The sequence below is a fragment of the Cytobacillus mangrovibacter genome, assembly GCF_042865275.1.
Classification (GTDB): domain Bacteria; phylum Bacillota; class Bacilli; order Bacillales; family Cytobacillaceae; genus Cytobacillus; species Cytobacillus mangrovibacter.
Genome location: NZ_JBIACJ010000006.1, coordinates 57,672 through 288,357, shown reverse-complemented (window position 1 = coordinate 288,357; position 230,686 = coordinate 57,672). Strand labels below are relative to the sequence as shown.

General features: G+C 37.8%; 217 protein-coding genes, 3 pseudogenes and 4 riboswitches (1 of these 224 running past the window's edge). Of the genes and pseudogenes, 67 read left to right on the top strand and 153 right to left on the bottom strand.

Annotated elements, in window-relative coordinates; genetic code table 11:
* Positions 1-1,210 carry the 3' portion of a heavy metal translocating P-type ATPase gene (locus ACFYKT_RS13380; RefSeq protein WP_389220278.1) on the top strand. It extends 716 nt beyond the left edge of the window, so the window shows 1,210 of its 1,926 coding nt (coding positions 717-1,926); the start codon falls outside the window, past its left edge; it ends in the stop codon at positions 1,208-1,210.
* 232 nt (positions 1,211-1,442) lie between these two features.
* Here the strand turns inward: ACFYKT_RS13380 and ACFYKT_RS13375 are convergent, their stop codons facing one another.
* From ACFYKT_RS13375 to ACFYKT_RS13365, 3 genes are read right to left on the bottom strand one after another with little or no spacing between them, the layout of a single operon-like run.
* Complete coding sequence (locus ACFYKT_RS13375) at positions 1,443-2,267, bottom strand: YihY/virulence factor BrkB family protein (RefSeq protein WP_389220275.1); 825 nt, start codon at positions 2,265-2,267, stop codon at positions 1,443-1,445.
* Between the two features lie 42 nt (positions 2,268-2,309).
* Positions 2,310-2,666, bottom strand: a complete 357-nt coding sequence (locus ACFYKT_RS13370) for a YtxH domain-containing protein (RefSeq protein ID WP_389220272.1) — start codon at positions 2,664-2,666, stop codon at positions 2,310-2,312.
* Between the two features lie 19 nt (positions 2,667-2,685).
* The gene (locus tag ACFYKT_RS13365; RefSeq protein WP_389220269.1) at positions 2,686-3,156 is read right to left on the bottom strand and encodes a low molecular weight protein-tyrosine-phosphatase; all 471 of its coding nucleotides are present in this window, start codon (positions 3,154-3,156) and stop codon (positions 2,686-2,688) included.
* A gap of 403 nt (positions 3,157-3,559) precedes the next feature.
* Between ACFYKT_RS13365 and ACFYKT_RS13360 the strand changes: the two genes are divergently transcribed.
* From ACFYKT_RS13360 to ACFYKT_RS13345, 4 genes are all read left to right on the top strand, one after another.
* A complete protein-coding gene (locus ACFYKT_RS13360) occupies positions 3,560-3,787 on the top strand; it encodes a DUF1128 domain-containing protein (protein WP_389220266.1) in 228 nt (75 codons plus the stop codon).
* Between the two features lie 118 nt (positions 3,788-3,905).
* Positions 3,906-4,964 carry a tRNA 2-selenouridine(34) synthase MnmH gene (gene mnmH, locus ACFYKT_RS13355; RefSeq protein WP_389220263.1) on the top strand — a complete coding sequence of 353 codons (1,059 nt, stop codon included), beginning with the start codon at positions 3,906-3,908 and terminating at the stop codon, positions 4,962-4,964.
* A gap of 153 nt (positions 4,965-5,117) precedes the next feature.
* The gene (locus ACFYKT_RS13350; RefSeq protein WP_389220260.1) at positions 5,118-5,441 is read left to right on the top strand and encodes a helix-turn-helix domain-containing protein; all 324 of its coding nucleotides are present in this window, start codon (positions 5,118-5,120) and stop codon (positions 5,439-5,441) included.
* A gap of 143 nt (positions 5,442-5,584) precedes the next feature.
* The gene (locus ACFYKT_RS13345; RefSeq protein WP_389220257.1) at positions 5,585-6,004 is read left to right on the top strand and encodes a hypothetical protein; all 420 of its coding nucleotides are present in this window, start codon (positions 5,585-5,587) and stop codon (positions 6,002-6,004) included.
* Between the two features lie 196 nt (positions 6,005-6,200).
* Here ACFYKT_RS13345 and ACFYKT_RS13340 read toward each other — a convergent pair whose 3' ends face one another.
* From ACFYKT_RS13340 to tapA, 8 genes are all read right to left on the bottom strand, one after another.
* Positions 6,201-6,350 carry an anti-repressor SinI family protein gene (locus ACFYKT_RS13340; RefSeq protein WP_389220254.1) on the bottom strand — a complete coding sequence of 50 codons (150 nt, stop codon included), beginning with the start codon at positions 6,348-6,350 and terminating at the stop codon, positions 6,201-6,203.
* Positions 6,351-6,379: 29 nt separating this feature from the next.
* Positions 6,380-6,473: riboswitch (cyclic di-GMP riboswitch) on the bottom strand.
* A gap of 288 nt (positions 6,474-6,761) precedes the next feature.
* Positions 6,762-7,082 (bottom strand): DUF5658 family protein, encoded by a 321-nt coding sequence (locus tag ACFYKT_RS13335; protein ID WP_389220251.1) that lies wholly within the window; start codon positions 7,080-7,082, stop codon positions 6,762-6,764.
* A 46-nt stretch (positions 7,083-7,128) separates the two neighbouring features.
* Positions 7,129-7,299, bottom strand: coding sequence for an anti-repressor SinI family protein (locus tag ACFYKT_RS13330; RefSeq protein ID WP_389220248.1), 171 nt, complete (start codon positions 7,297-7,299; stop codon positions 7,129-7,131).
* Positions 7,300-7,395: 96 nt separating this feature from the next.
* Positions 7,396-7,608 carry a hypothetical protein gene (locus tag ACFYKT_RS13325; protein ID WP_389220245.1) on the bottom strand — a complete coding sequence of 71 codons (213 nt, stop codon included), beginning with the start codon at positions 7,606-7,608 and terminating at the stop codon, positions 7,396-7,398.
* A 60-nt stretch (positions 7,609-7,668) separates the two neighbouring features.
* Positions 7,669-8,538 carry a hypothetical protein gene (locus ACFYKT_RS13320; RefSeq protein WP_389220242.1) on the bottom strand — a complete coding sequence of 290 codons (870 nt, stop codon included), beginning with the start codon at positions 8,536-8,538 and terminating at the stop codon, positions 7,669-7,671.
* A 72-nt stretch (positions 8,539-8,610) separates the two neighbouring features.
* On the bottom strand, positions 8,611-9,258 hold the full coding sequence (locus ACFYKT_RS13315; RefSeq protein ID WP_389220239.1) for a TasA family protein: 648 nt from the start codon (positions 9,256-9,258) through the stop codon (positions 8,611-8,613).
* Between the two features lie 89 nt (positions 9,259-9,347).
* The gene (gene sipW, locus ACFYKT_RS13310) at positions 9,348-9,926 is read right to left on the bottom strand and encodes a signal peptidase I SipW (protein WP_389220236.1); all 579 of its coding nucleotides are present in this window, start codon (positions 9,924-9,926) and stop codon (positions 9,348-9,350) included.
* Between the two features lie 18 nt (positions 9,927-9,944).
* Complete coding sequence (gene tapA, locus ACFYKT_RS13305) at positions 9,945-10,670, bottom strand: amyloid fiber anchoring/assembly protein TapA (RefSeq protein ID WP_389220359.1); 726 nt, start codon at positions 10,668-10,670, stop codon at positions 9,945-9,947.
* A gap of 247 nt (positions 10,671-10,917) precedes the next feature.
* On the opposite strand from tapA, the gene ACFYKT_RS13300 reads away from it, so the two are divergent.
* Positions 10,918-11,271, top strand: a complete 354-nt coding sequence (locus tag ACFYKT_RS13300; protein WP_389220233.1) for a helix-turn-helix domain-containing protein — start codon at positions 10,918-10,920, stop codon at positions 11,269-11,271.
* On the top strand, positions 11,261-11,884 hold the full coding sequence (locus ACFYKT_RS13295) for a class D sortase (RefSeq protein ID WP_389220230.1): 624 nt from the start codon (positions 11,261-11,263) through the stop codon (positions 11,882-11,884). Before ACFYKT_RS13300 ends, ACFYKT_RS13295 begins: the two co-directional genes overlap by 11 nt.
* A 72-nt stretch (positions 11,885-11,956) precedes the next feature.
* Here the strand turns inward: ACFYKT_RS13295 and ACFYKT_RS13290 are convergent, their stop codons facing one another.
* Both ACFYKT_RS13290 and ACFYKT_RS13285 read right to left on the bottom strand, forming a co-directional pair.
* Positions 11,957-12,868: a pseudouridine-5'-phosphate glycosidase gene (locus tag ACFYKT_RS13290; RefSeq protein WP_389220227.1), complete on the bottom strand. Its 912-nt coding sequence runs from the start codon at positions 12,866-12,868 to the stop codon at positions 11,957-11,959.
* A 16-nt stretch (positions 12,869-12,884) separates the two neighbouring features.
* Positions 12,885-13,982, bottom strand: coding sequence for a carbohydrate kinase (locus ACFYKT_RS13285; RefSeq protein ID WP_389220225.1), 1,098 nt, complete (start codon positions 13,980-13,982; stop codon positions 12,885-12,887).
* Positions 13,983-14,361: 379 nt separating this feature from the next.
* On the opposite strand from ACFYKT_RS13285, the gene ACFYKT_RS13280 reads away from it, so the two are divergent.
* Together ACFYKT_RS13280 and ACFYKT_RS13275 are read left to right on the top strand one after the other, a co-directional pair.
* Complete coding sequence (locus ACFYKT_RS13280; RefSeq protein ID WP_389220222.1) at positions 14,362-14,778, top strand: MarR family winged helix-turn-helix transcriptional regulator; 417 nt, start codon at positions 14,362-14,364, stop codon at positions 14,776-14,778.
* Positions 14,779-14,806: 28 nt separating this feature from the next.
* Positions 14,807-16,015, top strand: coding sequence for an MFS transporter (locus ACFYKT_RS13275; RefSeq protein WP_389220219.1), 1,209 nt, complete (start codon positions 14,807-14,809; stop codon positions 16,013-16,015).
* 77 nt (positions 16,016-16,092) lie between these two features.
* On the opposite strand, the gene motB is transcribed toward ACFYKT_RS13275, so the two are convergent.
* From motB to ACFYKT_RS13260, 3 genes are all read right to left on the bottom strand, one after another.
* Positions 16,093-16,869: a flagellar motor protein MotB gene (gene motB / locus ACFYKT_RS13270; RefSeq protein ID WP_389220217.1), complete on the bottom strand. Its 777-nt coding sequence runs from the start codon at positions 16,867-16,869 to the stop codon at positions 16,093-16,095.
* Positions 16,862-17,656 carry a flagellar motor stator protein MotA gene (motA, locus tag ACFYKT_RS13265; RefSeq protein ID WP_389220214.1) on the bottom strand — a complete coding sequence of 265 codons (795 nt, stop codon included), beginning with the start codon at positions 17,654-17,656 and terminating at the stop codon, positions 16,862-16,864. Before motA ends, motB begins: the two co-directional genes overlap by 8 nt.
* A gap of 299 nt (positions 17,657-17,955) precedes the next feature.
* Positions 17,956-18,216 carry a hypothetical protein gene (locus tag ACFYKT_RS13260; protein WP_389220211.1) on the bottom strand — a complete coding sequence of 87 codons (261 nt, stop codon included), beginning with the start codon at positions 18,214-18,216 and terminating at the stop codon, positions 17,956-17,958.
* Positions 18,217-18,379: 163 nt separating this feature from the next.
* On the opposite strand from ACFYKT_RS13260, the gene ACFYKT_RS13255 reads away from it, so the two are divergent.
* The gene (locus ACFYKT_RS13255; protein ID WP_389220208.1) at positions 18,380-18,547 is read left to right on the top strand and encodes a hypothetical protein; all 168 of its coding nucleotides are present in this window, start codon (positions 18,380-18,382) and stop codon (positions 18,545-18,547) included.
* A 50-nt stretch (positions 18,548-18,597) separates the two neighbouring features.
* Here ACFYKT_RS13255 and hutH read toward each other — a convergent pair whose 3' ends face one another.
* A complete protein-coding gene (hutH, locus tag ACFYKT_RS13250) occupies positions 18,598-20,091 on the bottom strand; it encodes a histidine ammonia-lyase (protein WP_389220205.1) in 1,494 nt (497 codons plus the stop codon).
* A gap of 282 nt (positions 20,092-20,373) precedes the next feature.
* Positions 20,374-22,563 (bottom strand): DNA topoisomerase III, encoded by a 2,190-nt coding sequence (locus ACFYKT_RS13245; RefSeq protein ID WP_389220202.1) that lies wholly within the window; start codon positions 22,561-22,563, stop codon positions 20,374-20,376.
* Positions 22,564-22,813: 250 nt separating this feature from the next.
* Here ACFYKT_RS13245 and ACFYKT_RS13240 point away from each other — a divergent pair, with 250 nt between their 5' ends.
* On the top strand, positions 22,814-24,094 hold the full coding sequence (locus ACFYKT_RS13240; protein ID WP_389220198.1) for an MDR family MFS transporter: 1,281 nt from the start codon (positions 22,814-22,816) through the stop codon (positions 24,092-24,094).
* Between the two features lie 445 nt (positions 24,095-24,539).
* Complete coding sequence (locus tag ACFYKT_RS13235; RefSeq protein ID WP_389220195.1) at positions 24,540-25,772, top strand: aminopeptidase; 1,233 nt, start codon at positions 24,540-24,542, stop codon at positions 25,770-25,772.
* Positions 25,773-25,899: 127 nt separating this feature from the next.
* On the opposite strand, the gene ACFYKT_RS13230 is transcribed toward ACFYKT_RS13235, so the two are convergent.
* Positions 25,900-27,060, bottom strand: a complete 1,161-nt coding sequence (locus ACFYKT_RS13230) for a hypothetical protein (protein ID WP_389220192.1) — start codon at positions 27,058-27,060, stop codon at positions 25,900-25,902.
* Between the two features lie 172 nt (positions 27,061-27,232).
* On the opposite strand from ACFYKT_RS13230, the gene mscL reads away from it, so the two are divergent.
* From mscL to ACFYKT_RS13215, 3 genes and pseudogenes are all read left to right on the top strand, one after another.
* The gene (mscL, locus tag ACFYKT_RS13225) at positions 27,233-27,610 is read left to right on the top strand and encodes a large conductance mechanosensitive channel protein MscL (protein WP_389220189.1); all 378 of its coding nucleotides are present in this window, start codon (positions 27,233-27,235) and stop codon (positions 27,608-27,610) included.
* A 65-nt stretch (positions 27,611-27,675) separates the two neighbouring features.
* Entirely contained in the window at positions 27,676-28,314 is a 639-nt protein-coding gene (locus ACFYKT_RS13220; RefSeq protein ID WP_389220186.1) for a Bax inhibitor-1/YccA family protein, read from the top strand.
* Between the two features lie 228 nt (positions 28,315-28,542).
* Positions 28,543-28,977, top strand: a pseudogene (locus tag ACFYKT_RS13215) (peroxiredoxin-like family protein); the annotation flags it as partial.
* A 58-nt stretch (positions 28,978-29,035) separates the two neighbouring features.
* On the opposite strand, the gene ACFYKT_RS13210 reads toward ACFYKT_RS13215, so the two are convergent.
* From ACFYKT_RS13210 to cls, 3 genes are all read right to left on the bottom strand, one after another.
* On the bottom strand, positions 29,036-30,379 hold the full coding sequence (locus ACFYKT_RS13210) for a TldD/PmbA family protein (protein WP_389220184.1): 1,344 nt from the start codon (positions 30,377-30,379) through the stop codon (positions 29,036-29,038).
* Complete coding sequence (locus ACFYKT_RS13205) at positions 30,376-31,773, bottom strand: TldD/PmbA family protein (RefSeq protein WP_389220182.1); 1,398 nt, start codon at positions 31,771-31,773, stop codon at positions 30,376-30,378. The genes ACFYKT_RS13210 and ACFYKT_RS13205 overlap by 4 nt, the downstream gene beginning before the upstream one ends.
* Positions 31,774-31,874: 101 nt before the next feature.
* The gene (gene cls, locus ACFYKT_RS13200) at positions 31,875-33,386 is read right to left on the bottom strand and encodes a cardiolipin synthase (protein ID WP_389220180.1); all 1,512 of its coding nucleotides are present in this window, start codon (positions 33,384-33,386) and stop codon (positions 31,875-31,877) included.
* 122 nt (positions 33,387-33,508) lie between these two features.
* Between cls and ACFYKT_RS13195 the strand changes: the two genes are divergently transcribed.
* The gene (locus ACFYKT_RS13195) at positions 33,509-34,006 is read left to right on the top strand and encodes a GNAT family N-acetyltransferase (protein WP_389220178.1); all 498 of its coding nucleotides are present in this window, start codon (positions 33,509-33,511) and stop codon (positions 34,004-34,006) included.
* A gap of 258 nt (positions 34,007-34,264) precedes the next feature.
* Here ACFYKT_RS13195 and ACFYKT_RS13190 read toward each other — a convergent pair whose 3' ends face one another.
* Positions 34,265-34,591, bottom strand: coding sequence for an SCP2 sterol-binding domain-containing protein (locus ACFYKT_RS13190; protein WP_389220176.1), 327 nt, complete (start codon positions 34,589-34,591; stop codon positions 34,265-34,267).
* A gap of 315 nt (positions 34,592-34,906) precedes the next feature.
* Between ACFYKT_RS13190 and ACFYKT_RS13185 the strand changes: the two genes are divergently transcribed.
* A complete protein-coding gene (locus ACFYKT_RS13185) occupies positions 34,907-35,419 on the top strand; it encodes an acyl-CoA thioesterase (protein WP_389220174.1) in 513 nt (170 codons plus the stop codon).
* Between the two features lie 42 nt (positions 35,420-35,461).
* Here ACFYKT_RS13185 and ACFYKT_RS13180 read toward each other — a convergent pair whose 3' ends face one another.
* From ACFYKT_RS13180 to ACFYKT_RS13160, 5 genes are all read right to left on the bottom strand, one after another.
* Positions 35,462-36,019 carry an RNA polymerase sigma factor gene (locus ACFYKT_RS13180; protein WP_389220172.1) on the bottom strand — a complete coding sequence of 186 codons (558 nt, stop codon included), beginning with the start codon at positions 36,017-36,019 and terminating at the stop codon, positions 35,462-35,464.
* A gap of 78 nt (positions 36,020-36,097) precedes the next feature.
* On the bottom strand, positions 36,098-37,423 hold the full coding sequence (locus ACFYKT_RS13175) for an oligosaccharide flippase family protein (RefSeq protein WP_389220170.1): 1,326 nt from the start codon (positions 37,421-37,423) through the stop codon (positions 36,098-36,100).
* Positions 37,424-37,641: 218 nt separating this feature from the next.
* On the bottom strand, positions 37,642-38,916 hold the full coding sequence (locus ACFYKT_RS13170; protein ID WP_389220168.1) for an L-cysteine desulfidase family protein: 1,275 nt from the start codon (positions 38,914-38,916) through the stop codon (positions 37,642-37,644).
* 89 nt (positions 38,917-39,005) lie between these two features.
* Positions 39,006-40,889, bottom strand: coding sequence for a ribosomal protection-like ABC-F family protein (gene abc-f, locus ACFYKT_RS13165; RefSeq protein WP_389220166.1), 1,884 nt, complete (start codon positions 40,887-40,889; stop codon positions 39,006-39,008).
* A 223-nt stretch (positions 40,890-41,112) separates the two neighbouring features.
* On the bottom strand, positions 41,113-41,244 hold the full coding sequence (locus ACFYKT_RS13160; protein WP_389220164.1) for an RAxF-45 family protein: 132 nt from the start codon (positions 41,242-41,244) through the stop codon (positions 41,113-41,115).
* Positions 41,245-41,416: 172 nt separating this feature from the next.
* Between ACFYKT_RS13160 and ACFYKT_RS13155 the strand changes: the two genes are divergently transcribed.
* Positions 41,417-42,100: a DUF421 domain-containing protein gene (locus tag ACFYKT_RS13155; RefSeq protein WP_389220162.1), complete on the top strand. Its 684-nt coding sequence runs from the start codon at positions 41,417-41,419 to the stop codon at positions 42,098-42,100.
* Positions 42,101-42,167: 67 nt separating this feature from the next.
* Here the strand turns inward: ACFYKT_RS13155 and ACFYKT_RS13150 are convergent, their stop codons facing one another.
* The 6 genes from ACFYKT_RS13150 to ACFYKT_RS13125 all read right to left on the bottom strand — a co-directional run bounded on the left by ACFYKT_RS13150 (position 42,168) and on the right by ACFYKT_RS13125 (position 47,016).
* Positions 42,168-43,118 carry a cation diffusion facilitator family transporter gene (locus tag ACFYKT_RS13150; protein WP_389220160.1) on the bottom strand — a complete coding sequence of 317 codons (951 nt, stop codon included), beginning with the start codon at positions 43,116-43,118 and terminating at the stop codon, positions 42,168-42,170.
* A 137-nt stretch (positions 43,119-43,255) separates the two neighbouring features.
* Positions 43,256-43,888 carry a response regulator transcription factor gene (locus ACFYKT_RS13145; protein ID WP_389220158.1) on the bottom strand — a complete coding sequence of 211 codons (633 nt, stop codon included), beginning with the start codon at positions 43,886-43,888 and terminating at the stop codon, positions 43,256-43,258.
* Positions 43,885-44,928, bottom strand: coding sequence for a sensor histidine kinase (locus tag ACFYKT_RS13140; RefSeq protein ID WP_389220156.1), 1,044 nt, complete (start codon positions 44,926-44,928; stop codon positions 43,885-43,887). The genes ACFYKT_RS13145 and ACFYKT_RS13140 overlap by 4 nt, the downstream gene beginning before the upstream one ends.
* Positions 44,925-45,659, bottom strand: a complete 735-nt coding sequence (liaF, locus tag ACFYKT_RS13135) for a cell wall-active antibiotics response protein LiaF (protein WP_389220154.1) — start codon at positions 45,657-45,659, stop codon at positions 44,925-44,927. Before liaF ends, ACFYKT_RS13140 begins: the two co-directional genes overlap by 4 nt.
* A gap of 109 nt (positions 45,660-45,768) precedes the next feature.
* Positions 45,769-46,416 (bottom strand): PspA/IM30 family protein, encoded by a 648-nt coding sequence (locus tag ACFYKT_RS13130; RefSeq protein WP_389220152.1) that lies wholly within the window; start codon positions 46,414-46,416, stop codon positions 45,769-45,771.
* Positions 46,417-46,671: 255 nt separating this feature from the next.
* A complete protein-coding gene (locus ACFYKT_RS13125) occupies positions 46,672-47,016 on the bottom strand; it encodes a lmo0954 family membrane protein (RefSeq protein ID WP_389220150.1) in 345 nt (114 codons plus the stop codon).
* A 233-nt stretch (positions 47,017-47,249) separates the two neighbouring features.
* Here ACFYKT_RS13125 and ACFYKT_RS13120 point away from each other — a divergent pair, with 233 nt between their 5' ends.
* Together ACFYKT_RS13120 and ACFYKT_RS13115 are read left to right on the top strand one after the other, a co-directional pair.
* Positions 47,250-48,179 (top strand): VanW family protein, encoded by a 930-nt coding sequence (locus ACFYKT_RS13120; RefSeq protein ID WP_389220148.1) that lies wholly within the window; start codon positions 47,250-47,252, stop codon positions 48,177-48,179.
* Positions 48,180-48,290: 111 nt separating this feature from the next.
* Complete coding sequence (locus tag ACFYKT_RS13115; protein WP_389220147.1) at positions 48,291-49,817, top strand: FAD-dependent oxidoreductase; 1,527 nt, start codon at positions 48,291-48,293, stop codon at positions 49,815-49,817.
* A 55-nt stretch (positions 49,818-49,872) separates the two neighbouring features.
* Here ACFYKT_RS13115 and ACFYKT_RS13110 read toward each other — a convergent pair whose 3' ends face one another.
* Together ACFYKT_RS13110 and ACFYKT_RS13105 are read right to left on the bottom strand one after the other, a co-directional pair.
* On the bottom strand, positions 49,873-50,007 hold the full coding sequence (locus ACFYKT_RS13110) for a hypothetical protein (protein WP_389220146.1): 135 nt from the start codon (positions 50,005-50,007) through the stop codon (positions 49,873-49,875).
* Positions 50,008-50,122: 115 nt separating this feature from the next.
* Positions 50,123-51,262 (bottom strand): DEAD/DEAH box helicase, encoded by a 1,140-nt coding sequence (locus ACFYKT_RS13105; protein ID WP_389220144.1) that lies wholly within the window; start codon positions 51,260-51,262, stop codon positions 50,123-50,125.
* 182 nt (positions 51,263-51,444) lie between these two features.
* On the opposite strand from ACFYKT_RS13105, the gene ACFYKT_RS13100 reads away from it, so the two are divergent.
* A complete protein-coding gene (locus ACFYKT_RS13100; protein WP_389220143.1) occupies positions 51,445-51,867 on the top strand; it encodes a hypothetical protein in 423 nt (140 codons plus the stop codon).
* Positions 51,868-51,908: 41 nt separating this feature from the next.
* Here ACFYKT_RS13100 and ACFYKT_RS13095 read toward each other — a convergent pair whose 3' ends face one another.
* On the bottom strand, positions 51,909-53,366 hold the full coding sequence (locus ACFYKT_RS13095) for an alanine/glycine:cation symporter family protein (protein ID WP_389220141.1): 1,458 nt from the start codon (positions 53,364-53,366) through the stop codon (positions 51,909-51,911).
* A gap of 294 nt (positions 53,367-53,660) precedes the next feature.
* On the opposite strand from ACFYKT_RS13095, the gene ACFYKT_RS13090 reads away from it, so the two are divergent.
* The gene (locus tag ACFYKT_RS13090; RefSeq protein ID WP_389220139.1) at positions 53,661-54,869 is read left to right on the top strand and encodes an MFS transporter; all 1,209 of its coding nucleotides are present in this window, start codon (positions 53,661-53,663) and stop codon (positions 54,867-54,869) included.
* Between the two features lie 425 nt (positions 54,870-55,294).
* A complete protein-coding gene (locus ACFYKT_RS13085) occupies positions 55,295-56,347 on the top strand; it encodes a lactonase family protein (RefSeq protein WP_389220357.1) in 1,053 nt (350 codons plus the stop codon).
* A gap of 127 nt (positions 56,348-56,474) precedes the next feature.
* Here the strand turns inward: ACFYKT_RS13085 and ACFYKT_RS13080 are convergent, their stop codons facing one another.
* The 3 genes and pseudogenes from ACFYKT_RS13080 to ACFYKT_RS13070 all read right to left on the bottom strand — a co-directional run bounded on the left by ACFYKT_RS13080 (position 56,475) and on the right by ACFYKT_RS13070 (position 58,726).
* Positions 56,475-56,777: a hypothetical protein gene (locus ACFYKT_RS13080; RefSeq protein WP_389220138.1), complete on the bottom strand. Its 303-nt coding sequence runs from the start codon at positions 56,775-56,777 to the stop codon at positions 56,475-56,477.
* A gap of 136 nt (positions 56,778-56,913) precedes the next feature.
* The gene (map, locus tag ACFYKT_RS13075; protein ID WP_389220136.1) at positions 56,914-57,654 is read right to left on the bottom strand and encodes a type I methionyl aminopeptidase; all 741 of its coding nucleotides are present in this window, start codon (positions 57,652-57,654) and stop codon (positions 56,914-56,916) included.
* A gap of 68 nt (positions 57,655-57,722) precedes the next feature.
* A pseudogene (locus ACFYKT_RS13070) lies at positions 57,723-58,726 on the bottom strand (zinc-binding dehydrogenase).
* 193 nt (positions 58,727-58,919) lie between these two features.
* Here ACFYKT_RS13070 and ACFYKT_RS13065 point away from each other — a divergent pair.
* Together ACFYKT_RS13065 and ACFYKT_RS13060 are read left to right on the top strand one after the other, a co-directional pair.
* Positions 58,920-60,092 carry an amino acid deaminase/aldolase gene (locus ACFYKT_RS13065; protein WP_389220134.1) on the top strand — a complete coding sequence of 391 codons (1,173 nt, stop codon included), beginning with the start codon at positions 58,920-58,922 and terminating at the stop codon, positions 60,090-60,092.
* Positions 60,080-61,423, top strand: a complete 1,344-nt coding sequence (locus ACFYKT_RS13060; protein ID WP_449257597.1) for a D-arabinono-1,4-lactone oxidase — start codon at positions 60,080-60,082, stop codon at positions 61,421-61,423. The genes ACFYKT_RS13065 and ACFYKT_RS13060 overlap by 13 nt, the downstream gene beginning before the upstream one ends.
* 83 nt (positions 61,424-61,506) lie before the next feature.
* Here ACFYKT_RS13060 and ACFYKT_RS13055 read toward each other — a convergent pair whose 3' ends face one another.
* Entirely contained in the window at positions 61,507-61,707 is a 201-nt protein-coding gene (locus ACFYKT_RS13055) for a cold-shock protein (protein WP_389220130.1), read from the bottom strand.
* A 440-nt stretch (positions 61,708-62,147) separates the two neighbouring features.
* Here ACFYKT_RS13055 and yunB point away from each other — a divergent pair, with 440 nt between their 5' ends.
* Together yunB and ACFYKT_RS13045 are read left to right on the top strand one after the other, a co-directional pair.
* The gene (gene yunB, locus ACFYKT_RS13050; protein ID WP_389220128.1) at positions 62,148-62,915 is read left to right on the top strand and encodes a sporulation protein YunB; all 768 of its coding nucleotides are present in this window, start codon (positions 62,148-62,150) and stop codon (positions 62,913-62,915) included.
* Between the two features lie 80 nt (positions 62,916-62,995).
* Positions 62,996-63,451 (top strand): CoxG family protein, encoded by a 456-nt coding sequence (locus ACFYKT_RS13045; protein ID WP_389220126.1) that lies wholly within the window; start codon positions 62,996-62,998, stop codon positions 63,449-63,451.
* Between the two features lie 77 nt (positions 63,452-63,528).
* Here ACFYKT_RS13045 and ACFYKT_RS13040 read toward each other — a convergent pair whose 3' ends face one another.
* Positions 63,529-64,038 (bottom strand): ribonuclease H-like YkuK family protein, encoded by a 510-nt coding sequence (locus tag ACFYKT_RS13040; RefSeq protein WP_389220354.1) that lies wholly within the window; start codon positions 64,036-64,038, stop codon positions 63,529-63,531.
* A gap of 244 nt (positions 64,039-64,282) precedes the next feature.
* Between ACFYKT_RS13040 and ACFYKT_RS13035 the strand changes: the two genes are divergently transcribed.
* From ACFYKT_RS13035 to ACFYKT_RS13015, 5 genes are all read left to right on the top strand, one after another.
* Positions 64,283-65,017: a DsbA family oxidoreductase gene (locus ACFYKT_RS13035; protein WP_389220124.1), complete on the top strand. Its 735-nt coding sequence runs from the start codon at positions 64,283-64,285 to the stop codon at positions 65,015-65,017.
* Positions 65,018-65,307: 290 nt separating this feature from the next.
* Positions 65,308-65,832 (top strand): cytochrome C oxidase subunit II, encoded by a 525-nt coding sequence (locus ACFYKT_RS13030; protein WP_389220123.1) that lies wholly within the window; start codon positions 65,308-65,310, stop codon positions 65,830-65,832.
* 21 nt (positions 65,833-65,853) lie between these two features.
* A complete protein-coding gene (locus ACFYKT_RS13025; RefSeq protein ID WP_389220121.1) occupies positions 65,854-67,335 on the top strand; it encodes a cbb3-type cytochrome c oxidase subunit I in 1,482 nt (493 codons plus the stop codon).
* Entirely contained in the window at positions 67,316-67,954 is a 639-nt protein-coding gene (locus ACFYKT_RS13020) for an SCO family protein (RefSeq protein ID WP_389220119.1), read from the top strand. Before ACFYKT_RS13025 ends, ACFYKT_RS13020 begins: the two co-directional genes overlap by 20 nt.
* Complete coding sequence (locus ACFYKT_RS13015; protein WP_389220118.1) at positions 67,951-68,505, top strand: hypothetical protein; 555 nt, start codon at positions 67,951-67,953, stop codon at positions 68,503-68,505. The genes ACFYKT_RS13020 and ACFYKT_RS13015 overlap by 4 nt, the downstream gene beginning before the upstream one ends.
* 84 nt (positions 68,506-68,589) lie before the next feature.
* Here ACFYKT_RS13015 and ACFYKT_RS13010 read toward each other — a convergent pair whose 3' ends face one another.
* From ACFYKT_RS13010 to ACFYKT_RS13000, 3 genes are all read right to left on the bottom strand, one after another.
* Positions 68,590-69,492: a hypothetical protein gene (locus ACFYKT_RS13010; RefSeq protein WP_389220117.1), complete on the bottom strand. Its 903-nt coding sequence runs from the start codon at positions 69,490-69,492 to the stop codon at positions 68,590-68,592.
* The gene (locus tag ACFYKT_RS13005; RefSeq protein WP_389220115.1) at positions 69,476-70,003 is read right to left on the bottom strand and encodes an RNA polymerase sigma factor; all 528 of its coding nucleotides are present in this window, start codon (positions 70,001-70,003) and stop codon (positions 69,476-69,478) included. Before ACFYKT_RS13005 ends, ACFYKT_RS13010 begins: the two co-directional genes overlap by 17 nt.
* Before the next feature lie 129 nt (positions 70,004-70,132).
* Positions 70,133-70,651, bottom strand: a complete 519-nt coding sequence (locus ACFYKT_RS13000; RefSeq protein ID WP_389220114.1) for a DinB family protein — start codon at positions 70,649-70,651, stop codon at positions 70,133-70,135.
* Positions 70,652-70,849: 198 nt separating this feature from the next.
* On the opposite strand from ACFYKT_RS13000, the gene ACFYKT_RS12995 reads away from it, so the two are divergent.
* Positions 70,850-72,526, top strand: coding sequence for a hypothetical protein (locus tag ACFYKT_RS12995; RefSeq protein WP_389220112.1), 1,677 nt, complete (start codon positions 70,850-70,852; stop codon positions 72,524-72,526).
* Positions 72,527-72,614: 88 nt separating this feature from the next.
* Here ACFYKT_RS12995 and ACFYKT_RS12990 read toward each other — a convergent pair whose 3' ends face one another.
* Complete coding sequence (locus ACFYKT_RS12990; protein WP_389220110.1) at positions 72,615-73,520, bottom strand: LysR family transcriptional regulator; 906 nt, start codon at positions 73,518-73,520, stop codon at positions 72,615-72,617.
* A gap of 157 nt (positions 73,521-73,677) precedes the next feature.
* Here ACFYKT_RS12990 and gdhA point away from each other — a divergent pair, with 157 nt between their 5' ends.
* The gene (gene gdhA / locus ACFYKT_RS12985) at positions 73,678-75,060 is read left to right on the top strand and encodes an NADP-specific glutamate dehydrogenase (protein WP_389220108.1); all 1,383 of its coding nucleotides are present in this window, start codon (positions 73,678-73,680) and stop codon (positions 75,058-75,060) included.
* Between the two features lie 68 nt (positions 75,061-75,128).
* On the opposite strand, the gene ACFYKT_RS12980 is transcribed toward gdhA, so the two are convergent.
* Both ACFYKT_RS12980 and ACFYKT_RS12975 read right to left on the bottom strand, forming a co-directional pair.
* Entirely contained in the window at positions 75,129-76,883 is a 1,755-nt protein-coding gene (locus tag ACFYKT_RS12980) for a methyl-accepting chemotaxis protein (RefSeq protein WP_389220106.1), read from the bottom strand.
* A gap of 177 nt (positions 76,884-77,060) precedes the next feature.
* A complete protein-coding gene (locus ACFYKT_RS12975; protein ID WP_389220104.1) occupies positions 77,061-78,257 on the bottom strand; it encodes a class I SAM-dependent rRNA methyltransferase in 1,197 nt (398 codons plus the stop codon).
* A 297-nt stretch (positions 78,258-78,554) separates the two neighbouring features.
* Here ACFYKT_RS12975 and putP point away from each other — a divergent pair, with 297 nt between their 5' ends.
* Positions 78,555-80,036 (top strand): sodium/proline symporter PutP, encoded by a 1,482-nt coding sequence (gene putP / locus ACFYKT_RS12970; RefSeq protein WP_389220102.1) that lies wholly within the window; start codon positions 78,555-78,557, stop codon positions 80,034-80,036.
* A gap of 56 nt (positions 80,037-80,092) precedes the next feature.
* Here the strand turns inward: putP and ACFYKT_RS12965 are convergent, their stop codons facing one another.
* The 7 genes from ACFYKT_RS12965 to ACFYKT_RS12935 form a co-directional block, all read right to left on the bottom strand.
* Positions 80,093-80,959 (bottom strand): peptidylprolyl isomerase, encoded by an 867-nt coding sequence (locus ACFYKT_RS12965; RefSeq protein ID WP_389220100.1) that lies wholly within the window; start codon positions 80,957-80,959, stop codon positions 80,093-80,095.
* A gap of 270 nt (positions 80,960-81,229) precedes the next feature.
* Positions 81,230-82,429, bottom strand: a complete 1,200-nt coding sequence (locus tag ACFYKT_RS12960) for a S1C family serine protease (protein WP_389220098.1) — start codon at positions 82,427-82,429, stop codon at positions 81,230-81,232.
* 166 nt (positions 82,430-82,595) lie between these two features.
* Positions 82,596-83,360: a MerR family transcriptional regulator gene (locus ACFYKT_RS12955; protein WP_389220096.1), complete on the bottom strand. Its 765-nt coding sequence runs from the start codon at positions 83,358-83,360 to the stop codon at positions 82,596-82,598.
* Positions 83,361-83,759: 399 nt separating this feature from the next.
* Complete coding sequence (locus ACFYKT_RS12950; protein ID WP_389220094.1) at positions 83,760-85,190, bottom strand: HAMP domain-containing sensor histidine kinase; 1,431 nt, start codon at positions 85,188-85,190, stop codon at positions 83,760-83,762.
* On the bottom strand, positions 85,174-85,854 hold the full coding sequence (locus ACFYKT_RS12945) for a response regulator transcription factor (protein ID WP_389220092.1): 681 nt from the start codon (positions 85,852-85,854) through the stop codon (positions 85,174-85,176). The genes ACFYKT_RS12950 and ACFYKT_RS12945 overlap by 17 nt, the downstream gene beginning before the upstream one ends.
* Before the next feature lie 211 nt (positions 85,855-86,065).
* Complete coding sequence (locus tag ACFYKT_RS12940; protein WP_389220090.1) at positions 86,066-87,001, bottom strand: stalk domain-containing protein; 936 nt, start codon at positions 86,999-87,001, stop codon at positions 86,066-86,068.
* 92 nt (positions 87,002-87,093) lie between these two features.
* Positions 87,094-87,699 (bottom strand): transglutaminase-like domain-containing protein, encoded by a 606-nt coding sequence (locus ACFYKT_RS12935; RefSeq protein WP_389220088.1) that lies wholly within the window; start codon positions 87,697-87,699, stop codon positions 87,094-87,096.
* Positions 87,700-87,942: 243 nt separating this feature from the next.
* Between ACFYKT_RS12935 and ACFYKT_RS12930 the strand changes: the two genes are divergently transcribed.
* The 4 genes from ACFYKT_RS12930 (at position 87,943) to ACFYKT_RS12915 (ending at position 92,089) form a co-directional block, all read left to right on the top strand.
* Positions 87,943-88,473, top strand: coding sequence for an RNA polymerase sigma factor (locus tag ACFYKT_RS12930; RefSeq protein WP_389220086.1), 531 nt, complete (start codon positions 87,943-87,945; stop codon positions 88,471-88,473).
* 23 nt (positions 88,474-88,496) lie between these two features.
* Positions 88,497-90,161 carry a LolA family protein gene (locus tag ACFYKT_RS12925; protein ID WP_389220084.1) on the top strand — a complete coding sequence of 555 codons (1,665 nt, stop codon included), beginning with the start codon at positions 88,497-88,499 and terminating at the stop codon, positions 90,159-90,161.
* Positions 90,162-90,349: 188 nt separating this feature from the next.
* Positions 90,350-90,730 carry a MerR family transcriptional regulator gene (locus ACFYKT_RS12920; RefSeq protein ID WP_389220351.1) on the top strand — a complete coding sequence of 127 codons (381 nt, stop codon included), beginning with the start codon at positions 90,350-90,352 and terminating at the stop codon, positions 90,728-90,730.
* A gap of 60 nt (positions 90,731-90,790) precedes the next feature.
* Complete coding sequence (locus ACFYKT_RS12915) at positions 90,791-92,089, top strand: hemolysin family protein (RefSeq protein ID WP_389220082.1); 1,299 nt, start codon at positions 90,791-90,793, stop codon at positions 92,087-92,089.
* 77 nt (positions 92,090-92,166) lie between these two features.
* Here the strand turns inward: ACFYKT_RS12915 and ACFYKT_RS12910 are convergent, their stop codons facing one another.
* Positions 92,167-93,903 (bottom strand): ABC transporter ATP-binding protein, encoded by a 1,737-nt coding sequence (locus ACFYKT_RS12910; RefSeq protein WP_389220080.1) that lies wholly within the window; start codon positions 93,901-93,903, stop codon positions 92,167-92,169.
* Between the two features lie 462 nt (positions 93,904-94,365).
* Between ACFYKT_RS12910 and ACFYKT_RS12905 the strand changes: the two genes are divergently transcribed.
* From ACFYKT_RS12905 to ACFYKT_RS12895, 3 genes are all read left to right on the top strand, one after another.
* Positions 94,366-95,817, top strand: a complete 1,452-nt coding sequence (locus ACFYKT_RS12905) for an ABC transporter permease (RefSeq protein ID WP_389220078.1) — start codon at positions 94,366-94,368, stop codon at positions 95,815-95,817.
* Between the two features lie 13 nt (positions 95,818-95,830).
* Positions 95,831-97,345 carry an ABC transporter permease gene (locus ACFYKT_RS12900; protein ID WP_389220076.1) on the top strand — a complete coding sequence of 505 codons (1,515 nt, stop codon included), beginning with the start codon at positions 95,831-95,833 and terminating at the stop codon, positions 97,343-97,345.
* A 363-nt stretch (positions 97,346-97,708) separates the two neighbouring features.
* Positions 97,709-99,478, top strand: coding sequence for an ABC transporter substrate-binding protein (locus ACFYKT_RS12895; RefSeq protein WP_389220348.1), 1,770 nt, complete (start codon positions 97,709-97,711; stop codon positions 99,476-99,478).
* Positions 99,479-99,537: 59 nt separating this feature from the next.
* Here ACFYKT_RS12895 and ACFYKT_RS12890 read toward each other — a convergent pair whose 3' ends face one another.
* The 14 genes from ACFYKT_RS12890 to ACFYKT_RS12825 form a co-directional block, all read right to left on the bottom strand.
* Entirely contained in the window at positions 99,538-99,720 is a 183-nt protein-coding gene (locus ACFYKT_RS12890) for a histidine kinase (RefSeq protein WP_389220075.1), read from the bottom strand.
* Positions 99,721-99,870: 150 nt separating this feature from the next.
* Positions 99,871-100,374, bottom strand: coding sequence for a CBO0543 family protein (locus ACFYKT_RS12885; RefSeq protein ID WP_389220073.1), 504 nt, complete (start codon positions 100,372-100,374; stop codon positions 99,871-99,873).
* A 140-nt stretch (positions 100,375-100,514) separates the two neighbouring features.
* Positions 100,515-100,907 carry a hypothetical protein gene (locus tag ACFYKT_RS12880; RefSeq protein WP_389220071.1) on the bottom strand — a complete coding sequence of 131 codons (393 nt, stop codon included), beginning with the start codon at positions 100,905-100,907 and terminating at the stop codon, positions 100,515-100,517.
* 67 nt (positions 100,908-100,974) lie between these two features.
* Positions 100,975-101,919, bottom strand: coding sequence for an EamA family transporter (locus ACFYKT_RS12875; protein WP_389220070.1), 945 nt, complete (start codon positions 101,917-101,919; stop codon positions 100,975-100,977).
* A gap of 204 nt (positions 101,920-102,123) precedes the next feature.
* Positions 102,124-102,483, bottom strand: a complete 360-nt coding sequence (locus tag ACFYKT_RS12870; protein ID WP_389220068.1) for a protoglobin domain-containing protein — start codon at positions 102,481-102,483, stop codon at positions 102,124-102,126.
* 210 nt (positions 102,484-102,693) lie between these two features.
* The gene (locus ACFYKT_RS12865; RefSeq protein ID WP_389220066.1) at positions 102,694-103,362 is read right to left on the bottom strand and encodes a phosphatase PAP2 family protein; all 669 of its coding nucleotides are present in this window, start codon (positions 103,360-103,362) and stop codon (positions 102,694-102,696) included.
* 148 nt (positions 103,363-103,510) lie between these two features.
* Positions 103,511-104,743, bottom strand: a complete 1,233-nt coding sequence (locus tag ACFYKT_RS12860) for an ATP-binding protein (protein WP_389220064.1) — start codon at positions 104,741-104,743, stop codon at positions 103,511-103,513.
* Between the two features lie 152 nt (positions 104,744-104,895).
* Positions 104,896-105,333, bottom strand: a complete 438-nt coding sequence (locus ACFYKT_RS12855; protein WP_389220062.1) for a hypothetical protein — start codon at positions 105,331-105,333, stop codon at positions 104,896-104,898.
* 379 nt (positions 105,334-105,712) lie between these two features.
* The gene (locus ACFYKT_RS12850) at positions 105,713-105,853 is read right to left on the bottom strand and encodes a hypothetical protein (RefSeq protein ID WP_389220061.1); all 141 of its coding nucleotides are present in this window, start codon (positions 105,851-105,853) and stop codon (positions 105,713-105,715) included.
* A gap of 156 nt (positions 105,854-106,009) precedes the next feature.
* The gene (locus ACFYKT_RS12845) at positions 106,010-106,981 is read right to left on the bottom strand and encodes an alpha/beta hydrolase (RefSeq protein ID WP_389220059.1); all 972 of its coding nucleotides are present in this window, start codon (positions 106,979-106,981) and stop codon (positions 106,010-106,012) included.
* Between the two features lie 119 nt (positions 106,982-107,100).
* The gene (locus ACFYKT_RS12840) at positions 107,101-107,739 is read right to left on the bottom strand and encodes a FusB/FusC family EF-G-binding protein (RefSeq protein WP_389220057.1); all 639 of its coding nucleotides are present in this window, start codon (positions 107,737-107,739) and stop codon (positions 107,101-107,103) included.
* Between the two features lie 124 nt (positions 107,740-107,863).
* Positions 107,864-108,136 (bottom strand): CD3324 family protein, encoded by a 273-nt coding sequence (locus tag ACFYKT_RS12835; RefSeq protein WP_389220056.1) that lies wholly within the window; start codon positions 108,134-108,136, stop codon positions 107,864-107,866.
* Between the two features lie 296 nt (positions 108,137-108,432).
* Positions 108,433-108,924 (bottom strand): DinB family protein, encoded by a 492-nt coding sequence (locus tag ACFYKT_RS12830; RefSeq protein WP_389220054.1) that lies wholly within the window; start codon positions 108,922-108,924, stop codon positions 108,433-108,435.
* Positions 108,925-108,991: 67 nt separating this feature from the next.
* The gene (locus ACFYKT_RS12825) at positions 108,992-110,101 is read right to left on the bottom strand and encodes a citrate synthase/methylcitrate synthase (protein WP_389220052.1); all 1,110 of its coding nucleotides are present in this window, start codon (positions 110,099-110,101) and stop codon (positions 108,992-108,994) included.
* Between the two features lie 113 nt (positions 110,102-110,214).
* On the opposite strand from ACFYKT_RS12825, the gene ACFYKT_RS12820 reads away from it, so the two are divergent.
* The 6 genes from ACFYKT_RS12820 (at position 110,215) to ACFYKT_RS12795 (ending at position 116,535) form a co-directional block, all read left to right on the top strand.
* A complete protein-coding gene (locus ACFYKT_RS12820) occupies positions 110,215-111,090 on the top strand; it encodes a LysR family transcriptional regulator (RefSeq protein ID WP_389220050.1) in 876 nt (291 codons plus the stop codon).
* An 84-nt stretch (positions 111,091-111,174) separates the two neighbouring features.
* Positions 111,175-112,182: a DUF3231 family protein gene (locus tag ACFYKT_RS12815; protein ID WP_389220048.1), complete on the top strand. Its 1,008-nt coding sequence runs from the start codon at positions 111,175-111,177 to the stop codon at positions 112,180-112,182.
* Positions 112,183-112,347: 165 nt separating this feature from the next.
* A complete protein-coding gene (locus ACFYKT_RS12810) occupies positions 112,348-113,949 on the top strand; it encodes a spore germination protein (RefSeq protein ID WP_389220046.1) in 1,602 nt (533 codons plus the stop codon).
* A 9-nt stretch (positions 113,950-113,958) separates the two neighbouring features.
* A complete protein-coding gene (locus ACFYKT_RS12805) occupies positions 113,959-115,164 on the top strand; it encodes a Ger(x)C family spore germination protein (RefSeq protein WP_389220044.1) in 1,206 nt (401 codons plus the stop codon).
* Entirely contained in the window at positions 115,161-115,391 is a 231-nt protein-coding gene (locus tag ACFYKT_RS12800; protein ID WP_389220043.1) for a hypothetical protein, read from the top strand. The genes ACFYKT_RS12805 and ACFYKT_RS12800 overlap by 4 nt, the downstream gene beginning before the upstream one ends.
* A gap of 16 nt (positions 115,392-115,407) precedes the next feature.
* Positions 115,408-116,535 carry a GerAB/ArcD/ProY family transporter gene (locus tag ACFYKT_RS12795; RefSeq protein WP_389220041.1) on the top strand — a complete coding sequence of 376 codons (1,128 nt, stop codon included), beginning with the start codon at positions 115,408-115,410 and terminating at the stop codon, positions 116,533-116,535.
* 122 nt (positions 116,536-116,657) lie between these two features.
* Here the strand turns inward: ACFYKT_RS12795 and ACFYKT_RS12790 are convergent, their stop codons facing one another.
* From ACFYKT_RS12790 to ACFYKT_RS12755, 8 genes are all read right to left on the bottom strand, one after another.
* On the bottom strand, positions 116,658-117,407 hold the full coding sequence (locus ACFYKT_RS12790) for a TerC family protein (RefSeq protein WP_389220039.1): 750 nt from the start codon (positions 117,405-117,407) through the stop codon (positions 116,658-116,660).
* A gap of 315 nt (positions 117,408-117,722) precedes the next feature.
* The gene (locus ACFYKT_RS12785; protein WP_389220037.1) at positions 117,723-117,866 is read right to left on the bottom strand and encodes an FbpB family small basic protein; all 144 of its coding nucleotides are present in this window, start codon (positions 117,864-117,866) and stop codon (positions 117,723-117,725) included.
* Positions 117,867-118,066: 200 nt separating this feature from the next.
* Positions 118,067-118,169, bottom strand: a riboswitch (glycine riboswitch).
* 422 nt (positions 118,170-118,591) lie between these two features.
* Complete coding sequence (gene ptsP, locus ACFYKT_RS12780; RefSeq protein ID WP_389220035.1) at positions 118,592-120,313, bottom strand: phosphoenolpyruvate--protein phosphotransferase; 1,722 nt, start codon at positions 120,311-120,313, stop codon at positions 118,592-118,594.
* On the bottom strand, positions 120,310-120,579 hold the full coding sequence (locus ACFYKT_RS12775) for a phosphocarrier protein HPr (protein WP_389220033.1): 270 nt from the start codon (positions 120,577-120,579) through the stop codon (positions 120,310-120,312). The genes ptsP and ACFYKT_RS12775 overlap by 4 nt, the downstream gene beginning before the upstream one ends.
* A 56-nt stretch (positions 120,580-120,635) precedes the next feature.
* A complete protein-coding gene (locus ACFYKT_RS12770; RefSeq protein ID WP_389220031.1) occupies positions 120,636-121,790 on the bottom strand; it encodes a mannitol-1-phosphate 5-dehydrogenase in 1,155 nt (384 codons plus the stop codon).
* Position 121,791: 1 nt separating this feature from the next.
* Entirely contained in the window at positions 121,792-122,223 is a 432-nt protein-coding gene (locus ACFYKT_RS12765) for a PTS sugar transporter subunit IIA (protein ID WP_389220345.1), read from the bottom strand.
* Positions 122,224-122,245: 22 nt separating this feature from the next.
* Positions 122,246-124,345: a BglG family transcription antiterminator gene (locus tag ACFYKT_RS12760; RefSeq protein WP_389220342.1), complete on the bottom strand. Its 2,100-nt coding sequence runs from the start codon at positions 124,343-124,345 to the stop codon at positions 122,246-122,248.
* Between the two features lie 206 nt (positions 124,346-124,551).
* On the bottom strand, positions 124,552-125,985 hold the full coding sequence (locus tag ACFYKT_RS12755; RefSeq protein ID WP_389220029.1) for a PTS mannitol transporter subunit IICB: 1,434 nt from the start codon (positions 125,983-125,985) through the stop codon (positions 124,552-124,554).
* A 241-nt stretch (positions 125,986-126,226) separates the two neighbouring features.
* A riboswitch (PreQ1 riboswitch) is annotated at positions 126,227-126,271 on the top strand.
* A gap of 8 nt (positions 126,272-126,279) precedes the next feature.
* Here ACFYKT_RS12755 and ACFYKT_RS12750 point away from each other — a divergent pair.
* Complete coding sequence (locus ACFYKT_RS12750; RefSeq protein ID WP_389220027.1) at positions 126,280-126,765, top strand: QueT transporter family protein; 486 nt, start codon at positions 126,280-126,282, stop codon at positions 126,763-126,765.
* Positions 126,766-126,840: 75 nt separating this feature from the next.
* Here ACFYKT_RS12750 and ACFYKT_RS12745 read toward each other — a convergent pair whose 3' ends face one another.
* Positions 126,841-128,202 carry an aspartate kinase gene (locus ACFYKT_RS12745; RefSeq protein ID WP_389220025.1) on the bottom strand — a complete coding sequence of 454 codons (1,362 nt, stop codon included), beginning with the start codon at positions 128,200-128,202 and terminating at the stop codon, positions 126,841-126,843.
* A 661-nt stretch (positions 128,203-128,863) separates the two neighbouring features.
* Between ACFYKT_RS12745 and ACFYKT_RS12740 the strand changes: the two genes are divergently transcribed.
* Positions 128,864-130,000 carry a SpoIIE family protein phosphatase gene (locus tag ACFYKT_RS12740; RefSeq protein ID WP_389220023.1) on the top strand — a complete coding sequence of 379 codons (1,137 nt, stop codon included), beginning with the start codon at positions 128,864-128,866 and terminating at the stop codon, positions 129,998-130,000.
* A 277-nt stretch (positions 130,001-130,277) separates the two neighbouring features.
* Here the strand turns inward: ACFYKT_RS12740 and mnhG are convergent, their stop codons facing one another.
* The 7 genes from mnhG to ACFYKT_RS12705 are packed head-to-tail and all read right to left on the bottom strand — an operon-like array spanning position 130,278 to position 136,071.
* Complete coding sequence (gene mnhG, locus ACFYKT_RS12735; RefSeq protein ID WP_389220021.1) at positions 130,278-130,637, bottom strand: monovalent cation/H(+) antiporter subunit G; 360 nt, start codon at positions 130,635-130,637, stop codon at positions 130,278-130,280.
* On the bottom strand, positions 130,615-130,899 hold the full coding sequence (locus ACFYKT_RS12730; RefSeq protein ID WP_389220020.1) for a Na(+)/H(+) antiporter subunit F1: 285 nt from the start codon (positions 130,897-130,899) through the stop codon (positions 130,615-130,617). The genes mnhG and ACFYKT_RS12730 overlap by 23 nt, the downstream gene beginning before the upstream one ends.
* On the bottom strand, positions 130,899-131,375 hold the full coding sequence (locus ACFYKT_RS12725; RefSeq protein ID WP_389220019.1) for a Na+/H+ antiporter subunit E: 477 nt from the start codon (positions 131,373-131,375) through the stop codon (positions 130,899-130,901). Before ACFYKT_RS12725 ends, ACFYKT_RS12730 begins: the two co-directional genes overlap by 1 nt.
* A 44-nt stretch (positions 131,376-131,419) precedes the next feature.
* A complete protein-coding gene (locus ACFYKT_RS12720) occupies positions 131,420-132,913 on the bottom strand; it encodes a Na+/H+ antiporter subunit D (protein ID WP_389220017.1) in 1,494 nt (497 codons plus the stop codon).
* Positions 132,906-133,244 carry a Na(+)/H(+) antiporter subunit C gene (locus ACFYKT_RS12715; RefSeq protein WP_389220015.1) on the bottom strand — a complete coding sequence of 113 codons (339 nt, stop codon included), beginning with the start codon at positions 133,242-133,244 and terminating at the stop codon, positions 132,906-132,908. The genes ACFYKT_RS12720 and ACFYKT_RS12715 overlap by 8 nt, the downstream gene beginning before the upstream one ends.
* A gap of 2 nt (positions 133,245-133,246) precedes the next feature.
* Complete coding sequence (locus ACFYKT_RS12710; protein WP_389220013.1) at positions 133,247-133,669, bottom strand: Na(+)/H(+) antiporter subunit B; 423 nt, start codon at positions 133,667-133,669, stop codon at positions 133,247-133,249.
* Positions 133,666-136,071 carry a Na+/H+ antiporter subunit A gene (locus tag ACFYKT_RS12705; RefSeq protein ID WP_389220011.1) on the bottom strand — a complete coding sequence of 802 codons (2,406 nt, stop codon included), beginning with the start codon at positions 136,069-136,071 and terminating at the stop codon, positions 133,666-133,668. The genes ACFYKT_RS12710 and ACFYKT_RS12705 overlap by 4 nt, the downstream gene beginning before the upstream one ends.
* 151 nt (positions 136,072-136,222) lie before the next feature.
* On the opposite strand from ACFYKT_RS12705, the gene ACFYKT_RS12700 reads away from it, so the two are divergent.
* The gene (locus ACFYKT_RS12700; RefSeq protein ID WP_389220009.1) at positions 136,223-136,918 is read left to right on the top strand and encodes a universal stress protein; all 696 of its coding nucleotides are present in this window, start codon (positions 136,223-136,225) and stop codon (positions 136,916-136,918) included.
* A gap of 46 nt (positions 136,919-136,964) precedes the next feature.
* Here ACFYKT_RS12700 and ACFYKT_RS12695 read toward each other — a convergent pair whose 3' ends face one another.
* The 4 genes from ACFYKT_RS12695 to ACFYKT_RS12680 form a co-directional block, all read right to left on the bottom strand.
* Positions 136,965-137,528 (bottom strand): tyrosine-type recombinase/integrase, encoded by a 564-nt coding sequence (locus ACFYKT_RS12695; protein WP_389220007.1) that lies wholly within the window; start codon positions 137,526-137,528, stop codon positions 136,965-136,967.
* A 190-nt stretch (positions 137,529-137,718) separates the two neighbouring features.
* Positions 137,719-138,540 carry a CheR family methyltransferase gene (locus tag ACFYKT_RS12690; RefSeq protein ID WP_389220005.1) on the bottom strand — a complete coding sequence of 274 codons (822 nt, stop codon included), beginning with the start codon at positions 138,538-138,540 and terminating at the stop codon, positions 137,719-137,721.
* Positions 138,541-138,585: 45 nt separating this feature from the next.
* Positions 138,586-141,369, bottom strand: a complete 2,784-nt coding sequence (locus ACFYKT_RS12685) for a response regulator (RefSeq protein WP_389220003.1) — start codon at positions 141,367-141,369, stop codon at positions 138,586-138,588.
* Between the two features lie 26 nt (positions 141,370-141,395).
* Entirely contained in the window at positions 141,396-144,101 is a 2,706-nt protein-coding gene (locus ACFYKT_RS12680) for a GTP-binding protein (protein WP_389220001.1), read from the bottom strand.
* 812 nt (positions 144,102-144,913) lie between these two features.
* On the opposite strand from ACFYKT_RS12680, the gene ACFYKT_RS12675 reads away from it, so the two are divergent.
* From ACFYKT_RS12675 to ACFYKT_RS12655, 5 genes are all read left to right on the top strand, one after another.
* On the top strand, positions 144,914-146,572 hold the full coding sequence (locus tag ACFYKT_RS12675; RefSeq protein ID WP_389219999.1) for a glutamine--tRNA ligase/YqeY domain fusion protein: 1,659 nt from the start codon (positions 144,914-144,916) through the stop codon (positions 146,570-146,572).
* Between the two features lie 39 nt (positions 146,573-146,611).
* The gene (locus ACFYKT_RS12670; RefSeq protein WP_389219997.1) at positions 146,612-146,962 is read left to right on the top strand and encodes an ASCH domain-containing protein; all 351 of its coding nucleotides are present in this window, start codon (positions 146,612-146,614) and stop codon (positions 146,960-146,962) included.
* 17 nt (positions 146,963-146,979) lie between these two features.
* Positions 146,980-147,414: a hypothetical protein gene (locus ACFYKT_RS12665; protein ID WP_389220339.1), complete on the top strand. Its 435-nt coding sequence runs from the start codon at positions 146,980-146,982 to the stop codon at positions 147,412-147,414.
* A gap of 211 nt (positions 147,415-147,625) precedes the next feature.
* Positions 147,626-149,137: a TerD family protein gene (locus tag ACFYKT_RS12660; RefSeq protein ID WP_389219995.1), complete on the top strand. Its 1,512-nt coding sequence runs from the start codon at positions 147,626-147,628 to the stop codon at positions 149,135-149,137.
* A 97-nt stretch (positions 149,138-149,234) separates the two neighbouring features.
* Positions 149,235-150,197, top strand: coding sequence for a D-2-hydroxyacid dehydrogenase (locus ACFYKT_RS12655; protein ID WP_389219993.1), 963 nt, complete (start codon positions 149,235-149,237; stop codon positions 150,195-150,197).
* Here ACFYKT_RS12655 and ACFYKT_RS12650 read toward each other — a convergent pair.
* From ACFYKT_RS12650 to ACFYKT_RS12640, 3 genes are all read right to left on the bottom strand, one after another.
* Complete coding sequence (locus ACFYKT_RS12650; protein WP_389219991.1) at positions 150,175-151,182, bottom strand: Gfo/Idh/MocA family protein; 1,008 nt, start codon at positions 151,180-151,182, stop codon at positions 150,175-150,177. The two genes, ACFYKT_RS12655 and ACFYKT_RS12650, sit on opposite strands and share 23 nt — an antisense overlap.
* A gap of 76 nt (positions 151,183-151,258) precedes the next feature.
* On the bottom strand, positions 151,259-151,819 hold the full coding sequence (locus ACFYKT_RS12645; RefSeq protein ID WP_389219990.1) for an FAD-dependent oxidoreductase: 561 nt from the start codon (positions 151,817-151,819) through the stop codon (positions 151,259-151,261).
* Positions 151,820-151,902: 83 nt separating this feature from the next.
* Positions 151,903-152,133, bottom strand: coding sequence for an excisionase family DNA-binding protein (locus ACFYKT_RS12640; RefSeq protein WP_389219988.1), 231 nt, complete (start codon positions 152,131-152,133; stop codon positions 151,903-151,905).
* Positions 152,134-152,317: 184 nt separating this feature from the next.
* On the opposite strand from ACFYKT_RS12640, the gene ACFYKT_RS12635 reads away from it, so the two are divergent.
* The gene (locus ACFYKT_RS12635; RefSeq protein ID WP_389219986.1) at positions 152,318-153,988 is read left to right on the top strand and encodes a PAS domain S-box protein; all 1,671 of its coding nucleotides are present in this window, start codon (positions 152,318-152,320) and stop codon (positions 153,986-153,988) included.
* Between the two features lie 73 nt (positions 153,989-154,061).
* On the opposite strand, the gene ACFYKT_RS12630 is transcribed toward ACFYKT_RS12635, so the two are convergent.
* The 3 genes from ACFYKT_RS12630 to ACFYKT_RS12620 form a co-directional block, all read right to left on the bottom strand.
* On the bottom strand, positions 154,062-155,234 hold the full coding sequence (locus tag ACFYKT_RS12630; RefSeq protein ID WP_389219984.1) for a toxic anion resistance protein: 1,173 nt from the start codon (positions 155,232-155,234) through the stop codon (positions 154,062-154,064).
* Positions 155,231-155,887 carry a 5-bromo-4-chloroindolyl phosphate hydrolysis family protein gene (locus tag ACFYKT_RS12625; protein ID WP_389219983.1) on the bottom strand — a complete coding sequence of 219 codons (657 nt, stop codon included), beginning with the start codon at positions 155,885-155,887 and terminating at the stop codon, positions 155,231-155,233. The genes ACFYKT_RS12630 and ACFYKT_RS12625 overlap by 4 nt, the downstream gene beginning before the upstream one ends.
* 532 nt (positions 155,888-156,419) lie before the next feature.
* Positions 156,420-157,571, bottom strand: a complete 1,152-nt coding sequence (locus ACFYKT_RS12620; RefSeq protein WP_389219981.1) for a trans-sulfuration enzyme family protein — start codon at positions 157,569-157,571, stop codon at positions 156,420-156,422.
* A 236-nt stretch (positions 157,572-157,807) separates the two neighbouring features.
* Here ACFYKT_RS12620 and ACFYKT_RS12615 point away from each other — a divergent pair, with 236 nt between their 5' ends.
* On the top strand, positions 157,808-158,182 hold the full coding sequence (locus ACFYKT_RS12615) for an SET domain-containing protein (RefSeq protein ID WP_389219979.1): 375 nt from the start codon (positions 157,808-157,810) through the stop codon (positions 158,180-158,182).
* A 39-nt stretch (positions 158,183-158,221) separates the two neighbouring features.
* Here the strand turns inward: ACFYKT_RS12615 and ACFYKT_RS12610 are convergent, their stop codons facing one another.
* A complete protein-coding gene (locus tag ACFYKT_RS12610; protein ID WP_389219977.1) occupies positions 158,222-159,751 on the bottom strand; it encodes a DHA2 family efflux MFS transporter permease subunit in 1,530 nt (509 codons plus the stop codon).
* Positions 159,752-159,937: 186 nt separating this feature from the next.
* Here ACFYKT_RS12610 and ACFYKT_RS12605 point away from each other — a divergent pair, with 186 nt between their 5' ends.
* Complete coding sequence (locus ACFYKT_RS12605) at positions 159,938-160,828, top strand: TetR/AcrR family transcriptional regulator (protein ID WP_389219975.1); 891 nt, start codon at positions 159,938-159,940, stop codon at positions 160,826-160,828.
* 76 nt (positions 160,829-160,904) lie between these two features.
* Here the strand turns inward: ACFYKT_RS12605 and ACFYKT_RS12600 are convergent, their stop codons facing one another.
* Together ACFYKT_RS12600 and ACFYKT_RS12595 are read right to left on the bottom strand one after the other, a co-directional pair.
* Positions 160,905-163,079: a YhgE/Pip family protein gene (locus tag ACFYKT_RS12600; RefSeq protein WP_389219973.1), complete on the bottom strand. Its 2,175-nt coding sequence runs from the start codon at positions 163,077-163,079 to the stop codon at positions 160,905-160,907.
* A 219-nt stretch (positions 163,080-163,298) separates the two neighbouring features.
* The gene (locus ACFYKT_RS12595; protein WP_389219971.1) at positions 163,299-164,276 is read right to left on the bottom strand and encodes a proline dehydrogenase family protein; all 978 of its coding nucleotides are present in this window, start codon (positions 164,274-164,276) and stop codon (positions 163,299-163,301) included.
* 247 nt (positions 164,277-164,523) lie between these two features.
* Between ACFYKT_RS12595 and ACFYKT_RS12590 the strand changes: the two genes are divergently transcribed.
* Positions 164,524-165,018, top strand: coding sequence for a L,D-transpeptidase family protein (locus tag ACFYKT_RS12590; protein ID WP_389219970.1), 495 nt, complete (start codon positions 164,524-164,526; stop codon positions 165,016-165,018).
* A 113-nt stretch (positions 165,019-165,131) separates the two neighbouring features.
* Positions 165,132-165,779 carry a glucosaminidase domain-containing protein gene (locus ACFYKT_RS12585; protein ID WP_389219968.1) on the top strand — a complete coding sequence of 216 codons (648 nt, stop codon included), beginning with the start codon at positions 165,132-165,134 and terminating at the stop codon, positions 165,777-165,779.
* 314 nt (positions 165,780-166,093) lie between these two features.
* Here ACFYKT_RS12585 and ACFYKT_RS12580 read toward each other — a convergent pair whose 3' ends face one another.
* From ACFYKT_RS12580 to ACFYKT_RS12440, 29 genes are all read right to left on the bottom strand, one after another.
* Entirely contained in the window at positions 166,094-166,267 is a 174-nt protein-coding gene (locus ACFYKT_RS12580) for a hypothetical protein (RefSeq protein WP_389219966.1), read from the bottom strand.
* 90 nt (positions 166,268-166,357) lie between these two features.
* Entirely contained in the window at positions 166,358-166,600 is a 243-nt protein-coding gene (locus ACFYKT_RS12575; RefSeq protein ID WP_389219964.1) for a spore coat protein, read from the bottom strand.
* 158 nt (positions 166,601-166,758) lie between these two features.
* Positions 166,759-167,286, bottom strand: coding sequence for a YehS family protein (locus tag ACFYKT_RS12570; RefSeq protein WP_389219962.1), 528 nt, complete (start codon positions 167,284-167,286; stop codon positions 166,759-166,761).
* A 639-nt stretch (positions 167,287-167,925) separates the two neighbouring features.
* Positions 167,926-168,033, bottom strand: coding sequence for a cyclic lactone autoinducer peptide (locus tag ACFYKT_RS12565; protein ID WP_389220336.1), 108 nt, complete (start codon positions 168,031-168,033; stop codon positions 167,926-167,928).
* Positions 168,026-168,679, bottom strand: a complete 654-nt coding sequence (locus tag ACFYKT_RS12560) for an accessory gene regulator B family protein (protein WP_389219960.1) — start codon at positions 168,677-168,679, stop codon at positions 168,026-168,028. The genes ACFYKT_RS12565 and ACFYKT_RS12560 overlap by 8 nt, the downstream gene beginning before the upstream one ends.
* Positions 168,648-169,658, bottom strand: coding sequence for a sensor histidine kinase (locus ACFYKT_RS12555; protein WP_389219958.1), 1,011 nt, complete (start codon positions 169,656-169,658; stop codon positions 168,648-168,650). The genes ACFYKT_RS12560 and ACFYKT_RS12555 overlap by 32 nt, the downstream gene beginning before the upstream one ends.
* A gap of 158 nt (positions 169,659-169,816) precedes the next feature.
* On the bottom strand, positions 169,817-170,431 hold the full coding sequence (locus ACFYKT_RS12550; RefSeq protein WP_389219956.1) for a hypothetical protein: 615 nt from the start codon (positions 170,429-170,431) through the stop codon (positions 169,817-169,819).
* A gap of 114 nt (positions 170,432-170,545) precedes the next feature.
* Entirely contained in the window at positions 170,546-171,892 is a 1,347-nt protein-coding gene (locus ACFYKT_RS12545; RefSeq protein WP_389219954.1) for a sensor histidine kinase, read from the bottom strand.
* The gene (locus tag ACFYKT_RS12540) at positions 171,870-172,580 is read right to left on the bottom strand and encodes a response regulator transcription factor (RefSeq protein ID WP_389219952.1); all 711 of its coding nucleotides are present in this window, start codon (positions 172,578-172,580) and stop codon (positions 171,870-171,872) included. Before ACFYKT_RS12540 ends, ACFYKT_RS12545 begins: the two co-directional genes overlap by 23 nt.
* A gap of 443 nt (positions 172,581-173,023) precedes the next feature.
* Positions 173,024-173,728 (bottom strand): response regulator transcription factor, encoded by a 705-nt coding sequence (locus ACFYKT_RS12535; protein ID WP_389219950.1) that lies wholly within the window; start codon positions 173,726-173,728, stop codon positions 173,024-173,026.
* 72 nt (positions 173,729-173,800) lie between these two features.
* A complete protein-coding gene (locus tag ACFYKT_RS12530) occupies positions 173,801-174,682 on the bottom strand; it encodes a GNAT family N-acetyltransferase (protein WP_389219948.1) in 882 nt (293 codons plus the stop codon).
* Positions 174,683-174,710: 28 nt separating this feature from the next.
* Complete coding sequence (locus ACFYKT_RS12525; RefSeq protein ID WP_389219946.1) at positions 174,711-175,973, bottom strand: GNAT family N-acetyltransferase; 1,263 nt, start codon at positions 175,971-175,973, stop codon at positions 174,711-174,713.
* A 24-nt stretch (positions 175,974-175,997) separates the two neighbouring features.
* Positions 175,998-176,969 (bottom strand): ABC transporter ATP-binding protein, encoded by a 972-nt coding sequence (locus tag ACFYKT_RS12520; protein WP_389219944.1) that lies wholly within the window; start codon positions 176,967-176,969, stop codon positions 175,998-176,000.
* Positions 176,966-177,973 carry an ABC transporter ATP-binding protein gene (locus ACFYKT_RS12515; RefSeq protein WP_389219942.1) on the bottom strand — a complete coding sequence of 336 codons (1,008 nt, stop codon included), beginning with the start codon at positions 177,971-177,973 and terminating at the stop codon, positions 176,966-176,968. The genes ACFYKT_RS12520 and ACFYKT_RS12515 overlap by 4 nt, the downstream gene beginning before the upstream one ends.
* A 20-nt stretch (positions 177,974-177,993) precedes the next feature.
* Positions 177,994-178,923, bottom strand: a complete 930-nt coding sequence (locus tag ACFYKT_RS12510) for an ABC transporter permease (protein WP_389219940.1) — start codon at positions 178,921-178,923, stop codon at positions 177,994-177,996.
* A complete protein-coding gene (locus ACFYKT_RS12505) occupies positions 178,923-179,852 on the bottom strand; it encodes an ABC transporter permease (RefSeq protein WP_389219938.1) in 930 nt (309 codons plus the stop codon). The genes ACFYKT_RS12510 and ACFYKT_RS12505 overlap by 1 nt, the downstream gene beginning before the upstream one ends.
* 88 nt (positions 179,853-179,940) lie before the next feature.
* On the bottom strand, positions 179,941-181,641 hold the full coding sequence (locus tag ACFYKT_RS12500) for a peptide ABC transporter substrate-binding protein (protein WP_389219936.1): 1,701 nt from the start codon (positions 181,639-181,641) through the stop codon (positions 179,941-179,943).
* Between the two features lie 38 nt (positions 181,642-181,679).
* Positions 181,680-182,762 (bottom strand): M42 family metallopeptidase, encoded by a 1,083-nt coding sequence (locus ACFYKT_RS12495; protein WP_389219934.1) that lies wholly within the window; start codon positions 182,760-182,762, stop codon positions 181,680-181,682.
* A gap of 503 nt (positions 182,763-183,265) precedes the next feature.
* Positions 183,266-183,877, bottom strand: coding sequence for a TetR/AcrR family transcriptional regulator (locus tag ACFYKT_RS12490; protein ID WP_389219932.1), 612 nt, complete (start codon positions 183,875-183,877; stop codon positions 183,266-183,268).
* A 12-nt stretch (positions 183,878-183,889) separates the two neighbouring features.
* A complete protein-coding gene (locus tag ACFYKT_RS12485; protein ID WP_389219930.1) occupies positions 183,890-184,498 on the bottom strand; it encodes a TetR/AcrR family transcriptional regulator in 609 nt (202 codons plus the stop codon).
* A 414-nt stretch (positions 184,499-184,912) separates the two neighbouring features.
* Positions 184,913-187,291 carry a polyprenyl synthetase family protein gene (locus tag ACFYKT_RS12480; protein WP_389219928.1) on the bottom strand — a complete coding sequence of 793 codons (2,379 nt, stop codon included), beginning with the start codon at positions 187,289-187,291 and terminating at the stop codon, positions 184,913-184,915.
* Between the two features lie 223 nt (positions 187,292-187,514).
* Complete coding sequence (locus tag ACFYKT_RS12475; RefSeq protein WP_389219926.1) at positions 187,515-188,528, bottom strand: HAAS signaling domain-containing protein; 1,014 nt, start codon at positions 188,526-188,528, stop codon at positions 187,515-187,517.
* Between the two features lies 1 nt (position 188,529).
* The gene (locus ACFYKT_RS12470) at positions 188,530-188,877 is read right to left on the bottom strand and encodes a PadR family transcriptional regulator (protein WP_389219924.1); all 348 of its coding nucleotides are present in this window, start codon (positions 188,875-188,877) and stop codon (positions 188,530-188,532) included.
* A gap of 180 nt (positions 188,878-189,057) precedes the next feature.
* A complete protein-coding gene (locus ACFYKT_RS12465) occupies positions 189,058-190,140 on the bottom strand; it encodes a GerAB/ArcD/ProY family transporter (RefSeq protein ID WP_389220333.1) in 1,083 nt (360 codons plus the stop codon).
* 41 nt (positions 190,141-190,181) lie between these two features.
* Positions 190,182-190,421, bottom strand: coding sequence for a hypothetical protein (locus ACFYKT_RS12460; RefSeq protein WP_389219922.1), 240 nt, complete (start codon positions 190,419-190,421; stop codon positions 190,182-190,184).
* Between the two features lie 6 nt (positions 190,422-190,427).
* Positions 190,428-191,615 (bottom strand): Ger(x)C family spore germination protein, encoded by a 1,188-nt coding sequence (locus ACFYKT_RS12455; protein WP_389219920.1) that lies wholly within the window; start codon positions 191,613-191,615, stop codon positions 190,428-190,430.
* Between the two features lie 12 nt (positions 191,616-191,627).
* The gene (locus tag ACFYKT_RS12450; RefSeq protein WP_389219918.1) at positions 191,628-193,235 is read right to left on the bottom strand and encodes a spore germination protein; all 1,608 of its coding nucleotides are present in this window, start codon (positions 193,233-193,235) and stop codon (positions 191,628-191,630) included.
* 55 nt (positions 193,236-193,290) lie between these two features.
* Positions 193,291-193,440 carry a hypothetical protein gene (locus ACFYKT_RS12445; protein WP_389219916.1) on the bottom strand — a complete coding sequence of 50 codons (150 nt, stop codon included), beginning with the start codon at positions 193,438-193,440 and terminating at the stop codon, positions 193,291-193,293.
* Positions 193,437-194,564: a GerAB/ArcD/ProY family transporter gene (locus ACFYKT_RS12440; RefSeq protein ID WP_389219914.1), complete on the bottom strand. Its 1,128-nt coding sequence runs from the start codon at positions 194,562-194,564 to the stop codon at positions 193,437-193,439. The genes ACFYKT_RS12445 and ACFYKT_RS12440 overlap by 4 nt, the downstream gene beginning before the upstream one ends.
* A gap of 305 nt (positions 194,565-194,869) precedes the next feature.
* On the opposite strand from ACFYKT_RS12440, the gene ACFYKT_RS12435 reads away from it, so the two are divergent.
* Entirely contained in the window at positions 194,870-196,423 is a 1,554-nt protein-coding gene (locus ACFYKT_RS12435; RefSeq protein ID WP_389219912.1) for a histidine kinase N-terminal 7TM domain-containing diguanylate cyclase, read from the top strand.
* Between the two features lie 73 nt (positions 196,424-196,496).
* Here the strand turns inward: ACFYKT_RS12435 and ACFYKT_RS12430 are convergent, their stop codons facing one another.
* The 13 genes from ACFYKT_RS12430 to ACFYKT_RS12370 all read right to left on the bottom strand — a co-directional run bounded on the left by ACFYKT_RS12430 (position 196,497) and on the right by ACFYKT_RS12370 (position 214,017).
* Complete coding sequence (locus tag ACFYKT_RS12430) at positions 196,497-197,885, bottom strand: cobyrinate a,c-diamide synthase (RefSeq protein ID WP_389219910.1); 1,389 nt, start codon at positions 197,883-197,885, stop codon at positions 196,497-196,499.
* On the bottom strand, positions 197,864-198,694 hold the full coding sequence (locus tag ACFYKT_RS12425; RefSeq protein ID WP_389219908.1) for a cobalamin-binding protein: 831 nt from the start codon (positions 198,692-198,694) through the stop codon (positions 197,864-197,866). Before ACFYKT_RS12425 ends, ACFYKT_RS12430 begins: the two co-directional genes overlap by 22 nt.
* Before the next feature lie 58 nt (positions 198,695-198,752).
* Complete coding sequence (locus ACFYKT_RS12420) at positions 198,753-199,301, bottom strand: cob(I)yrinic acid a,c-diamide adenosyltransferase (RefSeq protein ID WP_389219906.1); 549 nt, start codon at positions 199,299-199,301, stop codon at positions 198,753-198,755.
* Positions 199,302-199,361: 60 nt separating this feature from the next.
* Complete coding sequence (locus ACFYKT_RS12415; RefSeq protein ID WP_389219904.1) at positions 199,362-200,201, bottom strand: heme ABC transporter ATP-binding protein; 840 nt, start codon at positions 200,199-200,201, stop codon at positions 199,362-199,364.
* Positions 200,201-201,241, bottom strand: a complete 1,041-nt coding sequence (locus tag ACFYKT_RS12410) for a FecCD family ABC transporter permease (protein WP_389219902.1) — start codon at positions 201,239-201,241, stop codon at positions 200,201-200,203. Before ACFYKT_RS12410 ends, ACFYKT_RS12415 begins: the two co-directional genes overlap by 1 nt.
* Positions 201,238-202,254 carry an ABC transporter substrate-binding protein gene (locus tag ACFYKT_RS12405; protein WP_389219900.1) on the bottom strand — a complete coding sequence of 339 codons (1,017 nt, stop codon included), beginning with the start codon at positions 202,252-202,254 and terminating at the stop codon, positions 201,238-201,240. The genes ACFYKT_RS12410 and ACFYKT_RS12405 overlap by 4 nt, the downstream gene beginning before the upstream one ends.
* A 166-nt stretch (positions 202,255-202,420) precedes the next feature.
* Positions 202,421-202,609: riboswitch (cobalamin riboswitch) on the bottom strand.
* 195 nt (positions 202,610-202,804) lie between these two features.
* Complete coding sequence (locus ACFYKT_RS12400; protein ID WP_389219898.1) at positions 202,805-207,271, bottom strand: hypothetical protein; 4,467 nt, start codon at positions 207,269-207,271, stop codon at positions 202,805-202,807.
* On the bottom strand, positions 207,249-207,995 hold the full coding sequence (locus ACFYKT_RS12395) for a DUF6063 family protein (RefSeq protein ID WP_389219896.1): 747 nt from the start codon (positions 207,993-207,995) through the stop codon (positions 207,249-207,251). Before ACFYKT_RS12395 ends, ACFYKT_RS12400 begins: the two co-directional genes overlap by 23 nt.
* Positions 207,992-209,506, bottom strand: a complete 1,515-nt coding sequence (locus tag ACFYKT_RS12390) for a hypothetical protein (protein ID WP_389219894.1) — start codon at positions 209,504-209,506, stop codon at positions 207,992-207,994. The genes ACFYKT_RS12395 and ACFYKT_RS12390 overlap by 4 nt, the downstream gene beginning before the upstream one ends.
* Entirely contained in the window at positions 209,497-210,573 is a 1,077-nt protein-coding gene (locus ACFYKT_RS12385; protein ID WP_389219892.1) for a Wadjet anti-phage system protein JetD domain-containing protein, read from the bottom strand. The genes ACFYKT_RS12390 and ACFYKT_RS12385 overlap by 10 nt, the downstream gene beginning before the upstream one ends.
* 189 nt (positions 210,574-210,762) lie before the next feature.
* Complete coding sequence (locus tag ACFYKT_RS12380) at positions 210,763-212,133, bottom strand: MATE family efflux transporter (protein ID WP_389219890.1); 1,371 nt, start codon at positions 212,131-212,133, stop codon at positions 210,763-210,765.
* Positions 212,134-212,464: 331 nt separating this feature from the next.
* Positions 212,465-212,788 carry a YciI family protein gene (locus tag ACFYKT_RS12375; RefSeq protein ID WP_389219888.1) on the bottom strand — a complete coding sequence of 108 codons (324 nt, stop codon included), beginning with the start codon at positions 212,786-212,788 and terminating at the stop codon, positions 212,465-212,467.
* Between the two features lie 266 nt (positions 212,789-213,054).
* Entirely contained in the window at positions 213,055-214,017 is a 963-nt protein-coding gene (locus tag ACFYKT_RS12370) for a helix-turn-helix transcriptional regulator (protein ID WP_389219887.1), read from the bottom strand.
* 111 nt (positions 214,018-214,128) lie between these two features.
* Here ACFYKT_RS12370 and ACFYKT_RS12365 point away from each other — a divergent pair, with 111 nt between their 5' ends.
* On the top strand, positions 214,129-214,608 hold the full coding sequence (locus ACFYKT_RS12365; protein WP_389219885.1) for a GyrI-like domain-containing protein: 480 nt from the start codon (positions 214,129-214,131) through the stop codon (positions 214,606-214,608).
* A gap of 127 nt (positions 214,609-214,735) precedes the next feature.
* Here ACFYKT_RS12365 and ACFYKT_RS12360 read toward each other — a convergent pair whose 3' ends face one another.
* The 3 genes from ACFYKT_RS12360 to ACFYKT_RS12350 form a co-directional block, all read right to left on the bottom strand.
* Positions 214,736-215,176, bottom strand: coding sequence for a CoxG family protein (locus tag ACFYKT_RS12360; protein ID WP_389219884.1), 441 nt, complete (start codon positions 215,174-215,176; stop codon positions 214,736-214,738).
* A 245-nt stretch (positions 215,177-215,421) separates the two neighbouring features.
* Positions 215,422-216,378, bottom strand: a complete 957-nt coding sequence (locus tag ACFYKT_RS12355) for a tRNA dihydrouridine synthase (protein WP_389219882.1) — start codon at positions 216,376-216,378, stop codon at positions 215,422-215,424.
* A gap of 668 nt (positions 216,379-217,046) precedes the next feature.
* Positions 217,047-217,340: a hypothetical protein gene (locus ACFYKT_RS12350; protein WP_389219880.1), complete on the bottom strand. Its 294-nt coding sequence runs from the start codon at positions 217,338-217,340 to the stop codon at positions 217,047-217,049.
* A gap of 338 nt (positions 217,341-217,678) precedes the next feature.
* Here ACFYKT_RS12350 and ACFYKT_RS12345 point away from each other — a divergent pair, with 338 nt between their 5' ends.
* Both ACFYKT_RS12345 and ACFYKT_RS12340 read left to right on the top strand, forming a co-directional pair.
* Entirely contained in the window at positions 217,679-218,782 is a 1,104-nt protein-coding gene (locus tag ACFYKT_RS12345) for a hypothetical protein (RefSeq protein WP_389219879.1), read from the top strand.
* Between the two features lie 310 nt (positions 218,783-219,092).
* Positions 219,093-219,581 (top strand): SRPBCC domain-containing protein, encoded by a 489-nt coding sequence (locus ACFYKT_RS12340; RefSeq protein WP_389219877.1) that lies wholly within the window; start codon positions 219,093-219,095, stop codon positions 219,579-219,581.
* Between the two features lie 296 nt (positions 219,582-219,877).
* On the opposite strand, the gene ACFYKT_RS12335 is transcribed toward ACFYKT_RS12340, so the two are convergent.
* The 5 genes from ACFYKT_RS12335 to ACFYKT_RS12315 all read right to left on the bottom strand — a co-directional run bounded on the left by ACFYKT_RS12335 (position 219,878) and on the right by ACFYKT_RS12315 (position 225,635).
* Complete coding sequence (locus ACFYKT_RS12335) at positions 219,878-221,722, bottom strand: FtsX-like permease family protein (protein WP_389219876.1); 1,845 nt, start codon at positions 221,720-221,722, stop codon at positions 219,878-219,880.
* Positions 221,712-222,473, bottom strand: coding sequence for an ABC transporter ATP-binding protein (locus ACFYKT_RS12330; RefSeq protein WP_389219874.1), 762 nt, complete (start codon positions 222,471-222,473; stop codon positions 221,712-221,714). Before ACFYKT_RS12330 ends, ACFYKT_RS12335 begins: the two co-directional genes overlap by 11 nt.
* Before the next feature lie 121 nt (positions 222,474-222,594).
* Positions 222,595-223,584 carry a sensor histidine kinase gene (locus tag ACFYKT_RS12325; RefSeq protein ID WP_389219872.1) on the bottom strand — a complete coding sequence of 330 codons (990 nt, stop codon included), beginning with the start codon at positions 223,582-223,584 and terminating at the stop codon, positions 222,595-222,597.
* Positions 223,581-224,273: a response regulator transcription factor gene (locus tag ACFYKT_RS12320; RefSeq protein ID WP_389219870.1), complete on the bottom strand. Its 693-nt coding sequence runs from the start codon at positions 224,271-224,273 to the stop codon at positions 223,581-223,583. Before ACFYKT_RS12320 ends, ACFYKT_RS12325 begins: the two co-directional genes overlap by 4 nt.
* 321 nt (positions 224,274-224,594) lie before the next feature.
* Positions 224,595-225,635, bottom strand: a complete 1,041-nt coding sequence (locus ACFYKT_RS12315; RefSeq protein ID WP_389219868.1) for an alpha/beta fold hydrolase — start codon at positions 225,633-225,635, stop codon at positions 224,595-224,597.
* A 145-nt stretch (positions 225,636-225,780) separates the two neighbouring features.
* On the opposite strand from ACFYKT_RS12315, the gene ACFYKT_RS12310 reads away from it, so the two are divergent.
* A complete protein-coding gene (locus ACFYKT_RS12310; protein ID WP_389219867.1) occupies positions 225,781-226,689 on the top strand; it encodes a LysR family transcriptional regulator in 909 nt (302 codons plus the stop codon).
* A 490-nt stretch (positions 226,690-227,179) separates the two neighbouring features.
* On the opposite strand, the gene ACFYKT_RS12305 is transcribed toward ACFYKT_RS12310, so the two are convergent.
* From ACFYKT_RS12305 to ACFYKT_RS12290, 4 genes and pseudogenes are all read right to left on the bottom strand, one after another.
* Positions 227,180-227,773: a group II intron maturase-specific domain-containing protein gene (locus tag ACFYKT_RS12305; RefSeq protein WP_389219865.1), complete on the bottom strand. Its 594-nt coding sequence runs from the start codon at positions 227,771-227,773 to the stop codon at positions 227,180-227,182.
* Complete coding sequence (locus ACFYKT_RS12300; RefSeq protein WP_389219863.1) at positions 227,737-227,955, bottom strand: hypothetical protein; 219 nt, start codon at positions 227,953-227,955, stop codon at positions 227,737-227,739. Before ACFYKT_RS12300 ends, ACFYKT_RS12305 begins: the two co-directional genes overlap by 37 nt.
* A gap of 254 nt (positions 227,956-228,209) precedes the next feature.
* Positions 228,210-228,610: pseudogene (locus tag ACFYKT_RS12295) on the bottom strand (isochorismatase family protein); the annotation flags it as partial.
* Between the two features lie 55 nt (positions 228,611-228,665).
* Positions 228,666-229,625 (bottom strand): aldo/keto reductase, encoded by a 960-nt coding sequence (locus ACFYKT_RS12290; RefSeq protein WP_389220330.1) that lies wholly within the window; start codon positions 229,623-229,625, stop codon positions 228,666-228,668.
* A 171-nt stretch (positions 229,626-229,796) separates the two neighbouring features.
* Between ACFYKT_RS12290 and ACFYKT_RS12285 the strand changes: the two genes are divergently transcribed.
* A complete protein-coding gene (locus tag ACFYKT_RS12285) occupies positions 229,797-230,600 on the top strand; it encodes an MmyB family transcriptional regulator (RefSeq protein ID WP_389219862.1) in 804 nt (267 codons plus the stop codon).
* Positions 230,601-230,686: the final 86 nt, after the last annotated feature.

Here is a 230,686-nt window from a genome sequence, read left to right as displayed (position 1 = left end):
CCAAAGTGAGAAATCTCCTTCCCAATTGTTTATTGAACGATTTGAAGGAACATATGTTAAGGTCGTATTAGCCGTTGTAGTTTTAATGATGTTTGTCCCCCATTTCCTATTAGGATGGAGCTGGACTGAAACCTTTTATCGTGCGATGATCCTGCTAGTAGTTGCTTCCCCTTGTGCTCTTGTTGCTTCCATCATGCCTGCCACCTTGTCAGCCATTTCAAATGGGGCAAAGCATGGGATTCTTTTTAAAGGCGGAGTGCATTTAGAAAATCTTAGCCATTTAAAAGCCATTGCTTTTGATAAAACTGGAACACTTACAAAAGGAAAACCCGAAGTAACAGATATCATTGTTGCTGATGGAATTTCGACTAATGATATTTTATTACATGTAGCCGCAATTGAAAGTCACTCTACACATCCTTTAGCAAATGCCATCGTCAACTATGCAAAGAAAACCTTGGGTGAATCTTTTATTACTCCAGAAAGTATTGAAGATGTTGCAGGCTGGGGTGTGAAAGCAAGGATTGCTGATGTAGAATGGAAAATTGGCAAAGCAAAGTTTGTAGGCATCGAAGCTGCTGAGCACTTTGCAGATGGGGCTGCAGCCCGAATGGCAAGTGAAGGAAAAACCGTTGTCTTCGTAAAGCGAAATGATCTAGTAGCCGCAATCATTGGACTTCAGGATGTCGTCCGTAAAGAAACCAAGCAAGCAATTGACGACTTAAAAAAGCAAGGGATCTACACCATTATGCTGACTGGGGACAGTCAAAATACAGGAAAGGCCATAGCAAAGGAAGCCCATTTGGACGACTATATTGCTGAGTGCCTGCCCGAAAATAAAGTAGAACATTTGAAAGAAATAAAAGAAAAATACGGAAGTGTGGCAATGGTTGGTGATGGAATCAATGATGCTCCAGCACTTGCAACTGCCAATGTTGGAATTGCCATGGGTGAAGGATCTGATGTTGCGCTTGAAACAGCGGATGTTGTCTTAATGAAAAATGATTTGCCGCGTATCTCTGAAGCCATCCATCTTTCAAAAAGAATGAACAAAATCATTAAACAAAATGTTATCTTTTCAATTACAGTTATTATGTTTCTCATTGCCTCAAACTTTCTTCAATTTGTTGATCTGCCTTTTGGCGTTATTGCTCATGAAGGAAGCACCATTTTGGTCATATTAAATAGCTTAAGGCTATTAAAATCATAAGAATAGCCCGGGGATTCCCCGGGCTTGCTTTTTAATGATATCCATTCTGTCCGTTTGCAGAACCGGATGTTTTTTGTTTAGGCTTGTTTTTGCCCTTTTGCTTTGTTCCACCATCTTTTTTTGTTTGCTTTGTCATATGGATAAACCTCCTTTTGAAAACAATCATTTTCCCCTGTCTTATTCTTTAACAGAAACCAGATTTTATAAAAGGAAACTTATAGCATCATTCAGTTTAGCATTCTTCACTTTTGTATTTGCTGAAGATCGCATTAATTTCTCCACCAAGGATAATGATGATCCCCGTTAAGTAAAACCAGATCATAAGCACGATAATGGCTCCAATGCTCCCATACGTTGCAGAGAAGTTGCCAAAATTTGTTACATAATAGGAGAAAGCAAGGGAGGACAAAATCCAGCCGACAGTAGCAAAAATGGCTCCTGGTACAGCCGTAATGCATTTTAATTTTTTATTCGGTGCAATCCAGTATAGTCCTGTAAATACAATGAATAGGATAATGGAGCTTACCAGCCATCTTAGCGTGTTCCAAGTAGCCATAAATTCATCAGATAGGCCAAACTTAGCAAATAGGTACACTCCAATTAATTTCCCAAATACAGGCAGCAGTAAAGCAATAACAAATACAAATAGCATTAGAAAAGTAAATAGGATCGCCATTCCCCTTGAGATAAGAAAGGGACGGCTTTCCTTCACATCATAGGCCTTATTTAAAGCCCTAACAATGGCATTAATCCCATTAGAAGCAGACCAGATTGTTGCAATAATTCCAAACGAAAGCAGCTTTCCATTTCTTTTTGAAAGCTCATTAATATTCGTTTCAATTAATTCCATGCTGTCTCCTGGGGCAAAATCACGAATAACCCCAAGAATATCATCCTGAGTTATTGGTAAATAAGGCAAAAGCGTAACTAGAAAAAGAAGTAATGGAAAGAGGGACAGCAGAAAGAAGTAGGCCAATTGTGCAGCAAGGCCAAAAACATCATCATCAAACACTCTTTTCCACAACCTCGGAATCAAAGTTGACAAAGCTCGTCCCATTCCAGCACCTCCTTCATTTAGGTTCTAGCCCTTCTTCTCGTTCTACAAAGGCCATTCCTTGTATGTAAACGATTCATCCATCTCCTCTTCTGAAAAAGCATCCTTTGTATCTTTCACAAGTCCCACCACTTCTGGTGTACCCTCTTGCAGCTCTCCTACCTTTTCCGCAATAAACGAAACTTCAGAGCTTACTTGTTCTACCGTTGTTTTAATTTTATTTGTGACTTCTCTTACTTGACTAACCGCTTCATTTGGATGCTTCACATAGTATGAAATCCCACTTGTTGTTTTCTTGCAATTCGTCAGGACAGATTGACGGGTATTCTTATCGAACAGACTAATCGCTCCACCAGCTATTGCTCCTATGCATACACTTTTCCAGAATAAAGACTTCCCCATTATTCTCACTCTCACTTTCTTATATATTATGGTTTCTCCTAAGATCTTTTAACAAATACATGCAGCCTTTTTTGACAAGCTCATACGTTTCTTCAAAATCTCCAGTAAAGTACGGATCTGGAACATCTTTTCCTATTTGGTCATCAATATAATCAAGCAGCCTGACAATATGTACATCTTCATCCCTCTGAATTAACTTTTTGATATTCTGAACATTTGATTCATCCATCGCCACTATGTATTGAAAGTCTTGCAAATCCTGCACACTAATCTGCCTTGCAAGTAGACCTTCTGCATTTATTTCGTATTTGGTCAAAATATCCTTTGTCCCTTTGTGTGGGGGACTTCCAATATGCCAATCACCTGTACCAGCAGAATCAATTAAGATCTCATGTTCCAATCCTTCCCTCTTTACAAGATCACGAAACATCGCTTCTGCCATCGGCGATCGACAAATATTACCTAAACAGACAAATAACACTTTAATCATTTCATTCACTCCTCCTTCCCATTATTTTCATCCATAACGCCATCTTCTGCAACCAATATCCATACTTTCAGTTGACATTTCACAAAGAAAATGGAAAGATGGGAATACTAAAGTTTGTACTTTATTAATAAGTTGTATAAATGAAAAAGATTCACAAAAAAAATTGGTTGATTGGAGCGGAAGGTGCGAGACTCCTGCGGGCTGAGTGGGACAGGTGAGACCCCGCAGGCGCTTTAGCGCCGAGGAGGCTCACCGCCCACCCCGCGGAAAGCGAGCACCTGGAGCGCAAATCAACCTCTACCAACTACATATTATTTAGCCATGTTTGCAAAAACAATCAAATAAAAAGAAATACTATTTTTAATCCAATTGGAATAAGATAGTTTGGGGAGGGGATCCATAGATGGAGCTAACAAAGAAATCAACAGAAAACGTTGAGTACATGATCGAAAAAATTAAAGATAAACTTAAAGTCTTAAACCTAGGTGCCATTAAACCATCACATTTTGATGAGGAAATGTACGAAGAATTAAAAGACATTTATGATCTCGTGATGAAAAAGAATTCCTTCAGTCCAAATGAAATGCAAGCATTAGTAGAGGAACTTGGAAATCTTAGAAAGAATAAGTAAGGAAAAACAGCCTAGATTTAAGGGCTGTTTTTCGTTTTGCTGGTAACTTCTTATCATTTTATCTTCTGCTAAAATCAGTTAAACTACTTATTATACGTTAAGTTTCGGAGGAAACAATATGAAAGAAATAACTGTTGATCAGTTGCTCCAACTGAATAATGCAGTTCCTGTTGATGTGCGGTCTCCTGGTGAATATAAGGAGTTTCGAATCCCCGGAGCCGTCAATATCCCTTTATTCACAGATGAAGAGCGAGCAATGATCGGAACAATTTATAAACAAGAAGGTTCAGATGTAGCAAAATGGAGAGCAATGGAAATTGTTTCTCCAAAGATCCCTTCTATGCTAGGGCAAATTAGAGAACTCCATGAGAATGGCCATTTGCCAGTCATCTATTGCTGGAGAGGTGGCATGCGAAGCAAGGCAGTCGCAACCTTTATGGCTTTTGCAGGGATTTCCCTGCCACGATTAATCGGAGGGTATCGAGGGTATCGTCAATATATTTTAGAAAAGATACCAACCATGCTGCCCGACAAAGCAATTACCCTTCACGGCATGACAGGTGTTGGAAAAACGGATATATTAAAGGGATTAAGAGAACAAGGATTGCCAGTCATTGATTTAGAGGGACTAGCTGGTCATCGAGGATCTATTTTTGGTACATTCGGATTGTTTCCTGGCAACAATCAAAAAACATTTGATTCCCTTCTATTTCAATCTCTATCTGAAATCAAAGATTCATCCTTTTTCCTAATCGAAGCAGAGAGCAAACGAATTGGCAAGGTCGTATTGCCTGATGAGCTATTAATAAGAAAACAACAGGGCATGAATCTTAATCTACAAGCTTCCATTCCCTCACGTGTTGAGCGAATTTACCAAGACTATGTTAAGCCCTATCTTGAAGAAGGTTGGTTCTATGAGAAAGTAATTGAACGTTTAGCCTTTATTAAAAAACGCCTGAAGAACCGTGAAATTATTGAGTTGTTAGATGAAGAAGCCACCGCTCAGAATTACAAATCAGTAATCAAAATATTACTTGAAGATTACTACGATCCACGTTATACACATAAACATATGGAGTATAAAGAACCATTCCTCCATATTGATGCAGAAAATACACATGATGCAATCAAAGAAATTATGAAGGTAATCGCATCCAAAGAAGCATTTAGTAAATGATTTGCTGCTTTTTTTGAGCTATTTATTACCATTCATTTTGATTTATGTGCTAAAATATGATCATTTTCCAAACAATATTGTTCTTAATATGGAACTTTCTATTGTTTTTTGATATGATTGTATTACATATAATAATAAGGTGTGTGAGATTGGATGATCGGTGAACGCGTAAAAATACTTCGCAAAGAAAAGAAAATGTCGTTATCCGAACTTGCCGAACAAGCTGGCGTAGCCAAGTCTTATTTAAGTTCGTTGGAAAGAAATTTACAAACAAATCCTTCCATACAATTTCTCGAGAAAATCGCAGCTGTACTTAATGTACCTGTCGATCATTTAATACATGAGCAGCCAAATAAAGATGATCTGGATTCAGAATGGATGAAAATTGTACAAGAAGCAATGAATTCTGGTGTTTCAAAGGAACAATTTCGCGAGTTTCTGGAATTTAATCGATGGAGAATTGATCAGAATAAATAACAAATACGAAGTACGAAAACTTATCGATCATGGGTTTTTCGTGCTTTTTTATTTTGGGAGACTTCACTATATTTGTTCTCCAGAACAATAGCATTCATTCGGGGAATAAGGTAAGATTGTGTTGAAAAGGAGGTGACAATAGAATGAGTGATTTTAATCGGATGGAAGAAATGTTATCGACTTTAATTACGATGGTTGGTGGCATGCGGGAAGATATGAATGAAATGCGGGGGGACATCAATGAAATGAGAGAAGACATCAATGAATTGAAAGTTGAACAGGCAAAAATGCGCGATGACATTAATGAATTGAAAGTTGAACAGGCAAAAATGCGTGATGACATTAATGAACTAAAAGTTGAACAGGCAAAAATGCGCGAAGATATCAATGAACTGAAAGTTGAACAGGGGAAAATCCGTACTGAGAATGAAACGAAGCATAAAGAGATTATGAACATGCTTCATGTAATTAAGGCAGAACAGGACTATGTTTGGGACAAGACTGTTCACAATGAAAGAGACATCGTGAAGATTAGAGAAGAGGTACGCCTTTTAAAAGAATAGCCAACCCCCAGACCACTCCTTCATCAGCGTCCTTTATATTAGTGAGCTTTCTTCCACATATACTTATGAAATTTATGTTGCTATAAGAGTGCTAGAGCTCATAGCAATTGAGCTCTGGCCACTTTCTTCAAAATAAAAAGCATTTCCTGAAAGTACAAGACCCCCAAAGAAATACTTAGCTTGATCTCCTATTCAATTAACGACCTTCTATAATCATTTGTTTGACACTATTTTTCATTAAAAATTCTCTGATCTTTTCTTTCTCTATTCCCAGGTTCTTCGCTTCTACCATAAGCTTCACCCATTCTGTGTCAATTCCCTCAACTTTTGATTTTATCTCAACCACATAATTCCCCCCAAAATACGTATCGTATTCCAGGCAATCCAGCCATCTTAGTATTTTATTCCACTATACCTTAGACCTGTGACTTTGCGTCCCTATCTTTCAATAGGTTTGCCTTTTTCTGTGTCTATTTAGATAGATCATTTACTCTATATGTAAATTGTATATGATTCAAATCACTCTCGGTGTTACTTTTTGTCTATTCTGAAAACTTATATTCAACTATTGTTAGCCAACAATCGACATTTCCCTACAAATTCAAAATATTGGATATTAAAAAAGTAGGAGTTATGTAGGTCAAAAGACCATGCTCCATTCATAATTCTAATAAAATAATAGCGAAGCCCGTCGAAACTTTTATTACAAAATATTAAACTTTACTTTAAATGTCATTGACATACTTTTTTGTTTACACTAGAATCTGCTGGTGAAAAGGGAAAGAATAATCGGGGTAACCCATACGCAATGCAGAACAATAACAGCCGTATACAAGGCAGAGGCTACAGTTGTCAAAACCTTTACAAGACGAATAGTGGGTAATTTATTAAATCGAATTAATATGTAAAGAAAACCGGAGAGCAGCACTTTATACCCGAGAAAGAATAGCGGATTTGCTTCGTATAAATCATTCATTAATGGGTTTCCTTCGTTTATCAGTAAGTAGCGAAGGCCAATAAAAGTAATAGCACCATCAAATAAGTTTAAGATCGCTAGATAAGAAAAGGCCTTTTTCAAATAGATCATCCTTTTTTTCATTCAGTACATATGGAGATATCTATACTTAAATACTTGGATTACTTTCACTATGTGATTTATTTTCGAGTAGTATATCTTTAACCTTATTTAAATAATCTAAGACCTCACTTTTCTCTATTCCTAAATTCTTTGCTTCTTTAAGTAACTGCAGCCATTCTTGATCTATTTCAGTGAATTCTGCCTTTGCCTCAACCACGTTCTTCCCCCCAAATATGTATTCATTTATTTCATATTTCAATATCCCCTGGCACATGAAAATTCTTTCGATATTTTTTAGTAAAGTAATCCATTATTACTTTATTGCTTTTAAATAAACAGAACCACTGCGGTACTTCTCCATTTTCTTTCGGAAAGTTGGCACCTTCACATTTATTCTTTCCATTGTCATCGCATCAAAAAACGGATACAAGGTCAAATTATGCCCACATACCGGACACAGCCATTCTCCCCTTTCACTGCTGCTAAATGATGGACGACAACATCGATCACAATTTTTCTGATACATAAGGCACCACCTTTATAAAATAATAAGGCCTTTGAAATAGTCTATTCCTCAGGCCTTCAATTAATGATTACGACGTAAATTTCTGAAATATAACACGAAAAGCATGCTCCCAGTAAATAGAAGCAGTCCACCGATTAGGAGAGTGTTGTAAGTATTGGTTGCTGTTTTAGGTAAAAGTTTATCTGTCATTTCTGGAGATACGACAATTGGATTTGTAACCTCTACATCTGGATTATTTGGGTCCACTGGATTACCCGGTTCACCTGGTTCTCCTGGATCATTTGGATCAACCGGATCAGGATTTGGATCTGGGTCTGGGTCTGGGTCTGGATCTGGATCTGGGTCTGGGTCTGGATCTGGATCTGGGTCTGGGTCTGGATCAGGGTTTGGATTTGGGTTAGGGTCTGGGTCTGGGTCTGGGTCTGGATCTGGATCTGGATTTGGATCAACAGGGTCAGCTAATGCTTCGGCCTGAAAGATAATTTCCACCTCAGCTGCAGAGCCTTGAAACTCATTCCCAAGTTCGTATGGCATTGTTACTTGAAAGAATACAGTTTCACTGTTACCCTTTGCGAGATTTCTTGGTGTGAATCCAGCGAAGTCTTTCAGTTTGCCTTCGAACAAAATAGCTTCATCCTTCTTAACAAGTAAATCTAACTCTTCAAATAATCCTTTAACTGACTTTTTCTTACCTATAAATGCCGTATATTTAAAATCGCGTTTACCTTCGTTTAAAATAGTGATATCTCTTGGCATCCAGTCACCTGGTTTTAGGTTTCCAACCTCAAAAAAATACCCATTGGGATTTGTATTTATATCTATCTCTTTTTCTTCAGCAAGTACACCTATCTGTTCGATAAATACAAATGAAAAAATTAATAATATTAATAACAATTTTATTAGTTTTGAAAGTAAACCTTGATTAATCATGGCATACCTCACCTACGATTTATATTATCTTAAAAAGGTGGAGAAGCAATTCTCCACCTTTTTATTAATAAATTAATTTCTTACTTCCCCAGCGGTTTGTCTACCTTCAAACGTCCACTCTAAGTTAAGTTTTAAGTCTTGTAGTTCGTTTTGTGGTACACCAGTATCATTAAATCTGAACTTCACTTCAAAGTCATCGACAGATTCTTTTCCAGTTCCAGCCTCAATTCCGTCTCTTAATACATAATAAGGGAAAATCCATGCCCATTCTCTATCAAACTCTTGAGCTAGGCCTTCCGGTGTCATTCCTTTTAATTCCTTTAAAGACTTAGTTAATATAATTTCTTTATCCCTATTTTCATCACCAGTATTCACCAAGAAATCAACCATGATTTCACTGGCGTAAGCATCTACTAAATCAGCTGATATTGTGTCTCCATTAGTTTTAGTAGCTGTGTAGTTAGTATGGAGCAATACATTTCCAATATCTAAAGATCCTTCATTAATAAGCTTGAATGTCTTTTTTATCGAATCACCAGGTTTAAAATCAGTGATATCGACAACCGTAGTTGGATCAACAGAAATATCTAATGTACCGGAAGAGAAGTGATTAGTTTGAACTGCAGAATCACTAAAGTAAGCAAACGTTCCTCCACCAATTAAAGACATTCCTAGTGCTGCTGATGCGATTCCTAAACCTAATTTTTTCTTAATACTCATTTTCCATTTCCTCCTCTTACCCTTTTTGGGTATGTATAATTGTTTTTTTATATTGACCCTTGTTATGTTGAACAAGGAGTACAAACTAGTTAAGCAGTTTTTTCTTTGGTTTCATCTTTTTTGGGTTTTGGATCAATTTCTCTAAGAGCCTGATAAATACTAAATCCTGCATAGCCCAAAAGCAATATTCCAGGACCGATAAGCAAGATGGCACTTCCTTCTTTTGATTGAGCAAAATCTATGAAATATCCTATAAAAGGAATCGTAAAGCCAGAGTAGACGGCAACAACATTGTCAGATAGAACAGCGTCCATATCTGCAGTTTGGTTGTTATCCCCTTTTGTTTCATACATGACATGTTCACCGCTAGTGTTTACTCCAATGATTCTGTGAGTGATTAGAATATCCTCACCTGTTTGGAATGTGATAATGTCATCTTTTTTAAGGGACTTTCTTTCCTTTGAATCAAGCGGCTTTACCGCAATAACTGAGCCAGTTTGAAAGGTTGGTTCCATTGATCCTGATAAGACGGTTTTTAGCTGATATCCAAAGGCCTGCGGTTCTCCTCCAGATGCCTTGGAGGAGACCACGAGAAAGGCCATTAAAATTAAATTGAAAAATAGAATGACTGTAATTATGTTGCTAATAATCTTTAGTGTTTTTTTCAAAATTTTCACCTACCTAATTTAATTGCTATTTTTTTGTTCATCAGATGGTGGTTCAACAGGCGTAGATGGTGGATCTATAACAGGAACTTCTTGGATTGGTTCTTCTATTGTTTTGTCTTCATTATCTTGATTTGGTGGTTGCTCAGCTTTTTTATCTGGTGGAATCTCAATAATGTCCTTATCAATTTCTACTTCCTCTTTAGGATCCTCAACAATAGGTGTTTCGATTTCTTCTTCCTGTTTATCAAGAGCTTCTGGATCTATCTGTTCTAATGTTGTCACTGCGATTACGCTACTCCAAACAGCATGATTTACGTCATTTTCATCATATGCTTTAAACTTATACACCCCATTTTTCTCTGGTGTATATTTTACATCTGTTTTTTGATTTTCATTTAACTTATCGAAAGCCCCTTCGAAAAGCTTTTCTCCATTTTGCGGGTCACCAGTTTCAATATAGTACACCTCATACGTACCTGTAGATTTCATTTCTGCTCCACTGTTTGTGATTTGCGCAGAAATATCATTTCCACTAAGGGTTTCTTGTTCAATGCTTAAGGAACTCAGCCATATCCCCGCCGCTATCGTTCCATTTACTTCATTCGCATCTGAAAAAAATGCATTCGTCTGACCAGTAATGGCAGTAGACATTCCTATGAGTAAATACCATGCAGCAGCAATTTTGACAAATACCCATAATAGCTTGTTTTTCTTCCCGAATTTCTGTAATCTCCCATATCTGATCGGAACCCCTCCTCACCGAGCTCTCGTTCTTTAGTTTCGTTCGTTTTGTTCTTTATACCGAACCGATAAGTTGAGTATAGTCCATATGAATTATTTTGAAAAATTCGAAATTCAGCCATTTTTGCGTTATAAAGAACATTTTTCGTTCGTTTTCTCAAAATTGCTCTATTTATCTTAAAATTTCGTATTTTTTATTGAACGTTTTGTTCGTTATAATGGAATAAAACTGAATAAAGGAGAAAAATCAATGGTGGGTATGCGAATTAAACGATTGAGGCAAGAGTTAGGATATTCTATTAATGAGCTTTCCGAAAAAGCAGGGGTGTCGAAGTCTTATTTAAGCTATATAGAAAGAGGAATTCAGCGGAATCCCTCACTGCAAGTGCTATCTCGTTTAGCTAAAACATTGGATACAACAATGGAGGATTTATTAAATCAGAAAAAAATGGATGGAAGTTCCACTGAATTTCCTCTTGATGATGAATGGATTAAACTCGTTCATGAGGCAGAAGAGCAAGGAATTACAAAGGAGGATTTTTCTTATTACTTAAGTTTCATAAAATTCACTAAAAAGAACAAGGAGGATAAAAGTGGATCGTAAAAAAGGCTCCTTACTACTAGCTTCCTCTCTCTTGATTCTAACTGGTGTCTTTCTTATCATCCTGTCGTTAACAGATATCAATAGACAAGAACAAGCTACAGAACAATCGCTGACAGAAGCGAAGGAGAAGGTTGAGTTTACTCGTGAGCAGTCTGCAAATCCCGTTCTTCAAGAAGAACAACTGACTGATTTCTCTTTTAAAAAAGGAGAGGCTATCGGCATATTAGAAATTCCTAAATTAGATGCAGAGCTCCCTATTATAGAAGGAACCGATGAAGATGAGCTTGAGAAGGGTGTTGGCCACTACTCAAGTACTGCATTACCTGGACAGCCTGATCAAATTTTGCTCTCAGGACATCGTGATACTGTTTTCCGTCGCCTTGGAGAGTTAGAAATTGGAGATATTTTCTACATATCAATGCCTTATGGACGTTATAGCTACGAGATCACGCACACACAAATCGTTGATGCCAATGATACAACAGTCATTCAAACGACTGCACCAATCGAAACTCTTACAGTTTCCACTTGCTATCCCTTTTCTTTCATTGGTGATGCCCCAGATCGTTATGTGCTGACTGCTCTCCGTATAAATACCACAATGCCAAAATAAATGCCAATTCTTCCCCATGCATCTAGCATAGATCCGAATTGGCCATTTATTTATTTTTTCATCTAGATGAAATTATTTCTTCAAACTTACCGCAATTTTTGATCCTACTTCAGCATTATGCTTCACTAACGCAATATTGGCTGTCAAACTTTTTCCTTCTGTTAATTCCTTCACTTTTCCTAAAAGGAATGGTGTTACTTTTTTACCTGCGATATTGTTTTCCGCTGCTTCGTTCAGCGCAGTTTCAATAACATTTGTAATAAAAGCTTCTTCTAGTGCGTCTGCTTCTGGAATTGGATTAGCTACGACCACACCGCCATTTAATCCAAGCTCCCATTTCGTACGGATCATTGCCGCAGCTTCTTCCGCTGTATCTACACGATAGTTGACACTAAATGGACTTGTTCTAGTGTAGAACGCTGGCAGTGAATCTGTTTCAAATCCAAGAACAGGAACTCCATGTGTTTCAAGATATTCTAATGTAAGACCGATGTCGAGGATGGATTTCGCACCCGCACATACAACTGCCACATTTGTTTGGGCAAGCTCTTGAAGGTCAGCAGAGATATCCATTGTTGTTTCTGCCCCGCGGTGAACACCACCGATGCCACCTGTTGCAAAAACTTCAATCCCAGCATATTGTGCACAGATCATTGTTGCTGCTACAGTTGTTGCTCCGTGCTTCTTATTAGCCACTAAATATGGAAGATCACGTCGACTCGCTTTTTCAATATCCTTGCTTGTCCCAAGGAATTCAAGCTCTTCATCTGATAAGCCAATTTTGATTTTGCCATCCAAAATTGCAATTGTCGCTGGAACGGCACCGTTTTTGCGGATGATTTCTTCTACTTCTCTAGCAGTTTCCACGTTTTGCGGGTAAGGCATTCCGTGTGAAATAATCGTTGACTCTAGTGCTACGATCGGCTTATTTGCTTTCTTCGCTTCTTGAACCTCAGCTGAATACTCTAACCAATTTGCAATCATGATATCAAAAACTCCTTTATTTAAAATATTGTTGGAAAGTTTCTTGCAGTCGTATATGATTTAATGCTGGATTAACTGTCTCATGTGACTGTAGTGTTAATACAGAACAAGAAATCCCAATTTTACAAGCATCTTCTGTATTTAATCCATTTAGATGGCCAAACATAATGCCTGCTACAAGTGAATCTCCAGCACCAGTCACATCTTCTACATGAACCTTTGGAGGATGAAGGATTCCCTTTTCTCCCTGCTGTGTTAAATAGATTAAGCCTTTATCACCACGTGTGAGGACAACCTTTTCTACCCCTTTTTTCATGATTTTCTCAGCTGCTTTGAAAAAATCATCCTCATCATTAATTGTCATCTCAGACAATGCCTCTGCCTCATCTCTGTTAGCAATCAGCCAAGTAACACCTTGAAGACTTTCTGGAAGCCTCTTTACCTTCGGAGAGGAAACAGGTGTGATACAAAGCGGAATATTATCTTCCTTGCAGCGTACAATGACATGTTTTAATACATCGGCTGATAAATTGGTATCCATAACAACCATTGCTGATGAAGCTAAATATCCCCATTTTTTTTCTATAAAATCAATATCAATGGAGTCATAAATAGCCATATCTGCAAGCGCAACTGCCATTTCTCCTTCATTGTCCAGAATGGCCGTATAAGTTCCGGTAGCCAAATTTGGCGACACTTGAGATGGGCTGATATCAACAAAAGTTTTCGTATAGTCAAGCAGCCATTCTCCCTCATGATCTTCTCCAACAATGGTCATTAGAGACACATTACAGCCTAGTCGCCCTAGGTTCTCTGCAATATTTCTGGCGACTCCGCCACAGGATTGTGAACTTTCAGCTGGATTGGATGTTCCGAATTGAAGATGGTTTAGCGCTTGAATTTTTCTATCAATATTCGCTCCCCCAATAGAAATAATATCCTTTTGTTTCGGAAGAACGTATGCCCTGCCTAGCAGCTTTCCTTCTTTTGTCAAAGAAGAAATGTATCCTGCTACAGCTGATCTTGACAGATGCGTTTTCTCAGCTAATTCAATTTGTGAAATAAATGGATTAGCGTTGATAAGCTGTAAGATCAATAATTCCTTTTCATTCATAAATAACTCAGCCCCAATATTTATAAACTTATGTCTACATTATAAACTTATGTCCCAATTAAAAGCAAATGTTATTTCCTGCTAAATATAATCCCCTTTCTAAAAGATCATTGTATTTGAATAAATTTTTTATTCCTCAAAAAGACTAGTTGATTGGAGCGGAAGGTTGCGAGACTCCTGTGGGAGTAGTGGGACAGGTGAGACCCCGCAGGCGCTTTAGCGCTGAGGAGGCTCACCGCCCACCCCACGGAAAGCGAGTAACCTGGAGCGCAAATCAACCTCTACCACCAACTAATGTTTCATAAAACCAAAAAAGATAGACAATGTAATGTATTGAGAATATAATTAGCTAGGTAACTAATTTCGATTGGGTGATTGTATGTACAAAAATCAAAGCAACTTCTTTCATTCTATAAACCAATTTACACGTCATTTCTCAAAGTCTTTAAACGAAGTATTAGTTCCGCTTGGATTATATTCCGCACAGTGGACCATTATTTATCTACTAAACACCAATGGACCATCTACACAGAAGGATCTATCACTTTACTTAGGAGTTGAGGCTCCTACAATGACTCGTACATTAGCAAGATTAGAAAAGGCAGGCTGGATTTCAAAACTCTCTGGAACTGATAAAAGAGAGAAAAAGATCTTCCTTACAGATTTGGCACATAAACAATATGAAGTCTGGCTAGAAGCTGTCCAAGCCTGTGAAAGCAATGTACTAAATAATATTAGTGAGGAAGAACGCGATTTGATGCAAAAGATCATCGAACGAATGAACAATAATCTTTAAGTACTTTTCTATTTCCTAGGAGGTCATCATGAAGAAACAACCATTATGGACAAGGGATTTCTTAGGAATTTCCTTTATTAGCTTTTTTCTATTTATTGTTTTTTATATTTTGCTAACAACATTACCTATTTATGTATTGAATGAGTTAGAGGGGAATGAAACTCAAGTAGGATTAATCGTCTCCGTCTTCCTAATAGCCGCTGTTTTGTGCCGGCCGCTCACAGGAAAATGGATCGATCAACTAGGCAGAAAAAAGATTCTGCTCTCTTCTGTCATGATATTTTTTATTTCTAGTTTTTTATATTTATGGACAGATTCTATTCCTCTACTGTTAGCCTTGCGGTTTCTACATGGAATTGGATTTGGAATGGCGACTACAGCAACCGGGGCAATCATTGCGGATATTGTGCCAAATAGAAGAAAGGGCGAAGGGCTTGGCTATTATGCATTGTTTATGAATTTAGCCATGGTCATTGGACCATTTGCTGGCTTAACTATTATCCAGTTCACAAGCTTCAGCTTGCTTTTCATTCTTTGTGCTATTTTGGCTTTGATTGCCTTATTACTTTCATTACTTGTTCGTATTCCTGAGGTTGATACATCAATTGCTGTGACCAAGCAGCCTGCCAAGTTTTCCTTTGCCAGCTTTTTCGAAAAGAATGCAATTCCTGTATCCATCGTTGGTGGGGTATTAGCACTTGCCTATTCGGGAATTCTCTCTTTCATTTCTGTTTATGCCAGTGAGCTTGGGCTACTTAAAGCAGCAAGCTTTTTCTTTGTCGTTTATGCGGCTTCTATTGTCTTAAGCCGACCTTTTACTGGCAGATGGTTTGATCTTTATGGTGAAAACAAAATCATTTATCCGTCCATCCTTTTATTTGCTATTGGAATGGTGTTACTTAGTCAAGCAGAGTCCACTTTTCTCTTTCTCTTTTCTGCAGCAATTATCGGATTAGGCTATGGCAGTCTTTCCCCAAGTCTGCAAACAATAGCAATCAAGAACTCAGACCCAACGAAAAGAGGCTTGGCCACATCAACCTTCTTTACCTTTTTTGATTCTGGGATTGGTCTTGGCTCCTATGCGCTTGGCGTTGTTGCTGTGTATACAAGCCTTTCTACATTATATTTAGTTCTTGCAGGCGTTGTTCTTCTCGCCTTACTCGCATACTATTTATTACATGGCAAAGAGTCTGCGGCCAAATCAATCATTCATAATGAAGCTGATGCTTCTATATAGAAAATATTTTGAGCAGGATCCTCATATGGATCCTGCTTCGTTTTTTATTCATACAAAAAAGCTAAACCCATTAGAGTTTAGCTTGCGTTTCTAGGTAGAATTAATATTTCTACCCTTCTATTTTTTTCTCTTCCACTGCTTGTATCATTCGGTGCGACTGGCTGGAATTCACCAAAGCCTTTTGCACTAAACTTTTTTGGATCAAGTTTTTCATTTTTTAAGATTATTTTCATAAAGTTAATGGCTCTCATCACACTGAGTTCCCAGTTGGAATCAAAAGGAGCGTTGCCAATCGGTACATTGTCAGTATGTCCGCTTATAATAATATCCCGAGGCGGATCCATGACTAGAAGCTCGCTAATTTCATTAGCAATGTTTCTATCATTTGGCCTTACATCTGCACTTCCTGGTGAAAATAATACATTATCCCTTATAGAAACCATTAAACCTTCACCAGTTAAAGAAGTTTGCAGTTTACCAGCCAAGTGATTTGCTTCAATATACGAATTGACTTTTTCCTGTGTTGATGCCAGCTCTTTCTGATCGGCCTTTTTTAGTAATTCTTCATCAATGTCTAGACTATTTGCATCATCATTTTCTGAGTTTTTACTTGCCACTTCCCCCTGTTTCTGTCCCTCAGGCATCGGGCTTTGATATTCAAAAATCCCAGTCCCACCAGTAAAGGCACTATTTAAGGCTTTTGAAATGGCTTGGAATTTGACTGCATCAATGGAACTTGAAGCAAAAAGAACGATAAATAACGCTAACAGTAATGTAAGAAGGTCCGAATAAGGAAGCAGCCAAGATTCATCTACATGCCCATCATCGAGTTTTTTCTTTTTCCGTTTACTCATCTGTCTTCACGCTGCTTTCTTCAAGAAATTTCTTTCTATCTCCAACAGGTAAATAGGAAGCAAGCTTTTGTTCGATAATCCTCGGAGCTTCTCCTTCCAGAACAGATAACACACCTTCAATCATCATTGATTTGAGCTTAGATTCTAGCTTTGATTTCCGCTTTAGCTTATTAGCAAACGGATGCCAAAGCACATATCCAGTGAATATCCCTAGCAATGTCGCAACAAACGCTGCACTAATCGCATGCCCTAATGCATCTGTATCACTCATATTTCCAAGTGCCGCAATCAAACCAACAACTGCACCCAAAACACCTAGAGTTGGAGCATATGTCCCAGCTTGGGTAAAAATTAATGCTCCCGCTGAATGTCTTTCTTCCATTGCTTCGATTTCTTCACTAAGTACATCACGTATGTAGTCAGCACTCTGGCCATCAACTGCAAGGGATAGCCCATTTTTCAGAAATGGGTCGTCAATTTCACTCGTTTTTGCTTCTAGTGCAAGCAGTCCTTCTTTTCTAGCTAGTTGAGCCCATTCAGAAATCATTTTAATTAAATCTATTGGATTCATTTGCTTTTTCTCTTTAAAAATAATGCCAAATAACTTCGGAACTCGCTTAATTTCGCTTGCAGGGAATGCGATTACAACTGTTGCTGCTGTACCTACAAGGATAATTAAGATGGCAGCAGGGTTTGCTAATGCTTGAATAGGAACCCCTTTTAAAACCATCCCAACCCCCAATGCCGCTATTCCTAAAATTAATCCTATTACCGATGTTTTATCCATATGCGCCTCACCCATTTTCATTAATCTTTGATTTGATCAAAAGATTTCTCTCTTCTTTATTTCGACAAAATCCACTCAAGCTTTAGGTAAAATCTCATATTATTTTCTTAAAAAAAGGGAAAAATAGCTTGAAAAATGCTTTGTTACTGTCTAATACTGATAAAGAGCCTTTGGTGTGCACATGGATGGATTTTATTCGAATGCATAACTTATTGAGCGGGTATACCAAAGGTGATTTCGTGCACCACCAATAAAACAAAAAGAAACAGGGATATTACTCCCTGCTCCCTCTCATTTCATTACCAGAACCGACAGCAGCCTCTTCTTCTATCATTGCTTCCAGCAACATTTCCACAACCACAGCGACTTCTATTGTTGCTTTCTGCTCCTGCTACGTTTCCGTTTCTGCAGCGACTTCTATTGTTGCTTTCGACTCCTGCTACGTTTCCATTTCTACAGCGATTACGATCTTCTTCACCTAACACAAATACATTATTAGCACGGACAATCACTTGATCAGCATTAAGAACTGGTCTTCTATCATTATTATTACAAGACATAAATTTCCCTCCTTCCCTTTCAATTAAAATAGAATATGCTTTAAATAAATTATTGAGTGGACAGACATCCATTTTGAAAACCCAATTCTAAAACAATGATAATTACATAGGTTTTTCGAATTTGGGGAAGCTACAGGAAGATATAAGAAAGGGGTGTAAATCAATGGCTCGTGGTGAACATTTTAATCATAAAAGGAAGAACCATCCTGGTGAATTCCCTGAAGTTGCCAAAAATGATAAACGGGCAGCAACTGAGGCACAGGAGGATGAAGAATTCCTCATTGTACAAGAGGCCTTCAAAAATCGCGTTGGAGAAGATGAAGATAGATAGGGAAAACATAAATAAAGAGGGTCTAAATACGCTTAGACCCCCTTCCTATTTTATAACGAAGAAATCTCCAACTCCTTCAGCCATGTCGAACAAGCTGCAATGTCCTTTGAGAAGATACGATCTTTTATAATAGAAGGAACCATTTTCCTTGCTTCTAGATAAAAATTCTTCGTTTTTTCTGCCATTTTTTCTATTCCCCGATATTCTACTGCTTGAAGCGCACAAATTAACTCAATCGAAAGCACATTGTTAGCATTTTGAATAATTTGATACGCATGTCTTGAACCAATGGTTCCCATGCTGACATGATCCTCTTGGTTAGCAGAGGAAGGGATCGAATCTACACTTGCCGGATGTGCCAATGTTTTATTTTCAGAGACGAGAGATGCTGCAGCATACTGAAGAATCATAGCCCCAGATTGAAGACCAGGCTCTGGACTTAAGAATGGCGGCAGGTCACTCAGCTGTGGATTCACAAGGCGTTCAATTCTTCGTTCAGAAATGTTCGCAAGCTCCGCAACAGCTATTTTCATGAAATCCATTGCCAGTGCAATCGGTTGTCCATGGAAATTTCCGCCCGAAATCACGTGATCGCCATCATCAAAAATCAGTGGGTTATCAGTTGCCGCGTTCATTTCGATTTCTAGCTTCTCTTTTACATAATCAAGCGCTTGCCATGAAGCTCCGTGAACTTGTGGAATACAGCGGATAGAGTAAGCATCCTGCACACGGATTTCCCCTTGCTTTGTGATCAAAGCACTGCCAGATAGGTACTCCCTTACTCTTCTTGCTGTATCCACTTGCTGTTTATAGCCCCTAGCTAAATGAATTTTTTCATCAAATGCATCGATAATGCCATTTAAGCCTTCCATTGTAACAGCAGCAATCAGTTCACTTTGATAAGCAAGTTTTTCTGCTTCGAGATAGGCAACAACGCCCATTGCAGTCATCGCTTGTGTTCCATTTATAAGAGCAAGTCCTTCTTTTGCTTCTAAAGTCAGCGGTTCCAACCCTTCTTCTGAAAGCACTTCAAGTGAGGCTCTTCTTTCCCCCTTGTAGAAAACCTCTCCCTCTCCTACTAATACAAGTGCAAGATGAGAAAGCGGTGCCAAGTCTCCGCTTGCACCAAGTGAACCTTGCTGCGGGATCACTGGATGAATTTCTTTATTCACTAGATCCAGCAAACGTTCAATGATCACTGGGCGTGCACCTGAAAATCCTTTCAATAATGCGTTTGCTCGTAAAAGCACCATTGCACGTGAAACAAGCTCAGGGAATGGTTCCCCTACCCCACACGCGTGAGAGCGAATAAGATTCAGCTGAAGATCGTTCACATCATTTGGATGAATAAGCACATCACTAAATTTCCCAAATCCCGTGTTAATTCCATAGACAACTCTTTCTTCATTCACAATTCTTTTTACTGCATCATGACTTTTTTTAACTTCTACCATGCTTTCCTCTGAAACATGAACCTGTTCCTTATTGAATAATACCTTTTTAATGTCTTCTAAAGTTAATGTATTGCCAGATAAAATAACCATCTTTTTCCTCCTTAGTACATTAGTGAGATAAAGAAAAGGCTGTACTTCAAACAAGCGTTTGAAATACAGCCTTTTTGTATGAACGAGCTATTAATCGACAAGTCATAGCAATCATTCCAATCGAGAATTTTCCGAATATAATTAATTTTACGTTTAGAATGATTGGATTGTCAATAAATAATTGTAAAATTTTAACAAGTTAGATTATTAGATTGTTAGTAGAGTAAAGTATTTAAACAAATTTAGATAAATGACAACAAGAGAAAGCTACCTTCTCTTTCCTTAATCAAATTTCAATCCCTTTAATGCCTCTGCTAGTGCATTATTGATTGGTTCTTCTTGTTTATTTTGTTCCTTTAAATACTTTTGTACAGTTCGTTTATCCACTTTTCCCTTAGATTCCTTTTTACGGCGTGCTTCAAAAGCAGAGAGTTTTTCACGATAGCCGCATTTACACGCGAAAATTTGACCGTCTCCCTCCCCACGGAGTTCAAGCTTCTTCTTACATTGTGGACATCGTGCATTTGTAACTCGTGCAACATTTTTACGATGTCCGCACTCCCGATCCTGACACACGAGCATTTTGCCTTTTTTTCCGTTCACTTCAAGCATTGGCTTTCCACAATCTGGACAGCTCTTAGTAGAAATGTTATCGTGCTTATATTTTTTATTACTTGCTTTGATCTCGGAAACAATTTCTTTCGTATATCTTTTCATCTCGCCAATAAAGACTTCTTTTTTTAGCTTGCCCGCCGCGATCGCTTCCAGCTTTTGTTCCCATTCTGCGGTTAGACTTGGTGATTTTAGCTCCTCTGGTACTAAATCTAATAATTGTCGGCCTTTAGAAGTAATGTGAATATCTTTGCCACGCTTTTCGATTAGAAATGAATTGAAGAGCTTATCAATAATGTCAGCTCTTGTTGCAACAGTACCTAATCCACCAGTTGATTTTAATGTGTCAGCTAATTTTTTATCTCTTGTTTCCATATACTTCGTAGGATTTTCCATTGCCGAAAGCAATGTTGCTTCATTAAAACGTGCAGGCGGCTTTGTTTGACCTGATGTTTGTGCGATTAATTTCACGTTTAATGTATCGCCTTTTTCGATGCGAGGCAAAATCTGTTCTTTCAACTCATCTGCTGTCTCTTCCTCCTCAAAGCGATTTTCGTATACTTCCTTCCAGCCAAGCGATACAATTGTTTTTCCTCTAGCCGCAAAGTACTCTTCACCAATTTTCGCCCGAAGCGTTAATTGCTCGTATTCAAATGCAGGAAATAATACGGCTAAAAATCGTTTAACAACTAAATCATAAATTTTGCGCTCTTTATCTGTGAAAGCTGAGAAGTTCACATAGCTTTCTGTCGGAATAATCGCATGATGATCCGATACTTTGCTATCATCAACAAATGCTTTTGAAGCCTTTATTGGTTTGTTTACAATTTTGTTAGCTAACGAACGATATTCACCAACTCCACATGCTTTCAAACGCTCAGGAAGCGTTCCGACAATATCAGAAGAAATATAACGTGAATCTGTTCGCGGATACGTTAAAACTTTATGCTGCTCATACAGCTTCTGCATGATATTTAACGTTTCCTTTGCCGAGTAGCCAAAGATTTTATTTGCATCACGCTGCAGTTCTGTTAGGTCATATAGGCCTGGAGCATAAGACTTTTTCGGCTTTTTCTCCATTTCCGTCACAATAGCATTTTTGCTGCCTAATTTCTTCACAATCCCATCAATTTTCTCTTTATCAAAGCTGCGGCTGTTCCCTTTTGCATCTTGCCAAGTTAGCTTTAAATTATTTGTTGTTTGGGCTTCAATGCCATAATAGGTTTGTGTCTTGAAGTTTCTAATTTCATCCTCACGAGATGCAATCATCGCAACAGTAGGTGTTTGTACACGTCCACAATTTAGCTGAGCGTTGAACCTAGTTGTTAATGCACGCGTTGCATTCAGACCGATATACCAATCAGCCTCTGAGCGTGCAACAGCTGAAGCATATAAATTGTCATACGCTTTGCCAGGCTTTAGATTAGCAAAGCCTGCTTTTATCGCTTTATCCGTAACAGAAGAGATCCATAAACGCTTCATTGGTTTATTGACTTTTACTTTATCAATAATCCAACGAGCAACTAGCTCTCCTTCTCTACCAGCATCTGTAGCAACGATGATTTCGTTGACATCCTTTCTAGTCAGCTGACTTTTAACAGCTTGAAACTGTTTTCCAGTCTGCTTAATGACTGTCAATTTCAAACGCTCAGGCAGCATCGGCAGATCTTCTAAATTCCATGTTTTATATTTCACATCGTAGCTTTCCGGGTCTGCAAGTGTAACTAGATGACCCAGCGCCCACGTAACAATATATTTATCCCCTTCGAGATACCCATTTCCTTTTTTATTACAATTCAGCACTCGTGCAATATCACGTGCGACCGAAGGTTTTTCAGCAATTACAATACTTTTTGCCATATTTAAAACATCCTTTCACATTTCCGTATGTTAAATATAGCATACGTCATGAATAGATTCAGTTTTCTAGGATGTACTATTACAATTCTTGATTTAGGCCGCTTGCTCTTTTATATTTTTCTAATTTTATTGGACAAACTTTCGAAAGTAAATTAAGAATACTCTTTTAAAAAGAAAAGAATTTCTTGTTTTCCCCTGAATTCCAGTAGTATGATAACGTTATTCAAAAAAAGAAAATTGAGGAAACAGCATGAGAATTAGAGATTGGGATTCAAATTTAAAGGTTCGATTGTTTGGGGAAGCAGCTTTAAATATTGCCTTTTGGATGTTTTTTCCGTTTTTAACGATTTATTTTGCTGGTGAATTTGGCAAAGATAAGGCTGGGCTAATGCTTGTTTTTTCACAGGTATTTTCCGTTTTGGCTAATCTTATGGGTGGATATTTCGCTGATCGTTTCGGGCGAAAAACGATGATGGTTCTGTCCTCTTTGGGGCAAGGGGTATGCTATCTTATTTTTGCCCTTGCAAGTTCTCCATGGTTCAATTCCCCATGGATTGGTTTTATTTGTTTCGCACTTGTAGGGGTATTTAGTTCCATTTATTGGCCTGCCAGTCAGGCAATGGTCGCTGATGTTGTAGAAGAAAAGGATCGTAGCCATGTGTTCGCTATTTTCTATACATCTATTAATATAGCTGTTGTCGTTGGTCCTATTTTGGGAGCCATTTTTTATGCCGATTACCGCTTTTATCTGTTGCTTGTAGCCGGGATTATCTGCATCGTGCTATCTGGCCTTCTTGCTAAAATGACGCGCGAAACCGTTCCAGATCAGGTTGGAATTTCTCAAGAAAATAAGAAGTGGCACTCTGTTTTAATTGATCAAATCAAGGACTATGGCATTATTTTTCGGGATAAAACCTTTCTTCTTTTTATTATCGCAGGTGTTTTAGCTGCCCAGACCTTTATGCAGCTTGATCTGTTGCTCCCTGTCTATATGAAGGAATTTGTCCAAAACCAGACATTGCTTCAATTTGGCGATTGGTCCTTTACTGTCCATGGAGAACAGGCCTTTGGCATTCTGCTATCTGAAAATGGTTTCCTTGTGGCATTGTTTACCGTTGCAGTAACCAAAATAATGATGAAATACAGGGAAAGAAATGTATTTATTCTATCCTCTCTCATGTATGCTGCAGCTATTTTTATGATGGGGCAAACGAATTGGATTTGGGGATTAATTTTGGCGATGGCTATCTTTACGCTCGGTGAATTGATAGCAGCTGGCATTCAGCAAAGCTTTGTTTCAAAAATTGCCCCCGATCATATGCGAGGACAATACTTTGCAGCAGCAAGCCTCCGGTTTACAATCGGGAAAACAATCGCACCGCTATCCATTCCATTAACCGTCTGGATTGGATATGACTGGACATTCGTTATTTTAGCTGCACTTGCTGTATTAAGCGCCTTTTTATACTGGCTCATGTTTGCAATCACTGAAAAACCAAATAATCTAAAATTGAAAAAAGGATCCGCATAGGATTCTTTTTTTTATAGACTCTTTCTAAAAGATTGTTGTTATTGAATCAATTTTGTAAATAAATAATGTTCACCAAATTGATTGTTGATTGGAGCGGAAGGTTGCGAGACTCCAGCGGGAGCAGTGGGACAGCTGAGACCCCACAGGCGCATGGCGCCGAGGAGGCTCAGCGCCCACCCCGCGGAAAGCGAGCGAGCTGGAGTGGAAATCAACCTCTACGAATTCGTGTTGAAAGCAACAATGTTTACGAAAATAGCCTTTTTATAAAAATCCTGCCATAATGCAAAAGGCACTGATAAGTCGAAAATTTGACCGGTAAACTCTAAAGTGGCTAACAGCTTTTGAATGAGGTAGATTTTTATGAACCATAAAATGATTCAAAGTTTCTTTTTCACTGCAAAAACGCTACAATATAAAGGAAGATTCTGAAAAAGGAGACTACATAATGAGTGAATTTCAAAAGAACTTAGAAAAATATGCTGAGCTTGCGGTAAAAGTTGGGGTAAATATTCAAAAAGGGCAAACACTTGTCGTTAACACAACACTTGATTCAGTTGAATTTGTCCGTCTAGTTGTAAAAAACGCTTATGAAGTTGGGGCACATAATGTCATTGTTAACTGGAGCGATGATGTTGTTTCCCGTACAAAATACGAGCTTGCACCTGATGAGGCATTCACTGAATACCCAGAATGGCGTGCAAAGGAAGTAGAAGAGCTTGCTAAGGATGGCGCAGCGTTTATGTCTGTTGTTTCTGCAAGCCCTGACTTATTCAAAGGCATCCAATCAGAGCGTATTGCTAATTTCCAAAAAGCTGCTGGCAAAGCACTGATGAACTATCGAAAAATGATGATGTCCGATAAGGTCAGCTGGACAGTTGTTGCAGCCCCTTCTCCTGCATGGGCTGACATGGTTTTCCCTGATGCTCCAGAAGAAACAAGAGTACAAATGCTTTGGGATGCCATTTTTAAAGCCACACGTTCAGATTTAGAAAACCCTGTTGATGCATGGAAGAAGCATGATGAAACACTCCATGAAAAAGTAGATTATTTAAACAACAAAAGATATAAAAAGCTTCACTATACAGCACCTGGTACTGATTTAACAATTGAACTTCCTGAAAAGCATCTATGGTGTGGGGCAGGGAGTATTAATGAAAAAGGCCATGAATTTATGGCAAATATGCCGACAGAAGAAGTGTTCACTGTTCCATTACGAACTGGTGTGAACGGTACCGTATCAAGCACAAAGCCTTTAAGCTACGGGGGCAACATCATCGACAACTTCACAATCACATTTGAAAACGGCCGCATTGTTAGTGTAAAAGCTGAAGAAGGCGAAGAAATCCTTAAGCAGCTTGTTGAAACAGATGAGGGTTCGCATTATCTTGGGGAAGTAGCATTGGTCCCATTCAACTCACCAATCTCTCAATCGAACCTGCTTTTCTACAACACATTATTTGATGAAAATGCTTCAAACCACCTGGCTATCGGCAGTGCATATGCATTCTGTCTAGAAGGCGGCAAGCAAATGTCTAGCGATGAACTGAAGGAACATGGATTAAATGAAAGCTTAACACATGTAGACTTCATGATCGGCTCAGCCGAAATGGATATCGACGGCATTACCGCTGATGACAAGTCCGAACCTGTCTTCAGAAATGGAGATTGGGCATTTTAATTAGCACGAACAAATGCGCTGGAGCTGGATGCAGACAAACTTGTCGCAAAGTTATCCATAACATTCAAATTTATAATTTCCTAGAGGAGCATAAAGATCATGCGGTACGCTTCCGCATGATCTTCTTTTATTTTCTTCGTAAATTAACACTCGTCACGTTCCCCATTTTATCTGCCAAAACTTCAATACTATATTTATCAGCCATATAAATAGCACGCTTTCCTTCATTTATATTTTTCTCTTGCTTGGGATTCCCAAATAATTTCTTCACATTAGCCAACGTCGTTTTCATCCGCTCGCCTGGAATAGATACAGCATTGACGATACCTGTTGTCCCATCAAAATAATAGGTCATTTCCGGATACGTGACGAAATGTACTTCCCCATTAACTCCCTCTTCTAAATAATGAGGATTTGATTTTTTGATATTGGAAATATTCGTGCCAATCGGGTATGGGCTTCCTAATGGAATCCCTTGCTTAGCTTTTTCAATGACTTCACTGCTAAGTTCTAAATTTAAAAATGGGAAATAATGCTCCTTCTTTTCACTCCAAAGATTGTACCAATCCTTCCCAACTTGCCCCTCTAACTTCGTTTCATCTTGCTTGAACAAAGTCATTGATTCTTTACCAAAGCCCCAAGTCGTAAATTTCCACTCATTTTCTCCATTTAAGTGAGCGGTTTGGATGAATTTCTGGTTTATCGTTTTGATTTCCGTTCCAAGAATTGTCTCTAGATCCTCATCTATTAAAATCTTATTTATTTCTCCATCATTAATCACATAAAGTGAAGGCCTTGTCAGAACCCCCTCCTCTTGCTGGATAACGGTTATTACAGTTTCTTTACCTAAATTAACTGGATAAAATTGTACTAATGAAGAATTAAATGTCAATAAGTGATTATCATTGAGTACAAGCTGTTTATATGCGAAGGTAGAATCCTTTTCAGCTAAATACAGTGAGTAATGACCAGTAAACAATTGGTTCCCCTTTTTTCCCTTGTCGCTATTCTCTTCCATCATTTGACTTTGCTCATCTTCAGCAAAAAGAAACACATTGTACTCAAAGTTCTCATCCACTGCTTCGAACTGATACAATGCTTTTTCCTTTAGCCAAATTACATCTTTCTTCTCTTTTCCTTCTGTATTAACGGCTAATTTCTCATTTTTCACTTGTTGATCTATTTTAAGATAACTATTTTCTTGTTTAATTGTTGTTTCCATTTTATTTGAACAAGCGGCTAAACCTGTTAGCATGATTAAAGATACGATATATATAAAGTTTTTCATTCAGCTCTCCCTAGTAAGTAAATGACTATGTTAAGAGTTTAACAAATGGAATCGGATTCTACAAATCACCTAATAGACCCATTTTCTCCAATTTAAAGCACTGTGACTGGTTTCCTCTCTTCCTACATAGTATAATAGCGTTAATTTTTTAAAAGAAAGGTGTTTTCTTTCCATGTGGAATGAATTTAAGAAGTTTGCACTAAAGGGAAATGTATTGGATCTTGCCGTCGGTGTAATTATCGGAGCTGCTTTTGGCAAAATTGTTTCCTCGCTCGTTGATGATATTATTATGCCACTGGTCGGACTGCTTGTAGGGGGTGGGATCGACTTTTCAAAATTGTCCTTCATAGTTGGGGATGCCGAGGTGAAATATGGCTCGTTTATCCAGACAGTTGTAGATTTCCTCATTGTCGCTTTCTCCATTTTTATCTTTGTAAGGATCATTAATAAACGATTCAGATTGAAAGAAAAAGAAGCACAAGCTGCACCACAGGTCGATAAAAAAGAAGTACTTCTAACTGAAATCAGAGATTTATTGAAGGAAAAGTAATTTTTTGAAACCCTTATTAAAGATAGACGTATATATAGTAAATAAAACTGAGGAGAACTGAAAATATGTATGCACAACAAACTACTAATCAATATTTGCCATCCGTATTAAGAACATTTGCGATTTCTTTGGGGATTGCTTTTGCTGGTACAATGGCAGGTGTTCTCGTTCCACCAGCCATGTTTTTGCCACTTATGATTCTTGAAATAGGCATGCTCCTTTTTGCATTCATTATTCGCCGTAAAAAAGCCATGTCTTATTCATTCCTATTTGCTTTCACATTTATCTCTGGTATCACTACGTACCCAATTGTTTCTCATTATTTAGCTACAATTGGTCCAAATCCAGTATTGCTTGCTTTAGCTACAACGACAACCGTATTTACCGGCCTTGCTATTTATGCATCGACAACAAAGCGTGATTTATCTTTCCTAGGCGGGATGCTAATGGCGGCACTTTTAGCACTGATCGCCATTTCGATCTTTAGCCTATTTTGGCCATTAAGCTCTACAGGCATGCTTGCTTTCTCTTTCATTGGCGTACTCGTATTCAGTGGGTATGTTTTATACGATTTTAACCGTATGAAGCAGTATGGTGTGTCAGCAGAGGAAGTGCCTTTAATGGCTCTAAACTTATATCTTGATTTTATTAACCTGTTCATTAATATCTTACGTATTTTCGGTATTCTTGGAAGCAGAGACTAAGCAGGAGATGAACTCCTGCTTTTTTTGTTGCATTCCCAAAGTCCAATTTCTTTATTGTTTTTAACGTTCCGGATATAATATAGAAACCTCATATAAAAGGTGGGATACACATTGAATTTTCTTTTAGAAACACAGGAAACTGATAAGAACATTTCACTGCAAACTGTTATTAATCATCAATACACAATGGTTGTCTTTGTCCGCCATCTCGGTTGACCTGTTTGCAGGCAATATCTTACGCAGTTGCGTGAGCGAATAGATGAAATAACAGAAAAAGGGTTTCAGGTCGTTGTGATTGCCCCTTCCAAAGGATCATTTATAAAACTATTCCTTGATGAATTTGGGCCGTTTCCTTTCCCGATTCTAGGAGATCCGGCTAGAGAGGCGTATAAAGGAATGGGCCATAAAACGATGCCGAAATGGAAGCTGCTAGCAAAAGCTGGCTTTGGCTTCATTACTGGCCAAGTAAAGGGATTCATCCCAACTGATCAAAAGCAAAAAGAATTTGTCATGAAATCCATGAAAACCCAGGATGTTTACATACAAGGCGGCACTTGGCTGTTTTCTCCACAGGAAAAGATACTCTGGAACCATATTGATGAATCGCCTGAGGATCATGCAAAAATTGATGATGTATTAGTTAAAATGAATCAACTTAAATAAAAAAACGGGTAAAGAAGTTTCTAGACTTTTTTACCCGTTTTTCCTACGTAAAATCAACTTATTCCACAGTCACAGCCAATTCTCTAATCAGTAACGATGGAGAACCAACATTAGACATCGAAAACTCTAGGTCAGAGCCAATCGCTTCAATATTTTTTAATAACTCAAAGAAGTTCCCGGCAATCGTCATTTGCTTTACCGTATTTTGAATTCTTCCATCCTTCACTAAGAATCCATTAGCTGCTAGAGAGAAGTCGCCTGATACCGTGTCTGCACCAGAGTGCAAGCCAGCTAAATCTGTAATAAGGATGCCTTCATCAACCGATGCTATTAACTCTTCAAAGCTCTTATTTGACGGTTCAACATATAAATTTGTAGGTGATACCGTTAAACTGCCTTTATAGGAACCTTTATACGCATTACCTGTTGACTCGACTCCCGCAATACCTGCTGTTTTTCGATTATGAAGAAGAGTGACAAGTTTGCCATCCTTTACAATCGCTTTTTTCATCGTTGCGACACCCTCACTATCAAAGCTTCTGCTTAATAGACCGTCTTCTAAAAATGGGTTATCTATCAATTGCAGTGCTGAAGCAGCGATGGTTTCTCCTTCTTTCCCTTTTAACAAAGACCTTCCCTTTTGAGCATTCTCAGCTGAAAAAATTTCCGAGAAGGTCTGGAAAAGGTCTCCTGCAGCATCATTACGCAATAATACAGGATAATGTTTACTTTCTGCCGTTTGTGCATTCAGTTTTGAGAGAGCTTCCTCCACTGCATGCTTGGCGATCTTCTCTGGAACAAATGTGGAAAAATCCTTCGTAGCCTTTGCATAGGCTCCTGTTTTTGTCTCATCCCCTTGCTTAACTACAACAGAAATAAATATCCCGATATAATTCTGCCGCTCATCAAGTGAAAGACCTTTATTATTAATAATGGATCTCGTCGATTCTGCACTATCAAGGATAAAGTAATTTGTACCTGTCACTCTCTCATCATAAGCATAAATATGTTTTTCAATTTCTTTTAAGAGCTCAATTTTTTTCGGAACGGTCACTTTTGCTAGTTCAGTAGAATAATAGCTTCCTTCATGGTACTTCTTACTGCCTTCGAATATCTCTTCTTGAATTTCCTCTTCAATAAATTGTGCATTTTCCTTCGCATTTTCAACGAGATATAATAGGGAAGCTTCATCTAAATTCTCTGTAAAAGCATAGCCCATTTTCCCATTGAAAAGCCCACGAAATGATGCCCCGGCAATTTCAGAAGTTTCATAAGAGTCGATTTCACCCTTAAACAATCCACATTTAAACTTTTCTTTGCGTTCAAAATATAGCTCCATATCTGTAAAGCCATTCTGTTCACCGATTTCAAATAGCTTTTGCTGAAACGCTTGAATATTCATTCTCCATTCGCCTCCTTGCTTCCGCCCACAGTCATTTCACTGACCCGAATCATCGGCTGGCCGACATTTACAGGAATGCTTCCGCTTAAAGAGCCGCACATACCCGCACCATGTGCTAAATTATTTCCAACCATATCTACAAGCTTAATCGTTTCAGGACCATTCCCTACAAGAGTTGCTCCTTTTAACGGCTTTCCTAGCTTCCCGTCCTTAACGTGATAAGCCTCCATTACTGCAAAATTATAATCCCCTGTTGCTGGATTCACGGAACCTCCACCCATATATTTAGCATAGATGCCGTGTTCTGTATTAGAGATAATTTCTTCAGGTGTCGACTTTCCTTCAGCAATATAAGTATTAGTCATTCTCGAAGTCGGTGCAAAACGGTAGGACTGCCTTCTTCCTGAACCCGTTGACTCCATCCCCATTCTGCGGCTATTAAATTTATCGATTAAATAGCCCTTTAAGATGCCATTTTCAATTAATACATTTTTACGCGCCTTTTCCCCTTCATCATCGATCGTGATCGATCCCCACTCATTAGCAATTGTGCCATCATCGATGTATGTAACAACATCTGAAGCCACTTTTTCACCAATGCGATTGGCAAAAACGGAGTTATTTTTCGCAACAGAGGTTGCTTCAAGTCCGTGACCACATGCTTCATGAAAAATAACTCCACCGAATTCATTATCGATGATAACTGGGAACTTTCCACTCGGACAAGGTTCAGCCGCAAGCATCGTTACCGCAATCCTTGAAGCTTCATTCGCATAATGCTCAAGGTTTAAGTTCTCAAAAAACTCAAATCCCTTATGAGCACCAGGACCATAAAACCCTGGCTGCATTTGTTTGCCGTCAGAGGCGATTGATTGAATAGCAAGCCTGCTTCTTACCCTTTTATCTTCAATAAATTTGCCTTCACTATTGGCTATTAGCACATTTTGTTCTTCGTCCAGATAACGAACCATTACCTGCTGAATGCTAGAATGATAGTTTTTGGCAATCTCGTACGCCTTCTTCATCACGTCCACTTTACGGATTTTCTCTGTTTCTCTTGGATTCATTATAATCGGATGGGCACAAGCGACAATTTCCTTTTTTAGTGGCTCTGGACGAATAATTGTTTCTCCTGAAATTGCATGAGCCGCATTTCTTGCTGCCTTTAGTAAACCCTCTTTTGAACCATCCGTTGTGTAGGTGTACACACTTTGCAATCCTTTAAATACACGAATGCCAATTCCAAAGTCTCTGCCTGATAAGCTACTTTCAACTTTTCCACCTTGCAGATTCAGATTATTAGTATAGCGGTCTTCAAGAAAGAGTTCTGAAAAGTCTCCCCCAGTTGCTAGTGCTGCCGTAAGAACGTCCTCGATTACTGATTTTGCTAGCATAAGGCCCTCCTTATAATTGATGTTTTTTTCTAACTATTCAAATTATACAGGTTCATTCCTTTTTTTACTAATAAAAACAGCTCCTAAATTAAAGGAGCTGTTTACAGTACACCCGAAAATAGTCGGGCGAAGGATTCCTTTGCTCTTTCCGCAAATCCTCTTTTATAATATTGCACAGGACTAATTTTCTCACTATCCTCCATGTCTTGTTCATAATGAGCAACAAGATCACGAATGGAGCTTGTTCCATATAGGAAAACATTCACTTCAAAGTTCAGATGAAAGCTGCGCATGTCCATATTTGCTGTGCCAAGTGAGGCTAAATTTCCATCAACAATAATAATTTTTTGATGGAGAAATCCCTTTTTGTAGGAATAGATTTCTGCACCTGTTCGAAGCAGTTCAGGAAAATAAGAACGACTCGCATATTGGGTTAAGAATCCGTCATTTACTTCAGGGACCATAATTCTTACTTCTACCCCTTTTGCGGCTGCTATTCTTAGAGCTGTTCGGATGGCCTCATCCGGTATAAAATAAGGTGTTGCAATCCAGATAGATTTTTCTGCGCTCGCAATCATCGCAAAGTAAAAGTCACACATAAGGCCTTGCGAAGTATCTGGTCCGCTTGCCACAACCTGTACAGCTCCATCAAGGACAGAATCATTAACAGCTGGATTTATTTTAGGATATTTCTTCAAAACGCTTTCTCCGCTGACATATTCCCAATCTAGTAAAAAGACAGTGTGAAGAGAGTATACTGCCTCCCCAGTTAGCTTCATATGTGTGTCACGCCAAAATCCTATTTTCTCATCTTCTCCAAGATACTCAATCCCAACATTTAATCCACCGACAAAGCCAATTTTTCCATCAACAATAATAATTTTCCTATGATTGCGGAAATTTAATTTTTGATTAAAGAATCCATATTTTAATGGAGAAAATACTTGTACCTTGATGCCCGCTTCCTCCATCGATTGAATGTCCTCTACTGCAATCTTCCGGCTCCCAGCTGCATCAAAAATAAATAACACTTCAACTCCTTGCTTTGCCTTTTCAATAAGGATGCTAATAATCTCCTTCCCCAGTCGATCTGAGCGAAAAATATAGTATTCAATATGGATAAATTGCTCAGCTTCTTTCAGCTTTTCTTTAATCGCTGAAAAAGTCTCCTCCCCGTTCTTAAGGACATAAGATCGGGATACTGTGCTAATAGGGGTAGGCGATCGATGGTTGGCAAATTTCGCAAAGGAATGCTGACCATCCTGTAAAAAGGCTAAATCTGGAGATTCATCCTGCTGAAGTAACCTTTTCCATTCTTCACGATCTTTCTTTCGCTTACTTCTAAATAAATATCCTTTTAAATATAATTGTCCTGAAAATAAATAAAACAAGTATCCGAATACAGGGAAAAACACTAGAACATATATCCATAGGAGTGTATGCTGGGGCGAACGATTTTCTAGCATTAATGAGCCTATACTTACCATAATGGCTGTCATATATAAGAGAACTATCCAGGCCTTTGCAGTATTGCTGAGATTGCAGAATAAAAGCATCGAAAGTGAGATAAGCAATATGAAAGCAATTAAAAATTCAATTCTGCGTTTCCTCAAATTTCTCCACCTCATTATGTACAATCCATGTAAACCTATCCTACCCATTTTTACAAAAGTTAATATTCATTCTGCTTATTTTAATGTACACTGGTAAAAAATAATTGCATGGAGTGGATAAAATGAATATTAGACTTTTAGAGCCTAGCGATGCTGAAGAATACCGGAAATTAAGATTAATAGCTTTACAAAAGCATCCTTCTGCCTTTGCCTCAAGTTACGAGGAGGAAAAAGAAAGAACAGCAGCTTTTTATGGAGAGAGATTTCACTCTGAGGAATCCTTCACTTTTGGTGCTATTGAAGGTGATAAACTAATTGGTTCCGTAACTTTGTTAAAAGAAACAAAACTTAAATTACAGCATCGAGCCTTGATTGTAGCCATGTATGTTTCAGATGAATGCCGAAGAAAGGGCGTGGGAAAGGCATTGATTGCAGCCGCACTGAAGAAGGCAAAAGAGATTAATGGAATTGAACAAGTCTACTTGGCTGTCGAATCGAAAAATGAGCCGGCAAAGAGGCTTTATTCGTTCTTTGGCTTTGAAGTATTTGGAATAGATAAAAATGCGATGAAAATTGAAGATAATTATTATGATGAAGAACATATGGTTTTGTTTCTCTAAAAAATCATGGAGTACATCTGCAACTTTTGTTCCGTAGACCCATTCTATGAGACAGTTTACTTTCTTTATCTCCAGCTTTTGTCCCATAGAACCTTTCTATGGGACAATTTGCTTTCTTTATCTCTAGCTTTGTCTCATAGAACCTCTCTATGGGACAATTTGCTTTCTTTATCTCTAGCTTTGTCTCATAGAACCTCTCTATGGGACAATTTGCTTCCTATAGCTCTAGCTATTGTCTCATAGAACCATAAACTTCACTTATTGATACCGCTTTACTATCTCCTGAAGCTTCAAAGCTAATCCTATTTTTCCATCCACCTTCAGACCGCCTGTCATGAATGCCATTGTTGTATTTAACTCATCCTTTAACAGCTTTGAAAAGTTCTTATCAGAGAGAATAAGCGTTACCTCTGGTTCGTATAGTGTTCCTTCAATAATTTCGATTCGTCCATCCTTTAGAACAATTTGAAGTGTGCCCCCTTCATCTAAATTCACTTGAAAAACTCGATCCTTTTCACTCTCAATATGTACGGGATTGGCGTTCATCTTTTCTGCTAACTCTTTAAGCTCCGTTTTAACTGACATTTCATTTCCCCCTCAATCTCATTTGATTCTCTTTAAAGTTCAACGATCAAATCAATATCTCCTGCTTTTGAATGAATATTCATTCACTTCATTTTCGAGTACGCTATCTGTAAAATTTCCTTATGAATCTTTGATATGATATATTGATGAGAAATTAAATATGCTTTTAAATACAATATCTAGCTTCAGCGCCTAGCCCCTCGAGGTCATAAGCCAATCCTCCCAAAAAGGTAAAAAGCAACCTTTCTGTGAGGCTTGTCTTATGCTTGTCGGGGCTGAGCGAGGCGCTTACGCTTTTAAATTAGGAGGGCTCCGATGAACGAATCAAAAAAATGCAAAGAATCCTTTGTGGTAAAAACAAGTATTGTTTTGCCTCCAGATACAAATGCTTACGGTACATTATTTGGTGGAAAGCTGATGGCTTATATTGACGATGTTGCTGGAATTTCTGCCATGCGTCATGCAAGAAAAAATGTTGTCACCGCCTCTACTGATTCAGTAGACTTCCTGCATCCTATTTATCAGGGGAATTCGGTTTGTTTAGAGGCATTTGTGACCTACACAGGCAGATCATCCATGGAGATATTTGTGAAAGTCATTGCAGAGGATTTACTATCTGGGGAAAGAAATATTTGTGCGATGTCATTCCTGACAATGGTGGCCATTGATGAAAAAGGAAAGCCTACACCCGTTCCTTCTGTCATTCCTGAAACAGAAGAAGAAAAAAGCTTATACGATTCTGCAAAAGAACGGGCAGACATCCGAAAAAACAGAAGAAAAGACAGCGAGTATCGAGCAAAAAAATATGGGATCGATCAATCTGTATAGAACTCCGTTTGAGCAGCCGTCTTTTTCGGCTGCTCAGGCATATTATCCATTTGCCACCAGTTCCTCTACCTTTGGACGAAGCCGCTCCTTCGCACGCCTCATTCGCGTCTTAACTGTAGACACGGGGATACTCGTTAAGTGGCTAATCTCCATCAAGGTTTGGTTATGATAATAGAATAATAGTAACGGATCACGATACATTTCAGGGAGCTTTTGCAGAGTATTGACCATTTCATCATCGCTGCATTTGTGGAGAACCGATTCCTCTGGCTCTTCAATCATGTTCTTATCCTCCACATAAAGATAGACCTTTTCTTCCCAAAATCGATTCGCGGATTTTTCCTTCCGCCAGTAATCACGGCATTTATTCACCGCAATTTTAAACAGCCAATTTTTCACCTTTGCCTTTTCTTCAAAAGACGGCAAGGCTAAATAAGCTGAAATTAACACTTCTTGATACAAATCCTCAGCAAGCTGCTTATGCCTGACTAGTGAATAAATATAATTAAACAAGGACCGACCATGTTCTAAAATACATTGTTCAAAGTATTGATCCATTGATTGCTTTTCCTCAAATTTCATACTCATGCAGGGGTTCATTACAACTTCTCCTTCATTTATTGCTTACTATAATAGACGAATTACACTCACAGAATCCCTACACTTTTTTTCAAAAAATTAATAAAATCTTTTAACCGGTGCTAACAAAATTGTTACCCCAATTTTTTTGCAAATGGTTAAATAATGAAGCAGGTACAAGACGACAGCCCCTGCATTCATACCAATAATCACACCATCCATCTGAAGGCTGTGCATAGACCCAAGGATATAGATGACGGAAAAGGATACAACGGTTGACCAAACAAAGTGATATAGGGTTTCCTTCATTAGTCCAATACCAATTAAATAGGCTTGCATCGGAATGATGAAATAATGAAGCAAGAAAAATGGCCAGAGCATTTGTACATACACAGCTGCATCAGGTGAATGGAAAAAGGTTGTCGTTAATGGCTCTGCAAAAAAGTAGAATAGTATAACGGCTGGAACACCATATGAGATTGTAACGATAAACACTTGTTGAAGAAGGCTTTGCAACTTCTGTAAATCCCTCTCTGCATATGCTTTAGATACGGTTGGAATCAGCATAATTAAGAATGAATGAGCGATAAATGCCGGGAAAAAGCCGATTGTCATCGCAATTCCAGCAAGCATACCAAAATGCTCAGTTGCCACAACACCACTTACCCCTGCTTGTAAAAGAGCTGCTTTGATTAAAAATGGTTCAACCGCATGTGTTAGCGCATGAAATACCCTCATTGCAGTCGTTGGGATAGAAACAGCCATCAAACTTCGTCTTACAGTTTGTCCGCTCATTCCCTCACTTGGCTCCCTTTTTACTTGCTGAAACTGAATGATAAACATATGCAGCAAGTATAAAAAGACAACAACCTCACTGCCAATCAACGTACAAAAAGCAATGAACACTGCGGTATTCGTATCAAAATGGAAAAATTGGTACAAGAATACTAGAAACAATAGCTGAACTAGCTTTCGCAAGAAATTGTACGTTGCAATTTTCCCCATTTGATTCTTTCCCATAAAAAAGCCTCTAGTAATGGAGGAAAAGGAAACGATCGGAATAAAAGCGATAACCACCCATCTTAGGTATGGATGATATTGGTCAAATACAGTTATAAACGGCATAATAAACATGGCAAGCGGCAATAGAATAGCAGTAAAAATAGCAGTTAGTTTAATCACATGATTAAGCATACTTTGGTGATACTTTTTATCCTTTTCAGCAATAAACTTAGAAATCGAGATAGGAAGCTCAAAGCTTGCAAGGAGAACAACCAAAAAAATAGTTGGGAGAATGGACATATACATCCCAAGCCCATTTTCCCCCAATTCCCTAGCTAATACCATATTCACAATAAATTCAATACATTCACCAGCAAAGGCAGCGACCGCAAGCAATAATGTTCCTTTGAAAAATGTATTCATTCTGTCTCTCCTTATACATTCGCCTAGTATGACCCATCTTGGATGACGGGTACACATTCTATATAAGATATGAGACAAGTTGTTAGAATATATTAGTGTTTTTGGATTAAAGATGAAATGCATGCTTTACCTTTTGAAAATACTCATTAGAAAGAGGCCAACATTGTTGTCAGCCTCCATTAATAAAGTCTTATTCATATTTCATTCGAATCTGCCTTTTATTTCTCCATCATTAATTTCAAAATCATCTCATCTGTTTGCCGCGTTCCTTCATTGCCTAACTTACAAAAGCTTTCAATACTTTTTTCAACATCATCATGAATAAAACCATCGGTCGAACTTATTTCTTTATGATTCAATGCTAAGAGAGCAGATTGAACCGCCACATTAGAACAGGTTGAAACCTTCATCGCGCATCCAGCCTTTGCCCCATCACAGATCATACCGGAAACATTCCCAATAGTATTTTGAACGGCCGCTTTGATTTGCTGAATGCCTCCATCAAGCAAGTAAACAATGGCAGCACTTGCGCCCATTCCAGCTGCAGTCACACCACATAAGGCTGATAAGCGTCCGAATTTTGATTTAATGTGTATAGTGATTAAATGACTAAGAGCGACTGCACGGATCATTGTTTCCTCCGATACTTGCAGTTTCATTGCCGCAGCAACAACTGGAAGAGTCACAGCAATTCCTTGATTCCCGCTCCCTGTATTCGCCATCACTGGAAGGGTCGAACCTGCCATCCTTGCATCAGAGCCTGCTGCTGCCAAAGACATAGCAGATGTTGCTAAATCATCGGAAAGAATCCCTTTTTTCACATTATCTTGAATGGTTTTCCCTACATTTAAACCATAATCACCTGATAGCCCCTCTAAGCCAATGGCATGATTTAATTCTATACTTCTTTTAACGAGTCCTAAGTCTTTTACATCCACATCCAAAATCCACTCATAAATTTCATCAATCGTTAGTGCTTCGAGCTCTTCCTCGTCTGTTTGAATCCCAATATTTTCACATCCGCCAAGGAAAACCGCCTCCCCATCCACTTCGATTAATGTAATATTACTATGATTATCAGAAATGACCACTTTAGAAATCTGCTGTTCTGTCTGAACAATCACTTCAATATAAAGCCTTTTTGGTGTATCCGCTTGGCCTGCTTGTACCTTCCCCTCTTCAATAAGCTTTAAGGCACGAAGCTCATCAGCCTTTGTTAGCCCATCCAAGATTTCAAGCTTCTTCTCTGGATCTCCAGCTACTGCCCCAAGTGCAGCCGCAAAATCAAGGCCTTTTGCCGACATTCCTGGTATCCCTACAGATTTAGCATTTTTAATAATATTCCCGCTTGCTTTCACACTAATTTTCTCGATGCTCCCGCTAATCTGATTCTTCGCTGTAGCAGCCGCCAATGCAATGGCTACTGGTTCAGTACAGCCAAGAGCAACAATCAGTTCCTTTTCTAAAATGGACTCTATTTTACTCTTCTCCATTTGGCTACCACCTCCTTTATATTCATACTTATCTTAAATTCTAACATACGCACTGTAGGAATTTTCAATAAGTTATACATTCACAACCTTCATAGCAATTCTTCTAATTGCTGATACAACTGTTCACGGCTTTTTTCCCATGATTCCTTCTTCTGATATAATTTTTGCAAACTTTCTAATGTCTGTTCCTGTGCCAATTCATCTTCCAATATCAATAGGTTTGTTTCCAATTCTTCTATCTTATTCTCTATTTCCAACACGATCTTCTCGTCGCTTATCTTATTCATTTCAGGTTTGTTCCTCATATTTTTCTGCTTAATAGGGCGTTCTAGTACAAACGCTTTCCTTTGTTCATTCATTTTATCCTTGGCCCAGTCATAATCCCCTGCAAAAAAGTGAACTTTTCTCTGGTCAATCCAATAAATCTTTTGAATGAGTTTATTGATAAAATAGCGATCATGGGAAACGGCAAGAATCGTTCCTTGATAGTCCTCTAGTGCTTCTTCCAGTACCTCTCTTGATTCAATATCTAAATGATTTGTCGGTTCATCAAGGATAAGAAAGTTAATATCCTGGTACATAAGCTGAGCTAATCTGAGCCTCATTTTTTCACCGCCACTTAGCTGTGATACTTTTCTAAAGACCGCATGTCCGTAAAATAAGAAACGGGCAAGGATGTGACGAGCTTCTCCTTCTGTAACAGATATCCCATTCCGAAAAGTTTCAATAACAGATTCATTCTGGATATTCGTGTATACATGCTGAGAAAGATATCCTACTTTCAAGTTGCTTCCCTTCCTGACTTCTCCCTCATCAACTGCTACTTCATCAAGAATCATTTTTAGCAAGGTTGATTTTCCAGTACCATTGTCCCCAACGATCGCGGTCCGGTCCTGATATTGGATATGCATATTTACGTCTTCAAAGAGCTTCTTCGTATCGAAGGATTTAGAGACTCTATTCATATAGACGACATCTTTTCCGCTTCGTTCCGCTGAATCTAAGTCCATATTCATTTTTTTTCGATTTATCATCGGACGATTAAGCTTCTCCATTCGTTCAAGTGCCTTTTCCATACTTCTCGCCCGCCTATGAAGCCCTGCATTTGGCGGATTTGCCTGATTGGCCCATTCTCTTAAGCGTTTAATCGTTTCTTTCATCTTTTTTATTTTTTTCTGTTGTTCTTCATATTGGTGAAACTCCCTTAAGAGCCTTTCTTCTTTTTCCTTCACAAAGCCAGAATAATTTGTATGATAAACAGTCAGCTCCCCATCCTCAAGATCAAGAATTCTATTTGCTGTCTCGTCAAGGAAATAGCGATCATGAGAAATAAGAACAATAGTCCCATCATAGTCTTTTATAAAACCAGCTAACCACTCAACAGCCTTTATGTCTAGATGATTGGTCGGCTCATCTAGCAGGAGGAGATTAGGACTTTTAAGCAGCATATGGCCAAGACATATTTTTGTTTGCTCACCACCACTTAAGGAGTTAAAGTTTTTATCAACCAGATCATTCATGTTTAAGCCATTAATGATACGATCAATATTCGCATCCATTTCATACCCATTTTGCAAGGTAAACTTCTCCTGAAGCTCTCCATATATTTGAATTAGTTTAGTTAGATTTTCCGGGTCTGGCTCCTCTCCCATCTCTTTCTCGATCTTTTTCATTTTCTCTTCCATTTCCAGCAAATGAGAAAAGGCTGTTTTCAATACCTCTATCGACTTCATTTCATTTGGATAAATTGGAATTTGAGCCAAATAACCAATTTCACAGCCCTTCCGCCAATGAACCTGACCTGAGTCAGGAGTCTCAATACCTGCCAAGAGCTTAAATAATGTTGTTTTCCCGCTGCCATTTCTGCCAACTAATCCAACGATATCTTTTTCATGTATTTCAAAAGAAAGATTCTCAAATATATTGTTCCCACCATACATCTTTCCGAGTTGCTGTCCGCTGCATGCGATCATTATAAGTCCTCCATTCGTTCGTATATCAATTAATCAGACCGACTATTTTTCACACAAAAATAGACCATAGGAAAGTATCATCCTATGGCCCATAATCATTTTAAATAGAAAAGGAGAGCATAAAGAGCTCTCCTTTTACCGTTATATAGAAGTTGTTCATAAAGTAAGGCTTTGGCCCCTTTTGAACACTCCTCTACTATTAAAAATGGGTAAAGAGATATTCTCACTGTTTTGTTTTCATTATGCAATTGCTAAAAAAGGGCATACGTATCCCGTTAAAAGCAGCATCATGAAAAATTGCACGGCAAATATATAAATGTTTCATTTCGCCACGCGCCAAAACAGCTTGATTCATCTCTTCACACCTCCATTTCATATTAGTTAAGTATATTTTAATATTTTTACAATTCAAAATCAACTAATTCCAAATTGTATCTTCGATAAAATTTATTCCGATCTGTTCATATTTTCAACAGGTAGGTTAAATACTTATAAATAAGAAACATTATTGGATTGGGGAATTAACATTGAGCATCATTCACTTAACGATTGATTTATTAGTAGGTTTCTTTTTTTTGTTTTTCATTATTAAGTTTGTTGGAAGGAAAATTATAAACCAGATCTCACCATTTACATTTATCGCATCCATTGTGTTAAGTGAGATGCTTGGAAATGCAATGTATGAAGATAAGGTAGGCGTATTCTACATTATCTACTCCATGGGATTGTGGGGAATATTATTATTTTCTGTAGAATATCTTGACCGGAAGTTTTTATTTTTCAGAGGGATTTCCCAAGGAAAACCCATTGCTCTTATAAAAAATGGAGTGATTGACAAAGAAGCATTGAAGAAAGGACGATTGAATCTAAATCAGCTGCAAAGTCTGCTTCGACAAAGCGAGACTTTTTCAATAAGGGAGGTTGCCTTTTGTTACTTAGAGGGAAATGGTTCTATTAGTATTCTTAAAAAATCTCGTTACCAAAAAACAACCCAGGAGGATTTTAATCTCCCGGGGAGTACGGTTCATGTTCCGGTGACGCTGATTCGCGATGGAGTTGTTTTATGGGATGAAGTAAATGATCTTGGTTTTGATAAAGCTTGGCTGAATCAGCAGCTCTCACAGTATAAAATAACCAATTACAAAGACGTATTTCTAGCTGAATGGCTAGAGGGTGATGGAATTTTTGTACAGGCCCTTTCTTCAACATAAAAACTGCCAGTTCCATAAAGCACAGTATAATGTCCACGAACGGTATCAATCACCGTCCGTGGACACTTTATTTCCATGTTTGAATTTGATCAGTTTCTAATATCCCCATAGTGACATCACCAATATCAGGATCCTCAAATAGTTTATCTCTTACTCTAATTTTAATATCATCTGCAGCAGCAAGGGTAAGACCCTCAATTAATTCAATATAGCTTTCTACGTGGTACTTCCTACCTTCCTGCAATATTCTCAAGCTCTGTATGTCCACCACATTGACATCAGATAGTATAATGCCTGCGACCCTAGTCTCTACTTCTTTTGGAGCAGCAACTCCAATTAAACCTAAAGTATTCTCATAACCAATTTTGATTGCTATCCCTACTAAAAGAAGACCTATTAAGAGAGTTCCAATTCCATCAAGTATATAAAAACCAGTAAAATGCGCAATAACGATTGATACAAGGGCAAGTAAAGCACCGAATGTTGCAATAATGTCTTCATAAAAGACAAGACGTGTAGGAGGAGAGGCAAGTCTGACATTCTTCACCGCAACAGCGATAACGCCCAGCCCTTTAGCTACGCTCCTTGATTCATGTGCGATCTCTTTCATTGCCTTAAATAAAATCAAACCATCAATTAACACAGCGAACAGCATCACTCCTACATTAAGCCAAATATCTGTTGATTCCTTTGGATGCTGAATCAATTCCCAGCCTTTATGAATCGTTTCATACGCCATAATAGATATAACAATAACTGCCACCAAAACAAAAAGATTAATCACCCGTCCAAAACCTGTAGGGAATTTTTTCGTTGGTGCTTTCTCAGCTAAAGCACTTCCAAAAAAGACAAAGCCCTGATTCAAAGCATCTGCTAAGGAGTGAAGAGTCGTAGCAAGCATTGCCCCACTTCCACTTATCACTGCTGCCACCCCTTTAACGATAGCAAGAACCGTATTTCCAAGAGCCGCAATTCCTGAAGATTTATTCCCCTTCTTCACAAATCCAATAAATGACATTTCATCACCAGCCAATATGTAATTTTAACAATCCTACCATTTATTGTTCACCGCTAGAATATGTCACATCCATAAAAAAGAAAAAAGAGCTATAATTTTATTAGCTCTTTTCATCTGTTCTATTTTATTTACTTTCCTTATTCCACCAATGAATGCTTGAAGGCATAAATAACAGCCTGCGTGCGGTCTTGGACCTGCAATTTACTTAAGATATTACTTACATGCGTTTTTACTGTTTTCAAAGCAATAAATAACTCATCAGCAATTTCTTGATTTGTTTTTCCTTCAGTCATTAATAGAAGGATTTCCATCTCTCTTCCCGTCAGTTCTTCATGTGGAAGCTGCTTTGTTTTCTGTCGCATTTTCACCATCATTTTCCCCGTTACTTCTGGTTCTAGGACTGATTGACCATGATAGGTTGAGCGGACAGCATCAGCAATTTCACTTGCCTTCGATGTTTTCAGCATATAGCTTGTTGCTCCTGCTTCAAGTGCAGGATAGACTTTCTCATCATCTAGGAAGCTTGTGACAATAATGATCTTTGCTTCTGGCCACTGTTCAATAATATTTCTTGTGGATTCGATTCCATCCATTTCCTTCATCACTAAATCCATTAGAATAATGTCTGGGCGTAAGTCGAGGGCCATATCAATTGCTGTTTTCCCATTATCTGCTTCACCAATTACTTCAATATCAGGCTGCGCCGACAGATATGAAGAAACACCAATCCTTACCATTTCATGATCATCAACAAACAATACTTTAATCATTGGCCCCCACCCTTTGCACTCATTATTGGAACTCTCACTTCAAGACGTGTTCCGCTATTTTTCAAACTAATAATCTTCATTGAACCGCCAACCTCCACAGCTCGTTCATACATATTTTGCATTCCGTATGAACCTGCTTTCGCCTCCTCGACATTAAAACCAATCCCATCATCAACTACTCGTAAAATAACAAACTCATCCCTCTGAATAAGCAGTACCTCAAGTGTTGTGGATTTAGCATGTCGAAGTGTATTGGAGACAGATTCCTGGAGGATGCGGAATAGATGGTCTTCGATCCCTTTATCAAGAGGAAAATCCTCGACCTTCCACTTAATATCCATTGTTACCTTTTGCGATAACTCAAATAACAATTCTTCAATTCCTTCTTGCAATGTCTTTCCTTTTAATGCAACTGGCCTTAAATGAAGCAGAAGTGCTCGCATTTCTAACTGTGACTGATGGATCATTTCCTCAACCATTTTCAATTGCTTTGTTTCACGATCATCTGTTTTCGACTTTGTTTCATTAATCGCAGACATCATCATTGATGCCGCAAAAAGCTGCTGGCTAACAGAATCATGAAGTTCACGAGCCAGACGGTTTCTTTCCTGTGAAATAATTTCCTGCATTCGACTCTCGATATCCTCTGCCTTCTCTGTCGCAAGCTTCTGAGAAAGCTTTGCCTGTTCAGCAATTTGCTTTTGAATTTTTCCAACTCTGCTTACGATTGATTGGAGCTCAGACCCAGCATTTATTTCACTAATCTCCAGCTGCCTGCCTTCTTCAATTTGATGGAGCCAGCTGTCAACCGATTGGATTTGTTTTTTCCAATGAACACCTGATACTAAGCCAAACAAAATACCAATTACAATACTTACACTTGGTACAAATATAATAAAGGGGATGTCCATGACATCCGTTTCCCATAAGGTTCGCCAATCAATAAATGGAAAGCGGATGAAAAACGAAATTGTAAACGAGGCACAAATAAAGATGGCGAGTCCCGCCCCCCAAACCATTTGCCGCTGAATTGTACTCATACACGCTTCACCTCTAAATCACCAACTAGTAAAGAAGTGAAGATCTTAATCCGTTGTTCGGACTGAGTAAATCCTGGCGTTTGCACTTGTGTGGATTGGTTAAATATTTTCGTCTCTTGAAAGTCAAAGATTTCCGTGGCCCCTGCAATAACTGAATGATTGACACTAACTTCGACATCATATGGAACTAGCACATGAATATTGCCAACAAAGTTGCGAATGAAAATTACCGTTTCACCCTTTGGCAAAACTGTATAGCTTAAATCAATAATGGTATCACCAATGCCTGCTTGGATATTGATGTCGCTCCACTCATAGCCTTGTTCCGGTGTTTTTTGCTGTCCGAATAATTGGTTTGAGAAAAGGGACTGTTTCTTAATGACTGTTTCTTTTTCAAGTATTGGGCTTGGTTCCTTAATCACAGGTTTAATATGTGCAGGTTTTCGCTTTGACTGCACAAATTGAATAAAGAAATGTAACAGAATTGCTAGTAAGAAAAACTTTAAGGTCATCATGCTAAAAATACTAATAATTAAAAGAATAATTCCTGACCAAAAAAGGAGTTTTCCAGATGTTTTTGGCATCCATTTTCTCCCTATGTAAATCATGCCGATTTCGATAAGAAGGGAGAAAATTAGGCCACTGTTAAAAAAGGAAAATTCCAAAAAGAGGACGACTATTCCCAGCAATACAATCCAACTGACATACTCACTTTTTACTTTATTTAACATCGGGTTTCCTCCCTTCTATGCTGCCGAAACTTTATGCACGACTTGCCCATATTATTAAAGTTTGAAAAGGCGTAGCTGTCCTACGCCTTTTTAGAATACCATGTTTCTCCTATGAAATAGAATGAGTTTCTTCTTTTTTCATATCTTTTTCTAATTGTGCGATGCGAGCATCAATTGTATCACGATAGTATGAGCTATTTACTTGATTTTCGAGACGGTCAAGATAAGTCTCAATTTCCTGAAAGCGTGAGTAGGATTCATTCGAATACGTATGATTATCAAGCACTTTGTTTATCTTATTGTTGGCACGAGTCACATTTTCGCGTCCCATTAATTCCATACGGCGAATATGCATATCTTTTAGCTTATGCTTCATTTCTTCATATTTTCTTTCTAACTCAGCAAGCTGTTGAACCGCTTGACTTAATACATCCTGTAAACGAGCAGCACGCTCTGCATATTGGTCATGCTCATGTGAAGCAAATACGTACAATTCATTTTCTCCAGCTTTTGAAGCAATTTCTGCTTGACGCTTTCGTTTATTAGCAATTTCTTGTGCTTGGTTGTATTCGCGAGTGAATTCTTCTTTGAGTGTGTACTGGCGTTCTAATAGTTTGCGTACCTTTTCGGTTTCTGCTTCACATTCACGTAAGTATTGATTTAATAAGGTGATTGGATTCTTGTTTTCCTTTTTATCTAATACTTCGTTGATATCTGCTAATACGGTATTTTTAATGCGTGTAAATAGGTTTGACATTCTACTCTCTCCTTGGAAAATAATTTTTTTTGTAAATTTATTGCTTAATGAAATGTAGTTGGTAGAGGTTGATTTGCGCTTCAGGCGTTCGCTTTCCGCGGGGTGGGCGCTGAGCCTCATCGGCGCTAAAGCGCCTGCGGGGTCTCAGCTGTCCCACTACTCCCGCAGGAGTCTCACGCCTTCCGCTCCAATCAACCAAACTTTTTTTGGTAAACAGATTTATTCACAAAACTTATTTATACACTCTTTTACAACTTAGTTCTTGTTCAAGTCTGCCCATTGTTTTTCGAAATTTACGAATGGATCGTTTGTTTCAACTACTGTTGTTTTTTTGTTATTCCAATTTTTATATACAAGGTATAAGGCGTATGCAGCGGCGATTCCTAGGATTGCTGGGATATTTGCTGCGGAAGCCATAAGGGCAATAACTCCAATGATGCCCCATGCCACTTTACCTAGAGTTGAATCCTCTTTAATGAATTGTTTGAAAACGAAGTACAGGATGGCTAAGCTGATTACTAGCCCGATTATTGGGCCTAAGTTTGATAGCAGCACCATTGCTGCAATTCCTCCTGCTATAAGTAAACCAAATTTTTTCATGTTCGTTTCCTCCTTTCTTGATTTCATCTTACCTTGATTCACGTTTTCCTATAACGAGCCTGAGCTTTATTTTCATCTAAGACCTGAGGCCGAGTACACGTGCGGTCTGAGGTTAGACACTAAAATTTTGTTGGAATTGAATCGATTGTTTAGCCCCTTACTTACTCTATTAATAGAAGCTTTACATGAAATCTTTTCTCTTATCCATACTAGTCTTAGGAGGTGTTTGAACGATGAGCCCTGCTTGGTTAATTGGACTTTTGCTATTTATACAGCCTGCCAACCTGCCTAACCATTTAACTATTGAAAACGACGGGGAAATGATCACAACTATTAACCGTTCTGACTATATTCTGACGTTTCCGGGTATTCCTTTAATTGATTTAGAGAAATATCAGTTATTTCTTGAGGAACTGGATAAGCAAACTTATAAGCCACCTATGAATGCTTATATTGATGATAGAGGGAGAGTCATCGAGGGGGAACTGGGGAGCAGATTATACCGTAAAGCGTTCAATGATTTATTCTACTCATATTTTTATAAACCAACAACGGCAAGAGTGGAGATTCCTATGCTTCCCATTCACCCAAGAGTGGACCGGGATCTCATCCTGCGTATACATGTGATGAAGATAGGACATTATGCAACATATTTCAATCGAAATAATAAAGCACGCTCCCACAATATTTCCCTTGCAGCCGAAGCAATTAATAATCATGTAGTGTTTCCGGGTGAGACTTTTTCTTTCAATCGTGTAGTGGGAAAGAGAACGAAGGAACGCGGCTATATGCGGGCACCGGTTATTGTGCGAGGAGAATTATCTGAAGACATTGGGGGAGGCATTTGCCAAGTATCTTCCACCCTTTTTAACGCTGCTGACCGCGCCGGCTTAAAAATGGTAGAACGCTACTCTCATTCAAAAAACGTCACATATGTTCCTCCTGGCAGGGATGCAACTGTTAGTTGGTATGGTCCAGATTTCAGCTTTTTAAATGAATATAGTTTACCCCTGCTTATTCGCGCAAAAGCAATAGGCGGACAAATGCTTATTGAAATATTTTCTTCAGATGAAATTGACTATGAACCTCGGTCTGTTCCTGGAGCTATTAAAACTCCTCCACAAGAAATACAGATTGAAGCAGACTATGTGCCAAGTGGATGAAATACGTGAAAAGTCCATACCTATTACCCTTTCTTACAATCCATTGGCATTGTATACAAAGCGTGTTTATTGGAAAAATAATCAATAGGAATAGTTTAGAGGAGGATCGATATGACAGCTAATTTTAAAATGCCGCAATACCCAGAGTCTTATTGGAGGGAGATTAAACTCCCATCATTTAGTAAGCTAACAGAACATACTTCTGTTGACATTGCGATTGTTGGCGGAGGAATCACTGGGATTACAGCCGGATATTTACTTGTAAAGGAAGGGTTCAAGGTAGGGATTTTGGAAGCTGGGAAAATCCTTAGTGGGACAACTGGACATACCTCAGCAAAAATAACGGCTCAGCATGGATTGATTTATGATGAATTAATCAATCATTTTGGGTTAGAAAAAGCAACTCTTTACTACAAAGCCGCCAGTGAAGCGCAGGAATTTATTCAAACGACTGTAAAAGAAAAAGAGATTGATTGTGATTTAAGTATGGAAGATGCTTTTATTTATGCCACAACTGATGAATATGCACAAAAAATAGAAAGTGAACTAGTCGCCTATGAGAAAATTGGAATTAACGGTGGATTAACAGATGGCTTGCCTTTTGATATCAAAACAAAAATTGCTTTAAATATGAGGGATCAAGCTCAATTTCATCCACTTAAATACTTAGAAAGATTAGTACAGGATTTCGTAGAAGCTGGCGGGGTAATATATGAAGGCACTACCGCAACGGATATTGGTGAAGGTGACCATCCCGTTATTATTACTAGGGATGGACATCGAGTAAAATGCAAACATGTTATCGCTGCATCCCATTTCCCCTTTGTAGATATGATGGGGTTTTATTTTGCGCGGATGTATCAGGAACGTTCGTATGTTCTTGGGGTAAGAACAAAAAAGGAGTTTCCAGGTGGAATGTATATTAGTGCAGATAATCCAACCCGTTCCCTCCGATATACACCTTATAATGGCGAAAAACTAATCCTAGTAGGCGGTGAGAGTCATAAACCGGGACAAGGAATGGATATGATGAAACATTATGAAGCATTGGAGGCTTTTACAGAAGAAGTTCTTGGAATCACTGAATTCCCCTACCGCTGGTCTACACAAGATTTGATTACGAGTGACAAAGTGCCTTATATCGGTCCTATTACATCGAAGAAGTCCAACATCTATGTTGCAACAGGTTACCGGAAATGGGGCATGACAAATGGGACAACAGCTGCCATACTCTTGAAAGACATGATCATCAACAAAGAAAACCCTTATCAAGAACTATTTAATCCCGCTAGATTTCAGGCAGATCCTAGCACGAAAAAGATGATCTCCATTAATACAGACGTCGCAAAACATTTAATTAAAGGAAAGCTTGAAGTTGTTCAAAAAGAACCAGGTGACCTAGTAAATGATGAAGGTGCAGTCGTCATGATCAATGGAAAAAGGGCAGGAGCTTATAGAGATACGGATGGCCAACTCCATCTTGTTGATACAACATGCACACATATGGGCTGCGAAACAGAATGGAATGATGGCGAAAGAACCTGGGATTGTCCTTGCCATGGATCACGTTTTTCATATGATGGCGAAGTTTTTAATGGACCAGCGAAGGAACCGTTAAAAAGGATTGATTTAGACTAAAGAATAAATACGAAAAAATCCTCTTCAATTTGAAAGAGGATTTTTTTAATTATAGTTAATCTTGTCTGCGGTTCTTTTGCTTATCATTGCTCCCTGTTGTAAACTCAACTAGTTCAGAGCTTGTTCGATTCCCTTTTTTTGCATTTTTATTTCGTTCTGCATTAGCATTGCCTTGCTTTTGTCTGCCCATCATTACCTCTCCTTTTTCACTTTCTCAAAGGTAGTATGAGCGACTATTTGCCCTGTTATTCAGTGATCTTTTCTATTTACTCGCGGATAGACATCCTAAACTAGCATTTTCGGCCTTACCTTTGTGCTAGCTCCACAATTTTGCCGCCTCGCATCACTTTTTTCTCTGCTTGCACACCAAGCTCTTGTGTAAATTTCTTTAGTTCTCTCTCTTCCCTATCCGTAACAATCGAAATGACCGTCCCTTTTGCACCGAATCGTCCAGTTCTGCCAGAACGATGTACATATTGCTTAAGATCCCTTGGAAAATCCATATGAACCACATGTGTCACACCTTTAATATCTAACCCACGTGCAGCTACATCGGTTGCAAGAAGCATATTTGTTTTTCCTGTACGGAAGTCTTGCAAGGATTTCTGACGATCCATCTTGTTTAAGTCACTATGTAAAGAGCTCGTACTGATATGGTTATAATCTAGTTTTTCAGACATGACCGTTAGATTTCCGATATCTTTAACAAAAACAAGTACTTTTGCATCCTCAAGCCTTGAAATTTTTTCGATCAGCTTCAGTTTATCCCTTTGTTCTGCCATAAAGTAAATATGGTCAACTGAAGCTGCATCGATTGTGTCATCCTTTTCCACTCGAATAACTTCAGGATTGTTTGTCAATTCCTTTGCAATCTTTTCAGTTACTGCTGGAAGTGTTGCCGAAAAAAGGACAACTTGACGATCGCTTAATGTTGATTTAATTATGTTTCTTATGGTCTCTATATGTTCTGGGACAAGCAGCTGATCTCCTTCGTCAAGGATGACTGTCTTTACCTCATGCATTTTAAGCTTTTTTTGTTTGATCAGTTCAAGCATTCTGCCTGGAGTACCCAGAGCAATATGAGGGTGTTTTTTTAACTTTTCCAGCTGCCTTTTGACATTTGCTCCGCCGATAAAAGACGCAGACCTTATCCCACTGCCTTCTCCCCATTTTTGTATTTCCTGCAAAATCTGCATAACAAGCTCTTGTGATGGTGCTATTATTACAGCCTGTACAGCCCTTTTCTCTGCATCTATTTTTTCTAATAATGGAAGCAAGTAGGCAAGTGTCTTACCTGTACCAGTAGGTGATTCTGCAATAAGATCCTTTCCTTCAATCCCCGCTGGAATGGTTCTTGTCTGAATCGTTGTTGGCTGCTCAAATTCTGACTTTTCCCAAGCCGACTGTATAAATGGCTTTAATTGGCTTATAAGTGAATGTGTCATATATATCTCCTTTATATCATCTAATATGATCGAAATGCATCTATGTACTATTTATTAGTATCCTCAAAAATGAGTTTCGTTATTGATACTATCTTATGAATGAAAGGATGTCTAGTGGCTTGATCATCCCAGTTATCACATAATGAGAATCATTTTGGCTATATTATGAATGAGGTGATGTTTTGATTTTAAGGACTGCTCTCATTGTGTTAATGACTTTTTTCATTAACGCTTCAAGTGTCCCTGCTCAAGCAAATAAAAACATTGAGATGTATGATATTGAACAGAAGATTGTAATAAAAACAATAACAAGAAAACCCTATATCCAAAAGAACTCGGAAATAATACTTCAGGGGATTAGTGATGTATATAAAAAGATTAATCCTATACCGATTAAAGGACTGATGGTAAAAATTCCATTGGATCCATCAATACATGTTTCAAATCAATGGATAGATTCTATAGTGGATGAATTGATTGTATTCTTTCCAGAGGAGGAAGAACCATTCATTATGGTGTATGACGATGAAAACAACATTTATTTTTTTTCCATTGATAAGAAAGTTAATACAGCAAATCTTTTTTTATTGTTACTTCACCATTAAAAAAGATGTTCAGCTGTAGCTGAACATCTTTTACTAAGTCATTAAGATACTTTCTCTGTTTTCTTTTCCTCTTGATATCCATTTTCCCAATAATCCGCATTCTTAATACCAAGCTTTGTTGAGTTGAAGACAGGGTCAAGTCCCTGTTTCTTTTGTGCCTCATAATCTTTTAAGGCAATTAATGCCGGTTTTGCAAGAATTAGAATGGCTATAATATTCAACCATACCATTAGTCCTAAACCAACGTCCCCTAATGCCCAAGCTAGGCCAGCTGTTTTAACAGCACCATAGAATGTAGAACCAAGCAATACAAATTTCAAGATAAACGTTGGCCATTTAGACTTTTTGAATAAGTAAGCAACATTCGTTTCAGCCATATAGTAATAGGCCATGATTGTAGTAAATGCAAAGAAGAATAATGAGATTGCTACGAATCCAGCTCCAAAGCCAGGTAACACAGTTTCAACTGCAGCCTGTGTAAATCCAGGACCTGCTTCAACTCCAGGCAATCCTTCTCTAATCATCGTTTCTCCATCGGCACCGACGGTATTAAACATACCTGTAAACAAGATCATAAAAGCAGTAGCAGAACATACTAATAGTGTATCAATATAGACTGCTGCAGCCTGAACCAACCCTTGTTTTGCCGGATGAGATACTTCTGCAGCTGCTGCAGCGTGTGGACCTGTACCTTGTCCTGCTTCATTCGAGTAGATTCCACGCTTAACGCCCCATGCAATTGCACTACCGAGAATTCCACCAAACGCAGCATCAGCACCAAAAGCACTACTAAAAATTAATCCAATAACTCCAGGTAATTCTGTGATATTTACTCCGATAATTATAAGTGCTACTAGCATATACCCAATAGCCATAAATGGAACCGCATATTGAGCAACTGTTGCAATTCTCTTTACTCCACCAAAGATAATTAAGGCTAATAAGAATATAACAATAAATCCAGTTACACTTGTATTCATTCCAAATGCATTCTCCATTGCAAGCGCAATCGAATTGGATTGAATTCCTGGCATTAGCAATGCCATTGCTAATAACGCAGAGATGGCGAAAAGGACGGCAAACCATTTGATTCCAATACCCTTTTCAATGTAGAATGCAGGTCCACCACGATATACTCCATCTTTTTTCACTTTATAAATTTGAGCTAAAGTGGATTCAATGTATGAAGTTCCCGCTCCGATGAAGGCAATCGCCCACATCCAGAAAACAGCACCCGGTCCACCCATTGCAATAGCTGTAGCTGTACCAGCGATGTTACCAGTTCCTACACGGCCAGAAAGAGAAATAGATAATGCCTGGAAAGATGAAACACCCGCTTCAGAACTTTTTCCTTGAAACATTAGCTTGAACATTTCTTTAATATGTCTAACTTGTAAAAACCTCGTTAAAACTGAAAAAAGCAATCCTACAGCTAGACAGATGTAAATTACTGGTGTACTCCATAGAATACCATTTAAGCCATTAACAAAACCCTCCAAAAGTAATCCCCCTCTTTTTGTATATTCTGAATCTTTTACCTATTAAGAATTATAAAACAAGCAATTGAATAATACAATCATTATTTTCTTGCCTATGTAATAATTCCAAAGTACCACAAAATTGTTATATATAAATATTATAAGTGGTTCTCTGTACTAATACAATAACATTTTCAATAAACTATATATTCATCGTTTTCCCCCTTTTGTTTGAATCCCTTCAATTCCCTCCAAAAATACGTTATACTATTTAGAGAAACGAAACAATTAACCAAAAAGAAGGGTGGATAACTGATGAATCATGATTCAAAACGTAATTTAGTCATCATGTGGTTCGCCAATTTCTTTATTGCCGGCAGCATGACAATGGTTTTACCTTTTATCTCTCTTTATATCGAGACCTTTGGGAACTACTCTGCTTCTTATGTACAGCATTGGTCTGGATGGACTTTTGCGATTACCTTTGTCACCGCTTTTATTTTTTCACCAATTTGGGGAAGAATTGGCGATTTGTTCGGACGAAAGAAGATACTCATATTCTCAGGAATTGGCATGGGAATTTCCATTTTCCTGATGGGATTTGTCACTTCTGTTTGGCAGCTTTTTATGCTTCGACTTGCCATGGGAATCTTCACAGGCTTTGTTGGCATGTCCCAAGCTTTCATTTCTACTCAAACACCGAAAGAGATTGCCGGAAAAGTGATGGGAACTTTGCAAACGGGGAGTATAACTGGTTCTCTGATGGGACCATTACTCGGGGGAATTCTCGCCGATACATTCGGCTATGCAGACACCTTTAAGTGGACTTCCATTTCCATATTTATCTCTGCTTTTCTTGTTATATTTACGATTGAGAAAAAATTAGCAAGCAAGGAAGGCACTAAAACAAGTTATACAAGCAAAGAAGTCATTCTTCATATTATTCGCAACCCCGTCCTCCTAACAGTCCTGCTTATTTCATCACTCATCCAGATTGCTCATTTTAGCATACAGCCAATTCTATCCTTATATGTCAGTGAATTGCATGGACCTGAAAATCTAGCGTTCTTTGCAGGAATTGCTTTTTCTGCTGCAGGACTTGGTAATTTAATAATGGCTAGACAATGGGGAAAAATTGCCGATCGGTATGGCTATGTCAAAATCCTTGTCATTTTGTTATTCATGGCTGGTGTCTTCTACCTCCCTGGTGGATTTGTAACGAGTATGTGGCAGCTTGTGCTTGTTCGCTTTGCACTTGGTGTGACGATTGGCGGGATTATTCCAGTCCGTATCGCCTATATTCGACAAGAAGCCCCGATCGCGATGCAAGGAGAGGTTCTTGGCTACAATACAAGCCTACGTTTCTTCGGGAATATCATCGGGCCTGTAATGGGTGGGCTTATTTCTGGCTACTTCGGCTTCACAGCTGTATTCATTTCAACTAGCATTCTCCTCATCCTAAGTGGAGTCATTCTATTAGTTTCTCTGCACCGCCATCCGAAATTAGTGAGAGGTACGGCCTAAACTATATAAAAAGCCCTTGGCTACTCGATAAAAGGAAGATTCACAAAAGACTTTGTGGTTCCAAAACATAACAGCAATTTTTTTATTCGCTGTACATCTATGGTACATTTAAGATAAATCTAAAAAACTTTTGGCCTTGTTATGTTTCATTGTTGATTTTTATGCTATATGGAGAATTTATAAGCAGAGGATTTCCGGCTAAATCGTGAGAGGAAGCTTAATAAGCAGGTATAAGCGGAGAAATTCCGATTAACTGCTCTAAATATGACAAAATCCAAAGATTAGGTTACTTTAAACGGAAAAACTTCCTTTATTATTATGGAAATATGGTATTTCCCGATTTAAAAGGAATCTTCCCGTTTATTTCTCTAATACAGTAAAAACAACATTTAGTTATAACAGAGCCAACTTTTTAAGGAGCGTTTATAATGGAGGGCACTAAACTAATTGGTTATGTTGGTACCTACACAAAAGGCAATAGTGAGGGAATCTATACATTTTTGTTAAACACTGAGACAGGCAAAATAACTGATATTAAGCTTGCTGCTAAATTAGATAATCCAACCTATTTAGCCATTAGCAGCGATAATCAATTTCTGTATTCTGTTATTAAAGAAGGAGAAGCCGGCGGAATTGCCGCATTCAAGATCATTGATGGTGAATTAATTATGATAAACAAACAAGTGACAGACGGGGCACCTCCTTGTCATGTAAGTATAGATATGACATCTTCTCATGCCTTTAGTGCAAATTACCATAAAGGCACGGTTGAATCCTTTTTAATCGACGAAAAAGATGGTTCCGTATTACCTGCTAGTTCAATAATCAAACACAAAAGTCAGGAAGGTGATAACAGTCCACATACTCATTATGCTTCCACTACTCCTGACGAGAAATATATTATCGCTGTCGACCTCGGAATCGACCAGGTCATTCTTTATGATGTTAAGAATGGACTATTAACAGAGAAAAACAGCTATTCTGTTCCCCCAGGCAGCGGTCCAAGACATCTTGTATTCCATCCGAACGGAGAATATGTTTATATCATGACTGAATTTAGTTCGGAGATCATAGCGTTTCAATATGACTCTGAGACAGCCAGCCTAACCCGTTATCAAAACATCTCTACTATTCCTGAAGACTTCCGGGAAAATAACCAAGGAAGTGCTATTCATATCTCTTCTGATGGCCGGTACATATACGCAGGAAATCGTGGACATGATAGTATTGCTATATTTACAGTAAATCCCGAATCAGGAAAGCTGACTTTCATTGAACATACTTCAACCCTAGGAAATTGGCCACGAGACTTTGCGCTGGACCCGACTGAAAATTTCATGGTTATTTCCAATCAAAATTCCAATAATCTTGTTTTATTTTCAAGAGATAAATTGACTGGAAAGCTAACATTACTTCAATCAGATATCGCAGTCCCTGAACCAGTTTGCGTTAAATTCTTGAACATCATGGATAAGTAATAAAATAGCCCTCCATTTATTTCGGAGGGCTTTTAATTAGGTGAATTAATTTAAGTGTGTGCATAATAGAGGAATGAATTAGAAGGATGTATCTCGCTAACGTTGAATATAGACAGTTTAATAAAGGTTAGGACATCCCCATTGTTTTTTTTATCCGATGGATATCTTTTTTATTTTGCCAAGTATCTTCTTTTAATACTCCGACACTATCTTCAATTCCTTTTAATTGTTCTTTTATTTCTCCTATTTCTTTTGCATTTTGCAGCCTGAGTTCACTTATTTCGGCTTTTAGCACTTCTTGTCCATTTCTTAAGCCGCTCAAAATCCCTGTGTGCTCTTTAAGCGTTTCTCCCTGCAATTTAAGAGTTTCTTCTTGCCGGTCAAGCTTCCCATTAATTTGTTCTAAGACTTTTAGAATTTCCTTTTCCATCTATTATCCCCTCCTTTCAATTCTCCTTAAGTATATCATTTCATAGAAAGAATACATATATAAATAAAAAGTAAACAACCACCAGCCCCGATAATATGTTCCTGGCTGATGGTTTCGTTTACGATATTAATCGTTACTATCTTGTAATAATAATCGGTTCATCTTTCGTAACAATTAACGTATGCTCACATTGCGCTACTGAGCTTTTGTTTCTTGTTACAAATGTCCAGCCATCATCAAGCTCAATCACTTCTTCTGCTCCAGTAGATATGAACGGTTCAAAAGCAAGAACCATACCATCCTTTAATAATTGAGAGTCCCATGGCTCAAAATAATTTAAAATATGATCAGGTTTTTCGTGCAAGGAACGTCCAATTCCATGACCCGTCAGATTTTTAATAACCGTATAGCCGTGCTGGTTAGCCGTTCGATTTACTACTTTTCCAATCATGCTTAGCTTTGCGCCAGCTTTTATTTTTTTCAGCCCTTCTTCAAATGCTAATTTTGCTGTCTCGCATAGCTTTTCTAATTTTTCATCGTCCCCAACGACAATAGACAAGCCCGTATCAGCAAAATATCCATTCTTTGACCCAGATACATCTATATTCACAAGGTCGCCTTCCTGAATGACCCGTTTTCCTGGTATTCCATGAGCAACTTCTTCATTTACACTTATGCAAGTGAATCCTGGGAAATCATATTCTCCCTTCGGACCTGACAAAGCACCATGCTTTTCAAATAGCTCGCCAGCATAATCATCCAGTTCCTTTGTTGTAACGCCTGGCTTCGTCATTGCAATTATTTCATCCCTAATAAGTGCAACAATTTTGCCGATTTCTTTCAATCCATTTAAATCTTCTTCTGTTTTCACAATCATTTTGATTTCCTGCCTTTTACTTTATATATTGTCTCTTCTATTATATTCTAATCCTTATTAAAATGAACTTAAAGCATTTCAGTCTGAATGAGGAAACCTATTTTCCCCATTTGCTCTGCATCCTCTAATCGTTGAAATGCATCTGCAAAATCACTTAATTTATAAACTTTATCGAGCACCGGCTTCAACTGATGACTCTCCATAAACCGGAGCATTTCTTTATATTCTTCCGCACTTCCCATCGTGGATCCTAGGAGGTTTTGCTGCGCATAGAAAAATGTGCGAAGGTTAAATGTTACCTCGTCTCCAGCAGATGCGCCAAATATAACGATCGTTCCCCCACTGCGCAGTTGTTGTAATGACTTGTTAAAAGTGGCTGCCCCAACAGATTCAATAACCAGATCCATTTTAACACCTTCTAGCTCCTTGCTCCAATCCCCATTGCTGTCAATCGCTTTATATGCGCCGAGTTCGAGTGCATAATCGCATTTTTTCTTAGATCGTGAGCTTACATATACTTCAGCGCCAGCAGCCGTTGCAAATTGCAATAGGAAGGTTGCAACACCGCTACCAATTCCAGGAATAAGCACCTTCATTCCGGGAGCTATTTTCCCCGTGTAAACAATGCACGATAGGCAGTAAGGCCTGCTAAAGAAAGGACACCTGCTTCCTCCCAGCTCAAATAGCCAGGCTTTGGAACGACATTTTCTGCAGGTACAATAATCTTTTCGGCAAATGTCCCATGACCCGGAAGGCCAACAATCTCAAAGTCTGCTGGTGGTGCGTCACTTTTTTCCCGCCAACCAAGTCCGGGATTAATCATTACCTCATCCCCTACTTGAATCGTATGTACTCCTTCACCAACAGCAGCAATGATCCCTGCACCATCTGACCCAATAACAAGAGGCGGATCAGATGGCATATGCCGATTAAGTACAAAAAGATCGCGATGATTTAAACCGGCAGATTTAAGCCGTACACATACTTCTCCTGCTCCGGGTGCCATTTCAGCAATTTCCCCATAAGATAGCCCGCTAAACCCAGCCTTTCCTTCATGTATTAGCGCTTTCATCCAATCACTCCTCTTTTCATGATTATTCTGTTGTCTCTTGAAATACCCAGATTTATTTTACCATATAGTTACTAACTTTTTTATTTTCACCTAACAATAAACAGAATTTTTAAAATAATTACTCCCACTTTTCATTATCTTTCCTTTATAATAATGAAAGCTACATAATAATGGACGAAGTGAGGGATTGCCTTTGCTTTCAAATGCGTGGATTAAAGAAGTATCACTGCCTGCCTTGCTTTTAGATTTAGATGCTTTTGATGAAAACTGCAAAAAGATTGCTGAAAAAGCAAATGGAAAAACGATTCGGATAGCTACAAAGTCAATTCGTTCTGTACCGATTCTAAGAAAAATTCTCGATTCCAGCTCTGTTTTCAAAGGCTTAATGACTTTTACCCCACATGAATCCATTTTTCTCTCTGAAAAGGGATTCGATGATATTTTGCTCGGGTACCCATGCTGGGATAAAGAAGCACTTAGCAAAATTGCACAAATCAATCAAACAGCCAGTAGAATCATCTTAATGGTAGATGCATTAGAACATATTGATCACCTGCATCGGATAGCTGCTGAGACAAATGGAAAGTTCTATCTTTGTATTGATCTTGATATGAGTACCGCTTTTGGTAAATTGCACTTTGGCGTCAGACGGTCTCCACTTAATAATGAAGAGAATGTTTTAAAGCTCGCAAAAAAAATCAAACAGTCTCCTACACTTGAGCTTATAGGTATGATGGGATATGAGGCACAAATTGCCGGTGTCGGCGATCTTATGCCCTCTCAATTCCTAAAGAACCGATTCATCTCTTACTTAAAAAAGAAAGCCATTCCTGAAATTGCTGGGCGGCGAAAAAGAGTTGTGCAAAAGCTTATAGATGAAGGCATCTCCTTATCACTAGTTAATGGCGGCGGTACTGGCAGTCTTCATACGACCACAAAGGAAGACTATGTAACAGAGGTAACGGTCGGATCAGGCTTCTATTCCCCTCTTTTATTCGATTACTATCAGGACTTTAGCTATAAGCCCTCCCTTTTCTTTGCCTTGCCTATTGTTAGAAAACCAGCCCCGCACATTTATACATGTCTTGGCGGAGGCTATATTGCTTCTGGGGCAACCGGGAAAGACAAATTGCCACAGCCTGTCTACCCGCAAGGAGGAAAGCTTTTACCGTTAGAAGGCGCTGGAGAAGTACAAACACCCGTATATTTTGAGAATGCGTCACTTGAAATAGGTGATGCAATCATCTTTCGAGCAGCAAAGGCTGGAGAAATATGTGAACGTTTTAAAGAAATAATTTGTCTGTCAGATCAGCAAATTGTTGATCGTTTTGATACTTATCGCGGGGAAGGAGCATGCTTTCTATGATAAAAACAGAACAAGTTCGAATATGGAAAAATTGGGCTCATACATTTGAGAGTCATCCCAATCAAATTCTTTATCCATCCTCAATAAATGAGGTTTGCTCGATTGTGAATGAAGCTGCCAAGCTAAAGAAGACGCTGCGCGTAGTTGGGGCAGGCCATTCATTTACAAAACTTGTTAAAACAGATGATTGGCTTATTTCTCTTGATTTATTGTCAGGAATTGAACAACTTGATGAGGAGAATCAATCAGTAACCGTATTTGGAGGCACTAGGCTTTTTCAACTTGGCGAAGAGCTCGGAAAGGCTGGCTACTCCCAAGAAAACCTTGGTGATATAAATGTTCAAAGCATCGCAGGAGCGATCTCTACTGGGACACATGGAACAGGGCTAGCCTTTGGAAACATCTCAACCCAAGTCACCCAATTATGGCTTGTAACTGCTTCTGGTGAGGTTATTACCATATCTAAACAAGAAAATGCCCAATATTTCAATGCCTCTCTTGTATCTTTAGGAAGCTTAGGAATTATTGTAAAAGTTACCTTAAAAATAATTAAAAGCCCTGTATATGAATACAAGAGTGAGAAAGTTGAAATTGCCGCTCTCGATCAGCAGCTGAGCTACCTCATTGACACCAATCGGCACTTTGAATTTTACCTATTCCCTTATTCTGATCTCATTCAAATTAAAACAATGAACATAACCGACAAGAGCCCTCAAAATTTACGTCTTCATCATGTAAAAAATCTATTATTGGAGAATTATTTGTTCTTTATCCTCTCAGAGGTATGCCGACTATTTCCGAAAACAAGCCGTTCTGTAAGCAGACTCTCAGCAAAAGCAGTTGGAAGCAGCTCTATTTCTGCTTACAGCTATCAGCTTTTCGCAACTCCGAGAATCGTTAAATTCAGAGAAATGGAGTACTGTATCCCCCTCCAGAATCTAAATTCAGCTATTCAGGAAATTCGAGAATGTATTATAGAAAAGAAATACAAGGTACACTTCCCAATTGAATTCCGTACAGTCAAAGCCGATGATTTGTGGTTAAGTCCTTCCTATCATAGGGACTCAGCTTACATTGCTTTTCATATGTACAAAGGCATGCCCTTTGAGGAATACTTCCGGGATATGGAACAAATCATGATGAAATACGAAGGAAGACCTCATTGGGGAAAGATGCATAACCGCAACAGCAGCGAACTACATGATCTATATCCTAAGTTAGCCGATTTTCTAACAATTAGAGCGGAGCTGGATCCTAATGGATTATTTTCAAATGACTACTTAAAGGAATTATTATCCGTTATCCCTGAACAAAAATTGATTGGATTGTAAGTCAATCTTGCGCTCCCATCCAAATGCCTCTTCTCATTAAAAAAACAGACTCTAAATCATTAGAGTCTGTTTTGCATTGCTTATTATAGTTTTACTACATTAGATGCTTGAGGTCCGCGTTGGCCTTCTTCAATATCAAATGAAACTTCTTGACCTTCGTCAAGTGATTTGAAGCCTTCGCTTTGGATAGCTGAGAAGTGAACGAATACATCTTGACCTTCTGAAGTTTCGATGAATCCGAATCCTTTTTCTGCATTAAACCATTTTACTTTTCCTGTTGCCATGTTTATTTCCTCCTTGTGTATATACACACATTTTGTTTTACTATTCTTGCTCAAAGTCATATTCAGGAGAAAAGTATCAAACTTATTCTTTCCTTACACACTTTAGTAAAGCGCAAAACTCCAAGAGCTAGATAATCGTATCTAATCCTTGTAACCACACTATTTTACTAAAATTAAACTTTTTTAAATGAACAAAAATAATTCTCTAGATAATACCAAATTTAGGGCAGGAAAGCAAATTTTTTCTTCTTAATAGCGATATTTTCATATAAGCACACTTTTTTCCTACTATTAAAAAGCCTTCACAAAAAGTGACAAAAAGCTCCGTTGTATTTTTTCATTATATACATATATTTGTACAAAGGACACGTTTGGATATTTTAAGTCATTTTAGCCAATAGGGGAGAATTAGGAAATCCACTTAGAGCAGGAGGGTTACTTTGCTTAGAAAAAGGAAAATAAGAAGGCATCGGCCTTTTAAAGGCCCTTTACCATTCAAATATGTATTATTAATCTCTTTTATCATTTTTAATTTATTGACGATCTTCAGTTTAATTATTATAAATAAAAATCTTGAACCTACATTAATTGGCATTGCTGAGTCAAGGGCTCGACAATTTGCAGCACAAGCAATAAATGATGCAATAGACAAAAGTATTGCTGAAAGTATCGATATCAACGAACTAATCGTAAAACACGAGAATGCTGGTGAAGCGAGTTATAGCTTCAATCCAAAAATCTATAACAAAGCCATTTCTGAGTCGCAGAAAAGGGTCCAGAAATATTTAAATTTAGTGGAAGCTGGAGACATAGAACAGCTGGAAAACTTCAAAAATGATATAGAAATAGACCTTGATGATACAAAAAAAACAAATGGGATTATTTATCATATTCCACTAGGCATGGCAACGAAAATGACGTTACTTTCAAATCTTGGTCCTGAGATTCCCGTTCGATTGGAAATCATCGGGGACGTAACGTCTGATGTGGAAGCGCAAATCGCCGAATCGGGAATTAACAACACATTTTTAGAAGTTTATATTAATGTAAAGGTTCAGATGAATGTTATTATCCCTCTTATCGAAAGTCCAATTGAAGTGTCTAACAAAGTAAGAATCGGTGACTTATTTCATCCAGGGCAAGTACCTCAGTATTATAATGGGTCTGGCGAAGGGATTCCTGCTGTCATACCACCGCCATCTCAATAAATTATGGAATACTGCTGCTTTCATTAGAATAGATTTGCATGGAAAGCATCTTTGAATTTCATCTAAAGGAGCGGGAATGAATGCCAAGTTATAGTCATCAAGCAGAAGTAAACGTACCGATCGATTCTATCTGGGAGTTTGTAAGTGATATAGATAATTGGGCCCCTCTTGTTCCAGGTTATATTGAGCATAAAATTATTAGTGAAAAAGAATCTACCTGGAGCTTTAAAAGTGATATCGGAATTATGAAGAAAAAGATCGAATTGAAGGTTGATATTACTAGCTGGCAAAAACCAACTACCATTACATTTAATTTAACAGGGATAAATGAAAAATTTACAGGACATGGTTTCTTCACTGCCGAAGCACAAAGTCCCAAGAAGATTATCATGACTGGCTGCCTTGAAATTAAGGCCGAGGGTATGATGGCGAAAATGGCGAATTCAATCTTACAATCATCCCTTCCAGAAGTTACAGCCGAGCTTACAGAGGCAGTTGCTTCAAAAATGGAAGAGATCTATCGAGTACATTATTAAAATAGAAACTTTTTCACAGAAGAGCCCAACGGAATGAATGCCCTATTCATATGGCATTCATTCCGTTGGGCTTCCTTTTATTTTGTATATCGATTCGCATAACTCGATGCTACAAAGGCATCCGGTTTTATTTTTGGCTCAACACCGATGGACTCCATTCTTGTCACCATTTCATTAACAAATTCTCTTGTCTTATTTCTTTTCCCTGCACCAATGTCCAAGTGCCCTTCCATTGTAAATGTCGCTCCTTGATAAATATAAGGAAGCACGATATCAATCATTTCATTTTTTCGCTCGATCGTAAACAAGGATACCACTTCTTCTGTCAATGAGGTTTCATACGAAATACGCTCATGTAAATGCAGCATTTTTCTTGGGACAATTATTTTCCGGATACATGCCCATGCACCCTTCCCCTCATTTTGAATCACAACTCCTGTAATAAAAAGCGTTCGGTCACAATGGACTTGTGAATCTGTTCCAATCATCAATCGGAAATCTCCGCGGGGATTTCGATTCATAAACTTTAATATTCGCTTGAACACATGTTCAAACGTCAAATCCTTCTCTTGTAAATTTTGAAACATCAACTTATGATTTTGATCAGTTTTCACCTGATATCACCACATTATGATTAGATTGGGTATTCTAACGTTAGACACATCGTGTATAGAAAATACGTCTGTTACCATTAGTATATTGAGCAAAACCAATCATGTTGTGTATTTTTTGAAATTCGATCTAAAACAGCCCTTTATTCATGAGCATTTATCAATGGCTTTCCATTTAGTTATGGTACGATAAAGGAAATTCACTAGAAGAGGTGTTCCTATGAAAATTGAAGTTTGGTCCGATTTTGTTTGTCCATTTTGTTATATTGGGAAGCGGCGATTAGAAAATGCACTCGCCCTTTTTCCACATAAAGATCAAGTTCAGATTGAATTCAAAAGCTTTGAACTTGACCCTCATTCTCCGAAATACAGCGGCAAAAATATCCATGAAGCACTTGCTGCTAAATATGGAATGAGTGTTGAGCAAGCGAAGAAAACAAATGAAGGGGTTGGCCAGCATGCAGCAGCAGTTGGGCTGACTTTTAACTTTGATGGGATGAAACCAACAAATACTTTTGATGCCCATCGTTTAGCAAAATATGCAAAAGCCAATGGCAAAGAGACTATTCTCACAGAGAAACTGCTTCATGCATATTTTACAGAATCAAAAGAAATCAGTGATCATGATACATTGGTGGACATCGCAGTGGAAGCAGGGTTAGACCGGCAAGGTGCCTTAACTATTCTTCAAGATGAAAATGCCTTTGCCAATGATGTACGCATAGATGAGGCTATTGCCCAGCAATACGGCATAAGTGGTGTGCCTTATTTTATCATCAATCAAAAATATGCAATCTCTGGTGCTCAACCCCCTGAAACATTTGCTAACGCATTGCAAAAAGTTTGGGAAGAAGAATCCGCTGCAGCACCAAAATTTCAAGACCTATCCGCTGATTCTTCAGAAGATGCTAGCTGTGTAGATGGGAACTGTACCCTTCCTGAGGATAAAGAATAGGTAATTTTTAATAAGAAAGAGCTGTCCAATACGTCGATTTTCTGGCGACTGGACAGCTCTTTTTTATATGCAAATCTATCTGAATTCCCGATGGATTCTAAGCTTTTCTATTAAAAATTTACTATTTTTAAGGTTATTACTATACAAACTAAAATAAATCGAATATGGAATTTTTGTGACTAGGGTCACGCTAAATTGTGTCTATTTTTTGTATTCTAGTTACGGAAATAAACGTCGACGTAGTGCAAATTAGTTATTTTTAAGAAATGAACATTGGGGAGGTTTTTGAAATGATTCAAACAGTAGCTTGGGTTGTTAGCTTGATTTTTATGCTATTAATCGCAGCCGTATTTGGATTTGTCGCTTTGAAATCAAAAGAAAAACAAGATTATGAGCCTATTAAAAAGAAATGGTATAAGGCCCGAACATTTTATGGAGTAACATTAGCAGTATTGATGTTAGTAATGACTATTTATACTCTTCGGGAATTACCATATAACCAGCCTGTTTATAGTGCTGGCAATGACCCAACAATTGTAGATGTTGAAGCCATTCAATTTGGCTGGAAAATGAGTGAAACTGAATTTAAAGTAGGGGAACCTATTGAATTTCATGTTACAAGCACAGATGTAACGCATGGTTTTGGTATTTACGATTCAGAGTTGAATTTAATTGCTCAAACACAAGCAATGCCAGAATACACAAATAAGGTTTATATTACTTTCGATAAACCTGGTACGTATGAAGTTCTTTGTTTAGAATATTGCGGCTTAGCGCATCATTTAATGATTGGCAAAATTGAAGTTACGGAATAAAAAGGTGGAGGTGTTAGTAGGATGGTCACAACTACAAATATAGGAGAAATGAAGTCAAAAAGTAATCTGATAGCAACATACTTAATTATAGGTGGACTTGTCATTGCTGCTATGATGGTTTTTGGAATATTAATGCTTTTAGCACAAGGTGGAGTATTAGATCTTCCCCCTGCGGCTTTTTATCAGTTCTTGACAATACATGGAACTGGAATGATCGGTGGAGCAGCATTAGCAGCCTCAGCCGTCATGTGGTACTTTCTATCAAACTATGTTGAATTATCTAAGAAAATTTTCCAATTAAATCTAGTATTATCTTTAATTGGTGTTGTAATGGTTGTTATTGGTGTATTTTCATTTAAGTATGCAAGTGCATGGACATTCCTTTACCCTCTGCCAGCATTATCTGGAGGAGCTTGGGGTACTACTGGTGCTCTACTTTATCTTGTTGGAATGCTTATTCTTGGTGTAGGATTCTTACTTCTATACATCGATACCGGAAGAGCGATTATTAAAAAGTATGGAAGCCTTGGAAAAGGATTAGGATGGGATGTTATTTCTGGTAAAAAGGCAGAAAAAAATGCACCATCTCCAACTGTTGTAGCAAGTACGATGGTTACGATTGTAAACGTTTCCGCATTAACTGCTGGTGCAACCGTTTTGATTATGAATATTATCAATGTTGTTAACCCAGCATTTACATTTGATCCGCTATTAGCGAAAAACTTAACCTATGCTTTCGGGCATATTTTTGCCAACTCTATTATTTATATGGGTGTTATTGCTGTTTATGAAATTTTGCCACGCTATACCAATCGCCCATGGAAGTCTAATCGACCATTTTTAATTGCATGGACGATGTCAACGGCATTTACATTAGTCATCTATACTCACCATATGCTGATGGACTCAGTTATGCCTAAATGGATGCTAATCATGGGACAAGTGCTTTCCTATGCAAACGGATTGCCAGTTCTCGTTATTACTGCTTATGGTGCATTAATGATTGTTTATAAATCAGGCATTAAATGGGATATGGCATCTGGATTAATCTTTTTATCCATGTTTGGATGGGTTGTAGGTGTCGTTCCAGCTATCGTGGATGCAACGATTGTTGTTAACCACGTAATGCATAATACAAAATGGGTTCCTGGACATTTCCATATGTATATGGGTCTTGGTGCTGTAGTAATGATCTTCGGCTTTATTTATTATCTCTCTAAGATAGACAGCAACTTACAAACGAATGGGTTAGATAAATTCGGCTTTATTAGTTATACACTTGGTATCATCAGTGTAAGTGTTGGTTTCTTAATTTCTGGAGCACTTAGCACACCTAGAAGATGGGCTACCCATTTCCCTGAGTGGATGGCACCTGCAGTGTTTGGGGCTATTGGCGGTGTACTGGCAGTTGTTGCACTTGCCATATTTATCATCCATTTTATTCGCTACACAAAAGTAAGGGGTACAACAGGAAGCGATCGAATTGAGAAAAAATTGGCGTAATACAACAGCAATTGTCTTGTCGATTTTATTAGGTTGTATCATGTTTTATGTTGGCACAGATGGGTTTCGGGCATTTACAGCAGAAAGTGCCCGAACTTATAAATTACTTCAAGAAAAGCCAAAGTTTCCGAATGTCACATTAGAAGACAGCAAAGGTCGAGTCTATTCATTTTCTGAATTAAAAGGCAAGAATATCATGCTTACCTTTATCTATACGGCATGTTCAGATATTTGCCCAAAACTAGAAATGAATCTGTCAGAAGTTTATCAACAAATTCCTGAGAAATACATCGGGGAAGACATTCTATTTTTAAGCATAAGCTTTGACCCTGCACGTGATAATGTAGCTACTTTAGAAAAATATAGAAAAGCCTTTGGCAGTGATGGAGAAACATGGCGAATGGCCAGAATATCTGACCAATCTGAACTTGATCATTTATTAGAAGAATTTGGTGTTATTGTTATTCCAGATGGTGAAGGCGGCTTTACCCATAATTCCGCCTTTTATTTAGTCGACAAAAATGGGTATTTAGAAGAGGTCATGGACTATACGAAAATAGATGAAGCAGCCAATAAGGTCGTTGAAATACTTAAAAATGAAGCGGGGAATGCAAAATGAAACAAGCAGGACTAGGCACTATTTTGTTTGGTATTCTATGCATTCCTCCACTTACAGCCTATATGGAGTCCATTATGCTTCTTCATATGTTAGTTCAGCTTCCTTTACTTATTCTAGCCGGCTGTCTTATTGGCAAACCGGTTATAAATAAATTCCATACCTTTTTCACACACTGGAATACAAATGGCATCCCAGGCATCATCATTTTTGTCTTTATCACCATGTATTGGATGCTGCCACGAGCTATAGATGAAGCCGTAACCATAGATTTGGTGGAACTCTTTAAATTTATTGGACTGCCGATCGTAGGTTTATGCTTACGTGACAGTTGGAAAAAGCTGCAAACGCTTGGAAAAAGCTTTATTTTCTTGAACTATTTGTCCATGTTCGGTTTAATGGCATGGTTATATATCGATTCACCCATTCAAATATGCAACAACTATCTTGAGACTCAGCAAAAGGTGTTAGGCTGGGGGTTCCTCGTAATAACTATTTGGATGATCTTATATTTACTGCAAGCTGTCTTTACCGATCATTCAGAAAAGACCTAAATCGACAGGTGATAGAAACCTGTCGATTTTTTTATACTTCTACGGCTATTTGTGATTTATGTGCTTTTTCTGGACAATTCTTAACTAATTCCTATCCGGATAATCATATTCATATATTAGATCTTTCCTATCCCACCAGATCGTAATTTCTTCGTTCCCTTCTACAGAAACAAAGGTGTGTCTATTTCCGTTTGATTCTACTTTTTTCCAAAGCCCAGTTGCTAGTAACGTTTCTATATAAGAGGAAAATGCTTTACTTGACCCATTTTTCCAATAATAGATTTCCTTGTACAAAGTAATTGAATATGGCTTCAAACCAACTGGAAACAGGATATTTCCATATCCATGATTGACATAGAGCGGTTCATCATGACGATACGGCTTCTTTCCCTCAAAGGCCAATGTAGATATTGCATGAAAAATTTCTGCATATTCGAGTTTCGGATAATCAAAAGTGAAATGAATCCATTTTTCCTTATTTGGAACAAAAAAATGGTATCTAAGGGATGTATCCATCATTTTTACGTGCTCAATATACATTGTTGTTGGATAAGGGAAATGTTCAAGTTCTTTCACTACTGACATTGGTAATTGAGTGGTAACTGTATTCATTTCTTTTTCCGTTATTTCTTTTACTGTTCCGACTGGAACCGATTGCTTTTCCCGAAAAAGCTCCAAGCCCTCGTCCACTTCCTCACTATAAACATCTTCCAATTCCCAGCTGAATTTCTCATAATTGAAAGGCTGATTTGCCGCATTTTGTGACTCCCCACTTTGTTGAAAAATAAGCAAGAGGAAGCTTCCGCAAATAAGAACAAGCAGACAAGCCATTGCAATTCCTTTCAGCTGGAACAAATGACTAGGCGCCTTTTTGACAGGTTCTTCCTGAATCGTTTGCCAAATTCTTTGCTTTAATTGAGTTTTTTCATGACTTGTCGGCTGAAATTGCTGGAGCTGCTTCCACTTGTCATCAAAGTGTTTGCTCAATCCGTCCACCTCCTTCTTCCTTTCGATTCATTTTTCTAAGTGATTCTAATGCTCTTGATAACGTTTTACGAACCTTCACTTCAGACCAGTCTAAAATATCCGCAATCTCTTTAGTGGAGCAGTCTTCAACCTTCTTCAGAATAATCACCATCCGATAGTTCGGTTTTAATTTTTGAATATTACTCACTAGTTCAAGAACCGCTTCTTTGTTCTCAATCAGCTGCTCAACATTAAAGGAGGATGGGATTTCTTTTTCAAATGGAAGTAGCCTTCTTCGCTTTCGTTTGCGGATTTCATCTAAAACTAAATGCTTGGCGATGCCAAAAAGCCATGTTTTCACACTGGAGCGCTGATCAAATCGATCCATTGCTGTATATGCTCGCACAAAGGTGTCATGAACGAAATCTTCACAAAGCTGCTTATCACCGAGCATATACAAGATAAAACGGTAAACATCATCATAGTAGGACTCATACCATTCCATCACGAGATGTCTTTTCTCATTATCCAAATCCCTCTCACCTACTTTTTATCTTTCATACCGATTAGTCGTACAGAACATCTTTTTGTGACGCCTTTTAAAAAAATAAAAAACTGCCAAAACAAGTTTAGCAGTTTTCCTTACTTAGCTATAAACCGATTATTGGTTCAAATATCGTTCTTTTACTAATTGACGATGATGTCGCTCATGCCCAGCAATAATATAGGCTAGCGCACGAACTGAAACATCAGAGCCATTCGCATTACCGATTCTTATCCATGCTTTAGTATCCAATTCCTTTAACAATTGAATCGTGGATTGCCGCACAACTCTTAAATTTTCAATAAGCTCTTTTAAAGGCAATCTATCGAATTCAGCATTCTGAACATAAACTTGATCATCATAGCCTGGCAAAGACACAGTTTCCCCACGAGCAATACAAAGAAGGCGATACGCCATAATTCTCTCAGTATCTACAACATGCCCAACCACTTCCTTTACGCTCCATTTCCCTGGAGCATATCGAAATAGGCTTTGTTCGTCAGAAATATGATTTAGAAGTTGAATCGTGTCCTCCACTTGCTCGTTCAAAATATGTATGATATCTCCATCTGGAACTAAATCAACGTAAGTTGCATAATAAGGCGCATATTCATTTTCTTCAGGTTTCATTTGCATAAAAGCCATCCTTTCATTAAAAAATTTTCACTAATGCAATTCTGGTATTATCTCATTCTCTTATGTCCTGCCCATTTCCTTCTTTTATTGAAATTAAAGGTTTTTCCTTTTTTCCTTGAACAGTATAAAATTATGAATGAAACTTTTCTAATAGCCTTCTCGTATGTAAGAAGATGAGAATTTCAAAGGGGAGATTTTATGGGAAACATATTCTTATTTTCGCTTATTGTCGGTTTAGCTGCTGCTCTAGTACTTATACCTTTTTCAAAGGCTAAAAATAAAGAAGAAAAAAAGCAGCCAAAAGCAGGTATTCTTATTGCTTCCATTATCCTTTTAATACTGGCAGTGTTTGCCTTCTACTATTTAACGAATCTTGACAGGAACCTAACCTCTGTATGGGTATTAGCTATTATTACTACAGCTGCTGGGGCCCTATTTGCTTCAGGTAAAGAAAGAATAATTAAAGCTTTTTTATTCTTAGGAAGCCTCGCTGTTGCAATCATATTTCTTACTGCATTCCTCTTCAATGCGAATGAAAAATATGAAATTACAAAAATGACAGAAAAAATGGAGATTGAAACCTTTGACGAAAATGAAACACCGGCAAGTGTACCTCCTCAGTTTGCTAGGAATAAAATGAAAAAGGCATTTGGGCAAGTTCCAAATACAAGCTATTATGAGCTTGGACATTTACAAATTCAAAAGGTTAACGGGGAATATGTCTATATTGCACCTGTAGAATTTTCCGGCTTTTTCAAATGGTTGAACGGTGACGAGACGCCAGGCTACTTTACCATCAGTGCAACTGATTCATCAGCTAACCCTAAATTTATGAAGGCAGAAATGGTTTATACACCTTCATCCTATTTCAGTAAAAATATTGAACGCCAGATTCGGATGCAGTATCCTCAATATATTTTTTACGGGGACGTTCAATTAGAAATTGACGATGATGGAAAACCTCATTATATCCGTTCCTATGGAGAATTCATTTCTGCCCGTAATGGATTTGATGTAAAAGGAATCGTTGTTGTTGACCCTAAAAATGGTAAGACAAAGGATTATAAATTAGCAGATGTACCAGCATTTATTGACGGTGCCGTATCACCTGAAGTAGTCAGCTTGCAAAATAGCTACTTTGGTAATTACATCCATGGATTTTGGAATAGCAAATTTGGCAAAAAAGATGTAAGACTCCCATCTGATGAAGGAACAGAAGCAAATGTTAGCCCGATCTTTGATGAAAATGGTGAAATGTATTACTTCACTGATTTCACTAGTCCAAAAGAAGGGGTCGATTCCATGCTTGGGTACTCCTTAACAAACTCTAGAACTGGTGAAGCAACATACTATACGGGAAATCTTGAGGAATCCTACATGGATTCACAAGGTGCCCTGCAGATCATCGAAAAGAAATTTATTGAGAAAAAATGGGACGGAGAGATGCCTGTTCTCTACAATTTTTACGGAGAGGCCAGCTGGTTAACTCCTGTATTGGATGCGAACGGTTTTCTGCAGAATTACTTTATTGTTTCAGCAGCTAATCCAGAAATCTCTGTTTATGGTACGACACCAAATGAAGCGTTAAAACTATATAAAACGGCATTACAAAGAGGTGGAGGTACCGTTGACGGAAGCTCTAAGGCAGAGGAAAAGCAAATAAGCGGAACAGTAGTGAGAGTCTATAAGGAACGAGTCGGTGATTTCACAATCATTTCCTTCCTCCTAGACAACACTCAAAGTTATGTGATTTCTTCTGAAAACAACCCAATGGCAATCTATTTACAGGAAGGTGACCAAGTCAATGTGAAATACTTGGATACCGGTGAAGGATTCTTGCCTGCGAAGGAACTGACTATTAAAGGATTGCAATGATCCTTTTCAACCAAAAAAACACGATGAAGCCAAGCTTCCATCGTGTTTTTTCTGAATTGAACGATCTAGTTGCTGGGGCAGACACCGATTAGTTTTGGAAACTGCCCAGCCTATTGAAAAATTCATTTAAGAAAGCATGAAACAGTTTGGCGGTAGGCAGCATTTCTCGTTCTGTTGGAACAATGACACCAACTGTTCTAGTGACCCCGGGATCGATGACTGGGATTTTGACTGTCTGACGCGGGAGACTATCGATTAATGTAATCTCTGGAATTAATGTGATCCCTAGACCCGCTGAGACCAAACCTTTGATTGCATCAATATCCTCTCCCTCAAAAGATACATTTGGTTGAAAACCTTGCTGTTGACACGCATCCATAATAATGTCCCGAAGAATATAGCCTCCCGGAAACAAGACAAAGGAATCATCCCGCAGCTGGCTTAATTTCAAAGATTTATTATTTGCATACCTATGTCTATTCGGCAGCAAAGCAACAATCTTTTCGGTAAACAGGATATTTCCTTGCACCTTTTTTTCCTCTCTTGGTACTGGCCCAAGAAGAGCCATATCGATCTCACCCTTTATCACTCCATCGATTAGAGAGTGGTAAGAGCCCTGACGCAGCTGATATTTCACATCTGGATGCTCTCTACTAAATGCTGAAATAACCGTTGGTAATGTATAAGCAGCCAAACTACTTGGAAAACCAATGCGAATCGTTCCTTTTTCAGGATCTAAGTACTCGTCCACCTCTCTCTTCGCATTCTCAATGACAGTCATTGCATCTTCCATATGTTCAAGAAATATCTTTCCAATCGGTGTTAACCGGACATTTCTCCCTTCACGAAAGAATAAATCCACTCCCAGCTCTAACTCTAAATTAAAGATTTGTCTGCTAACTGCTGATTGTGCGACATGCAGAGCTGCTGCTGCCTCAGTTACATGCTCACGCTTCGCCACTTCCATAAAATATTGGATCTGTCGTAATTCCAACTAGCCCACCCCGCCCCATTCATCTAGTTACAGCATTAGTATTATCTATTATTCATATTGTTTAGATTATTTTTTCATTATAGAATTTACTTATAAGAAAATCCATCCATTTGAGTAAATATTCATTTTCAGCTTTAATTAGGGGGCTTGATCAAATATGCAAACATTAGAAGAAGTGAAAAATAATGAAACAAAAGCGGCATTAGATTATGTAAATGAAGTCTTCGAAGTAGTGAAATTACGTAATCCAAATGAATTCGAATTTCATCAGGCCGTGGAAGAAATATTTGATTCACTTGTTCCCGTTTTTTCCAAGCATCCAAAATATATGCATCAAGGAATCCTTGAAAGAATCGTAGAACCTGAGAGGTTGATTACCTTTCGTGTTCCTTGGACAGATGATAAAGGAAAAGTCCAGATAAACCGCGGGTTCAGAGTTCAGTACAATAGTGCCATTGGGCCTTATAAGGGCGGCATCCGCTTTCATCCTTCAGTTAATGCAAGCATCATTAAATTCCTCGGCTTTGAACAAATCTTCAAAAACTCGTTAACTGGCCAACCAATTGGAGGCGGAAAGGGCGGGGCTGATTTCAACCCAAAGGGAAAGTCTGATGGTGAAATCATGCGTTTTACACAAAGCTTCATGACTGAGCTCAGTAAATATATCGGACCTGATACCGATATCCCTGCTGGAGATATCGGTGTCGGCGCAAGAGAAATTGGCTATATGTTTGGGCAGTACAAGCGACTGCGTGGTGCTTATGAAGCAGGTGTACTAACAGGCAAAGGTATTGGCTATGGAGGAAGCTTAGGACGTACGGAAGCAACTGGCTATGGAACCGTATATTTTGTTGAAGAAATGTTAAAAGACAAAGGACTTAGCTTCAAGGGCAGCACTGTTATCGTCTCAGGTTCTGGAAATGTGTCAATCTATGCCATGGAAAAAGCAATGCAGTTAGGGGCAAAAGTCATTGCTTGCAGTGATTCAAATGGGTATGTCTATGATGAGAGCGGTATAAATCTCGAAACTGTCAAGCGGTTAAAAGAAGTTGAAGGAAAGCGCATATACGAGTACGTACTTGAACATCCCTTTGCTCAATACGTAGAAGGCTGCTCTGGAATCTGGTCCATTCCTTGTGATATTGCATTGCCGTGTGCCACCCAGAATGAAATCAATGATTGTTCAGCAAAAGTCCTTGTTGCAAATGGGGTAAAAGCTATTGGGGAAGGGGCAAATATGCCATCTACATTAGCAGCCATAAATGTGTTCTTAGAAAGTGATATTCTTTTTGCTCCAGCAAAAGCTGCAAATGCTGGAGGTGTGGCTGTCTCTTCATTGGAAATGGCACAGAATAGTGCAAGATTAGCCTGGTCATTTGAGGAAGTCGATGCAAAACTCCGTTCAATTATGACAAATATCTACCACAATAGCGTGAAAGCAGCAAAGGAGTACGGCTACCCAGACAATCTTGTTGTTGGCGCAAATATTGCAGGTTTTATCCGTGTAGCTGATGCCATGATTGTGCAAGGTGTCGTCTAACTAATCATTTCTTTAATAAGTTATGGGGGTACTGGCTAGCATGCAGTACCCTTTATATATGAAAGAAATTACTTCATTAATTCTTTCTCAACGTCCTGGATAGATTGGATCAATTGATTCAATACCTCATCGATCTCAACTAAAACCAAGTTTATTTCCTTCTTACGTCCTTTTTCCACTAATTCAGTTGTTCGTTTGATTAGTTGATAAAATCGTTGAAGCGGTTTTTCAATAGCTTTGAATGAGGGAATAGATTGAATCAATTGATTGTCTTTAAGAACAGAATACCAATTATCAAGCTGACAAGATTGACATTTATTCAATTGATTTTTATCCAAATGATGATAGCCCATCATTGCGTTATACACCCACCATCTCCACATCAAATGTTCGGTTTGAGCAACTCTCAGCAGTTGTAGCGGGGTTAATTCAGGTATGACGTTAATCATCTGATTCCTAAGCTGATTGACTTCCAAACTAACTTGATAAATAGATTCTCCTGTTAAATTCCCTTGTTCTTTTATCTTTTCAGTGTGCTGATAAACCACTCCAATACGAGCCATAATATCATGAGTTGCAGCAGACTGCTCCTCAGCAATAGCGGCAATGTTTGCTGTGGCACCTCCAACTTCATCCACTTGTTTCATAATGTAATCAAGGGTAGTAATTGCTTCTTTCGTTTGGGCAATCCTTCCTTGTAGTTGATTAGACATCTCCTCTACAATATTTCCAACTTGTTCAGATTCAGCTTGTATTTGTAAAATAGTTTCAGAGATTTTTTCGACAGATATTTTTGTTTGCTCCGCTAAATTTCTGACTTCGTCTGCAACAACCGCAAAGCCTCGTCCACTATCCCCCGCTCGTGCTGCTTCAATAGAAGCATTTAAAGCAAGTAAATTGGTCTCATTTGCTATCTTTTTTATAAAATCGGTAACCTGTGAAATATCATTTACTTCTTTTATTAATAAATCAATATTATCTTTTGTATTAATAAAATCATCTGCCATGATTAAAAATCCATTAAGTGAGCTCTCAATTACTTCCTGTCCTTTTCGAGCTTCACTAACCATTTGTTCCGTATTTTCCGAAACAGTAACGGCATTTTCTGCCACCTCAGTAACTGATCCAGCTAGTTCTTGTGCAGAGGCACTTACAGTCTCAGCCTCTAATCTAGTTGTTTCAACGTCCTCCATCAAACTATTTACCTTATCTGCACGAATAACATATTCGGTTACCTTATTAATACTTTCAACCATTTGGTAGTCATTTGCTTCTTGATATGCACTTAATACAATTAAACTATCAAAAGTAATCATTCGATTTAAAGCGAGAATAATATCCGATAATTCTTGAGGTGATTTATAAAACTTGGCTGTAATATAAGGAAGTAAATACTCATAAATTCGGACATAAGATCCGATAAACCATTCATCAGTAAGGCGGATTCTGCTATGAATTTGACCAATTTTTTTTCGATAATTAATATACTTTTCATCTAATGCCGGTTTTGTTAATTGTTTAAAGTATTTTGTAATAGCAGTCGTATATCGCTCCTGATTGGAAAATTGCATAAAGATATTCTTGATTTCGGGAATACTCATGATCATCTGATAATGTCGTTCTGCAATAATATGAGCATGTTCCTCCATAAGAGAATCAATTTTTTTAAGACTTTCTAAGTCTTTTTTAGTAAGTTGAATTAACTTCATTAGCTCCGGGATCTGGGCACCGCTTTCTTTTAGGGAAAAGTCAACACGGTTTTGGATGGGTTGGATATTGTCTGATGGAACTTTTGATTTAGCGGAAAATAACATTTGAAACATCACTTTGGCCCCTCTCAAAAAACTTCCTTTTAATATAGGATAGCTAATTGAGAATCATTTTTAATTGATCTAGATCAAGAAATAGCTTTCTTCAATCATAAAAAAAGAATGTGGAGCCTATTCATCATTCAAATAGGTCCCACATCCCATATTTCTACCTTAAATCTACCGCTAAAATTATGATAATTTCTTGATAATTACCACTTTAAGATAATTGCCTTCTTTAAATTCCTTCATAGTCTTAAAGTCCTCAGGCAAACTGAATTCTTCTAAGACCTTATATTTTCCTCCAGTGGCTTGAAAAGCCCTTTCGATAAATCCCTTGAATTTAGTCATATTAAACGTGCTGCAATTAGAAGATGCAACGATAACTCCATTTTTTTCTGTCAATTGTATTGCTTGTTCAAGTAGGGCTGGATAGTCTTTTCCCGCACTAAATGTATGCTTTTTGGATCGTGCAAAGCTTGGTGGGTCAAGAATAACCATATCAAATAATAATTGCTTACGGACCGCGTACTTGAAATAATTGAATACATCCTCCACGATGATGTCATGTGCTTCATAATCGATGCTATTTATGCTAAACTGCTCGATTGTCTTGCTCTTACTGCGATTAGCAAGATCTACACTTGTAGTCTTTATAGCACCACCCAATGCAGCTGCTACTGAGAATGCACCCGTATAAGAGAAGGTATTCAGCACCGTTTTCCCTTCTGCATACTTATCTCGAATGACTTTTCGTACATTTCGTTGATCCAAAAATACCCCAACCATCGCTCCATCATTCAAATACACCGCGAAGCTAATACCATTTTCTTTTACAATAAGAGGAAAACTCGCTTGCTCACCTGTTACAAAATCATCATCCTCTATATATGTACCTTTCACAGCAAAACGCTTCTTCTCATATATTCCCTTCGCATTCGTCACATGCATTAATGCTTGAACAATCCTATCCTTATAATGAAAAATCCCCTCACTATACCAGGTAATTAAATAATACCCATTGAAATAGTCAATCGTCAGACCGCCTATCCCATCCCCTTCCCCATTAAAAATGCGGAATGCAGTTGTTTCAGGGTCATTAAAAAATGTGTTACGCTTTTCAATTGCCTTTTTGATTTGCTTCTCAAAAAAGGCTTGATCGATAACTTCATGAAGATCCCTGCTTAAAATCCAGCCTCGCCCCTTATTTTGTTTCCCATAATAGCCCTTAGCTAGAAAGGCATTCCTTTCATCCACTAGGTCAATAATTGCTCCTTCTGAAATTGATTTAGGAAGCTGTACAATTGAATCCTCAGGAATGAGCGGATAACCCGCTTGGAAACTTTTCGTATATGTAGATTTCACCTTTATTGGAATGGCTTTATTCATCTCTTCACCCGATCATTATTTTATAGTAAAAAAACAGTTAATCATTTTATAATAGCAATTTTCAATGCCATAGTAAAAAATAATAATAGGCCAAATATATGTTTACACTGTGTAATAACTTATAACTTCGCATAATAAAACATTGACTCAGGCGGGAGGCCTTATGGATAGTATAAGTTAAAAATTACAATGTATTTTTATTAGTTTTGCTATCGCATTTTTCGACAATAGCTGTTAGAATATTTATAGTATTGATGCTATTATTTTTATTCTATTATAACAAAAGGAGGAAGTGAAATGTCTGATTCAGGGCTTCAATTAATCTCAATAGGCATTTACATGGTAGCAATGTTATTAATCGGCTGGTATGCCTATCGGAAAACGAGTAACTTAACTGATTACATGCTCGGCGGACGATCACTTGGACCTGCCGTTACTGCCTTAAGTGCAGGGGCAGCTGATATGAGCGGCTGGCTGTTAATGGGGTTACCAGGTGGAATTTATGTTAGTGGTCTAGCAGACGCTTGGATTGCTATTGGATTAACACTTGGTGCTTATGCGAACTGGTTCTTTGTTGCACCACGTTTACGAAGCTATACCCAAGTGGCAAACGACTCTATTACAATTCCTGGTTACTTAGAGAATCGTTTTAAGGATTCTACGAAATTATTAAGAATTGTATCTGGTATCGTTATTCTTGTTTTCTTTACTTTCTATGTTTCTTCAGGAATGGTATCTGGTGCAGTATTCTTCCAAAGTTCTTTTAATGTTAACTATCACCTTGGTCTTCTGATTGTTTCCGGGGTTGTTGTTGCCTATACCTTATTTGGCGGATTCCTAGCTGTTAGTTACACAGATTTCATTCAAGGTTTAATGATGCTAATTGCTTTAATTCTAGTACCAACATTAGCCCTTTCACATACTGGCGGCTTCAGTGGCACTTTTGAATCGATTCGAGCAATTGATCCTACATTGCTTGATTTCTTTAAAGGTACAACAACATTGGGGATCATTTCTGCGATGGCATGGGGACTTGGCTACTTTGGTCAGCCGCATATAATCGTTCGCTTTATGGCCATTTCATCGGTTAAAGAAACAAAAAGCGCTCGCCGCATTGGTATGGGCTGGATGATTTTCTCCTTAATAGGTGCAGTATTCATGGCTTTAATTGGACTTGCCTTTTTCCACCAGAATACTCAATATACATTAGATAATCCAGAAGCAGTTTTCCTTGTACTAGGACAAATCGTATTTCATCCATTATTTGCAGGGTTCTTATTAGCTGCAGTACTTGCTGCAATAATGAGCACAGTTTCTTCACAATTAATTGTTACTTCAAGTGCATTAACAGAGGATCTATACAAAACATTATTTAAGAAAAATGCTTCAGATAAAGAGCTTGTATTCTTTGGCCGGATGGCCGTTTTAGTAGTTGCAGTTGTAGCAGCATTACTAGCATTAGAGCAAGATAACACCATTTTAAGCCTTGTTGCTTATGCTTGGGCTGGATTTGGAGCTTCATTTGGTCCTGTTATTCTTCTAAGCTTATTCTGGAAGAAGATGACGAATTGGGGCGCACTTGTAGGGATGATTGCTGGTGCATTGACTGTTATCATTTGGAAGCAGGTTGGACTTGGCGACACGCTTTATGAAATCGTTCCTGGCTTTGCCATCAACCTAATTCTATCTGTAATCGTCAGCTTCATCACTTATCGTCACAATCCAACAATTGAGAAAGAATTTGACGAAAGTGTTCGATTACTGAAAAGTGAATCGTAATTAATTCATTAAAAAGATCAAGGAGAAAACCATTCTCCTTGATCTTTTTTTATATACTAGACTTCTAAAAAGTTTTCAATCTTATACTCTTCAAACTTCTCATCCAGCCATGTTGTATATTCGCTTTCCATCTTTGAATCAAATAATGCTGTTTGGATATCCTCTTTTACATCCTCAAATACAGCTTCTTTTGCTTCCTTTTTATCAGTCACCTTAATAATATGATACCCATGCTCTGTTTTGACTGGATCACTGATTTTCCCCACTTCTAAGGAAAAGGCAACATCTTCAAACTCTGACACCATTTCTCCACGTGCGAAATAGCCTAGTTCTCCGCCTGACCCACTATTGGATGCATCCGTTGAATATTCGGCAGCTAATTCACTGAAATCTTGCCCATCTTCAAGCTTTTTGCGAACCTCCTTCGCGATTGCCTCATCTTCCACTAGAATATGGCTTGCCTGAACCTGTTCAGCCTGTGCGTAACTATCTTTGTTTTCTTCGAAGTACTCTTTCATTTCCTCATCTGTAACAGCAATTCTTGGTTCAAGCAGTTTCTTTGTGACTAAGTAATTTTCGATGTTTTTTTCAACTGCGGACATTTCCACTCCACTGCTTGCAAGGATATCCTTGAAGGCGTCTTCTCCGCCGTAGGATTCCATATACGTGGTCATTTCTGCATCAAGTTCCTCTTCGCTTATTTTAATCTTTTCTTTTTTCTTTTCTTGGCTAATAATTTTTTCTGTTATTAGTGAATCCAATGCCTCTGATCCATATTGGGATACAAGCAGCTCATTTAATTCCTTTTCACTAATTTTTTCTCCGTTGACACTGGCTACACTTTTTTCCGACATGACAATAAATGATACTATTAGAGCAATGGCAACAATAGTAGATCCTGCTATCCAAATGATTCGCTTCATTCTTTTCTCCCTTTTATTCAAATTTATTAAATTTAGGCTGTTTACGCAGACATTGTTGCTACAATTTTTGGTAGAGGTTGATTTCCGCTACAGGATGCTCGCTTTCCGCGGGGTGGGCGGTGAGCCTCCTCGGCGCTAAAGCACCTGTGGGGTCTCACCTGTCCCACTTCTCCCGCAGGAGTCTCGCACCTTTCGCTCCAATCAACAAACTTTTTTGTCAACGAAAAACTTAATAAAAAACAACAATCATTTAAAACAGCCTAAACATATTTATTTATTACTCGTTAATGTCACTTCAACGGTTTCTAGCTTTCCTTGACGGTAAAATTCAATTTTCACCTTGTCACCTATCGAATATTTTGTGTATAGGTATTTACGTAAATCATTTGCATTGGTAATTTCATTTCCTCCTATTGAAACGAGGATATCTTCTTCTTGAAGCCCAGCTTTAGCAGCTGCTGAATTGGGATCAATATTTGAGATAATCGCTCCTTGTTTGACATTGCTAGGGATATTTTGCAAATAGAAGGAAGGAAGCTCCTCAAAGCTGGCTAGTCCAACACCTAAATACGGACGAATGACTTGCCCATTTTCAATCAGTTCGTTAATAATTGTTTGCACTTCATTGATTGGAATCGCAAACCCTAATCCCTCCACTCCACTTTCAGAGATCTTTAAACTATTAATTCCAACTAATTCACCTGATGCATTGATCAGTGCTCCTCCACTATTTCCTGGATTAATCGCTGCATCTGTTTGAATAACTTCTAAATCCCATTCCCCTGCTGATGTTGAAACAGCAATTGTTCGATCAACTGCGCTTACAATTCCTTGTGTAACGGTTCTAGATAAATCAAGTCCTAGTGGATTCCCAATTGCCAATACTTGGTCACCTGCCCGCAATAAGGAAGAATCCCCGAATGGCAATGTTTCCACATCCACCTCTCCGGAAATTTTCAAGACAGCAATATCTGTTAATGGATCTGTCCCAATTAATTCAGCCTTCACCTTTTTTCCATCATGCAAGGATACTTCTATTTCATTGGCATTCTCAATCACATGATTATTTGTGACAATATATGCTGAATCGCCTGTTTTTTTAAAGATGACACCCGATCCTGTACCACTATCTACAGCCTCACTCGTTTGATTAAATCGGTTGGTTTGCTGCTGTTTATTAACTATACCTACAATCGCCTTTGATGCCTGCTCAACCATATCTGCAATGGAGTTTGCAGATACTTGCTGAACATTCAGTTTAGCACTTGTTTCTGCCACGCTATTGTCTTCTGAGACAATCGCTTTTGGAGCATCCTCATTTGTATTTGGTAAGTATGGCAGGGCTGTGATTGTTAAAGCAGATCCAATCACTCCGGCCAAAACAGTTGAAATCACACCCTTTAATTTGGAGCTCTTCACCTGTTTCACTTCTGTTCGGCTTCCTTCATTAAATTGATTTTGCTCATTCATAATGAACCCTTCTTTCTCCTATATTTAAAAGTTTTTTAACCTTAGAATGATAGTTCAATTACTTTACAACTCATACTTTAATGGCCGAATGTGTCAGGAAGATGTCAAGAGGTATTTTCCACACAAAAAAGCGATTGGCTCTCTCCAATCGCTTTTTCGAATGCTATTATTTTTTCATACCCGTATAAATGTGGATGGCATCTCTTAAAAATTCCGCCGAACCTGGCTTTACCTTATCATAATAGGCAGTAAATCGTTCGTCATCCACATACATTTGTGCAAGACCCGCATGGGCTTCCTTGCTGTATTCATTCCAATAGAAGCATAACCATTGCTTATGCAAGTCTGCTGCCTTTTGCGCAATGTCGCTAGCAGGATCACCTAGTTCAAATGCTTCGGCTAACGTTTCGTGGACCTGCTTCTCAAGGCTCGTGACTTTTTCATAGTCCTCCTGAGACATGTTCAGCACTTTTGCATTTGACTTTTCTACTGTGTCCTTGCCATACTTTTCACGAATTTCTTTCCCATACTTCTTCTCATTTTCATCAATCATTTTTTTCTTAAATCCTTCAAACTTTTCTTTATCAGACATATTCATTCTCCCTTCTGTTAACGCAATTGTTTTATCTACATTCGCTATGAGTAAATCCAGTTGTTCCTTTTTTTCTAGAAGTTTTTCGCGATGCTCCCTAAGTGCCTTTGCCCCATCGAAGGAAGGCGCAGTGACGATATTTTTAATGCTGTCTAGATCAACACCTAACTCCCTATAGAATAAAATTTGCTGCAATCGATCGACTTCTGCTTGACCATAGATCCGATATCCTGATGAATTTATTCTTGCCGGCTTAAGAATATCAATTTCATCATAATACCTTAGGGTTCTCGCACTGACTCCTGCTAATTGAGCTAATTTCTGCACTGTATATTCCATTCGCTCACCTCCATGAATTAACGATACACCTTTACGCAACGTGAAGGTCAATCAGTTTTTTCTATTTTTTGAGGAATTAAAGAAGAATATTTTTAAAAATAGACTGTTTTCGTAAACATTGTTGCTTATCAAACGAATTCGTAGAAGTTGATTTCCGCTCCAGGTACTCCCTTTCCGCGGGGTGGGCGGTGAGCCTCCTCGGCGCTAAAGCGCCTGTGGGGTCTCACCTGTCCCACTTCTCCCGCTGGAGTCTCGTACCTTCCGCTCCAATCAACCAATACTTTTTGTGAATAATTTGCATTCTCTCAATTTACTCCAAAAACAATAATCCTTAAGAAGAGAGCCTTATATACAAAAATGCCCCTTCATATTATGCAGAGGCATTCGAGTGAAATATTGCTAATTTCTATTATTCAATATTGGCAAGATAATGCGAAATGTTGTTCCAGATGAAGAACTTTCTATTAATTTTAAATCCCCTCCAAGTGATTGTGCAATCATCTTGCTGAAGGGTAAACCTAGTCCAAGTCCTCTAATTTTATACTTTTTCCCTTCTCCTCTAAAAAATCGCTCGAAGATTAGGTCTTGTTCATCAGAAGGGATTCCGCTGCCTGAATCCTTAATATCAATTGTAAGATCGTTCTCTATCTCGGCAAGGGTTACATGAATTCTTCCCTTTTCTTCAATAGCATGTCTCGCATTATTTAATAGGTTCGTAATGATTTGCTGAAGTCGAATAGGATCAATTGATACAACTTGATCTTTCATTAGAGAAGTGAAGATTAATTCAATCCGTTCATCTTCCTGAGTAACTTCCCATTGATGAATAAAATCCTCCATAAACTCATTAATCGAACGATTTTCTTTATTAACTGGGATTGCATTCGCTGCAAATGAATTGAAGGCCAATAGATCCTCCACCATCTTTTTCATTTTTGTTGTTTCATTCAATGAAAGCGCCAAAAATTCCTTTGCGTCCTCACCTGTGACCACATCATCATTAAGTGCCTGCAATAACCCGCTAATAGAAGTCACTGGTGTTTTCAATTCATGTGTCACACCCGCTAGCAATTCTGTACGAAGAGATTCCAACTTTTGCAGACGGTTAGACATTTCCTTGAACGACTGGACTAGATCATATACCTCCTGCTCCTTCATATCCTCTGGAAGATCAATATTGTAATCGCCTGCCTGAACCTGTTTAGCAGCCCTTGCGACATCTTTAATTGGATTGGCTAGTCTTCGTGAGAGAAAATAAATAGCAGCCCAGCCTAGAAGAGCAAGACTAATGATCATGATTGCTAACTGGCGGTATTCTTGGTTTACACGGGTTAGATTTTCCTTCAATTCTATAATTACAACCCAGCCTAAAGTGAAGTCCTGTGTCACGATCGGTGCCTTTACTACATAAAAGTCCTGTCTAGTTTCTTCTAATGTTAGCTTCTGAACGTTTTCTTCATTTTCCAAAATAACACGGGGAAACTGGCGAAATACTTGCTTAGAAGATCGATTGCTCGAGAGAATCGTTCCAACCGTATCAACAATATAAATAGAAGGATCACTTTCGATATTCATAAATCGTCCGCGATCGGTAAGGGAGCCTGGAACATCCCCTTTAGAAATTGGACGCCCTTCACTGATATCAACAAATCGGTCGGCGATCTCCTCTGCCATCAGCTTGGTCATGTCCAATCGATTTTCTAGAGTGGTGTGACGAATCCAGAGAGCGGAAATAATTGCAATGACAACAAGCCCAATACAAAGTGTGATTAGATAACGACTCGTCCAATATCGCAGCAATGAGATTCGTTCATTATTTTTTATAGACACAAAATTGATACCCCAATCCTCGAAGTGTTTTAATTTCACCATCTGACTCAGGCCATTTATAAAGCGACTTTCTCAATCTCTTAATCGCTAAATCAACTGCCCGGTCACTCCCCTCATATTCCCATCCCCAAACGTGTTCAATCAGCTGATCCCTTGTAAATGTTTGATTCGGATTCTCTGCCAAAAATAGGAGCAAAGATAAGTCCCGCGGAGTCAGTTCAATCTCAACGTCATTAATCATTACCCGATGTGACTTGAGGTCAATTTGTAATTGCCCAAAATTCTTCACTGGTCCATCATTTGATTGCGAGCGTCTTAAAACCGCATTCACTCTCGCAACAACTTCATCTGCAATGAAAGGCTTAGAGATATAATCATCCGCCCCATCATTTAATCCGGTCAGACGGTAATTGATGTCACCTAGGGCGGTAAGCATAATGACCGGACAATCACTATTTTTGCGAATCTCTTTTAATATCGCCCAGCCATCCTTGCCTGGAAGCATCACATCTAATAGAACGAGTGCTGGTTTATTTGTATGAAATTTTTCAACAGCTTCATTCCCTTCAAAAGCCTGCACTGTTTTGAAATTCGCCTTTTGCAAATAAACCTTTAGCACTTGGCTAATCGGCAGTTCATCTTCCACAATTAATATTGTCTTCACAGATTTCATCTCCCCGCCACAAATAAAAGTGAAGTCATTTAGTTGAATTTATGATAACCCCTGAAGCAAGGAATTGTCTATTTAACCATTTCTATATAATAAAATGAATATAAGTCAGTAAGATGTCAACATTCAGCTTCAAACTTAACCAAAAAAAAAGACCGTCCGAAGACGATCTAATTTGTTCTAGTCTTATAGCGATCCATTTGTACTATTCATTCAATAATAGCTCAAGAATTTCTTCGGATACATAAATAGTCTGATTAATATTTACAGGCATTACTTCAAAAGATCTCAAGCTCCGATTAAGGCTGTAGCCCTTTTTGCCAATGAAGATTTGAATGGATTGGTTTTGTTTGACTAATTCTACACTGGCTGTTTTGCTCTGCCATTTCACTTTGTATCCTGCGTGCTCCGCTACCTTCCTAATTGGTAATAGCTTCATTCCATTTTTGATATAATAATCATCACCAACAAGCTCTTGTACTTGTTGAAATAATTTGTCCCTATTATCTAATGCAATGATCTTCTTTGGAGTTGTTTGTGCAGGAATGCTTTTAGTTGATATATCGTAAAAAACGATTAGCTCTTTTCCTTGAAGGGCTTCTTTCTTTATCTTCTCTCCTTGTTTGTTTAGAAGAATCGTCTCTTTTGCTATATTTAATTTAAGTTCATTATCAAGACTCGTATATTGATCATCAAACTTTGAAATCTTGACTTGTCCCTTTTCTTTCCCATTTACAACGATTATTTCAGGTGTAACTCTTGGTGGATAAATCATTACCATCGGTTTGTTTTTATCATAATAGGCACTAATATTTAATCCTTTGGCTAACTTGCCCTTTTCAATGCCCTCTGTTGTTTCACTATCAAATATGAGGACTTCATCAGATAGCGGGAAATGCATTTCTAACGAATCTTCTTGATTTTCAACAATCAGTGTAATGGATTCTTTATCCTTTTGCACCTCAGTAATAAGCCCAGAAAACTTCATAAAGTTAGTGGAGTCCACAGATTGAATCTCCTCCTGCCCAGTCAAACTTCCATGATTATTTTCTGTAGATTGTGCCTGTGCAAATGCTGAATTTGTACCTATCACTAATCCAGTGATTAAAGTAGCTGTTACAAGCGCTGATAGCCTTTTCATTTTTTTACCACCTTTAATTATTTAGTTTCATAGAAGTAGGCGTAAAAAAAATGAAAAAGTTACACACCATTAACAAGATTATCTGAAAAAAGTCAAATAGATTCTGGCCGTTTCAGGAATAGCTCCTTACAATCGGTAGAGTCCTTCATCGATTGAATCACTGTTTCTAATGGTCGGCTGTAAACATAAGGGTAATCAATTTCATCTAATTCCGTTCGAATGGGATAGGCAAGTTTTTCTTGGCTTATGCTAAATTCTGAATAAACACCAGCTTTATTCCCACGAGGATCCAAACGAAACCATCGTTCCATATCATCGAAATAAACAGCATTCAATCCATGCAAAGCATAACCAGATTCTCGTGTTCCCTTTCTTGTTACACGCTGATAACAAAATCCTGCGGGGATATTCATTCCTCTTAAAAAGGCAGCAAGCAAATGAGCTTTTGCAAAGCAGATCCCTTCTTTTCTCTCTAGGGTTTCGGATGCTGTAATGGTAATCGCCATACTTTCAATATCAAATGAATGCATGATTTCATCCCTTACAAACAAGAAAGCCCGTTCTGCACACTCACGTTTTGTTTCACTCAATTGCTGAAATTCATCAATCTTCATCTGAATCAGCGGATGCCGAAAATTGATCACATTTGTTTCTTCCAAATAGGCCTTTTGATCTTCTTCAGTAATAATCAATCGCATAAGAATCCCCCTAAAATGATTTTTGTTCATTATATATGGAGGGAATATTAATTTCTGTGATTTGCATCAAAACAATTGGTTGATAATGGGAGTTTAATACAGTTTCCTTTTCATGTAAGCTTTTCTAGCAAAAAATCAACCTTTACCCATTTATTGTTGTGAAAACAGCATTCATGTAACATTTCAATACGGTCAGACGTTTTTATTATTGTTAACAGCTTGGTATGGAAAGAAGGTGCGAAAATGATAAATGAAAATAAGAATGAAAAGGAATCGATGAATGATGAGCCTAAATCTATTGAAGAAATATGCACCTCAACATGGGAGCCTTTATACCGTTTCATCTACTATAAAGTTCAGAATCGAGAAGAAGCAGAGGATATTACTCAAGAAACCTATATGAAGGCAATCTCTTATTTACAAAAAGGAAGGATTAATCCTGACAAGTATATTGGTTTTTTAAAAACCGTCGCATTAAATGTCCTAAGAGATTTATGGCGCAAAAATAACCGTCGAGGAAAAAGGGTGAATATCGACGCGATCCATCCGAACGAGAATGCGATTGAAGATTCCACTGAAAATAGTACGCAACGGATATTAATTGAAGATGCACTCAATCAGCTTACTAAAGAGCAGCGAACGGTTATTGAGCTAAGAATTCTCAAAGGGTATTCAGTAGCTGAAACCGCAAAATTGATGAATAAAAAAGAAGTAAACGTTCGTGTGATGCAATATCGGGCGTTACAGCTTCTTGCAAATATCCTGCACACATAAATAGAAATGGAGGCATGAATAGCATGGATAACAAGGAAAAGGAATTATCCGATTATATCGATCGGCTCAATGCAGAACAAAACCCACATTCATATGAGAATCGAACAGATTCCGATGACTTAGATAAACTTTTTCAAACCGTACGCATGGTTCGCACTTTAAAAAGCCCGACAATGCCTGAAGCTGATTTTCAAAAGAAATTGACAGATTCTCTTGTAGACCAATCCCATCAGAAGAAACCTATAAGAAGTAGAAAGTGGCTATGGCTTCCAAGTATTGCAAGTGTTGCAGCCCTCTTCATTCTTATAATGAATACCCTCCTGCCATTAGGTGACACAAATATTGTTAATGCCATGGAAGAAGCATTTAATAATGTAGAAGCTTATCACGGAGCTCTTGAAATAATAGAAACAAACGCGAACGGGGAATCGTTCACACAAGCAAAATGGGAGGTATGGGCAAACCCAGATGGGCAGTATTATATTGAAGGCTTGGAAGGGATAAATAAAGGATTAATTACCGTAAACAATGGGGAGAAAAAGTGGCAAATTCAACCAATGGATAAAGAAGTGCATATTTTCCCTCCATTCCCTGATACAAATCGTTTTGTATTTGAGCTTGGGCAAGAAATTCAGAACGTGAAGAATGCACTATCCGTTAAAGAAATCGAAGAAGATACAGTTGCAGGAAGACAAGCTTCCATTTTAGAAGTAACTCCTCATGGGGGAAATCCATACAAAATTTGGGTTGATAAAGAAACAAAACTTCCATTACAAAAACAAACAGCTATGCATAATGCCAGACAGTATACTGTCACATATACTGAAATCGATTTTACCAAGAACATACCGGGTGATCTTACTTCTTATTATGTTCCTAAAGGATTTGAGACAATTGACTCTAACCCTGAACAATTAATCAATCATATTGATGAAATTCAAGATTCTATCGATTTTTCGCCAAAAATTCCTGATTCCCTTCCCACTGGATATGTCTTGGATAATCTAGCTTTCATCCCTAATGAGAAGCTTATTAAGCAATATTACAGCATACCGGATCATGACAAAAAGGTAATTGTTTTACAAAAGAAAACAACTGATGCACTTAATCCGCACCCAGCAGCCATTATCGCAAAAATGGAGAATGGGATAGCTGAAATTCAGTCCCCTGTTGAAAAAGATACTGGTATTCTTGGAGGGGGTGGCGTATATGAAGGTCAAACAGATCTCCACTCTATTCGCTGGCAGCAGGAAGGAAAAGAATTTGCTGTAGTTGGCAATGCATCACTCGATATCTTAGAAGCATTTGCAAAGGAGTTAACTAATGGAGCATTTGAAATGCCTACCCTAGAGAAAACAACTAAACCACAAGTAGATGTTCCTATTAATATGGCTGTTGAAGAAAATGACCAAAAAAGTGTTGATGCAGGAAGTTCCCCTTGGAAACTTGATCCTATTTTTGTTACCCAGATTTTTGTCAGTCTGAAAATCTCACCTGAAGGGATTACTGGTGACTATCCGATACAACTCAAAGATTTAAGCATATCTACTAACAACGGTGAAGAGGCCATTATAGAAGTAAGCAGTGAGCAAACCCCTATTAAGAGGGTATACCTCAAGCGTCTTGTGCGACAAGATTCTACTGGAATCTGGACAGTAATCGGCTATGACCCATCTGATAAAAAATAAGAAAAAGAACCCACCGAGATTCAAATTCTCCGTGGGTTTCTCTATGTATCCAAAAAACAGCTAAAAAATATGAAACTATTACCTTATTCATGCGTAATCATTGATAACAATCATAAGAGATTGTATAATCATATAACAACCATCACGTTACAGTTTGGGGTGTTTACGTTGGGACTGAGAAGTTAAGGATTGGAGAATTAGCTGATATAGCCAATATAACTAAGAGAACGATTGACCATTACACAAATCTCGGACTGTTAAAAGCAAAACGTTCTACTTCAAATTATCGTTACTATGATCATTCTTCCATTGAGCGCTTAAGCTTCATTGAACAATGCAAAAAAGAGGGCTTATCATTAGTTGAGATCAAAAAAATGTTACTAGAGAAGGACGCTGAAGAAATAGATGTACTAGAACTTAGACTAAAAATAAAAGGGTTAGAAAAAGACGTAACAGACGTTTTAGCCCATCTAGATAAAAGTGATCTAAAAAAAATAGAATTAGTTAAAAAGAATATTTCACATGAAAGTCTTTCACTAATACAAACATTACTTTTATTACTCAATTAAACAATTAATTTCGCGCAAAAATACTAGGAGGTGTACGTCTTACTACAGTAAGACTACTCGTTGACAACTATTAATTTACTATTCATTTTTGTATTAATCGCTTTAACAGCCTTTTTCGTGGCAACAGAATTCGCTATTGTAAAGGTACGTACATCAAGACTTGATCAATTAATTGCAGAAGGAAAAAAAGGCGCAGAAGCTGCAAAAAAAGTGGTAACCCATTTAGATGAATATTTATCTGCCTGTCAGCTAGGTATTACGGTGACAGCACTTGGTATAGGTTGGTTGGGTGAACCGACCATCGAAGCGTTGCTGCATCCATTATTTATACAATTAAATTTAAATGAATCTGTAACACATCTTTTATCTTTTGCTATTGCCTTTGCCCTCGTAACATTTCTGCACGTCGTTGTTGGGGAACTGGCACCTAAAACGTTTGCCATTCAAAAAGCAGAAAAGATTACCATTCTCTTTGCTGGTCCGATCATTTGGTTTTATCGCATTATGTATCCATTCATCTGGTTCTTAAACGGCTCTGCACGTGTACTAGTTGGGATCTTTGGTCTAAAACCTGCATCTGAACATGAAGTTGCTCACTCAGAAGAAGAATTGCGAATCTTATTATCTGAGAGCTATAAGAGTGGAGAAATAAATAAGAATGAATTAAAGTATGTAAACAATATTTTCGAATTTGATGAGAGAATTGCCAAAGAAATTATGGTGCCAAGGACGGAAATTGTTAGTATTTCCGTTAACGAAACGATTAGTGAAGTACTAAACATCGTTATGACTGAAAACTATACTCGATATCCTGTCATAGATGGTGACAAAGATAATATCCTTGGCTTTATGAATGTGAAGGAATTCTTATCTTCAAAGCTGATGGATAGAGACAATGATAATGAGTTGAAATTAGACTCATTTATTAACCCAATTATTCGTGTCATTGAAACCATACCAATCCATGACCTACTAGTCAAAATGCAAAAGGACAGAATCCATATTGCCATCCTAATGGATGAGTATGGCGGTACATCTGGGTTAGTGACTGTTGAAGATATTCTCGAAGAAATTGTTGGAGAAATTAGGGATGAATTCGATGAAGATGAAGTGCCCGATATCCGGAAATTAAAAGAAGATCATTTTATCCTAGACGCTAAATTACTAATTGGTGATGTCAACCATTTACTCGGTACATCGATATCTGACTTAGAAATTGATACGATTGGCGGTTGGTTTCTAACACAGGATATTGATGCAGTGATAGGAACAGAAATGGAAACAGAAGGATATGTTTTCAAAGTCCATGCAATCGATGGACACCATATTCAATATTTAGAAGTTAAAAAAGTGGATTAAACAAAAATCCGAGTGAACAAGTTAGTATATTGTTCACTCGGATTTTTTGCATAGAGCTTTTCTAAAGCTGACTTTTTCTATACTGGTACAGCCACCCAATGCCCCTTTGAAACCTCAACTAATTTAGAGCTTCGCAATTGATACTTATCTTCCTCCGTCTGTTCTTCCATTAATACCCTTTTCTTTAGTTTCTCAACTTTCGGATCAGGGATCGGGATGGCAGAAAGCAATGATTTCGTATACGCATGCTGTGGATTGGCATAAAGCTCTTCACTTTCAGCAAGCTCCACAATTTTCCCTGCATACATCACTGCCACACGGTCACTAATATGCTTAACCATCGAAAGATCATGCGCAATAAATAAGTAAGTCAGTCCAAGACGATGCTGTAAATCCTCTAAAAGCGTTACTACTTGCGATTGGATAGAAACATCGAGTGCTGACAGTGGTTCATCACATACAATGAATTTCGGTTCTACTGCAAGCGCACGGGCAATGCCAATTCGCTGGCGCTGACCGCCGGAAAACTCATGTGGGTAGCGTTCAGCATGAGATGCCTCAAGCCCAACCATTTCAAGCAATTCCTCCACTCTTCTCTTCCGCTCTTCCTTGCTGCTGCTTAGCTTATGGACATCTAAAGCTTGCCCGATAATATCCAATACTTTAAAACGCGGGTTAAGTGAAGCATAGGGATCCTGGAAAATCATCTGCATATGCCGGCGCATCATTTTCATCTCACTTTTCGATAACCGGTTAACAGGCATTCCTTGATATAATATATCCCCGCCTGTTGGCTCATGAAGCCGCAAAATTGCACGGCCTGTTGTTGACTTTCCGGAACCTGACTCACCGACAAGCCCAAGCGTTTCTCCTGCACGAATATGGAAGCTAATATCATCTACCGCCTTTAGCACATTCCCTTTCCCCATATCAAAATGCTGCCTTAATGATTTTACTTCAAGGAAAGGCCTGTTCAGATCTGTCCCTGGCAATATAAACGGAGCAGGCTTTTGCTTCTTCTTCTCATCAAGACGCGGCAATGCACGCAAAAGCTTCATTGTATATGGATGCTTTGGGCTTTCAAAGATCTCTTCCGTTGTTCCAGTTTCGACAATTTCGCCTTTCTTCATGACTGCTACCCGATCACACATGCCGGCTACCACACCAAGATCATGCGTAATTAAGATGATAGAAGTGCCGAAGCGTTCCTGCATATCCTTCATTAAATTCAGGATTTGTGCTTGAATGGTCACATCAAGTGCTGTCGTCGGTTCATCCGCAATAAGGAGGGTAGGACGGCAAGCAAGTGCAATCGCAATCATCACCCGCTGTCTCATACCCCCTGAGAATTCATGCGGATATTGATGATAGCGCACTTCACTGTTACGAATCCCAACAAGCTTTAGAATGTCAATGGCTTGCTTTTTCGCTTCTTTCTTAGACAGCTTTTGATGCTTCATTAAGCTTTCAGCTATTTGCTTGCCGATTCGGATTGTCGGATTAAGAGAGGTCATTGGGTCCTGAAAAATCATCCCAATATCACGGCCGCGAATTCCCTCCATCTCATTCTCTGTTTTATCAGCAAGATTATCACCGAGGAAAGTAATTTCCCCTTCTTTCAAATAGGAAGGAGGAGATGGAAGAAGGCGCATAATTGAACGTGCCGTTACACTTTTCCCGCTGCCTGATTCTCCGACTATTCCTAAAGTCTCTCCCTTTTTCACTTCAAAGCTTACTCCTCGAACAGCCTCAAACTCATGATCACGAGAAAGAAAGGATACCCGCAAATCTTTCACCTGTAAAATAGTCTCCAAAACTCACACCTGCCAATTAAATTAATTTATATAGATAAATATTTTCTTAAAGATTGTTGTTTTGAATAGATTGTGTAAATGAAAACTGTCGATACAAATACAAAAAAGCTTGGTTGATTGGAGCGGAAGGTGCGAGACTCCAGCGGGAGGAGTGGGACAGGTGAGACCCCACAGGTGCTTTTGCACCGAGGAGGCTCACCGCCCACCCCGCGGAAAGCGAGTACCTGGAGCGCAAATCAACCTCTACTAACTATGTGTTAATTAGCAATAATATTTGCGAAAACAGCCATATAAATAAATGAAATTCATCATTCATATATTCTAAAAAAAAGCTTAGTAAAATATATTATAAAAAACTTTGAATTAAAACTACTTATTGACTTTTCTATAATCCTAGAAATAAAATATACTATACAGGTCGGAATAATGCAATTTAAATTGAAAGGAGGAAATTAATAGCTTATGGATGCAGTGAATACGAGCCATTCACATAAGAGGCTCAATCTATCAGCAATCATTTGCCAGTCATATAGCAAGATACAGCGGCATCCATCCTATAAATATTTGATTTTACTATTAGGATTACCAGTTCATCTGATTGTCTTGTTAGTCTATCTTTCTAAGAAAAAGAATGATTCTTACACTTCTATACTTATAGAAATGAAGAAAGCCCTACTTCTATCTGGATATAAAGAAGAACTGGTGCTGGAATATAAAGAGCAAATCGTACGTAAGCAGGCTTTTTTTGGTGAAAAGGCAAACGAAAAGGATTCAGACAAATTAGCAGAGCAATGGGCAGAGGAGCAGTTCCAGAAAACACTAGTCGAAAAGACGAAGTTGAAGCTTGAGCAGCTAGGCGAGAATAGAATTACATTTGAAGATACCTTTCAATCTCTTGTTTCACACCCGCTTTTCTTAGTCATTACCTTTATCCCTGGATTGCCTATGTATTTAATTATTCTTTTGTATAGCAATGCCTATCTTAAATACATTTTCGATCGGCTGATTATGAGTCTATTTGTTATTATCGGGGTTGTCTTTCTAGTATTTACGATCTTGCATTTGTCGCCTTTTAATCCTGCAGCAAACATTCTTGGCGAAACAGCAACGAAAGAGCAGATTGCTGCCTTTAATCATTTGCATGGTCTGGATCAGTCTTATTTTTCTCAATTGTGGAATGCGTTGAAAGGAATTGCGACATTTGATCTCGGCACATCTTTTACAGGCAATGAAGATGTTGCTTCAAGTATCGCAAGGAAATTTCCAATCACGCTGACCCTTGCAGTGATTTCACTCGTTATGGCTATCTTCATTGCCATCCCAGTAGGAATTATTTCTGCAACAAAGCCAAATTCGTTTTTAGATTACACATTTATGTTTATCGCGCTTATTGGATTATCCATACCAAACTTTTGGCAGGGGCTTATCTTTATCTTAAACTTCTCGATTAAACTAAAATGGCTTCCAGCAACCTTTAGTCCCGAAAACTGGTTATCTATCATTATGCCTGCAGTTGTATTAGGGACGGCTTTAACAGCATCGATTGCTCGAATGATGCGTTCATCCACACTTGAAGTGATTAATGAGGATTATATTATCACCGCAAAAGCGAAAGGCCTCAGTCAGCAACAGGTTCTTTGGAAACATGCGGTTGGAAATGCGATGATTCCTGTCATCACCGTCATTGGACTATTATTCGGAGGGATGCTAGGCGGTGCAGCTGTGACCGAAAAGGTCTTTAATATTAGCGGGATCGGGAGTTACATCGTAGATAAACAATTTATACCTGATATTCCTAGTATTTTGGGCGGAGTTGTCTATATTGCCATTACAATTTCTTTAGTCAATTTATTCATTGATATCTTGTATGCGTTCTTTGATCCTCGCATCCGTTCAAAAATGAAACAATATTAAAGCAGGTGGAATGATGTCCAAGATAAGAGAAATACCTAGTTATCAAAAAAAGCACGCTCTGAAATTATCATCAGAATACATGCAAGCAAGCTTTACTTCTATTGTGTCACTCCTACTCACAGTGATTCTATTGCTATCTAGCTATCAATTTTCAACACAAACGGTGAAGCCCTATGTGTTCGGTGCTTTCATTGCCTATGCACTTTTTACTTGTATACAATTTGTCATCACCTTTTTAATAAAAAGAGACCTTCAACAATTGGGCTATCTGCGATCTGGAACAAGAAAATGGGGATATATTCAGCTGCTAAGTATAGTAACAGGGAATATCTTCATTGTGACCGCTGCAGCACAGTTAATTAAATCAAAAAAGACAATGGAGTACACGATTGTCATATACATGCTAATCACTCAAATTTTTATTATTGGCGTTTCAGCCCTTAATTTGTTTAAGCCCTATGTAGCAGATACATTTCTTTTAGGCATGTTCGGTCTAATCGGAATTTTCATTTTCCAACTGATCGTCCTTATTCTAGTGATCAAATATTTTACTGAAGGAAATCCTGTCCCACGCCAAATGTTGTATATCGCGGTCCCGCTTATACTGACTGCTGTAACTGGAAACCTCTTTGCTCTGTTGCTTGGCTGGAATTTGATTAGCAAAATCCGGAATAGCAATAAAGAAAGTACAGGAAAATGGATCATTATTTGGGAGAAAATCACGAGGAACACAACATCTATGCTCAGTCTATTTTTTATTGTTTTTGTGTTTTCCATTTCTGTGTGCAGCTATTTAACCTTTGACTACTCAATGGCAGTCGAAAACAATTATAGTGCAACTCTTCAGTCTCCTAGTCTTGCCTATCCGCTTGGAACCGATAATTTCGGAAGAGATTTATTTTCAAGGATCGTCTTTGGTGCACGAATTTCACTTATTGTAGGGGTGATATCGACGGCGATTCCATTCATTATTGGGGGTACCCTTGGAGCAATATCCGGTTATTATGGTCAGCGTACAGATAATATCATTATGCGCTTGCTTGATGTTTTGTACGCTATTCCAGGGATTCTATTAGCAATCGTTATTATCGCTGCTTTCGGATCAAACACAGTCACCTTAATTCTTGCACTAAGTGTTGGGTCAATCCCAACTTATGCAAGAACCATGCGCGCAAATGTGCTCATGGTTTCAAACTATGAATATGTTGATTCCGCCCGTGCACTTGGCACGAGTACGTTTTCGATCATTTTTAAGCATATTGTCCCAAATTCAATGGCACCAATGATCGTGAAATCTACTCTGACTATTGGAAGTGCGGTCATTGCAACAAGCAGCTTAAGCTATCTCGGGCTTGGAATTGAGCCGCACATACCTGAATGGGGCAACATTTTAAAAATTGGCAGTACCTATCTTGAGTCCCATTCCTATCTTGCAATTTATCCGGGGCTTGCCATCATTGCACTCGTCCTCTCTTTTAACTTTTTAGGAGATGGATTAAGAGATGCACTTGATCCGAAAATGGACTAAATCAAAATGATTGAAAACGAAATCATTTACTAGGCTTTTAAAAATAAAGGCTCTTTTCTAATAGATTGTTGTTTTTGAATAAATTTTCTATTACTCAAAAGGACTAGTTGATTGGAGCGGAAGGTTGCGAGACTCCTGTGGGAGTAGTGGGACAGGTGAGACCCCGCAGGCGCTTTAGCGCTGAGGAGGCTCACCGCCCACCCCACGGGTCGCTGCGTAACCTGGAGCGCAAATCAACCTCTACCAAACCATGTTTGATTAGCAACAATGTTTGCGGAAATAGCCAAAATAAAAATAGAACCATTACAGGAGGAACCTATTGTGAAAAAAACATTTATCCCCCTTCTTCTCATCTTTGTATTAATGCTGGCGGGCTGTGTAAACACAAAGTCAGATGTAGAAGAAGGCAAAGAATCAAAAAATGATGGTGTTACAAATAATGAAAAAGTAGAAATTGAAATTCTTGGAATGAGCAGCAGCGAAGATGATATAAACATTGTCCGCGACCAGCTTGTGAAAAACGGCTTCAATGTAAAGCTGAATATGCAGCCAGACTACGGCAGCTTCAAAGCACAGCAGGATGCTGGGAACTATGATATCGCTCTATCCAGCTGGACAACTGTAACAGGAAATCCCGATTATGCAGTCCGTTCTCTATTCAAATCTGGCGGAGACTACAGTATCATGGCTGATGAAGAAATCGACAAATTGATTGATTTAGCAAGCACACAAACTCCAGAAGATTATGTCGATACTTACAAACAATTAGAACAGCGTCTTGTTTTTGACAAAGCTTATATTGCACCACTGTATATTTCATATAAAGCACAAGGAATAAATAAAGATGTTTTAAATGTTGATACAGTAAGGCTTTCAAAATCACGTGCACTTGCATGGGAAACAATGGACTTTAACGATCCAGCGAAGCGCGAAACAGATTCGCTCATTATGCAGCAGGCGATCTCAACCCTGACGTCCCTTGACCCAATTAAAGGAAACGACGGTTCAATCAATACAATTAACACAAATATGTATGTACGTCTTATTAATCTAACAGATGATGACAAAATTACATCTGAGGGATCATTATCACATAACCACAGCATTGCAGAAGGAAACTCAGAGTACTACTTCCTGTTAAGAGATGATATTAATTTTGCAAAAATCACAGATAAAAAAGCGGTTGATACAGGGGAACGTGTTGGTGCAGATGACGTCATCTTCTCTCTAAATCGTGCAAAAGATAAAGATTCTGTTCCAGATCACCGCACATACAGCCTTCATGAGCATATTAAAGATGCAGAAGTAGTGACAGACCTTAGTGCACTTGATGTGAAAACATCTGGCAATGATAAAACTGTAAGAGAGGCACTTGAGGATGGACTTGATGTGAAAATTTCTGAGCTTGTCGCTGATAAAACACAAGCAAATAATAAAGAAGGAAAATACCAGGTTGTTAAAATGACAACAACTGAGCCTTTTCCACAAGTATTAAACTACCTAGCACACCAATCTGCTGGAATTGTTTCTAAGAAACAAGTGGAAAGCATTAATACGTATGATGTTGCTTCATTTGATGTAAACAAAGATATTCCTTATGGTGACCAAAATACGGTTACTGAGGGCGATAAATACAACAATACACTGTATGCAAGCGGTCCATACATCTTATCTTATAAAAACGATTATGAAGCTATATTCTACAAGAATCCTGGTTATATGAAAGGAACAGAAAACGAGCCGAAGATTTCAAACGTAACTGTTCGTTTCATCCAAGATGCAGACAGTGCACTTTCCGCACTTCGCAACGGGGAAATTCATATGTACTACGGTGTTCCTGAAACAAAATATGATATTGTCGAAAATGACAGCAAGCTACAGCTTCAACGAATTGAAAGCAATGGAGTCAGCTATCTTCTCTTCAACACAGCTAATCGAGAAGTGGCAAAAAGTGATGATTTAAGAAAAGCAGTTCTTTATTCCATCAACCAAGATGAAATATTAAGCTATTATCAAAACAACAAAATTAAAGCAGTTTCTACTGTAAGCCCAATCGTAAATACTGGAAATGAGCTGAAAGCAGATCCAGCGAAGGTAAAAGAATTTTTAACAAACTATAAAGCTAGCAAATAATAATATTTACATGAAGGACAGTCTCAGATATGAGCTGTCCTTTTGTGTGAAAAATAATATTAATCCTTCCCTTTGTCTGCATTAAATAAGAAATAGGCGATGCCCCCTGACAATACAGCCGCACCTGCTGAAATGACCAGTCTGATTGGGAGATCAATTTCTGAGTAATCCTTTGCAAGCATTCGCATTGCAATAATTGCTACTAGAATCATAATGGGGATAACATAAGCTAATTTTTTCAACGTGTAACTTCCTTTCAACTACTAACATTCAGATAAATAAATCACAACACCTATTATAATAAAAATAGGAGATATAAAGGACTTTGTTAATAAAAATAAAAAATGCGATCTTCATTATTGAAGAACCGCACTTCATCTATTTTTAATCTTTCAAGTACCTTGCTGATCTGCATTAGCAAGGTGCTGTACCTTAAAAAACCACCGATGATAAACACGTGAGATAAAGTAGGAAATCCATATAGTAGAAAAAGTCCAATACCATGCCCATCTCTTGTACTTAATCAATTGGGTATATTTCTCAATAAATGCCTCAATAATTGTAATAAATGATGTATGCAGAAAATAGTAGAGCAATTTAGTTCTGCTATTTTTCCCTTCTGGAAAATGCAAATTAAACAGGGCACATAAAGATGGATATACAAAATACTCAAATGTAAAACTTGATTTCGTTGTTTTTTTGAAGAATAAGCGATATGGATATGTAATATTTCCCTTTTCAACGACTAATAGGCCAAAGAGCCAGGTTACTAATTGTTTAAATAGAAAGGATACAGTTGCTTCACGAATTCTATTTTTGGGGACAAATAATATTAATAATAAAGACGTGATAATCCAAATTGAAATTTCCATTCTTCTTTCAACTTTGTAACGCATAATTATTCACTCCTAACAGAGTTAATATGCCCCAAAAGAATCTCTTTATATAACGAAAATCATTTTCTATTTTATTCAAAAGAAAAGAGCCCTATAGGCTCAATATATTGTTAGAAACTAGAATTGAAAGAACATGTCGACTACTCCACATGCTTTACATAAATCGCCTGAGATGATTGAATAATCTTACAGCCCTCTAAATCCTCTTCCTTTAATAAACCAAGATTTAATGCCGATTTGATTTTTTCCTCATCTGGCCTTTTTTGAATCAAATCCTCTAGATTTAATTCCTCTAAACGATTTACAGTAATAGCCTGGTTATATTTCTCAGTTATTCTCACTTGCCTTTGTAATTTATAATCCCCAATGTTCAGATCACCTTTTGTGTTTTTTCCAACTGACATATCAAAATATTGATTAAAAGCTAGCTTCAATTCATTCAATTGCGCTTCAATCTCTTTTTTCTTAAGATTTAGTTGGTGATAGTTAGAAAGCATCTCGCTCGTAATTAAAGAACCTGAATTGTTTTTCAATCGATCCCCTCATTCCACTAATGATATTTCATCATATTGTGAAATGAGTGGAGATATTCCCCATAAATTATGCACTTAATGAATTTACTTTCGAATCTTCTTTATTTTTTACAAAGGATAATATAATGATTGTACTTATAATACATAATGTCCCTAACCACTCTTCTAATCCAAAGGATACATGAAGCCAAACAATTGATAAGAAGGCCGCTGATAGCGGTTCAACACTGGCTAATATACTTGTTTCCGAAGCACTAATATATTTGAGGCTTTCTAAATAGCAATAAAAAGCAATAAGTGTTCCAAAAATAATGATAAATAGAACAGCAAAAAAGGCGTTAAACGACCACTGTCCAACAAATTTCCAAGGCGGATGAATAAAGCTAAAAGAAGTTCCCCCTATTAACATCCCCCAGCCAATCACGATAGCTGACCCCCATTTAGCAAGAAGTCTAAGAGGCTGCAATGTATAGTAGGCCAAAGCAACAGCGGAAGTCAGTCCCCAAAATAAGGCAATACCTGAAATGGATAAACTGCTCATACTCCCCTTTGTCACCAGTAGAAAAGTACCTAAAAGCGCTAGAACAACAGCAAAAAATTCTTTTATTGTCGGAAGCCTTTTTACCCTAATAGCCAAAAAGCATGAAATCATCGCAGGAGCTAAATATTGTAAGACAGTAGCTGTAGCTGCATTAGAATGATTAATGGCTGCGAAAAAGGTATATTGGACCGCTAGCATTCCAAAAATACTGAATAACACAAGGCTTGAAACATCCTTTTTATCTTTCCATATGTCCCATATTCTCTGATTGCCTTTTAAACTCGCTAAGCATAAAAGAATGGTGCCAGAAACGAGCAATCGGACTACAACTAACCACTCAGGGCTCAATCCATTGTATTGAAATAAATACTGAGCAACCGTACCCGATATCCCCCATAAAACAGCCCCTATTAATACCATTGCAATTCCCTTCGTTCTCGAAGAAGAAATCATTAAATTTTCTGCGGACATAAGTTTACCTCTTATAATTGATTTTTTCCAGCTAGATTAATATGTAGTATATCACACATTAAAATTTCATCTACCACTATTTTGCAAGTGGTGCCAGGTACCACAGAAAGACAAAAGCACCATATTTGTACACAGCTGGAGCACAATGAAATCCTTTTTACAATAAAAAGACCAGAAGGATTTTCCCTTCTGGTCAATGTTGAATTACTTATTAATTAAATGGTCCACCAAAGACCCTATTTTCTTCAATAACCTCAGCTTTATCGATTCTTCTATCTCCATTTCATTTATGGTTTCTTCCATTGTACTCATCCAGATTCCAGCTCGTTCTGGTGTTGTTTGAAATGGGTGCCTATCATTTACCTGTTTAACCTTCTGTTCATCATCCGCTGGTGAATCATCTGAAATCAATCGACTTATAAACGAACGCTGTCTGCTTTTGAGCAGTTCAATATCCACCCCTCGTTCAGCAAACATCACACTATAATAAGAATCCTTTGTTAATTTACTATAAAAGCGGTCGACTAATTCTTCAATCTTTTCTTGGTCTAGTGTGTTAGACATCGTATTCATACCCCTTATTCCATTCGTATTTTTAATATTATTATAGTGAATATACGAAAAATAGCTGTGAGAAAAAACACACCTATTTAAATTGCTAAAATAAATAGACCCTCCGCTGCTGAGAGCCTCCTAAACCTTTTACTTTGTATTAGAATTGGATTAAGAATAAAAAGTTTTTTGGGGAAAATTGTATTAGAACGTTTCTCGTCCTTAGCTAGTCCATCTCTGGTAACTCCGTCTCCTACTACGTCTTTCTTGATATCTTTGGAAAATCCAAATAACTATTCCAAGCCAGCATCCACTTGCAAAATAGCCAGCGATGATATCACTTGGATAATGAACCCCTAGATAGATTCGACTTATTCCAATTGCCAAAATCATTAATACACTGATAATAATTAAAATGGTTCGACCAGCTCTTGTAGGTATATGCCACCATAAAAGAAAAGAAGTAATTGTATATACTGTAAATGCATTCATCGCATGTCCGCTCGGAAAACTGTAGTTATCTATCTCAATTAGGCGGTGCAGGTCGGGTCGAGCCCGTTGAAAAGAGTACTTTAATAGTTGATTTAACAATGCAGATCCTACAATTGAAACAATAAATAAAATCAGTTCTATACGATGTTTAAGAACTAGGTATAAAAAAAATATTACAAGTAAAGTTAGAACAATTACTGAATTCGTATCACCAATAAATGTGAAAAATTTCATAACAAGGGTCAAGGCTGAGTTTTCAAATCCTTGTATAAAGGAAATAACCATACTGTCAAATTGAACTACTTTATTAGCACTAACAATGAATGCTACGAAACTGAAAGCAAGTAGAGATATCAAGGCTATAATAAAAGGGATCGAATGCTGAGACTTTTCTGTCATCTACTATATCACCTCTAATAGTAATTAAAATATTTTATCCCATAATTTTTAGGGTGGCATTTATCCAATCTTTTATTAATAGATAGACAAAAAAAGTGTGCTAATCCATATTGGATTAACACACTTTTTTGTTTTCCAAGCATACTGATCATTGAACAATTGGCAGAATCACTTCTACCTTTGTTCCCTTATTCGATTCACTTTCTACTTTTAATTTTCCTTGATGGTCTTCTATTATTTTCTTTGTAACGATAAGGCCAAGACCTGTCCCATCTTCTTTCGTCGTGTAAAATGGGGTAAATAGCTTATCCATATCCGTTTGATTTATGCCACAGCCTTGATCAATAAAACTGATTGATATTGTATGCCTTGAGTCATGCTTTAAAATAATCTTCAGTACCCCACCATCATCCATTGAATCCAGACCATTTTTAATAAGATTCATACATACTTGCTTAATCTGATTTTCTACACATTCAATTGAAGGAATCGAATCATTCATTTCTACTGAAAACGAAATCCTTTTTTTGATAGCCAGTTGCTGGGTTATCGATATTACATAGGTAATAATCTCTTGCACATTGCTCTTTTGAAACTGGGTAGATCTTGGTTTTCCTAGCAGCAATAGATCATTAACTATTAAATCAATCCGTTCAATTTCTTGTTCCATTATGGAAAAGTATTTCTGATCCTGGACATATTTTTCTTTTTGCAGCTGTGTAAACCCCTTTAATGAAGCCAGTGGATTTCTTATTTCGTGCCCAATCGCGGTAGCCATCTGACCAATAAAAGCAAGCTTTTCCTTATGCCGCAATTCCTCATAAGCAGAAGTCAATGCCCGAATATAGGAAGAAAAACGATTTAGTATAATGTAGGCAATCACTGAAAAGGTAATGAGCAAAACAACGGGAAAAACTACAGTCAGTGACTTAATTGCTACCCCTACAATTAAATACCTAAAAATAGATACAATAGAAGCGATCCAATAAAACCGTTTATTTATAAAGATGGGTGCAAATAGAATAAGAATCAGCTCTGCCACATTCCCACTTCTATATTCACTATATTCATTCGAGAACAGAACGATGTCGCTAATTGCAGTAAGCAGCATGTAAACAGTAATGTAAATATATTTGATTGCTTGCTGCTTTCCCCTTTTTATTAAAAGATAGGAAACTGGAATTAGTCCAAAGATAATCACATAATTCCAATAAGCTAGTGGGCTGTCAAACCCTGGATCTTTGTGGAGAATAAACTTTGGATATAAATAGTAGTAAAAGAAATCATATAACACTAAGGTAATATAAAAAGTTACTAAATAAACTTTAAGTGCACGCTTCTCTTCATGAAGCAGCCAAGTATTGATATTCTGTTTGTTCATACATTTCCTCTCAAAAATAGATTACTTTTATTATAACCCTTAGGGATTAAAAATCGACAAGTTCCTACTTTTCTCTACTGTTTTTTTCCCTAGCAAAGGGGATTTTGGGATGAACAAGAAAAAGGGCACTGCTGTAGATAAGCATGGCCCTTTTAGACTTTCCTCTTCTTATGATTTATTCTCAGCATTGCCATAATTACAGCAACAATAAATACTGCAAAGATCAGCAAATGAATGTCAATCTCCGTTCTATGATTAGGTGATTCATAAATGAAGACAGCCTTCTTCCATTCATGTTTTTCTACTTCAACAGCAATTGCCTTTTGAGGAGAGATGCCTTTTATCTCATAATACTTCGTGCCTTTAGGGTATAGATTTGATGCATCACCAAAATACTCTCCAGTCATATCGTTTATGCCTCTTTTTACTTTGCCAATAACGCCCCCGATATCGAATACCTCTTCATCTGTTACTTCATATACATTTCCTTTCCACACAACAAAAGGATAGGCCCAGTCAAGTGCTTGAACAGACAACTGACTTGTTATTGTTAAAATGAAACACAAGAGAAATAGGATGATTTTACGCAAAGATATTCCCGCCTTTCTTGCCTATTCCACCTCCGAAGCAAAAGCATAGAATTCATCCCCATTGGGTACATAAATTACTAACTTTTCATTTCGGTTCCTTTCCTTTTTATTAATAGACGTTTTTTCCCAAATTCTGTTTCAAACAGGATTCCTTTAAATCCTGAAAAATAAAGTGTTCTTTAGAGGTGCATGACTGATTGGGCACATTCTTACCAGAATTTCTTCACTTTGGTAGCCAAGACCCCCTATTGACGACCGTACTCACTAAGTTTTCATCATTTCGGTAGCCAAGACCCCCTATTGGCGACCGTACTCACTAGGTTTTCATCAATTCGGTAGCCAAGACCCCTAATTGGCGACCGTACTCACTGGGTTTTCATCAATTCGGTAGCCAAGACCCCTTATTGACGACCGTACTCACTAAGTTTTCATTATTTCGGTAGCCAAATACTCCCCAGTTGGCACCGGTTTTGGTAATATAAATGGCATTTAATTTGACATCAATTTTTCGTTGTACCATAAGTATCGTCACTTGATATTTAACTTATTTATTATCGTATCAATTCTTCTTTAAACACCCTCTAAACCCTTGGTAAGACAACAAAAAAGGCATACGTCAAATCGTATGCCAATTTGTATGTCAATTTATCTTCGTGAACCCTTTATCCTGAAAAACCTAGGAGGATTTGTTTGTTACCGTATCAAAGGTGACAGGGATGATATTCTTTTCAGTCCACTCTTTTATAATTTCAAGCATTTCTGGACTCAAAGGTTTTGAAATGCTTTTTTTATAGATAGATTTCAGCTTGATTATGGATGTAGGTTCTTTTTGATCTCTAAGAAGATGATTCATCTTTGTTACTTTATAGGCATCCACTAGCCCTTTTATTTTTTCAGCATAGACATGGACATGTTCGGGGTTTACCTGTACATCCTTGCTTCCAGTTATCGCAAGTACCGGGCATGTAATTGCCGAGAGATCTTCATCATTCATATATTGAAAATGTTCTCTCATCCATTTGGCATTAATTTTCGCAATGCCCTTCTTTATTACTGTTTGATCAGATTCCAAGATTTCATCGAAAAGCTTCTTTTGCTTTGATGAGGTTTTGTGTACTTTTAACCCTCGCAGCAGCATACCAAGGAACCCCTTCATATTCGCAACTTCCGCGTCAACAAAACGAGCCTGCAATTCAGTTGCGTTCCGCACATTATCAGCTTGGCCAGCAAGTAAAATAAGTCCAGCTGCATGGACTTGTCTATTAATGGCTGGTGCAAGTGTGCATCCTTCACTATGTCCAAGCAGGAAAATTCGTTCGGGATCAATTCCAGGAATTCCTCTTGCAGCCTGAACTGCAGCAATACCATCACTTACCAAATCCCACATTCCTGTTTCATAGAAACTGCCACCGCTCTCTCCTGCTCCACGCTTATCGTACCTGAGCGTTGCCACACCAAGAGATGCAAAAAACTCTGCCAGCATTTTATATGCATTCATCGGCATATTTTTCACGCTTCCATCCCGATCAACCGGCCCTGAACCATGAAGTATAACAATAAGTGGAAGCTTTTCATTCTTATGTTCAGGCAGATATACTGATCCTTTTAACATAACATCTGTTTGAAACGTTATTAATTGTTCTTTCATTGTCATCCCTCGCTATCTTCTTTAAAGATATGACGGATAGCTAACAGATATCGTTCATTTTTTTATTAAAAAATGACACAACAATCCAGAAGTTATGCAAAAGAGACCTCATCACCTATTCATCCCTTCATTCCTTCAATAAAATCCTCCAATTTATCAAGTGTTTTAATGTTTTGATTACATTTTTGACTATCCTGACAAATATAATTTCCTCTTCTAATAAATGTTCCTTGCTCGGATCCTTTTGTTTCCGTGATAAACATCCCTATTTCTTCAAGACCATGGCAGATTGCACATATCCCTTTTTTACTAGCATTTTTAAAAGAACCATGGAGTCCAACTAATTTCTCGTTTTTCTCAGCTACGATATACTTTTTATTTGAGCCTGTATCATTCCACCCGAAATAAGATATTTCATGTCTATCTAGCTGATCTACTGAAGGTACCTTTAATTTCTTTGCCTTTGGGAATAATTTTTTTATGGATTGTTCTGTTATATTTTTAAACGGAATCACATACTGCTTTAATTGTGATAAAAAGGCCTCCGCCTGCTCTTTCTCTCTAATATCAATGATTGGATTGAACACTTGTCTTTGCTCTTCAGTTAGATCATTGAACAAATGAATAATCTTTTCATCTGTGAGGGTTTTCAAAGCGTTCAGTACCCCCTTATCATTGACGGTTGTATATCCATTTATCAGTATTTGAATTTGATTTTTTATATAGTTAAATTGATCACTTCTAATGAAGGGCTCCATTCCTTTTCCACTCCTGTCAAAAAACATATTTCTATTAAAATGTTATATGGTGGACTTCGTTGATTCAATGGAAAAATTGGTTAGGAATTAAAGATGCCATATAAAAGACACTGATAAACAAATATCAGTGCCTCATTTTTGAATATGCAATTTTTTTTATTGTTTCGGATGAGAGATAATATTCCTCAGCTAATTGATCAATTGTCCTTCCGCTTTTAAATGCCGTTCTTATTGCAGAATTTCTTTCATCAATTGCCTGTCTTGAACCTGATCGCGTACCCCATTTACGATGGGATGCTTTCTTTTTCGGGATATAAATCGTCTCTCCCTGGATATATTTTTGAATTTCTAGAATTAAATTTTCCGGTAGTATTGCGGTTGCTTTTACATATTTCATTTCTGCCAGCCCCTCATTTATTTACTAAAAATAAGGTGCAAAGCCAAATGAATTAGAAAAGCGTACTTGGGCGATTTCTATAATCAAAGTCTACCCCATGCAAAGTATCGCCTTTCCAATACTAGGCTTTGCATGAGATGCTGCAGAATCTGGCCTTCTTATCGCCAAGTCCATCACCTCCTAAACTAGCTTTTCATACTATTATAATAAAAGATCGCTATTCATTGCCAATGGAACATTTTGTACCATGTTCTTCCGCCTATTTCTTTTAATTTTCTAACTTCTATCACAAAAAATTATTTACTTTGTTCAGGCAAAGGAATAATTCCTCTCCGAATAAAGTTTGCGGATACTGGCTTCTTCCCTATTTCTCTTGCCCAAACAGAGATTTGGCCAATATGATGAATTTCGTGAGCAATCATATGACGCATCACTTCACCCCAGGTAAGGATTTCTATCTGTCCATCTGGTAAAGAATTATGAAGGAGATTGCTTTCCATACTTGCATCCCAATTTCTTACGAATTCTTCTACTTCTACACGAAATTTTGCATCAAGCTCTCTTACCTTTTGTAAGCTGTTATACTCATCAAAGCTTTCCTGAAAATCTGGTTTGCCTTGAAGAAGGCGAATCCAGCTCCATTCAACATCAATAATGTGAAAAAGTGTATGCAGAATTCCTCCTACTCCTCCTGTTCGGACAAGAAGCAGCTCCTCCACTTCAACCTCTTCACACCATTGATACCAATCTTCTCTAATCAACCAATTATAGTGAAACAACGCTTTCATAAGGTTCCTCCATTTTATCAAAAAATTCCAAATATATAAGATGAATTCTACCATAAGAAGGCGTTTTTCACACTTGAATTGAGTCTTCTTTCTTTTTAATTGGCCCGATATACTTTGATTGTGGCCTGAAGATCACATTGTTTTCTGCTTGTTCTAAAATATGGGCGCTCCAGCCGACTATGCGGCTTGCCGTGAAGGTTGGGGTGAATAATTCCTTCTCCATTTGGACTGCTTTCATAATCGCAGCTGCATAAAATTCTACATTTGTATAGAGAGACCTTCCTGGCTTTACTTCCTCTAGAATTTGTACTCCCAACTTTTCTACTTTCATAGAAAGATCAAGCCATTTATCTTCACCGGAAAACGCTTTGAGTTTTGATTTCAAAGCAACTGATCTAGGATCAATTGTTTTATAAATCCGATGTCCAAACCCCATTAATTTTTTCCCGCGTTTTAATATGTTCCTAATGACCTTTTCTGCATCCCCTTGTTCATTCACTTCATTTAATAAAGAGATCACTTCTGAAGGTGCCCCCCCATGCAAAGGTCCCTTCATCGTTCCAATCGCAGAAGTAATCGCAGAAACTATATCAGACTCAGTAGAAGCCGTTACTCTTGCTGAGAATGTAGAGGCATTCATCCCATGCTCCATCGTTAGGATCATATACGTTTCCAAAGCATTTACATGCGCTTTCGTAGGAACTTCTCCTTTAAGCATATAAAGATAGTTCTCCACATGATTTAGTTCAGGTTTTGGCGGGATAAATGTTTTCCCTTCTAGATGTCTTCTTCGAAAGGCAATAATGGTTGGTGCCATAGCAGTCATTCTTATTGCCTGTTCAATGGTCGGCTTCCATCGATATGCCTTTCTGCCTTCAGCGGAGAGGATCGTTCTCAAAGCACTCATCAGATCCATTTCATCTGGTAAGCTGACAATTAAGTCAATTATATAGCTAGGAAGTTGCCGATTCCCGACCAAAGAAACTTTCAAATCATGTAATTGCTCACCTGTCGGAAACTCACCATACCATAAGAGATAGGCCGCTTCTTCAAAGGTACATTGATCAATAATCTCCCCAATTTCATATCCTCGATAAATAAGCTGACCCTTTTCTCCATCTACATGACTAATCCCCGTTTCAGCTGCAATAACCCCTTTTAAGCCGTAATGGATCATGTTCATTTCCCCTTTCCTTATTTAGGTAAATTATATAGAATAAATATAATTAAGAAAATTAAATATTTTTAAATATTTTGATTAACTTTATTAATAATAGGGAGTTGAATTGGTTGGAGTTTAGCTGGATCAATACTTTTCTAACAGCTGCTATAAATGGTAATTTTAGAAAAACGGCAGAATTACTGTATATTTCACAGCCTTCTGTTACTGTTCATATTCAAAATCTCGAGAAAGAACTAGGGGTTCGATTATTTGAACGCGAAGGCAGAAAAATGAAATTAACAGAAGAAGGAAGAAGGTATATTCCTCATGCGAAAGCATTGATGGAGATTTACCAAAAAGGGGTAGACGACCTGCAATCTTTCAGTCAAGGATATACATCGAAGCTATCACTCGCTATTTCCCCATTGATTGCTGATACAATCCTTCCGTTTGTTCTGAAAAAATATATGACCATCCATCCAAATGTTGAAGTTTCTGTACAGGTTCTTGAATCCAGAGACATTGAAAGAGCTGTTCAAACTGACGACATTGATATCGGCCTTTCCTGTCTTCCTAGTAAGGATCCTGATTTACATTGCGAAGTGCTTTATAAAGATGAAGTGAAATTAATTGCTCCACACGACGGATTGGATGCGGAATCCGCTCCTCCATTAGATGAAGAAGAAATATTAATGAAAAGCTATTTACTTACAGATAATCATCCAGTCTATTGGGAAACATTGAGCCAGGAAGTAAAGCACAAGTTTCCGTATGTAAAGATGATGAAGGTTTCGCAAATCCATATTACAAAAAGATTCATCATTGAGGGATTAGGTGTTTCCTTTCTGCCTATCTCAACCGTACGACGTGAATTACTTGAAGGATGGTTATTGGATGTTCCATGCTCCATCACACTTCCTGAGGCTTACACTTATGCCATTATGAAATACAATCATTCAAAGCAAAAGGAATTTATGAGGTTCTTAATGAATTATCGAATATGATTCTCATGCATCGAGAATCATATTTTTTTCTGTAAAGGAGAATACTGTTAGTAAGATTCATACTTCGGTTAGGAGGGCATTTTCATGGACATCGATCATACTCATATTAAATTAACGGCAAGTGAGCTAGCTTCCATATTTGGTTCCTATTTAACTAATTCGTTAGCCGTTTGCGTCCTTTCATATTTTTTAGAGCATGTAGAGGATACTGATATTAAACCTTGTTTAAAATATGGATTGGATTTATCCGTTAAACATATTGAAAGTTTAAAGGAGATTTTTACGACGGAAGACATCCCCGTTCCCATCGGATTTACAGAAAAGGATGTTGATGTGAAGGCACCAAGGCTATTTACTGATGAATTAATGCTTCATTATGTTCAAAGTATTGGTTTAATGGGAATAAATTTATATGGGATGTCCATTCCTAACTCTGCACGCAAGGATATTCGAGAGCTTTATACATCTAGTTTACAATCATTCACCGAACTATTTAATCGAACAACGGATGTATCCCAATCAAAAGGACTTTATATTCGCTCTCCCTATATCCCCTACCCGAAACAAAATGAGTTTGTGGATCAACAGCATTTCTTAGCTGGATGGATAGGTGAACAAAGAGCCTTAACAAGTATGGAAATTTCATTTCTGTTCCTTAATTTGTACCGCAATATGTTTGGAAGTTCCATATTAACTGGTTTCTCTCAAGTTGCACAATCAAAAGAAGTACGAAAATATATGACTCGAGGAGCAGAGATTGCTCAACATTATAGTGCTGTTTTCGGGAAATTTCTAGGAGAGAGCAACTTACCTACACCCGTTCCATGGGCTTTAACGGCTACTGCATCCAAAGAGCCAGTATTTTCCGATAAACTATTAATGTTCCACACGTCTACATTAAATAATGCGGGTATCGGTTTTTATGGACAAAGCGTTGGCGGAAGTCTTAGAAAGGATATTGCAGCAGCGTATAGTCGTTTAATTGTAGAGGCTGGTGAGTACTCTTTAGATGGTGCAAAAATTATGATTGAACATGGTTGGATGGAAAAACCTCCTTCTGCTCCCGATCGAAAAAAATTAGCAAGAGGATAAATAATAGCGAAAATCATTATAAAAGCTGTTTTCCTTTTAAAAAAGGAATCAGCTTTTTTTTAGGCCATTATTAGATCCAATAAATGTCACCACTCACTTTACGTCTTTTACATAATTTGAGAAATACTGCTAAGAATATTTAAGTGAACTGAGGTGAGTGATGTTATGGCGATAGGAACAATCCGACGAACATTGAAAAATGTTTTTCGAAAAACGGAAACAAAAAAAAATAGTGAACATTCTACTAAACATGATAGCAAGCTGGCCTCGTCTTTAGATAACAATGTCAACCATATTAAAAGTAAATTCGGAAACAGTACGGATCTTGTAATCCGAAAGATCAAAATAGGGCCAGATAATCAGATTGATGCCGCTCTTATATATACAGATGGCCTAATTGACACCTCTTCACTTCAGGATCTAATTGATACATTGATTTATAAGATACAAATTAACGATCTCGAATTTCCAGCTAAAGACAATATTTCACTGATTTCTGCGATTAAAGAAAACACTGTTCCTATTGGAGAAGTTAGCGATGCCAGGGATTTTGACACTTTAATTTCTAATATTCTTTCTGGACACGCTGCTTTATTAGTCAACAATCAGGCTCAAGCCATAACTGTAAGTATACCTGGCTATGAAAAGCGAAGTATTGAGGAACCACAGTCTGCAACTTTAATTAAGGGACCACGAGATGGATTTACAGAAACATTAGGAACTAATACTTCCCTATTAAGACGAAGAATAAGAAGCTCTGACCTTTGGATGGAATCCAAGGAGATTGGTCGATTGACAAAAACAAAAGTGGTTGTTGCTTATATCAAGGGGATTGCCAATGAGGATGTACTTAAGGAAGTCCATGAACGATTAGACCGGATTAATATCGATGCCATTTTGGAAAGCGGCTATATCGAGGAACTGATTCAAGATGAAACTTTTACTCCATTCCCTACTGTTTTTAGTACAGAAAGACCTGATTCAGTAGCAGGAAAGCTTTTGGAGGGCCGTGTCGCCATATTTGTAGATGGATCTCCATTTGTATTGGTTGTACCCAGTTTAATTGTTGAATTTTTTCAAGCGAGCGAAGATTACTACCAACGGGCAGATATTGCAACCTTATTGCGGCTTTTGCGCTTTTTTTGCTTTTTCTTAGCTTTATTGGCCCCTTCACTCTATATCGCAATCTTAACTTATCATCAGGAGATGCTTCCTACGATGCTATTAATCGGGATTGCTGCACAGAGAGAGGGAGTTCCCTTCCCAGCCTTTCTAGAAGCCGTGATGATGGAAATCGCTTTTGAAATTTTACGCGAAGCGGGCGTTCGAATGCCTCGTGCTGTCGGTCAAGCAATGAGTATTGTTGGTGCATTAGTGCTAGGTCAAGCAGCAGTACAAGCAGGTCTTGTCTCACCTGCAATGGTCATTGTCGTTTCATTAACAGCAATCGCTAACTTTTGTTTCCCAGCCATAAATCTGGCTACGACCATTCGAATTTTGCGCTTTGGAATGATGATATTGGCTGCTGTGTTCGGATTAATCGGGATCATGTTCGGTCTTATTTTGCTGTGCATTCACTTAAGCACTCTGAGATCTTTCGGAGTCCCTTACACGACTCCAGCTGCACCCTTTATTTTGCAAGATCAAAAGGACGTATTCATTCGCTTTCCATGGTGGGGCATGTTTTCCCGTCCTCGGTTAATCAGTCAGAACAATGTTATCAGAGAACAAAACAATCCCACACCTAAGCCAGAAATACGAAAGTAGTGAGCTTTCATGAGAAAAAGATGGGCGTTTATTCTAACAGCCTTTCTAATACTTTCTACTCTAACAAGTTGCTGGAGTCGTAAAGAAGTTGCTAATTTAGCCATTGCTGTCGCATTAGGAATCGACAAACAGGAAGGCGAATATATTGTTTCTGTTCAAATTATCAACCCAGCAGAAACAGCTTCGTCAGAAAAAGCTGGGGGCTATGATACCCCTGTGACAACCTATACAGCAAGAGGACAAATGTTAGTGGAAGGCTTAAGGAAATTAACAAAGGAAATACCAAGAAAAGTATATCTTGCTCACCTTCGAATGATTGTCATTGGAGAAGAAATAGCAAAAGAAGGCATTTATGATGCGCTTGATTTTCTATCAAGGGACCATGAAATGAGGACTGATTTCTATATTATTGTAGCCAAAGAACATACTGCTGTAGAAATACTCAAAGTCTTGACTGGAATAGAAAAAATACCAGCAAATAAATTGTTTAACTCCCTCGAAATCTCTACTGAAGAGTGGGCAGCAACAGGAAAAATACGACTTAATGAATTAATGGATGATATTGTAAGTGAAGGCACACAGCCAACATTAACAGGGGTTATCATAAGAGGTAATCCAAAGGAAGGAATGAAGAAAGAAAATGTAGAAATGATTTCCTCTAAGACATTCCTTTCCTATTCTGGTATAGCAGCTTTTCATAAAAACAAATTGGTTGGCTGGTTAAATGAGGATGAGAGCAAGGGATTCAATTATATTAAAGATAATGTGCATAGTACTGTTGTTGTATTTGAAATGAATGATGGGGATGTAGCGGTCGAAGTAATCGACTGCAAAACCGATATCATCTCACAAATTAAAAATGGAGCCCCAAGCTTCGAAGTGAAAATTACGGGGGAGGGGAATGTGGCCGATGTGAATACTAAATTAGACCTAATGAATCCAAACGTAATTGGGGAGCTTGAAGAAAAAGTTAATAAAGATATAAAAGATGTTATACAGTCTTCTTTAAACAAAGCGCAAAAAGAATACGAAACAGATATTTTTGGTTTCGGTGAACAAATACACAAAAATGAACCAAAAGAATGGGAAACAATCAAGAAACAGTGGTCTGATCTATTTCCAGAAGTGCCAGTTAACATAAATGTCAAAATCAAGATACGTCGAGTAGGAACGATTTCTAACCCGTTCCATAATGAATTGTTAGAGGAGAAATGATGGTGCTTAAAAGTCTTGGATTAATCCTCATTTATTTAGCCATTTCTTATTTTCAAATTCGCCAATTAATAAAAGATAAAATGAAGCGTGAGATATGGATATATTCAATCATTATGCTAGTTGTTACTGGGATTACAATTGCAATGATTTATAAAATCCCTATCCCTAATCCATTGAATTTAATTGCATTCATACTGAAACCGTTGACCAAAATCATCTCACTATAACAAGGCGGCAAGGGGGTTGGCTAAATTGATTGAAAAAGGAAGGATTAGTCCACTTCAATTAAGTATATTAGTATTTATATTTACTATAGGCACCACGGTTCTAGCCATTCCTTCTGTTATGACAGCTAGAGCAAACCAAGATGCATGGCTATCCTCCCTTATTGGTATTCTTCTATGTGTGTTCCTTGCTGCCTTCTTTGCCCTTTGTGCAAAACCCATCGGAAGAGAAACGTATATACAATACCTTGAAAGAGTGTATGGCAAAGTAATTGGGAAAATAATCGGTGTTACATATGTTTTCTTCGGCTTTATTGGAACAAGCACACTTCTTTTCCAATTCGGCAACTTTGTCACAACCCAAATGTTAGTCGAAACGCCAATAGAAATCATAAATCTCATGCTTGTCCTGCTCATTATTGCGAGTCTTCGAGCAGGACTTGAAGTACTAGCACGAACAAGTGAACTTCTGTTTCCATGGTTTATGTTTCTATTTATTGCTTTAGTCATTCTATTACTTCCTCAAATTGAGCTCGATCGTATCAGTCCGTTATATGAAGCAAAAATTAATGATCACCTTTCAGCTGCACTGGACTTTGTCTCATTCGCAGGATTTCCTTTAGTTGTTTTTTTGATGTTTTATCCTGGAAACATCAATCGTCCAGACAAAGTAAAATGGAATTTAATTTTAGGAACATTTTTCGGGGCATTAGTTGTAGGGGTTTTTGTGTTTTTATGTATTTTAGTTCTAGGGTCTGCTGCCACTGCACGGCAGATCTATCCTAGTTATGTACTCGCGAAAACAGTTAGTGTGTTTGATATTATTGAAAGAATTGAAGCAGCGATGGCTAGCATGTGGATACTTTCCATCTTCTTTAAAACAGCTATCTATTTCTACGCCTGTGTTGTTGGCCTTGCAGAAATATTAGAAGTTAAAAATTATCGATTTCTAGCCCTGCCAATCGGAATTCTTACATTTTTATTTTCTATGGTTGTCTATCCAAATGTTGCATTCATGAGCCATTGGGATAATACATATTGGGTCGTTTATTCTATGATTATGGGATTTTTCATCCCACTTTTCACTTTAATTCTTCATAAAATTAAAAGCCTTGCTAAACCAGAGAGTATAAGCAATGACACGTAAACCCGCTGCAGTTTCATTTAATTGATCAAACGTTTGATTAAGAGTCTTATCCTCATTAATCAAACGCTTGATTACTGCTATATTTACAATCTTCTACCTTTAAAGAACCAGCTCTTCTTAGCTTATTTAGTTATCTCTTCATTCTTCTTTGATAATAGAAAGCCTCCCAAAGCAATCAATAAAAGAACACAATAGAATGTAATTTTCCATTCAGGTGATTTGGCAAACCCTTCAGGCAATACTGCTAAAGCAGGGTGAGAAAGTGTATAAACTGATAGTTTCACCCCTACCCAACCAACAATGAGGAACGCGGCAATTTCCAAACCTGGCTTAGATTGCAGTAGTTTAACAAAGAAGTTTGCTGCATAACGCATAATGATTAAACCAACGAAGCCTCCAGCAAAAATCACTAGGAATTTCCCACCATCAAGCCCACCGATGTTCGGCAATCCTGTATCTGGAAGTGCGATCGCTAATGCAACTGCCGCAAGAATGGAGTCGACCGCAAAAGCTATATCTGCAAGCTCTACTTTAAAAACTGTTGCCCATAAACCAGTTTTTCCTTTTGCCTTTTCCTTCCCCTTAACTAGGATTTTTCTAAAGATATGATTGAGGGCAATAAATAAAAGATATAAGGCACCAATTGCTTGAACCTGCCAAACATCAACAAGAAAAGATATGACAAATAAAGACCCGAAACGAAAAACAAATGCACCAGCTAGACCATAAAATAATGCTTTCCTTCTCTCTTCTTCTGGAAGATGCTTGACCATTATGGCCAAAACCAATGCATTATCTGCTGCCAAAAGCCCTTCTAGTGCGATTAATAATAATAATACTCCGCCGTATTCTAGTAAAATTGTCCATTCCATTTTTTCATCCCCCTTAATTAGTATGATAAAGGCTTCTTTTGTCAGACATGAAAAAAAACCTCTACCATTGGTGGTAAAGGCCATAGAAACAAATAAAGACCCTTACCCAAAATAGGTAAAGGTCTTGCTAACAACGAAAATGTTGCCATCAAAGCCGGGAGTTATTCACTCCGAAGTGACGACTTTGCTGTAAAAGCTACTCCCCTTTAGGAGTTACTATTCGATTAATTACTTTTATTATAATCAAATTTTTATCAAGCTGTCAATTCATAATCTGAATCACAGCAAATTAAAATTGAGACCACTCATTATTTTCTATATTGCCTTTGCTTCCTTTTTTCTTTTCAAATATTTATCATCAATCCGCTTTTCAATTTTCTCAAGCTGATCCTGGTCCTTTAGAAGCTCTTCTTTGTTCTTTCTAATTAGATTGGATAAAGTAACTCTTTTTCTAGTCATTTTCATTTCCTCCCTCATACTAATATACGTTAAGAAATTTCTGTCATACTATACTCATTTCCTATGAAAAAAAGGACAGGAAAAGGTGTAGTTATTTCTACCCTTCCCTGTCCTTTTACCTGAGAGTTTAAGCCCAAATATTTGCTATAAATGGGTCCCCTTGGGTGTCGTATTCATTCATACGAGTTCTCCAGAGATGCGTCCTATTTGTGGTTCTTTCTACCTGAGAGATTTGTTCCAAGGGTCTTTTCGGAACTTGCCCCTTCGGTGGCCTGTCGCATTGCACTCTCCCACAAAAGTCATTCGCTATTATTAAATTTTTATTATTTTCGTTATTTTTAGAATAATAAATATTAGCTGAAATGTCAAGTTATATCTATCTGTTTTTTTATATTAAAATAATAATATAAGGCTTTTTTCGCAAGTATTGCTAAATTAAGTTGTAGTAGGGTAAAGGTTGATTTCCGCTCCAGGTACTCCCTTTCCGCGGGGTGGGCGCTGAGCCTCCTCGGCGCGAGCGCCTGTGGGGTCTCAGCTGTCCCACTACTCCCGCAGGAGTCTCGTACCTTCCGCTCCAATCAACCAACTTTTTTAGAAACAGTTTTCACAAAAAACATATTTGAAAGAACAACAATCTTTATAGGAAAGAGTCTAATATAAACAAAAATTGACTATTTAAATAAGGTACCATCATCAATAGAAATTGAATAATGGTACCTTTCATTTCATTGAATTTCTACGGTTTCTTTTACAAATTGCTTCACTTGTTCAGAAGTTTGCATGCTAAGGGCCTGATTAGCCAGATTAACCATATCGCTTTGGCTTAATTGGTTAATTTGTCGTCTTGCTTTTAGCATGGATGGGGCACTCATTGAAAATTCATCTAAGCCTAGGCCAAGCAGCAGCGGAATAGCAATCGGGTCTCCTGCCATTTCCCCACACATGCCTGCCCATTTTCCATTTGCATGTGCCGCGTCTATGACCATTTTCACCAATCTAAGTATTGCTGGATTATATGGCTGATATAAATAAGAAACTCTTTCATTCATCCGATCTGCAGCCATTGTATATTGTATTAAATCATTTGTTCCAATACTAAAGAAATCAACTTCACGGGCAAATTGGTCTGCAAGAATAGCTGTCGAAGGAATCTCAACCATAATTCCTATTTCGATGCTGTTTGATACAGTAACTCCTTGTTCCTGAAGTGAGCTTTTTTCCTCAAGCAGAATTTGCTTGGCTTCAAGGAATTCCTCTAAAGTAGCAATCATTGGGAACATTATTTTGAGATTGCCGAAGCTGCTTGCTCGCAGTAAAGCACGAAGCTGAATTCGGAAGATTTCTTGCTCTTCTAAACAGAGTCGGATGGCACGGAAACCGAGAAATGGATTCATCTCTTCAGGCAGCGATAAATAAGGAAGCTGCTTATCTCCGCCTATATCTAATGTTCTCACTACTACCGGCTTGTTTCCCATCTTCTCTAGCACTTGTTTGTATGCCTGGAATTGTTCTTCCTCAGTCGGGAGTGACTCCCTTTCCATATAAAGAAATTCTGTACGGTAGAGCCCTACTCCTTCTCCTCCATTCTCAAGAACGATTTCTGCTTCTTGAGGGGTTCCAATATTGGAGGCTACTTCTACTCGCTTGCCATCTAATGTAATCGTTGATTCATTTTTAAGCAAAGCTAATTCTTTCTTTTGGGCTTCTAGTTGAATTTGTCTTTGTTCATACTCTTCAATTATCTCTTTAGCAGGATTAATATAAACTTCACCTTTATCCCCGTCCATAATAATGAAATCATTATTTGTTATCGTGGATGTCGCACTTTTCGTCCCTACAACAGCAGGGATTTCCATTGAACGGGCCATAATAGCAGAATGGGATGTACGCCCACCCATATCCGTTATAAATCCTTTTATATAATCTCGATTTAATTGAGCCGTATCAGATGGTACTAAGTCCTTTGAGATAATAATGACTTCTTCATTAATAGCTCCTATATTGGGAATTGAAACATTTAGAAGCTTTGCGAGCACACGCTTTGTAACGTCACGAATATCTGCCGCACGCTCACGCATGTATTCATTATCCATCTGTTCAAACATGGCAACCAATGAATCTGCCGTTTCTTGCAAGGCATACTCAGCGTTTACTGTCTCATTTCTTACTTTTCCTTCAATCGTACCGACTAACTCAGGATCACTTAATACTAATAGGTGAGCGTCGAAAATGGCTGCATTCTCATCTCCCTGCTGGGCTGCGGTACGGTCCCGAATTTGTTCAAGTTCTTGTTTAGATGCCTTAATGGAATCATGAAATCTCGCCATTTCATCGTCAACATTAGTAATCGTTTTTTTCGTCACAGTCAATTCGGGCTCAGTCATTAAATAGGCTTTGCCAATCGCAACACCGCTTGAAGCGGCAATACCAGTTAAAGTATTCGTCATGATTCGATTATCCCTTCCGTTTTAAGGAAATTTTCAAGAGCAAGCAATGCTTCTACTTCATCCTCTCCTTCAGTATAGATGGAAAATGATCCACCCTTTACAATACCTAGCGACATAACGCCAAGAATTGATTTCAAGTTTACCTTTTTCTCCTTATACTCAATAAGTATCTCAGAAGAGAATTTAGAAGCTACCTGTACTAGCCCAGTTGCTGGTCGTGCATGAATGCCAGCTTCTGCAATAACTGCAAATGCATTTGTTTTCAAAACCATCGACTCCTTATACTGCTAATCGAATGAAGCTACACTGTCATTCGATTGAATTATTTTTTTGCCATTTGTTTATATTGACGGTTCACTTCTTCAAATAGATCTGTTCCAGCCTGTAAGCCAGTATACAATTCAATGGCATGTTCAATCCCTTTTTGTTGAATCACTTCTTGAATTTCCTTTGCATCTGGATCTTCAACGTAATTATAAGATAGGGCTGCAGCTATTCCTTTAGCTAAATTAACCGGGACCTCTCCAAACATTTCCACATATTGTGTCGCAGGACGTACGAGTCGGTCATTATTTTTAAGTTTCCGAATAGGTGAGCGTCCAACTCTTGTCGTATCATCAGAAATAAACGGGTTGGCAAAACGATTAATGATCTTTTGGACATACTCACTATGTGCTTGCACATCAAACCCATATTTCGAAGTAAGATACCTACTCGTTTCCTGTAAGACATTTTCAATTACTTCTTTTATTTCTTTATTCTCAAGTGCTTGAGCCATGCTTCGAATTCCAGCTAAATAACCAAAATAAGCAACTACTGCATGACCTGTATTTACTGTAAACAGTTTTCTTTCAATATAAGGCTGCAAATCCGGAACATATGTAATTCCATTAATAGGAGGCTTCTCCCCTTTAATCCCTGACTCGTCTACAATCCATTCATAGAATGGTTCGACCGTAACCATTAATTTATCTTCATTTGTTTGATTAGGAACAATCCGATCAACTGCCGCATTAGGAAAACTAAACTGCTTATCAAATCGAATCTTTTCGCCTTCATTTAAAAGCTCATATACTTTTTCTTTTAGAAGAGTGCTGCCATTAATCATGTTTTCACATGCAATTATCGTTAATTCTTTATCAGATTGTGTTATCCGCTTTCTCAACCCGTTTGCAATCAATCCTGCAATTAAGGGAAGTACGTTCGGCCCAACCGCTGCTGTGACAAGATCTGCGCTAGCAATGACTTCTTCTACAAGGCTGGGATCTTTACTACTGTTAATTGCATGTACATTTTCTACAAGTGTTTGTTCATGTTCCGCATTTGCCAATTGAACGGTATATTGTCTTTTTTCATTCAGCAAATCAACTAGCTCACTATTCACATCTACAAAACAAGTTTCATACCCTGATTGATACAGCAAGCTTCCTATAAAACCTCTCCCAATATTGCCGGCCCCAAAATGAACAGCTTTCATCTTAATTGACTCCTTCAAAAAATGAGAGCACATCTTCTTTTGAAGTAGCTCGCACAATTTCTTCTACATTCTCTACCTCTGAGACGACAATGGCAATTTGTGATAATATATCTAAATGTTCATTGCCTTTTCCCGCTATTCCAAATATCAGTTTCACAATATTGCCACCGCCGAAGTCGACGCCATCTGGCACTTGAATGATGGAGATTCCGGATTCTTTCACTTCTTTTTTTGCATCATCTGTTCCATGTGGAATAGCAACAAAATTCCCCATAAAGGTAGAAGTCATTTCTTCTCGCTCTAGCATTTTTGCCTTGTATTCTGGCTGCACATATCCTCTGTCAACAAGTATTTGCCCCGCTAACTGGATTGCCTCTTCCTTAGATGCAAGTTCTTGATTTAACATGATGTTTTCTACAGATAAAATTGGCAATACCATAATAAAAACGCCTCCATTAGTTTAATTTTCCTGAGATAAAATGTTCGAATTTCTTTGCTAGATGGGAGTGAATGGGTCCCTCCCCTTCTGTCTCGAATAAATTTATGCTATTTGCATTTTCAATAATCATTGTACTAATTAGACTAAGCACTTCCAAACCTGGTGCATGATAAGGCTTTGGGGACAACAATAATAATAATGTATGCACATCCATGTGACTTCCATCCATTCCTATCATTACAACAGGCTGCTCCAGTTTATACATGGTGAACGAAGGCTCACATACATCTTCACTGCTTGTATGATATAAAGCCAGTTTCGTTCCTGGTATACCTATGCCACCGATAGCCTCCCTAGCGAAAAGAGCTTCTGAAACACGTTTTGCATCCTTAATAATATGCTCTCTTTCTAGCTGGTTACATGCATCGCTTATACAATCCATCGCTGATAATTGATTAGTACGTCTAATTAAATAAAAATTGGCCAAAATCTTAGATATCACACCCGTATATAAATGAAGCATTTCCATTCTTTTCATCAGAACTTCTGCATTTGAATCGATTCTTTTTCCGTTTGGATCTGGCCTCTTCAACATCATTTTCCTTCTTGCATATAGCTTTACTTGATGAATTTCTCCTTTTGTCATAAATGGACTAACCATGATATATTCTCGATGGAACCCTTTTAAATCAATCGTTGAAATAACTAAATCCCTATCAGTAATGGGAAGTTTATTTAAGTCAAATAGAGAAATATTAGCCACTTCTGCAATTTCATGAATGTCTTGTTTCAACCGAGAAGCAAGTAATTTAGACGTTCCGATGCCACTAGAGCAAACAATATAGGCTTTTAAATCACCTTTCTCTTTTAAATTGAGCATGGCAGAACCAAAATGCATAACTAAATAGCCAATTTCTTCATCTGGAATAGGGAGTGTTGGAAAGACCTTCTCAGCGGCCATCCTAACTTGTTCAAACAAATCCTCATAGTCCCTTTGGATTTCTTTTAATAAAGGATTAAATATGCCCATATTCTGTTTAATTCTATAGATAGCAGGCTTTAAATGAGTAACAAGACCTTCTAAGAGCGATTTATTATTGATTAGACTAGAACCAGATGTTTCTTCCATAATCTGCACCAATTTCTTTACTTGCATATACATTTCTAAATTAGAAGCTTCGTGCAGTATCCCTTCCTGTTGACGAGGCTTTGCACCTTGAAGATGCATAGTTATATAGCCTATCTCAGCTTGGGGTATATCAATTTGGAAACGTTTCTTTAGCTTATCGATAATTTTCTCAGCCATTGGATATTCCGGTTCCTGCCTAAGTTGCTGAAGATACAGGTCATCAATCTCAATATTTTCCCCTAACATAATTCTTTCAATCGCTAACCCAAGATGTACCATTAATCCAACATAGGAACTATCTGTCATAGAAATTTGAAGCTCATGCTGTAAATCCTTCAATTCCTCTTCGATGATCAATAATTTGTTCCGATCGACAAGATGCATTAATCGGTTAGAAATGGAATCACCTTGATTTTTTGTTTGTTGTTGAATTTGTTCTTTAATAAGGGAAAATAATCCTTCTTCCTTTAATGTTTTGGCAATGGCAAAGCTAATCGCCCTTCGCTTTGCTTTTTCTGTACCTGCAAGCTCTACACCGTATCCTCTTTTCTTAATAATTGATAGTTGCAAAGGCTGTAATTGTTCTTCTAGTTTAATCAGGTCTGCGCTTACGGTTGCAATAGAAACCCTAAGTTCCTTTGCAAGGGTATAGAGTTTGATCGGTTCAGACGATTCATACAAGATACAAAGAATCATGGTTTGTCTTTCATCTAGCGTATACTCTCTAAAATTCAGCCCGCCTAGCTGCTGTTTCAATTCGAGTTTATCCTTTTCCGAACCAGTAATCTGAACCCCAACCCCAGATTTTCGTACAAGAGTAAGATGATATGAACCGAGAAACTCTTTGATTTTATCCAAATCCCGATGGATCGTTCGTGCACTCACATCGATTAATTCTGATAGCTTTTTAATCGTCACTTCTTCCTGTTCCACGATTAATGCTTCTATAATCATTTTTTCTCGTGCTGAAATATTCATTTCAATCACCTCATTTATTACAACCTTCAACCATTGACAAATGCGCAAGCGCCTTGATCACCCCCGACAAGCACAAGACAAGCCTCACGGAAAGGTGTCCTTGACCTTTCTGGGAGGATTGGCTTGTGACCTCGAGGGGGTAGGCGCTGGAGCTGAACGTGGACAAAACTCAGCCTAAATTTCTTTCGAATTAGGCCGAGTTAGGTGTATAGCTTTTATTTAGATAACTTATTAACTAGCTCATCATATTTAGGGCTATTTAAAAAGTTTTCAACTGAAATATGGTTGGCCTTTGGTGCCTTCTCTTTTGCTCGGCCAGTTAAATCTTTATGGGTAATAACCACTTCTGCATCTGCTGGAAGATTACTAATCGCCATATTCGTAACAGAAACATCGATATTGGCCTTCTTCATTTTATTTCTTAAAATCGAAGCACCCATTGCACTTGAACCCATACCAGCATCACATGCAAAAATGATATGCTTTACATTTGCAAGTCCATCCTCTTGAGTAGTTTCTTCTACTTTCGGTTGGATCAAATCTGCAGCTCTGCTCTCTTTTCCTTTTAATGCAGAAGTTTTTTCCGCTGCTTTCGCTAAATCATCTTCTCCTGATTTCTTAGATGTTTTCAATATTATAGAAGAAATCAAGAAGGATACGACAGTTGCCACTAGCACACCTAAAATGACACCGATATAATTGCCTTTTGGCGTTAGAGCTAGGATGGCAAAAATACTTCCTGGTGAAGGAGCGGCTACTAGTCCTGCATCGAATAAATGCAATGTAAATACGCCTGATGCACCCCCAGCAATGGCTGCTACTAATAATACTGGCTTCATTAAGATATATGGGAAGTAAATTTCATGAATCCCACCGAAGAAGTGGATAATTCCTGCTCCAGGCGCTGTTTGTTTGGCTGCCCCTCTTCCAAAGATCATATAGGCAAGCAAAATTCCAAGTCCAGGGCCAGGGTTTGACTCTAGTAAGAATAAGATCGATTTCCCAGCTTCAGCAGCTTGTTCAATCCCTAGCGGCCCGAGAATCCCATGATTAATCGCATTATTTAAAAACAGAACTTTTGCTGGTTCAATAAAAACACTTGCAAGTGGCAATAAATTCAGATCAAAGATGAATTGTACTCCATCTGCAAGGAAATTTGTTAAAGCATTAACAAATGGTCCAATTAATTTATATGCAACTAGTGTTAAGAAACCACCGATAATTCCTGCTGAAAAGTTGTTTACGAGCATTTCAAAACCTGACTTAACCTTGCCTTCAATCAGTTTATCAAATGTTTTTATTGCCCAGCCCCCTAGAGGACCAACAATCATTGCTCCTAGGAACATTGGAATATCGGCACCAACGATTACCCCCATCGTCACGGTTGCCCCTACTACTCCACCTCGAATATCATGAACAAGACGTCCACCTGTAAAACCGATTAGAATAGGCAGTAAATAATTAATCATCGGACCAACTAATTCAGCAAAGTCCTCACGTGGAAACCAACCTGTAGGAATAAATAATGCCGTAATAAGACCCCAAGCGATGAATGCCCCGATATTCGGCATAATCATCCCACTTAAAAAACTTCCAAACCGCTGTACTTTCATTTTAAAACCTGAATTTCCTTGTTGCTCATTTCCCATCTTCCAAACCCCTTCCTGTCTGAATTTTATAAAAAATAAACCCTTTGTTACTCATAATAGTAAAGCGTTTACATTTTATATTCAATTGAATGAAAACACGAATATGTCACCCTTATTGTTGCCAAGTGTTAAATAGATATGAACTTTATTCGTCATACTATATGTAATCAGAAAGCAAACTACAAAAATGAAAGATTGACAGACTTATTTTTTTACATTAAAATATTATCCTTGAGCGATTGCTCACGTGGTTCGAGAACCTCCCACGAAAAAAAACTAAGGAGAGAATAGAATATGAATGTTAAAACAATTGTTGGCAATGGAATTTTGGCAGCTTTATATATTGCTGTATCCATGCTAATTCAGCCTTTTGGGTTTACAGCCGTCCAGTTTCGGGTTTCCGAAATGTTTAATCACTTAGTTGTCTTCAATAAAAAGTATATTTATGGAATCATACTAGGTGTATTTTTAACAAACCTGTTGTTTTCGCCCATGAAAGCATATGATCTAATTTTCGGAGTGGGGCATTCGCTGCTTTCCTTACTGATCACGATTATTTGCTGCCGCTATATTAAGAAAATTTGGGTTCGAATGGTTGTAAACACTGTCGTCTTTACGGGGATGATGTGGATTATTGCCCTTGAACTTAACCTCGCATTCGGATTGCCATTTGGCTTTACATGGCTCACAACTGCTATCGGGGAATTCGTTGTCATGGCTGTAGGTATTCCATTGATGTATGTGCTGAACAAGCGAATAAATTTTGAGAAAATGATATAAATAGAAAGAGTAGCTTCTCATCAGAAAAGCTACTCTTTCTTGTATCCTATCCAATAATCACATCGGCAGCATCCTCTATACTGTCACCGCGGCAAAGAATTCCTCATAAAGTGCCCGCACTGCCCGTTTTTCATCTACCTCCTTCACCCCGAACATCATACTGACCTCTGATGAACCTTGGTTAATCATCTCAATATTAACATTTGCCTCGGCTAAAGCTTTTGAAGCCTTTGCTGTTGTTCCGATATTATGGCGCATGCCTTCACCAACAACCATAATGAGGGCAAGACCTCGCTCGATTACTACTTCATCGGTGTGAAGCTCTATTTCGATACGATTTTTTATTTCCGTTTCCATGGATGCAGTGAATTGATTTTCCCTTAGAATGATTGAGATATCATCAATACCTGAAGGGATATGTTCATACGATAACCCAAAGCTTTCTAGAATCGCTAAAAGCTTCCGACCAAATCCAACTTCCCTATTCATTAAGTATTTGCTTACATAGATACTACAAAACCCATGATCACTTGCGATACCAATAACTGGCCCATTCGTGTTATCACGTTCAGAGACAATCCTTGTCCCTGGTGCTAAAGGATTGTTCGTATTCTTTATTTGAACGGGAATCCCGGCCTTAAATGCCGGAACGAGCGCCTCATCATGAAGAACGGTAAATCCCGCGTATGAAAGCTCACGCATTTCCCGATAGGTTAATACCTTAACCTCTTTTGGACAACCAACGATTGATGGATTGACCGAGTAGACGGCATCCACATCTGTGAAGTTTTCGTACAAATTTACCTTTAGTCCATTAGCAAGTATGGAGCCCGTTACATCCGAACCGCTTCGTGAAAAAGTATAAACCTTCCCTTCCTTGCTATATCCAAAAAAACCAGGAAAAATTAATATGCCAGAACGTTCATTGAGGGCATAGAGCATGTCATAAGATTCTGGGAGAACTTGAGCATTTCCTGGGTCAGGGCTTACAAATAGGCCCGCATCCTTTGGATTTACATAATGTGCCTCAACTCCCTGCTGCTGAAAATAAGCTGCTACCAATTTAGCATGATTATCCTCTCCGCTTGCTTTCACTAAATCCATGAACTCTGCTGGTTGGCTTTTATCTCCATTCAACCTCCCTAATAAATCATCCTCAATATCTTTAATAACTTCATCCGAAACCTTTAACTCTTTAGCAATCGAAGAATATCTCTCTATGATCCTTTCATATAATTCTCTTGAATCAAGATTTAACAAGCATTGCTCCGCACACTCAATTAATAAATCAGTTACTTTATGATCAGCAGCAAATCTCTTCCCTGGAGCAGATACAACAACTACTTTTCTTTCCATATCAGATAGAACAATCTGGAATACCTTCTCAATTTGTTTTCCAGATGCTAAAGATGAACCACCAAACTTCACAACCTTCATCCATACATCTCCTAATCTCTAAAAATTTAATCTTAATTTTACTCCTATTCAGAAAATAATCAAGTGTTTTTCCTCCGTATAAATACATTTGTTCACGTATAAAGGACAAACAATCGTGTACTCACAGTAATAATTACCCATTTATTCGAATAGTACTATTTAAATAACCCCTTCTGCTATGCCATTTGAATTGTTTTCAAGCGAATCTCTAACAGCTATGTCTATTTTTAAAATATAATAATAATAACTAAATCCATTGCACATATTCATATATTCATTCAATAAGGCTCTTTATTAAAAGATCTCTGCTAAAGGCTATTTTCGCAAACATGGTTGCTTATAACACGAATTCGTAGAAGTTGATTTCCGCTCCAGGTCGCTCGCTTTCCGCGGGGTGGGCGCTGAGCCTCCTCGACGCTAAAGCGTCTGCGGGGTCTCACCTGTCCCACACTTCCCGCAGGAGTCTCGCGCCTTCCGCTACAATCAACTAACCATATTTGTCTGTGATTTTCACTCACTATATTTATTCAAAAAACAACAATCTTTTTAAAAAAAGCCTTACTAAAAAAGTTGGTTGATCTCTACCCACTACATATTAATTTGCAACACAGCTTCGAATACAGTCTTCAATACAAGAAAAATGAGAAAGGAGGCAATAAGTATGGGGATTCTTATTGTAGACGATAATCAATCGAACTTATTTGTCATTGAAAACATTCTAAAACGTGCAGGTTATAACGACTACCTTTCATTAACATCAGCAAAAGAATTATTCGCCTACTTTCAGAAAAAGTCGCCATTACCTATGCAGGTGGATATTATACTATTGGACATAATGATGCCTGAGATGGACGGAATAGAGGCTTGCAGACGACTTCAGCAGATTCCACATCTAAAGGATATTCCTGTCATCTTTGTAACCGCACTCGAGGATTCTAATAAAGTAGTAGAGGCACTCGATGCTGGCGGAAGTGACTATGTGATGAAACCTATTAATAAAACGGAGCTGCTTGCCCGTATTCGAGTAGCATTAAGGCTAAAATATGAAAAAGATTGGCATATCGAACAGGATGAAAAGATTAGAAATGAACTCGACCTATCCATGCAAGTACAAACAAGCTTACTAAGCGAACCAATTATTAATGAAAATATACTATTAAAGGCCTCCTACTTACCTGCATATAAGCTAGCAGGTGATATGTATTATTGGCAAAAGATTGACGAATACCGTTACGCAGCAATCCAGCTTGATATGATGGGGCATGGAATATCTGCCTCACTCGTATGCATGTTTATTTCATCCGTTTTAAGAGATGCCATAACAAAAGCTTCTGATCCTGAATATGTAATGAAGGAGCTTAATCGCTGGATGAACTCACTTAATCATCGAAATCAGCAAATCCCTTATTATTTCACAGGCATCTACCTTATCCTTAATACAAAGAATAAAACCCTTGAATATGTAAATGCTGGCCATCCAACAGGATTTGCATTCATAGATAACAAGGAAGTAGCTGAGCTTGCTAGCAATACATGTGCAATTGGCTTTTTTGAAGATATTCAAATAAAAAAGGCTATTATTACTTATTCTAAATCGATTCAGCTCCTTCTTTGTACGGATGGAGTCGAAGAAGCAATCGAAAAATACGAACCAAACGGATTCAATTATTTGAAAAAAACTGCCTCTTACTTTTGGAATGAATCGCTAGACAAGCAGCCCATCGATTATCTTTTATCAAAAAAACAACAAGCAAACGCAGACGATGACATGTGTGTTGTCTTAATACAAGCAAATTAATGTTATGTAAATGAAATAGGTTGACCAAAAAAATTGGTTGATTGGAGCGGAAGGTGTGAGACTCCTGCGGGAGAAGTGGGACAGGTGAGACCCCACAGGAGCGGATGCTCCGAGGAGGCTCACCGCCCACCCCGCGGAAAGCGAGCACCTGGAGCGCAAATCAACCTCTACCAACTATGTCTTATTGAGAAACAACGTTTACAAAAAAACAATAAAAAAGGAAGCAAATAATCTTTTGAATTATTTGCTTCCTTTTTTAGGAATCGTCTATTCACTTTTAAGAATCGCTTTGCTTCAAATACTCTTTTAAGTCATCTTGTATACTTTCTTTTGTCATTTCAACATTAGAACGATAAGCAGCCCGATTTAACAGATGAGCAACAACTGGAGACGTTAGAAACACAAAGAAGATTCCCAGTATTAATCGGATACTAATATAGCCTTCTGTCAGCATGAAATAAAGAAAGGTACCGAATAGTATACAAAGAACGCCAAGACTTGTACTTTTTGATGCTGCATGTGCACGAGTATACACATCAGGCAAACGGATTAATCCAATTGCACTTAGGAAACTAAAAGCTGTCCCGATAAAAATTAAAACAGTAACAATAATTTCACTCACCATGCTTGCGTTCAATCACAACACCCCTTTCAATATATCTTGCGAAGGCGATTGTGCCAACAAAAGATAAAATCCCCAATAAAAGAATGATATCTAGAAACGCATGTGTATGAAGAAGAATGGAAAGGATTGCTACACCTGCAAGAAGGTTTATCCCGATATTGTCCAACGCCATCACCCGATCTGGCATTGAAGGACCTTTAACTACTCGATAGAGTGCAGCTATGATAGAAAGAGTAAGAAAAAATAAACAGCCAATCAGAAATAGTTTGAACATTATCGTGTTACCTCCTTTATCGCTTTCTCATATTTAATTTTCGACTGAATCACTGCATGCTCTGATTCTGGCAGGTTCAACCCATGAATATAAAAAACCTTATTATCCGCAGACACTTCCATCACAACCGATCCAGGGGTTAAAGTCAAAAGCAAAGCAAGAAGAGTTATTTCCATATTCCCCTCTAACTCTGTTTCCGTCTTGAATATTCCAGGTGTAATATCAACCTTCGGCCCAATGACCTGACGAATTACATAAATGCTTGATGAAACAGCCTCACTTATAAACAAGAGAAATAATTTAAGAATGGAGTAAAATCGTTTCAAATAAAAGGAGGCTGGGAAGAAACGACGCAAACTAAACAACACAAGGATACCAACTAAATAGCCACCAAAAAAGGACAAGATACTCCATTCATCTTGGAAAAACATCCATAAAAAAGCGATAAAAAGATTGATTAATACTTGAACGGGCAATGGTCCCCCCTCCTTTCCATCATAGTCGGATTACTTTCATGTTACTAACGGATTGGATTTCTGCCCAAAACAGAATCTATATATAAATTAGGATTCATCATACTATCCGTTGCTAATTGGATATATTCATGAATTCCTTCTGCTCCTAATCCAAGTGCAATTGTAATAAAGGTAAGGCCGGCAATTGGAACCATGATGCTCCTATTCACTTTACCTTTCTCCATCTCCTTGCTTAAGTAGGTTTCTCCCCAAAAACTATTCATAAAGATCTTCATAATTGAATATAGAACGAGCAGACTCGTTATTAAGCCCATCGCACCCAGCCAAAAATAACCTGTTTCAAAGGTTCCCCTTGTAATAAATACCTTCCCTAAAAAGCCACTAAGTGGCGGAATTCCAGACAGAGAAAGTGCAGCAATAAAGAACATCCAGCCTAAATAAGGATGATTTCGTATAAGCCCACTTATATCTTTCAGCTTACTCGTTCCAGTAAGATGAATAATAGTCCCACCCAAAAGGAAAATAAGTGCCTTAATGATCATGTCATGAATCAGATAGTAAATCGATCCCATCATACCCATCGATGTAAAGGATGCTAGCCCTGCAATAATAAAGCCAACACCCACTACCACATTATAGGTTAGTATTTTCTTAATATCCCAGTAGGCTATCGCACCTATAGCACCGAGCACCATCGTTATCGCACCAAGAATACCTATTAACAAATGAGTAATTTGTGGCTCATGATAAAACACGAGGGTAAATAAGCGGAAGATCGCATAAATTCCTACTTTTGTTAGTAATGCAGCAAAAATAGCAGCAATGGCTGTTGGCGGTGCACTATAAGAACCTGGCAGCCAAAAGAAAAGGAATAGAGCTGCTTTCATTCCAAATACAATCAAAAACAATAAGCTGACCGTTGTCATTAGACCGTCCTGCCCAGCTTCTGCCACACGTAAGGAAAGATCAGCTAAATTTAATGTACCAGTTATTGCATACAAATAAGCAATAGCAAGAAGGAATAATGAGGACGAAATGACATTAATCAAAATATACTTAATTGACTCCCTAAGCTGAGGTTTTGTCCCCCCTAATGAGATAAGTACATAAGATGAAATTAACATAACTTCAAAACAAACAAATAAATTGAATAAGTCACCCGTCAAAAACGACCCGTTTACACCTGTAATTAGAAATAAAAACAATGGATAAAAATAATGTTCTTCTCGTTCTCGTCCAATAGTTGAAAAAGCAAAAATCAAGCAGAAAAGGGCGACGATACTAGTAGTAAGCAGCAAGATAGCAGCAAACATGTCCGCCACTAAGCTAATCCCAAATGGTGCCTCCCAGCCTCCTGCCTGAAGGGTCTGTATCCCTTCATTCTTTATTTGATTCATTAACGTGATTGATACAGCACCTAATGCAAAAATTACAAAAATACTTAATAGCCGTTGGAGTAGAATACTTTTCCGGAAGATGACCATTACAAGTCCAGCAATGAGTGGAATTAAAATCGGCAGTATTACAACATTATTCATCTTCCATACCCCTTAATTGATCCATGTCATCAGTCCCCAATGTTTGATACGTGCGATAACTAAGCACTAAGAAGAGCGCAGTCACTGCGAAATTAATTACAATTGCTGTTAAGATAAGCGCTTGCGGCAAGGAATCTGTGAATGTCGTATCATGCTTGCCTAACAATGGGGGACCCCCTGTCTTCAAACCACCCATTGTTAGAATAAGCAAATTTACTCCATGACTGATAACGGATGTACCTAATATAATTCGCAGTAAACTTTTCGTTAAAATTAAATACGTTCCAATTGTAAAAAGGACACCAATAAGAATAGACATTGACGTTTCCATTTCTATCCATCCTCACTTATACTTAAAATGATTGTCACAGCTGTTCCTATAACTGCTAAGGCAACCCCAACATCAAAAAGAACAGCAGTAGCAAGCTCTGTTTTCCCGAAAATCGGAAGATCAAAATATCCGAACGCTTGATTCAAAAAGGGTTTATCAAATAAAAAGGAACTAGCACCTGTTAGAACGGCGATTAAAACACCAAAGCCAGCAACTTTTTTGAAATCGACAGGAATATTTTTTCTTACTGTTTCAATATCAAAAGTTAGATAGAGAAGAACCAGTCCAGAAGCCACACTAAGTCCACCTATAAATCCTCCACCTGGATTGTGATGGCCCCCAAAGAAAAGATAAATAGAGAAGGTTAGAATAATAACGACAGCAACCTTTGTTACTGAATGCAAAATGACATCATTCGGTTTCATTCCTTCTCCCTCCCTACTAATCGAAGTTTTATTAGTGTATAAACACCTAGACCTGCGATACATAAAACAAGAATCTCCAACATCGTATCCAAACCGCGAAAATCAACTAGAATCGCATTAACAATGTTTTTCGCTCCAGCAAGTGAATAAGAATCTTCAAAGTAGCCTGAAATCGATTCAAAAAGGCGATGATTATTTACTGATAAGGCTATCAATGTGACGATTGTGCCTACTCCTAATGAAATAAGAAGATTAGTCACTTTAAATGGAATACTGCTTCTTTCCTTTCGCAATTCAGGCAGATGATGGAAGCATAGTAAGAATAAAGCTGCTGTCACAGTTTCAACAACAAGCTGTGTAAGGGCTAAATCCGGAGCCCGGAAAATAACAAAGAATAAGGTAACAAGATAACCAAGTGCGCCAACAGCTATAATTGCTGTAAATCTTGATTTAGCCAAAAGCACAGTAAATGCAGCAATAAGCACTGCTACAATCACTCCACCCTCATACACATGGATTGGTGCATCATTCGATGAGTCAAATGACAACCCCTTAGACAACCAAAGAGCACTTCCTAGAAGACAAATCATAAATGTAAAAATATACACGAGATAGTCACGGACAAATCCGGTCATATATTTTTTTGTCAATTTCAGCGATATTTTTTCCGTACCTGCAAGTGATTGATTATACATATGATTAAGCGTCAATACCTGAGGGAAATACCCATATAGCGGGGACCACTTCCTTAAATAGCGGTACATAAGGACACCAAAGCCAATGACACCGATTGTCATTATTAATTCTGTGCTCCACCCATGCCATGGTGTAATATTTACATCTATCCCGCCCGTTTCCGCAAATCTAGGCAACACCGCAATTAAAGCCGGCTGCAGCAAATACTTTGAAACCACATTTGGGAAAAAGAAAATAATGATGACTAGCCCGCCTAAGATCATTGGGGGAATTAACATGCCAATTGGTGCTTCATGCGCTTCCTTATCCAGTCTTTCTGGGCGATGCTTGCCCATAAACGTTTTGAACACTAGAATCATACAATAAATAAATGTAAACACACTTGCTATCCATGCGATTATCGGAAATGCCAATCCAAGGCTTTCCATCCCAAACACAGGTGATTCAGTGACAGTTAATATACCTGTAAAAAACATCTCTTTACTCAAAAACCCATTAAAAGGTGGGAGGCCAGCCATAGCAAAGCTTCCAATTATAGTTAATGTGAATGAAACAGGCATCAGGCTCATTAGACCGCCTAACTTTCGAATATCACGTGTTCCTGTTTCATGGTCAATAATCCCGACAACCATAAACAAACTTCCTTTAAAGGTTGAGTGATTTATTAAGTGGAAAAGGGCGGCTAATACTGCAAATGCATAGACAGTAGACTCATCTCCATAGCCAAAATATAAGGATGCTGAGCCAACACCCAGCAGGCACATAATCAGTCCAAGTTGGCTAATTGTTGAGTATGCTAATAATCCTTTTAAATCCTTTTGATTAACAGCATTAACAGACCCATAGATTAATGTAATTAATCCAACACTAGAAACGATCCAAAACCATTCTGCACTTCCTCCAAATACTGGTGTGAACCGGGCAACTAAATAAATTCCTGCCTTTACCATCGTAGCAGAATGCAAGTATGCACTAATTGGAGTTGGCGCCTCCATTGCATCTGGAAGCCAAATGCTAAATGGAAATTGAGCAGATTTTGTAAACGCCCCTAATAGAATTAGAATCATTGCAGGGAGAAATAAAGAATCTGCTGTAATCATTTCTGTGCTGCTCAAAATTTCACGTATGCTGTATGTTTCGGCCACCATAGAGAGCATGATCATTCCTGCCAGCATAGCAAGACCGCCAAATATCGTAATTAACATCGACTTCTGGGCACCATTACGCGAATTTTTCCGTTGATACCAATAGGCAATTAACAAGAACGATGAAACACTTGTTAATTCCCAGAACACATATAAGACCAAAATATTATCTGAGGACACTAGACCAAGCATGGCTCCCATAAATAAGAGCATATACACATAAAAGTTATGAAGTGCTTCTCGCTCTTTGGACATATAATAAATGGAATATAAGACAACAAGAGCACCTATACCTGTTATTAACAAACCAAAAATAAGTCCTAACCCATCAATATATATTGTATAATTGATCCCTAAGGATGGCATCCATGGTAAATCTGAGCGAATCGCCTCTCCTGCTGAAATGGTGGGGATATACTTTAATAAATATAGAAATACTGCTAGTGGGGCAGCAAGTACAAACCAGCCTGTATGCACTTGTGGTGTAAACCATTTATAAACAAATGGCACAAAAAGCGCAAAAATAAATGGAATGAAGATCATAATATGTAACCAGGACATCAAGCCCCCTCCTTACGTCAAAACTTTTAAAAATTGCCTTTTCCTCATTTAACAAAGAATGTTATTGACTGAAATGAGTGCATAAGCTATAGTCATACATAGTTTAACGGGCAAACCGTTAAATTCCATCTAACTTTGAGGTGAATAAAAAATGAAGAAATTCAAAGGACGTATGGACGAAAGCATCCTCGTCTGCGTCTATTATGGACCAAATGGTGAACGCCTCATTCAGCGTGGCTGTAATATCGCACATATGCTTGATTGCCCATTATATATACTGACCATCGATCGTTTGCCTTTTGATGAGCTGGATGCAGAGAAATCAGATTATATTACGAGATGGCAGGAGATAGCTAAACAGCATAGTGCAGAAGCATTTATTCTAAAAGATAATGAAAAACGTCCGATTGCAAAAGTAGTTGCAGAAATTGCCCGAGAAAAGAAAATAACACAGATTGTTTTAGGTCAGACAGCTCAAAGCCGCTGGGAGCAAATTGCAAAGGGGTCAATTATTAACTCCTTATTACGTGAAATCCCATTTGTAGATCTTCATATCGTTTCCGTTTCACGTGCTCTTAGAGACCAAGAGGGCCAATTTGAAAAAGGAGTACGCGCCTATCTTACTAAAGATGGGGAGGTTTACCGCTTAAGTTTTAACTATACAAAAGAAGTTGACTATGAAGGTATCTTCTTTAAGGACCATGGCACAGATTTTAATAACGGTGTTTTCAAATTTATGAAAGATACAGAAACACTACAAGTAAATGTGACAGAAGATATTGTGAAGGAACTGAAACATGTTCGAATGATCGAACCCCTTGATATAGATGATGATCAAGCAAATTGATCTCCACTCTTCCAACTACTATTTAGTAGTGGAAGAGTTTTTTTATTTATAAATTAACATCCAATTTTATTAAATGTTTATCATTCTTCTCAATCCCAAGGTAACGCAAGGTTTCTGCAGGTGTTTGATGATTATAAATAGCCATTAATATGGAAATCGCTATTCCTTTACGGTAGGCATGGTAACCGAAAGTCTTTCTTAAAGTATGTGTGCCTATCTTCCCGCTAATCCCAACTTCCTTTGCTGCATGATTAATAATTCGATAAGCTTGCTGGCGTGTAATAGGAAGATTATTCTTTTTTGATTTAAAGAGATAATCACTTTCTGTTAGTTCCAAGGCAGCAAGGTAATTTTCCAAAGCCATTTTCACTTGATTATTTATATAGTATCCCTTTTTTTCTTCGCTTTTCTCATCACTGACATATAAAAATTCCCTTACACTTGATCCATCCCAAACATCAATAACCTTCAGAGAAAGTAAATCATGTACTCTAATTCCTGTATTAATCCCCAAAACGAATAGCAATAGATCCCTTGATGATTGCTTTCTTAAATTCTCTTTTATAGCAAGGATCTTATCTATGTCTCTGATAGGATCGACATACTCCACAGTAATTCCTCCTACAACACAATGTTACATAATAATAATTTAACAAAAAATAAGTAACATTACAATTAGAAAGGTTTCAAAAGATCATAAAAAAAGGTACACTTTCATAATAGAAATGTGTACCTTTTTCATATAGTATTATTGACCACAACACTCATATTATTGCCAAATACTTGCTGACAAAAAGTGGTTATGACCGTTTTTTCCGAAATAATTTTTCTTTTAGGTTAAAATCTTCAAATATACCTGACTCTGTTCGGATCGATTCTTTGCTGCCAAGTCCAAGAAATCCATCTGAAGTGAGACTTTCATTAAAAAGCTCAAGAACACGTACCTGAAGGTCAATATTAAAATAAATAAGGACATTCCGGCAAATGATGACATGAAATTCATTAAATGAGCAGTCTGTTACTAAATTATGCTGGGCAAAGACAGCATTTTCAAGCAAGTTTGGATTTAAATAGGCAGATTCACAATCCGCTGTATAGTACTCAGAGAACGAACGCTTCCCGCCTGCAAGCATATAGTTTTTGGTATATGTCTGCATTTTTTGAAGCGGAATAATTCCTTGCTCCGCATGTGAGAGAACTTTTTCATTCATATCAGTTGCATAAATCTTCGTTCGGTCTCCAAGTCCTTCTTCTTCCATAATTATGGCCGTTGAGTAGACTTCTTCCCCTGTAGAGCAGCCAGCATGCCAGATTCTAATCTCAGGGAGTTTCTTTAGAATGGGGACAATCTCATGACGAAAGGCCTTGAAGAAGGATGGATCCCTAAACATTTCAGTCACATTAATGGAAAAGTCACTTAATACTTTATTCAAGTAAGTCTCATCGTGAATAACTTTTTCAGTTAAACTGGAAATATTCGGCAATCTCTCAAGGCTTAATCGATTTTGGACTCTTCTCATAATAGAGGATTTCATATATTGCCTAAAATCATAGCCTGAGAGACGAAATATAGCTAATAATAGAAGTTCAAGCTCTAATTCTCCCTTATTTATTCTAGGCATTCTTCATCATCCACTTCTTATTTATACTTTGAAAAAACTACTTTATCATGACAGCCAAACACGCATCACTGATAAGAGCTGTTCAAGATTTAATGGCTTGCTAATATAATCGGATGCGCCTGATTCAATGCATTTGCGACGGTCACTATTCATCGCTTTCGCAGTTAAGGCAATAATTGGAAGATCTAGATATTTTTCCTGCATACGAATCCTTTTCATTGTTTCGTAACCATCCATTATCGGCATCATAATGTCCATCAACACAATATCAATCTTATTTATTTCATTCATCAGTTTTAAGCATTCCATCCCATTTTCAGCTGTTATCACATGCATGTTCTCTTTTTCAAGTGCGTTTTTAACAGCATAAATATTCCGGTAGTCATCATCTACAACAAGAACCGTTTTACCGTTTAATACGGTAGCACTTAGGTCAAGAGGCCCTTCCGCTTCTACTAGTTGTATTTCTCCCATTTTTCCTGCCAAAGGTTCTGCTTCTAATTCAATTACCTCTTCAGTATTTATCTCATTCTCGATTATCTCTGGCATCCCTTCAGGTAAACTTGGGATAATTAATGTAAAGCTGCTCCCTACCCCTTCACTGCTTTCCACTTTACATACCCCACCAAGAAGCTGGGCAAACTCTTTTGTGATTGATAACCCAAGTCCTGTACCGCCATACTTTCTCATTGTCGCCCCATCCACTTGCTGGAATGCTTCAAAAATCTCTTCCTGCTTCTCTAGTGGAATGCCAATACCGGTATCCGTTACTTTCACTTTTAGCCAAGAGTCCGAATGTTTAGCAAGTGGCAAGCCAAGAAGTTCTTCGCCTTCTGCCTTTTCTATAGCTACACAAACTGAACCTTCCTCCGTAAATTTAAAGGCATTAGAGAGTAAGTTCTTTAATATTTGCTGTAAGCGCTGCTCATCAGTATAGATGACAGACAAAGCATTTTCACTTATAGTCACTGTAAATCCAAGGTTTTTATGCTTGGCAAATGGGGTAAAATGACGATAGAGACGATCGGCAAATTCATTGATCAATACTTCTTCAAAATGAATATCAATCTTTCCAACTTCAACTTTTGAGAGATCTAGAATATCATTAATTAAATTAAGCAAATCTTGCCCAGATGAGTGGATGACTTTGGCAAATTCAATTTGATCTTCGGTTAAGTCATGGACAGGATCATCTACTAACATCTCTGAGAGTAATAGAATACTATTTAAAGGCGTACGAAGTTCATGGGACATATTCGCTAGAAACTCAGACTTATATTTAGAGCTTTGCATGAGCTCATGTGCTTTTTCTTCTAGGCTTTCTTTTGCAGACTGAAGCTCCTCCGACTTAAGTTCAGCATCCTTTGTCCGTTCTTCTAGCTGCTCGTTAATCATACGCAGCTCTTCTGCTTGAGTCTGCATTTCCTCTGATTGTGATTGGAGTTCTTCAGACTGGGTTTGCAGCTCCTCAGATTGCATTTGTAACTCTTCTGTCTTCACCTGTGACTCCTGCAGCAGATTCGCAATCTCCATTCTCCCTACTATATTGGCAACCGCAATCCCCAGTGTTCCTAACACTTCTTCCAGTAATCTCATCTGTTTAGAAGTAAAGGCTTGTAATGAAGCCAGCTCGATCACAGCTACCACTTCATCCTTCAGTAAAACCGGTGCAATTAGAATACTCTTTGGCTTTATTGATCCCAGTCCTGTAGAAATCACTTGATAATTATCGGGCACATCATTAAGGAGAAATATCTTTTTATCAATTGTACACTGGCCTGCAAGTCCCTCACCCTCACAGAAATAGTCTCTTCCTGCCTGATGATCTAAATCAGCATAAGAAGCTATTTTTCGAAAAAGGGCCTTTTCCCCTTCTTCTTTCAAATAGAAAACGCCAAGCTTTGCATCTACAACCTGTGCAAGATTGCTAATTAAAGTTTCAGCAAGTGAAGTAATCGTTACATGTTGAGTGTATAAATGTACGATGTCTGACGAATGCGATTGAATCCAGTTCTGCTCAGTAATTTCCGAAGTATATTTCATTTCCTTAATATGGTACGTTTCCAGAGAAGTAGCCATCGAATTAAAAGCAGAAGCAATTTCGCCTATTTCGTCTTTCGTTTTGACTTCCAATCTCGGAAGCATTGATAAATTCTTATAGTCAATCTTCTTTATTCCCTTTGTAATGGAATGAATATTCCTGCTAGTGCTTCGAATTAACCAAAGAGTCACCATAACTACTAAAAGAAGGGTAACAGATACAGCTGAAATAAGCACAACCACAAGGCGCGTGTATGTATCTGTAGCACTTTGCAGCGATTCCTCCATTAACCCTTCTTGGTAATCTTTAAATTCAGCTAATTTAAGAAATAAATCATCACGGTTCCCTCGCTCTTCATCATACAAATGCTTAAGATTAGCGATTTCTCCTTTATTAAGCTCAGCAATAAACATCTGGCTCATTTTATAATAGGAATTATAGGATATCTCTATTCCACTTAAATGTAGCCTTCCTGTTTTTGTATTGACTGTAGATTGAACTTCAGTCAATTTAGATTGTATTCCTTTATGATTGGCCTCCATTGATTCATTAACAATAGTAGGATCAATTACTTCATTTTCAGCAACTATTCTTAGAAGTTGCCGGTCTATTTGATCAAATAATTGTCTAATTTCCGTCGCTTGATTCACTTTATAATATCTATCTTTAACGATTTCTATCATATTCGCTTTCATTAAATTGGCCATGGATAGGATAACAACCATTAGTAGGACCATACAAATGACTGTTAACCCCAAAGCGAGGAATTGCTTCTTTTTATAGCTCAATCGTTTCCCCTCCATCCTGCATAAGGTTACCCTTGGTATTGACTAATCTCTTCTCCTGCATTAGCCATCCATTCATGTTGACGTAGTTTAAGCTGGAACAGCGTCAATGGGTCACGATATGCTTCTGGGTTCACTCTCATTTCATGCAGTGACTCCTTGTTTGTTTCAATTTCTTCGCTAGCCTCTGCCACTGTCTCGTTTAAAATTGTAAATGGACTTTTAAAAAATAGTTGAATGTCACGGTCTAATGCCCTTTCGAATAATTCAAATGGCTGAAACAGCTGGTTTGAAATGGAAATAGACACATGACTATAATCCTCATTTTCAATAAATTGCCTATATTTATTATGAATAATTCCCTTATTTTGCGGAATGGAACTAAATATTCTTCCCGCACTTTTCAGTAGAAATTGTGATGGTGTGAAGCGCAGAAGAATATTCTCTTTCTCTATTTGGACACTTCCTCTTGTCAATCGATCGGCATCACGAAGCCAATCGCCCAATAGCTTAAAGTCACAATCCAGCTTTATTTTCTCATCTCCATAAAGATCATTAAAGCCTTCACACATTTCATTTAGGAAGAGTTGGCTTTGCTCGAATTCCCTATTTGCCTCTTCAATCCAATTAAGAAAAGCTTGATGGAAAGCTGGCAGAAGTGTTTCTTCTATATAATAATGAATCCTTTTATTCATCTCATCATTCAACTTAATATGGATTTTCCCTAGGTCACTATCTTCGGTAATGAGTTCTGAGCATTTTTGCAATATTTTTGGGACTTCCCCCAAAAGTTCTTGTCTTATCTCATCTGTCATTTTCCGGAAAGTTCTTCTAATCATTCGAACCTTTTCTTCCTCAAGGTCACTCAGCTGGTTAATGGCACCAGTAAGTTTCGTTACCATATCTTCATTCCATTTAATTGAATCAATGAAGCTATTCTCCATTTCAACGCGTCTTTCTAGTAGATACTTTATCGTTTTTCGAATCGTATGATGAACCTTAGTTAAACGTTCTTCTTTAAGATTTCGATTATTTCTCATATCTGCTATAAAGTTTACAAGGCCTGCTAGTTCTCTATCATTCATAGAAAAGGCAAATATTCTTATTTTCGGGAAATAAGTATGCACCCTTGTAGAAACCAGATCAATAATTTCCTGCTCTACACTATTTAACAGAAAGTGAATAGGAAGTTCTGGTGCCTGCTCACGAATCTTCACTATCATTTCAAGTTCTTTCTCAGAAAAAAGTTCTTTCGCATCAAGGATAAATAATAAGCTATCCGCAAACTGCAAATATTGAAACACTTCATTTCTAAACCTGTTATCACTAGTCATACTAGGTGTATCAATTAATGCTATTCCATTCGTACGCAGAAAAGGATCAGGTGCTTTCCACTGAACAAGTGTCTGTGATTGATTCTGAAGCTCTGTTAAATCAGTAATCTTACGTATTACCTCATCAGAAACCTCCAATATTTCCGTTACATCATTATCCTTATACATCACTGCCATTGATAGTCGTTCTTGAGCTAACTTGCCATCCATTATCGAACGAGTAAAAGCCTCTTTCCCCTGCCCATCAATTCCTGCTAAAAGAAGATGATGAGCATTCAGGTCCAGGAGTTCTTTCACCATCCAGCCGAAGCGTTGTCCTAACTCCATTCCATTTTTCATTGCCCAATTTATTATGGATTCAAAAAGTCCGTAACCATTTTCTAGCCCATCAATATTTCGTGTAGATTGCTTTAATAGACGTTCGGCTCTATTAATTGTATCTGGTTCGATCCCAGATGTGAAAAGTTCACTCCAAGCAAGCGTAGAGGCCGAGGCTACTATAGCATGAGAAGGATTAGCAATCTTTATCCAATTAGTTAAATGATTGGGCATTAAATAAGAAATCTCCCTGATGAGATACTTGCCATTGATCAATTCATCATACGTATCCTGATAAAGGTCTGATAACTCATGCCAACTATGCGCACTACTTCTTTCTTTATGTAAAAGGATGTGATTGATCTCCTTTAGCCAAGGGAAATATCGTTCACTATTTTTGTAGCTATTCCACAACGAAACTGTTAAACCTTCAAATCTAACCAAATCTATCTTATATAATGAATGCAGTACTTCACCAAAATCATTCGGTTCCATTTTCTTTGTCCGGCCTTGTTCTACATAGGCATGGAGGATATCAAACCATTGCGGCTCTCCTGTACGAACTGATTCTTTCACCGCAAGCTCAACCGCATGACTCCAATCCTGATATTCTTCGAAAAACAACCGGGCGATCTCCGTCACATTCGAATAATCTGGGTTTAATGAGACCGCATCCTTTATAGCTTTTACAGCCAGTTCCAGCTTGCCTCTCTCTACATAAAGAGTGAATAACTGAAGAAGCACTTCTATCTTCAATACTTCTGAGTCAGTATGAATGGATTGATAGATATCTTCTGCCGTGGAAAGCAGTTCAAGTTCAAAATAAGCATCCGCCATATTTTTCTTTGCCCATGGTTCAAGCTCATTGCTAATATTCTCCCATTTGAATATTGCTGCTTCATAATCGCGATTATGAAAATATACTTCTCCCTGTGAGAAACGAATATAGGATAGATCAGCCATCTCTGCTTTCTGTTCTTCCATATATAGGTCCCCAAGAAGTTTGATCGGATGCAGGCTCCCTCCGCTCTCAGTTAACGTTTTATAATACCTTTTACTAATTAGCTGCTTATCTATTGTCATCACGTTTCCCCCGCGAACATTTATTTTTTTGGCTATTTTCGCAAACATTGTTGCTAATGAAGACATAGTAGGTAGAGGTTGATTTCCACTCCAGGCTGCTCGCTTTCCGCGGGGTGGGCGGTGAGCCTCCTCGACGCTAAAGCGTCTGTGGGGTCTCACCTGTCCCACTACTCCCGCAGGAGTCTCGCACCTTCCGCTCCAATCAACCAACCATTTTCATGCACACAACAGATTCTAAAAACAACAAATTTCTTAGAAAAAAGCCATTTTAGTAGCCTTGTGGAAATACGAACATATTCACCCGATTGCGATCGGAGAATTATAGACAAGGTTCAACAATTTTCTTTTGTCTCTTTCTTACATTCTATCAAAATAGTTATACACTTTTGATTACATTATTGTATTCCATTGTAACAATTTTAATAATAGGTAAATATTCTTACTCTTATTGTAATAACCTTTTCTTACAGAAGTGAAACCTACTTGCAGCAAACGTTGTGGGTAAAGGTTGATTTCCGCTCCAGGCGTTCGCTTTCCGCGGGGTGGGCGCTGAGCCTCCTCGGTGCTAAAGCACCTGTGGGGTCTCAGCTGTCCCACTCCTCCCGCAGGAGTCTCACGCCTTCCGCTCCAATCAACAAGCTTTTTTGGTTTATAGACAACTTATTAGAAAACAGTAGTTTTTCAGAAGGAATTGTCAGCAAATCAACTTTTTTGCCACTTCTTGTCATGCCTGAACTGTCTCTCATTGATTTACCATGAAGAAATCAGTAGAATAAGGAATAACTACATATTATAGAAAGGCTGATACAGGTTTGGAACATAATTCATCAAATTTCATTAAAAATATTATGATTAACGATTTGGAGGCAGGAAAGCATAAAGGTGTTATTACACGCTTTCCACCTGAGCCGAATGGCTACCTTCATATTGGTCATGCCAAATCCATTATTATTAACTTTGGTTTAGCAGATGAGTTTGAAGGAAAAACCAACTTACGCTTTGATGATACAAATCCTTTAAAGGAAGACCAAGAATATGTGGATTCCATTAAAGAAGATGTGAAGTGGCTAGGGTATGAATGGGATGAGCTGCGATTTGCATCTGATTACTTCGAAGAAATGTATAATCGGGCAGTCCTTTTAATCAAAAAGGGAAAAGCATATGTCGATGAATTATCACAAGAAGAGATTCGCCAATATCGCGGAACACTAACAGAACCTGGTAAAGACAGCCCTTATCGCAATCGTACAGTTGAAGAGAATCTTGATTTATTTGAACGTATGCGCAATGGTGAATTTGAAAATGGCAGTAAGGTATTACGTGCAAAGATTGATATGGCCTCACCGAACTTAAATATGCGTGATCCTGTTATTTACCGAGTATCACATGCAACCCATCATAACACAGGTGATAAATGGTGTATTTATCCGATGTATGCTTTTGCTCATCCTCTTGAAGATGCGATTGAAGATGTCACACATTCCATTTGTACGACTGAATTCGAGGATCAGCGCCCGTTATACAATTGGGTTGTTGAGGAATGTGAAATGGATAGCAAGCCACAGCAAATTGAATTTGGTCGCTTGAATATCACAAATACTGTCATGAGCAAGCGTAAATTAAAACAGCTTGTGGACGAAGGCTTTGTTGATGGCTGGGATGATCCCCGCATGCCAACGATTTCTGGTTTAAGAAGAAAAGGCTTCACACCAGGGGCTATCCGAGAATTCGTTAAAGCAACAGGTGTTTCAAAAGGGTACGGTGCAGTTGACGAAGCAATGCTTGAACACTTTGTCAGAGAAGATTTAAAGTTAGATTCTCCACGTACAATGGGTGTCCTTAATCCGTTAAAAGTCGTGATTACTAACTATCCAGAGGACAAAGTGGAAATGCTTGATGCTGAGATTAATCCTGAGAATCTTGAGATGGGTATGCGTCAAATTCCGTTCTCAAGAGAAATTTATATTGAACAAGATGACTTTATGGAGGAGCCTCCAAAGAAGTACTTCCGTCTCTTCCCTGGTAATGAAGTCCGTCTCAAGCACGCCTATTTCATCAAATGCAATGACGTCATTAAGGATGAAAACGGGAAAGTAATTGAAATTCACTGCACATATGATCCAGAAACGAAAAGCGGTACAGGCTTTACTGGACGTAAAGTTAAAGGTACCATTCACTGGGTAGATGCTAAAAATGCCGTTCCGGCAGAGTTCCGTTTATATGAGCCACTAATCCTAGATGCTGATACGGAAGAGGAAATGCCAGAAGAAAAGACATTCCTTGATTATGTCAATCCAAACTCACTTGAAATTGTTCAAGGGTTTGTTGAGCCAAATATGAAGGATGTTAAGCCACAGGATAAATTCCAGTTTTTCCGTCATGGCTATTTTAATGTTGATCCTAAGCACACTACCCCTGAAAAAGCGGTATTTAATCGAATTGTTTCATTAAAGAGTTCATTTAAATTATAATAACAGCTTAGCAACGATAAGAATAAAGGAGGAAAATTTGTGACAAATCAACAGAATAATCAAGAGCTTCCACCAAAAACATGTACAATCGACCGCCTTGTGACGGTTCCTGAGGATATCGAAAAGGTACTTGCAGGCAAAAAAACAGCTACTCGCCGAAATGGACGCTATGCGGACATCGGCGAAGTCATGACCCTTCAAGGACAAGACTTTGTCGTTGAGAAGGTTTACTCACAAGCACTTGGGGAGTTAACAGAGGAACACGCAAAACAGGAAGGCTTTGATACTGTCGAAGAATACAAAGAATCAATCCTATCCTTTCACCCTGGCATGCCTTGGTTACCACAAATGAGAGTATGGGTACATGAATTCCGTCCTGTTTCGAGTTAATTCAGCTTAACATGGAAATACTTTATCGTTTTATTGTATACCTTCATGTAGGAAGTGCAGTCTTCTCTATTGGACCATTCATTGTATTGATTCCAATCGTGAAAAAACTGCATTCTGCCGACAAAAATGTGCAACAAGCGTATATTGATATTTTTCGATATTCCGTTAGACTCGTTAAGCATGCCGGGCATGTCCTCGTTGGCAGTGGAGCGTTACTCATTATAATGGGGCCATGGACCTGGAAAACTTCCTGGATTATCGCAACCTTAGTAGTCATGTTTGGTTCAGCGTTCTTTCTGGCCCGTGCGTTTACACCAACGATTCGAACCTTTTTAGGGCCGGACCAAGATAAATCTGCCTTAATAAAGAAACTTTCTTGGTCTACATGGCTCTATCTCATACTTCTTATGGTCATGCTTTGGTTCATGGTTGCAAAACCAGTGCTTTGGTAGAAATCAAGAACTCGTTAAAGAATTAGTAGCATATCAACAATCAATGGTCAGTCTCACTTAGAAGAGACTGACCATTTTTGTTAAGAGTTATTATTTTCCTTTTAATCACACAGTGAACTATAATAAAAGGATAAAGAAACGAATTGCTTGAAACTTTTTAAACATATAAACGTTTATTAACTAGCTGGATTATTTTAAGGAGTGGATTATTATGGGCGTAACTTTACGCAAAGGGCAAAAGGTCGATCTGACAAAATCCCACCCAGGCTTGCAAATGGTTGTGGCTGGATTAGGCTGGGATGTTAGCGGAAGCCATTCACATTATGACCTCGATGCCTCTGCTTTTTTAGTAGGAGCAACTGGAAAAGTACAAAGCGACATGGATTTTGTATTCTACAATAATCCGTCTGGTGGAAATGGATCCATTATTTATAGTGGGGATAACCGTACAGGTTCAGGAGCAAATGATGATGAGCAAATCAAAATTGAACTGAATAAAGTTCCGCCTTCCATTCACCGCATCGCCTTTACAATCACGATTCATGATGCGCAAGCAAAGGGGCAAAGCTTCGGGCAAGTCTCTAATGCCTATGTAAGAATCTTTAATGCACTTACGAATGAGGAATTACTGCGTTTTGACCTTGGACGAGAGTTCACTGTGGAAACAGCCATTGTTGCTGCTGAACTGTATCGTCATAATGGAGAGTGGAAGTTTAATGCAATTGCCAGCGGATTCCAAGGCGGGTTAGCTGCACTTTGCCGAAACTTCGGTGTAACTGTTGATGATGAACCGGCACCTGGACCAACCGCACAGCCAACTTATCAAGCTGGATACCAGCAGCAAACGAACCCATCCTTTGGCAGTTTCCAGCAGGCACCATCCAATCAGACTCACGGGGCTCAACAGCAAACAACATATAACCAACCATCTTTCGGACAACCGAGCCCTACATATAACCAGCCTGGATTCGGTCATGCTGGACAGTCAAATCCGTCCTATAATCAGCCTACTTACGGGCAGCCAGGATATCAGTCAAGCTATAGCCAACCTACATCTACACAACCTTACTCATCGTCCCAAGCTTACGGGGGAGACAATATCAATTGTACCCGTTGTGGATCATCCAATGTCAGAACAGGTGAAAAAGGATTCGGATTAGGTAAAGCAGCAATTGGTGGGCTGATACTTGGTCCAGTGGGATTATTGGGTGGATTTATCGGTAAAAATCAGCTGAAGTTTACTTGTAATAACTGTGGCAATAACTGGTCCCCAAATCAAGCGGATTACTCCCAATGGGCCAATCAGCAAAAAAGAAAAGCACAGGATTTATTTGCCCGCTATAAGAGTCAAGATGTAATGGATGCAGTTGTTGCTGCCTGTGCTCTTGTTGCTCTAGCAGACGGCAGACTTGATCCTGCAGAACGTCAAAAAATGATGGAATTTGTTAATCAAAGTGAAGAATTAAGAGTATTTGATACAAACAAAGTCATTCAGCAATTTAATATGTTTGTTCAAAAAATCGAAAGAGATTCTATTATTGGACGAGCAGAAGCCTTTAAAGCATTAGGACGTGTACGATCGAAGCCAGAAATCGCTCGTTTAGTTGCACGTTATTGTATTGCCATCGGCTATGCAGATGGACAATTCGACCCCGCTGAAAAGCAAATTGTATCAGAAATCTGTATGGAATTAGGCTTGAATCCACAAGAATTCTTGTCCTAAGGTTTTCTTTTTGAATCAAATAAGAGGAAGGTCCTTATTGGATCCTCCTCTTTTTGCAATAAGATCTATATGAATATAAATATATGGAGGGTTTGAGATGCAAAGTAGAAAACTAGTAATTACCCAGAATCTTGAGCATAAACACATCAATGAAATAAAAGATATCATCCCTGATTGGGAGCTTATTATCGGTAAGGATAAAAGTATTTGGCAGGAGCACTGGCAAGAAGCAGAGGTCATCGCAGGCTGGAAAAAGGAAATGGAGAAAGCGATCTTAACTGGTAAAACACAGCTTCGCTGGCTACAATCATGGTCTGCTGGTGTTAACAGCCTGCCGCTACAAGAATTAGAATCTAGCAATATACATACAACTTCAGCAAATGGTGTCCATGCCTATCCGATTTCCGAAACGATTTTCGCTCTAATGCTTGCATTGACCCGCAAAATCCATACATATGTAAAAAATCAGCAAACAAAAACCTGGCATCATTCCAGCCTAAACCTTGAGATGCACGGAAAAACAATGGGGCTACTAGGCGTAGGTGCAATTGGAAAGGAAACAGCAAAACTCGCCAAGGCATTTGGTATGGAGGTGATTGGGTTCCGACACTCTGGAAAACCAGTTGAGAATGTAGATAGAATGTATACACTTGAAGCATTAAATGACATGCTTCCACTTTGTGACTATGTCGTAGTAACACTGCCATATACAAAGGAAACCCATCATTTATTTGGAACAGAGCAATTTAAATTAATGAAGCCATCCTCTTTCTTCATCAATATAGGCCGCGGAAGCATCGTTGTAGAACAGGAACTCATCAAAGCTTTGCAGGATGGAGAAATTGCTGGCGCAGGGCTAGATGTTTTTGAAAAGGAGCCCTTAGATACAGAAAGCCCCTTATGGCAACATGAAAATGTTATCATCACCCCGCATACTGCTGGGTCAACCGAACATTATACGAAACGAGTCATCGAAGATATTTTTATCCCAAATTTGAAGAACTATATACAAGGGGAGATCCCTTCCATTAACCTAGTTAATTATCAGAAGGGGTATTAATTTCCCTATCAGCAGGAAATATGAGACCTATTTCCCTTCTTGCTGCATCCAATATTCTTGCTGTAACAGAGGAATGTTCATGGGAGTTAATGGAGGACTCCCTTTTCCCTTTTTGAATCAAATCGACAAAGGCCCTTGCTTCATAGTACATTCCATCCTTTTCTTGCTTCGTAGAAATAACTTCTTTTCTTCCGTCGCGATATCTAATTTCCACATGTTTAGGCGTAGCAATATGATCAATTATCATTGTTCCTTCCTCTCCTTGTATTTCAGAAGGGAGCTTGGAATCAGTTATTTTTGAATGCATAATAACTGCCTCCATTTCAGCATATTTAATAAGAAGACTTCCCTCCCCATCAACCCCAGATTCAAGCATAACGCCAGTTGCCTTTACTTCATTTGGCTCACCAAACAAAACCACCATTGGATAAATGCAATAGACGCCAAGGTCCATTAATGAACCATTAGAAAAGAAAGGATTAAATGCATTCAAAACTGTGCCCGATTTATACATGTCATACCGAGAAGAATATTGGCAATAGCTTGCTACATATCTGCGAACTTTACCAATTTTATGTAAATTACCTTTAATACATGAAAAATTAGGAAGGTAAATCGTTCTCATCGCTTCCATCAAGATCACATGATTCCCGTTTGCCGCCATAATCATCTTCTCTACTTCTGCAGCATTTGAAGCTAATGGCTTCTCACATAATACATGCTTGCCATGATTTAAAAAGGTAATCGCCTGACTAGCATGAAAGGAATTAGGGCTAGCAATATACACAGCATCCAACTGATTACTTTTGGCCATTTCTTCAATAGTTGTAAATGTGTTGTGTACCTGATATTTCTCAGCAAATTCACGAGCTCGATCGGAGGTTCGCGAATAGACTGCAGTTAAAGAAAAGTCAGGCATATCCTTTACAGACTGTAAAAATCGATCCGTAATCCAATTCGTTCCTATTACTCCAAAGCGTATCATCCATATTCCTCCCTAGCTAAAAAGGCTAGTCCCTACCATTGCGATAAGGTCTAGCCTTCAAATATTTTCTCGAAAATTACTTCATGATATCATGGTCAACATAGCGCTCACCATTTAATTCACTAATTACATTAATCGCAACCCTTGCTCCGTCGCCAGCTGTAATAATTGTATGCATACTTACACCTGCAACTGTACCAGCTCCCCAGATGCCTTCGATATTTGTCTTTCCATTTACATCTAAGTCTAAGATCGTCTTGATACGAGGCTCAGTACCCGGTTTAGTATGTACACCTATTCTTTCAGCAAGATCTGTTAACATTCCAGTTGCAAGAATCACATGCTTAGATTCAAACGTTTGGTCTCCCGCTTGGACAGTAAAACCTGATTCAGCTTTGTTGATCGTTTCAACCGTTGCTTCTACAAGCTCTGCACCAAATTTAGCTGCTTGCTTTTTGCCAACCTCGACTAATTCAGGTCCTGTAATTTCCATTACACCATAGTGATTTTCAACCCAAGCACGTTTGGTTACACTTTTCTCATTATCAATAACCAATACTTTCTTCCCAGCTTTTGCAGCAAATAATGCTGCACTTGCACCTGTTGGACCTGCACCAATAATTGTAATATCAAACATATGATTTTCCTCCTTAAAGTCAATTACTAATTATAGACTATATTAAATAATATTAATTGTAAAATAATTCGTATTGAAAAAGACTAGTCTTCATCCTTTATATCCAAGTCTTCCGGTATGGGTTCATTCATGATTTCCTCTACTAGTTCCTTATACTTTTCCACCTGTTGTAGGTGTGTCTTAAATTGCTCCTTATATATAAGAAATTGCTCCCCATCGTGAATGGCTCGAATTCGCTTTTTCTGAATTAAGCTTTCAACATACGATTCTGGATAGGACAAGAATTCGGCCGTTTCTTTTATTGTTAAATACATTAATAGGCTCATTCCCTTTTCATATAATTTATAAATGTTTTCGACTACTATTATATCAAAGGAATTTAAATCTTCCTTAACTCAGGGTTTCGCTGCCCATTGATCTGAGATAAAATATTCAGTATACTTATATTTTCCATCCCAATAATAACCATTTATTTAGAATAGGAGCTATCTATTACTAATGTTAAAAAAGAAACTCTCCATTTTATTAATTATCAGCGGTATCATTTGGATTATCGGAACAACCTATTTTCTTAGTCAATATACCCCATCACCAATGATTCTACACTTGAAATGGATAATTGAACTTTCATATATTCTTACAATAGGTTGGCTATTTTATTCTTTCATTAGTCAAGCAAGAGCATTGAACAAATCGAAAGAAGCAGAAGAACGTCTTTATACATTGATTCACTCAATGGTCGATTGTGTCATATTTAAAGACGGGGAAGGTAAATGGCTCGAAGCCAATACATTCGGCTTAAAATTGTTTCAATTAGAGCATGTCGACTTTAAAGGCAAAAAGGATTCAGAGCTAGCAGAGTTCTCTCATTTTTATAAAGAGACATTAAATTATTGTGAAGTTTCTGATGAAGAAACATGGCTAAATGGAGGAATTACTCATGTTGAAGAAGTCGTGCCAATGCCTGATGGCTCAAGTAAAACCTTTGATACAATAAAGGTCCCTTTATTCCATAGCGATAACTCCCGAAAAGGGCTAGTTATTATTGGAAGGGATATAACTGAGCGGAAACATACAGAAGATTTATTAAATATAAGTATACAGAAGTATCGATCCTTATTCGAATATAATCCAGAAATTGTATATATGACAGACTTAAGTGGAGTCATTACAAAGGTGAACCCTCAATTACAATTAGTCACAGGCTATAGTGCCAAACAAGCCGTTGGAAAAAACATTGCCAATTTCGTTCCGAAACATGTAAAAATGATTGTCGAACACTCCATTTCCAATATTATCAACGGGCAAACTTCACAGAGTTATGAAATGGAAGTAAACCATAAAAAGGGAAATACCATTACTTTGCAATGCACATCGCTCCCGATTATCGTAAATAACCAAATTGAAGGAATTATTAGCTATGCAAAGGACGTGACTCTTTTACGCCAAACGGAAGAGCGTCTTAGAAGAACAGAGAAGTTATCCATTGTTGGAGAGTTAGCTGCTAGTGTGGCGCATGAAATTCGTAATCCGCTTACTTCTCTTATCGGCTTTGTCCAGCTTCTACAAATGGAGAGTGAAAAGCATCAATTTTATCATAAAATAATGCTGGAGGAATTAAATCGAATCAATCATATTACTGGTGAATTGCTGCTATTAGCTAAGCCCCAACAGGTTGTATTCAAAAAAATAAATTTATATAAAATTGTATTCGACGTGATTTCCTTGCTGCAACCGGATGCTAATTCACAAAATGTCCAACTCAAGTTCCTCTCTATGCTACAGGAGTATTGGATGGACGGTGAACCCAATCAATTGAAGCAATTATTTATTAACATTATTAAAAATGCCATCGATGCTTCGGGTAATAATGGAGAAGTAACTGTTTATTTAGATTCTAAATTAGATGGGCAAATTTCCATCTCGGTTAAGGATCAGGGCTGCGGTATTTCCGAAAAACGCCTTGAAAAGATTGGTGAGCCCTTCTACTCTTCAAAGGATAAAGGGACAGGACTTGGGCTGACTGTCAGCTTCAAAATCGTTCAATCACATAGTGGATCGATTGAATTTAAGAGTGAAATAAATAAAGGCACAGAAGTTCTGATCCTACTGCCAATAACAAATAAGGAAAGTCCAGAATTGGCTAGAGAAGAGATTGGATTCTCATAAAACAAAAAGAAGCTCTATTAATCAACTTTTTGATTAGTAGAGCTTCTTCTATGTTTAGGGATTTCCACGTTCATCACCCTTTAATCTCCAAAAGCTTATTCCTTAAATCACTTTCCATTGACGCCAGCTCATTCTCAGCTAGACGGCGTTTATGACGTCCTTCTTCTTGAATCTTTAGTGTTTCTTCAAGGGTTGAAATCAAACTCTCCTGTGTCTTCTTCAGCGTTTCAATATCAATAATACCTCGTTCATTTTCCCTTGCTGTTTCAATCGTATTTGTCTTAAGCATTTCAGCATTTTTTAATAATAGCTCATTCGTTGTTTTGGAAACTTGTTTCTGTGCCTCTACTGCATGCCTCTGCCTAATAAGAGTTAATGCAATTGCTACCTGGTTTTTCCAAAGAGGAATAGCTGTCATAATCGAGGATTGAATTTTTTCTACAAGCGCTTGGTTTGTATTTTGAATGAGACGAATTTGCGGTGCACTTTGGATCGTAACTTCTCGACTCAATTTCAAATCATATAACCGCTTATCTAATCGATCAGCAAATTGAATCATGTCATTTACTTCTTGAAACTTCATTTGATCATTTGATTCCTCTGCTGCTTTTTTCAGCTCAGGGATCGTTTTTTCATGCAATTCTTCAAGCTTTATCTCTCCTGCTGCTATATAAATATTCAATGCATGAAAATATTCTTTATTGTTTTCATAGAGCTTTTCAAGCATAACAACATCTGATAACAGGATATTCTTGCTCCGTTCTAGTTTCACACTAATTCGATCAATCTGTGCCCCCGTTTTTTGGTATTTGGACATCGTTTCTTGGATGGAGTTCGAAATGCGTCCAAATATACGCGCAAAGAATGACGGTGATTCGGCTCTAAGATCATCGGGATTTACTTCATTAAACTTTCTCATCAATTCGCTAATAATCTCTCCGACTTCACCAATATCCTTCTTTTGCACATGCTCAAGCATCGTATGTGAGAAGGTTAATAACTTAGACTGTGCAGGTGTTCCATATGAAATCATTGCCTGATGGTTCTTTGGGTCAATCTGTTCAGCTAGCTGAATGGCCTTTATCCTATTTTCTGCTGGGATCACATCGATCAGCTTAACTGGTCTTTCTTCCTTCTCCTGCATACTCGGAAGTACTTGATTATCTCCAAACGGATTGGCAAGTAAATCATCCATTAAGTTTGCTTGGCTTGTATTTTTCAACAGGGATGGATTATTTTCATTCATTTTAATCTCCTGCTTCCCGTAAGATTTCGTGAATCCTTAATTGTATTTATTGATTGCTTTGCCACATCAATTTCGAAGTTTAAATGATCAATATCATCTGATATCACAAGATATAAATCTTCTTCAACCACCGTGAACATCTGTTCTAAAGTTCTTCGGGTTTCATTCAGTGATTGTTCAAGCTCACTTGTCTTTTTAGGCTGTGCAGATAAGAACACATATTTCTCGGATAGCTCTACAGCCGAATCTAAATGGGAAAAGTAAAATGGCTCAGCCTTGTAAAATCGTTTCGGTTCTTTTTTTGTTAAGCTGTATATTTTTCGTGTTGTCCTTGTAAATTCCACTCTTTGCTTAAGTGTTGGCAGGTGGCGAATAGATAACAACGATTTATGCAAGCGGCTGATCTTCCCCTTCGCTTCATCTAAATTTTCCTTAATATACTGATACTCTTTTCTTGTCAACTGATGTTTTTTCAAAAAGCGTCGCTTTAATACCATTCCACTTATTGCATAAGTGAGAAACCCAGCCCCAAGAGAAATCGCTCCCGACAGCAAAAATGTTTGATCAAAGGCAAAAAAGCTCAACAGCCATACAGTAGCCGTTACAGGAACAGCCATAAACATTCGTATGAGAAAGACTAAAAATTGATTCATCGCACAATCGACTCCTGACTTATAATCCTTACTATTTATACGTATGAACAAAATAGAGGTTTCAGCTAATATAAATGAAAAAACAATTTCCATCCTTATACTATACGATACACTATAAACACGTCCCCTTCCATAGACCGCATCCTTATATCCATCTAGGACTTGAGACGTATATATGGTGTTGCTCATTAAACACTTTTTTTGGCTGAGGTTGATTTCCGCTCCAGGATACTCGAATCAATTCGTAAGCATTGATGCTTTCAACGTGAATTTGTAAAAGTTGATTTCCGCTCCAGGTACTCGCTTTCCGCGGGGTGGGCGGTGAGCCTCCTCGTCGCTTACGCTCCTGCGGGGTCTCACCTGTCCCACACGTCCCGCAGGAGTCTCGCACCTTCCGCTCCAACCAACGACTTTTTTTGTCAACACTATTCATTTACATCTATGCAAAAACATCAGACTTTAGAAAAGGGGTTTTATGAAAAAGCCCTATCCACATTTAACGGATAGGGCTTTAGTTACTGACTATATATACTTAATGAACAGAATTTTCAATGGCTTTCTCAAACGCTTGAATAATATCCTCATGATGCTCGATGCCTACTGAAATTCTGACAACTTCTTTTGTAATTCCTAATGCTGCACTGGCCTCTACTGGCAATGCTCGATGGGAAGTAGTGAGAGGATGAGAAACTGTTGTTTCTACTCCAGCAAGTGTTGGGACAATTTTCACCCATGAAAGTGATTTGAAAAATTGATTAATATCTATATTCTTAGAAACTTCAATCGTAACCATGGCGCCAAATCCTTCTTCTGTTTCATTAAAAGGATAATAAACCTTAGCTATATTAGGATTGCTTGAGAGCTTCTCGGCTAATTTTCTAGCATTAAAGGATTGGCATTTCATTCTTAGCGCTAATGTTTTTAGCCCTCTGCTCGTTAGCCAAGCTTCAAACGGACTTACATTTGCACCTAAATTCACTATTTTTGCTCTAGCTTGTCCAACCAGATCTTCTCCTCCAACAACAACTCCGGCTGTTACATCACTATGTCCGCCAATGTATTTTGTAGCACTATGTATCACTAAATCAATTCCTTGAAGATAGGGATTACAATGGAATGGTGTAGCAAATGTATTGTCAACAAGCGTCTTTAGGTCATGTTTCTTCGCGAGATTAACAACTGCTTCAAGATTTTCCACTCTTAAAAGTGGATTGGTGATCGATTCCGTGTAAAGCAGCTTTGTATTTGGCTGTATCGCCTGTTCAACCTCATCCAGATTAGAAAAAGAAACAAATGTAGTCTTTATCCCAAGCTGATTCAATTCTTCTTTAAGAAGATGGAAACTCCCACCATACAAATCATCTGCTGCTACGATATGATCCCCACTTCTCACAACAGCGAGCACTCCTGCCAAAATAGCCGATAGCCCTGATGAAGTAGCTACTCCTGCCGGGGCACCTTCAATGGCAGCAACAGCTTGACCAAGTTCATCTGTGTTTGGATTGCCTGTGCGGGAATATAAATAATTCCCTTCCCCTTGGAAGAATCCTTCTAATTCATCAAGATGATCAAATGTGAAGGCAGATGTTTGATAAATAGGAGTGATCTTACTTTTAATCGGCTTCTTATTCTTTTCAACACTATGTAATAACAACGTCTCAAACCTTTTCTCCAAAACCCTCATCCTCCTTATGGTGTCAGCACTCGTATACATTTCAACCTTTTTTGCAAGTGAGAAATGGGTACGATGATAAATCCAATTATTAATTCATAATAATAAAAATTTTATTTCTATTATAAAACTAATTCCTTCATATTTCATCAATTATTAATAATAACCTTTTTATTGAAAACAGTTGATTTCCTTTTGATCTACTGTCATGCTAAAGAGACTTCTAAGAAAAAAAGTAGGTGGATAACATGATTGAGGTAAAAACTTCAACACTCAGCGATGGGGAATTTAATAGAGGGGTTTTCGCAACACGTGATATTGCAAAGGGAGAGCTTTTACATGAGGCACCAGTAATCGCCTATCCAAATGCAGAACATGAACATATCGAGAAAACATTACTTGCCGATTATGCTTTTGAATATGGGAAAAACCACACAGCCATCCTCTTAGGATATGGAATGCTGTTTAACCATTCTTACACACCAAATGCGACTTATGATATTAATTTTGGAAACCATACGTTTGACTTCTTTGCATACACAGACATTAAAGCCGGAGAAGAGATACTAATTAATTATAATGGAGATGTGGATGACACAGATCCACTGTGGTTTAATAAGTAAATACAAAAAAGAAGGGGCAATGCGCCCCTTCTTTTTCATTTAATTCTCTACTAACTTAGCTGCAATCTTTTCATCCGTTGATTTTTTTTGGAGTGGATCCTCCGCTTGTTTCGCACGTTTGATAAATAAGGCAAGAATAACTGCAACAGCAGCAATAAAAGTAGCTACAAGAAACGCATCATTTATTCCTTCCAACATTGCTTTCATAGCAATTTGCTGCTGCATTTCTGCTATTGCCGCTTCAGTTGGCTGACCTGTTGCATGCTTCATTGCATCAGCAGCTAAACTAGTTGCATGTGTTTCTGTGCGAGTAGACATAACTGTAACCAACAATGCCGTTCCAATCGCACCCGCTACCTGATTCAATGTATTATTCATTGCTGTACCATGCGGATAGAAACGTGTCGGTAACTGATTTAATCCATTCGTTGAAACTGGCATCATTACCATTGACATACCAAACATTCGTACAGAGTTTAATATGACTAAGTAGGTATAGGTAGTCTCTTCTGTTAATTGGCTGAAATAATACGTTGTCACTGTCATAATGATTAGTCCAGTGACAGCTAAAATACGTCCGCCAAACTTATCAAATAATTTTCCGGTAATTGGAGACATGACAGCCATAAGAAGTGCCCCTGGCAACATCATTAAACCTGCGTCCATCGGTGAAATCCCGCGAATCGTTTGAACATAGATTGGAATTAATAGCATCCCAGCAAACATAGCCATATTCACAACCATCGTAATGGAAGATGATAAAGCAAACATCGGGTATTTAAAGATGCCAAAATTCAGCATTGGCCGTTCTAGTTTTAATTGACGTAAAATAAACCATACGAGCGAAATAACTCCAATGGCAATTGTTCCATAGACTAATGGACTATCCCATCCCTTGCTTCCTGCAGAACTAAATCCATATAAAATTCCGCCGAAGCCAATACTTGATAATAGAAGTGAGAAGATATCCAGATGAATATCCACTTTTTCCTTTTTATCTTTAAGCAAGAAAAAGCCAAGTAATAAAACGATAATAGCAATTGGTGTAACAAAGTGGAAAAGCATTCTCCAGTCATAATGTTCAATAATCCAGCCTGATAAAGTTGGTCCAATAGCTGGTGCCGCCATTAAGATTAAGCCAAAAACCCCCATGGCTGCTCCCCTTTTTTCAACTGGGAAGCTAACTAGCATAACGTTCATTAAGAGTGGCATCATGACTGCCGATCCTGAAGCTTGAAGCATCCGTCCTGCTAATAAAAGTGGGAAAGTATGTGCAATACCTGCTACAAGTGTTCCGATCGTAAATAAAAGCATAGCAGCAAGAAATAGTCTGCGAACAGAGTATTTTTCAATTAAGAAAGCGGTAGCTGGGATCAATATTCCGTTGACTAACATAAATCCTGTAGTCAGCCACTGTACCGTTGATGCTTCTACCTTTAAATCTGCCATTATCGATGGCAATGCAATATTTAATAAGGTATTATTTAGAAATGCAATAAAAGCTCCGACCATTAGGACCGCCAACATTCCGTATGGTGGACGACCCGTTTTCTTTATCGAATGGTCCATTATTATTCCCCCTATACATTAAGTTCATTATTTTGTACCCTAATTTTACATAAGCATTATCATATACCATGAGTTCAAATTTTGCAATTAAAAAATATCCCAGTACTCAGAGGGTTTGTGTAAACCTTAGAAATAATATACTATTAAATTTATACAGACAGTTCAATTCTAATTAAAGGTGATTATATGAATACTAGGAAGCGTCATGTAATAAAAATGGCCCATCAGTTATTTGTTGATAAAGGGTTCCAAGCAACATCCATTCAAGATATTTTGGAATATAGCGGGATCTCTAAAGGTACATTTTATAATTATTTTTCGTCAAAGAATGAGTTATTAATCGCTATTTTTAAAACAATCTATATAAAACTTGAACAAGATCGAAACGAATTGCTGATCGGCCAAGATCCGTCTAATATTGAAATTTTTATTCAGCAGATTGAATTACATATGCAGACGAATCGAACAAACAAACTTATTTCACTCTTTGAAGAAGTCATTTATTCAAATGATGATGATCTTAAACAATTTATGAAGCAGGGGCATTTGAAAAATCTACGCTGGTTATTTTATCGATTCATAGACATCTTCGGTGAAAGCAAGAAGCCCTATTTATTAGATTGTTCGATTATGTTCATGGGAATTCTTCAACATAATATTAAATACAATAAATTAGCTCACCCAACAAATACTTCACTTCATAAAGTAGTGCGATATAGTGTAGAGCGAGTGGTAAGAATAGTTAATGAGGTGGCAGAATCAGGCGAACAGTTAATTCATCATGAACTAATAGATAGCTGGATACCTGTTTGTACTAGACTAGATCAATCCTTTCATCAAAAGCTGCATCATACGGTTTTAACACTGAAAAAAAACCTAAATCAAAATGAAGGACATTCTCAATATATTGAGCTGCTAGACTTTATTCAGGAGGAATTTCTCTCCTCAAAATACCCAAGGAAGTTTTTGATTGATAGTGCACTTTTATCATTGGCAAATCAAGCCTTTATAGACAAAAAAGAACGCCAAAAGTTAGAAGAACTTGTTTCGGACTTTTTTATGCAAATAAAGGAATAGTTACATTCAGAAAAAACAGGAAAGGAGCCAGTCACTTGTATGTTTTCGCACAAGAGACTGGCTCCTTCATTCTTTATTAGTGAATCAATCCACTTTCAAGTGATTTCTTCTTTAATTTATAGGTGATTCTATTAATTGGCTCCTTCAAAAATACACCTAAGACTATGGCAATAGCTGCAAAGATGAAAAGACAGATGATATCTGTTTGGACATTTTCCCAGACAATTCCTCCGACAGCTTCCCGCATTAAATCAATGGCATAGGTAAACGGCAAAAAGGGATTTATCATTTGGAAAAACTTAGGTATTAATTGAACAGGATATGTCCCTCCTGCCCCGGCAATCTGTAATACGAGCAGAACAATTGCCATTGCCTTTCCAACATTCCCAAATATCGAAACAAGTGTAAAGACAATGAGAATAAAGACAAAGCTTGAAAATAACCCAAATAGGAGAAACCATCCAGGTCTTGCAATATAAATATCTTTCAATACGAAAATATCTCCTAACGTGACAATCAATGTTTGCAAGAAACTAAAGGTCATAAAAGTGAGTAACCGCCCAAAGTAAATGGCATGGCTAGAATATTCCTTAGAATGAGTGGGATCAACAGACAATAAAGAAATTAATAATAAGCATCCGACCCAAATAGCTAGCACGGTATAAAAGGGATTCATGCCCGAACCATAGTTAGGAAGCGGGTATAGCAGGTTAGTTTCTATTTTTACCGGATTAGCTAAGAAATTACTTTCTGCATTCGGATCATTTTGCAGCAGCTCAATCAACTCATTAATATTTGTTTCCTTTTTCATCTTTTGAATAATATCGACTACTGCTCCAACCTTTTGCTCTATGATGGGAAATTGCCGATTTGCATCCTTTAATATTTCCTCTCCTTTATGTACACCATTTACTGTACTCTTTAACCCTTCTTGAACAGCAGGAAGAATTGTAGCAAAATCTGTTAAAGTTTTTCTTCCATCTTGTAGTATTTGTTTAGTTTTTAAAACTTCTTCCGTTAAAAATGGTTCTATCCCATTGCTATAATCCTTAATGAATGGTTCTACTTTATCATTAATATTTATTATTAAATTGCTGAAGCTTTCTTGAAGTGATTTAGCTGGGCTTTCCCCATATTCTATGAGTTGCTGCAGTTCTGCTGAAATAGCTTGTGCTTTTATTAAGTCATTTCTCACTTGATCAAGACTTTTTACAAATGGATCTAACTTATTTTTTGCTACTTCATTTAAATTTCCATTTTTAGTTAAACTCAATAACTTCACTAACTTATTCTGAATTTTACCAGTAATTTCTTCTCCCCTTTTCAAGAGCGGCTCTGTCTCAACCAAGAACTCCTGTAATTGTTGAGGATCAATATTTACAGACTGTATTTGATTTGCCTTAGTTTGCAAAGATTGAGTTACCCTTTGCAGTGATCGGATATCCTCTTGTATGGTTGGTGCAATAGAGTCAATCTCTGATTCAGCATCCATAATAAACTGATTCGTATTGTCTACTATTGAAATTCCTTTAGACACAATCGTATTAACTTCAGGTATAGATTGTTGAACATCGTTCAATATATTGTCAGCCTTATCAGCATAAGTCAACGATTGGCTTAACAGTTCTTTCACTTCTGGCAGCTTACTCTGCAGATTAAGGACGAATTCTTCAAAATGCTTGATGTCAGGTAATTTGTTTTCTAGTTCAATTCCAATTTGGTTGAACAGGTCAAAAATCACCCCATTTACCGTTCCGACAAATTTGCTGCTTACCTTCCCTGCAATGGCGCTTGCCCCTTTTGAAGTTATTTTTGGTGCAATCGCATTTTTCTTATCATTCTCATAGTACTCAACTTTTGCCTGTCTCTGTTGCTCATTAACAACAGTTGCAAGACTCCTTGAAAAGTCTTCAGGTATGATAATAGTAGCAAAATAGTCTCCTCTTTTGACCTTTTCCAATCCACTGTCCTTGTCTATAAACTGCCAGCCTAAATCTTGATTTTTTCTTAATTCCTTTACTATTTCATCCCCCGCATTGAAAATCATCCCTTTTACTTCAGCACCATCATCATCATTGACGACTCCTACAAGAATATTTCTTGTATTTCCATACGGATCAATCGATGCCTGAATATTAAACCATGCATACAAAGAAGGTAAAAGGATTAGCCCCCCGATCAAACTTGCCGCAACCCAATTTGTCCCTGTCTTTTTAAGGTCATTCGTATAAATTCTCCAAATATTTTTCATTCGGCACCATTCCTTTCCTAATGCCAAACCTAGTTATTTCTTTAATCTGCATAGAATAACTATTTTTATACTAATGAGAACCAAACAACATCATTTAATCTGTACTGGTTATTACTACGTACATAAAGGCAATGAATCAGACCGACCATTTATTTTTACATAGAAAAACCTCCCTTCAACTTCATAGGGAGGTTCATTCATTATCTAAATAAGTTATATTTATTTCTTTTTATTCTTTTTGGATAATCTTCCAATTAGAAATGCGCCGGCTGCCACACCAAGTACTGTGTTTGTCTTTTTGTTAAATACTTGCTTGGCAACAAGATTTAAATTTTGCGGTCTTTCAGCTAGTCGTCTCATGAAATATCCGTACCAGTCTTTTCCAAAAGGCACATACGTACAGAAATTATAGCCTTCACTTGCTAATTGCAGTTGAAGTTCCTTTCTGAAACCATAAAGCATTTGGAATTCGAACTTTTCATTCGGAATATTATTCTTTTTAACAAATTCTTTTACTTTGTTAATAATATGATGATCATGTGTCGCGATTGATGTGAATTTACCGTTTAATAAATGCCATTCGATTAACTTCATATAGTTCGCATCGATGTCTTTTTTATCTTGGAAAGCATATTCTTCCGGCTCTTTATAAGCACCTTTTACAATACGAAGTCGATAATTTTTATATTTTTCAATATCATCTTCTGCTCTGCGGAAGTAAGACTGAATTACTGTTCCTACATTATCATATTCCTTTGATAACTCGTCCAAAATATCGAAGGAAGGCTGAAGATGACCGTAGTCTTCCATATCAAAATTAACAAAAATACCGTAATTACTTGCTCTATCTACAATTTCTTTTAAATTATTCAGACAAAAATGGTAGTCAATATCTAATCCTAACTGAGTAGGCTTTAAGGAAATATGTGCATCTACTTGATTTTCATGGATCGCTTCAATGACATTGATAATTTGCTCTTTAGCTTCATTCGCCTCTTCTTCTTTAAAGACAAACTCCCCTAAATTATCAACCGTACAAGAAATGCCATGTGCATTTAGTTCTTTAATACTTTCGATCGTTTCTGCTATATTTGTTCCCGCTACGACATTTTGCGCACCCAATTTTAACCCGTACTTTTTTGCTGCATTATTAAGAAATTGATTTTGGGATAGGCCTATAAATAGATCTTTTAACATAGCGATTACTCCTCATTTTTATATTTTTAAAATAATTATAGCATACGGTTTCGACAAAAAACGATTTTGTGAATATTCTTATTATACGCGTTTTTTCTTCTATTACTTCTATGGCCAAACTTATCTCATTACTGTAATATTTGCATCTATCCCCAAAAATAATATCAGGAATTTAATGTTCAGCCTGCTTCCCATTAAGAAATACGTACATATGGTAATGTAAATGAATAATTTGGAGGTTTTTATTATGTACCAACATATCGTGAGACCTAATGAAACCCTTTGGTCGATTTCAGAGGATTTTCGAGTCCCTTATCAATCCCTTATACAAGCAAACCACATCATTAACCCCAATCTTATTAATGTAGGTCAACCAATTATTATTCCTGGACTTCCTAATCCTAATGAAATTCCTTATTCCATTCATATCTCAATCAATCATAAGACGTTAACTCTCATGCGTAATCAAACCATTATAAAGACTTATCCCATTGCAGTCGGCAGAATTCTTCATCAAACACCCTCAGGTGACTTTGTTGTCATAAATAAAGCACCCAATCCTGGCGGTCCTTTTGGAACAATGTGGATGTCTCTTTCCAAAAAGCATTATGGAATTCACGGGACAAACGATCCCTCATCAATTGGAAAAGCGGTGTCAAAAGGTTGTATACGTATGTACAACTCGAATGTTGAGGAATTGGCAGGAATTATTCCGATTGGAACAAGAGTATATATTCGCTAAACCCAGCAAAGAATCTTTGCTGGGACATCTTACTACTGTCCAATTCAGGAACTAAATGATTTCCGTACAAGCATAATCCATTATCGTTCATAAAATAGATAGAGGTGATCATAATGGATTTCATCGAACGTATTGCTCCGTTAGCTATTAAATATATGAATCAGGAAGGGATCCTTGCTTCTCTCACACTTGCTCAAGCGATTATTGAAAGTGATTTCGGACGGTCAGAACTGGCGGTTGAAGCCAATAATTTATTCGGAATGAAGGCGAATTCAACTTGGAAAGGAGCAATTTATAAAAAACGTACAACGGAAATAGTTAATGGAAGAACGATTGATATCGAATCTAATTTTTGCAAGTTTATTAGCCAGGAAGAGTGTATTAAATACAGAAGCACCGTTTTTCTTAAAACAGATCGGTATAAGCCGTTGTGGGGTGTGACTGACTATAGAGTCGCAGCTCAAACGATTTACGAATGCGGATATGCAACAGATCCAAAATACCCCAAAAAGTTAATTGATGTAATTGAAAAGTACAAGCTATATGAATATGATCAAAAAACGACCCATACACCAGAGAAGGAGGAATCTAACGCTATGCCGAAAGATGATATGAAGGGACATTGGGCTGAGAAGGAACTGAAGAAAGCAAAGGACAAAGGGATTCTTAAAGGACACCAGGATGGAAGCATGAGACCTGATGAACCAGTCACAAGAGCACAGATTGCTGTTATTCTTGATAGATTAGGGTTATTGGATTAATTGAATGGTTACAAATTCATGGAATTTTGCGGACTGTAGTTCCACTATTTCATAAAAAAGGATTTATTTCTTAGAAATCACGGACTCAGGTTCCGTTATTAATGTTCGATAGAGTAAATTTCATATGATTATAATCAATTAACGGAACTGCTGTCCGCTAACACTGAGGAAACAGTTAATATAATGTAAATAGCGGAAAGGGGGTCCGTTAATCCCTTCTTCTTAAAGTCAACAGGTAATATGAGCGCAAAAAATGCTCAGAGCCTTCATTCTCTGAGCATTTTTGTTTGTAAAATTGTATGCAATTTTCATATCTAGTCTTGATACTGAGATAATTGCTGCTGTGCAGAGTTAAGTGAATTGATTGCTTCTTGAATCTTGTTTTTATTATCTTGTTTCTCTGCAGAACTGAGTGCTTGCTGTAAGGTGTTTACAGTTGTTTGTACGGATGACATACTTTGATCAACATACTGTTTTGCTTTAGGCATATGTCCCCCTCCTTTTTTCGCATATTCAAAAGTAGTATCCGCACAAATTCAAAAAATATTTATATACAGCTTGTTAAAGCTAAACTACATTTAATAAAATGGGAAAAATGGTGGATAGAAGGGATAAGGTGCAGGATAACCGAATCCACCATAAAAAGGACTCAGTAAAGCACCTGTCGCTAGCCCTCCTACAAAGCCTCCTAAAAATGGACTGCCAAAACCAAAAGGTCTGCCAACCCCAAATCCTGGACGGAATCCTGGGCGACCAAAACCGAATCCCGGGCGGAATCCAATAGGTCTTCTTAATTCATTCAATTCATATCCAAATTGCATAAAAGCCCCTCCTTTTCTTTTTATATATCAAGCTATGCTAAATAAGTGGATTAGGATTGGGATATATGCCTAAGCAGTGCTATTCTTACATATATTTTATTTATCATTTTTACCCTCAAAAAAAACTCCTATATTCTAGGAGTTTTTTTCTGAAGAAGTTATTCCCTGTATTTTAGAGCCAAGCCTTTTAAGAAGTTCCGAGCGTAACGATCGCCACATTCTTTATAATTCTTATGTCCTTCTTTTCTTAAGATAGCACCTAATTCTCCTTTTGTTACAATAACTCCTGCTCTGTCTAAAATATCAAGCATGTCCTCACTTGTTAAAGCTAGCGCTATTTTTAACTTCTTAAGCAAGACATTATTCACATTTCCATTTTCCTTTAGAGTCATTACCGGCTTCTCTGGTTGCCCAGGTTTTGGCTCTTGTTTTCCCCGTTTAAAAACAATAAGCCCATTGAGAAATGACTCTAGCATGAAGTTAGTGCACATTATATTTTCTTCATCGTTATTGACATCGTCGCCAGCTTCATTGTCGTAACTTTCCTTTGATTTCGTGAGAAGCTTCAGTACTTCTTCTTTTGTTACTTCAACCCCACCAAGTTTAAATATCTCTACCATGTCTATATTTTTTATATCTAGCGCATATCTTAATCTAATCAATATATCATTATTATTCATATTCATTATTTCAACCCCTGCTGTTTGCTTACATTTCCTCTTCAATACCTTTTATTTTCCACTAATATGCGGCAGAATATTCGATCCCCCATATTTTTGGGACTATGTACTAATCAATAAAACTAGGTAATTTAATTTTGAGTTTGAATTTTAAAAGAACATATAGTGTTAGGAGCATTGGAACTTGTACAAACATGAAGCTAGATAGAATACGCTTTAAAGGCATTGTAAGCAATTCCTCATAGCTGACAGGGAAAATATGTACATAAGTTAACGAAAATACTACCTCAAATAGCCCTAAGAAAACAAATGAGGTTAGTGTGATTATTAAAGTCTTCAGTAGAGAATAACGGAAAATAACCATTAACATTATAAAGAAGCTCAAAAATGTTAAAAATGGTTTATACGAATTCTCTATTAGAGTGTTTGCTACAAATATGATTGCTCCCTGGGTGAACGCAAAAATGATGCATGCTTTTAAATTATCTTTAACAGAGATTCCAAAAACCGCCAATGAAACCCCAATTAAAATAAAGCTCTCGGGAACATTCATTAAAAAATAACTATACCATGCCAAAGTATTTCTCTCCTTCATACGTTCGTTTACTGATATCTAGGATGTTAGAGTAAGAGAGTTGACCATACTTACTTTTTTGTTTTTGGTAGTTCGGGTTGATAGAATATTAATGTAGATGCTGAACTAATTCCTGCTTTAGCAACGAGAACAATGATAGCAACTGCAACACTAGACATGACTCGAACAATTTTTTTCATAAGTCAAATCCCTCTCTCTATCTAATAATAGTTCAATCTTCCTAACGATACAATATGTAAACGGCAGAATCGTGCAGACCTGAATGATATATCCCACTATGGATGCTAGGACAAATTCAGGAGAAATTTCGAATGCTATGAAACTCATCAGAAGTAGACCCCAAAGTATAGTGGCGACCATTCCCAAGTTACGCAGCTTTTTAGAGTACTTATTGTTTGCATCTTTATAAAAGTGATTAGATGGTGCAAATAAATAGATAGAAATGATACCAAATAGGATAGAAAATAATAGTAATATTAGCTGAATATCTTTACTAACATAAGCTACCATATTAAAAACAATTTCAGATGCCCCGATCATGATGATGATCCCTGCCACCAAACAGCGTAGATAAGTAGAATAATGATGACCACCTGTCATTGACCGAAAAACAGCAAAAGTCAAAAAGATTGACAGCAGTATGTTCGTTACATGTAATATAGAGGATATTGCTAATAGAATAAGAATCTTTAAAGAGCCACCAATAATTACTTCAAGACCATACCGAACATATTCTGCTTCTTCCATTTTACCAGCATATCCACAGAGCTTATTAGCTAATTTTCTGCTTATTTGGGTAATCATCAGTATCTCCTTTAGGAAATGTTATATAAGAGACAATCAATTGGTTTTCATTCTTTATGAGAAATGATCCACCATAACGATTTGCCACCTCTTGTATAATGGATAATCCAAACCCTCTACTTTTGTCTGTAGCCTTTGTTGACATTCCTGGCTTAAATAACTTTTCATCCAGTTTACTATTCACACTTGCATTTTTAACGATTAATTGAAGTTCTTGATCTGTTTCAGTCATCTCAAAGGCAATCAATCTTTTGCCAACAGGCAGCTCCATCGCCGCATCATAAGCATTGTCTAAAAGATTACTAATCAATCGAATCAGATCAGTTGAAGATATAAGTCTCGTAATTTGCTCACTTTTAATATTGGACCGAAAAGAAATTTCCCCTTTTTGAAACTTTTCCATCTTAGAATAAAGCATAGAAGCCAAAACAGGATTATGAACCAATAATGCTTGATTATTAATTTTCACTTCACCTATTATTTCGTTAATATAACTCTCAGCACCCGAAAAATTGTTAATTTTGATCAACCCAGAAATGACAGTTAAGTGATTGTTTAGGTCATGCCGATCTGAGCGCACCGAGGCAACGAATGAACGAAACTGTTCTTCATGTGTCGTTTCAGTAAGCTGAATTTTCTGCCTTTCAGCATGAATATATACCCTAGCTAGGAAGAAGAGAGATCCTACATTTGTGAGAAATAGCAATATCAGATGGATAGGAATACCAAATAGTTCAATCTGATCATGGAATACAACAAGGGATACAATCAGAAAAAAGTTAAAGACAATCTGAAATAAAATTAGGATAACTAATATCAACATTTGCATTATGTCAATTCCCCAAACAGGGTTGGATAAGTATCCACACCCTTCATTCGATTCACTAAATACTAAGTTGATTATAGCAAATTTCTTTGCATTTACGACTAAATTCGAGGATAATCTTGAATTTATTCGTTTTCCCTTTAAATTCGCCAAATTTAATACTTCATTAATCAGGGTAATAAATGATCTCCAGTTTTTGAAAAAGGGTAAAATATAATTAAAATTTTCAAGAGGGAAATCCCAGAAAAAAAAGGAAGCCAGAGCTTGCTAAAACTCTGGCTTCCTTAACAATTCTTGATATTCTTTATTTCCTAATCATCCAAACCATCATCTTCTATATCTATCTCAAGACTGACCACTTGTAACTGATCATTCAAAGTAATCTCAGTTGGCAGCCCTTCTAACGCACCTTTATAACCATCTGTATCTATTCGAAAGTTTGATGCTTTCACAAAGGTTTCTTCTGTTCCATTATAATTAACCGTTACATCTTGATCAGTAATTTTGACAATCACGCCATTGGCATCAATCGTTTTTTCTGTTTCAATATGATAAGCAGACTCACCATTTGCGTGGATATCCACAAGAACACCTTTTTTTAGAGGCTGAAATAAATCCTCAATTTTTGTATTTTGATCTATGATAAAGGTTTTAGAGCCTTGAAGAGGAACTTCTACTGTTATTTGGTTCTTAGACACTTCACTAATCTTTCCTTCTGAACCTGTGAATGGTGAAGTTGATCCACTTGCGGTATGAACAGTAGGAGTTGTCGTATTGGCGCTGGTAGTCGTTCCAGCAGTAGCCGTCTGGTAGGTTTCATACCCTCTCGTTCTGTCATCGTATTCATCAAGGACGAACGCTAAAATAGCTCCCCCAATCAGTAATAAAATACCCGTTGCTATCGCTGCTTTTTTCCCTATTTTCATATAAAACCCTCCATTTATTTTCTATACTCCTAATGTACCAATAGAAAATAAGAGAGCCATGGGATGTTTCTAAGAATTTTATAAGAGATCATTAAACATTTACTTATAATTTGGTTACTTGCCTTTAAGTGAGACCGTAACAGTTGTTCCTTTCTCATTTTCACTCTCTATCGAAATGGAGCCACCACTTTGATTGATGAGTAAATAAGCAATTGAAAGGCCTAATCCACTGCCGCCTGTTGTACGTGTTCTAGCTTTATCCACCCGGTAAAATCGCTCAAATAATTTTGGAATTTCTTCCTTAGGAATCCCAATTCCTTGATCAATAATTTGGATGACAGGCCCATATTCATCTTGGGAAATTTTCAAAGTAATGTCTTTCTCACTATATTTCAAAGCATTATCAAGTAAAATTATTAAAATCTGTACGAGCTTCTCTTTATTTGCCAGTCCAAAAATAGCTTCAGAATCATGGATTACATGAATAATCCGCTTTTTCGCTGCTTCTAGACGTTTTGCCGTTTGTTTGCATATATCTGTTATATTCATTCTTTCTAGCTTAAAGGACTGCTGATCAGCGGAAGCCAAATCTAAGAGCTGTTCAACCATATGCTTTAAGCGCTTGGATTCATCTTGAATGGCATCTATTCCTTCATTAAGTAGCTTAGGGTCATCCTTTCCCCATCGTTTTAACAATGATGCATAGCTTTCAATAACCGTAAGTGGTGTTTTCAATTCATGTGAGGCATCACTAATGAATTGTTCTTGCTTCCGAAACATTACCTCTAAATAATCAATCATCCGATTAAAGTTGGCAGCAAGCTGATAAATTTCATCACCGTTCTTTTGTCGAAGCTGTATCTTTTCAAGTCTCCCATCTTTTTGAATATTATCCATCGTTTCTCCGATAACAGATATTGGGCTTGAAAATATTTTAGATGTTTTTTTTCCAAAGAATATAGCCATTACAATCAAAAGGACAGATACACCAATCAAAATGGTTAGCAAAATTTCTAAATCTTCCATCCGGTCATCCATGTTTTTTGAAAGCTCGATCGTTCCAATGAAATTCTTATCTTTGTATATCGGTGCAGTGAAAACTGCGACCATTTCATCATCTAACTGAACCATCTCAGTACGATTCATTTGCGAATCACTAATTGGAAGCTCCATTATCGCATCCTCATCAGCAGCACGGAACACAATAGAATGATCCTTATCTAGAATTCGAATCATCCCATCATCAGGGACAAAGGATTGAAATAAAGGTCTCATGGAGGGTGAGAATAAATCATTTACATCTTTCGTTTCTAACAACCTTTCTCCTATCTCTTCAAGATTATCCATCTCACGATTTTCCGTTAATTTCATATAAGAAAAGTAGATGATCGTATTGGCGATTAATAAAGTGAGTAGGGACCAGCTTATTAAAAGCCAACTAAGCTTTGCTTTGATGCTCATTTTTTAACCCTTTAATCATAAATCCTACTCCACGAACCGTATGAATGAGAGAATGGGAAAACCCATTGTCTACCTTCTTCCGGAGGTAGCCGATATATACATCTACTACATTTGTTTCCCCTGCGTAATCAAATCCCCACACTTCATTAAGCAATTGATCTCTTGTTAGCACTTGATTGGGATGATCCATCATAAATACAAGTAAATCAAACTCTCGTTTCGTTAATTCTATTTGTACTCCCGCTCTAACAACAACCCTCGCACTATCATCCACTTCTAAATCATCAATCGTTCGAACCGTATTTGCATTTTGTATTTGAAAAGATGAAGCTCTTATGGCTGATCTCACTCTTGCCAGAAGCTCCTCCATTTCAAAAGGCTTCGTTATATAGTCATTCGCTCCATGATCAAGACCATTCACCTTATCGAATATTGAATTACGTGCTGTTACTAAAATAATGGGCGTTTTTGCATCTTCCAGGCGAATTCGTCTTAATACTTCCATTCCATTTATTTCTGGAATCATCACATCCAATAGGATCAAATCCCATTTTGCTTCTTTTGCTCGTTTAAGCGCTTCTTTTCCATTATCAACCGCTTCCACTTCATATCCTTCATGAGTCAGTTCTAAGGAAATTACTCGAGCAATTCTTATTTCATCCTCGACAATTAATATCTTCTTTTTCATGGGCCATTCACCTCAGGTTTTCCTGTTCTCTATCACTTACTATACAGCCTTTTTATGATATATTATTAATAATTTATTAATAAAACTCTAAGAGTCACGATTTTCTATCACTCTTATACCATAAGCCAGGATTTGATTTTGTAAAAGTTTTTGTAGAATAAAAAACACATCTAATCGACCGCTAAAACTTGCACTTATTGCTATACTTCATACAAACTCTGATGAAAAGAAGACTTATGAAGATAGTATTTTCTTAGAGGAACTAAATGGGGGAATTGCCGCAATAGCACAAATAATGGGAACCTTGGTTTTATTATTGAAAAATCAGATGTTGATTCCATTATGATTACAACAAGTGATTTATTTAGTGAAAAGTTAAAAATAAGCTTTTAAATAAACCATAGAGATTTTTAGGTACTAACCAAAATCTCTATGGTATTATCCTATTCATTTTCATTTACATGGAAGCAGTAGCCAAAACTCCAAATCGTTTTTAAAAACTCCGGATTCGATGGGAATTCCTCAATTTTCTCCCTCAGTCTACGGACATGTACAGCAAGAGTCCTAAAATCATTTCCCTCATGCATTCCCCAAATTTCATCCAAAAGAATATCCTTTGAAATCGGTTCATTTATCCTTTGCATAAATTGCTTCATCAGTTTGCATTCAATCTCTGTTAAATAAATTAATTTTCCATTTTTATAAACACGTCTTTTCTTTGACTCCAGAATAAATGGGCCTGCACTTATTTGATCAGATATCTGCAACTTTTTCCTTTTTGATGCTCGCTTCAAAACAGAATGGATCCTTACTAATAATTCTAGTGGATTAAATGGTTTAATAATGAAATCATCCGCACCCATTTCCAAAGCTGTGACTATATCTAAATTATGCCCCCAACTCGATACAATGATTAAAGGAAGTGTCGGGTATCTTGCTTTTAATTGTGCACACAGCTTAAAGCCATCTGCTCCCGGAAGCTTTAATTCTAGCACCACAAGTGAAGGGTTTGCCTCTTTAATCATATTTATTACCAGATTTCCCTGTTGTACTTCCATCACATCAAAATTTGATTGCTTTAGATTATATACAATTGAATTTTGATATTTCCCTCTATTTTCAATGACCAATAATTTATTATCACTCATCTGATAAACCCCTTATTTATAGTCCACTTCCGAACCTTTTCACAACTAATCTATTAATATTAAGGAATTTTTCTACATTTTCTTAATCATATAAACTTGTTCAGTCATTGATTTAAAGCCAATCTTCTTTAAAATAGAATGGGTCAATGCACTTTTTGAGACTGGAATATTGGGAACGACACGATTAATATCATTAGTAAACGAGCAAAATACCTCATTAATTAAATACCTTGTTATTTGCTCGGCGTCCTTATGCCCTGGTTCTGGCTCACTTTGATATAAGATGGTATTTATATGCTTTCCTTCCGCATTAAATATTCTCCTGAAGAAGGCATATCCAACCGGCTCGTCACCAGCATTTTTTACAATTATCGCCTCTCCGTCCCTTGCACTTTGCCATTGTGTCTGCCAAGGATTCATTCCTTTATAGAATGGAATCACTCCTATTTGCTGTGGAACGGCTCTTTCTACTTTGTAATTATCTAATGAAACCGTAAAGTATTCATTGTCTAGATGCCCATTCAACCCTAAATATTCTAAGTTATCAATTATTTCAAAACCCATTTTTTCATATAGCGAAATGGCTTTAACATTATCACTAATCGCCTCTAATGAAGCATAATCAACCTTTTCATTACTAAGAATGGATAAGGTTTCTTCCATTAACATTTTTCCGATCCCTTTTTTTCTTAATTCTGATGCAACCCCAGTGCCTCCATTCCAAGCCAATTTCTTGCCGTTTAACTCACGGATTCCATTTTTAACGATGCCTATTGGTTTTTTGTCCATGAATGCGACAATGGAAAGGTTGGGTGACAACCCTTCATTTACTAGTCTAGTTACAAATTTATCTGCTGTCGTCGTTGCATCAAAATAGTATCCTTCGAAGCCTGTATTCCAAGCCTCTACTCCTTCTTCAATCGTACAATCTTTTAACCTCTTTATTTCGATCATCGCTTCTCCCCCTGTTTTCTTCATTAACTCAAAATGTGGCAGTGCAAATAGGTTTTTGTGAATGAGAGAATAATTGTTTAATAACAGCTAAACCCTCCATTTTATTTATCTTTAAGCACCCATACTGGTATAATTTATTAACATCAACGGCTCCCATAGCAAGAGAGGATAAATCTGAAATATCAAGCTCTGCTTCAATATCTGTACTATTTAACTCATACTCTTCAATTGAAAGCTTTCCCTTTGCAAAGGTAAGAAGCCACTTTTGTGGTTCATCTGAATGGAAAGTATCCTTCACAATTATCCCCACCTGATTATTAGTCTCGGATAAATGATCAGTAGGAAGTTGTAAAAGGAAACTTGGAACATCAATCAATTTATACATTAAACCAATTCCTGCTGTCTTCGTTTCATGATAAACACTAGGAATTAAATGATTGCTGCCATTTCTCGAATCATTGATCAAATACTCGATATCATCATCTTGCGTGTTCAAAATAATTCGGTTCACTTGGTCAGCCTGTGTGTGTAAAAAATAACACAACTGTGCAAGTGCCTCTGGTGTTTCATAAACTAGCTCTTTAATAATCATATTATTGATTAAAAAATTATCATTGTTTACATTTTTAAAAATAAAGACAAGATATCCTCTCAATTTCCCATTCCCCATAAATCCAACTAGTTTGTGATCAGGATTTCTGAATACAACTTCCAGGTCATGATCTGTCTTTAAAATCATGCCATGTGTGGAATGAACATATCGGTTTGCACAGCTCTTCATCAATTCTTTATGGGATGAATCTAAATAGATTAATCCTTCTTTAGTTGCTGCCTTTGGAAAACTAGCCGGTTCAATTTGATATTGGTTCACCTTTGTCCCATAACCAAAGCCCATTTTTTTATAAAAATCGGGTCTGAACGGGTATAACATGACGATTGAGTTGCCTTTTTCTTTAAAGTAGGAAATGAAATAATCGATTAGGTCCTTCGCAGCCTTTTCCTTTTTATGAAGCAAATCTACTGCAACGAGCCCTACCCCACCTGCTTCGATTAGTTTTCCATATACATTCATCGTAAATTGATGAATTCTCATGCCGCCAATTAACTTTCCACCGCGGAATAGCCCAAAAAAGTCTATAGACTCGATATTCCCTTGAATGGATTCTAAATTATTCTTAAATCGTTCCTTAAATTCTAGGGTATTCTTCATTGTTCCAGGATAGGCATTTACTGCAATCTCCACAAAAGCAGGAATCTCATGTTTTTCTAGTTTCCTAATATAGCTCTCCATTCGTATTCTCTCCTCTATAATTCTTTATGTAGTATAAAGATGACAAGCAGTAAAATGCCCTGCTTTAACCTCCTGCCATTGAGGAGCTTCCAGCTCACATTTTTTCATTGCATGTCTGCATCTAGTTCTGAACACACATCCACTTGGAGGATTAATGGGACTTGGTACCTCACCTTCCAATATAATCCTCTTTCTTCTTTTCATCGGATTAGGAATTGGAACCGAAGACAAAAGAGCCTGAGTATACGGATGCAAAGGTTCTCTATACAAACTTTCACTATCCGCTAACTCAGCCATATTCCCCAAATACATAACTAGGATACGATCAGATATATATTTAACCATTGATAAATCGTGAGCAATAAATAAATACGTTAAATCAAATTCATCTTGTAATTCTTTTAACAGATTCACAACCTGCGCTTGAATTGATACATCAAGTGCTGAGATTGGTTCATCACAGACAATAAACTTTGGATTTAGAGCTAATGCACGAGCAATTCCTATGCGCTGTCTTTGTCCACCACTAAATTCATGAGGAAAACGGCTAATATGATCTGGCTTTAACCCTACAATGCGCAGTAATTCTTCAATACGCTCTCTTCTTGCCTTTCCTTTGATTTTCGTTTGTAGATCAATGGGTTCTCCAATGATATCTTCCACTTTCATCCTTGGATTTAAGGACGAATAGGGGTCTTGGAAAATAATTTGCATATCCTTCTTTAGTTTATTTAAGGCATTTCCTTTTAAGCTATATATATCTTCACCACTAAAAAGCACCTTACCTTCTGTCGCTTCATGCAAGCGAATTATTGTCTTTCCAATCGTAGATTTTCCACAGCCGCTTTCACCAACTAAGCCAATGGTTTCCCCCTCATAAATATCAAGACTAACATTATCAACTGCTTTTATCACTTTGCCTGACACATTGTAAAATTTCTTTAGATTTTTTATCTGAATAAGTGGGTTTGTCTTCTTATTTGCCGTCTCTATCATAGTTTTTCCCCTCGCGATGCTGCCGCTTGTGCCAGCGGATGATTGAGCCAACAAGCTGACTCCTGAGATAAATTAATTTTTGCAAGTTTAGGTGAGAACTCTTTGCATACCTTCATGGCAGATTCACATCTTGGATAAAAGGAACATCCCTTAGGAGGATCTAATAAATCAGGAGGACTTCCAATAATGGAGGATAATTTGCTTCCTCGATCCATATCTAAACGTGGCACGGATTGCATTAACCCCTTTGTATATGGATGTGTAGGCTGACTAAAAATATCCTCAACCCGTCCCGATTCAACAACCTCACCCGCATACATTACAACAACACGATCACATACTTCAGCTACCACACCTAGGTCATGCGTGATTAAAATAATTGATGTGTTTAGTTTCCTTTGCAACTGTTTCATTAAGGCTAGTATCTGTGCTTGAATTGTTACATCTAATGCAGTTGTCGGTTCATCAGCAATCAATAGCTCCGGTTCACAAGCGAGTGCCATCGCAATCATAACTCTTTGCCTCATTCCACCGGAAAACTCATGTGGGTAATGATTTAGCCGGCTCTTGGCATGGGGGATGCCTACTTGCTCTAATAATTCAATAGCTTGAATGATTGCTACAGTCCTCGAAACCTTTTTATGTTTAATAATTCCTTCTGCAAGTTGATCACCAATTTTACTCGTAGGATTTAATGAAGACATTGGGTCTTGGAATATCATACTAATTCTGTTCCCTCGTAGCTTCTTCATTTCCCTTTCTGAAAATTCAAGGAGATTTTGATTATTGAAAAATACATTGCCGGCCTTATATTCTGCACTATTACCCGGTAACAATTTCATAATGGACTTTGCGGTCACGCTTTTCCCACACCCTGACTCACCAACAATTGCAACTGCCTCCCCCTTATTCACGGAAAAGTTCACCCCTCTGACCGCCTTTACTTCTCCAGCTTGTGTGTGGAAGGATACTTGAAGATTCTCTACTTGTAATAAACTTTGCATAAAATCACCTCTATTCTTGGTTATTTCTTTAGCTTTGGATCAAGTGCATCTCGCAACCCATCACCTATTACATTAAAAGCGAACATCGTAAGAGAAATTAATAAAGCTGGGATAGCAAGCTGATAAAAGTTTCCTATTAATATACTTGACAAAGCATCACTTGCCATCGTTCCCCAGCTCGCTTCTGGGGCAGGTATCCCTAAACCGAGAAAGCTTAAAGTTGCTTCTGCAAAAATAGCTGTTGGGACTGTTAAAGTAAGATTAACCAGGATCGGCCCCATCGTATTTGGTACCAGATGCTTTCTTAAAGTCCACACTGTCTTCGCACCCATAGCGTGAGCCGCTTGTACGTATTCCATTTCCTTTAGCTGTAAGACTTGCCCGCGAACTAATCTTGCCATTGGAATCCAGCCCGTTATTGTCATCGAAATAATAATTGGCCACATCCCTCTTTCCAAGACAATCATCATTAAGATCACCATTAATAAATAGGGAATAGCATAAAGAATTTCCGCAATCCTCATCATCGCATTATCTACTTTTCCGCCTCGAATCGCCGATAGTCCCCCGTAAATAATCCCAATGATAAAATCGATTGTAGCTGCCATTAATCCGATGAAAAGGGAGATTCTTGCTCCATACCAGGCGCGTGTAAATAAATCTCTCCCAGATGCATCAGTACCAAACCAATGTTCCGAATTTGGCCTTAAATTTTTTTTCGCAAAATCCTGCTCATAATAAGAATAGCCATTCAAATATGGTCCAATTATAGCCATGAGAATAAGTAAGATAATCATGACTAATCCAACCATTGCCAGTTTGTTCTCCTTTAAACGATTCCAGGTATCTTTCCAAAAAGAAACACTTGGCTTTGCTATTTTCTCAGCATCCTTATAATTATCTACAGCAGGGGTAAATAATTCACTCGTTAAATTTATCTTTTCTTCCATTATTTGCTCTCCCCTGTTATTTTAATTCTCGGATCAATCCAAGTATAAGCAATATCGACAATTAGAATTAATAAGATTAATATTGCGCTATAAAAAATAGTCGCTCCTAATATAACTGGATAATCACGATTGAAGATCCCCTTAACAAACAATTCACCTATTCCAGGAATCCCAAAAATACTTTCTACAATAAAGCTGCCTGTTATTAAATTGGCTGCCAAAATTCCCAAAACTGTCACAACAGGTAATATTGCATTTCTTATTCCATACTTAACGAGAATAAACCCTCGATCTAACCCTTTAGCTTTGGCTGTTACCATGAAATCTTGGCTTAGAACCTCCAGCATACTTGATCGCATTAACCTAGCAATAAATGCCATCGGCAGCATTGCTAATGAAATAGTAGGCATAACGGTATGCTTCCAGCTCTGCCAAGTCGCAACCGGAAATATGCCCCACTCCACTGCTAAAAAGTTAATTAAAAAAGAAGCTAGAATGAAGCTTGGTACAGAAATACCAATAATCGCTAGTACCATTGATAGGTAATCCTGCCACTTATTTCTGTTCAGTGCTGCTATCACACCAAGTATTAGTCCCATAGCGATTGCAAATATTAATGCTTGGGCACCAAGATGGAATGAAACAGGAAACCCCTTTTCAATATAATCATTTACTGTTAATGTAGTAGACTTTAATGAAGGGCCAAAATCAAATAGAATAACCTGTTTAAGATATAGGGCATATTGGACAAGTAATGGCTCATCTAAATTGTAATGGCTTTTAAGATTTTGGTAGACAGCCTCTGGCATTGTCCCCTCTCTTGCAAAAGGGTCGCCAGGGATCGAATGCATTATAATAAAGGTTATTGTTACAATGGACCATAAGGTTAATATGGACCAGAATAACCGCTTTAGGATAAATCTGCGCATGTGTATCCCTTCTTTCGTAGCAAACTTCTCTGTTCCTAGTAGGAATCAGGTATGTCGGCATTCGGCATACCGATTCCTTGCTGTTCTATTATTTCTTAATATCCGCATACTTAAATTGCGGATATCGGTTTATCGGTGCATAAATACTAGATATAAAATGTTTATAAGCATGAGGTTTTGAATAATAATAGATCGGGATAATCGGCATTTCATCCATTAATATTTGCTCAGCTTGATGCATCGCATCCATTCTAGTTCCTTTATCCATTGTAGATTTTGCCGTTTGAATCAATTTGTCATACTCTTTATTTCCCCAATTCACATCATTATACGGCCCATCCGTTACCCATATATCCATAAAGGTCATTGGATCCACGTAGTCACCAATCCAGCCGCCACGGCTTATTTGGAAATCACCAGCTTGCTCACGGTCAAGCTTCACCTGAAATTCAGCATTTTCTAAGACCATTTCTTCGATTCCAAGATTCTTCCGCCACATTTCCTGAATTGCCTCTGCAATCGCCTTATGTGTTTCCGAAGTATTATAAAGGAAGCTAAACTTTGGCATTTTGTCTAATCCCTCTTCAGCTAACCCTTCCTCCAATAGCTTTTTTGCTTTCTCTACACTCTCTTCAAACAATTGTTCCGCATTCTCTCTAAAATCTCCAGATTCATCTGGCATTCCAGGAGGAATTACACCATAAGCAGGGATTTGTCCACCTTGTGATACATGATCTACAATCGCTTGTCTGTCAATAGCCATACTTAATGCACGACGAACTTTTACATTCCCAAATGGTTTCACACCGGTATTTAAGTTATAATAATAGGTTGCTAGATCTGATGCATTGTGGAATTCGGGATCTTCCTTATCAATGAGCATCCCAGTTACTTCTGCCGGCAGATTTACAATTAAATCCATTTCATCTGATTGATACATTTGCCATGCCGTATTTTGGTCTTCAATGATATATAGCAGAACTTCATCTAGATTAATTTTATCTTTATCATAATAGCTCTCATTTTTGACAAGCTTTACACTTTCTTTATGTTTCCATTCAGATAATGTGAATGCACCATTTGATACAAAAGTATCTGCTTCTTTATACCAATCCGAGTTTTGCTCTTGAACTTTTTTATTGATTGGATAATAAGTATAATGAGATGTCAAATCTAAGAAATATGGAGTAGGTTTTGCTAGTTTTACCTCCAGTGTCTTTTCATCTAATGCCTTAACACCAACCTTGTCTCTATACGGCTTAAGTACCTCTTCTGGTATTTGCCTATTTTCCTTATTTGAACTAACGGAATTAAACTCTTCTCCACCTTCTAGATAGTAAAGCTGATAAGCATATTGTGAAGCAGTATTTGGATTCAACGCATATTTCCATGCATATTCAAAGTCTTCTGCTGTAACTGGATCTCCATTCGACCACTTCATTCCATCTCTTAAATGGAAGGTCCAAGTTAATCCATCCTCACTCACTTCTGGTAATTCTGCCATACCAGGAATAATCTTTCCGTCAGGTGATTTTGTAGTTAAACCTTCAAAAGTATGTTCTAAAATCCAAGAGTCATGACTTCCTTGTGCTGTTCCGGGATGTAATGAACCAGGCTCAGAACTATTATTTGTACGAAGGATTTTTGGTCCGTTATCTTCTGAACTCTCCATCTCTTCTTGACCCTCATCCTTTTTCTTCTGGACTTGTTCTGTTGAATTAAAACAGCCTGTTAAGATTAATATTAGTGAGAGCAGTACTGCCAGCATGGCACTTATATTTTTTTTCATTTCTGTTAACCCCCAATATTTTCTAATTTTTTTTAGTTTCATACCTTGTCTATTAGTTCATTAACCGTAAATCTATTAAGTTTCTTGATTACTTCAACAAACAACTGAACTGCACTTTCAAAGTCATCTTCATGAATAATGGAGGCATGACTATGAATATATCTGGTGGGTATGATAATCGCAAGTGATGGAACACCAGCCCCATGTAAATGAGTACTGCCAGCATCTGTTCCTCCACCAGTTAATACCTCAAACTGGAATGGAATATTCAACTCTTCTGCGATCTTTACTACAAATTCACGCAGTCCTCTATGCGGAATCATTGTCAAGTCATATAAAACAATTTGTGGACCGCTTCCTAATTTCCCTCTTGCTTCGTCCTCTCGAATGCCAGGAGTATCACCAGCTATTCCAACATCAATTGCAAACGAAATATCCGGTTGTATTACATTCGCAGCTGTCTTTGCTCCTCGGATTCCAACTTCTTCTTGAACAGAGGCAACTCCATAAACAATATTTTCATGATTCTCTTGCTGCAAACGCTTAAGCACCTCGATTACAATGGCACATCCAAGCCTGTTATCCCAAGCTTTTGCCATTAAAAGCTTCGAATTTCTCATAACAGTGAATGGACAATTAGGAACAATTGAATCACCAGGCTTAACCCCAAATTCCATTGCTTCTTCTTTTGATTGCGCTCCAATATCTATAAACATATCCTTAATATCAACTACTTTTTTTCTTTCTTCTGCCGTTAAAATATGCGGAGGCTTTGAGCCCGTAACTCCAGTAATTTCACCTTTATTTGTAATGACGTTAACACGCTGTGAAAGAATTACCTGAGACCACCAGCCTCCAAGCGGTACAAATTTCAAAAATCCCTGTTTAGTAATATCTGTAACCATGAACCCAACCTCATCTAAATGGGCTGTAACCATAATCTTTGGTCCGTTTGACTTTCCCGTCTTTACTGCAATAAGGCTTCCTAATTGATCAGATAGAATCGAATCACAATAGGGCTTAATATATTTTTCCATTACCCCTCTTGCATTTCTTTCATCTCCTACTACACCTGGTGCTTCTGTTAGCTCCTTAAACATTTCGTGTACTTGATTACTCATTTTCCCCCTTCTTTCTGCTATGTAATTTTATATAAATACCATGACTTTAACTAAGTTAGGTAGTTATAACTAAATAAAACTGACTGGTTGGTTTAGTTAAACCCAAAAATATAAATGACCTCTACAGTCACTAATGTATGTATGAATGAATGCATTATTATTTATATATATAATAAACTGACTGGTCCGTCTATTTCAAGTAAAAATTTAATCTTTTTTTAATTTTTCAAATAATTTTATGTGACTTCCTCCCTAAAATGTCCTGTTCAAACCATCTAAGTATGGGTTTAGATTCAAAAAACAACTGGAATATTATTTAACCATTCGTCTAAAAATCTGTTAATTGAGGAACAGAAATACCTAATATATTCATGAAAATATCCTTTAATATTTTGTTACTTTTCATTTTTTCGTATGTGTAATTAATATTAATATCATTCCCATCCATTCTTATGCCAAAAGTGGCTCTTTAACAGGGAAAAAAGCAGCTGGATTGCCTCCAGCTACTTCTTTATGCTGTGAATAAATGATAATTTCTGTTCATTAATAACATCTTTAAATGGAATGTCTGGAAATAACAGTTTTTGAAGGTATAACCCATCAATAAATGATAAAAATATCTCTGCATATATTTCTGTATTTATTTCCTTTTTTATTTCTCCAGCTTGTATCCCTTCCACTAAAACCTGAATAACAATTTCTAGATTTGCCTTTTTATACATGCCATCTAGTATTTTCATTAGATCAGCATTTCTTGAAGATGATAGCTGAAATTCCAATTGTACGATTGTGGATTCATTTAAATTTAATGAAGATGGATTTTCTTCTAAATAAAAGTCAAACAATGAATGGATCTTATCAAATGAAGAATTCAACCTCTTTAATTGTTCAATGATTTGATCAAATGATTCTTTAGTGATTAAATTAAAAAGTTCTACATAGATATCTTCCTTTTTCTTAAAATAATTGTAAATTGCACCTTTGCTAACACCTGAATAGCGAACAATGTCATCAATGGTTGCAACCTCATATCCTTTCTTTGCAAAGCATGTAAGTGCACCGATCAATATTTGTCTTTTTTTCTTTCGTTTATGTTCCTCGGAAACAATTGGCATAATTCCCTCCAGCTAGTTCTTTAACTTTTCTATATAGGCCTCTTTCATTTCCCTTAAGACATCATAATATGGAAAACCCTTATATACGACTTGTAAGTTGATCCCATCAATAATTGTCCAAAATAAATGCGAATAAGTATCGGCTTGAATATTTTTATTAAATTCACCGGAAGCTTGTCCTTCTTTAATCGCTTCACTTATCAAATGAATAAAGAAATTTCGTCTTTTTGTTAACAGCTCTAACAGTTTTTTCTCTCTTGTACAGTGCAATGTAAACTCATAGAAAACAACTGTGAAGCCTAAACGCTTCTGATTGTTTAAGTCTATATTTAGGTAAAGATCAAATAAGTAATTGATCTTACTAAGAGCGGTGCGTAATACAGAGAATTTATTCGTTATCACATCAATATCATTTTTTGTAGCTGTATGAAGAACCTCTAAATATATTTCATCTTTACTACTAAAATAATTATAAATGGTTCCTTTGCTAAAACCAGAATGTACGACAATATCATCAATGGTTGCTGTTTCAAATCCCTTTTCTGCAAAACAAATAAGGGCGCTATTAATTATGTTTCGTTTTTTTTCCTCTTTGTATTTCTCTGATACACTTGGTGGCATAGTTACCTCCATTTCTGAAAAACTTATTTTCCCTAGAGATTTATATAATTTTATTTACAGGAAACTGACTAATAAGTCTAGTATAACAACTCTAAAAATAGTCTACAAGGTTTGAAATTTTTTGGGTTTATTTAAAATATAAAATGACTATTTAGCCTGATAATCCAGACAATGAAGCCCCCAATAATATATTGAGGGCTAAAGAAGTCTTTGAAATTCGCAAACGTGATTTTCACATTCTAATCCTAATACCCACTGTGGCAACTCCTTTTTCTAACTCCTCACGAGTTGCCAGTACAGCACTCAATTTAATACTATCATTTGCTTAGATATTGTGGAGAGCTTCTTGCTCAATTTCTGCCCCCGCTGTCTTACTTAAAGTATCTTTTATACTTAAAAAAATGAATATACTCCCTAGCGCTCCCTATGCACAATATAATCCATTAAATGCTTCAAAAATGGAATATTACGCGGCAGCTTTTGTAGTGCTTCTAGTGCAATGCAGTAGTGCTCCCACATGGCTTTTTGGGCATTTTCAGTGCCTAGGATGGAGACAAAGGTTGAATTGTTGTTGGAAGCGTCTTTGCCAATGGGTTTCCCTAGTAAATGAAGGTCTCCATCCACATCTAGCAGGTCATCCTTTATTTGAAATGCTATCCCGGCATGGCGAGCATATTTTTTTAATGCTTCAATTTCCGACTCTTCTGCATGTGCTAGAATCGCAGGCATAATCAGGGCAGCTTCGAAGGCAATTCCTGTTTTATAAAAGCACATCGTATTCAGCTGTTCCAAGGTCATTTGTTTTCCCTTTGAATTCAAGTCCATCGCCTGCCCCTTACACATATCCTCAGTCCGTTTTGCTGAATATCGAATAAGGCTTAGTACCGCACTTGAATCAAATTGATCAAGTGATGCTTGTTCCAGTGTAGCCCTCTGAGTTAGAAATAGAGCCGTTAATTCTGCTATCGCACTATTATATACCTCATGAAGAGTTGGACGTCCCCTCCGAATAGACGCATTATCCTGTGATGGCAAATCATCAAAGATTAAAGAGGCGGTATGCATATATTCCAAAGATTTCAGAAGCGGTTCCATTGCAGAGGGATCCAATCCATACTCGTTCACACCCATCACCCAAGTCATAATGGGACGGAGCCGCTTTCCATCCCCTTCTAAGCTATAGTTGGCAGCATCAACAATCGTATCCTTCATTAAAGGATTTTTCTCGTTATGAGGAATATATAGCACATGATTAATTTGCGTACGTACTTTATCAACCGTATTTAAGAAGTCTTCTTTCTCCATCTGATCATTTTTCAGATTGGTGATGATATGATCCCGAAGCAGCTTATCAAAGAAATCCACATCATCTGCTTTTTGGACCATTTTCTGAATCAACCGATTAAATTCGGGATCGCCTGAGGCAAATAACTCCATAACTTGATTGTATTTTTTCGTTCCCATTCGTTCTTTGAATCGCTTTAAGCCATTTATCGCCCGATCAAGTATGACTTCACGGGACTTTTTATCCGAATGATATACACGATGGATCAAATTGGAAATAACTGTCCAGTATAATTCATAAGGATTAATCAGATCCAGGCGTGTATCATGATATTTCATATAATACGTATACGGTGTTACCGCACCATCCTCCATATCATCGAACATATCCGCAAAATCATCTGCGAGCTGGTTGTAAATGCCATAGTAAAATGTCCGATTGTCAATTTCCTCATCCTCGGCAGCATTGATCAAAGAACGAACAATCAAACGTGAGGAAGATGATTTTAAAATCACCGGAATATAAAGCTCTTCATTTGTGTAGCTCCCATTGGAGAGATCCTTCACACGGTCTACTTCCTGCGAGTGATAAAAGACAAAGGCTTGCTCGAAAAATAGTTGCCTTTTCTCCTGCCGTTGGCGACTTTTAATATAATCAAATGCCCCTTTTAACTCCCTATAAATATATCGAATGAGTTCTTTGTTCTTTCCTTGCCAATCATCCATTCCAGGCACGTCCCCAGTGATCAGAGCAGTACGTATCCATTCGGTATATTGTTTCTCCTCTTGTTCGGATAGAATCTTCGCATCTAGTAAATCATCAATGAAGGGATAGGTTAGTCCATAGGAATAGCCGAGCCTAATCGCATGATCGAGTCTTCGTACACGTTCTTTAGGTGAAATATTCCCATCCATCTCTTCAATCTCTGTCATTAATACCCCAGCAATAATTTTGATGATTTTTCTCTGAGCGTGCGTGGCATCCATTCCCTCAGGAATATTTTCAGAAACCATTTTTAACTTGTTCATCACCCAGATGACAGTCAATTCGATCCCTTCCTGCTGTGCTTTTCGGTATAGGCTCATCATGCTAAAAGGCTCATCCTTTTTATGAGAAGAATCAGTAAGCTGCCTTTTTAGATTGCTAACAACATGCAGTATTCTAGCTTGTGTATCAGATGAGCGAAGTGATTTACCCAAATCCCTCATAAAAATATAGGAAATGCTGCGGTCTAAATAATTGTCTAATTTACCTGTATGATCAAGCCATTGAATGTAATTTTTAAACCCATGAGAATTAGATTTCCCCTTTGTCCGAGAAAAAAGGGACAGCCACGGATGATGAATGTGAATATGTTTCCAGGCTTGTATATCCTTTGTTATAGTTGGCTCGTATGTCTTATGCTTAACCTGTTCATGAAGTTTCTTAAAGTAATGTGCCGCATTCTGCTCAGCTCTTCGGTAGCAAGTCTTTGCATTTTCATGTAACTCTTTATTCATACGATCCATTCCCTCTGTTCAATGATTTCTTAATATATGTATCCAGCACCATTCAAATAACTAGTAATACTCCAAAAATAACATCTTTCTGAACAGATAGCTAAAATTACATATCTCTCATTTTCTCTGGATATTAGTCATTCACCTCCATATATTCGCCGTTATCCCGAATATATTGGACAAATACTAAAAAAGTACAATGGCTCAAATTCATCCACTGTACTTCATGCTGTTATTTACTTTTCCGCACTCTAATAAACCCATCAACGATGTCCCATACTAGTGCAAAAAGGAAGAAGACGAGCAGCCATACTGTTGCTTGATCCCAAATCACACTAACTGTATTAAATGCTTCGCTGTTAGCAGCTAGATAACCGCTTTCTATCAATTGCGTCATGAAGTTTGGATTCCAAATGGCTGGTTCAGCAATAATAATGATCAAACCAATAATTGAGATGATATTGACAACAGCTGTAAATATCACAAGCTGCATCGTCCATCTTCCGTAAACCATTTTCAAGCATTCTTTTATAATACCAAAACCAAAGATCAGGAAGATAAACAAGAGGTAGTAGCTAATATACTGCTCATTAAAGAAGGGGATGACATCTTTAAACTTTCCATCTTCAAAAAACCATACACCAAAATACTCACTGGAAAATACGAATATCGCAATACAGAAAACATAGAAAACGATACCTGTTATCGCTTCCCCTTTTTTCACTTGCCCTTTTGGATGAGGAAGTGGTGGCAAATCAGAAGGCTTCCAACTACTATTTAGCTGTAAATCCACCATCTTAAGCTGTTTATTGCCCCAAAATTGAATGGTGGCAAAAGCAAACGTCGTCCAGGCAAAAGCAATTGGTAAACCCGTAACTACAGAAACAATAAATGAGACAAACGATTGTAATATTGAAGGCGGATCCATAATGATCTCAATAATAAATGACACACCAATGGCTGCACTTGTAGCAATTAAAACAATTTTTAACACCATTACATAATGAGCAAATAATTCTGGGCCAATTAAATATTGGTTCGTTCCTCGATATTTATTGGCTAATTTCCGAGGTTCCCCAAGTTCTAAAAGTACTTCTTCCACATGCTTCTTTGTAATTGATCCATCTTGTACCCTTTCATCGAGCATATCTTCAATAAGACCGCGAAGCTCCTTGGCGATGTCCTCTCTCTGCGATTGCGGTAATAATTTAGTGACTGCGTATACATACCGTTCAATGGTCTCCATTTTATGATCCCCCTTTGTTTATAAGCAAATTGTCTAAGCGACTCACCATATCCTTCCATTCAACAACAAGCTGTTCAAAAACTTCCTTTCCACTTTCACTCAAAAGATAATATTTCCGGGGCCTAGTTTCATTTGTATCCCATTCACTTACCAATAGTCCTTGCTTTTCTAATCTTCGAAGCAGGGGATATAGTGTACCTGCCTCCACATGAAAATCCTTTTCTTCTAAAGAGGCTACAAGAGAATATCCATATTGCGGTTCATAAAGCTGACTAAGAACTCCAATTGTAAGTGTGCCGCGTCTTAATTCCTGCATTAATTTATCTAAATGTTCATTTGTTTCGCTCATGTCATCAACTCCTGATTTCATTATACTGTACGACACACACTATTGTGAATGATTTATTATTAAATTTTTTATTATAATAAATTTATGTTAATAGGAATTTTTTGCAACTATTTAAAAGTTTGTACAAGAAAAGGAGACTGGATAAATCCAGCCTCCTCTCTGTTTCATTGTATTTACGTTTTAGTTGCTTATTTTCTTTTTAACATTTGCTGCAATTAACACAAATAATGGCAGCAATCCAAAGACCGTTAATGCATATGGAGTCCACATCTTATATATTACTTCCATGAAATATACAATATTAGGATAAGAAACCATAGAATAAACCAATAATAGAAAACTTATTGGAAAGACCAAGACTCTATAATCATTCAGCTTGAGAACCTGAGCAATTCCCAATAGTAAGGCATAACTACTCACTACGAATTTAAAAAAAGTGGATAGTATCCAGCTAATTGCAACCAATACTTCAACTCTTTCAATAATTCCACCTATCTTCACCATTTTTCCCAGCACATAAGTAGGGTACATATTTCTGCTTGTAAAATCATGACCCAAGACTCCAAGGCACATAATCGTAATGAGTGTGATTCCTAAACTTCCCAAGATAACACCAAGAAAAAAAGACTTTCTCGCTTTTGAAGCATTATTTACATTGGGTAAGATCATTAAAAAAACAACTAATTGGCAATATGGAATACTTATATAAGGATATGCCGCTCCGAGAATCGGTCCAATCCCCCTAGCGAAATTAGGAGATATATTACGTATTTCCATTTCTGGTATTAAAAAAATGATTAGTATAATTAAGAATAAGACAATCCATGGGAAAAAAATTTCACAAGTTCGAGAAATTACCTCAAGCCCCGCTCGAATACAATAGATAGCGGTTATTAAGGTAAATATATGTATCACCTCGATTGGGGTCTCAATAATAACCTGGGTTGTAAAGAAATCACCTATTTCCCTAAGAATCCCTGCTGATAATAAGAATATTGGAAACAAAATGAGGATTGAAATTATCGTACCTATCCATCTTCCAAAAACAACTCTATTTAATTCAATAAATGTTTTATCAGGATAAACAGCAGAGATTTTGACATACAGGAAAATCAACAGTAAACCAAATAATAAACCTAGTAGCGATGAAATCCATGCGTTGCTTTTGGCAAAAGTCGCCAGTGCTGATGGGATCAAAAGGACTGCACTCCCCCAGGTATACATGACAACTAGAATGGTAAATTGCTTTACACTTATGTTCATTTTCCCCACTGTTTATCCCCCTCCCATTTGTATGTAATATGCTATTTGAATTGATTCATATAAGATATAAAAGGTTCTGATATAGGGTGATAGAGCTCAGTTAAGATTTCCATTGGGTTTATTAAATTGACTTGCAAAGCCCAAGCAGCAGTAATAGATGTTCCAATAAATAAGGAGATAAAGAAGACGATTTTCTCCCTTCTATCCCATTTATTTGTAATATTAGTTTTTTCTAAAAAAATCACCACTGCTGTTGCAAGTAAAATCAAAATTATCTTCACTTTCTACTAATCCTTTTCTTCTTGGAATGAATCAGATATTGTGCCAACCCTACGAATTTTCAAATCAACATGAACCACAACATCCGTTTTTACAAATTCTTCATCCCAATTCTTTTTTAATTCTTCCCACTTTTTAGGTTCGGCCCTTTCTATGGCTTCCCCAAACCCATAAATATCAGTCCCTAACTCTTTTGCTCTTTCCACACTATTCATAATGATGGCTTTTGTTTTTTTATTAAAATCTTTTTCAATATCCTTAATTGTTTTAGACTTAGATAAATCCATTGAACATTCGACGTCTCCAATATTGGACTCCATACTAACATGTATCTTGATCATTGGTCTTCCATTTTCAATTGCTCCTACCAATTTCGTCTTACTTCGAATAGTTTCAATCGTGAGCGTGCCTTCTTCACCACATTCGATAAATCCGACCGTCCTTGTAATATTATCAGTGATGTAATTGAATCCTTTACTTTCCGGTTCATCCAACCAGGCAATAAGTTTATCTTCCTTAAAAACACCTAAATAGTCTGATTTAATTTTAGTAGGTGTATTGACTTGTTGAATATTACTTATATGGCTTCCTGACTCCGGATCACCTACCAAATATATACCAGTTACAACAGGCTGTTTTCCTTCACTAACTAACGATGTGATCAATTCATCTAACAAAACAATTTTTGTCGGAGCCCAATTCTTCTCAGATGTTTCAATAGATGAGAAAATTTTATTTGCCGCTACTTTTTCCATAGGTGTTAGTACTTTTATTAAGTCTTCTGCTTTCAAATCTTTCGCAATCGCAATAACAAAGTCGGCTCTCATTTCATGATCCCTTGATAAAAAATCTAGTGGTTTTCTTATTCCTTCTTTAGCAAGCTCCTCACCAAATACAATTACTCTTACATGGGCTAAGTACACCTTCCTCGGAGCCGTGGTAGTTAGCTTTCGAGTAGCTTCCAGTATGCTCCTTCCTTCTGCCGAATGAACGGATATTGGTACGCCCATTGAACTTTTTTTTGCCGCTATTTCAGCAGGGTTGACAAATTGTACTGACACTCGATATCCGTCCTCTGTCTTATCGATTCCAAGAGCAGTAGCAATGGCCAATTCTGTTAATTCATGGGCGCTCCAACAACCTGTCAAACCTATTAACATGAATAAAACAATAAAGGTAGAAGTTATCTTTTTCATTCTGGATCTCCTTCACGAATCACCTTCATTACTGGATACATTAGGTGGCTTAGGGCCTGGAGTATCTTCTCTTTTAATATCGGATTGACTAATTAAACGAGGCCTTGAGAACATCTTCCAAATAGGAACACGAACAAGAACATCCTTCTGATCGGCAGCAATAAATGGAGCCATTGGTGATAAATATGGAACCCCAAATGAACGTAAGCTAGCTAAATGAGCCACTAATATAATGAGGCCCATCATAATTCCAAATAAGCCAAAGGTTCCTGCTAAGATCATAAAAATGAACCGCAATATTCTGATCGAGATAGCCATATTAAATGATGGGCACACAAAGCTTGCAATAGCTGTCAAAGAAACAATAATGACCATCGTTGCTGAAACGATGCCTGCTTCAACCGCAGCTTGTCCGAGAACTAAGGCACCTACAATAGAGATGGCTGAGCCTACAGCCCTCGGCATTCTCACTCCTGCTTCCCTTAATATTTCGAAAGTAATCTCCATCATTAATGCTTCAACAAGGGCTGGAAAAGGTACACCTTCACGTTGCGCAGCCAAGCTTATAAGTAAAAGGGTCGGCAGCATTTCTTGATGGAAAGTGGTAACCGCTATATATGCAGAGGGCGTTAATAAAGCTAAAAATAAACAAAAAAACCGTAATAATCTCAATAAAGAGGCAATATCTGCCCTTTGATAGTAATCCTCGCTGGATTGGAAAAACTGTACAAATACTGCTGGTGCAATTAAAACAAATGGGCTTCCATCAACCATAATAACGATTTTACCTTCTAGTAATGCTGCACATGCTGCGTCTGGCCGTTCTGAATTATGAATGGTCGGAAATACAGTAAACGTTTCATCTTGAATCATTTCTTCAATATATCCACTCTCTAGTACCGCATCGATGTTAATTCGATTAATTCTGCTTCTGATTTCATTTACAATTTTCATATTTGCAACGTCCTTTAAATAAAGAAACGCTACATCAGTTTGCGTTTTTTTCCCAACAGGAATGGTTTCAATCCACAAGTCAGTATTTTTAATTCGTCTTCTTATTAGTGATGTATTGGTTCTAAGCGTTTCAGTAAAACCATCTTTTGGACCCCTTACTACTGTCTGTGAAGAAGGTTCTTGAACCCCCCGTCCTTCCCATCCCCGCGTACTTACTGCCAATCCTTTATGACTGCCTCCAATTAAAACAATTGTATCCCCTGAAAGAAAATGGGTATAAAGTGTTTTTAAATCGGTAATTTCTTTCAAGTCCCCACTAACTAAATTAAAGTCCTTGATGACTTCAAACAAATTTGTATTTCTGATCACTTCTATATCCAGTTGTGATATTCTTAAGTCTGCCATTAATGGCTCAATGATAAAATCCTGGACAAACACTTTATCAGCTAGTCCGTCTAAGTACGCAATACCAACTTCTATCAAACCATCTTTCCCTGTCTTAAAACTTCTCGTCACAATATCTGCACTATGGCCCATTGTCATATTAATGTCATTTAAAACCTTGGTAACCTCTTTTGGAATGAGTTCTGCATCAGCTTTTATTGTTACATGATCCCAATTTTCTTTCTTTTTCTTAGTATTCTTAAGTAACCTTTTCACCTTCATTTGCAAAGCTCCCAAATTTATTCTTATCTGTAATCGTAGACATAGAAATTACGTTTTAATCATTCCTATTTCTACTGCCCCTTTGCCTCATCCAAGTAATAATGGACAATAGAAATGAAGCAATCACCATAAATACAGGCATGGCTAATGGATGTTCAATCATAATATTTGATTCCCATGGAAACAACCATTCTTTGATTATCATAGCCGCTCCTTCATTTGTTCAAAATTCCTTTTCCCTTTATTAATAGCTCTATTAATCAACGTAACGATAAGCAGAAGGATAGGTAAAATCCATAAAAGAAGAATCCACAAATTGTATGGAAATACTTCAATAGCTACCTTTATATGCTCTTGAAAATTAGCAGAGACACTATAGCCTAGATAAATAGATAAAATGACGATAGGGATGATTAATTTGTGACTATTTTCTATCTTTGTGAGTATCTGAATCCCTCGAATAGCAAAAAACATATGTAGAGAGATTTTAAAAAAGGAAGAAATAATAAAAAGTAATACAGCAAAGGCATCTAAATTTTTAATGATTCCTCCAATATTTACTTTTGATACTAAAGTGAACATAGGAAAGCTTTCTGTTTTATAAAAAAATTCGCCTAGACCAGTTATGATCATTATTACAGTAATTAAGATAATGAGCCCTGAGAACGTGGTTGCAAACAAAGTAGTTTTTACTAATTCTTTTTGACTAGAATTCACGAGCAGCCAAATCATAGCTAATTCAAGGGATTGGGCAAATCCTTGACTTGCTCCTAAGGGAAAGGCTGACTCAAAAATGGGCTTCCATCCATTTTTCAAGATAGGTAGTAGATTTTCTATTTTTAAAATATCAGACGCAAAAATTAGAATAATGCTTCCAAGGATCATGGCCAGAAAATAGGGAAAAAAGATTTCTCCCATTCTCGCTATAACCTCAATCCCACAAAATTGAAGGTAGGCAACTGCAATTAGGAAAAAGATGATGATTGCCAGAAAAGGGGTATCCACCAATATGATAGTAGTTGTTAAATACTTAACATCATTTAATATCCTTCCTACTTCATATAGAAATAATAAGGGGTAGAGCCAGGCAATCGGGGTTCCAATCCATTTTCCAAATTGTGCAGGAAACCATTCAACCAACGTTAATCCTGGATTTAGATAAGAAAGGAGGAGATAAATGCTAATAGCGAATAATCCTATGATCAAAGAGATAATGGTAACGATCCATGAATCATTTCCCGCAGCGGCGCCAAAGCCAAAGATGATCGTGGTACCAACTTGAAAAAAAACAGTTAGTATGAAAAGTTGATATAGTGATATTCGCTCCATGCAAAACACCTTAATTCACTTAAAATTGTTCGATTTCCATCTATCTTTAGATTATTAACCACTGGAATAATTTTAAACATGATTCTAAAACACAAAAAATGAACTTAGCATGTAACTAAGCTCACTTTTCAGATACAGGCATATATTTTGTAAAATAAGCACCTAAAATCAACAATATTACTGTAATAGACCAATTCAATTGGGAGATATGGATAATAATAGAATACTACATATAATCACCCACATTCATATTCATTTATGCTACATTAAAACTAAAATCGGTAGCTAAAAAGAGGTATCTAATCGTGAATTCACAATTGACCACCTATATTACCCTTATCAGTACGTCTGGTGTCCTTAATTTGTATTTATGCTTATACGTATTTGTGAAGCGTTATAAGTATAAGAATATCGCTAACACTTTTATTTTTTATACTGCGGCCATCGCCATTTATTGCTTTGCCTCTGCTTTTGGTTTAGTTGCTACGTCACTTGAACAAATTAAGGTTTGGACAACTTTGCAATATGTTGGGATGCCAATTTCTTGCCCTTTAGGGTTATTGTTTATCATGAAATATTTAGGCATCAAAATTACAAAGAAAAGATATATCGCTCTTCTTGTTATCCCTTTGATTAGTTTAATCATGGTTGCTACAAATGATTGGCACCATTTACATTATAAAGTTTTTGAAATTGATCCAGTCTTAGGAGCTCCTTTCATCTATCAGGAAATCGGTTTATGGTATATCATTCATGGGATCTATACATTTGGCTGTATGTTTGTTGCCTTATTACTAGTATTTTTTCATTGGAAAGAAACAGCAAAGGCATATCGTCTGCAATTAATCATATTAATATTTGGGCAATTTGTTCCTATACTAACTGCTTTTATTTATTTAATCGGTCTCACACCTCCGGGTATTGATCCAGTACCTATGATTCTATGGCTGTCCTCACTATTATATTTATGGGCCATTAATTCGACTAGGATGTTTACCATTATGCCAATTGCAAAAGACGCAATATTTAATAGTATAAATGATGGTGTGATCGTGCTGGATGAAGCTAATCGGTTAATTGAGTTCAATCAAGCATGCAAGCTTATGCTTCCAAAGTTAAACAAGACAATGTTTGGCATGGAATTTAATAAGGTGTGGCTCACACTATCTGGGGAAACCTTTCCTTCCAAACTTGAGACAGACGCATTCACCCGAGAAATACAATTAGGTGCGGATCAATCAAAGCGTATCTATCAGATGCGTACTTCTTCATTGGAGAATGCAGATAATAAAGGTCAATTACTTATTTTCACTGACATTACAGAGCTAAATAGACTGCAGGTGGAATTAGAACGTCAAGCTTTCTATGACGAGTTAACACAAATTTATAATCGCCGAGCCTTTTTCCAGAAATGTGAGCTAGCTTTTGCCGCAGCAAAGAAGGATTCAACCCCATTTACAATCATCTTAATCGATATTGACTTTTTTAAAAGAGTGAATGATACCTACGGCCATCCTGTTGGTGATCAACTACTTAGGCATGTAGTAAAGGTCTGCCAAACACAATTAAAGGAGGACATGCTATTTGCTCGATATGGCGGCGAAGAGTTTGTTATAGCATTGAAGGGAAGAACTGAAATCGATGGCGAAGCTTTGGCTAACGAGCTGCGCAAATCTGTAGAGGAACAACCTTTAATTTCTGCTGAGAATATTGTTTCTGTTACATTGAGCATTGGGGTTGCTGAAGCAACAAATGACTCGATGGAAACCATTTATCAGCTTTTGAATAGAGCGGATCAGGCTTTGTATGCTGCAAAACGGGAAGGACGCAATCGAGTGCGGGTTTATACAAAAATATAGAAGCAGGCTGTCCCTTATTTGGAGCCTGCTTCTTCTTTTAAAATTATTAGTAATTATAGAAGAACTCCGGCAATTATATGCGCTGAATAGCACCGTTTTTAAACTCCATACACTGTTCCACCCAGCGCTGTGCAATTTCTGGTGCGGAACCAAAATGGATATGCGTGTAACCAGCGACAAGATTATTTAACAAGAAGCCTTCTTGCTTTGTTCCTCTTCTTCCTGAAGAAGTATATGCTGAAGTAGACTCCCCTGTTGGCTCGAAGGTAGAGTAATGAAACTCATGTCCTCTTGCCCGGTCATCTGGTCTAATTAAGAAATTCTTATCCATTCCCTTTACTTCCCGATAACCAAGTGCGGCAAGCTTCGTATGCATCTTCACCTTGCCAGGAATCAATCCAACCATCGGATATTCCTCCCCACTAACCGTTTTAATTGATTCAGACAAGAACATGAATCCGCCACATTCTGCCAACGTAGGCATACCGCTTTGGATAGCCTCCCGAACAGATAGGAGTAGATCTTTCTGCACTGATAAAGCAGCTGCAAACTCCTCAGGAAATCCACCGCCAATATACAGTCCATGTACATCCGAAGGTACCTGTTCCCCATTTAGTGGGGAGAAAAACACAAGTTCTGCTCCAGAGAGCTCTAACAGCTCTAAATTTTCGGGATAGTAGAAATGAAACGCCTCATCCATTGCAACTGCCATTCTTACTTTGCTCTCTTGCCTTTTTTGAGTTCCAAATAAAACAGTTGGAGATTCAATTGTTTCCGACCCCATTATTTGATACAGACGATTCAAGTCAAAGTTATTTTGAATTGTATCTGAGAGTAAGTCGAAGAAAGGCTTAAGTTCTCCGCGTTCAATGGAAGGTACAAGCCCAAGGTGACGCTCTGGCATACAAAGCCGTTCATCCTTAGTTAAGTAGCCAATAACAGGAATCCCACATTCTGTTTCTACCGCTTTCTGAATTAATTCGTAATGGCCTTCACTTCCCACACGGTTCGCAACAACCCCACAAAGATGAACAGTAGGAGATAACACTTGAAAACCCTTCACTATTGCAGCTGCACTTCGCGCCATCCCAGCGCAATCAACTACGAGCAGCACTGGGCTATTTGTAATCATGGCAATTTCTGCAGCACTCCCTGTATCAGAAAATGGGTCTTTCCCATCAAATAAGCCCATTACCCCTTCGATAATAGCCACATCCGCTCCTTGACAGCCACGTACAAAAATCTCCTTCACTGCTAAGTCACTGCACATCCAGCTGTCTAAATTCCGAGATTTTCTGCCGGTCACTGCGGTTTGGTAAGTCGGATCTATATAGTCTGGTCCGCATTTAAATCCTTGTACAGAATAGCCTAGTGCTTTATAAGCAGCCATTAGACCAATAGCTACAGTTGTCTTGCCTACGCCACTCCCCGTTCCTGCAACTACAATTCGATTGATGGACATAGCCATTCCTCTGCTTTATGCTCATCATACGCGGGAAAAAGGTTCGGATGTAGCAGGACACCTAGTTTTTGAATACCGAGCAGGAGACGCGGAGATGGTCTGCAATAAAGGGATTCCTCCATCACGATGATTCGATTATCCTTGATTGCCTTCATCTCTGGCCAATCTGGCCGTTGTTTCAGTAAATGCGGCTTCATTTGTTTTTCCTTCACACCAACCCAAGCCATTAAGACATAATCAGGATCACGCCTTCTTACATCTTCCCAATCCGTTTTCACACTGGCCCGCTCGTCGTCTGCGAATACATTTTGACCACCAGCGATATCACTTATTTCCGTCAACCAATTCGTACCACCTGGAGTGAATATCGGCTTAGGCCACCATTCCCAATATAATCGTGGGCGTTCCTCAATCTTCCGTCCAATCGCCTTATACTGCTCCAATAATCCACAATATTTACGGTAAGCTTCTTGCGCGATTGCTTCTTGTCCTGTTGCTTTCCCCACCTCAAGCATATTATCCCCAATATCAGCCAAGCTCTTTGGATTAAGGGTGATAAAAGGTAATCCTCTCTCCTCCAAGCCAGCGATATTCTTCTCCATGCCAGGCACTGATAATGAAGCAAGAACTAAATCCGGCTGAAGGGCTTCAACAGTAGCAATATCAATATCTAAATCAGAACCTAGCCTTGGTAAATCATTAATCTGTGCAGGCCAGTCTGAATAGTTATCAACGCCTACAATATTGGAAGTCAACCCCATAAACCCAAGAAGCTCGGTATTACTTGGACATAATGATACAATTCTCATCTGAACGATTCTCCTCTCTCTTTCCTGATATACCTACATATTCTTTTGATACTTTATCTTATAGCTCAATCCCCATAACTGCCGGTACTCCCTCATCATAATAATGCTTTGATACAGTCACGTCTGAAACAAGATCAGCCACTTTAATAACCTCTGAATTTGCGTTTCTTCCAGTTAGAACAAGATGCATCCCTTGTGGGCGATGTGCAATGAGATCAATTACTTCTTGAAGCGGCAGCACATCATCAATTGAAAAACTATTAATTGCGAGTGCATTATTAATTTCATCTAAAATAATTAGATCGTGTTCGCCTGCCATCACTCGCTCTTTTGTATACGTCCAAGCTTCTTTAAGCGCAGCACGATGCTCTTCTGGCGTTTTCGTCCAAGTAAACCCGATCCCTTTCTGGACCATTTCAATTCCTAGCTTATCAAAAACAAGTTTCTCTCCATATGTACGTTGTGGAGACTTAATAAATTGAATCATTAAAACTCGTTTCCCCCGGCCAAATGCTCTAATAGCAAGCCCGATCGATGCCGTTGTTTTTCCTTTGCCATCCCCCGTGTAAACGAGGGTTAATCCTCGTTCTTTACTTGGTTTACTCATTACAAATCCCTCCTCTTTATTTATGGATACATTTTTTCTCTGGTTACAACTTCCGGTTTATTATTGGAGAATTTCCATTTTTCCTACTCTCCACTGTGAAGAAGTTTGCCGCCTTGCTACACTCTCTCCCTGAAGGATTATTTGCGGCAATCCATAAACAGGGTGTTTCATTACAATCGGTGCAGTTCCGTAAACCTCCTCAATCAATTCGGTTCGAATAATATCCTCTGGAGATCCAACCGCCACTACTCGCCCATTATGTAAAAGCAATAACCGATCACAATAGAGTGCAGCTAAATTTAAATCATGCAGAACCGAAATAACAGTTATATCATCTGCCAGCTGCCATTCTCGAATCCGATCCATTAGAAGTATTTGATGGCCAATATCAAGATAGGTAGTTGGTTCATCGAGCATTAATAGCTTGGGCTGCTGCGCCATCGTCTTGCCAAGAGCTACTCGCTGCCGCTCTCCGCCGCTTAAGTTTTCAAGGTGGCGATCACTTAAATCATTCAATCCCATCTTATCGAGAATGGAATCAATAAGCCGTTCAATATCGGTTGTCTCTTCGCCTAGCCAATTTTGAAAAGGAAATCGTCCCATCTCTATGACTTCTCTTACTGTAAAACCAATTGGTGGCAAAGATTCTTGCTGTAAGACTGCCAACCATTTAGCTAGTTCTTTTCGCGTATATTGTTCAATCGGTTTCTGATTAATTTCAATTTTTCCAGTCGTTGAAGTTTCCACTCCTGACAATAGCTTTAGTAATGTGGACTTGCCGCTTCCATTCGGTCCAATAATCCCAAGACATTCTCCACGTTTCACTGAAAAGTTTATCTCATCGAGCACTGACTGATTGTCAAACTGTTTACTCAGCTTTTCAACTTCAATAAACACCATCAAATTCCCCCTGACATTTGCTTGTTCCTGCGAAGTAAGTACGCAAAGAATGGTGTGCCAAGAACTGCGGTCACGACTCCAAGTGGGATCTCCGTCGGACTAAGTAATGTACGGGCAATCGTGTCAGCCCAAAGCACGTATATTGCACCGAAGATCACTGACAAAGGCAGTAATATTCGGTAATCTGGTCCAACCATCAGTCTCACTAAATGTGGGACGACAAGTCCAACAAAGCCAATAGTGCCAACGATCGATACTGCAGCAGCAGTAATAAGTGTGGAAACAACCAGCACAACTAACCGAGTTCGTTTAATATTGACACCCAAATGAGCAGCTTGCCGCTCCCCTAATGCAAATAAATTTAATGTTCGTCCATAGGACAGCAAGACGATAATCCCAATGGCTAAATACGGCATGAGCACAAAGGTAAAAGACCAGCCTCTAAGGGCTAAACTTCCCATTAGCCAAAAAACAATCTCATTCACTACCTGATCGGACATCGATACCATAAAGGAAACAATAGCCCCGAGAAAAGCAGAAACAACAACGCCAGATAAAATGATCGTTTCTAATTTATACTTCCCCTGTACATTGGCTAAACGGAGAACGACAAACAAACTGATTAACCCTGTCACAAATGCAACCAACGGAATGGTCCAAGTACCAAATAAAATGGTATGAAACCCGAATAAAATTAAGAATGCAGCACCTACCGCTGAACCAGATGCTACCCCTAATGTATATGGGTCAGCTAACGGATTGCGCAATACTCCTTGAAAACCAGCCCCAGCAAGTGATAAACACGCTCCAACTAGGATGGCAAGAAACACCCGCGGCAAACGAACTTTTAAAATAATTTGCTCAGAGGATGCCGCCCAGTCTGTATTTATGGAACCCTCTAGGAATGGAAGCTGGTGCAGGATAATCCCCCAAACATGTGAAAGGGGCAAATTAGCTGATCCTAACGACAAACTAACAACTACTGAAAGAAGAAGGAGAACGAAACCCGCTCCCCCCCATAGTGCTAATCTTCTTTTCATTTCTTAAACAATTCCGGATAAATGGCTTCAGCCATTTGTGTAAGAGCATCTGTGATTCTAGGACCAGGTCTAGACATGATATTCCCTTCAATGCCAGTCAAATTGCCATCTTGAATAGCTGAAATCTTCTCCCAGCCATTTCTTGACGTAATAAGTTCTGCTAATGGCTTTCCAGATTTATCATCAACAACTTCAGCAGTATACAGAATCACATCTGGGTTATCCTGAATGACCTTCTCCTCATTAATCGCATTCCAGCCTTCCATATCTGAGGCAATATTAATACCTCCAGCTAACGTAATCAGTTCATCCATAAATTCACCCTTGCCAACTGTCCAGCCTGGGGAAAATTCGATATATACTTTTTTCTTCTCTTCATCTTTAAGAGTTGCAGCCGCTTCTGTTACTGCGTCAATATCCTTTTTCATTTGTGCCACAAGTTCTTCTGCTTTTTCCTGTGTATTTGTGATGATTCCAATTTGAAGAATATTATTTAAAATATCGTCCAGCTTTTTCGGCTCTGTTTTATATAATGTCAGCCCTAACCCACGAAATTTCTCCACAATATCATCTTTCATTGAAATGCCGCCAATTACTAAATCTGGATCGGCAGCAATAATCGCTTCCTCATTTGGCTTTGATACCCCGCCTACTTTCGACTTCGTTAATGCTTCTTTAGGATAATCATCAAAATCCGAAACACCGTAAATTTTATCATCCAAGCCTAGAGCAAAAAGAATTTCTGTTTCCGATGGAGAAGTGGAAACAATACGCTCTGGCGCCTTTTCAAAGGTTAATTCTAAACCTGTTGCATCCTTGACTGTCAATGGATAAACTGTTACTTTATCCGTTCCCTCCTCATTCGGTTCGGTATCGGAATTTTCGTTATTTTCAACTTCTGAAGATGCTTTTTGAGCAGAACTGTCCTTTTTTGTCTCGTCATTTCCTGCCCCACATGCACTGATAGTTAACGCTACCAATACTGTTAATAGTAATACTAATAACTTTTTCATTACTCAATCCTCTTCCCTTCGTTTATGGTTCGAGATGAGCTTGATATCATGAAGTCTTCTGAACAACGAAAAAAGCCCTGCTTCCATTCGGAAACAAGGCATGCGAAAACCAGACAAATAAAGTAAATTTATACTGATTAAGCCTATCCTTTTCCACGAAGGATTTCGTTGGCAAGCTATGTAGGCAGGTTTCCTGACTTACGGGTAATGTGACTTCCTCTCCTTCCCATTCCTTAACTGGAACAGTGGTACTGCGAGGTTATCCCCGAATAACAGTGGCGGGACCGCGCCGGATTCACACCGGCTTCCCTTTTAACCTTATCCAACGACAAGGCACCTACTAGCTATCTAAGATTCAATTGGTCAAGCAATATTCTCATCTAGTATTATAGCAATAACTTCAAGATATGAATAGATCATGTATGACTGATAGACTCTAAATTAATTGATTATCAATTTCTTTCTTAGCCTAAACACCATTCTGATAATATCCATAATCCCCCGCCTTCTATGCATCAGATGAGATTTTATCTATAAATCTATATCTGCCCTATTGTCCCACTTCCTCGCCTTGATAGATCCGAAACGCTGGAACAATCGTGTCGGAAACAATTTCTTTTCCTTTTTCGCGAATGAAATCGAGTTTGTAGTAGGCATCGAATCTTTGGCTAATTTCCGTTTTCACTAGCTCTGGTGGAGTGACGACGATGAATTGAAATTTCAGTTTCTCAGCAACAGCGAAAATCGGGTCAAGGACATGGGCTGATGCAGCCTGTCCGAATGGATTATCACAGACTAATGGAACCCAAGCTTGGTCAGTTTCACTCTTAACCGACAATAACATCATCATCATGACCATTCGGGCTGATAGTTTTTGTCCGCCGCTTCCATCGGATTTCGTCTTCGAGCCTTGATTGATCGTCTGCCATGTTGAATAATGCTCCTTTTGCGGCTTCCCATACATAAAAGCATTATCTGTTCTCATGTTGTAGACGAGTAACTCTGGAAATCGATTCCGGAGGGAGACAAATAAAATTTGCTCATCACTAATAAGCTCTTTTATTGCTTGATCTAACACTCGATTATGGTCATCAATCATATCAAATTGCTTCGTAATTTTGTTAATCGCTAATACGAAATGCTGCTTCAATAGCGACTCGACGTCCTCTGGCCTTTTCGGTAATATGTCTTCTTTTAGCTGCACCAGCGGGAATGAGCCTCGCTCATTTTTCACCTTCATTTTTGCAATCATCGAACGGATTGCCTCTGAAATGCTCATAACCTTCATGCTGGCACGACTCGCCCAGAAGTTTTGAGCCCTCTCTGCCCTTTCTTTGTCCCGTTCTAACTGCTCTAACCCACTTTGTGAAAAAAGCTTCATATTCTTTACGACACTTTGGATATGGGTATAATACCTTGTATCTAAATGGTCCAGTGTTGTTAATACTTCATTTTTGAAGCGAATCTCCCAATCCTTGCCTTCAATCGTAAGTTTTAAATTACGCAAAGATTGCTCGATTTTCGCATGCTTTTCCTTGCCTTCCTCCTGAATGGCTTGATGCTCTTCACACCAGGCTAAGATACAGGCTTTTCCCTGGCTCTTGATTTTTTCTATCTCATCATTTGTGAATACTGCTGCTTCCTCCTTGAGGATAACAGATAAGGTTAACAAATCCCCTTCATAGCCAGCAATATTTGTTTCCGTTTCTTTTTGTAGCTTCTCAGCCTGCTTGATTTCCTCTTTCGTTTTCTTCGTTTGGTCTTTTATTTCGACTTCCTTTACCTTTAGATCAAGGTCCTCCCATTCTTGCGGCTGTTTTTCATGTTTGACAACCTTTTTTCCCGATTTTTCACGCTGTTCCTTCTCATGCTCCAGGGTTGTTTCTGCTTTCGTTACAGCAGTTCCCTGTTCCCGTTCTTCCTTTTCTGCTAGTTTTGCTTCCTTCTGTGCTGTTTGCAGCATCGTTTCTAATATACTAATCGGTTCATTTGGCTCTGGAGCTTCATTCCAATCCTGCCTATAAGCATTCAGCTTTTTCTCTAATTTCTTTTTCTGCTTTTCCTCTGATTCTTTCTTAGCTTGTATGATAATTAATTCCTTCGCCTGCTCTTCCTTCGATTTTTGAAGCTGCTTTAGCTCGTCCATGCTCCCATTTATCTCTTCTAAAAGATGCGGAGATAGACGGGGAACCTCATCACTTTGGTCTACTTTTTCCTCAGAAGGAAAAGTCGCTCCCTCTATAAAAATCGCAATCTCTTTTATGTTTTGTTCCGTTTTCAGCTTCCATTCCAAATACGTTTGATTCCACTGGGCTTCTAGGCGGGCAATCGTTTCATGCTCATGACTGATTTCCTGCTGTTTAAGAACGAATGCTTCCTTTTGTTTCTCCTTCGCAAGCTTTACCCGTCGGTTTTCCTCGTGAACTGTTCTTTCCCGTTCAAAGTCTTCTAGCACTTCTACATCCTTTGAAAGCTTTTCTATCTTTCGCAAGGATTTCTCCATCTGCTCCTTTAACTGCATCTGCAGCTCTTTTTCTTTTTCCGCTTGTTTCGTGATGTCCTGTAAGTTTACTTTCTTCAATTGAAGAGCGTTCTGTTCTTGATTGATTGCCTTTTCGATATCAATAGAAAGATCGTTTGATAGAAATCGATCGATTTCTTTTAAAATACGGCGCAGTAAGTTTTCCGTTTTTTCGATCTCAATGAGCGTATCTTTCTTTTCTTCAATTTGTTTCGCAATCTTTATTTTCCAATTGGTGAATTGATGTTTATCTGTTAATAGCTCTCTTTCCGTACCATTGATCATTACAAAGGCACCCTGCGCATTTTCGCTGCTGTTCATTTCCTCACGCAAAAAAATCGGAACAGGGCTGTTAAACATTCTTACTGAAAGAACCTGCTGATTTATTTTTTGCCATTGATGATGATTGACAACTAATCCATATGGAAGAAACGGATAGGCCATCAGATGATTTGCCATTTCCTCCGTACCTAAAGACTGAAGAAATTGCGAACCGTAAAACACATCAATGCCTGTTTTTTCATCAATCCATTCCTTTAATTCCTTCACATCTTTATTGGCAATCCAAAAAGGCTCATCATTTAATGAATGATCGAGCTGGGATTCCCAAAGCTCTCTTTTGATTTGTTCCCCTTCTTGTCGATTCTGCTTAACCATTTCTTCAATCTGCAAGGAGTAATTCGATAAAAGAGAGTTTGTAAACGGGACTGAAGTCTCGGCTAATAGTCCATGAAGCTTATCGTATAGCTTTGTTTCCTTTTGTTTCTGCACTTCATTTGCAGCCTTTAATTCTTCCCATTTTTCCTCTGAATGCTGAATCGATTGGACAAGTGTCCCATGTGTTTCTGCAAGTTGATTTTGCTTTTCATTCGATGCTCTATCCTCTGCTTGCAGCTCTGCGAATCTAGTCTGTTTTACTTCTATTTGTTTCATAAGACTTTCGATAAAACCCTTTAAATCATAGGTTAAGCGGTCACCATATTCTTTAATGAGTGTCTCTTCCTTCGATTCAAAGGCATGCATTTGAGTATAGAGGAATTCAATTTCCGTAGAGGCTTGAGCGATTTCCTTTGTCTTCTGTTTATCCTGCTGTGAAAGCTCCAACCCTTTTTTCTTTAGGAACTTTTGGTAGCCATAATGCTGCTTCACAGCTTCTTGCAACTTTTGGAAGGCTTGCCCCCACTTGGCTGTTACTTCCTTTTTAATCTCATCCATTCTTTGATTCACTTGCTCTAAACCACTATTTTGCTCCAGTGTTGCAATCTGTTGTGAAAGAGAGCGAATCGTTTGCTCGAATTCATGCCACTCTTTCAAAAGAAGTTGAACAGCAAGCTCTTCTTTTCGTTCCTGTTTTTCTAGAACAGCCTTTTCTAAGATTGCATGCTTCTTCTTTTCTTCAACTAACTTCTTTTCCCAATCAAGGACCTCTCGATGAGCTTTCGCATACTCCAGATTGTCCTTTTGATAGCGTAAATCCTCTTGCTTTAATGTTAACTTTTCCATTTCCTTCTCTAGATCAAGCTGTGTTTCCTTTTCCGTTTGCTTTAGATGCTCTAAAGCTCCAAGAAATTGTCTACCCACTTTAATGCTTTCTTCTACAATTTCCTTATGTTCAATCCCTTTTGCTAGGTGCTCTTCAAATGGGACAATATCCTCTAAGAACTCCTTATGGGCTTGCTCTCTTTTTAAAAGAACAGGCAGATCCTTTGCGATACTTGCCTGACTCTTGAAGATTTCCATGAGATCGTTCTTTTGATGCTCGGTTCGGTGTAACACCTGACTAACCGTTGGAATGATTCTTTTTTGGAACAAGGAATGGTCATCCTCCGCTCCCTCAAAGTATTTTCCAACTCCGCCTTCATCTTTATTGATGTCCTTCATAATATCCCAGTCTTTACGGTTAATTCCGTATGTATCAAGAATGCGATAATGCTTCTTCGTATCGTGATAAACATCATAGCCATTCCATTTTAAATAATCCTTTAAGCCTTCCGTTTCCGCGACTTCTTCATTTTCATAAAGCGGGATATGCTCAAGGGCTGCTACTTCATTCCGTTCAAATTCTCTTGTGTAAAAGGTAATATTCGGGAGTATTTTCGCCTCTTGCTCCAATGACTTCCTTTCATTTTCACCTTCATCACTCATGGAGATCCGCTGTTCTGCTGAGAACATTCCTCCAGTGATCAGATGTCTTCGATCAGAACCATCCAATTCCCACTCCATAACAACATGAAAAGTATAAGGAATAAACTGCTCTTTATTATTAAAAAAGAACTGCTGATAATAACGATTGTTTTGTTTTCCCCAAGAGGTTCCTGGCTTGATGATTTGGAAGATCGTTTGAAGGAATACCCCTTTTCCACCTCCGTTCATCATCGCAATGAGGCCATTAGATGACGTCTTCTCGTTATGGAAGTTGAATGTGGTATCCTTGTATTGCTTTTGCATGCCATCATACTTGAGGCCAACAATTCTAATTCGATGAATTTTCGGCATGCTCATCCTCCTCTATTTCCATCAATTTCTTAAACATTTCATACCGGTCATAATCGTGATACAGGTATTCAATACGCTCAAATAGTTCATTTCTAGGAATCACCTTTGGAATATCATCCCGATCTAGAATGACAACCAAACCTTCCGTCTCTAATAATCGCATGCTACTCGCAATTAAGCCGATTCTCGTCCGGCGGTTGCCTTTCTTCATTCCATAATCGTCCGTGTCAACCTCCATATACTTCCAGACTGTAACAACTTCCTTCATATCAATTCGTTCCTCATCCCCAAAACGAGGGTTCCCTTTCAGAATACTATCCCAATTCTTCATAAGGTCATTGACTTGCCGTTCTAAGGCATAGTAGCTTATTCCTTCCCGCTTCGTACGTACTTTAGCAGCCTGGTTCCGATCGATACTTGCTAAAAAGGACATAATGACGATGCTAATAAGATGAAAGTGCTTTTTTGTTTCAACCTGCCGATGCTTATCTTTCATATGAGTAAAATTTGTAGCGAAGACAGATCCTGTAGGTTGAACAACCAATTGAATACGCTTTGGAGCTTCAATAATATATGTACCTGATTCATCAGCTAATAAAAGGACTGTCTGCCTTATTTCCGGATCAAAATACGCTTGAAAGTGCTCACTGTTTTCGTCAATCACTTTCTCTTTTAAGAGAGTAAAATAAACAGCTGATGCTTTTTTGATCGTTTCTGCATTCATCGCTTCTCCTCCTGTAAACAAATTTTAAAAGGGGTTATTTTCATTCGTTGCCATAGAAGTGGTTCTGCTAGGGTGTCAAATTCCGTATAAATCTTCAAGCCCTCAAACATTTGAAATTGGGGATATTCCTTCATTAATTTAAAAAGAAGAATTTCCCTTTCATCACTTAATGTTTCTTCTTTCCGATGCAACACTTGAATTTTCAGTGGCTTTTTATCAAACATCATCCATAAATCAATCGTTTCCGACTCCTCTACCCACAAATCCTGCACCTCTAATGGCAGATCAGCTAAATCTGCTAGAGAAAACTCAAGGTATGTTTGTAAATATTGAAAGACATAGCTCCAAGCTTTAATAACAGAATTCCAGTTCGTCACTCGCTGAGTTGTAATGCTTTCTTTTGGTGCCTCTTCTTCAACAACATCCGCTTGGTTCTTTTCATCGAATTCTTGTTCACCCCAAATCCAATCAAGAGGTAAAATAAACTCATTCTTCGGTGAAAATAAAGGAGAAAGGACATTTTCGATTTCCTCAAAGCGATTAAAGCCTTCTTTCATGAACCAATTTTCATAAAAATGCTCTCGGAATGAAACGAGGCTGTTTTCCCAAAATAACGAAGGATTCTCTACCTTTAGCTTCATCTCATAGGAAATATTTTGAATGACAAGCTTCGCAAAGCGATCATGCAATTGCCTTGTATGTCCAATTTTTTCTTGGAGGAGAATCAGTTCCTTCTGAATAGAATCAACTTCCTCATTCCTTCGTTTCGTCTTTTCGATCATGCTTGTGATCGTACGGAAATGGTTTTTCTCTTCTTCAAATTGCTTTTCGATTTCCTCACGGTTGTCAGCCCTTTGCCATTCCTCTTCAATTAAGAGGATTTTCGGATTGTTACTCATTTCCTTCTGAAAAGAAAACTCCCTTGCCATTAAGCGGTTCACGCGTGAAATGAGATGATCAAGGTTTCGAGTAGCTTTTCTGAAATTCCCATTTTTAATGAGCTGCATACTGTAGAGCTGCTCAATGGTAATCGAGAATTCCTCTGCCATTTCCCTGCTCATAAATATCATTTCCTGTGCAACCTCTGTAAGCTTATAAACAATGGAGCTGCCTGTCTCTAAATTCGTATAAAGTTCATCCATGGTGACATAACGAAAGGTTTGCGTCGCCCATGACCCGCTTATTTCATCGTAATATAACGCTTCAAAAGGCTTACTAAACTCTTCTTTTCCTTGATACAGGAGACCGCTCGTAATCCGATCGATTTGCTTTTCGTCCGCTAAAAGCTTCATCTCCTTAATTGAATCCTCGACCATATACTTAATATCAGATTTACGTCTATTGTCATCATCATTTAATTCCCGATAAAAGATGGTAAGAAGCACTTGCATGAGAATAGTCTGGATATGAGCTTTTAGCTCGCCTACATCCATTCCCCTTCCAAGCTCAAACAGAGGATTTAATCGTTGCATTCGCTTGCTAAATCCTTCCCATGACTCGTTCACATCCATCTCCTCCATGTTTCGTTTGTTAATACTTCCTGTGGAATCCGTTTATTTTCTTCCCATAATTGGAATAATAGCTCTTGCTCTTCCTCTGTAAACCATTGAACAAATGCATCGCGGTATTTGAGGAGGTTTTGTGTCTGGCCTTGTTTTTGTTCGTTCCTTTGTTCGAAACAATCGAGCATTTTGCGGTAAATTTTCAAGGCCGGCTGAATGGAGCAATCCGGATATTTTTCAATCAGCCTAATGAGGATGCCGTACCCTGCTGCATCTAAATCTCCTGCATAATAGAATAAATACGGCTTAGATGGAAACATTCGAAAGAAATAGGAAAAACTTCGTTCAATTTTCGTTCCTTCACCGTAAATAATCAGTTCTGGTTCATAGTCTAGTAGATTAGCTTCCAATAGCTTAATGGATGTATGAAAGAAAGATAGATTTTCAACAATGAGGACCCTCCGAATATCTTTCATTTCTTTCCCTTGTTTCATCCAAAAGACAAAAGGCTCTCCGTAACGCACCATTTTCAGCTGATCTTCTGTTATTCCAATTCTAGCTAAAAAGCCTTTACCTTCAGGAAAGCTATCAGCATCAAGTAGAAATTTTTCATGTTTAAAGAGCTCTAGGCTTCTTTCTTCAACAGATACAGTTTCCCGTTCTGAAGTGGACTTCAGAAATGTATATACATTTTGAATTCGTATCCATTCCTCTTTCGATTGCCATGCCGGATGACGTTCATAAAAGGAGAAATCGAATATATCGCTTAATTTCATCATTTCAAAACGATCCCATTTGTCTTCCTGAATCTTTATATTCACCCAGTAATATAGGTAAAGGGCCGGTGTTCTTCCATTATATTGTTTATTTTGAATTGGGGTCAGTACCCCTTCAGCCTGCAATGCTTCGATCGATTGATAGAACAGCGAATACCCGTCCATTTCAAAATAATCATCCATAAGCTTACGTAGCTGAAGCTCTAAATCGTTTATATTAATCTTCTTTTTCTGCTTCGGGTGCTGAATATCCGCGATAAAACCTCTCACCCGTGTTTCAATGATATTGATCGTACTCACCTACTTACAACTTCTATTTATTATGCTTTGTTAAATTTCATCAACAAACAATACTAACATAGCCATTTATTAAAGAATTGACCCCTTTTATCTAAAGGGATATCCATTAATTATAAACTAGTTATTTACGAGGAGGTAACTGGATTTGGCTGATTTCAACAAAAAGAAACATAGGGGTTAGAGATTCCCCTATGTTTCCTTTATTGCTATTTTATGCTTCACCGCTTGTTTCTTTAGCCATGGCTTAGATAACCAGCGCCTTAGGGCAAAGATTCCACGAATCCATTCATCAAACCCTTGAGCGAGCCAAATTCCAAGTAGCCCTAATCCAAGAATAATTCCGAAAAAGTAGCTAAATACAACCGCAACTCCCCACATGCAAATAATCCCTATAACAACAGGGAAACGAACGTCGCCGACAGATTTTAAAGACCCCATCAGTACAATGTTCATCGCACGGCCAGGTTCAATAAAGACAATGGCCCATAGAACAGGAAGCCCAATCGAAATGATGCTAGATTCGTCTGTAAACACGGCTAATACCGGCTCGCCAGTAAGGGCAATCGCAAGCGACACTGCTAACGAAACAACCATCGAAATTTTTAATGTCTTAAGTCCTCGTTTTAAGGTTCTATCGTAGTCCTTCGCTCCAATATAACGCGCAATCAGCAGTTGAGTCCCCTGTGCAATCGCCATTGTAAATAAAAAGCAGAGCATGGACAGATTGATAATGTACACTCGAGCCGCCAATGCATCATCACCGATCATGGCAACAAAGCTTGTGATCACAATTTGCGAAAGCTGGTAGGAAAGATTCTCTCCCGCTGAGGGAATCCCAATATGAAAGATTTCCTTTATATCTGTTTTATGAATAGAAAAGGCATCTTTTATCGTAAACTTTAAATCTAATATTCTATAAACAAAGTAAAGCAGAGCGAGAACGAGAAAAACCCTCGCAACTATGATTGAATACGAAACACCTGCAACCCCTGTTATTGGCAGACCAAACCAGCCTTTAATCGCAATAAAATAACCAGTCGCACTAATTATATTCATGATAACCGTCATAACCATTGCTTCTTTTGTATGACCATAGCTGCGCAAAACAGCACTTAAAGCAAGGGAAATGGCTTCAAGTACGAGTGAGAAACCGGTAATCGTTAGAAACGTAAGGGCAAAATCATAAATCTCTCCACTTAACCCATAGAATCGTAAAAATACATCACCGAACAATACAACAACGACAGTCATCGCGATGCCAACCCATAAATTGATCCCAAAAGCAGAGCGTGCAAGCTGACGTGCCCGTTTCAATTGGTTCCCACCTAAATTTTGACCAATTAAAATCATTGCTCCAATGACAGTTACATTAAAAATTAAGATAAAAATATTTATAATCTGATTAGCTACCCCAACACCCGCAACAGCCTTATCCGAATAACCACTCAAAATTAACGTCGCAATAATCCCAACACTCATATGCAGCGAAAGCTCAATAAAAAGCGGCCAGGTAATACTAAACAATGATTGATTTTGATACTTATTATGTTCGCTTGGCAATAGTTAAACCTTCTTTTTTGGGGACGGTTCTCCCGTTTCCCTGATTTTCACTTGAACAAATATAAAGGCAGAGCTTTCTGTTACTTTCCTATAATGCAGGTACACTTGAAGGTGCTATGTAAAGTAAAACAATTGATAAGGTATCTCAGAATTTATGCGATTTCTTTCAATAGTATAGCGAAGAATGAATATGAATAATAGTTATCTTTCACTTAATCTTCATTAATAGTAAAAAATATCAAAATTGCTAACGAACCATAGTAAGAAACTTCGTCTAATATTGTTTGATAATACCTTCAAGAAGAAACAGAAGAAACGTCCCCATGTTCGCCTATTCGTTTTGGCTTTTAATTAAGGCAACTTTATATGGAAATAATTCTGCTGTCATTATTCCTTCAGATACGGCAGGATCATTTTTCATGATCATTACTGCAGCCTCTTCACTTTCAACTTCTAAAATGACAATACCAAACGTATTTTCATCTATACCTAAAGTTTTACCTGCCATTACAAGCTTTCCTTCTTCAAGCAGTTCTTGTAATTTAGAAAAATGTCTACCAACTATTTCTTCTTCTCTTTTTGTCCAGTTAGCTGTATTCAGTAAGGATGGTATTAATTTCAAAACATATATAAATTGTTTTTTTTCATTTTGCATTTGATCTACTCCCCCGTATACTTGAATTCGCCTTTTTAAAACGGGTGCACAACATATAAAGATTATGCCCATGTATGACGAACTAAAAAGCGTAAATGTTAATACTCTGAATATTTCAGAACTTTTTTCCTATTATATCTTAAATTCAGTCTACCTCTCAAAGCATTTACAGTAATCAAAAAGTATATATCCCCCCTGGGTGTGCAAAATAGGGGGGGCAAAGCATTTCGCCAAGCTCCAAAATATTTGGCTTTCAACTGCATGGCTTAAGAGCAGAATATACATAATCTCTCTTGTATTCCTTCCAAAACCTCATCTGGTACTTCCCTGACCTTGATATCCTCACCTAGGAAAAGCAGCCAATTTGTTGTTTCGGTCAATTCATCTGAATTATCAACATTGATAAAAGTCTTTAGAATGGCTGTGGTTTGGTAGGGATTTGTATAGGAAATTGAAACTTTTAAAGGATGATATTTTTTAAACTGAGCAATCGCCTTTGGACCTAATTCAATGACAAGGTTGATAACTTCTTCTTTGCTGCTTATTTTTTCTAAAATCTTCTTCTTACTTAATCTTTTTTTCGTACGGTATGGTATGACATTGGTGAGATTGTCCACGGGGAAAATTTGTCTCTTTTCTTCCTTTAAGTCAAAGCCTTCAATTAGCCAAAGGCTTTTTTCACGATAAAGGTGCAAGAGATAAATTGGATAGGACTGTAGCTCCTTCTCTTCTTTAATAGTAATTAATAAATAGCTATCCAAAAGAAGAGTTTGGATAAGTTTTTCTAACATAGGATGTGGGAGATCTGACAGATCAAGCAGGTCGGGATTATGAGGGTTGGTCCCTTCAAAAAGCAAAATTTGATTTAATAGGACAAGGTCATCCTGCTGGTTTTCTGAAATAAGCCCTAGTAATTTTTCAGCTAAAGACTGGCGACTCTTTAGATAAGGGAGCTGTTGATTTCTTGTGGCCATAAAGGCAATAAAAAGAGCTTTAATCTCATTATCAGTAAAACGTACAGTGGGCAGGATCGAGTTATTCATGACAAAATATCCTCCATCCCTTCCAACTTCAGCAACAAGTGGCATCCCCATGGCTTCAATTTCTCTGATATCTCTAATAGCTGTTGAACGAGAGATATTAAATTCACCCAAGATTTCAGAAATAGTAAAGTGAGATCGATTATTGATATACCGCATAATAATATTAATTCGTTCAACCTTTTTCATTGGGACCTCCTAAACAGTATCATTTTTTGACATGATTTAAGGTTATTATAAACTCATCAAGTGGAAAGACAAATCATTTGATAAATATTTGATAAAGGAAGGTTTTTAAATATGACAAATTATACTCTAGAAGAAAAAGACAGCTTTACCGTTTTAGGCATTGGCACTGAACTTAAGAGCGATTACACAGACTATGCAGGCATCAATAAGGAAAAGGCAGACTTTTGGCAGGCAGTCAAACAGGATGGAAGGCTTGACACTTTAAAATCCATAGCCACAAATGAGTATATTTTTACAGTGAACGAAGCAGTGAATAACAAGATGATGCATTATGCTGGCGTTATGACAACGGAATCACTGCCAGAGGCATCAAGAGTGATCCAATTCCCTGAAGGCGAATACCTCGTTGTTAAAGGGGAAGCTGAAACAGCGGAAGAGTTAAGTAATCTGCTTACTGGTATTGCCTTTGGTCAAGTCTTGCCAGAAGCAAAGAATTTCGCCTATGTTGGCGGGCCTAATACAGCGGTTGAGATGGGGCAGCGAAACGGCTTAGTATTTGGTGAAATGTGGATTCCTGTTGTTAGGAAATAAAGAGGTAGTGGGTGCATGGAATTGACCTATATCATTAATTTTTAAAATGATCATCTAGTCATTCATATAACAAAACAGCACCTCTTCATTTGATTAAAAGGTGCTGTTACTTTTCAATATTTAAAAACTATGAGAATACTGCGATTTTACGTGCAATAGATTCTGTTAAACGAGATGCAACTTTTGGAACAGCCCATTTAATAATTGGTGTTAACACCGCACCCGATAGTCCGCCTGCATGGACGTCCACCGTACAAGTCATTGTTGTTTTACCATTAACCTCTTCTGCAGTAAAGTGACCGCTTCCTGTAAAATTATCTGATAAACCTTTTAGTTCAAACTTAATATTTGAAGGTTCATTCCATTCGGTAATATCTACCTGCGTTCGTATTGTTTTTTTAATTCCTTTCACACTGCCTTCAAATGTCCAAATCGATTGCTTGTCATTTATGATTTCATGTTCTTTATAGGCTGGTACTGTTGTTGCCCATTTTTCAAGATCACTGACATAATCCCAAACTGCTTGTACATCTACTGGAATTTCTACTGTATGTGTTCCTGTTGCCATCATGATCCCCACTTTCACTATGTATGAATTGTAAATTTACATTTCTACAAAATAATTATTACATAAAAAGCATAAACTTACATCACAAATTATACATAGCTTTTCTTCTTTCCAATAACCTGATCATTTAAAGGACCAAAATTCCCCAATTCACTGAAATTTGGCTCTATACATAAAGAAAGATCGCAACCTCTACTCTAGAATTGCGATCTATTCTGGAACAATAAAAAATAGGCCTATCAGCATTATTTTCCAAAGTTATCAAGCAATGCACGAACTTCATCAGTTGATTTCGTGTTCATTAACTGATTTCTTAATTCAGCAGCGCCCGGGAATCCTTTGACATAAATTTTGAAGAAGCGATGAAGTCCTGTCATTGAACGTGGCAGTTGGTCCGCATACTGATCTTGAAGATCAAGCTGCAGTCTCAAAAGATCAAGGTATTCCTCACTGCTATGCTCTTTAGGCTCTTTTTCAAATGCAAAAGGATTTTTAAAAATCCCTCGCCCGATCATCACACCATCAATCCCATATGCTTCCGCAAGCTCCAGTCCCTTTTGACGGTCAGGAATGTCTCCATTGATTGTTAGCAATGTATTTGGTGCGATACGGTCACGTAATTTCTTGATTTCCGGAATGAGCTCCCAATGTGCATCTACTTGGCTCATTTCCTCTCTCGTACGTAAATGAATAGAAAGGTTCGCAATATCCTGTTTAAAAATATGCGTTAGCCACTCCTCCCACTCTTGAATATCCTTATAGCCCAGTCGTGTTTTCACACTAACAGGCAGGCCACCCGCTTTTGCTGCTTGAATCAGTTCTGCCGCAACATCAGGACGCAGGATAAGGCCACTCCCCTTCCCTCTCGATGCTACATTCGGAACAGGGCAGCCCATATTAATATCGATGCCTTTAAATCCAAGCTCAGCCATGCCAATACTCATTTGACGAAAATATTCGGGATTATCCCCCCAAATATGCGCCACTACTGGCTGTTCATCTTCTGTAAAAGTCAAACGGCCACGCACACTTTTTATTCCCTCTGGATGACAATAGCTATCCGAGTTTGTAAACTCTGTGAAAAATACATCCGGTCTTCCTGCTTCACTGACTACGTGTCGAAAAACAACATCTGTGACATCTTCCATTGGTGCCAATACAAAAAATGGCCGTGGTAAATCACGCCAAAAATTATCTATCATTTCAAATTCAAATCCTCTCACTATCGATACAGCTTCTAAAAAAATAAAGCCAAATGTTCTACTTCTTTTACACTTATATCATGTGTCATAACTTATTATCAAACACAAGTACATTTGGATATTTATCATTTGTGAAAATCAATCTTTATTTTAACGAAAATTGGTCTTGAATGGAATTATTATAAACAAAAAAGAAATAAGATGATTATGTTCTTCTACAGGATGCGTTAGTAGAGGAAGCAATTAAGGCATAAATAATACAATTTAATATCATGAAATTAAAAAATTTTAGGAAACGGGATACAGTCTAAAAGGAGAGTTTGGGAAAATTGCTAAAACGCGAAAAACACAGCGGATTAATAATTGTTAAATGGGGGATTGATACCATATAAAATCTGGGCAACTTCAGCCGTGCCTCCATGATGACAAGCACGTATCAATACTTTTTTGGTTTTTACATTAACAGTATAAACGATAACCACATTACGCATCATCTTAAGGCAGTAGCCATTGTATCGGTAATTTTCATAATCAGCAACCTTATCTGCTTGATGAATGGCTCTTTACTTAATAAATTTTGCGACAACGGTATACTGAATCATGATCAACTTTGTAGAATCCAAATAAGGTACGGAGGGCAGCTTTACTCCATTCAACTAAAAAACCGATTATTTAGACTCATTGATAACCTCATTTTTAAACTTCAGGTATTCATTATAATTTGAAATATACTCATTCTCAAGCTCCATTTCCGATTCTTCCAGCTGCCTCATTACATTAGGATTGAGAAAGATATACTTTCCAAGTTGATCTTTTTGCTTTTGAGATAATTCATTATGGGGTTTAAATTCATCAATCAATGAATTGATCAAAACATCAACAGGGATTTCCGAACCCTTTGAATTGTTATAAAAAATTTTATCGATTACACCTTCAACAGCTTCTCTTGACACTTTTTGCATTTGTATCACCTCCCTCTAATGTTAAATGTAGTTTTAGAACAATAACGTTTAGGAGTCATAATAATACTTATTATATCAAATTATTGACAAAAATGGTTCCTCAATTGAATTGGATATTTTTAATTTGTGAAATACTAATGTGAAAATCAATGGTAAATGGATCAAAAAAATTTATAAAAATTAGTGCTAACAAGCTGTAAACACGACATTTCACCCTAATTATCAAAAAATAATACAAAAAGCATCATATATACGTGTTTTTCAAGCTGATAGCTAAAGTGACAAATATTTCATTTTCAATAGAATGGAGGAAAAGACTTGTTAAGGAGGAATTTTCCATGATAGAAAGTGGCATTTCTAAATCGGGAGTCACAAGTTTCCGCAATGTAAGAAAAAGTGGTGATTATACTCAAGTTGAAAATACGATGATCAATGACCACAGTTTGACTTTACAAGCCAAGGGTTTGTTGATGATCCTCTTATCAAATTCTGACGATTGGAAAATCCATATGAAAAATATCATTTCTCGTTCCAAAAATGGCCGGGATGCTCATTACAAGATCATCAATGAATTAATTGAGAAAGGGTATTTTGCTAGATTGACCATTTCCAATAAGGAGTCACGAATGTTTGAAAAAATGGAATATATTTTTTCCGATATAAAAGAAGATGTTATTTCCACGATCGAACAAATGAAGAAGTGGGCAGATGAGCATGAAAAAATCCTTGATATTGAATATGGAGAAACAAAGAAAGCCAAAAACCAGATCGTTTCTGACATGAAGGAAACAAATGCAAAACCGGATACGGATCAAACGGATACTGCAAACCCGTATCCCCTAACTCAGGAAACGGTAAATCCGAATACGGCTCTTAAGCATCTGACAAATCAGGACAATAAAAAGAATAATCTAGAAAAAACAAAAAATAAAAAAACTAATTCAAAAAATAAGAATCGATCTAATCCAGAGGAACAGATTCTTTCACTTGATATAGCCAAGCCTATTCAAATCGTTCTTAGAAAAAAGATGGATCGACTGATTTCTGATGGAATTAATTTGAATGATATTTTACTATCCTGGGAGACCGAAAAGAATGCAAACGAAGGATTAAATCAATATCAATACGCTGACATGCTGGAAACAGCATTAACCTTCGCAAAAGGGAAAATTGGCTCTAGGGGAAGTGTGTCCAATTTTCTAAAAACCGCTATTCATACATACAAAAATAGGCCTGTCCACCATTACCAAGAAGAGAAAAAGAAACCATTCCGGACGGAAATGCTCCCTCCCTGGTTCGATGAAGACCATAGCTACAAAATACAAAAGAAAACGGCTGAGAGTTCCGAAATGATTGATCAAAAGAAGAAAAAGCTGGCTGAGACTATAGCCCAATTACGAGAATCTAGACCAATAGATCAAGAAACCGTTCTGTCATTTTAATTAGTAGGATTTACACATATCCCTGTTGTGATTGAAGTTGCTAGAGGATGGAGGGAAAATGCTTCAATGGCAATTATCAGCGTTATGATTGCAGGGATCTTAGGTATACTAGCTGCTCCTACTATCATTGATATTGGGACGTGGAACCTGTCCCTCTTGTCCCCCTAGCCCTTCAAAGCCTTAGAGTTATGACTGAAAGAATACCATAATATTTGGGAAGAATAATTGGATAACTTAAATTGTTATTTGCAGGATCTGCAAAAGAGAGATAATAAATAGAATGAAAACCAAAATTATTGGAGGAATTACAATGCCAACTCAAATCAAAACTACTCATACTTTCAATGCTCCACGTGAACTTGTGTTTAAGGCATTAACTGAATCGGAGCACCTAAAGAATTGGTGGGGACCAAAAGGATGGACATTCGAGGTTTCTAAATCAGATTTCCGTTCGGGTGGTATCTTTCACTACAGCCAGAAACCTGCTGATGGCGACGTAATGTGGGTTAAATTTGTATACAGTGAGATCATTGCACCAGAGAAAATTGTATACAGCAGTTTCTTTTCTGATGAAAAAGGTAATGCTGTACGCGCACCCTTTGATGCAAATTGGCCTATGGAAATCCTAAATACGATTACGTTGACCGAGGATGAAGGAAAGACAACTCTTACAATGATTGTGACTCCTGTATCTCCAACTGAGGAAGAGAACAAAACCTTCGAAGATTCAAAAGAGATGGCTCAGGAAGGCTATTCCGGAACCTATGAACAATTAGATGAATACTTAACAAAGTTATAAAGCGTTTAAAATAGCCACAACAAAAAAACACCGGCCATGGTGTTTTTTTGTTATTGAAAAATGGAATTGGACTGATATTGATTCTTTGTCCACAAGTAGATCAGAACTTTGTTTTGATTTTGCTCTGGGTTTATTTCGTGGTATAGAAGTTTAATTCGGCTTTACAATACCAGCTCCAACCACGCAACCGCTTCACAATGTGTTGTTATTAAAGGTTGATACATTTACACGAATATACTGATTTTCACGTTAATGTATCAACCTAATAAGGATGAATAACTATGGGTAACACCGTATTAATTCACAAGTTTATTTAAATACCCCCTTCGGATAAAGAAAAAGCTTATGATGAACAGCAGTAAAAATAAAACTAAACCGATTGCTGTTAGTTGATAAAAAGCCAGTGAAATACGGTTATCCATTCCGAACAATGCTGCAAATAAAAGTAAGGCTGCAATTACAAACGGGATAAAAATTAAAGTGCCCAGCTCTTTTGTCACAACAGATGTTAATTCTTTCATGGAAAAACCTACTTTTCTAATGCCTGAAAATTTTCTTTTTTCTCCTTCAAGCGATGTTTGCAGGTAAAAATAAAGAATACTCATTGCCGCGCTCATAAAAATTAGACTTAGCATAAATCCAATAAAGAACATAATGCTTTTTACAAACTTCTCTGTTTCATATAATTCAATTTTGGAAGCCATTAAGCGTATATCAGATTCTGTAGTAACTTTTTCTAAAATCGTTTTAGCCACATGGACCTTATTTGTCCAATTATCCAATTCATAAGCAAATATTTTATAATCTGGATACTCAATTGTTTCATATACTTCATCAGGAACGATATAATATACATTTTGTAATCCGGTTGTTAGAATATTTCTTTTTTCTAAACCCGTATATTCAAGATTTCCAAATGGGTAATCATGAATGGATTCTTTGCTAGGGTCAGCACCTTCATGACCAGCTGCAACAAAATACTCATGATTGTTTAAAGTTATAGGCGTATGTTGGCCAAGTTGATTAAAATTCGAAACAGACATAAAAGCAATCCTTCGCTTTTCATCGGTTTTAAAGGCAGAATAATATGCTTCATAGCTACCAGCTTCATCTAAAGTCTCTTCAATAAACGAAATATCTTTCTCAGCTCCCGTTTCATTGCCGGGTAGTGAAATATATTGGAAACTATAAGGATATAAACGTTCTGTTTTTTCCTCTACATTGTAGTATGAGCTGTATAGAACACTTGTACATACAAAGGTACCTAATAGTAAGATGGTTAATAAATAAATGATATGGGCATGTGAACGCTCTTTTGCCCTTAAGTTAGAAACAAAAAGCATATTGGTTTTTCTAAAATACGATGGTTGCTTTTGCAATACACGAATAGCTAATAACATTCCTTGCGTGACTGTAAAGTAAATGGCTAATAGTAGACAAATAAACAACACAATGTAAGAGATAATTCCGAAGGATTCTACCCAATTCATTTCCTTTATCATAGAAAAGAGCAGGAATACACTCACGATGATGGATAGGACCAGTTTAAATGGTGCTGGTTTAATCGGCTTTTCCTGTGTCATTTCTGCTTTTAACAGTTGAGCCATTTCTTCTTTTTTAATCATACGTGTCATTAATTTAGTAACAATCAAGAAGAGAAGAGAAAATAAAATAATCGTTAGTAGGATGGCTTGGATTGGGATATACATGCCAAAGATTTCCTCGCGTAATATCTTTTTGGCAACCATTAAAAATAATGGGGCAATAGCAAGCCCGCACATAAGAGCTGTGATAATCGCTGCACAAGCAATGATCATATTTTCTCTAAAAACCATTTTGCGGATTTGCCTCATGGAAGCACCCATCATCATAAAGGTACCTAGCGTTTTCGTTTTCTTTTTCAAAAAAGCGAACAACGAATAGATGATAAAGACAATAGAAAAAATATAAATAAAGAAGCTGGCAAGCACCATAGTAATTCCCAATGTACTTGATGGATCCAATTCCACCAACATCGGATGAAAAGCTATCGTTGAAAACAGGAAAAAAACCACGATAGAAAACACACTGCTTAAAAAATAGGAAATGTATGTCGCCTTATCCCGCATAATATTTTGAACAACAATATGATTAAAACTCACGCTGACCACCACCTAGAAATGTGAGTGTGTCCATAATTTCTTGGTAAAATTGCTGTTTGTTTTTGCCTCGATGGATCTCATTATAGAGAATACCGTCTTGTATAAAGATGACACGCTGCGCAAAACTAGCAACATAGGCATCATGTGTTACCATTAAAATGGCTGTATTGAAGGTTTTATTTATCGATTCAAATAATGTCATAACACTATTCACAGATTTAGAATCCAAGTTTCCAGTTGGTTCATCTGCTAGTAATAATTTTGGTTGATGAATAACCGCTCTTGCAATCGCCACACGTTGCTTCTGTCCACCGGAAATTTCAAACGTTCGCTTTTTTAATATTTCCTTAATCCCCAAAAAGTCAACGACTTCCTCTAAACTCTGTTTCATTTCTTTTTCGGCCACAGAATCAAGTGTTAAAGGAAGTAATATGTTCTCCTCCACTGTTAAAGTATGGACAAGGTTAAAATCCTGAAATACAAATCCTAATTCTGTACGCCTGAACCTTGCTAATTCATCATCATTTAGTTCATACGGATCTTTTGAATTGATTATAATTGAGCCATTCGAAGGGCGATCGATGGTAGAAATGCAATTCAGGAAGGTCGTTTTCCCACTGCCAGATGGGCCCATCACCGCAACAAATTCCTTCTCTCCTAAATGAAAATCGATGCCTTTTAATGCCTTATATGTGATTTCCCCCGTATATTCTTTTTGTAGTTTCTTTACATTTAATAGTGTATCTGGCATTACGGTTTCACTCCTCGGTGTTCTTTAATACATTTAGTATAAACAAACCGTTCTCCTCATAAAATCTTTGAACATGACAGCAATATGACAAATTTGTCATATAAAAAAACGGCTACCTTATCTAGTAGCCGTCTATACTTCCGGAAAAATCAATCATAAATGTCGTTTCATTATGAGCAGATGATAACTTATAGGGATGATGCAGTGTAGTAAGTATTTTCTTGACTAAATATAGTCCGATGCCAGTTGCTTCACCTTGGATGCGTCCCTTTGTTCCAGTGTAAAACAATTCAAATACACGGTTAATTTCACTTTCTGGTATCGCTTCGCCTTTGTTCTTGATCCATAATTGGCCATTTTCATAACAAATGAGAACGAAGGATTTCTTATCACCATATTTAACAGCATTACTTAATAGCTGGTAAATAACGACTCTAAGCCATTTACGATCAGAATAAATGAAGATATTTTCATCGATTGTACTTTTAGGGTATACTTCCATCTCAATAAAGTAATCTTTTAAATCATTCGCTACTTCTTGAACTATACTCTTTAAGGAAACCGGTTCAATCTTTAGATCAGCTAATAATTGGGATGATCGGCTATAAGTTAATAGTTGATTTAAAGAGAAATTCACTTTATCGCATTCTCTTTTTACCTTTTGCCATTCTAGGAATAGATGTGGTTCTTTTAATTGATTCGTTTGTATAAGTAATTGAATAACAGAAAGTGGTGTTTTCATTTGGTGAACAGTTTGAGAAATCATTAGTTGCTGTTCATGTAAGAAATCTTTGTGTTCATCCTCTTTTGAAAGAAAAAGGGACTGAATGAACCTCATTTGATTTGCATATGCCTTTTCAATTGGAGCTAAGGCGTGGTGAATCAAAAAATCACCTGCACCCAATCCCGTTCCAGTCAAATGTGCATTCATTTTTTTGCGGCGAAGAAATCGAAATAAAAGAAGAATGGCTAATAAAATGATCGCTAAAAAGATAAAGTAGGCATAATGATTGTTAAAGTCGTCTAGTCGATGAATAACAATTGGTAAGCAAACCATCGTTATAATGTAAAGAATAATAAAACTTACATGGTCCCGTAAAAACAGTTTCATTGGCTTTTCTCCATTAATTGATAGCCTATCCCTCGAATAGTCATTATTTCCAATGAAGAATGAATCGCTTCTAACTTTTTGCGTAGCCGAACAATATTGACTGTTAGTGTATTTTCTTCAACGAATGTCTCGTTATCCCAAATAGCTGACAGCAGCAGTTGTCTCGTCACAACATTCGGGAATGCTTCAAACAGTACAGAACATAACTGAAGTTCCTTTATTGTCAATGTAGTCTCTTGTTCGGATGTAAATAATCGAAAAGTATCCAAATTTAAAGTTGTATTTCCTTCATTCAACATTCGAGTTTGCAAATCATTCGCATATTCCCCATATACTCTCCGAATTTGTCCATTTATTTTTGCTAGAACTACATCCATTAAAAACGGTTTTGTTATGAAATCATCTGCCCCATTTTCAATACCATATACTTGGTCTAACTCACTTATACGAGCAGAAAGTATCGTAATGGGACAATTTGAAACTTGCCTAATTTTCCGAGACCAATAATAGCCATCAAAGGCAGGAAGATTAATATCCATTATGACAAGATGCGGTTGGAATTCTTGGAAAATATCAAGTACCCTTTCAAAATCCTCTACAATATGACAATCATAATTATATTTTTTTAGATGATTCCTTAATGTGTTCGCAATATTCATTTCATCTTCAACGACTAATATTTTATACATTGCACCCTCCTGTATATTGATGACGAATTTACCCACCTATTTTTTCTATTTTTGATCCACGATTACATTATTATTATAGGGAAAGTTCTTGCAGCCTTAGTGCCAGTGTCGTTGTCGTCGCTCTTACCTTTTGTGCATACTTAATTACAAATGATAAACCTTACTTTTTTTTAAGTGACAATAAATTTGTTTAATTTTGAAGCTGAAAAATACTATTACACCGTCCACATTTGTACGGACGGTGTAATAGTAAGGTTGTTTAATCTCTTGTACAAGTACTGAATCGCTACTTATGAACGTAACAATAAAGTCGGTTGAAAGTCAAATCTTTATGCCAGAATCGCATTCGTTTATACTATGTGCTAACAAGCGTTTTAAGTTGTCATCAATAAATTTATTATCGACACCGTTGATTCCGCGGCCGGCAAAATGGCCCCAAATCGACTCAATCGGAGTAAAATCGGCATTAGGTATCAGCTTCGCCTCGTATTCGTTATCGTCTGCTGTACAGAAGAGATCCGTGCTCCCTGGCATGATGCATGCATGCGCTTTAATGCTTTTGAGCGCCTCATCAAAATCCCCGTTATAGGTAGGGTTTGCACTAATATCTGCAAATTGTCCTGTCCACAACATAGCCAGAACATTGTGCGGATCCATCTTCATAAAACTATCTTCCCAGACGCCAATCCCAAACTCTGCCAATGATTCAAACCCCATTTCACGATAGAGTTCCTCTCTGTAAAAGGCCTGCGATACACCCCATCCCGCATAAACACGGCCAACGGCGCGCATATCTGCAGAAGTCAACTCGTTTAGTTTACCTGAATCGAAGCCAACTGCCGCCATGAGAGCAGCTTTCATTCCGTCAAGGACCACGTGCGTTTGCGGCCAAGTCTTTGCACCTCCGCAGAAAGGTGCAATGCGTTCCACCATATCTGGATAACTTGCCCCCCATTGGAATGATTGAATCCCTCCCATTGACCATCCAACTACCAGAGCGATCTTTTGAATGCCGAATTTTTCAGTCACCAGCCGATGCTGTAATTTAACGTTGTCATAGATCGTTACCTGGGGGAAATTAGCCTTGTCAAATGGAGCAGGAGTATTACTAGGAGACGAAGATAACCCGTTTCCTAGCAGATTTGGAACGATAATGAAATATTCGCTCGGATCAAGTGCCATTCCGTTTCCAATCAACCATTCATTCTGAACATGCTGGTCGCCAAAAGCAGTTGGATAGACGATCACATTATCTTTCTTTTCATTCAATTTTCCATAAGTCTTATATGCAAGAAAAGCACTCGGTAAGGTCACTCCTGATTGCAAGGTTACGTCTCCTAAATCGAAAATTTCATAATCCATAGTTCGTATCTCTCCCTTCAAAATGAAATACAAACATTAAGATTGTATTTCTTGTTTTAAGTATAAGGCTGTGTTACTTTCAGTAAAAGCGAATAAAATTCAATGCAGTATTCAATAATTTTGATAATGAAATGGGGGTAGCATGATGGAATTACGCCAACTGAATACGTTCCGTATGGTTGCATCAACATTAAATTTCAGTCGAGCTGCAGAAGCGCTGAACTATGTCCCCTCCAACGTCACAATGCAAATAAAAGCGTTGGAGGAAGAGCTTGGTGTTCGTCTCTTTGACCGCTTGGGCAAGCAACTCGTTCTCACAACTGCAGGAAAGCGCTTTTTAACTCATATCCAAAGCGTTCTAGATAAATTAGACGAAGCTCGCAGTACCGTTCACGACAACGAAGATCTTAGAGGCACCCTTACGATAAGTGCTAACGAGGTTCTTTGTGCCTATCGCCTCCCAGTTGTCTTTAAGCTATTTCGTTCCCGCCATCCAGGAGTTCGTCTTATCTTCCGCTCTGTTCCAAATCAGGAACTCAAGCAAACGCTCTTTGATGGAACCGCAGATGTCGTCTTTATGCTGGACGAAACCATTCTCTCGGGCGGACTTGCTGTAGAACCGTTAATAGAAGAAACTTTCCACTTGTTCGTCGCTCCTGATCATCCACTTGCGAAACAATCTGTACTACAGCAAGAAGACTTTCATGGAGAAGTATTATTAGTTAATGAAAAAGGCTGTACCTATCGAACCATGTTTGACCGGTCATTTGAGAAAAAGGGCATTGATCGTCTTACTTATTTAGAGTTTCAAAATGCCGAAGCCATTAAACAATGTGCCATTTCAGGAATCGGTATTGCCTTTCTTCCTGAAATCACTGTGGAAGCAGAAATTGAACGGGGGGATCTTGTTGCTCTTCCATGGCAGCTTTCAGACTTACACGTATATACTCATATGGCATGGCATAAAGAAAAGTGGCTTTCACCAATCATACAATCTTTCTTAGAAACAGCAAGGGAGGTTATCTCTATAGAGGGGGGGAATAATACCATTTAGCCTATTCAGCGATAGGAAAACACCTTCAACTGCAAGCTCTTTAACCCTTGATTAGCAACTACTGGAGGATAGGGACTATCGGAATTAATGTACTAAAAAAGGCTACTTATAGTAACCTTTTTTAGTACAATCATTTTTTACATATTTTTGATTTTAAGGGCCTTAATTACAACCTTTGTTGTCGCAGTAATAAGCTTGTCATTATTTAAAACTCCGCGATTTCAAGACAACACACTCGATGTTTAATGTACCTGGAATTGTGTCAAGTTGTCTGTATTTATTTCCGTTAAAAGTGCATATGCCATCATATTTATGTACTAAAAATTGCATCGCAATCATTACATGAAACTCTTATCTATATCTTTCAACATCTAATTCCGCGTAAAAGTAGACCTCGGGGGTCATCGAGTAGGAGGATAATCTTTAATTGACTATCCAACCTCTCACACCACCGTATGTACGGATCCGTATACGGCGGTTCAATTTTATATTAGGCACGCACTTTGATGTAGTGCTGTTCACAAGAGATTAGACCACTTTGAGCTAATCTCTTATTGGTAATCGTTGTGGTGAGTATCCAAGAGTAAGCTGTACGAACTGTCCCCTTACTTGTGTAGCTATTTTTGTATGCACTATATCTGTCCATACCTAATTTAATAAGATTTTCCCTACGCTTCTTCGCCGTTTTCCATTTCTTCCAGATACACATTCGTAGTCTAAATCTTGTATGGGAATCTATTTTTCCAAGTGCTGTCTTCATATAACCGACCTTAAAGTAATTGACCCATCCTCTTATTAACTGATTAATTCGCTCTATCTGATACTTCGTATCAACACTCCAATTCTTTCTTGTTAGCTGTTTCAGTTTAAATTTAAACCTATCTTGAGATTTTTGGTGTGGTTTCGCTTTGTACAAATCAGCTTGATAATCCATGAAGAATCCAAAACCTAGGAACTTCATATCGGGGTCGTTCGGTTTCGTTACTTTTGATTTCTCCACATTTACGATTAACCCTAGTTTCTCTTCAATAAATCTTGACACAGACCTCATGACTCGTTTCGCTGACATCTCACTTTTAACCATGATAATACAGTCATCCGCATATCTAACAAAATGTAATCCTGATTCAACACCAAATATCCAGCTAACTCATCCACAGTCATCCCATCAACACCGACTGAGCCTTTGTTTTTCTTTACTTGCTTGAATGCCTGGTCAAGGTTATCTTTATCAAGTATCTTGTCGATTAATTTTCTTTCGTACATGCCTGTTATTTCCTTTCCTTATCGTAGGTTGGTATCCACTTTTCCGCGATTTGCCAGTGGTCTTTTTCCTTCCCCAATTGAGATTTCTATAACAATAAAATTGTTCAGCCCTTCGCTCTTTCTAACTTTCGCTAGATGTCTCCACTACTACGGCTTCTGCTGACTTCTCACAATCCAGTCCTCTATCGCTAAAGGATTTTGGTGCAGACCTGTGAGATCTCCCCAGTTAAGGTGCGAACTCTTTCCCTCCATCTATCTCCGACTAATGTGACATCCAATCCATTAATAGTGGCTGTCCTGACTGCACTATCTATACAATATTGAGTTGCGCAGCCCATTACAACAATATGTTCAATTGCTTGAGATTGTATGTGATTTAGAAGTCCTGTACCAAGAAACGAATTCATTGCGTTTTTATTAAAGAAAGTCGCATACGTAGGAACATTAATTTTTTCATGAACTTGAAATCCTTTTCCTTTGCCTGCTGCGACTGACAAGTCCCTGACAAAGACAATAGGAACATTCAATTTCTTGCTTTCTCTATTACTAAATTGATGTTTGTGATCAGTTGTTCTTTTTTGAAAACAGCAACTTGTTCTTGATTTCCTTCAATTAATTCTTGTTGGACATCAATGATTAACAACATTTGTTTCAAATGATTTCCCCCTCCCATTTTTGGGAAGTTAGATGGATTCCCCGACGTTAGTCAATTAGAACCTACTCCCAGAAGCTATCCCTTTTGGTGATATACGTTCGATTTCTGCCAGGTCTTCATTTGAAAGGGTAACTTGTATTGCACCAAGGTTTTCTATCACTCGTTCTAAACGCTTAGTTCCTGGAATGGGAACGATTTGGTCTCCTTGTGCTAACACCCATGCCAGTGCAAGTTGGGCAGTCATACAGCCTTTTTGCATAGCCATTTTTTCAATGAGTGAGACGATCTCCAAATTTTGATTGAAATTTTCTCCTTGAAATCGAGAATATTGACGACGATAGTCATTCTCTGGTAAATCTTCAAATTTTTTAATTTGACCAGTCAGAAACCCTCTTCCTAAGGGACTGTATGGCACCAAGCCAATCCCAAGTTCCTTAAGAAGTGGCAAGACTTCATCTTCCACTTCCCTACTCCACAAAGAAAATTCAGTTTCCACAGCGGTTATCGGATGTACGGCATGTGCGCGACGAATGATGTCGGCTGGCGCTTCAGAGAGGCCGATATAACGAATTTTCCCTTGTTTCACAAGATCAGAAAGCGTTCCAACGGTCTCCTCAATCGCAGTATTCGGATCGTAACGATGCTGATAGTAGAGGTCAATATAGTCAATTCCGAGACTATACAAGCTGGCATCAACGGACTTTTTAATATATGAAGGATCTCCTTTATAACCTTGGGTATGTGTGACTCCAAATTTGGTTGCGATTATTGCTTCGTCCCGTCTGCCTTTTAATGCTTTGCCTAGCAGTTTTTCATTATCCCCAAACCTTTTTTGAGAATATGCCTCTGTTCCAGAGCCTGTTCCGTAAAGGTCCGCAGTGTCAAACATGGTGAGACCATAATCCAAAGCTCCCCGAATCGTATCGATAGAAGCTTGGTTGTCAGGCATTGTCATCGTACCAAGTCCGATAGCAGATACCTCTAATCCTTCATTACCTAGCTTTCGTTGTGGAATTTGCTTGCTACTCATTTGAACAACCTCCTTTAATTAATGAGTATATTCATACTAACAGGTAGCCAATGCTATAACCATTTCACGTCAATACTAGTAATGCGAGTAACAGGATAAAATCAGTGGATGACTTTATTCTCAGAAAAATGAACGATATACTAGTAAGAAACAAGAGTGAAAGGATCGATCCTTATTCAAACAAGTACACAATCCAAGATGTTTGGCCAATTTTTAAAGTCTAGAAGAGAACGACTTCAACCTGAAGAAGCTGGCATCCAAATGACTTCGGGTCGACGTAGAACGCCGGGTCTACGACGAGAGGAGGTTGCCTTTCTCAGTCATGTGAGTGTGACGTATTATACATGGTTAGAACAGGGAAAAGACATTCATCCTTCACGTGAGGTTTTACGAAATATTAGCAGGGCGTTACAGCTAAATCCGGACGAGCAAGAGCATCTTTTCAACTTAGCGTACAATGAATCATTTTCTCTGCCAATCGAAAAACAATATGATAATTCATTGCAAGCCACAATAGACAGGTTGCCATTTCCATCCTTCGTTACAGATCAGCGGTCTCAGGTTATCTTTTGGAATCAAGAGACGGAAAAAATGATTTTCCCATTTTCCTTCTGTGTCCCTGAAGAACGATATTTTCTTCAACTTCTTTTCTTACAACCAAGTTTTCGGGAACGTATTCAAAATTGGAGCGAATTTTCCACTTATTCGGTCGCGGTTTGGCGGGGGAATTATGAGCGCTACCCAGAGGATCCGATTCTTAATCAACTTCTTCTCAATCTAAAACAGCAAAGCAAGTTGTTTCAAAACTTATGGGACCAGCATGACATCAAACAGAAGAAGATTAGTTTCATTTCGATAAATGACGAACAAGATCGAACCCATCATTTCCGCATACATTCTGCTTCCCAGGTAGATGGGAACGAAGACCTTCATTGGTGTATGTATGTTCCTGTTTCTTAAATCATTGATCTCGTGAATCTAAGTGTTGTATCCTGTAACGGGCTATTAGGGTGAATGAAAAATGAAGGTGCATACCGATTTGAGAT

What these genes read in the sequence shown, in the direction of transcription:
- ACFYKT_RS13030 (WP_389220123.1), top strand. Translation starts at nt 65,308, where the DNA reads ATGATTCAAACAGTAGCTTGGGTTGTTAGCTTGATTTTTATGCTATTA.
- ACFYKT_RS12815 (WP_389220048.1), top strand. Translation starts at nt 111,175, where the DNA reads ATGGACATCGATCATACTCATATTAAATTAACGGCAAGTGAGCTAGCT.
- ACFYKT_RS12315 (WP_389219868.1), bottom strand. Translation starts at nt 225,635, where the DNA reads ATGGATTATGAAATTTTCGATTTAGGAGACGTAACCTTGCAATCAGGA.
- ACFYKT_RS12305 (WP_389219865.1), bottom strand. Translation starts at nt 227,773, where the DNA reads ATGGTTAAAAGTGAGATGTCAGCGAAACGAGTCATGAGGTCTGTGTCA.
- ACFYKT_RS12440 (WP_389219914.1), bottom strand. Translation starts at nt 194,564, where the DNA reads ATGGAGCGAATATCACTATATCAACTTTTCATACTAACTGTTTTTTTT.
- ACFYKT_RS12640 (WP_389219988.1), bottom strand. Translation starts at nt 152,133, where the DNA reads ATGTATTTAACAATAAAAGAAACGGCCGAATTCTTGTCCTATCCAGAA.
- ACFYKT_RS13240 (WP_389220198.1), top strand. Translation starts at nt 22,814, where the DNA reads ATGAGAATTAGAGATTGGGATTCAAATTTAAAGGTTCGATTGTTTGGG.
- ACFYKT_RS13350 (WP_389220260.1), top strand. Translation starts at nt 5,118, where the DNA reads ATGATCGGTGAACGCGTAAAAATACTTCGCAAAGAAAAGAAAATGTCG.
- ACFYKT_RS13160 (WP_389220164.1), bottom strand. Translation starts at nt 41,244, where the DNA reads ATGAATCAAGCTGTTTTGGCGCGTGGCGAAATGAAACATTTATATATT.
- ACFYKT_RS12895 (WP_389220348.1), top strand. Translation starts at nt 97,709, where the DNA reads ATGCTGGCGGGCTGTGTAAACACAAAGTCAGATGTAGAAGAAGGCAAA.
- ACFYKT_RS12300 (WP_389219863.1), bottom strand. Translation starts at nt 227,955, where the DNA reads ATGTACGAAAGAAAATTAATCGACAAGATACTTGATAAAGATAACCTT.
- ACFYKT_RS12410 (WP_389219902.1), bottom strand. Translation starts at nt 201,241, where the DNA reads ATGAAAAGAAGATTAGCACTATGGGGGGGAGCGGGTTTCGTTCTCCTT.
- ACFYKT_RS12885 (WP_389220073.1), bottom strand. Translation starts at nt 100,374, where the DNA reads ATGCGTTACAAAGTTGAAAGAAGAATGGAAATTTCAATTTGGATTATC.
- ACFYKT_RS12390 (WP_389219894.1), bottom strand. Translation starts at nt 209,506, where the DNA reads ATGGATGTGAACGAGTCATGGGAAGGATTTAGCAAGCGAATGCAACGA.
- ACFYKT_RS13195 (WP_389220178.1), top strand. Translation starts at nt 33,509, where the DNA reads ATGAATATTAGACTTTTAGAGCCTAGCGATGCTGAAGAATACCGGAAA.
- ACFYKT_RS13280 (WP_389220222.1), top strand. Translation starts at nt 14,362, where the DNA reads ATGTACAAAAATCAAAGCAACTTCTTTCATTCTATAAACCAATTTACA.
- ACFYKT_RS12875 (WP_389220070.1), bottom strand. Translation starts at nt 101,919, where the DNA reads ATGTCCGCAGAAAATTTAATGATTTCTTCTTCGAGAACGAAGGGAATT.
- ACFYKT_RS12600 (WP_389219973.1), bottom strand. Translation starts at nt 163,079, where the DNA reads ATGAAAAATATTTGGAGAATTTATACGAATGACCTTAAAAAGACAGGG.
- ACFYKT_RS13060 (WP_449257597.1), top strand. Translation starts at nt 60,080, where the DNA reads ATGCTTTCTATGATAAAAACAGAACAAGTTCGAATATGGAAAAATTGG.
- ACFYKT_RS12565 (WP_389220336.1), bottom strand. Translation starts at nt 168,033, where the DNA reads ATGTCTAGTGTTGCAGTTGCTATCATTGTTCTCGTTGCTAAAGCAGGA.
- ACFYKT_RS12415 (WP_389219904.1), bottom strand. Translation starts at nt 200,201, where the DNA reads ATGGTGTTTATTGAAGTTGAAAAGCTGAGTAAACAGTTTGACAATCAG.
- ACFYKT_RS12425 (WP_389219908.1), bottom strand. Translation starts at nt 198,694, where the DNA reads ATGAGAATTGTATCATTATGTCCAAGTAATACCGAGCTTCTTGGGTTT.
- ACFYKT_RS12525 (WP_389219946.1), bottom strand. Translation starts at nt 175,973, where the DNA reads ATGGAGAGCTATATTAGGAAACTAGAAAAACATGAGATTCCTGCTTTT.
- ACFYKT_RS12715 (WP_389220015.1), bottom strand. Translation starts at nt 133,244, where the DNA reads ATGGAAACGTCAATGTCTATTCTTATTGGTGTCCTTTTTACAATTGGA.
- ACFYKT_RS13315 (WP_389220239.1), bottom strand. Translation starts at nt 9,258, where the DNA reads ATGAGTATTAAGAAAAAATTAGGTTTAGGAATCGCATCAGCAGCACTA.
- ACFYKT_RS12340 (WP_389219877.1), top strand. Translation starts at nt 219,093, where the DNA reads ATGCCAACTCAAATCAAAACTACTCATACTTTCAATGCTCCACGTGAA.
- ACFYKT_RS13080 (WP_389220138.1), bottom strand. Translation starts at nt 56,777, where the DNA reads ATGGAAAAGGAAATTCTAAAAGTCTTAGAACAAATTAATGGGAAGCTT.
- ACFYKT_RS12520 (WP_389219944.1), bottom strand. Translation starts at nt 176,969, where the DNA reads ATGATAGAGACGGCAAATAAGAAGACAAACCCACTTATTCAGATAAAA.
- ACFYKT_RS12500 (WP_389219936.1), bottom strand. Translation starts at nt 181,641, where the DNA reads ATGAAAAAAAATATAAGTGCCATGCTGGCAGTACTGCTCTCACTAATA.
- ACFYKT_RS13190 (WP_389220176.1), bottom strand. Translation starts at nt 34,591, where the DNA reads ATGTCAGTTAAAACGGAGCTTAAAGAGTTAGCAGAAAAGATGAACGCC.
- ACFYKT_RS12490 (WP_389219932.1), bottom strand. Translation starts at nt 183,877, where the DNA reads ATGCCAATTGTTTCCGAGGAACATAAACGAAAGAAAAAAAGACAAATA.
- ACFYKT_RS12320 (WP_389219870.1), bottom strand. Translation starts at nt 224,273, where the DNA reads ATGTATAAAATATTAGTCGTTGAAGATGAAATGAATATTGCGAACACA.
- ACFYKT_RS13000 (WP_389220114.1), bottom strand. Translation starts at nt 70,651, where the DNA reads ATGCAAATGAAACCTGAAGAAAATGAATATGCGCCTTATTATGCAACT.
- ACFYKT_RS13015 (WP_389220118.1), top strand. Translation starts at nt 67,951, where the DNA reads ATGAAACAAGCAGGACTAGGCACTATTTTGTTTGGTATTCTATGCATT.
- ACFYKT_RS13290 (WP_389220227.1), bottom strand. Translation starts at nt 12,868, where the DNA reads ATGATTGCAAATTGGTTAGAGTATTCAGCTGAGGTTCAAGAAGCGAAG.
- ACFYKT_RS13110 (WP_389220146.1), bottom strand. Translation starts at nt 50,007, where the DNA reads ATGGGCAGACAAAAGCAAGGCAATGCTAATGCAGAACGAAATAAAAAT.
- ACFYKT_RS12860 (WP_389220064.1), bottom strand. Translation starts at nt 104,743, where the DNA reads ATGAACAAACAGAATATCAATACTTGGCTGCTTCATGAAGAGAAGCGT.
- ACFYKT_RS12825 (WP_389220052.1), bottom strand. Translation starts at nt 110,101, where the DNA reads ATGATCCATTACGGCTTAAAAGGGGTTATTGCAGCTGAAACGGGGATT.
- ACFYKT_RS13275 (WP_389220219.1), top strand. Translation starts at nt 14,807, where the DNA reads ATGAAGAAACAACCATTATGGACAAGGGATTTCTTAGGAATTTCCTTT.
- ACFYKT_RS13125 (WP_389220150.1), bottom strand. Translation starts at nt 47,016, where the DNA reads ATGAAAAAATTTGGTTTACTTATAGCAGGAGGAATTGCAGCAATGGTG.
- ACFYKT_RS12770 (WP_389220031.1), bottom strand. Translation starts at nt 121,790, where the DNA reads ATGAAAGCTGTTCATTTTGGGGCCGGCAATATTGGGAGAGGTTTTATA.
- ACFYKT_RS12395 (WP_389219896.1), bottom strand. Translation starts at nt 207,995, where the DNA reads ATGAATGCAGAAACGATCAAAAAAGCATCAGCTGTTTATTTTACTCTC.
- ACFYKT_RS12515 (WP_389219942.1), bottom strand. Translation starts at nt 177,973, where the DNA reads ATGCAAAGTTTATTACAAGTAGAGAATCTTCAAGTATCCTTCCACACA.
- ACFYKT_RS12830 (WP_389220054.1), bottom strand. Translation starts at nt 108,924, where the DNA reads ATGAAAGCGTTGTTTCACTATAATTGGTTGATTAGAGAAGATTGGTAT.
- ACFYKT_RS13245 (WP_389220202.1), bottom strand. Translation starts at nt 22,563, where the DNA reads ATGGCAAAAAGTATTGTAATTGCTGAAAAACCTTCGGTCGCACGTGAT.
- ACFYKT_RS13255 (WP_389220208.1), top strand. Translation starts at nt 18,380, where the DNA reads ATGGCTCGTGGTGAACATTTTAATCATAAAAGGAAGAACCATCCTGGT.
- ACFYKT_RS12630 (WP_389219984.1), bottom strand. Translation starts at nt 155,234, where the DNA reads ATGAATGAAAATAATCCATCCCTGTTGAAAAATACAAGCCAAGCAAAC.
- ACFYKT_RS12615 (WP_389219979.1), top strand. Translation starts at nt 157,808, where the DNA reads ATGATTGAGGTAAAAACTTCAACACTCAGCGATGGGGAATTTAATAGA.
- ACFYKT_RS13105 (WP_389220144.1), bottom strand. Translation starts at nt 51,262, where the DNA reads ATGACACATTCACTTATAAGCCAATTAAAGCCATTTATACAGTCGGCT.
- ACFYKT_RS13025 (WP_389220121.1), top strand. Translation starts at nt 65,854, where the DNA reads ATGGTCACAACTACAAATATAGGAGAAATGAAGTCAAAAAGTAATCTG.
- ACFYKT_RS12495 (WP_389219934.1), bottom strand. Translation starts at nt 182,762, where the DNA reads ATGAGTAATCAAGTACACGAAATGTTTAAGGAGCTAACAGAAGCACCA.
- ACFYKT_RS12475 (WP_389219926.1), bottom strand. Translation starts at nt 188,528, where the DNA reads ATGGAGACCATTGAACGGTATGTATACGCAGTCACTAAATTATTACCG.
- ACFYKT_RS12785 (WP_389220037.1), bottom strand. Translation starts at nt 117,866, where the DNA reads ATGACTAGAAAAAGAGTTACTTTATCCAATCTAATTAGAAAGAACAAA.
- ACFYKT_RS12560 (WP_389219960.1), bottom strand. Translation starts at nt 168,679, where the DNA reads ATGATTACCCAAATAAGCAGAAAATTAGCTAATAAGCTCTGTGGATAT.
- ACFYKT_RS12330 (WP_389219874.1), bottom strand. Translation starts at nt 222,473, where the DNA reads ATGCCAGATACACTATTAAATGTAAAGAAACTACAAAAAGAATATACG.
- ACFYKT_RS12620 (WP_389219981.1), bottom strand. Translation starts at nt 157,571, where the DNA reads ATGAGGGTTTTGGAGAAAAGGTTTGAGACGTTGTTATTACATAGTGTT.
- ACFYKT_RS13300 (WP_389220233.1), top strand. Translation starts at nt 10,918, where the DNA reads ATGGTGGGTATGCGAATTAAACGATTGAGGCAAGAGTTAGGATATTCT.
- motB (WP_389220217.1), bottom strand. Translation starts at nt 16,869, where the DNA reads ATGAGTAAACGGAAAAAGAAAAAACTCGATGATGGGCATGTAGATGAA.
- ACFYKT_RS13360 (WP_389220266.1), top strand. Translation starts at nt 3,560, where the DNA reads ATGGAGCTAACAAAGAAATCAACAGAAAACGTTGAGTACATGATCGAA.
- ACFYKT_RS13365 (WP_389220269.1), bottom strand. Translation starts at nt 3,156, where the DNA reads ATGATTAAAGTGTTATTTGTCTGTTTAGGTAATATTTGTCGATCGCCG.
- ACFYKT_RS13175 (WP_389220170.1), bottom strand. Translation starts at nt 37,423, where the DNA reads ATGAATACATTTTTCAAAGGAACATTATTGCTTGCGGTCGCTGCCTTT.
- ACFYKT_RS12635 (WP_389219986.1), top strand. Translation starts at nt 152,318, where the DNA reads ATGTTAAAAAAGAAACTCTCCATTTTATTAATTATCAGCGGTATCATT.
- ACFYKT_RS12730 (WP_389220020.1), bottom strand. Translation starts at nt 130,899, where the DNA reads ATGTTCAAACTATTTCTGATTGGCTGTTTATTTTTTCTTACTCTTTCT.
- ACFYKT_RS12505 (WP_389219938.1), bottom strand. Translation starts at nt 179,852, where the DNA reads ATGCGCAGATTTATCCTAAAGCGGTTATTCTGGTCCATATTAACCTTA.
- ACFYKT_RS12720 (WP_389220017.1), bottom strand. Translation starts at nt 132,913, where the DNA reads ATGAATAATGTTGTAATACTGCCGATTTTAATTCCACTCATTGCTGGA.
- ACFYKT_RS12535 (WP_389219950.1), bottom strand. Translation starts at nt 173,728, where the DNA reads ATGAGTGATAATAAATTATTGGTCATTGAAAATAGAGGGAAATATCAA.
- ACFYKT_RS12570 (WP_389219962.1), bottom strand. Translation starts at nt 167,286, where the DNA reads ATGAATATGAATAATAATGATATATTGATTAGATTAAGATATGCGCTA.
- ACFYKT_RS12805 (WP_389220044.1), top strand. Translation starts at nt 113,959, where the DNA reads ATGAGAAAAAGATGGGCGTTTATTCTAACAGCCTTTCTAATACTTTCT.
- ACFYKT_RS12955 (WP_389220096.1), bottom strand. Translation starts at nt 83,360, where the DNA reads ATGGAATATACAGTGCAGAAATTAGCTCAATTAGCAGGAGTCAGTGCG.
- ACFYKT_RS12905 (WP_389220078.1), top strand. Translation starts at nt 94,366, where the DNA reads ATGGATGCAGTGAATACGAGCCATTCACATAAGAGGCTCAATCTATCA.
- ACFYKT_RS13185 (WP_389220174.1), top strand. Translation starts at nt 34,907, where the DNA reads ATGAACGAATCAAAAAAATGCAAAGAATCCTTTGTGGTAAAAACAAGT.
- ACFYKT_RS12470 (WP_389219924.1), bottom strand. Translation starts at nt 188,877, where the DNA reads ATGAGCGAAACAAATGAACATTTAGATAAATTAATGCAGGAATTAAGA.
- ACFYKT_RS13040 (WP_389220354.1), bottom strand. Translation starts at nt 64,038, where the DNA reads ATGTTTCAAAATTTACAAGAGAAGGATTTGACGTTTGAACATGTGTTC.
- liaF (WP_389220154.1), bottom strand. Translation starts at nt 45,659, where the DNA reads ATGTTAAATAAAGTAAAAAGTGAGTATGTCAGTTGGATTGTATTGCTG.
- ACFYKT_RS12710 (WP_389220013.1), bottom strand. Translation starts at nt 133,669, where the DNA reads ATGAAACCGAATGATGTCATTTTGCATTCAGTAACAAAGGTTGCTGTC.
- ACFYKT_RS12705 (WP_389220011.1), bottom strand. Translation starts at nt 136,071, where the DNA reads ATGTCCTGGTTACATATTATGATCTTCATTCCATTTATTTTTGCGCTT.
- ACFYKT_RS12455 (WP_389219920.1), bottom strand. Translation starts at nt 191,615, where the DNA reads ATGAAAAAGATAACTTCTACCTTTATTGTTTTATTCATGTTAATAGGT.
- ACFYKT_RS12940 (WP_389220090.1), bottom strand. Translation starts at nt 87,001, where the DNA reads ATGAAAAGGCTATCAGCGCTTGTAACAGCTACTTTAATCACTGGATTA.
- ACFYKT_RS12405 (WP_389219900.1), bottom strand. Translation starts at nt 202,254, where the DNA reads ATGAAAAAGTTATTAGTATTACTATTAACAGTATTGGTAGCGTTAACT.
- ACFYKT_RS13035 (WP_389220124.1), top strand. Translation starts at nt 64,283, where the DNA reads ATGAAAATTGAAGTTTGGTCCGATTTTGTTTGTCCATTTTGTTATATT.
- ACFYKT_RS12790 (WP_389220039.1), bottom strand. Translation starts at nt 117,407, where the DNA reads ATGGAATGGACAATTTTACTAGAATACGGCGGAGTATTATTATTATTA.
- ACFYKT_RS12650 (WP_389219991.1), bottom strand. Translation starts at nt 151,182, where the DNA reads ATGATACGCTTTGGAGTAATAGGAACGAATTGGATTACGGATCGATTT.
- ACFYKT_RS12800 (WP_389220043.1), top strand. Translation starts at nt 115,161, where the DNA reads ATGATGGTGCTTAAAAGTCTTGGATTAATCCTCATTTATTTAGCCATT.
- map (WP_389220136.1), bottom strand. Translation starts at nt 57,654, where the DNA reads ATGATTGTGAAAACAGAAGAAGATTTAAATGGATTGAAAGAAATCGGC.
- ACFYKT_RS12580 (WP_389219966.1), bottom strand. Translation starts at nt 166,267, where the DNA reads ATGCCTAAAGCAAAACAGTATGTTGATCAAAGTATGTCATCCGTACAA.
- ACFYKT_RS12925 (WP_389220084.1), top strand. Translation starts at nt 88,497, where the DNA reads ATGGATAACAAGGAAAAGGAATTATCCGATTATATCGATCGGCTCAAT.
- ACFYKT_RS13090 (WP_389220139.1), top strand. Translation starts at nt 53,661, where the DNA reads ATGAATCATGATTCAAAACGTAATTTAGTCATCATGTGGTTCGCCAAT.
- ACFYKT_RS12750 (WP_389220027.1), top strand. Translation starts at nt 126,280, where the DNA reads ATGAATGTTAAAACAATTGTTGGCAATGGAATTTTGGCAGCTTTATAT.
- ACFYKT_RS12865 (WP_389220066.1), bottom strand. Translation starts at nt 103,362, where the DNA reads ATGACAGAAAAGTCTCAGCATTCGATCCCTTTTATTATAGCCTTGATA.
- ACFYKT_RS12740 (WP_389220023.1), top strand. Translation starts at nt 128,864, where the DNA reads ATGGGGATTCTTATTGTAGACGATAATCAATCGAACTTATTTGTCATT.
- ACFYKT_RS12375 (WP_389219888.1), bottom strand. Translation starts at nt 212,788, where the DNA reads ATGCAAAATGAAAAAAAACAATTTATATATGTTTTGAAATTAATACCA.
- putP (WP_389220102.1), top strand. Translation starts at nt 78,555, where the DNA reads ATGTCTGATTCAGGGCTTCAATTAATCTCAATAGGCATTTACATGGTA.
- ACFYKT_RS12690 (WP_389220005.1), bottom strand. Translation starts at nt 138,540, where the DNA reads ATGCCTAGAATAAATAAGGGAGAATTAGAGCTTGAACTTCTATTATTA.
- ACFYKT_RS13320 (WP_389220242.1), bottom strand. Translation starts at nt 8,538, where the DNA reads ATGATTAATCAAGGTTTACTTTCAAAACTAATAAAATTGTTATTAATA.
- ACFYKT_RS12980 (WP_389220106.1), bottom strand. Translation starts at nt 76,883, where the DNA reads ATGTTTCAAATGTTATTTTCCGCTAAATCAAAAGTTCCATCAGACAAT.
- hutH (WP_389220205.1), bottom strand. Translation starts at nt 20,091, where the DNA reads ATGGTTATTTTATCTGGCAATACATTAACTTTAGAAGACATTAAAAAG.
- ACFYKT_RS13375 (WP_389220275.1), bottom strand. Translation starts at nt 2,267, where the DNA reads ATGGGACGAGCTTTGTCAACTTTGATTCCGAGGTTGTGGAAAAGAGTG.
- ACFYKT_RS13055 (WP_389220130.1), bottom strand. Translation starts at nt 61,707, where the DNA reads ATGGCAACAGGAAAAGTAAAATGGTTTAATGCAGAAAAAGGATTCGGA.
- ACFYKT_RS12550 (WP_389219956.1), bottom strand. Translation starts at nt 170,431, where the DNA reads ATGAAAATAGGGAAAAAAGCAGCGATAGCAACGGGTATTTTATTACTG.
- mnmH (WP_389220263.1), top strand. Translation starts at nt 3,906, where the DNA reads ATGAAAGAAATAACTGTTGATCAGTTGCTCCAACTGAATAATGCAGTT.
- ACFYKT_RS12975 (WP_389220104.1), bottom strand. Translation starts at nt 78,257, where the DNA reads ATGAATAAAGCCATTCCAATAAAGGTGAAATCTACATATACGAAAAGT.
- ACFYKT_RS13045 (WP_389220126.1), top strand. Translation starts at nt 62,996, where the DNA reads ATGCCAAGTTATAGTCATCAAGCAGAAGTAAACGTACCGATCGATTCT.
- ACFYKT_RS12930 (WP_389220086.1), top strand. Translation starts at nt 87,943, where the DNA reads ATGATAAATGAAAATAAGAATGAAAAGGAATCGATGAATGATGAGCCT.
- motA (WP_389220214.1), bottom strand. Translation starts at nt 17,656, where the DNA reads ATGGATAAAACATCGGTAATAGGATTAATTTTAGGAATAGCGGCATTG.
- ACFYKT_RS12310 (WP_389219867.1), top strand. Translation starts at nt 225,781, where the DNA reads ATGGAATTACGCCAACTGAATACGTTCCGTATGGTTGCATCAACATTA.
- ACFYKT_RS13325 (WP_389220245.1), bottom strand. Translation starts at nt 7,608, where the DNA reads ATGTATCAGAAAAATTGTGATCGATGTTGTCGTCCATCATTTAGCAGC.
- ACFYKT_RS12610 (WP_389219977.1), bottom strand. Translation starts at nt 159,751, where the DNA reads ATGGACCATTCGATAAAGAAAACGGGTCGTCCACCATACGGAATGTTG.
- ACFYKT_RS13180 (WP_389220172.1), bottom strand. Translation starts at nt 36,019, where the DNA reads ATGAACCCCTGCATGAGTATGAAATTTGAGGAAAAGCAATCAATGGAT.
- ACFYKT_RS13145 (WP_389220158.1), bottom strand. Translation starts at nt 43,888, where the DNA reads ATGATTAAAGTATTGTTTGTTGATGATCATGAAATGGTAAGGATTGGT.
- ACFYKT_RS12445 (WP_389219916.1), bottom strand. Translation starts at nt 193,440, where the DNA reads ATGATAATCAAAGAATGGTTGTTTCCATGGGAATCAAATATTATGATT.
- ACFYKT_RS12700 (WP_389220009.1), top strand. Translation starts at nt 136,223, where the DNA reads ATGAAGAAATTCAAAGGACGTATGGACGAAAGCATCCTCGTCTGCGTC.
- ACFYKT_RS12350 (WP_389219880.1), bottom strand. Translation starts at nt 217,340, where the DNA reads ATGCAAAAAGTGTCAAGAGAAGCTGTTGAAGGTGTAATCGATAAAATT.
- ACFYKT_RS12465 (WP_389220333.1), bottom strand. Translation starts at nt 190,140, where the DNA reads ATGAACATAAGTGTAAAGCAATTTACCATTCTAGTTGTCATGTATACC.
- ACFYKT_RS13120 (WP_389220148.1), top strand. Translation starts at nt 47,250, where the DNA reads ATGAGCCCTGCTTGGTTAATTGGACTTTTGCTATTTATACAGCCTGCC.
- ACFYKT_RS12575 (WP_389219964.1), bottom strand. Translation starts at nt 166,600, where the DNA reads ATGCAATTTGGATATGAATTGAATGAATTAAGAAGACCTATTGGATTC.
- ACFYKT_RS12485 (WP_389219930.1), bottom strand. Translation starts at nt 184,498, where the DNA reads ATGCCACCAAGTGTATCAGAGAAATACAAAGAGGAAAAAAAACGAAAC.
- ACFYKT_RS12625 (WP_389219983.1), bottom strand. Translation starts at nt 155,887, where the DNA reads ATGAATCAATTTTTAGTCTTTCTCATACGAATGTTTATGGCTGTTCCT.
- ACFYKT_RS12645 (WP_389219990.1), bottom strand. Translation starts at nt 151,819, where the DNA reads ATGTTTGATATTACAATTATTGGTGCAGGTCCAACAGGTGCAAGTGCA.
- ACFYKT_RS13220 (WP_389220186.1), top strand. Translation starts at nt 27,676, where the DNA reads ATGTATGCACAACAAACTACTAATCAATATTTGCCATCCGTATTAAGA.
- ACFYKT_RS12810 (WP_389220046.1), top strand. Translation starts at nt 112,348, where the DNA reads ATGGCGATAGGAACAATCCGACGAACATTGAAAAATGTTTTTCGAAAA.
- ACFYKT_RS12365 (WP_389219885.1), top strand. Translation starts at nt 214,129, where the DNA reads ATGACAAATTATACTCTAGAAGAAAAAGACAGCTTTACCGTTTTAGGC.
- ACFYKT_RS12680 (WP_389220001.1), bottom strand. Translation starts at nt 144,101, where the DNA reads ATGACAATAGATAAGCAGCTAATTAGTAAAAGGTATTATAAAACGTTA.
- ACFYKT_RS12370 (WP_389219887.1), bottom strand. Translation starts at nt 214,017, where the DNA reads ATGAAAAAGGTTGAACGAATTAATATTATTATGCGGTATATCAATAAT.
- ACFYKT_RS12420 (WP_389219906.1), bottom strand. Translation starts at nt 199,301, where the DNA reads ATGAGTAAACCAAGTAAAGAACGAGGATTAACCCTCGTTTACACGGGG.
- ACFYKT_RS12845 (WP_389220059.1), bottom strand. Translation starts at nt 106,981, where the DNA reads ATGAAAGAACAATTAATAACGTTTCAAACAGATGTTATGTTAAAAGGA.
- ACFYKT_RS13230 (WP_389220192.1), bottom strand. Translation starts at nt 27,060, where the DNA reads ATGAAAAACTTTATATATATCGTATCTTTAATCATGCTAACAGGTTTA.
- ACFYKT_RS12450 (WP_389219918.1), bottom strand. Translation starts at nt 193,235, where the DNA reads ATGAAGGTGAAAAGGTTACTTAAGAATACTAAGAAAAAGAAAGAAAAT.
- ACFYKT_RS12590 (WP_389219970.1), top strand. Translation starts at nt 164,524, where the DNA reads ATGTACCAACATATCGTGAGACCTAATGAAACCCTTTGGTCGATTTCA.
- ACFYKT_RS13150 (WP_389220160.1), bottom strand. Translation starts at nt 43,118, where the DNA reads ATGTCATTTATTGGATTTGTGAAGAAGGGGAATAAATCTTCAGGAATT.
- ptsP (WP_389220035.1), bottom strand. Translation starts at nt 120,313, where the DNA reads ATGACGAATACTTTAACTGGTATTGCCGCTTCAAGCGGTGTTGCGATT.
- ACFYKT_RS12655 (WP_389219993.1), top strand. Translation starts at nt 149,235, where the DNA reads ATGCAAAGTAGAAAACTAGTAATTACCCAGAATCTTGAGCATAAACAC.
- ACFYKT_RS12585 (WP_389219968.1), top strand. Translation starts at nt 165,132, where the DNA reads ATGGATTTCATCGAACGTATTGCTCCGTTAGCTATTAAATATATGAAT.
- ACFYKT_RS12595 (WP_389219971.1), bottom strand. Translation starts at nt 164,276, where the DNA reads ATGTTAAAAGATCTATTTATAGGCCTATCCCAAAATCAATTTCTTAAT.
- ACFYKT_RS13285 (WP_389220225.1), bottom strand. Translation starts at nt 13,982, where the DNA reads ATGAATGAAAAGGAATTATTGATCTTACAGCTTATCAACGCTAATCCA.
- ACFYKT_RS12605 (WP_389219975.1), top strand. Translation starts at nt 159,938, where the DNA reads ATGAATACTAGGAAGCGTCATGTAATAAAAATGGCCCATCAGTTATTT.
- ACFYKT_RS12900 (WP_389220076.1), top strand. Translation starts at nt 95,831, where the DNA reads ATGTCCAAGATAAGAGAAATACCTAGTTATCAAAAAAAGCACGCTCTG.
- ACFYKT_RS12345 (WP_389219879.1), top strand. Translation starts at nt 217,679, where the DNA reads ATGATAGAAAGTGGCATTTCTAAATCGGGAGTCACAAGTTTCCGCAAT.
- ACFYKT_RS13140 (WP_389220156.1), bottom strand. Translation starts at nt 44,928, where the DNA reads ATGAGTACAATTCAGCGGCAAATGGTTTGGGGGGCGGGACTCGCCATC.
- ACFYKT_RS13260 (WP_389220211.1), bottom strand. Translation starts at nt 18,216, where the DNA reads ATGTCTTGTAATAATAATGATAGAAGACCAGTTCTTAATGCTGATCAA.
- ACFYKT_RS12360 (WP_389219884.1), bottom strand. Translation starts at nt 215,176, where the DNA reads ATGGCAACAGGAACACATACAGTAGAAATTCCAGTAGATGTACAAGCA.
- ACFYKT_RS13370 (WP_389220272.1), bottom strand. Translation starts at nt 2,666, where the DNA reads ATGGGGAAGTCTTTATTCTGGAAAAGTGTATGCATAGGAGCAATAGCT.
- ACFYKT_RS12870 (WP_389220068.1), bottom strand. Translation starts at nt 102,483, where the DNA reads ATGTCTAACACACTAGACCAAGAAAAGATTGAAGAATTAGTCGACCGC.
- ACFYKT_RS12850 (WP_389220061.1), bottom strand. Translation starts at nt 105,853, where the DNA reads ATGGTACAACGAAAAATTGATGTCAAATTAAATGCCATTTATATTACC.
- ACFYKT_RS12960 (WP_389220098.1), bottom strand. Translation starts at nt 82,429, where the DNA reads ATGAATGAGCAAAATCAATTTAATGAAGGAAGCCGAACAGAAGTGAAA.
- ACFYKT_RS12510 (WP_389219940.1), bottom strand. Translation starts at nt 178,923, where the DNA reads ATGGAAGAAAAGATAAATTTAACGAGTGAATTATTTACCCCTGCTGTA.
- mscL (WP_389220189.1), top strand. Translation starts at nt 27,233, where the DNA reads ATGTGGAATGAATTTAAGAAGTTTGCACTAAAGGGAAATGTATTGGAT.
- ACFYKT_RS12745 (WP_389220025.1), bottom strand. Translation starts at nt 128,202, where the DNA reads ATGAAGGTTGTGAAGTTTGGTGGTTCATCTTTAGCATCTGGAAAACAA.
- ACFYKT_RS12400 (WP_389219898.1), bottom strand. Translation starts at nt 207,271, where the DNA reads ATGCCGAAAATTCATCGAATTAGAATTGTTGGCCTCAAGTATGATGGC.
- ACFYKT_RS13130 (WP_389220152.1), bottom strand. Translation starts at nt 46,416, where the DNA reads ATGTCAAACCTATTTACACGCATTAAAAATACCGTATTAGCAGATATC.
- ACFYKT_RS12835 (WP_389220056.1), bottom strand. Translation starts at nt 108,136, where the DNA reads ATGAAATATGTAAAAGCAACCGCAATACTACCGGAAAATTTAATTCTA.
- ACFYKT_RS12325 (WP_389219872.1), bottom strand. Translation starts at nt 223,584, where the DNA reads ATGAAACTGTTTTTACGGGACCATGTAAGTTTTATTATTCTTTACATT.
- ACFYKT_RS12355 (WP_389219882.1), bottom strand. Translation starts at nt 216,378, where the DNA reads ATGATAGATAATTTTTGGCGTGATTTACCACGGCCATTTTTTGTATTG.
- ACFYKT_RS12840 (WP_389220057.1), bottom strand. Translation starts at nt 107,739, where the DNA reads ATGGAGCCCTTCATTAGAAGTGATCAATTTAACTATATAAAAAATCAA.
- ACFYKT_RS13170 (WP_389220168.1), bottom strand. Translation starts at nt 38,916, where the DNA reads ATGGAGAAGAGTAAAATAGAGTCCATTTTAGAAAAGGAACTGATTGTT.
- ACFYKT_RS13235 (WP_389220195.1), top strand. Translation starts at nt 24,540, where the DNA reads ATGAGTGAATTTCAAAAGAACTTAGAAAAATATGCTGAGCTTGCGGTA.
- abc-f (WP_389220166.1), bottom strand. Translation starts at nt 40,889, where the DNA reads ATGATCGCATGCAGCGGACAGCAACTCGGAAAGATGTATGGTGGGAAC.
- ACFYKT_RS13345 (WP_389220257.1), top strand. Translation starts at nt 5,585, where the DNA reads ATGAGTGATTTTAATCGGATGGAAGAAATGTTATCGACTTTAATTACG.
- ACFYKT_RS13115 (WP_389220147.1), top strand. Translation starts at nt 48,291, where the DNA reads ATGACAGCTAATTTTAAAATGCCGCAATACCCAGAGTCTTATTGGAGG.
- ACFYKT_RS12545 (WP_389219954.1), bottom strand. Translation starts at nt 171,892, where the DNA reads ATGAGCATCAAAGCAAAGCTTAGTTGGCTTTTAATAAGCTGGTCCCTA.
- ACFYKT_RS12965 (WP_389220100.1), bottom strand. Translation starts at nt 80,959, where the DNA reads ATGAAGCGAATCATTTGGATAGCAGGATCTACTATTGTTGCCATTGCT.
- ACFYKT_RS12660 (WP_389219995.1), top strand. Translation starts at nt 147,626, where the DNA reads ATGGGCGTAACTTTACGCAAAGGGCAAAAGGTCGATCTGACAAAATCC.
- ACFYKT_RS12540 (WP_389219952.1), bottom strand. Translation starts at nt 172,580, where the DNA reads ATGAAAAAGAAGATATTAATTGTCGAGGATGAAATAAGAATTGCTCGA.
- ACFYKT_RS12935 (WP_389220088.1), bottom strand. Translation starts at nt 87,699, where the DNA reads ATGCGATTGATTATTACTGAAGAAGATCAAAAGGCCTATTTGGAAGAA.
- ACFYKT_RS13205 (WP_389220182.1), bottom strand. Translation starts at nt 31,773, where the DNA reads ATGCTAGCAAAATCAGTAATCGAGGACGTTCTTACGGCAGCACTAGCA.
- ACFYKT_RS12430 (WP_389219910.1), bottom strand. Translation starts at nt 197,885, where the DNA reads ATGTCCATCAATCGAATTGTAGTTGCAGGAACGGGGAGTGGCGTAGGC.
- ACFYKT_RS12480 (WP_389219928.1), bottom strand. Translation starts at nt 187,291, where the DNA reads ATGGATCGTATGAATAAAGAGTTACATGAAAATGCAAAGACTTGCTAC.
- ACFYKT_RS12755 (WP_389220029.1), bottom strand. Translation starts at nt 125,985, where the DNA reads ATGGGAAATGAGCAACAAGGAAATTCAGGTTTTAAAATGAAAGTACAG.
- gdhA (WP_389220108.1), top strand. Translation starts at nt 73,678, where the DNA reads ATGCAAACATTAGAAGAAGTGAAAAATAATGAAACAAAAGCGGCATTA.
- ACFYKT_RS13210 (WP_389220184.1), bottom strand. Translation starts at nt 30,379, where the DNA reads ATGAATATTCAAGCGTTTCAGCAAAAGCTATTTGAAATCGGTGAACAG.
- ACFYKT_RS12530 (WP_389219948.1), bottom strand. Translation starts at nt 174,682, where the DNA reads ATGATCGAAATAAAGAGGTTAAAAGATTGTACGATTGAAGAAGGAGTA.
- ACFYKT_RS12995 (WP_389220112.1), top strand. Translation starts at nt 70,850, where the DNA reads ATGGGAAACATATTCTTATTTTCGCTTATTGTCGGTTTAGCTGCTGCT.